This is a genomic window from Flavisolibacter ginsengisoli DSM 18119 (assembly GCF_900129295.1).
GTDB classification, from domain to species: Bacteria; Bacteroidota; Bacteroidia; order Chitinophagales; family Chitinophagaceae; genus Flavisolibacter; species Flavisolibacter ginsengisoli.
The window spans coordinates 57,672-224,862 of the sequence record NZ_FQUU01000006.1 but is presented as its reverse complement, the minus strand read 5'-3'; the positions used below and the strand labels follow the sequence as shown (position 1 = coordinate 224,862).

At 38.5% G+C, this 167,191-nt stretch carries 135 protein-coding genes and 2 tRNA genes (1 of these 137 running past the window's edge); 74 read left to right on the top strand and 63 right to left on the bottom strand.

What is annotated here, in order from left to right; all coding sequences use genetic code 11:
- Together BUA53_RS21215 and BUA53_RS09385 are read left to right on the top strand one after the other, a co-directional pair.
- Window positions 1–474 (top strand): FG-GAP repeat domain-containing protein (locus BUA53_RS21215; protein WP_175546046.1); only part of this gene is annotated, 474 nt, incomplete at its 5' end.
- Window positions 461–3,784 (top strand): VCBS repeat-containing protein, encoded by a 3,324-nt coding sequence (locus tag BUA53_RS09385; RefSeq protein WP_072835109.1) that lies wholly within the window; start codon window positions 461–463, stop codon window positions 3,782–3,784. The genes BUA53_RS21215 and BUA53_RS09385, both read left to right, overlap by 14 nt.
- Before the next feature lies 1 nt (window position 3,785).
- Here the strand turns inward: BUA53_RS09385 and BUA53_RS09380 are convergent, their stop codons facing one another.
- Together BUA53_RS09380 and BUA53_RS09375 are read right to left on the bottom strand one after the other, a co-directional pair.
- Window positions 3,786–5,882: a T9SS type B sorting domain-containing protein gene (locus BUA53_RS09380; RefSeq protein WP_072835108.1), complete on the bottom strand. Its 2,097-nt coding sequence runs from the start codon at window positions 5,880–5,882 to the stop codon at window positions 3,786–3,788.
- A 67-nt stretch (window positions 5,883–5,949) separates the two neighbouring features.
- Window positions 5,950–6,891 carry a hypothetical protein gene (locus tag BUA53_RS09375; protein ID WP_072835107.1) on the bottom strand — a complete coding sequence of 314 codons (942 nt, stop codon included), beginning with the start codon at window positions 6,889–6,891 and terminating at the stop codon, window positions 5,950–5,952.
- Window positions 6,892–6,965: 74 nt separating this feature from the next.
- On the opposite strand from BUA53_RS09375, the gene BUA53_RS09370 reads away from it, so the two are divergent.
- The 12 genes from BUA53_RS09370 to BUA53_RS09315 all read left to right on the top strand — a co-directional run bounded on the left by BUA53_RS09370 (window position 6,966) and on the right by BUA53_RS09315 (window position 23,777).
- Window positions 6,966–8,993: a kojibiose hydrolase gene (locus BUA53_RS09370; RefSeq protein WP_072835106.1), complete on the top strand. Its 2,028-nt coding sequence runs from the start codon at window positions 6,966–6,968 to the stop codon at window positions 8,991–8,993.
- 42 nt (window positions 8,994–9,035) lie between these two features.
- Window positions 9,036–9,587, top strand: a complete 552-nt coding sequence (locus BUA53_RS09365; protein WP_139256394.1) for a hypothetical protein — start codon at window positions 9,036–9,038, stop codon at window positions 9,585–9,587.
- A 108-nt stretch (window positions 9,588–9,695) separates the two neighbouring features.
- Entirely contained in the window at window positions 9,696–11,048 is a 1,353-nt protein-coding gene (locus BUA53_RS09360) for a vanadium-dependent haloperoxidase (RefSeq protein WP_072835104.1), read from the top strand.
- 2 nt (window positions 11,049–11,050) lie between these two features.
- The gene (locus BUA53_RS09355) at window positions 11,051–12,148 is read left to right on the top strand and encodes a transporter family protein (protein WP_072835103.1); all 1,098 of its coding nucleotides are present in this window, start codon (window positions 11,051–11,053) and stop codon (window positions 12,146–12,148) included.
- 136 nt (window positions 12,149–12,284) lie between these two features.
- Entirely contained in the window at window positions 12,285–13,232 is a 948-nt protein-coding gene (locus BUA53_RS09350; RefSeq protein ID WP_217652966.1) for a hypothetical protein, read from the top strand.
- Window position 13,233: 1 nt separating this feature from the next.
- Entirely contained in the window at window positions 13,234–14,781 is a 1,548-nt protein-coding gene (locus BUA53_RS09345; RefSeq protein ID WP_072835102.1) for a vanadium-dependent haloperoxidase, read from the top strand.
- Window positions 14,782–15,001: 220 nt separating this feature from the next.
- A complete protein-coding gene (gene treA / locus BUA53_RS09340; RefSeq protein WP_072835101.1) occupies window positions 15,002–16,582 on the top strand; it encodes an alpha,alpha-trehalase TreA in 1,581 nt (526 codons plus the stop codon).
- A gap of 163 nt (window positions 16,583–16,745) precedes the next feature.
- Entirely contained in the window at window positions 16,746–18,485 is a 1,740-nt protein-coding gene (locus BUA53_RS09335) for a GMC family oxidoreductase (RefSeq protein ID WP_072835100.1), read from the top strand.
- 34 nt (window positions 18,486–18,519) lie between these two features.
- The gene (locus tag BUA53_RS09330) at window positions 18,520–19,188 is read left to right on the top strand and encodes a gluconate 2-dehydrogenase subunit 3 family protein (RefSeq protein WP_072835099.1); all 669 of its coding nucleotides are present in this window, start codon (window positions 18,520–18,522) and stop codon (window positions 19,186–19,188) included.
- Between the two features lie 18 nt (window positions 19,189–19,206).
- On the top strand, window positions 19,207–19,971 hold the full coding sequence (locus tag BUA53_RS09325; RefSeq protein ID WP_072835098.1) for a 3-keto-disaccharide hydrolase: 765 nt from the start codon (window positions 19,207–19,209) through the stop codon (window positions 19,969–19,971).
- A gap of 119 nt (window positions 19,972–20,090) precedes the next feature.
- Window positions 20,091–23,123 (top strand): WD40/YVTN/BNR-like repeat-containing protein, encoded by a 3,033-nt coding sequence (locus BUA53_RS09320; protein ID WP_072835097.1) that lies wholly within the window; start codon window positions 20,091–20,093, stop codon window positions 23,121–23,123.
- Between the two features lie 90 nt (window positions 23,124–23,213).
- The gene (locus BUA53_RS09315) at window positions 23,214–23,777 is read left to right on the top strand and encodes a four helix bundle suffix domain-containing protein (RefSeq protein WP_072835096.1); all 564 of its coding nucleotides are present in this window, start codon (window positions 23,214–23,216) and stop codon (window positions 23,775–23,777) included.
- Between the two features lie 89 nt (window positions 23,778–23,866).
- Here BUA53_RS09315 and BUA53_RS09310 read toward each other — a convergent pair whose 3' ends face one another.
- Both BUA53_RS09310 and BUA53_RS09305 read right to left on the bottom strand, forming a co-directional pair.
- The gene (locus BUA53_RS09310; protein ID WP_072835095.1) at window positions 23,867–25,387 is read right to left on the bottom strand and encodes a glycoside hydrolase family 32 protein; all 1,521 of its coding nucleotides are present in this window, start codon (window positions 25,385–25,387) and stop codon (window positions 23,867–23,869) included.
- A gap of 59 nt (window positions 25,388–25,446) precedes the next feature.
- Entirely contained in the window at window positions 25,447–26,856 is a 1,410-nt protein-coding gene (locus tag BUA53_RS09305; RefSeq protein ID WP_072835094.1) for a sugar porter family MFS transporter, read from the bottom strand.
- 510 nt (window positions 26,857–27,366) lie between these two features.
- On the opposite strand from BUA53_RS09305, the gene BUA53_RS09300 reads away from it, so the two are divergent.
- From BUA53_RS09300 to BUA53_RS09290, 3 genes are all read left to right on the top strand, one after another.
- Window positions 27,367–29,196, top strand: a complete 1,830-nt coding sequence (locus BUA53_RS09300; protein WP_084079953.1) for an HYR domain-containing protein — start codon at window positions 27,367–27,369, stop codon at window positions 29,194–29,196.
- A gap of 426 nt (window positions 29,197–29,622) precedes the next feature.
- Window positions 29,623–30,075, top strand: a complete 453-nt coding sequence (locus tag BUA53_RS09295; RefSeq protein WP_084079951.1) for a helix-turn-helix domain-containing protein — start codon at window positions 29,623–29,625, stop codon at window positions 30,073–30,075.
- Entirely contained in the window at window positions 30,056–30,451 is a 396-nt protein-coding gene (locus BUA53_RS09290; RefSeq protein WP_072835092.1) for a VOC family protein, read from the top strand. Before BUA53_RS09295 ends, BUA53_RS09290 begins: the two co-directional genes overlap by 20 nt.
- A 166-nt stretch (window positions 30,452–30,617) precedes the next feature.
- Here the strand turns inward: BUA53_RS09290 and BUA53_RS09285 are convergent, their stop codons facing one another.
- A complete protein-coding gene (locus BUA53_RS09285; protein WP_084079949.1) occupies window positions 30,618–31,556 on the bottom strand; it encodes a TolB family protein in 939 nt (312 codons plus the stop codon).
- Between the two features lie 518 nt (window positions 31,557–32,074).
- Between BUA53_RS09285 and BUA53_RS09280 the strand changes: the two genes are divergently transcribed.
- From BUA53_RS09280 to BUA53_RS09225, 13 genes are all read left to right on the top strand, one after another.
- Window positions 32,075–32,989 (top strand): NHL repeat-containing protein, encoded by a 915-nt coding sequence (locus BUA53_RS09280; RefSeq protein ID WP_072835090.1) that lies wholly within the window; start codon window positions 32,075–32,077, stop codon window positions 32,987–32,989.
- Window positions 32,990–33,135: 146 nt separating this feature from the next.
- Window positions 33,136–33,348: a DUF5694 domain-containing protein gene (locus BUA53_RS21740; protein ID WP_394333145.1), complete on the top strand. Its 213-nt coding sequence runs from the start codon at window positions 33,136–33,138 to the stop codon at window positions 33,346–33,348.
- 92 nt (window positions 33,349–33,440) lie between these two features.
- On the top strand, window positions 33,441–36,794 hold the full coding sequence (locus BUA53_RS09275; protein ID WP_072835089.1) for a sensor histidine kinase: 3,354 nt from the start codon (window positions 33,441–33,443) through the stop codon (window positions 36,792–36,794).
- 48 nt (window positions 36,795–36,842) lie between these two features.
- Window positions 36,843–37,475, top strand: a complete 633-nt coding sequence (locus BUA53_RS09270; RefSeq protein WP_072835088.1) for a response regulator — start codon at window positions 36,843–36,845, stop codon at window positions 37,473–37,475.
- 112 nt (window positions 37,476–37,587) lie between these two features.
- Window positions 37,588–38,211: a hypothetical protein gene (locus BUA53_RS09265; RefSeq protein ID WP_072835087.1), complete on the top strand. Its 624-nt coding sequence runs from the start codon at window positions 37,588–37,590 to the stop codon at window positions 38,209–38,211.
- 279 nt (window positions 38,212–38,490) lie between these two features.
- Window positions 38,491–38,919, top strand: coding sequence for a nuclear transport factor 2 family protein (locus BUA53_RS09260; protein WP_072835086.1), 429 nt, complete (start codon window positions 38,491–38,493; stop codon window positions 38,917–38,919).
- A gap of 49 nt (window positions 38,920–38,968) precedes the next feature.
- Window positions 38,969–39,418 carry a DUF1569 domain-containing protein gene (locus tag BUA53_RS09255; RefSeq protein ID WP_072835085.1) on the top strand — a complete coding sequence of 150 codons (450 nt, stop codon included), beginning with the start codon at window positions 38,969–38,971 and terminating at the stop codon, window positions 39,416–39,418.
- Between the two features lie 90 nt (window positions 39,419–39,508).
- On the top strand, window positions 39,509–40,618 hold the full coding sequence (locus BUA53_RS09250) for a glycoside hydrolase family 18 protein (RefSeq protein ID WP_072835084.1): 1,110 nt from the start codon (window positions 39,509–39,511) through the stop codon (window positions 40,616–40,618).
- A gap of 156 nt (window positions 40,619–40,774) precedes the next feature.
- Window positions 40,775–43,396: an alpha-L-rhamnosidase gene (locus BUA53_RS09245; protein ID WP_072835121.1), complete on the top strand. Its 2,622-nt coding sequence runs from the start codon at window positions 40,775–40,777 to the stop codon at window positions 43,394–43,396.
- Between the two features lie 137 nt (window positions 43,397–43,533).
- Window positions 43,534–43,947: a hypothetical protein gene (locus BUA53_RS09240; RefSeq protein ID WP_217652965.1), complete on the top strand. Its 414-nt coding sequence runs from the start codon at window positions 43,534–43,536 to the stop codon at window positions 43,945–43,947.
- 155 nt (window positions 43,948–44,102) lie between these two features.
- On the top strand, window positions 44,103–45,185 hold the full coding sequence (locus BUA53_RS09235; RefSeq protein ID WP_072835082.1) for an efflux RND transporter periplasmic adaptor subunit: 1,083 nt from the start codon (window positions 44,103–44,105) through the stop codon (window positions 45,183–45,185).
- Between the two features lie 27 nt (window positions 45,186–45,212).
- On the top strand, window positions 45,213–48,407 hold the full coding sequence (locus BUA53_RS09230; protein WP_072835081.1) for an efflux RND transporter permease subunit: 3,195 nt from the start codon (window positions 45,213–45,215) through the stop codon (window positions 48,405–48,407).
- Window positions 48,400–49,830, top strand: coding sequence for a TolC family protein (locus BUA53_RS09225; protein WP_072835080.1), 1,431 nt, complete (start codon window positions 48,400–48,402; stop codon window positions 49,828–49,830). The genes BUA53_RS09230 and BUA53_RS09225 overlap by 8 nt, the downstream gene beginning before the upstream one ends.
- 447 nt (window positions 49,831–50,277) lie before the next feature.
- Here the strand turns inward: BUA53_RS09225 and BUA53_RS09215 are convergent, their stop codons facing one another.
- On the bottom strand, window positions 50,278–50,538 hold the full coding sequence (locus BUA53_RS09215) for an EthD family reductase (RefSeq protein WP_072835078.1): 261 nt from the start codon (window positions 50,536–50,538) through the stop codon (window positions 50,278–50,280).
- A gap of 142 nt (window positions 50,539–50,680) precedes the next feature.
- On the opposite strand from BUA53_RS09215, the gene BUA53_RS09210 reads away from it, so the two are divergent.
- A complete protein-coding gene (locus tag BUA53_RS09210; protein ID WP_072835077.1) occupies window positions 50,681–51,175 on the top strand; it encodes a YybH family protein in 495 nt (164 codons plus the stop codon).
- 152 nt (window positions 51,176–51,327) lie between these two features.
- Window positions 51,328–52,872: an IS1182 family transposase gene (locus tag BUA53_RS09205; RefSeq protein ID WP_072835076.1), complete on the top strand. Its 1,545-nt coding sequence runs from the start codon at window positions 51,328–51,330 to the stop codon at window positions 52,870–52,872.
- Between the two features lie 130 nt (window positions 52,873–53,002).
- On the opposite strand, the gene BUA53_RS09200 is transcribed toward BUA53_RS09205, so the two are convergent.
- Window positions 53,003–53,086, bottom strand: a tRNA-Leu gene (locus BUA53_RS09200).
- 402 nt (window positions 53,087–53,488) lie between these two features.
- On the opposite strand from BUA53_RS09200, the gene BUA53_RS09195 reads away from it, so the two are divergent.
- Window positions 53,489–54,721, top strand: coding sequence for an NAD(P)-dependent oxidoreductase (locus BUA53_RS09195; RefSeq protein WP_072835075.1), 1,233 nt, complete (start codon window positions 53,489–53,491; stop codon window positions 54,719–54,721).
- Here the strand turns inward: BUA53_RS09195 and BUA53_RS09190 are convergent.
- From BUA53_RS09190 to BUA53_RS09180, 3 genes are all read right to left on the bottom strand, one after another.
- Entirely contained in the window at window positions 54,696–55,406 is a 711-nt protein-coding gene (locus BUA53_RS09190) for a tRNA1(Val) (adenine(37)-N6)-methyltransferase (protein WP_072835074.1), read from the bottom strand. The genes BUA53_RS09195 and BUA53_RS09190 overlap by 26 nt on opposite strands.
- 10 nt (window positions 55,407–55,416) lie before the next feature.
- Window positions 55,417–56,439, bottom strand: coding sequence for a tRNA (adenosine(37)-N6)-threonylcarbamoyltransferase complex transferase subunit TsaD (gene tsaD, locus BUA53_RS09185; protein WP_072835073.1), 1,023 nt, complete (start codon window positions 56,437–56,439; stop codon window positions 55,417–55,419).
- Window positions 56,440–56,529: 90 nt separating this feature from the next.
- The gene (locus BUA53_RS09180) at window positions 56,530–57,774 is read right to left on the bottom strand and encodes an ABC transporter permease (protein ID WP_072835072.1); all 1,245 of its coding nucleotides are present in this window, start codon (window positions 57,772–57,774) and stop codon (window positions 56,530–56,532) included.
- Window positions 57,775–57,924: 150 nt separating this feature from the next.
- Here BUA53_RS09180 and BUA53_RS09175 point away from each other — a divergent pair, with 150 nt between their 5' ends.
- Both BUA53_RS09175 and BUA53_RS09170 read left to right on the top strand, forming a co-directional pair.
- On the top strand, window positions 57,925–58,290 hold the full coding sequence (locus BUA53_RS09175) for a response regulator (protein ID WP_072835071.1): 366 nt from the start codon (window positions 57,925–57,927) through the stop codon (window positions 58,288–58,290).
- Between the two features lie 248 nt (window positions 58,291–58,538).
- On the top strand, window positions 58,539–60,125 hold the full coding sequence (locus BUA53_RS09170; RefSeq protein ID WP_072835070.1) for a peptide chain release factor 3: 1,587 nt from the start codon (window positions 58,539–58,541) through the stop codon (window positions 60,123–60,125).
- An 11-nt stretch (window positions 60,126–60,136) separates the two neighbouring features.
- On the opposite strand, the gene purB is transcribed toward BUA53_RS09170, so the two are convergent.
- Window positions 60,137–61,483, bottom strand: a complete 1,347-nt coding sequence (gene purB / locus BUA53_RS09165) for an adenylosuccinate lyase (protein ID WP_072835069.1) — start codon at window positions 61,481–61,483, stop codon at window positions 60,137–60,139.
- 112 nt (window positions 61,484–61,595) lie between these two features.
- On the opposite strand from purB, the gene BUA53_RS09160 reads away from it, so the two are divergent.
- Window positions 61,596–62,330, top strand: a complete 735-nt coding sequence (locus tag BUA53_RS09160; RefSeq protein WP_072835068.1) for a menaquinone biosynthetic enzyme MqnA/MqnD family protein — start codon at window positions 61,596–61,598, stop codon at window positions 62,328–62,330.
- Window positions 62,331–62,488: 158 nt separating this feature from the next.
- On the opposite strand, the gene BUA53_RS09155 is transcribed toward BUA53_RS09160, so the two are convergent.
- Window positions 62,489–63,322, bottom strand: a complete 834-nt coding sequence (locus BUA53_RS09155) for an FkbM family methyltransferase (RefSeq protein WP_072835067.1) — start codon at window positions 63,320–63,322, stop codon at window positions 62,489–62,491.
- Window positions 63,323–63,374: 52 nt separating this feature from the next.
- Here BUA53_RS09155 and BUA53_RS09150 point away from each other — a divergent pair, with 52 nt between their 5' ends.
- Genes BUA53_RS09150 through BUA53_RS09140 form a run of 3 tightly spaced genes read left to right on the top strand, consistent with a single transcriptional unit; the run spans window position 63,375 to window position 66,229 of the window.
- A complete protein-coding gene (locus tag BUA53_RS09150) occupies window positions 63,375–64,289 on the top strand; it encodes a glycosyltransferase (protein WP_072835066.1) in 915 nt (304 codons plus the stop codon).
- A gap of 7 nt (window positions 64,290–64,296) precedes the next feature.
- Window positions 64,297–65,238: a glycosyltransferase family 2 protein gene (locus tag BUA53_RS09145; RefSeq protein WP_072835065.1), complete on the top strand. Its 942-nt coding sequence runs from the start codon at window positions 64,297–64,299 to the stop codon at window positions 65,236–65,238.
- On the top strand, window positions 65,231–66,229 hold the full coding sequence (locus BUA53_RS09140) for a glycosyltransferase family 2 protein (RefSeq protein WP_072835064.1): 999 nt from the start codon (window positions 65,231–65,233) through the stop codon (window positions 66,227–66,229). The genes BUA53_RS09145 and BUA53_RS09140 overlap by 8 nt, the downstream gene beginning before the upstream one ends.
- On the opposite strand, the gene BUA53_RS09135 is transcribed toward BUA53_RS09140, so the two are convergent.
- From BUA53_RS09135 to BUA53_RS09125, 3 genes are read right to left on the bottom strand one after another with little or no spacing between them, the layout of a single operon-like run.
- Complete coding sequence (locus tag BUA53_RS09135; RefSeq protein WP_072835063.1) at window positions 66,230–67,150, bottom strand: glycosyltransferase family 2 protein; 921 nt, start codon at window positions 67,148–67,150, stop codon at window positions 66,230–66,232.
- Window positions 67,147–68,217 (bottom strand): glycosyltransferase family 4 protein, encoded by a 1,071-nt coding sequence (locus BUA53_RS09130; RefSeq protein ID WP_262494394.1) that lies wholly within the window; start codon window positions 68,215–68,217, stop codon window positions 67,147–67,149. Before BUA53_RS09130 ends, BUA53_RS09135 begins: the two co-directional genes overlap by 4 nt.
- A 49-nt stretch (window positions 68,218–68,266) precedes the next feature.
- Window positions 68,267–70,606 carry a YfhO family protein gene (locus BUA53_RS09125; RefSeq protein WP_217652964.1) on the bottom strand — a complete coding sequence of 780 codons (2,340 nt, stop codon included), beginning with the start codon at window positions 70,604–70,606 and terminating at the stop codon, window positions 68,267–68,269.
- A 562-nt stretch (window positions 70,607–71,168) separates the two neighbouring features.
- Here BUA53_RS09125 and BUA53_RS09115 point away from each other — a divergent pair.
- Window positions 71,169–71,972 carry a queuosine precursor transporter gene (locus tag BUA53_RS09115; protein ID WP_072835059.1) on the top strand — a complete coding sequence of 268 codons (804 nt, stop codon included), beginning with the start codon at window positions 71,169–71,171 and terminating at the stop codon, window positions 71,970–71,972.
- Between the two features lie 15 nt (window positions 71,973–71,987).
- Here BUA53_RS09115 and BUA53_RS09110 read toward each other — a convergent pair whose 3' ends face one another.
- The 4 genes from BUA53_RS09110 to BUA53_RS09095 all read right to left on the bottom strand — a co-directional run bounded on the left by BUA53_RS09110 (window position 71,988) and on the right by BUA53_RS09095 (window position 75,241).
- Window positions 71,988–72,452, bottom strand: coding sequence for an NUDIX hydrolase (locus tag BUA53_RS09110; protein ID WP_072835058.1), 465 nt, complete (start codon window positions 72,450–72,452; stop codon window positions 71,988–71,990).
- Entirely contained in the window at window positions 72,452–73,393 is a 942-nt protein-coding gene (locus tag BUA53_RS09105) for a magnesium transporter CorA family protein (protein ID WP_072835057.1), read from the bottom strand. The genes BUA53_RS09110 and BUA53_RS09105 overlap by 1 nt, the downstream gene beginning before the upstream one ends.
- Window positions 73,394–73,479: 86 nt before the next feature.
- Entirely contained in the window at window positions 73,480–74,262 is a 783-nt protein-coding gene (gene dapF / locus BUA53_RS09100; RefSeq protein WP_072835056.1) for a diaminopimelate epimerase, read from the bottom strand.
- A gap of 100 nt (window positions 74,263–74,362) precedes the next feature.
- A complete protein-coding gene (locus BUA53_RS09095) occupies window positions 74,363–75,241 on the bottom strand; it encodes a nucleoside phosphorylase (protein ID WP_072835055.1) in 879 nt (292 codons plus the stop codon).
- A gap of 133 nt (window positions 75,242–75,374) precedes the next feature.
- Here BUA53_RS09095 and BUA53_RS09090 point away from each other — a divergent pair.
- The 4 genes from BUA53_RS09090 to BUA53_RS09075 all read left to right on the top strand — a co-directional run bounded on the left by BUA53_RS09090 (window position 75,375) and on the right by BUA53_RS09075 (window position 77,802).
- A tRNA-Cys gene (locus BUA53_RS09090) sits at window positions 75,375–75,445 on the top strand.
- A 42-nt stretch (window positions 75,446–75,487) separates the two neighbouring features.
- The gene (locus tag BUA53_RS09085) at window positions 75,488–75,826 is read left to right on the top strand and encodes a hypothetical protein (protein ID WP_072835054.1); all 339 of its coding nucleotides are present in this window, start codon (window positions 75,488–75,490) and stop codon (window positions 75,824–75,826) included.
- 29 nt (window positions 75,827–75,855) lie between these two features.
- Window positions 75,856–76,332, top strand: coding sequence for an FKBP-type peptidyl-prolyl cis-trans isomerase (locus tag BUA53_RS09080; protein ID WP_072835053.1), 477 nt, complete (start codon window positions 75,856–75,858; stop codon window positions 76,330–76,332).
- Window positions 76,333–76,377: 45 nt separating this feature from the next.
- Window positions 76,378–77,802: an L-serine ammonia-lyase gene (locus BUA53_RS09075; protein WP_072835052.1), complete on the top strand. Its 1,425-nt coding sequence runs from the start codon at window positions 76,378–76,380 to the stop codon at window positions 77,800–77,802.
- Window positions 77,803–77,814: 12 nt separating this feature from the next.
- On the opposite strand, the gene BUA53_RS09070 is transcribed toward BUA53_RS09075, so the two are convergent.
- The 3 genes from BUA53_RS09070 to BUA53_RS09060 all read right to left on the bottom strand — a co-directional run bounded on the left by BUA53_RS09070 (window position 77,815) and on the right by BUA53_RS09060 (window position 82,045).
- The gene (locus BUA53_RS09070; protein ID WP_072835051.1) at window positions 77,815–78,396 is read right to left on the bottom strand and encodes a hypothetical protein; all 582 of its coding nucleotides are present in this window, start codon (window positions 78,394–78,396) and stop codon (window positions 77,815–77,817) included.
- A 117-nt stretch (window positions 78,397–78,513) separates the two neighbouring features.
- A complete protein-coding gene (mqnE, locus tag BUA53_RS09065) occupies window positions 78,514–79,650 on the bottom strand; it encodes an aminofutalosine synthase MqnE (protein ID WP_245793076.1) in 1,137 nt (378 codons plus the stop codon).
- 103 nt (window positions 79,651–79,753) lie between these two features.
- Window positions 79,754–82,045, bottom strand: coding sequence for a M43 family zinc metalloprotease (locus BUA53_RS09060; RefSeq protein ID WP_072835049.1), 2,292 nt, complete (start codon window positions 82,043–82,045; stop codon window positions 79,754–79,756).
- A gap of 229 nt (window positions 82,046–82,274) precedes the next feature.
- Between BUA53_RS09060 and BUA53_RS09055 the strand changes: the two genes are divergently transcribed.
- Window positions 82,275–83,558, top strand: a complete 1,284-nt coding sequence (locus BUA53_RS09055) for a nucleoside permease (RefSeq protein ID WP_072835120.1) — start codon at window positions 82,275–82,277, stop codon at window positions 83,556–83,558.
- A 69-nt stretch (window positions 83,559–83,627) separates the two neighbouring features.
- Here BUA53_RS09055 and trxA read toward each other — a convergent pair whose 3' ends face one another.
- Together trxA and dnaE are read right to left on the bottom strand one after the other, a co-directional pair.
- A complete protein-coding gene (gene trxA, locus BUA53_RS09050) occupies window positions 83,628–83,948 on the bottom strand; it encodes a thioredoxin (RefSeq protein WP_072835048.1) in 321 nt (106 codons plus the stop codon).
- 170 nt (window positions 83,949–84,118) lie between these two features.
- Window positions 84,119–87,748, bottom strand: a complete 3,630-nt coding sequence (gene dnaE / locus BUA53_RS09045; protein WP_072835119.1) for a DNA polymerase III subunit alpha — start codon at window positions 87,746–87,748, stop codon at window positions 84,119–84,121.
- 173 nt (window positions 87,749–87,921) lie between these two features.
- Between dnaE and BUA53_RS20935 the strand changes: the two genes are divergently transcribed.
- Window positions 87,922–88,632 carry a C40 family peptidase gene (locus BUA53_RS20935; RefSeq protein ID WP_084079945.1) on the top strand — a complete coding sequence of 237 codons (711 nt, stop codon included), beginning with the start codon at window positions 87,922–87,924 and terminating at the stop codon, window positions 88,630–88,632.
- On the opposite strand, the gene BUA53_RS09035 is transcribed toward BUA53_RS20935, so the two are convergent.
- Complete coding sequence (locus BUA53_RS09035; protein ID WP_072835047.1) at window positions 88,615–90,111, bottom strand: polysaccharide biosynthesis C-terminal domain-containing protein; 1,497 nt, start codon at window positions 90,109–90,111, stop codon at window positions 88,615–88,617. The genes BUA53_RS20935 and BUA53_RS09035 overlap by 18 nt on opposite strands.
- Before the next feature lie 477 nt (window positions 90,112–90,588).
- Window positions 90,589–92,250 (bottom strand): M1 family metallopeptidase, encoded by a 1,662-nt coding sequence (locus tag BUA53_RS09030; protein WP_072835046.1) that lies wholly within the window; start codon window positions 92,248–92,250, stop codon window positions 90,589–90,591.
- 59 nt (window positions 92,251–92,309) lie between these two features.
- On the opposite strand from BUA53_RS09030, the gene BUA53_RS09025 reads away from it, so the two are divergent.
- Window positions 92,310–93,941 carry an ABC transporter substrate-binding protein gene (locus BUA53_RS09025; protein WP_072835045.1) on the top strand — a complete coding sequence of 544 codons (1,632 nt, stop codon included), beginning with the start codon at window positions 92,310–92,312 and terminating at the stop codon, window positions 93,939–93,941.
- Here BUA53_RS09025 and BUA53_RS09020 read toward each other — a convergent pair.
- Both BUA53_RS09020 and BUA53_RS09015 read right to left on the bottom strand, forming a co-directional pair.
- Window positions 93,933–95,579, bottom strand: coding sequence for an aminopeptidase P family protein (locus BUA53_RS09020; protein ID WP_072835044.1), 1,647 nt, complete (start codon window positions 95,577–95,579; stop codon window positions 93,933–93,935). The genes BUA53_RS09025 and BUA53_RS09020 overlap by 9 nt on opposite strands.
- Before the next feature lie 88 nt (window positions 95,580–95,667).
- Window positions 95,668–95,940: a hypothetical protein gene (locus BUA53_RS09015; protein WP_072835043.1), complete on the bottom strand. Its 273-nt coding sequence runs from the start codon at window positions 95,938–95,940 to the stop codon at window positions 95,668–95,670.
- 477 nt (window positions 95,941–96,417) lie between these two features.
- Between BUA53_RS09015 and BUA53_RS09010 the strand changes: the two genes are divergently transcribed.
- Genes BUA53_RS09010 through BUA53_RS09000 form a run of 3 tightly spaced genes read left to right on the top strand, consistent with a single transcriptional unit; the run spans window position 96,418 to window position 101,788 of the window.
- Window positions 96,418–98,313 (top strand): DNA topoisomerase IV subunit B, encoded by a 1,896-nt coding sequence (locus tag BUA53_RS09010; protein ID WP_072835042.1) that lies wholly within the window; start codon window positions 96,418–96,420, stop codon window positions 98,311–98,313.
- 40 nt (window positions 98,314–98,353) lie between these two features.
- The gene (locus BUA53_RS09005; RefSeq protein WP_072835041.1) at window positions 98,354–99,199 is read left to right on the top strand and encodes a DUF1835 domain-containing protein; all 846 of its coding nucleotides are present in this window, start codon (window positions 98,354–98,356) and stop codon (window positions 99,197–99,199) included.
- A gap of 54 nt (window positions 99,200–99,253) precedes the next feature.
- Window positions 99,254–101,788, top strand: coding sequence for a DNA gyrase/topoisomerase IV subunit A (locus tag BUA53_RS09000; protein WP_072835040.1), 2,535 nt, complete (start codon window positions 99,254–99,256; stop codon window positions 101,786–101,788).
- A 123-nt stretch (window positions 101,789–101,911) separates the two neighbouring features.
- Here BUA53_RS09000 and BUA53_RS08995 read toward each other — a convergent pair whose 3' ends face one another.
- The 6 genes from BUA53_RS08995 to BUA53_RS21210 form a co-directional block, all read right to left on the bottom strand.
- Entirely contained in the window at window positions 101,912–102,832 is a 921-nt protein-coding gene (locus BUA53_RS08995) for a hypothetical protein (protein ID WP_072835039.1), read from the bottom strand.
- 21 nt (window positions 102,833–102,853) lie between these two features.
- Window positions 102,854–103,288 (bottom strand): SsrA-binding protein SmpB, encoded by a 435-nt coding sequence (gene smpB / locus BUA53_RS08990; RefSeq protein WP_072835038.1) that lies wholly within the window; start codon window positions 103,286–103,288, stop codon window positions 102,854–102,856.
- A gap of 2 nt (window positions 103,289–103,290) precedes the next feature.
- Window positions 103,291–104,205, bottom strand: a complete 915-nt coding sequence (accD, locus tag BUA53_RS08985; RefSeq protein WP_072835037.1) for an acetyl-CoA carboxylase, carboxyltransferase subunit beta — start codon at window positions 104,203–104,205, stop codon at window positions 103,291–103,293.
- Window positions 104,206–104,398: 193 nt separating this feature from the next.
- Window positions 104,399–104,596: a hypothetical protein gene (locus BUA53_RS08980; protein ID WP_072835036.1), complete on the bottom strand. Its 198-nt coding sequence runs from the start codon at window positions 104,594–104,596 to the stop codon at window positions 104,399–104,401.
- Between the two features lie 45 nt (window positions 104,597–104,641).
- Window positions 104,642–105,931: a flavin monoamine oxidase family protein gene (locus tag BUA53_RS08975; protein WP_072835035.1), complete on the bottom strand. Its 1,290-nt coding sequence runs from the start codon at window positions 105,929–105,931 to the stop codon at window positions 104,642–104,644.
- An 82-nt stretch (window positions 105,932–106,013) separates the two neighbouring features.
- Window positions 106,014–106,187, bottom strand: a complete 174-nt coding sequence (locus BUA53_RS21210) for a hypothetical protein (protein WP_175546045.1) — start codon at window positions 106,185–106,187, stop codon at window positions 106,014–106,016.
- Between the two features lie 220 nt (window positions 106,188–106,407).
- On the opposite strand from BUA53_RS21210, the gene BUA53_RS08965 reads away from it, so the two are divergent.
- The 3 genes from BUA53_RS08965 (at window position 106,408) to BUA53_RS08955 (ending at window position 108,532) form a co-directional block, all read left to right on the top strand.
- Complete coding sequence (locus tag BUA53_RS08965) at window positions 106,408–107,562, top strand: acyl-CoA dehydrogenase family protein (RefSeq protein ID WP_072835033.1); 1,155 nt, start codon at window positions 106,408–106,410, stop codon at window positions 107,560–107,562.
- Window positions 107,563–107,582: 20 nt separating this feature from the next.
- Window positions 107,583–108,239 carry a YggS family pyridoxal phosphate-dependent enzyme gene (locus tag BUA53_RS08960; RefSeq protein ID WP_072835117.1) on the top strand — a complete coding sequence of 219 codons (657 nt, stop codon included), beginning with the start codon at window positions 107,583–107,585 and terminating at the stop codon, window positions 108,237–108,239.
- 86 nt (window positions 108,240–108,325) lie between these two features.
- Window positions 108,326–108,532, top strand: coding sequence for a hypothetical protein (locus BUA53_RS08955; RefSeq protein ID WP_139256392.1), 207 nt, complete (start codon window positions 108,326–108,328; stop codon window positions 108,530–108,532).
- Window positions 108,533–108,947: 415 nt separating this feature from the next.
- Here BUA53_RS08955 and BUA53_RS08950 read toward each other — a convergent pair whose 3' ends face one another.
- The 3 genes from BUA53_RS08950 to BUA53_RS08940 all read right to left on the bottom strand — a co-directional run bounded on the left by BUA53_RS08950 (window position 108,948) and on the right by BUA53_RS08940 (window position 111,334).
- Window positions 108,948–109,835 (bottom strand): polysaccharide deacetylase family protein, encoded by an 888-nt coding sequence (locus BUA53_RS08950; protein ID WP_072835031.1) that lies wholly within the window; start codon window positions 109,833–109,835, stop codon window positions 108,948–108,950.
- 60 nt (window positions 109,836–109,895) lie between these two features.
- Window positions 109,896–110,672 carry a sulfite exporter TauE/SafE family protein gene (locus BUA53_RS08945; protein ID WP_217652963.1) on the bottom strand — a complete coding sequence of 259 codons (777 nt, stop codon included), beginning with the start codon at window positions 110,670–110,672 and terminating at the stop codon, window positions 109,896–109,898.
- A gap of 77 nt (window positions 110,673–110,749) precedes the next feature.
- The gene (locus tag BUA53_RS08940; protein ID WP_245793075.1) at window positions 110,750–111,334 is read right to left on the bottom strand and encodes an NUDIX hydrolase; all 585 of its coding nucleotides are present in this window, start codon (window positions 111,332–111,334) and stop codon (window positions 110,750–110,752) included.
- A gap of 422 nt (window positions 111,335–111,756) precedes the next feature.
- On the opposite strand from BUA53_RS08940, the gene BUA53_RS08930 reads away from it, so the two are divergent.
- Window positions 111,757–112,245 carry a DUF421 domain-containing protein gene (locus BUA53_RS08930; protein WP_072835028.1) on the top strand — a complete coding sequence of 163 codons (489 nt, stop codon included), beginning with the start codon at window positions 111,757–111,759 and terminating at the stop codon, window positions 112,243–112,245.
- Between the two features lie 2 nt (window positions 112,246–112,247).
- Here BUA53_RS08930 and BUA53_RS08925 read toward each other — a convergent pair whose 3' ends face one another.
- Window positions 112,248–112,511 (bottom strand): hypothetical protein, encoded by a 264-nt coding sequence (locus BUA53_RS08925; protein ID WP_072835027.1) that lies wholly within the window; start codon window positions 112,509–112,511, stop codon window positions 112,248–112,250.
- Window positions 112,512–112,725: 214 nt separating this feature from the next.
- Between BUA53_RS08925 and BUA53_RS08920 the strand changes: the two genes are divergently transcribed.
- The 4 genes from BUA53_RS08920 (at window position 112,726) to BUA53_RS08905 (ending at window position 117,056) form a co-directional block, all read left to right on the top strand.
- A complete protein-coding gene (locus BUA53_RS08920; RefSeq protein WP_072835026.1) occupies window positions 112,726–113,793 on the top strand; it encodes a fatty acid desaturase family protein in 1,068 nt (355 codons plus the stop codon).
- Window positions 113,794–113,993: 200 nt separating this feature from the next.
- On the top strand, window positions 113,994–114,332 hold the full coding sequence (locus tag BUA53_RS08915) for an RNA recognition motif domain-containing protein (protein WP_072835025.1): 339 nt from the start codon (window positions 113,994–113,996) through the stop codon (window positions 114,330–114,332).
- Between the two features lie 212 nt (window positions 114,333–114,544).
- Window positions 114,545–115,945 carry a S41 family peptidase gene (locus tag BUA53_RS08910; RefSeq protein ID WP_072835024.1) on the top strand — a complete coding sequence of 467 codons (1,401 nt, stop codon included), beginning with the start codon at window positions 114,545–114,547 and terminating at the stop codon, window positions 115,943–115,945.
- Window positions 115,946–116,099: 154 nt separating this feature from the next.
- Window positions 116,100–117,056 (top strand): CvpA family protein, encoded by a 957-nt coding sequence (locus BUA53_RS08905; protein ID WP_072835023.1) that lies wholly within the window; start codon window positions 116,100–116,102, stop codon window positions 117,054–117,056.
- 79 nt (window positions 117,057–117,135) lie between these two features.
- Here BUA53_RS08905 and BUA53_RS08900 read toward each other — a convergent pair whose 3' ends face one another.
- From BUA53_RS08900 to kdsA, 4 genes are all read right to left on the bottom strand, one after another.
- Complete coding sequence (locus tag BUA53_RS08900) at window positions 117,136–118,563, bottom strand: MBL fold metallo-hydrolase RNA specificity domain-containing protein (RefSeq protein ID WP_072835022.1); 1,428 nt, start codon at window positions 118,561–118,563, stop codon at window positions 117,136–117,138.
- Window positions 118,564–118,868: 305 nt separating this feature from the next.
- Window positions 118,869–120,359, bottom strand: coding sequence for a pyruvate kinase (gene pyk, locus BUA53_RS08895; RefSeq protein WP_072835021.1), 1,491 nt, complete (start codon window positions 120,357–120,359; stop codon window positions 118,869–118,871).
- Window positions 120,360–120,466: 107 nt separating this feature from the next.
- On the bottom strand, window positions 120,467–121,450 hold the full coding sequence (gene pfkA, locus BUA53_RS08890) for a 6-phosphofructokinase (protein ID WP_072835020.1): 984 nt from the start codon (window positions 121,448–121,450) through the stop codon (window positions 120,467–120,469).
- Window positions 121,451–121,627: 177 nt separating this feature from the next.
- On the bottom strand, window positions 121,628–122,452 hold the full coding sequence (gene kdsA, locus BUA53_RS08885; RefSeq protein ID WP_072835019.1) for a 3-deoxy-8-phosphooctulonate synthase: 825 nt from the start codon (window positions 122,450–122,452) through the stop codon (window positions 121,628–121,630).
- A 121-nt stretch (window positions 122,453–122,573) separates the two neighbouring features.
- Between kdsA and BUA53_RS08880 the strand changes: the two genes are divergently transcribed.
- Entirely contained in the window at window positions 122,574–123,518 is a 945-nt protein-coding gene (locus BUA53_RS08880) for an NAD-dependent epimerase/dehydratase family protein (protein WP_175546044.1), read from the top strand.
- An 11-nt stretch (window positions 123,519–123,529) separates the two neighbouring features.
- On the opposite strand, the gene dapB is transcribed toward BUA53_RS08880, so the two are convergent.
- The 5 genes from dapB to BUA53_RS08855 all read right to left on the bottom strand — a co-directional run bounded on the left by dapB (window position 123,530) and on the right by BUA53_RS08855 (window position 127,544).
- Complete coding sequence (gene dapB / locus BUA53_RS08875; RefSeq protein WP_072835018.1) at window positions 123,530–124,252, bottom strand: 4-hydroxy-tetrahydrodipicolinate reductase; 723 nt, start codon at window positions 124,250–124,252, stop codon at window positions 123,530–123,532.
- A 35-nt stretch (window positions 124,253–124,287) separates the two neighbouring features.
- Window positions 124,288–124,977: a DUF5683 domain-containing protein gene (locus BUA53_RS08870; protein ID WP_072835017.1), complete on the bottom strand. Its 690-nt coding sequence runs from the start codon at window positions 124,975–124,977 to the stop codon at window positions 124,288–124,290.
- Window positions 124,970–125,884 carry a ParB/RepB/Spo0J family partition protein gene (locus BUA53_RS08865; RefSeq protein WP_072835016.1) on the bottom strand — a complete coding sequence of 305 codons (915 nt, stop codon included), beginning with the start codon at window positions 125,882–125,884 and terminating at the stop codon, window positions 124,970–124,972. Before BUA53_RS08865 ends, BUA53_RS08870 begins: the two co-directional genes overlap by 8 nt.
- Window positions 125,885–126,045: 161 nt before the next feature.
- Window positions 126,046–126,849, bottom strand: coding sequence for a ParA family protein (locus BUA53_RS08860; RefSeq protein ID WP_072835015.1), 804 nt, complete (start codon window positions 126,847–126,849; stop codon window positions 126,046–126,048).
- Window positions 126,850–126,863: 14 nt separating this feature from the next.
- A complete protein-coding gene (locus BUA53_RS08855; protein ID WP_072835014.1) occupies window positions 126,864–127,544 on the bottom strand; it encodes a metal-dependent hydrolase in 681 nt (226 codons plus the stop codon).
- A 119-nt stretch (window positions 127,545–127,663) separates the two neighbouring features.
- Between BUA53_RS08855 and BUA53_RS08850 the strand changes: the two genes are divergently transcribed.
- The 5 genes from BUA53_RS08850 (at window position 127,664) to porQ (ending at window position 134,312) form a co-directional block, all read left to right on the top strand.
- On the top strand, window positions 127,664–128,908 hold the full coding sequence (locus BUA53_RS08850; protein ID WP_072835013.1) for a metallophosphoesterase: 1,245 nt from the start codon (window positions 127,664–127,666) through the stop codon (window positions 128,906–128,908).
- Between the two features lie 99 nt (window positions 128,909–129,007).
- Window positions 129,008–130,015 (top strand): hypothetical protein, encoded by a 1,008-nt coding sequence (locus BUA53_RS08845; protein ID WP_072835012.1) that lies wholly within the window; start codon window positions 129,008–129,010, stop codon window positions 130,013–130,015.
- Between the two features lie 78 nt (window positions 130,016–130,093).
- The gene (locus BUA53_RS08840; protein ID WP_072835011.1) at window positions 130,094–130,681 is read left to right on the top strand and encodes a porin family protein; all 588 of its coding nucleotides are present in this window, start codon (window positions 130,094–130,096) and stop codon (window positions 130,679–130,681) included.
- A gap of 170 nt (window positions 130,682–130,851) precedes the next feature.
- Window positions 130,852–133,248: an endopeptidase La gene (gene lon / locus BUA53_RS08835; RefSeq protein WP_245793072.1), complete on the top strand. Its 2,397-nt coding sequence runs from the start codon at window positions 130,852–130,854 to the stop codon at window positions 133,246–133,248.
- A gap of 32 nt (window positions 133,249–133,280) precedes the next feature.
- The gene (gene porQ / locus BUA53_RS08830; protein ID WP_072835009.1) at window positions 133,281–134,312 is read left to right on the top strand and encodes a type IX secretion system protein PorQ; all 1,032 of its coding nucleotides are present in this window, start codon (window positions 133,281–133,283) and stop codon (window positions 134,310–134,312) included.
- 40 nt (window positions 134,313–134,352) lie between these two features.
- Here porQ and BUA53_RS08825 read toward each other — a convergent pair whose 3' ends face one another.
- From BUA53_RS08825 to BUA53_RS08810, 4 genes are all read right to left on the bottom strand, one after another.
- Window positions 134,353–135,732, bottom strand: a complete 1,380-nt coding sequence (locus BUA53_RS08825) for a class I SAM-dependent methyltransferase (RefSeq protein WP_072835008.1) — start codon at window positions 135,730–135,732, stop codon at window positions 134,353–134,355.
- A 160-nt stretch (window positions 135,733–135,892) separates the two neighbouring features.
- Window positions 135,893–136,999 (bottom strand): M42 family metallopeptidase, encoded by a 1,107-nt coding sequence (locus BUA53_RS08820; RefSeq protein WP_072835007.1) that lies wholly within the window; start codon window positions 136,997–136,999, stop codon window positions 135,893–135,895.
- 9 nt (window positions 137,000–137,008) lie between these two features.
- Entirely contained in the window at window positions 137,009–137,860 is an 852-nt protein-coding gene (locus tag BUA53_RS08815; protein ID WP_072835006.1) for a UbiA prenyltransferase family protein, read from the bottom strand.
- A complete protein-coding gene (locus BUA53_RS08810; protein ID WP_072835005.1) occupies window positions 137,861–138,331 on the bottom strand; it encodes a hypothetical protein in 471 nt (156 codons plus the stop codon).
- A 26-nt stretch (window positions 138,332–138,357) separates the two neighbouring features.
- Between BUA53_RS08810 and BUA53_RS08805 the strand changes: the two genes are divergently transcribed.
- The 4 genes from BUA53_RS08805 (at window position 138,358) to BUA53_RS08790 (ending at window position 142,853) form a co-directional block, all read left to right on the top strand.
- A complete protein-coding gene (locus BUA53_RS08805; protein WP_317041264.1) occupies window positions 138,358–139,365 on the top strand; it encodes a LuxE/PaaK family acyltransferase in 1,008 nt (335 codons plus the stop codon).
- A 127-nt stretch (window positions 139,366–139,492) separates the two neighbouring features.
- Window positions 139,493–140,068, top strand: coding sequence for an RNA polymerase sigma factor (locus tag BUA53_RS08800; RefSeq protein ID WP_084079941.1), 576 nt, complete (start codon window positions 139,493–139,495; stop codon window positions 140,066–140,068).
- Entirely contained in the window at window positions 140,056–141,330 is a 1,275-nt protein-coding gene (locus BUA53_RS08795) for a porin family protein (RefSeq protein ID WP_072835003.1), read from the top strand. Before BUA53_RS08800 ends, BUA53_RS08795 begins: the two co-directional genes overlap by 13 nt.
- A gap of 572 nt (window positions 141,331–141,902) precedes the next feature.
- Entirely contained in the window at window positions 141,903–142,853 is a 951-nt protein-coding gene (locus BUA53_RS08790; RefSeq protein ID WP_072835002.1) for a hypothetical protein, read from the top strand.
- A 75-nt stretch (window positions 142,854–142,928) separates the two neighbouring features.
- Here the strand turns inward: BUA53_RS08790 and ilvA are convergent, their stop codons facing one another.
- From ilvA to BUA53_RS08745, 9 genes are all read right to left on the bottom strand, one after another.
- Window positions 142,929–144,185, bottom strand: a complete 1,257-nt coding sequence (gene ilvA / locus BUA53_RS08785) for a threonine ammonia-lyase (protein ID WP_262494393.1) — start codon at window positions 144,183–144,185, stop codon at window positions 142,929–142,931.
- Window positions 144,178–145,308 (bottom strand): ketol-acid reductoisomerase, encoded by a 1,131-nt coding sequence (gene ilvC / locus BUA53_RS08780; protein ID WP_072835001.1) that lies wholly within the window; start codon window positions 145,306–145,308, stop codon window positions 144,178–144,180. The genes ilvA and ilvC overlap by 8 nt, the downstream gene beginning before the upstream one ends.
- Window positions 145,309–145,365: 57 nt before the next feature.
- Window positions 145,366–145,956 (bottom strand): acetolactate synthase small subunit, encoded by a 591-nt coding sequence (gene ilvN / locus BUA53_RS08775; RefSeq protein WP_072835000.1) that lies wholly within the window; start codon window positions 145,954–145,956, stop codon window positions 145,366–145,368.
- 6 nt (window positions 145,957–145,962) lie between these two features.
- A complete protein-coding gene (gene ilvB, locus BUA53_RS08770) occupies window positions 145,963–147,702 on the bottom strand; it encodes a biosynthetic-type acetolactate synthase large subunit (protein WP_072834999.1) in 1,740 nt (579 codons plus the stop codon).
- Entirely contained in the window at window positions 147,650–149,332 is a 1,683-nt protein-coding gene (gene ilvD / locus BUA53_RS08765; protein WP_072834998.1) for a dihydroxy-acid dehydratase, read from the bottom strand. Before ilvD ends, ilvB begins: the two co-directional genes overlap by 53 nt.
- Entirely contained in the window at window positions 149,329–150,222 is an 894-nt protein-coding gene (locus BUA53_RS08760) for a branched-chain amino acid transaminase (RefSeq protein WP_072834997.1), read from the bottom strand. The genes ilvD and BUA53_RS08760 overlap by 4 nt, the downstream gene beginning before the upstream one ends.
- 465 nt (window positions 150,223–150,687) lie before the next feature.
- On the bottom strand, window positions 150,688–151,983 hold the full coding sequence (locus BUA53_RS08755) for a GntT/GntP/DsdX family permease (protein WP_072834996.1): 1,296 nt from the start codon (window positions 151,981–151,983) through the stop codon (window positions 150,688–150,690).
- A gap of 3 nt (window positions 151,984–151,986) precedes the next feature.
- Window positions 151,987–153,477 carry a gluconokinase gene (locus tag BUA53_RS08750; protein ID WP_072834995.1) on the bottom strand — a complete coding sequence of 497 codons (1,491 nt, stop codon included), beginning with the start codon at window positions 153,475–153,477 and terminating at the stop codon, window positions 151,987–151,989.
- A 74-nt stretch (window positions 153,478–153,551) separates the two neighbouring features.
- Window positions 153,552–154,019 (bottom strand): hypothetical protein, encoded by a 468-nt coding sequence (locus tag BUA53_RS08745; protein ID WP_072834994.1) that lies wholly within the window; start codon window positions 154,017–154,019, stop codon window positions 153,552–153,554.
- A 152-nt stretch (window positions 154,020–154,171) separates the two neighbouring features.
- Here BUA53_RS08745 and BUA53_RS08740 point away from each other — a divergent pair, with 152 nt between their 5' ends.
- The 6 genes from BUA53_RS08740 to BUA53_RS08710 all read left to right on the top strand — a co-directional run bounded on the left by BUA53_RS08740 (window position 154,172) and on the right by BUA53_RS08710 (window position 163,516).
- The gene (locus BUA53_RS08740) at window positions 154,172–154,639 is read left to right on the top strand and encodes a hypothetical protein (protein ID WP_072834993.1); all 468 of its coding nucleotides are present in this window, start codon (window positions 154,172–154,174) and stop codon (window positions 154,637–154,639) included.
- Window positions 154,640–154,693: 54 nt separating this feature from the next.
- Window positions 154,694–155,002 carry a hypothetical protein gene (locus tag BUA53_RS08735; RefSeq protein WP_072834992.1) on the top strand — a complete coding sequence of 103 codons (309 nt, stop codon included), beginning with the start codon at window positions 154,694–154,696 and terminating at the stop codon, window positions 155,000–155,002.
- Window positions 155,003–155,355: 353 nt separating this feature from the next.
- On the top strand, window positions 155,356–156,384 hold the full coding sequence (locus BUA53_RS08730) for a ScyD/ScyE family protein (protein ID WP_175546043.1): 1,029 nt from the start codon (window positions 155,356–155,358) through the stop codon (window positions 156,382–156,384).
- A 171-nt stretch (window positions 156,385–156,555) separates the two neighbouring features.
- Window positions 156,556–157,365 (top strand): MBL fold metallo-hydrolase, encoded by an 810-nt coding sequence (locus tag BUA53_RS08725; protein ID WP_084079939.1) that lies wholly within the window; start codon window positions 156,556–156,558, stop codon window positions 157,363–157,365.
- Between the two features lie 818 nt (window positions 157,366–158,183).
- Window positions 158,184–163,154: a PAS domain S-box protein gene (locus BUA53_RS08715; RefSeq protein WP_072834989.1), complete on the top strand. Its 4,971-nt coding sequence runs from the start codon at window positions 158,184–158,186 to the stop codon at window positions 163,152–163,154.
- Window positions 163,155–163,240: 86 nt separating this feature from the next.
- Window positions 163,241–163,516 carry a hypothetical protein gene (locus tag BUA53_RS08710; RefSeq protein WP_072834988.1) on the top strand — a complete coding sequence of 92 codons (276 nt, stop codon included), beginning with the start codon at window positions 163,241–163,243 and terminating at the stop codon, window positions 163,514–163,516.
- A gap of 207 nt (window positions 163,517–163,723) precedes the next feature.
- Here BUA53_RS08710 and BUA53_RS08705 read toward each other — a convergent pair whose 3' ends face one another.
- The 3 genes from BUA53_RS08705 to glf all read right to left on the bottom strand — a co-directional run.
- Window positions 163,724–164,326 (bottom strand): hypothetical protein, encoded by a 603-nt coding sequence (locus BUA53_RS08705; RefSeq protein ID WP_072834987.1) that lies wholly within the window; start codon window positions 164,324–164,326, stop codon window positions 163,724–163,726.
- Window positions 164,327–164,824: 498 nt separating this feature from the next.
- Window positions 164,825–167,008, bottom strand: coding sequence for a sugar nucleotide-binding protein (locus BUA53_RS08700; protein WP_072834986.1), 2,184 nt, complete (start codon window positions 167,006–167,008; stop codon window positions 164,825–164,827).
- Window positions 166,983–167,191: the final stretch of a UDP-galactopyranose mutase gene (gene glf, locus BUA53_RS08695; RefSeq protein ID WP_072834985.1), read on the bottom strand. Its footprint extends 925 nt past the window's final position; the window shows 209 of its 1,134 coding nt (coding positions 926–1,134); the start codon falls outside the window, past its right edge — the gene reads right to left on this strand; it ends in the stop codon at window positions 166,983–166,985. The genes BUA53_RS08700 and glf overlap by 26 nt, the downstream gene beginning before the upstream one ends.

The window sequence follows — 167,191 nt, the reverse complement described above, 5'->3', positions numbered from 1 at the left end:
TACGCTAAAAAGTCTATACAGGATCTTTTTGCAAAGCCGGTGCTGGAGCAGGCCACAGAGCGTTTGTTTAATTATGCATCCTCTGTGGTGGCTATTAATGAAGGTGGTGGCGTATTCAAAGTCAAGCGCCTGCCTGTGATGGTGCAGCTCTCCAGTGTCAATGCGGTGCTTCCAACAGATGTGAATGGTGATGGAAAGGTGGACCTGGTGGCAGGTGGTAACCTCTTTACCTTCCCACCCCAGTTTGGAAGGCTGGACGCCAGCTATGGACATGTGCTGCTGGGCAATGGCAAGGGTGATTTTCAATGGGTGGAACAAAGAAGCTCAGGACTCAATATCAAAGGACAGATCAAAGACATCAAAGAGTTCCAAACCCCACAAAACCACCTGCTGCTCATTACCCAAAATGATGGCAAACCCCAAATGATGAAAGTCAATACAAACAAACCCGGTGAGAAGTATGTTTTTAAATAAAGCAATTGTAAGCGTCCTGGCAATAACTGCCTTTTTCTTATTGGGCTGTTCCTCTAAGAAGAAGGCCGATCATGCTTTATTTAAAGTGTTGGATAGCAAAACAACAGGTTTGAATTTTAGCAACAACCTTTCCTATAACCAGCAATTCAATTTATTCAAGTATATCTATTTCTACAATGGTAGCGGTGCAGGTGCGGGTGATTTCAATAATGATGGAAAAATAGACCTGTTCTTTGGGTCCAATCAACACGAGAACAAACTATTTCTGAATAAAGGAGGTTTAAAGTTTACCGATGTAACAGTGAAGGCCGGGGTGCCGCAGGATGGCGGCTGGACAACAGGAATAAGTGTCATAGATATTAACAATGATGGACTGCTTGATATTTATATCTGCAGGGTGGGTAATTATGAAATACTCCATAGCAAGAATGAATTACTGATCAACCAGGGAATAGACGCAGCGGGAATCCCTCATTTTGCAGACAAAGCTGCAGAATATGGTTTAGACTTTTCTGGTTTTAGCACCCAGGCTGCTTTTTTTGATTATGATAATGATGGCGACCTTGATATGTATCTTTTGAATCATTCGGTACATGAGAATGGCACTTTTCGGCCTCGTAAGGATTTTATGAATACCTACCATGCACTTTCTGGTGACCGTATTTACCGGAATGATGGAAACCATTTTGTTGATGTAACCAAAGAAACAGGAATCAACAGCACGGCTATTGGGTATGGCCTTGGAATATCAGTTGCTGACATCAACCTTGATGGTTATCCTGATATCTACATTGGTAATGATTTCCACGAAAATGATTATCTCTATATCAACCAGCGCAATGGAACATTTAAAGAGGTTGGTGAGCAGGAGTTAATGCATACCAGCCAATTCTCAATGGGTGTGGATGTTGCTGATGCCAATAATGACGGGTATCCGGAGATCGTTTCCATGGACATGCTTCCTTCAGATCCCTATATATTAAAGCGTTCATTGGGTGAGGATGCTTTTGATATATTCAATTATAAGATCAGTGTTGGGTACTCTCACCAATATACCCGCAACAACCTGCAGTTTAACAGGAAAAACGATTGCTTCAGTGAAGTTGGGCTGTACAGTGGCATAGCTGCCACGGACTGGTCATGGGCGCCACTGTGGATGGATTTTGATAATGATGGCTTAAAGGATCTCTTTATTTCCAATGGCATCCCCAAAAGAATGAATGATATAGACTATATCAACTTTATTTCCAATGGTGAGATTCAGCAAAAGATCAGGGAGAATGATATGAGCCAGAAGGATATGTCCCTGATCGATAAATTTCCCGAAATCAAACTGCCTAATAAGTTTTATAAGAACCAGGGAAACCTTTCCTTTCTGGATGAAGCAGAGAATATTGATGGCAATGTTCCTACCTTTTCAAATGGTGCTGTATATGCAGATTTTGATAACGATGGTGATCTTGATATTGTAGTCAATAACACAGACGAGGAAGTGTTATTGTACAGAAATACAAACAATGATTCGGCTGCCAGTAATTACGTATCCCTTCAATTGAAAGGACCTGGAAATAATATAAATGCCATTGGCAGTCGTGTAGTGATTTTTGCCAATAAAGAAGTCAGGACATATGAAAAGTTCCCCGTTAAAGGGTTTATGTCAAGCATGGAAGGTCCCTTGCTTATTGGGTTGAAAAATACAATAGTCGATTCTGCTTTCCTGGTATGGCCTGATCAAACCTGCCAGAAACTGGATTTACATACTTCCGTGCAAAAGATTGTATACACTACAGGGTTACCCCGGTTTGATTTTAGTACTTTATCAAAAGAAGAAAAGCCAGTTGTGGAGGTTAAGAATATCACAAGCACTTTAAACCTTGATTTTTTACACCAGGAAAACCATTTTGTGGAATTCGACCGCGAGCCATTGATACCTCATATGGTATCAACAGAAGGACCTGCCTTAGCTGTGGCTGATATCAATAAAGATGGACTGGAGGATGTATTTATCGGAGCTTCGCGAAATAAGGAAAGTGCTGTCTTTCTGCAGCAGGCAAATGGCAGGTTTATAAAAACAGTGCAGCCTCAGTTGCACGAGGATAGTATTTATGAGGATGTAGATGCCTGTTGGGCAGATATCAATAATGATGGAAACCCGGACCTGGTTGTGGCCAGTGGAGGTAATGAATTTTATGGCAATGATATCCATAATACACCCCGGGTATACCTGAATGATGGGAAAGCGCATTTGACTAAACTGGAAAATGCATTTACCAATTTATTCCTTACGGCTTCCTGTGTAGTTCCTTATGATTTTAATGGTGATGGTTATATAGACCTTTTCATAGGGGGGCGTGCCGTTCCATGGGAATATGGCAAGGTTCCTCAATCTTATTTATTGATGAATAATAAAAAAGGACATTTTGTGGATGTGACCCGTCAATATTCAAAGGATTTGGCAGAAGCAGGATTTGTAACCAGGGCTGTGTGGGTTGATTTAGACAAGGATGGGGATAAAGATCTTTTATTATCGTTGGAGTGGGGACCAATTACAGCGTATATCAATAATAATGGTTCTTTTATAAAGAAAGAACTTACAAAGGAAAGAGGATGGTGGAATTTCGTGATGCCATGTGATATAAATAATGATGGGGACATTGACCTGGTAGCAGGCAACCTGGGATTGAACAGTCGTTTACATGCCAGCGCTGATAAACCTGTAAGATTGTATTACAATGATTTTGATGGTAATGGTAAGAAAGAACAGGTGCTGACATATTATATTGGTGATAAGGAAATTCCCTTTGCCAACAAGGCCGAACTGGAAAAGCAAATACCCTTATTGAAAAAGAAATTTCTTTATGCCGGTGATTTTGCCAAGGCAACACTTGAAGAATTGTTTAGTAAGGAAAAGTTAGAAAGCGCATCAGTTTTAAAGGCTGATTATTTTAGGAATGCCATCCTCATTAATGATGGCCACCAGAATTTTAAAGTACAGGCATTACCCTGGCAAGCCCAATTGTCTCCACTGAAAGATGGGGCCATACTGGATATAAATAAAGATGGCTTGCCGGATATTTTACTCGCGGGCAATTATTATGATAACAATATTGAAATGGGAAGGTATGATGCTGATTTTGGTACTTTACTGGTGAATAAGGGTAAGAATAAATTTGAGCCACAACTATTGAAAGGAAGTGAAATTAAAGGACAGGTACGGCACATCAGTCCATTACAGGTTCGCGGGGGACAGGCATTTATTCTTGCAAAGAACAGCGATAGTACCGAAGTGATACAATTAAGAAACCACTAATTTATCTAACAAGTAAAATTGTGCCCTTTTGATTCATTACATCACCAGACAAGCCCCGTAATTGCAGGTAATAAATATAAACACCTGGCGGTTGGGGTTGATCATGGAATTTTCCATCCCAGCCTCTATTGCTATCAGTAGAGCCAAATACCAATTGTCCCCAACGGTTAAATATTTGCATTGAAACAAACCGGTTTTTATTGGAGGACGGTAAGCGGAAAATATCATTGCGTCCATCATTGCCCGGGCTAAAAGCATTAGGCATAAGTATGGGTAAATTACAATCTTCAAACACTGTTATGGTATCTGTTTTTTCACCACAACTATTTTGTACACTGACCCAATAGCTACCCGGCCTGGTAACCTTAAAAGTACTGTCAGTTGACTGCGCCTGGTTCATCCACCTGTAATTCGAATATCCACCTGTAGCATTAAGAAATAAGCTTTCCTTGCCTTTCAGGCACTGATCTTCTCCAAGTGATAAATGGGAAGGGTTTTTAATTACTTCCAGGTTGTAATAAACAATGCTATCACAACCGGCTGGTAATTGATGATTTTCATAGAACATACCCGGTGTTGATACTACTGTTCCATCATATAAGGTATAGTGCTCTCCCTCACATATCCTGATAGTGCGCAGGCTTGTGTCAATACTGTTATAACAGCAGGAAACATTTTCCTTGCAATCTATAGTACCAACCAGGTCAAAGGATCCGTCTTTAATTGGAAAATCTGATATGGCAAAGCGGTTTGGATCCGGTTCCCCTGGATTGGTCTTTATAGTATAAGCGTCGAACGTAATAGCATCCGTATTTAATGAGACTGGAGTATTACCGCACTTTATGAATCCATATTCTGAAGTGAGCATTAAACGGGTAAAAAGCGATTGATAACTGCTCATGAAAACTGCGAAACCTGTTCCAACGCGAGTAAAACAGGTGGCAGGAAATCCATTAACTGGATCTAAGATCCCTTCTTTCCATGTAATGTCGCCATTGGAATTTAAACCTGCCAGTGCAGAATTGTTATCATTTTTCAGTAAGTATACTTGTTCACTACCCGCTAAATTATTTACGTCACGTACAATAGTGTTTTCCCCGGGAAAATTATAACTCACAGTGCTGAGCAGGGCTCCCTGTGAATTAAATACTATCCGTACAGCCCTGTTTAGAGATTGTGCATCAACTATTCCTTTACATACAATATTGGCAGTAAGTACAAGGTTGCCGTTTTCCAGTTGGTTGATTTTTACCAGGGAAGCAGGTTCAGAAGCTGTAGGTAAAACAAATGCTTTCTCCCAATTCAAATTTCCCTGAGCATTGATAGAAATAGTATGAAGATAGGCGGCGGTCACCTGCGGACCTTGTGGTTGCCGTTCTTTTTTATATACTATTTCAGCAAGGATAATGTCGTGTGCTTTTGTTTCTGTAATTGCCCTGTTATCACTTAAATCACCTTCCAAACCATTAGCCAGTAAAAAGCTCCATTTTATTTGTCCATTATTGGTAAGGCAAACAAGCTTTCCATATGCATTATAATTCTTTCCATAGTCAGAAGATAGATAGACCAGCAAGTCCCCATTACTTTTCTCTATAACATTGGTGATGCCTAGTTCAAATCCATTATTATTGGTGCCATTCAGGCTTTCGAATTTCTTTGACCAAATTACATTACCAAATTTGTCAATTTTAAATAATACGCCCAGTCTATTTATGTATTCTGCCTGGTAGATGTACTTATCCTGGATAACCGTTCCTGCAACTACCTGTAATCCATCACCCAGGGTTATCACATCATTTAGTTCTAAGTTTTTGAAATAGGTAGTATTGTTCTGGTAAATGGGGTTATACTGTTTAGAGAATAAAATGGAACCCTGTGATGAAAGCCTGGTAATATAACCATGGTCATTTCGCGTGTTTCCAACTGCAACTATCTCTTTTCCCGGAGTTGATACAGCCTTTATAGGAATGTACCAATTTGTTGCTTTATATAGAGCTGAAAAATAACGGCTGATGCACTGTTGCGATATAGATAAATGCGGTAAAATCAAAAGAAGAATGAACTGGCAGTAGTATATATATTTTTGTTTAATACTCATGGAGAGGAGCATACTGTAACTCTTCAGGCTTATATTGTAATATACCACAATCTGTTCAAATGGAAGCCTACATCACAGGGTAATACAGTTTAGTTATCCATTTGGTAGAGTCAGGTTCTTTTACCCTGTCTGTTACCAGGGATTGAAAAGAAATGGCAGGGGGAGTCCTGTTATAATCAGTGATATAATTTTCTACCTGGTGGATAGCTTCATTGATTTTGCCAGGTCCTCCTTTTACCTCCGTCACCAAAATATTTCCACCGCCTAACATCCATTTGTATTCAATTTTCCCTGATGAGGGTAATTTTTTATCTAGCGGCAGTGCAACCCTCGTTAAAAAATTTATGCTATCCTGTGTATAAACATTCAGCATTGGATAATCGGTTTGTTTGGCCTGGTGAAGAAGTGCATAGGCTTTTAAGTCATTGATCATTTTATAGATAAATGGTGGGTTGGGATATCCTTTTGAAATACCACTGGTAGAAATGAGTGAAGAATCTCTTACTAAGGCTTTTTCAATATGAATTCCATATATATGATCGTTATTGGAATAGAATTGTCTAATTCGTTCCAATATGTCACCAAGGTCATTACTAAGTGTTTTCGAATTGAGATAAGCTCTGATCCTGCTGACGGGCAAGGCGGGCAGATCTTCGTTTATATGCCCGCTTATAATAACATGTATTTCGTCCCGGGGAATAAAATTTATGGCAGCTGTGGTTGAAAAGTTGTCCTTTTTTACAGAAAGGGTAATGGTAGATAATTGTTTATCTGAAATAGAATAAATTGAGCCATTGTATTCAAAAAGCGTACTGCCGTTGGCATCAACTGTTTTGCCAGGCCACCATTGTTTCCATGTATTTTCATCCAAAAGACCCCTTTGGAGTGTTTTAAGATTGATTGTGGCATCCAGCTTTCTATCAATTGAGATATTACCTGGCAAGAATAAATACAGACAGATGATAATTACTAATAAGCACGCGATGATCCAGGCCAGCCATTTTATCATAAAAGAAATCTCTTAGGAAATTCAATTTTACGCAAATAAACCTAAATTCATCCATTACAAAAACTACCACGTACATGAACCGTTGGCTTTTCACCATTATCTTTTGTTTGTTTGCTGCATTTTCATTCGGCCAGGATCCCTGGAAAATTACTGCTGACACTATTGATCCTTCACATTATTATGGAGTTACAGTAGCCAATGGCATGATCGGGATAGTGTCTTCCCCTGAACCCTTCAAGGTCAAGGATGTAGTGCTTGCCGGCGCTTATGATCTGTATGGAAGGGGAAGGGTAAGCAATTTCCTTCGCAGCTTCAACCTGTTGAATATGAACCTGGATATTGATGGCCGAAGAATTGGTTCGGGATCTATCGCCCACATGAAGCAGGAACTGGATATGAAGGCAGCCAGCTTTACCACTTCATTTGATTATGGCGACCAGGCCACAGTTAGTTATACTTATTATTCTTTAAGACACCTTCCTTTCACAGTGTTAATGGATGTATCAATTACTGCCAAAAAAGATATCAGCATTACTGGAAGTAGTGTCATGGAGGCACCGGATGCATTAAGGGATGTTCAGAATTATTATAACGAGATCGACAGGCCGCATGTGGTCATCAGCTTATTGACATCTTCCGCAAAATCCCCTACTGGTAAATTATTGATGTGCGCCAGTAATACCTTCCTTTTTTCTGAGCCTCATGGAAAGGAGCCAAGAGTGATTCACGAGATGTGGGATAATAATATGCACCTGATGAAATTTACAAGGTCTATTAAGGCAGGGGAGACGTATAGGTTTTCGGTAGCTGGCACCTCGATGACCTCCGCACACCATGATGATCCATTAAATGAAGCAGAAAGAATTACCATCTATGCCAAGTTGGAAGGCCGGGACAGACTGTTGCAATTTCATCAAAAAGCCTGGGACCAGCTTTGGCAGAGTGATATAGTAGTAGATGGAGACCCGCAATCACAACAGGATATTCACAGCATGTTATATCATCTTTACAGTTTTGTGCGTGAAGGCACGGCTAATTCCCCATCACCTATGGGACTAAGTGGTTTGGGGTATAATGGCCATGTTTTCTGGGATGCAGAACTATGGATGTACCCTGCTATACTGGTTATGCATCCTGAACTGGCCAAAAGTATGGTCGAATACAGGTTCCAAAGATTGGAGGCCGCCAGGAAGAATGCATTTGCCAATGGTTTCAAAGGGGCCATGTTCCCCTGGGAAAGTGCTGAGTCAGGCGTGGAAGAAACACCTGTATGGGCGCTTAGCGGCCCCTTTGAGCACCACATTACTGCGGATGTTGCTATAGCTGCCTGGAATTATTATGCAGTAACCCAGGACAAGCAATGGCTTAAGGAAAAGGGCTATCCCATTTTGTCAGCTACCGCAGATTTCTGGAGTTCAAGGGTTGAAAGAAACGGACCAGGCCATTTTGATATAAAAAATGTAGTAGCAGCAGATGAATGGGCGGAAAATGTTGATAATAATGCCTTTACCAATGCTGCTGCTAAGGCCAATTTGCAGTACGCCACACAAGCAGCTAAGTTATTGGGAATTGCCCCAGACCCTGATTGGATGAATGTTGCAGATAATATTCCCATTCTAAAAATGGACAATGGAGTGACAAAGGAACATGCATCCTACAATGGAGAAGGTATCAAGCAGGCTGACGTTAACCTGCTGGCTTATCCACTTAAAGAAATTACTGATAAAGCCCAAGTGAAACGCGACCTGGAATATTATTCATCCCGCGTTCCCAATGAAGGAACACCAGCTATGACCCAGGGCGTATTTGCCTTATTGTATGCCCGGTTAGGTGATGCTGAAAAAGCCTATCATTGGTTTAAGGATGCCTATGTACCCAACCTGAATCCTCCTTTCCGCGTAATAGCTGAAACCAAGGGTGGCACCAATCCTTATTTCGCTACTGGAGCAGGTGGAATCCTCCAAGCCGTGCTGATGGGTTTTGGTGGTCTGGAGATCACACCGCAGGGAATTAAACAGATTCCTTCTGTTTTACCCTCCAATTGGAGTAAGCTTACTATAAAAGGAGCGGGGCCTCAAAAGAAAACATTTGTGGTAAAATAAAATTTCTTATCTTTTTGGCTGATTTCTAACACTGCTTTATTCTTGAGACGACTTTCTGCTATACTGTTTCTTGCGGTCCTGTTATTCAATTTGTATGGATACAGGGTGATGTTGAATTACCTGCAGGCCAGGGAATCTGTCGTTTTTCAATCGCAACTTGATAATGAGCAATACAGCGAAGATGACCTTATCACAATTAAGACTCCACTAAATTTACCTTACTACAGTACATCTACAGACTTTGAAAGAGCTTACGGGTCTGTTGAGGTCAACGGGATGGTTTATGAATACGTAAAAAGACGGGTAAACCAGGATACGCTTGAACTTTTATGTATACCCAATAAAACCAAAGCTCACCTTCAATCCACTCAAAACGCATTTGTCAAACTATCTGTTGATGGTTCATCTTTTCCCAATGAAAAGAAGTCTGCCAATACTTTTAAAATAACATTGCCTGACTACTTTCAGCAATCCTCAGAATATTCCTTTGTATCATCAATGCTGATTGATCAGCATTACTACAGCTTCAATACAATAATGATCCAGGAAGATCATACTTCTGTTAAAGGACAGCCCCCACGGGACAATGCCTGATATCACCTCCTACTTAATTGAGATCCTCACTTAATTTATTTACCTGACTTTATACCTGTACTTAGGTATAAGTGATATTAAATGGCGTTAGCCAATTATTATTGAACTATGAAAAAGTTTGCCTGCCTGATTTTATTAGCTTCATTTTTGTTTTCCTGCAAGGAAAAGGATTATACAAAATTCACAAACGACCCCCTGCTTTACTGTAAGACCGTAAAGAAATTGAATGATGTTGTATTGTATAATAACTTTTCCCCTGTAGTTGCTTCCCGCAATTATGCATACGCCAACATTGCTGCATATGAATGTATGGTAGCTGGTGACAGCACATATCAAACACTTAGTGGCCAGATCAGACACCTACCTGCTATGCCAAAACCTTTGGCTGGTGAAAAGATAGATTACCACCTGGCCTCCCTGCTCGCATTCGTAAAAGTCGGGAATGCAGTAACCTTTCCTGAAGGTGTTTTAATAGAATATTATGACGATCTCAAGCAAAAGGCCCGTAATGCCGGAATGCCGAAAGAGGTTTTGAATAATACGGTTGCTTTTAGTGATACAATTGCAGCTACAGTAATGAAATGGAGCAAAAAAGACAATTATGCGCAGACAAGAAGCTCTGAGAAATTTACAGTTACCCAGGAAGATGGCCGTTGGATACCTACACCACCAGCTTATTCCCAGGCAATGGAGCCTCATTGGTGCGATATCAGGACATTGATACTTGATTCAGCCGCCCAGTTCATGCCTCCTGCACCTCCTGTGTATAATATGAAGGATACCAATTCTGCCTATTGCAGGGAAGTAATGGAAGTAAAAAGAACAGTGGATAACCTGACAGATGAACAAAAGCACATCGCAGATTTCTTTGACGACAATCCTTTCAACCTTCACGTTACAGGACATGTAATGTATGCTACCAAAAAGTTTTCTCCTCCGGGACATTGGATGAATATCGTTGGTATTGCTGCAGAGAAGTCAAAAGCAGATTTTGATAAAACTGTGGCAGCTTATACAGAAACATCTATCGCTTTATTTGATGGATTCATTGCCTGCTGGAAATCAAAGTTCAAGACGAATACCATCCGTCCGGAAACCGTGATCAATAAGTACATTGACCCAGCCTGGCAGCCCTATATCCAGACCCCGCCGTTTCCATCCTATATCAGCGGGCATTCTGTTATATCCGCAGCATCTGCCGAAGTGATGTCACACCATTTCGGGGATAATTTCGCGTATACTGATTCTTCTGAACTGGAATTCGGCATCCCGAACAGGTCATTTAAATCTTTCCGCGAAGCATCCATTGAAGCCGGCTGGTCAAGGATGTATGGTGGCATTCACTTCCGTTCCGACCTTGAACAGGGAACAATAGTAGGAAAGAACATTGGAGAATACATCGTTCGCAAACTGCACCTCACTCGTAACGAAGACCAATTGTCTTACAACTCAACAAAATAACAATGAAACATACACTGCTTATAGCTTTAGCTTTTATCATCACATATTCTGCTCAGTCACAAGGCTGTGTTGCCATTCGAAACAATGGCAGTACCTGCACTATGATGGAATCCCACGAGACACAGGGGCATTCCGGTTGGGTTTTTGCCTTAAATAACCGCTATTTCAAATCATATAAACACTTCGTTGGTACTGTAGAACAAAAAGAAAGAGTTGAAAAAGGAACAGAAGTGATCAATCATGTGTTTTCTACAGAAATGGCATTGACCAAACAATTCAATTCCCGCTGGTCTTTTGGAATGTTTGTTCCGGTTATCAGCAATGCACGTTCATCCATGTACGAGCATTACGGTAATACAAGTACCAGTCCCAATGCCCGCCGCTCCACTCATTCTTTCGGTATTGGAGATATGCGGTTTGCAGCCTACTACTGGCTACTTGATCCTGCCACTGCCACCAGGAGGAATCTGCAGCTTGGACTCGGTATCAAATTGCCTACAGGCGACTATCGTTACCAGGATTATTTCTACAAGAACGATTCTACTAAGGTCCTTGGTCCGGTGGATCAGTCTATCCAATTAGGCGATGGTGGCACTGGTATCACTTTAGAACTGAATAGTTTTTCTTCTTTATCGAAAGAACTCAGCTTGTACCTGAATGGTTTTTACTTGTCCAATCCCAGGGAGCAGAATGGTGTATCCACTTCAAGAGGCGGTGCTGTATCTGCCACTAATATTGCTTATGGCACAGATGTAATGAGTGTACCTGACCAATATATGGCAAGGGCCGGAGCTAACTATAACCTGGAACATTTTTCTTTTTCTGCCGGTATGCGCATTGAAGGTGTGCCAGCGGAAGACATCATTGGTGGTAGTAATGGTTTCAGAAGGCCTGGCTATGTGCTTTCTGCAGAACCTGTCGTTGCTTACAGGATCAATAAAACACAGTTGTATGTATCTGTTCCAGTAGCTGTGGAAAGAAACCGTACACAAAGTGTTGCAGATAAATTAAGGACTACCAAAACAGGCACCTACACACAGGGTGACGCGGCCTTTGCTGATTATACAATCAACTTTGGAGTGTCGTTCGCTTTAAAATAGATTAATCATCAATCAGGCATATTGTCCCTGGGTAAATGTGCCTGATTGAATTAGCTGCCAGTGCAGATACTGCTTTGCATGAAGCAATGATACTGCTACTACACCTGTGACTTTATTATCACCTTAAATCTTATTTATGTGCAGTAAGAAATATAAATATGCTTGCTTACTTGCCGTTGGTTTAATTGGTATGACGAGGGTCAATGCCCAAACGGATGTTGATGCGATCATGATGAACAAATACCAATTCTGCAACGGATTAATGTATAGCCATTCTTCCTGGAATAATTACTGGGAAGGAACCTTGAAGAGAAGTAATGAAAACCTGGGCACTGTTTCCACCCAGGCCGTTATGTATATGGGCGCATATGGCATTACCGATCAGTTAAATGTCATAATAGGTGCTCCCTATATCTGGACTAAGGCATCCGCCGGAACCTTTCATGGATTGAAAGGCATCCAGGATGCGTCAGCATTCATCAAATGGAAACCTGTTTCCAAAGCATTTGGAAACAATAAGATCTCATTATTTATCCTTGGAGGTGTGTCTACGCCATTATCCAACTATGTAATTGATTATTTACCCTTTTCAATTGGCCTGGGATCCACCAATGTAACAGCCAGGGGCATGGTAGATTACTGGCATAAAAGATGGACAGTGACAGGTTCTGCTTCCTATATACGACGTAGCAATGTCAAGCTGGACAGGGATGCTTATTACGATACAGAATTACATGCCACCAATGAGGTGAAAATGCCTGATGCTGCATTCTATCAATTGCGTGCGGGTTATAGAGGAACTTATTTAATTGCTGAAGGCGTTCTTTCTAATATGACCACACTGGGAGGCTTTGATATTACCCGTAATAATATGCCTTTCCCCAGTAACAGGATGAATGCCACTACTGTAGGCGTGAATATCAAATACACGTTGAAGAACTGGACTAACCTTTCCATACTGGCTGGTGCTAACACTACATTGAGTGGAAGAAACATGGGACAGTCCAAAGACTACAGTGCTGGTGTTTTTTATGCTTTTTATTTCAAAAACAGGAAGCCTGTTCAAACCAACAATAAAGACTAGTATGAAAAAGATTATAAACCTCACTTCCGCAGTAATAGGATGTGTATTAATATTTTCATCCTGCTCAAAAGATATTGCAGGGAGGACAGATGATCTGTCTTCATTAACTCCTGCAAATATTGACCTGGATGCTGGTGCCTGGAAACCAATTTTACTAACGTCACCGACAGAGTTTCCTGTAGCAGCACCCATTGCTACTACTTCCCCTGATTACATTGCACAGGTCAATGAGATCAAAAGCTGGCAGTCAAACATAACGCCAGACCAAAAGCAAATAGTAAAGTATTGGAGTGCCGGTGCGGTGCTTCGCTGGAACGAGATTTTGCGGCAATTGGTAGCCAAACACAATTTGCCTCCCTATCAAAATGCCGATGGTACTTACCCTTTGCCAAATGCCAATAATCCTTTGGCATACCCGCAGTTTCCATTCTCTAACCCACCTTATGCAGCAAGAGCCTATGCCTATATTTCAGCGGCACAATATGATGCACTGGTAGCAGCATGGTATTACAAAAAACAATACAATCGTCCTGCACCTTATACAATAGACCAGGGAATCAATGTCATGTTTTCGAAAACAGCACTCCCTTCGTATCCATCAGAAGATGCTGTAGTTGCCGGTGTTATGGTTGAAATGATGAAACTAATGTTCCCGGGTGACCAGGATTTTATTCAACAAAAAGCAGAAGAACATACAAAAGCACGGATAATAGGTGGTGGTAATGTACGCAGCGAAATAGAAGCTGGTGAAGCATTAGGTAGGGCAGTGGCCCAAAAATTTGTTGCACGTGCCCGTGGTGACAGGGCCGGAGCCGCTGCAGGCAACGCCACCATTTGGGCCAAATTTGAATCGGATTGTGTAGCGAAGGGTGAAACTCCATGGAAAAGCCTGGAAACACCAAGTCGTCCGCCAATGCTGATGATGTTTGGAAAGGTAAAAGCATTTTTATTTGATTCGCTTACTGCAGTATCATTGTGTCCTGGCCCTCCACCTTCTACTTCGGGTAGCCAAATGAAAAAAGAACTGGAGGAGGTTTATTCCTATACCAGTTCACCTACCCGGGATAATATTGCAAAGGTCCATTTCTGGGCTGATGGTGTGGCCACCAGTACGCCACCGGGTCATTGGAATGATATCGCTGCCAATGATTTTATAAAAAAGAATTTCAGTGAAGTTCGTTGGGCCAGGAACCTTGCTTTATTGAATATGGCGGAATTCGATGCTGCCATCATTACCTGGAATACAAAGATGATGTATTTCAATCCAAGACCCTCACAGCTTGATCCACGTATTAAGACCTTAACTGGCCTGCCTAATTTTCCTTCCTATATTTCTGGTCATTCCACTTTTAGCGCAGCTGCAGCTGCCGTTTTGGGACATATAATCCCGGAGAGAAAATCAGCGTATGAAGCCATGGCCATGGAAGCAGCTATGTCCAGGCTTTATGGAGGTATCCATTTCCGTAGTGATTGTGAGGTTGGACTTGTAGTGGGCAAGAATGTTGGAAATTATGCGGTGCAAAGAGCATTGACAGATGGAGCGGAATAATTAAAAATATTAATCACAAAAATATACACAAAAATATGAGCGCATAAGCAGCACGTTTAATAACGCAAAAATTTAGAAGATTGATTGAATAGGAAGATGCCGGTTGTCTAGCCGGCATTCCTTTTTTATTCCGCTAGCTGTTATTACTACTGCATCACTGACTACAGATCTATTTTATTATGTATCTTTTGATCCTCTTTTATCTATAAGATATAGCTGTATGAAGAATTCTATTTGCGTGTTTATTGCCTTTTTAACAATGATTGCTGTAGTTGCACAACCAGTTCAAACTCCGGATCTGCTTTGGGGCGATCTTTTCAAAGAGGTTCAATTGAAAAGGGTCTTCAAGGATAATAAAACATTTGTGGATGCTGTTCCCAAATATTCCAGGGAACAGATATTAAAGGATTACCAGCAACAAAAACTAACAGATACATTCAACCTGCTTTCCTTTGTAAACAATCATTTTAATGTACCTGTAGCTACTTCAGCGAAGGTGGAAGAAGGATTGCCTATAACTGCGCATATAGAACAATTGTGGGATGTGCTGCAACGAAAGGCGGATGTTAATAAGCCTAATAGTTCATTGCTACCTCTGCCTGAATCCTATATAGTTCCAGGCGGACGTTTCAGGGAGGTCTATTATTGGGATAGTTATTTTACCATGCTGGGTTTAATGGAAAGTAAAAGATATGGGCTGGTAGAAAATATACTGGATAATTTTAAATACCTCATTGATCAATACGGGCATATTCCCAATGGCAACCGTAATTATTATTTAAGCCGCTCTCAACCTCCCTTTTTTGCCTTGATGGTTGACCTGCTTGCGCAGAAAAAAGGACCGGCCATTTACAAAAAATATTATTCTGCATTGGAAAAAGAGTATGCCTTTTGGATGCAGGGCGAAAAGGACCTGAAGCCAGGCAATGCATTCCGAAGGGTGGTGAAGCTGGATAATGGTACTGTATTAAACCGTTACTGGGATGATAAAAGAGCGCCAAGGGAAGAATCCTATGCAGAAGATGTAGCTACTTTTGAAAAGACCAAAGATTCTATGACATTTACAAACCTGCGGGCAGGAGCTGAAAGCGGCTGGGACTTCAGTAGCCGCTGGTTTGGTGATACTGCACATTTGGTAACCGTGCAAACTACAGACATTGTACCTGTTGACCTGAATAGCCTTTTGTATGCTTATGAGAACATTCTTTCCAAAGCAGCAGGAGTGAAAAAGCAATCGGCAAAGGTCAATTATTATAAAGCAAGAGGAGAAAAGCGTAAAGCAGCTATTCAAAAATATTGCTGGAACAATAAGGAGCAGTATTATTTTGATTACAACTTCAAAGAGAAAAAAACTACAAATAAATACACAGCAGCCGGAGCCATGCCTTTATTTGCCAATGTTGCCACAAAAACACAGGCGGAAGGTGTTCAGAAAAATATAAGGGAAAAACTATTGAAGGATGGTGGTATAGCAACCACTGTTTATCATACAGGACAACAATGGGATGCTCCCAACGGTTGGGCGCCTTTGCAATACATAGCTGTTAGAGGACTCCTGAACTATAAATATGATCAACTGGCTAACACAATTGCAGAAAGATGGATGAACGTTAACGAAAAGGTTTTTGCTACCACAGGAAAACTTCTTGAAAAGTATAATGTGGAGAACACGAACCTGGAAAGCGGGGGAGGCGAATATCCAACGCAGGATGGGTTTGGATGGACTAATGGGGTTTACCTGAAGTTCTCTGCCTTATTTAAAGACCATAAGAATACGGCCAAACCGATGAAGCCATTTTAATAACTGGTGCAGAAGCTGGTATGTTTTCTTGTTTCAGCAGGAAATGATCATTGCATTTTCCTGAGCTGTTAATAATTGGTAACTATTCATTTGTTAATGGGTTAAAATCTTTTCTATAACTTCCCCATCCAATTTATTAATCAACAGTTCATCTGTATTCTACATGGGAGACTTTCAAATTAAGGTACAGCCAAAAAATTATGATGTAATTATTGTTGGATCGGGAGCAGGAGGAGGCATGGCAGCCTATATGCTTGCCAATGCCGGGTTAAGTGTGGCACTGCTGGAAGCAGGACCTAATTATGATCCTGCCAAAAATGTTACCCAGTTAAAATGGTCTTATGAATCGCCCAGGAGAGGCGCCAGTACAAAGTTTCGTCCTTTTGGTGATTTTGATGCTTCCTATTGGGGATGGGAGATAGATGGAGAACCTTATACAAAAGCAGAGGGTACTGAGTGGGACTGGTGGCGATCGCGCATGCTGGGTGGAAGAACCAATCACTGGGGTCGTATTTCCCTTCGGTTTGGACCCAAAGATTTTAAGCGCAAAAGCATTGATGGTTTGGGTGATGACTGGCCAATTAGTTATAATGATGTGAAGCCCTACTATGACAGGGTTGATAAACTGATCGGGGTATTTGGTACCAATGAAGGATTGGAGAATGATCCTGATGGAATATTTCTGCCACCCCCAAAGCCGCGCCTGCATGAATTATTTATAAAGAATGCAGCTACCCAGGCGGGTGTGCGGGTCATCCCCTCCCGGCTATCCATCCTGACAAAGAAATTAAATGACCAACGTGGTTCCTGCTTCTTTTGCGGACAATGTAATAGGGGCTGCCAGATATATGCCGACTTCTCTTCATCTTCCGTACTGGTAAAACCTGCACTGGCTACAGGCAAAGTTGACTTGTATGATAATGCTATGGCCCGTGAGGTATTGACCAATAATGAAGGATTGGCAACAGGTGTATCGTATATAAGCAAAGAAGATGGCAATGAATACCAGGTCAAGGGTAAAACAGTAATACTGGCTGCCAGTGCATGTGAATCAGCCAGGCTTTTACTGAACTCCAAATCACCAAGACATCCTAATGGACTGGCTAATTCCAGTACTGTGGTTGGAAAATACCTGCATGATTCCACAGGAGCGGCAATGGGTGGCGTGCTTCCTAAATTGTTTGACCGCAAGCGGTATAATGAAGATGGAGTGGGTGGCATGCATGTATATTCTCCATGGTGGCTGGATAATAAGAAACTTGATTTCCCACGTGGATACCATATTGAATATTGGGGAGGCATGGGTATGCCTGCATATGGATTTAGCTGGGGCATGGAAAACCTTAATGGTAAGTACCTGGTCAAAGGCCAACAAAAAGAAGCGGGAGGTTATGGCAAATCCCTTAAAGAAGATTATAGATTTTTTTATGGAGCAGGAGTGGGCATGGCAGGAAGAGGGGAAGCTATTGCAAGGGAGGATAATTATTGCGAGATAGACCCTGAGGTTGTTGATAAATACGGTATTCCAGTGTTGCGTTTTAATGTAAAATGGAGTGACTATGAAATTAAGCAGGCAAAGCATATGAAGGAAACCTTCAAAGAGGTCATGCACAATATGGGGGCAGTGGTAACCTGGGGTGGTGATGATGATGAGAAAAATAATTATGGCCTGGAAGTGCCCGGCAAGATCATTCACGAGGCAGGAACGGTGCGCATGGGCAGTGATCCTAGACGTTCTGCTTTGAACAGCTATAACCAGGCGCACGATTGCAAAAACCTTTTTGTCGTGGATGGTGGTGCCTTTGTTTCACAAGCAGATAAAAATATCACCTGGACCATCCTGGCACTCTCCATGAGGGCTTCGGAATACCTGGTGAGTGAAATGAAAAAACAAAATATTTAATTGATCAATCCTCTTTATTTAAATAGATATTGCAATGGATAGAAGAGAATCATTAAAGCTCATTGCCTGGAGCACCGTTTCCACCAGCCTGATCGTAGATGCCTGTAAAACCAAGGACAAAGTAGTAGAAAAAGCACCAGCCAAGGAGGCTGCTGCATCTTCAATAGACCGTATGGCTGAAGAAAAGGCGGAGTATGAAAAGTTAACGTCTTATCAATTCTTCAATGCACATGAAATGGCCACCATTGGGGTGTTGGCAGACATTATAATTCCTGCTGATGAAGTTTCAGGAAGTGCTACAGATGCAAAGGTGCCCGACTTTATAGAATTCATGGTTAAAGACAAACCAGAATTCCAGACTCCCATGCGAGGTGGTTTAAGATGGCTGGATGTCCAGATGGTCAAACAATATAACAAACCCTTTAAGGATTGCAGCCAGCAGCAACAGATTGCAATGGTTGATGCCATTGCCTATCCTGCAAAGGCAAAACCGGATATGAAGCAAGGCGTTAGTTTTTTTAGCCTGATGCGCAATTTAACAGCCTCTGGTTTTTATTCTTCCGAAATGGGTATTAAGGATGTAGGATATGCAGGCAACAAGCCCAATCAATGGAATGGTGTTCCGGACGAAGTTTTGAAACAGTACCAGCTTGCTTATACCGATAAGGAGCTCAAAGAATGTGTAAGCTTTAATTCTAAGTAATATTAAATATCAAACTGTATGAAACAATTCCTTCTTTCCTTCATATGCATAGCAGCTATTTGTAGTTGCGTCAATGCACAACAAAAGGCCCGTCCTGAAGACACCGAGGTATGGAAGCCAGTGCCGGCAATGGTTACTCCTGGCAAAACCAGTGCAGATGCCCCTTCCGATGCGGTCATCCTTTTCAATGGAAAAGATCTGTCTCAATGGGTCTCCACTTCCGATACAACCAAACCTGCTGGATGGCTGGTGCAAAAAGGTGTTATCACAGTTAATAAAAAGGCAGGTGATATTCAAACAAAAGCCTCATTTACCGATTACCAGTTACACCTGGAATGGAAGGTCCCTAAAAATATTACAGGTAAAGGACAGGCACGGGGCAACAGCGGTATATTCCTGGCTGCTTTACCTGATGGTGGTTACGAATTGCAAATCATTGATTCCTACCATAATGAAACCTATGTAAATGGACAGGCAGGAAGCCTATACAAACAGCATCCACCATTGGTGAACCCAATTCGTCCACCCGGCGAATGGCAGGTATATGATGTCATTTGGACTGCACCACGCTTCAATGCCGATGGCTCTGTAAAAAGCGCAGGAAAAGTGACAGCATTTTTTAATGGTGTCGTAGTTCAGAACAATGCTGAACTTAAAGGAACAACGGAGTATATTGGGCAGCCAAGAACTGTTTCCCATGGACCTTTACCTATTCGCCTGCAGGCACATGGTGATCCCAGCGAACCTATAAGCTTTCGAAATATCTGGCTTCGCAATTTGTAATTAATGGTTTGTATCATCAACTTATAAGCAATCCTTTAGGGTTGCTTTTTTATTCCTTAAGTAAATTCCAATATCCTAAATCATTTAATCCTTTACATTTATCGTTATAATACATTGATATGCTCAACAGGTTATTCCTTTCCTTTTTCCTCTTCACAGTAATTATTGTAAACAGTAAAGCACAAACGCAGCAAAGTTTCTTTAATGATATGAAATACCGGATGATCGGTCCACACAGGGGTGGAAGAACTGTTGGCGCGGTGGGCATACCTTCACAACCCAATGTTTTTTATATAGGCGTTAATAATGGCGGTGTCTGGAAAACTACTGATTATGGCAGAACATGGAACCCCATATTCGATGACCAGCCTACTGGGTCAGTTGGAGACATTGCAGTGTCACCTTCCAATCCTGATGTGATATATGTTGGATCCGGAGAAGGCTTGCAACGTCCCGACCTATCAGTAGGTAATGGTATCTATAAATCAACTGATGGTGGCCACAGTTGGATCAATACAGGCCTTAAGGAAGGACAGCAGGTGGGCGGCCTCGCTATTGACCCAACGAATGAGAACCGTGTTTTTGCTGCAGTACTTGGGCATCCGTATGGGCCAAATAAAGAGCGTGGTGTTTACAGGACACTGGATGGAGGTAAAACCTGGGAACAGGTGCTTTATAAAGATGAAAATACTGGCGCGATACAGGTAACTATCGACCCTGTCAATCCCAATATCGTTTATGCTGACCTGTGGGCAGGCAGACAGGGACCCTGGGAGAATGGAGCATGGGATGGACCCGAAAGCGGTTTGTTCAAATCAACTGATGGGGGAACCACATGGAAAAAATTAACAAAGGGATTGCCCGGAACTTCGGTAGGATTGGGCCGTATTGGATTTACCATTGCGCCCAGTGATCCTAATCGTTTATACGCCACCGTTGATGCAGCACAGGCCAGCGGCATATACAGGAGCAATGATGCCGGTGAAAGCTGGGAAAAGATACAACTTGACCCCAGGCTTTGGGGAAGAGGAAGTGATTTTGCAGAGATCAAGGTCGATCCTAAAAACAGGGACATAGTTTATTGCGCTAATGTAATGACCTGGAAATCTGTAGACGGAGGTAATAATTGGACGGCATATAGAGGAGCACCTGGAGGTGACGACTACCACCGCATCTGGATCAACCCAAATAATACTGATATACTGCTTATTGCCAGCGACCAGGGCGCAATTATAACTGTCAACGGTGGACAGACCTTTTCATCCTGGTACAACCAGCCAACAGCCCAGTTCTACCATGTTAGCACTGATAATGATTTCCCTTATAATGTATATGGTGCGCAGCAGGAAAGTGGTTCTGTGGGTATAGCCTCCCGGGGCAATGATGGGCAGATCACATTCAGGGAATGGCACCCTGTTGGTGTTGAAGAATATGGTTATGTAGCACCAGATCCCCTCAACCCAAATATTATCTATGGCGGAAAGATCAGCCGTTATGATAAAAGGACTGGGCAGGTGCAAAATGTTGCACCCGAAGTACTGCGTTCTGGTAAATACCGTTTCCTGAGAACTGCCCCCGTTTTGTTTTCACTGGTAGACAACAAGACCCTGTTCTTCGCAGGCAATGTATTGTTCAAAACCAGGGATGGCGGACATTCATGGAAGGAGATCAGTCCTGACCTCACCCGCGAAAGCTGGGATATACCGGCAAGCGTAGGTATTTACGCTACTGAATCTTTACAAAAAATGCCACGCCGCGGCGTTATTTATACTGTTGCTCCCTCACCAAAGGATAGTAATACCATATGGTGCGGCACGGATGATGGATTGATACAGGTAACCAGGAACGGTGGTAAAACATGGAAAAATGTTACTTCCCCGGCTATTACATCCTGGAGCAAAGTATCCCTGATGGAAGCCAGTCATTTTGATGTGAATACGGCTTATGCTGCAGTGAACAGGATACGACTCGATGATATGAAACCGCACATATACAGGACAAAGGATGGTGGAGGTAACTGGACAGAAATAGTGAATGGACTTCCTGATGATCCTATCAACGTAGTCAGGGAAGATCCAACTACAAAAGGTTTATTATTTGCCGGTTCTGAAACAGCCGTATATGTTTCCTTTGATGATGGTGCGCATTGGCAATCTTTACGGTTGAACATGCCTGCCACATCTATAAGGGACCTTGTCCTCAAGGACAATGATCTTGTCATTGGCACACATGGCAGAAGTTTCTGGATACTTGATGATATTGAGCCCTTACGCCAGCAATCAATTAAAAGAACAGCAGGAACATTTTTATACAGGCCTGCACCGGCTTACCGTGTACGCTGGAATATGAATACCGATACACCGCTACCACAGGAAGAACCCGCCGGACAGAATCCACCTGATGGCGCTATGATAGATTATTTCCTTGACCAGGATGCAAAAGGTGAAGTGGTGCTGCAGGTATTGGATAAAAACAATAAGCTTGTGCGTACTTACAGCAGCAAGGATACTATGTACAGCATACCTCCTAATAATGTTCCGCCTTACTGGATAAGGCCACAGGAAATATTATCAGGGAAGGCAGGTTATCACAGGTTTGTTTGGGATCTTCATTACCAGCCCTTGCAGCAGGCTCCATCATTCCCCATAGCAGCCATTTATCAGAATACAGCACCTGAGCCTAATGCTCCGTTTGTTATGCCTGGAACCTATACCATTAAATTGATGGCTGGTGGCAAAACATATACACAACCTCTTGTGATAAAAATGGATCCAAGGGTTAAAATAGCTGCACCAGACCTGGAGCAGCAGTATAAACTTTCATTGCAGTTGTATCAATTAAGACAACAGGTAATGCAGGCCATATCAGATAAAACTGAACTGGAGAGCCGTTTGAAGAAAGGGACAACAGCAGGTCAAATACCTGGCTTATTGGAAAAGCTGGCCCAATTTGATAAACCAGCCAATGCGCGGGAAAGGAACCTGTCGCAATTGGACAATGCACTGGGCAGTCTTGTCAATCTTTTGCAGGATGCAGATAGTGCACCAACCATTCAGGTTGTTATTTCCAGTAATACATTGCAAGTGGAAACAAAAAAGAAATTAGCTAATTGGGATAAATTAAGATCGGCAATTCAAATGGCCCGGAAATGATCCCTTTTATTTTTATAATTTAGTGATATGGGCCTCACTTATGTCCCAGGTGTCGCCCAAGTCCCCAAAAAATAAAAAGAAAGAAGCACAATGCAACCCAGCAACGAAGGATTTATTCCAAAGCACGGTGGTTATCGCAATTTGATAACCTACCAAAAGTCGGAGATTGTATTTGATGGTACTATTTACTTTACCAACCGCTTTTTTAGAAAATACGACCGTACAATTGACCAGATGGTGCAGGCAGCCAGGTCAGGCAAGCAAAACATTGCAGAAGCCAGCATGGCATCAGCTACCAGTAAAGAAACAGAAATGAAGCTTACCAATGTAGCCCGTGCCAGCCTGGAAGAATTACTAATAGATTACGAGGACTTTCTAAGAATCAATAAGCTGCAACAATGGACAAAAAATAGCAGGTTATACCTAAGGTTCTCTGAACTTAACAAAACACCAAACGCAAGCTATGAAACTTTCAAAAAAGCCATTGAAAACCCTGCACCTGAAATATGTGCCAATACCATGATTTGTTTGATCAGGGTTACTACCTGGTTGTTGGCGCAACAATTAAAATCACTGGAACAGGCTTTTATCAAGGAAGGTGGATTAAGAGAAAGAATGACGAAAGCAAGACTAGATCATAGAAATAAAAAATAGCATCTTATTATTAGGGGACTTAAAGGACACTGGTGACTCGTCGTCATAATGCTTTTTTCCCAAAAACCAGATAAGTTTTGCAAACCATGCTAATAAATACTCCTTAATCTTTTAAACTCTAAAGATTCTAATCTTAGATTCCCTGGTGATTGAAGTTTTATCCGCGAGTAAATATTACCCGGGAAATAGATCGCTGTCATTACACTGGTGCCACCATCCGCAAACAGTTCTATGGAAGCATTGTCAATGACAAGCGTCATGTCCATATCCTGTTTGGTGGAAAGCCTTGGTGCTGTATGCCTGGCGGCAAATCCTTTTTCAAATTCCACCTTGCCTGATTCCCTTCTGTCAATGAAATACATATTCGATTGCTGGTCAAAACCAACGATTAGCTTTTGTCCTATCTCGTTGGATAATTCAATGGAGAGATCTCCTATTTGAGCTGCTTTCAATTGTATCATGGATGGTCCATTGACAAGACCTGTTTTCTCTGTAAGGTCAAAATTGCCAGCCTGAATGTTATTCAATACAACAGGTTTTTCTGCCAGCACATTCAATTCCGGAACAGGGTTGGAGGTTATGTAATAGCTTTCGCCAATTTTTTGAATACCCAGGTCACGCGGCACGGTCATGGCGCTGCGCCATCTTAGGGTAGGCACCACCGTTGCATACTGCCAGTTGCTCATCCAGCCCAGGAATATTTTTCGCTTGCCGGTATTTGACCATGTAACACCTGCATATTCATCAGGTCCATAATCCAGCCATTTGGTTTCAGTGGAAAATGGTTTGAATGCCTTCCCATCAAAATCACCTAAGAAATATTGAGTGGCAGAGCCTCCATTAGGCCCACCGGGGTTCAGGTTGACTATAAGTACCCAAATGTTTTTGCCATTATAATTAAGTTGAAAAAGATCAGGGCATTCCCATACACCTCCATGAGCCCCCACCTCTTTTCCAAATTCACTTTCCTTTTTCCATTGCTTAAGATCAGGGGAGGAATAAAATGTGATCCTGTCCAGTGTGGCCAGTGTCATGATCCATTTATTGCCTGGTTCGTACCACATGACCTTGGGATCACGAAAGTCCTTAATGCCCGGATTCTTTAAAACAGGATTGCCGGCATACTTTGTCCAAGTTTTGCCTTCATCAAGGCTATAGGCAAGGCTTTGGTTTTGATAATCATTCCTGCCAGCGCTTTCTCCTTTAGGATCGTGGTGAGTAAATATGGCTACCATGGCTGGTGTGCCATTCCTGCCAAATCCAGTTGTATTCTTTTCATCTATCACTGCACTTCCTGAGAATATATAACCGAGGCTATCAGGATATAAAGCTATAGGCTGATGTTGCCAATGCACAAGATCTTTGCTGGTAGCATGCCCCCAATGCATAGGCCCCCATACAGTACTATCAGGATAGTACTGGTAAAAAAGGTGGTAGGTGCCATTATGAAAGACCATGCCATTGGGATCGTTCATCCACTTTTCCCTGGGCGTAAAATGAACCAGTGGCCTGTGCAGATCATCCGTTGGATCAAATTGAGATGATGGATGGCGTACCGTTGAACAGGAAATGATCAGCGCTAAAAAGATCAGGTATTTACATTGATTCATATAGCTATATGTCAAATGATTAAAGTAAAAATTACACCGTGCAATAAATGATACAGAGCTTAGACTTTTACCAGTTTCTTTTCCAGGTCCTCCAGTGATACGCCCTTGGTCTCGGGAACTTTTGTAAATACCCATACCAATTGCAACACCATCATAAAGGCAAAGAATGCAAAAATGGGCCAGGGATTATCCTTGAAAATGCCATTGTCCTTATCAAGGAATACTGGAGTGATCAATGTGATCAATGCCGCAAACACCCAGTGTATGCTCGCCCCAAAGGATTGACCTACCGCACGGACTTTGTTGGGAAATATCTCGGAAATAAATACCCAGATAACAGCCCCCTGTCCAATGGCATGCGCTGCAATAAAAAGCAGCAGGAAGCTCATTAATAAAGTAGCGCCAGCATGTGAATAAAAACACCAGGCTACCATTCCAAGGCTAAGGATATAACCAAAAGAACCAATAGCCAGCAAGGTTTTCCTTCCTAGTTTGTCTATTAAATACAATCCAACAAAAGTGAATATAAGGTTGGTCCCCCCAATCGCTATGGAATTAAAAAGTGATTCCTTGGCTGCAAGGCCAGCTCTTTCCAGTATCTCCGGGGCATAGTATAGAATAAAATTGATCCCTGAAACCTGGTTGAAAAAAGCTACCATAAAAGCCAGCCATAGAATGTTTTTGTATTTGGCGCTGAAAAGTTTGGAGCTATGTCCAGCAGACGTTTCATGTTGATAGCTTTTTACTATAGCTGCTGTTTCAGCTTCAGGATCTGCAATCCCCAAATTGGATAGAATCTTTTTTGCCTTGCCTGTATCGTTTTTATTGGTGATCAACCACCTTGGGCTTTCCGGTACACCTATTACCAGGGAAGAATAAATTAAGGATGGTACTGCCAATGCACCGAGCATATACCTCCAGTCATTGGCGCCTCCAACACCCTGTAAAAAGTAATTGGACAGGAAGGCTACCAGGATGCCAAAGACTATATTGAACTGATACAATGCTACCAGTTTGCCCCTGTTAGCTGGTGTAGAGATCTCGGAGATATAGGTAGGAGCAGCCACGGATGAAACGCCAATACCCAATCCCCCTATAAAACGAAAGAAAGAAAATGTATAAGGATCAGGCGCCAGTGCCGTGCCAAGTGCCGAAGCGCTGAAAAGTATGCCTATCCAAACCAATACTTTTTTTCTTCCCCATTTTTGTGTAGGTATACCACCGAAGATGGCACCAACGACGGTACCCCATAATGCCATGGACATGATGAAGAATCCATGGAAGAGGGGCGAAGTGTGCCACAATTGCTTGATAGGCAGGTTAGCACCCGAAATAACCACGGTATCAAACCCAAATATAAAACCTGCCAGGGCTGCAGTAAGCGATATACGCAACACATAGGCAGAGATGTTCATTGGCTTTTGTCCATGTAAAGCAGTTTCTACGGATTTATTTGCTTCTATATACATACAAGAAATATTAAATGGCGATGAATGGAAGAAGGTTTGTTTTTGTTTTGGTCATTGCAGGCAAGAATCGTAAAAGAAGATTCAATATTTTGGCATTGCTACCTATTCGGTCATTAAGTTATTAAAATCATCCCACTCTTTATTAAAAAAAGCACTAAGGGTTTGAAAAATAGTTCTTTAACACCTGTTGTGTAAAAAGATAAATGATGATTCGCAGAATGGTTGAACGAAACGCAAAGTAAGATGAATAGGCAGGATGCTTGCAAATATCAAAAATCCTTTCTATGTTAGCAGCTGCTTATCGTTAAGCCTGCCGACCGTATCCATTTCCTATAGCTTTTATTGACCAATAATTTTCGAGGCCGGTAACCCTTTATCTCCCTGCCAGGGATGAATAGATTCATTATCCGGGAATTACCTTTTAACTGATCCATTTTCTTCTGGAAGCCCTTATCAAGGTATCCTTTGCAAGGCCGGTAACCCTATTTTCTAAATTAAACCGTCACCGGAATGAAAACTTTTCTACTCAAGCCACTATGCGTGGTTGCCTCACTGCTATTTGCTTCCTTTACTTATTCCCAAACCGTTACTGTCAGCAAGTGTAATATGAATGGCTGGCATGCGTTGAAAAACAATGGAAGTAATGATGCCTTCCTTGACCTGGATCCCAATTCCGCACCGGGTGCTCCTGGAAGTGGAAGATTGAAAGTTGGAAAGAATGGCGATACTTATGCTAGCTTTACCACGGGTAACAATTACAAACAATCACTATTAAGTTCCATCACTGAATTGAAGTATTCCACCTTTGTGCAGCAAAATGGTGGAAAGAACCTGGCACCTTTTATCAGCCTGGATGTGGATTATGATGGAGATGCAGCCTCAGAAGATACATGGATTTTTGAACCTGCATCACAATCAACTCCGGTAGTATTGAATACCTGGCAAACCTGGAATGCACTGTCAGGTAAATGGTATTCTGCCAAAGGCTTATTAAGATCAGGTCCAGGTGCTAAGGCCACTACTTTAGCAGCCCTTATACAGGCAAAGCCTTCTTCACGTTTACTGAATGCGCACACCATTAAATTCATGGCAGGTACTAAAAAGAATACCTGGGAAGACTTTGATGGTAACATTGACAATGTCATTATCGGCGTCAGTAACCAGAGCACAACCTTCGACCTGGTTTGCAACAACAGTGGCGCCCCTACAATTGTTTGTCCTGCTGCTGTTATGGCAAATACACAGGGTTTTTGCGGGGCTGATATAACTATAGCAGCGCCAACCGCTTCAGATGCTTGTGGTAACCCTATTACGGCTATTACAAGTGTACGCAGTGATGGTGCCCCGTTGACTGCTTCTTATCCCAAAGGTGAAACCACCATTACATGGACAGCTACAGACGGATCTGGTGCCACTATTAGCTGTACCCAAACCATAACTGTGGTAGATAATGAAGTTCCGGTAATAACATGTCCGGCATTAGCTTCTAACGAAAGAAATACAGACCCAGGTGTTTGTTCTTATACCATCATAGGTACAGAAATGGATGCGCAGGCATCAGATAATTGCGGTGCTACGCTCACTTATGAATTAACAGGTGCCACAACAGGCAGTGGAAGATCCACGCTTGCAGGTGTAGTGCTGAATAAAGGAACCACTACGATCACCTGGTCAGCAACGGATGGCACAAATACACCCGTAACCTGTCATTTTGATATAACGGTTATAGACAACCAGCCTCCTGTATTTTCTGAAATATCTGCCACACCGAATATTTTATGGTCACCTAACCATAAGATGGTGGATGTGTACCTGGATTATACTGTAACAGATAATTGCGGAGGTTTAATTGTCCCTGAGATATTTATGATCAGCAGTGATGAAGATGAAAATGGTTTAGGCGATGGCAACACGGAGGCTGACTGGGAGATAGTAGATGCACACCATGTACGCTTGCGCGCTGAGCGTTCAGGCCTTGGAGATGGAAGGGTATATACCATCAAGATCAGGGCGCAGGATGATGGTGGGCTGGCTGCCTATGGTACGGTGACCGTATCTGTACCACATGACCAGTCTTCACCTGCACAGGAAACCAGTTTGGAGGTGGTATATGCGCCCAACCCAAGCAGCAATTCATTTATCCTTTCTGTAAACAGTGCCAATACCACTGACAAGGTTTCGATCACTGTTTCCAATTCAGCAGGCAATGTTGTGTACAGGAACACCAATTTTGCTGCCGGAGAAACGATCAATTTTGGTTCATCGTTTCCCAAGGGCACTTATTATGCTGAAATAAAGCAGGCGGGAAAAACCAAACATGTGACTTTATTGAAAATCTGATTCGTTTAGGTTAACTATAGGTCTCCTTTAAAGATGGCAGCAATGCCATCTTTTTTATTTGTGTAAGTAAGCCGACGAGTTTATTATAGGTCGTGATTTTTATTCTCCCCCAATAATCCTAGTCAATCCAGCCCATCTTAGTTCTATGTATTCCTAACCTTGTCCCATACATCAGCCATGGATAAGCCAAGGATATCCCGACTCTATAAGAGTCGGCTTATCGTCGGGATATCGTCGGGATATCCTCGGGATATCTTCTGGACATCCCATCCTTTGGTGCCTATTAGGATGGACTTAAATAGTTATTTTTCCTGGCTGTGGACAAATAAAGAGCAGATATTATTTCCAATTACTAAACATTTTAGTATTTTGTGGTTTGATGGTTGAAACTTTATGAATAGGTAATTAAAGTAACTGAAGTACTTTATGAGTCATTATCAAAGCGAAATAATCAGGATCAGGAATATTTGTTATTCCAACAAAGCACAGATTGAAACTGTTATTGGGACAAGACAGTATATCAATAATAATTTTGACAGGGAATTGAATTTAAACCTGCTTTCCCGTACCCGCTTTACATCTAAATTTCATTTGCTACGGCTATTCAAAAAATATTATGGACAGACTCCCAAACAATACCTGACTGATAAACGAATTGAAAAGTCTAAAGAGCTACTGAAGAATGGGAGATCTGTTTCCGAAACCTGTTTTGCTGTAGGATTTGAAAGCCAGAGTTCATTCTGCACCTTATTTAAAAAAAGGGTAGGACTTACACCTACTGAGTTTCAAAAAGAGCAACTTTCACAAAGTCCAATTCATTTCTTTTTTGATACTTGCAGCCTTAATCAAACATTGAAAAATGAAAGTAAAAGTTATTAGCGTTCCTGTTCTGGACCAGGAAAAAGCATTAAAATTCTACACTGACAAGCTGGGCTTTGTGAAAAAAGTTGACGTGCCTTTAACTGCGGATAGCAGGTGGCTGACTGTTGTAAGTAAAGAAGATCAGGATGGTCCGGAAATATTGCTGGAGCCGTCCCCAAAACATTTTGAACCAGCTAAAACGTATCAGCAAGCCCTGTATGAAGCAGGTATACCATACACGCAATTTAATGTTGACAATGTCCGGCAAGAATATGAACGATTGGTTAGTCTCGGAATTAACTTCAGCGTAAAACCAACCGAAATGGGAACAGTGATAATTGCGGTTTTCGACGATACTTGTGGTAATAATATACAGATTGTAGAAATGTTATGATGGAATATACTGCCTGCCAATAGATGTGCTATTGCCTTGCCCTGATGGTAACCGCTCTGCCCGTCATGTTCAGTGGTAAACATTCCTAACTGGTATGCCTTTTTGAAATTTTGAGCAGGCAGCTGTTTTTAAGAATTGTTTTTTTAATACCGCACCATGAGTGAGGTTACTTCCAGTCAATATGCGTCAGTTCAGTTCCATCTGCTTTTATGGTATATATATCCTGACCCTGCGCCCAGTCATTGGCAGGCTTGTCTTTGTTAGACATAAAAGCAACATAGTTGCCATCAGGTGACCAGACAGGATCACCTGAAAAAAAAGTTGTGAGTTGTTTTCTATTTGTTCCATCAGTATTGACAGTAAAAATATAAGGTATACTATTTATAGCAGAATAGAATACGATCTTCATTCCATCCATGGAAATATTTGGACCCCAATCACTGGCTACGGTGTTTGTAGTTATTCTTTTAAGGTTCGATCCATCTGATTTGATCGAATAAATATTAAAGGCTGTAGTATCCTTGTTGGAATTGAAATAAATAGTTGTTCCATCTGATGACCAAATGGGTCTCAAACAAAATAGTTTCCTGTATGTAACTGAGAATTTGGTTACCTGGTGAACATTGCCGCCATTAATATCGCAAGTATATAATTGACTGTTCCCAAGCTGATCTTGGGCAACGTAAACAATTAATTGTCCATTAGGTGATAAGCCTGGGTATGCTTCTAAAGTTGATGGCGTATTTGTGACCTGCCTTAGCCCGGTGCCATCCTTGTTGATAATAAATATTTCAGTTAAACTATCTCCGTGTTTTCTGCCGGAAAATATGATTTTATTTTTGTCAAAACTCCATTTGGCCCATTCATAGAAGACGTCAGTATTAGTGGAACTGTCTTTTAAAATTATCCTGCTATCAGAGCCGTCATATTTCATCGTTGTAAGTTCAAATACACGCATCGATTTACTATTAAAATAACAGATCTCACAACTAAGACCTTGTAATGGCGGTTGGGTAGGTGGTGTAATTTCTTGATCAGGTTTGGAACAACTAAATAACAGGCTAAGAGACATAATAAGAGAAAGCGTTACCAATACAGTTTTCATAGTTCTATCAATTGTTCTATGCAGTGGGTAATAAGAATCCCGGGCAAGATATATAATTATATTCTAAATTAACTAATTGATGTATTTGTTATTTAATGTGTTGGAATGTCCTGATCAGACAATACATAAATTCCTGCTCTCAGGAGGAAGTAGTAAATAGCTGGCATGAACAGTTATTTTATCCGGCACTTTTGAGGTACTTTCCTTTTGTCGTAAAAGCCTTTGTCTTACTAATAAATAAGAACAGGCCTCATTAAATTGGTCACATTAATATTAGAAAAGTAAATGTAGCAATACTCTCTTTTTCTTGCTGATCGCTCGTAGTTAATCCAGTTTCTTAACCATAAGTTTATTCTTCATCTTTCCACAAAAAATAATGATGGAAGCTGTGTCCTAAGCTCACCTTTTAAATAACAGGTTTTATGAAACCAGCTATGCGAATAAGGCTGGTTTCTGCGTTCTATAGCTGGTACATTATGTATCATCAATAATGCTTTTATAATGTAATACTTCTGATCATGAAAAAGAGCCTGATTGTCTTTATCCCGGTATTACTCCAGTTTGCTTTGTTCATTTGCCCTGCTTCGGCTCACCCGGGTACAGGCATCGTCGTCGATAAAAATGGAAATGTATATTTTATACATACTGGCGTAGGTGTAGCCAAAATTTCCATAGATGGCAGCATTTCCTACATTCATAAGGAAGAAGGAGGACATTGGTTGTGCCTGGATGAACAGGGAATATTTGCGAAAGCTCAACCCAAATATTTTAAAAGGATCACACCGGGTGGAGTAATACCTGCCATTATTTATGCCGGAGGAGGTTCACCCATTGCTATTAATGATGGCAACCTATATTATTGTGGCGGGCAACATAGAGACCTGAATCCTGGCGCCAAAACCCTTGTCAGAGAAACACCACGAAAACAGCAAACTATTTTATGGCCAGATCTGGAGGATACCCTGGATAAACTGGGTGACGGCATTACCGGTATAGCTGCAGGAGCCAATGGCACCCTGTATCTGGCCTGCTGGAACGCTTTAATAAAAGTTACTTTGGAAGGGGAAGTAAAGACAATAGTTCACCCGGTATCTGTGATTGACTGCGATGAAGATCCTGCTGACCACAGGGAAGCCAACCGGGGAATGCCTTTGTTGAGAGGAATAGCTGTTGATTCCGGAGGAATGGTCTATGCGGCTGCTACAAGTTGTCATTGTTTATTAAGAATCAGTCCTGGAGGCAAAGTAAAAACAATTTTAAAATCTGAACGCCCCTGGACGCCAACCGGTGTGGCCATATACAAAGATGATATATATGTGCTGGAATATACGAATGCTAATGGTCCGGCGACAGAGGGTTGGTTTCCCCGGGTTCGTAAAATAGACAAGACCGGCAAGGTGATGATGGTGGCAGACCTTTCCAGGAAACATTGATAAAGGTTTTGACTGCTTGTAATGATCAGAATGATAACCTGCGGCCACTACTGCAATAAGTGTACAGAAGCAGCATATATAGGGCTAATACTCAAATAATGTTATCTGGTTTTTAATGCCTAGTAGCAAAACCCTGCAATGCCCGCATCACGATAAAAAACTTTACAGGTGTTAATTCTGAAACAGGGCGGACGTTTAGCAGAAAACTTAAAAATATTCAGGATATCCAGAGAATTGATGCCACATCGCCTGATCGTATCCTGGTAATATATGGTGTTGGACACCTGAACCTATTGAATTACTTTTTTGATTGTTCACCTCAGTTTAGGCTTATTAAGACAAATGATTTTCTGAAATAACCAGTATATCTCAAGGCTAGCAGCAAAACTGATATTTATACATCCAATACAAATAAACAAATTGTAATTTCAGGTGCATAAGATCAGCCTCTTTGAAAAAAGGATTACAAAAACGAAAACCTTTAAAAAGCGTAAAGCTTTTATGCCGTTGTATTCTATTGTTATGCTTTTTCAATTTAACCTCCTGCAAACACAATGAATTCTCACCCACTCAAAAGGATACTGCTGAAAATCTTCATGTATTCAGCGCTGCCAGGCAGAAAAATTTATCGCAGCCAAAGATAACCTACATCACTACCGCCAACCAACCAGAAGTAATCAAAGCAGGAAAGCCTGTTGTCAAAATAGATTCCTCCAATGGAGGTGCCCCGTTCTTTACCGATTACGGTATCGACCAGGGATTGCCTCTGAATAATATTATTTGCAGCGCAACAGACAAATGGGGAAACCTTTGGTTTGGTACTGGTGGGGGCGGAGCAAGCAGGTACGATGGTAAAAGTTTTACAAATTATACCATGGCCCAGGGGCTGGCAGGTAATATCGTGTTTTGCATTATGGAGGATAAAGGGGGAAACATCTGGATGGGTACTACTTCCGGTTTAAGCAAATACGATGGGAAACGGTTTACCAATTATAGTACATCCGATGGCCTCGCGGGCAATTTTGTAACCTCCATTCTACAGGATAATGAAGGTAATATTTGGATTGGCACACACGATGGTGGCTTCAATAAATATGATGGCAAAAGCTTCACGACCTATAATATTGCGCAGGGTCTTGCAGACAATTATGTGCGTTGCATGATACAGGATAGAAAAGGAAATATCTGGCTGGGTACGGAAGCGGGTGGTGTAAGCAGGTATGATGGCCATCGCTTCACCAATTATACCATAGCACAGGGGCTGGCGAATAATTCGGTTAATTGTATAACCCAGGATAACGGTGGCAATCTATGGTTTGGCACCATTGCCGGCGTAAGTAAATTTAACGGAAGCTCCTTTACAAATTATACGAAGAAGCAAGGATTGGCTGATAATAATGTAAGCAGTATTCTACAGGATAAAGATGGCATCCTTTGGTTTGGCCTGCAATCAAAAAATATTAGCAGGTATGATGGCAGCAGGTTTACAAATTATAGCAGGACAGAAAAACCGGAAGATTATAAAGTAAACAGTATCCTCCAGGACCAGGGTGGCAATCTTTGGTTTAGTTCGCAGGGAGGCGGTGTTAGTAAATATGAGGGTAATAGCTTTACCAGTTATACTGTGGCACAAGGGCTACCAGCCAATTTAGTATTCTGGATCATTCAAGATAGAGCAGGCAGCCTTTGGTTTGGAACCTATGATGGAGGCGTAAGTAAATATGATGGAAAACGGTTTACCAACTATTCAAAAGCCCAGGGACTGGCGGATAATAAAATATGGAGCATCTTGGAGGATGAGGCCGGGAACATCTGGTTTGGTACGGACAGGGGGTTGAGTAAATTTAATGGCAGCAACTTTACCAACTATACTACTAAACAGGGTTTGCCCAGTGATGCGGTTATCAGCATGATGCAGGATAAGGCAGGAAATCTCTGGTTTGGAACAAGGGCAAATGGCGTGAGCAAATATGACGGCAGATCCTTTACCAATTATACCAGCACCCAGGGCCTGGCAGGGAATGGTATTTGGGGCATGGTACAGGACCAGGCTGGCAACATCTGGTTTGCTACACATGATGGTGGGATCAGCAAATATGACGGCAATAGCTTCACGAATTATACAACAGCACAAGGACTGCCTGGGAATGCCGTATCTATTATACATCTTGATAAAATGGGAATTCTTTGGATTGGCACAGATGGAAAGGGTGTAAGCAAGTATGATGGAAAAACTTTTACTAATTATAGCACCGAAGATGGGCTGGCAGATAATGTAATTTTGAATATTAGTGAGGATACTTCCAGAAACAAAATATGGTTCGGCACAACCCAGGGTTTGTCTGGAATTAAGGAACATCAAATTCGCAATAGCAAGAATCAGCAAAATGATTTTGAAAATTTTAATAAGCTTACGGGGTACCCTCTCAAAGATGTAAGCACGGGCGCACTCTTTGTGGATGATAAAGGAATTGTTTGGGTGGGCAGCGGAGAAGGAAAGCTGATACGGTTTGATTATTCAACTGTTCATAAAACTGAGCCCAGGCCTTTGAATTTACATATACAGGCAGTAAAAGTAAATAATGAAACTGTCTGCTGGAATGCTCTGGAAGAGACCGGGCAATCTAAAAAATCAATCGATAGTCTTACTCTGTTGAATGAGATGATGACTTCCTTTGGTAAAGTATTACCCCCCGAGACATTGTCCAGCATGAGAAAAAAATACAGGAAAATACACCTGGATGGAGTAACACCCTATTACCCTGTGCCCATCAACCTTGTATTGCCCTATGACGACAATTCGATAACCATAGATTTTAGAGCTATAGAACCGGCATTGCCAAAACTGGTTAAATTCCAATATAAACTTGAAGGGTATAACACTGAGTGGAGCCCGCCAGGCAATAATTCAACAGCTGTTTTTGGTAATATGAAGGCTGGCAATTATACATTCAGGGTCAAGGCACTCAGTCCATTTGGTGTCTGGAGTGAAACCAAATACACCTTTCGTGTACTGCCGCCCTGGTGGTTCACCTGGTGGGCTTATATGCTGCATGCTATACTGGTTGGAGGGATAGGCTATACACTCTATCGATTGCATATACAAAGCCTGAAAAGAAAACAGGCTGAAAAGCTTAAAGCAATGATCGTTACCCAGGAAGAAGAACGTAAACGTATCTCCCGTGATTTGCATGATGATATCGGGGCAAGACTTACCAATATCAATTTGCTTTCAGCACTAGGCCAGAATAATGGAAACGCACCCGAAGAGATGGCAGCTTATTTAAAACGCATTTCAGGTGAAATTCAAACTTCTGCAGAATCTCTTGATGATATCGTTTGGAACATTGATAGTAATAACGATGCTATAGAGGAAGTGACGGCACGTATGAGAAGATATGCGGCCCATGTTTTTGATGGTACAGCTATGCGATATACCATTGAAGCAGATGAAAGCACTTTACCTGCAAAACTATTAACAGGCATGCGAAGGGATTTGTTCTTTGTGTATAAAGAAGCCATTAATAATATTCAAAAGCATGCTATGGCCACTGAAGTGCATATACAGATTGGGGGAAGGAATAGTGACCTGTTCATGCAGATAAACGATAATGGCAAAGGTTTCGAAACAGGGAAACCGACCAACCGTAACGGGTTAAAGAACATGGTACAACGCATTCAAAAATGGGGAGGAACATGCCTGGTGGAATCAGCCCCCAACAAAGGTTCAATATTGAGAATCACATTGCCCGTAGAAACCCCATCACTCAAAAGGGGGATGTGGCGCTGGTTGAAAAGAAGTTAATTTTAAGGTTGCCGGTTTGATTGATGCCTCAGGAATAAAATAAAGTCCATGACAACGATAATCATATTTGAAGATGACGACCAGTTAAGGGATTCCCTGGTGGCATTGATTGGTAACAGTAACAGCAATGATTATACTGTCATTGGCAATTATTCCAATGCCATGGATGCGGCCACCATTGTTCGCCGTTACAAGCCTGATGTGGTCATTATGGATATTCATATGCCCGGCAAAACCGGCATAGAGGCTGTAAGTGAAATAAAAGAGGCCCGCCCTCAAACTTTCATTATCATGTACACCATGTTTGAAAATGATGAAAGCTTGTTCAGCAGCCTTTGCGCGGGCGCCAATGGTTACATCCTAAAAAAGACCTCGCCGTTTAAGTTATTTGAAGCCATCAACGAGGTTATGGAAGGCGGTGCTCCCATGTCGCCATCTATTGCAAAACGTGTATTGCAAAGCTTTGAGGTAAAATCATCCCGGCATGAGTATCATTTAACACCAAGGGAAAAGGAAATATTGCAGTTGCTGGTTAAAGGGTATAGTATAAAGATCATTGCAGACGAATTGAACATTTCTTTTGACACAGCTCGCACCCATCTCAAAAATATTTACCCAAAACTGCATGTGAACTGTGGAAAAGAAGCGATCGCCAAAGTACTACGCGAAAGAATTATCTGAAGATAAACACCCAATTTTATTACCGGGCATCACTCAAAAAGCGTATTGTTAATGCCTGTTGCCTGGGTGATATTTGATTCGTAAAATATTTAGCAACATTAAAATATTTATTATGAAACAAATGTCCAACAGGCAGAATTCCTTACTTCATGTTTCTGCCACGCACTCCAATTTTTTAAAGCAGTCATTTTCCTGGTATCTCACTGTTTTATTCCCATCATTACTTCTCCTGCTCCTGGCGGGTTGCCAAAAGAATGCATTACAGGACAGTTCCCAAAAGAACGATTTGACAAGCAGTGCATTAAGGCAGGAAGGAAAAACAAGGTGTGTCCCATTCAAAGCCAGTTTTGTAACTATGGACGAAATGACCCAGGCAGCTACAGATGCTAATCCTGTTCAAAAAGATCACCTTACAGGTACAGGTGAGGGTACTGGTATGGGGAGAGCTTCAATTGATGTACTTGCAGAAGGAGACGTTACCTTGCCTTTTCCAGCACTGGTAACTTCTACAGTAACTTTTGTGGCAGCCAATGGAGATAAAATATTTGCGTCTAATGACGGGTATTTGCAGGAGCCTTCTGCTAATGGGGATCTGCATCTAACTGGACGGGGTACAATTATAGGCGGAACAGGCAGATTTGAAGGTGCAACAGGTAGTTACGCATTAGACGTAACCGGAAACATTTTTAAGCCTGAAGGAACTGCTGCATTTACAGGTACCATTTGCTACAAATAGAGCAGAATAGTAAACTAAAGACGGAATTTAATACATACCGGCCTTATGCCGGGTATCGAACGAAGAAGTATGAAAGCCTGGTACTAAAGCCAGGTTTTCTTTTTGTATCATATAAAGAAGATTCTACGTCGGCAATACATAGAGATTCATTGTTCATTCTTTAAGAATCGTTTTCAAAAGAACAACAAATGCTTTACCACCCCAGTATTATTGATTATTTTGGAAGCTATGATTAGCATTAGTTCAATCAATTTTAGCCAGAATCTTATAAAGCATTTTATGAAAGGAATCTTCTTTATTTCGTTATTTGTTATGTGTTCAACCCATTTGTTTGCACAAAAAGAAAAGAATAAAATAGAAGCTACAGTTGTGGGATTCTTTAACGGTTTATCACTGGTAAATGCTGATACGCTAAAGTTTTATGTAACCCCTGACTTTCATCTTTTGGAAGATGGGCAGGTATGGAATATGGATACGTTGCTTAGCAAGATCATGCCCATGAAGAATTCTAAAATTGAAAGAATTAATACTTTTAAGTTTATCAGGACAGAGCAAAGTGGTAACATGGCATGGGTGAGCTATAATAATTCCGCAGAATTCAGGTTAGGGGAAAAACAGCAAATTATGAAATGGTTAGAAAGTGCAGTTTTAATAAAGAGGAAGGGAGGCTGGAAAATTCAATTGTTGCATTCTACAAAATTGAAATAAAGATTTTTGCCAGACTTGTTATCCGCTTAGAATTGAAATATTTAATAGAATGAACAATTTTTATAACGAAGAAGACGTATCTCAAATCATAAGGCGGATAGATAACCTAACATCAACATCACAACGACAATGGGGCAAAATGAACGTAGCCCAAATGTTAGCCCATTGCAATGTATCCATGGAAATGGCAATGGGAAAGTTCAGTATACCAAGAGTCTTTATTGGAAGGTTTATTGCTCCTTTTATGAAAAAAAGGGCTTTGAGCACAACGCCATTTGGGAAGAATTCACCTACTGATAAAAGCCATATATTTCCTGAAGATCTTGACTTTGAGGAGCAAAAAGCAAAGGCAAAGACATCTGTCCTGCAATTTTTTGAGGGAGGTGTTTCTGGTTGTACATCATACCCTCATCCGTTCTTTGGAAAATTTTCACCTGAGGAATGGGCTATTTTTGAGTGGAAACACATTGACCATCATTTAAGGCAATTTGGAGTTTAACTAACATCAAAGGCAATTTGGAGAATTTTTGCAAATACCAGTATGCTTTGTATAATAAACAAAGGAAATGAATATAAAGGTCCATTCATTATGAGAAATACGTTGACAATCGTAGTACTTGTTTTAGCCCTTATATCTTCAAATGTTGTCCTTGGTCAGGTTAAACCAGGCTTTTCTGTAATTGCTTATTATTCGGGTAAACGACTGACTGAAGTTGACAGTATACCAGCAGAAAAGCTAACGCATATAATTTTTAGTTTTTGTCATTTGATAGGCCCCCGACTACATGTTTCAAATGCACTGGACACAGCAGTCATTCAAAGGCTTGTCAGCTTGAAGTCCAAAAATCCAAATCTCAAAGTGTTGTTATCCCTGGGAGGTTGGGGTGGTTGTGCAACCTGTTCGGATGTTTTCTCAACCAGGAAGAACAGGAAATTATTTTCACGATCTGTAAATGAACTAACTACATTTTTACAAACTGATGGAATTGACCTTGACTGGGAGTATCCAGGCATAGCCGGGTTCCCTGGCCATAAGTTCCAGCTTGCTGACAAGCATAATTTCACTCAACTCGTCAGGCAGTTACGGAAAACATTGGGCAAAGAACATGTGATCAGTTTTGCCGCCGGTGGATTCAATCAATATATCAATGAAGCTGTGGAATGGAAAAAGGTGATGAAAAAAGTTGACATGGTCAACCTGATGACTTATGACCTGGTAGGAGGTTATTCAGTAACTACCGGGCATCACACTGCTTTATATTCATCTCCACAACAACCTGAGTCCATTGATAATGCAGTTTCAAGGTTGTTTCAATTAAAAATACCCAGGCAAAAGATCATTATTGGTGCTGCCTTCTATGGAAGGGTGTGGGAAGCGGTGCCGGACACCAATTCCGGATTGTACCAGCCCGGCAGGTTTAAAACGGGTGTGGATTTTAAAAACGTTGCGACGCAGTATTCGGCAGACAGCGGTTTTATATACCATTGGGATGAGACGGTAATGGCCCCATATTTATATAATCCCAGTCAATCACTTTTTGTTACCTACGATGATAAACATTCTATAGCATTAAAGCTAAAGTATGCGATGGAGAAAGGCCTGGGAGGAATCATGTTCTGGGAGCTGTCTAATGACCAGTATGAAGATGGCTTGCTGGATGTTATCAACAATGCAAAGCTTAAGCATCTAAAGCAATGAAATTTGCATGCGCAGACTTGAGTCCGAAAGCAGATTGGCGCATTGTAATATTTTTCTGCATCAGGCTATTTCATTTTCATTAGGAATTAATGAGAGTTAGTAATGAATTTAATATTATAGCTTTTCCATAAAATAAATGATTTGAAAGGAGATAGTTTGAAAAAAATACTTATTCTTTTTGTCCTGTTCACCGGAAATATGCTCTATGCCCAAACAAAGGTTAACAGTCTTTTATGCGAGCATTTGGTTTCTCCCCTTGGCATTGATGTACCTCAGCCCCGTTTTTCCTGGCAACTTAGTTCGAGTACGCCAGGTATTAAACAACAGTCTTACCAGCTAAGCGTTGGTACGGATTCCCTTGGTGTAATACAGTTGGCTGGAAATTCCTGGATGTTGAAAGGAAAATCTGGTGAGCAACTGGTTACCTATAAAGGCAGTGGCCTTAAACCTTTTACAAAATACTTCTGGTCTGTTACCATAGTTGATAATAAAGGCAATAAAGCAACTGCATCCAGCAGTTTTGAGACTGGAATGATGAACCAGCAAAACTGGAGGGGTTCCTGGATCAGTGATTCAAGGGATAGTAAGATGAAACCTGCAGGGCTTTTCAGAAGATCCTTTTTAATTGAAAAGAAGATTGCTTCTGCAAGGGCCTATATTACAGTTGCAGGCCTGTATGAACTTTATTTGAATGGTCAGCGCATTGGCAACCATAGGCTGGACCCCATGTACACCCGTTTTGACCGCCGCAATTTATATGTTACCTATGATGTGACCTCCAGCTTACAGCCAGGCAATAATGTGGTAGGAGTGATGTTGGGAAATGGCTGGTACAATCACCAGTCCACTGCAGTCTGGGATTTTGATAAAGCCCCCTGGCGCAACAGGCCTTCGTTCTGTATGGATCTACGCATAACCTTCACTGATGGAACACAACAAATTGTCAGTACTGACAAGCAGTGGAAAACAACCCTTGGCCCCCTGCTTTTCAACAGCATCTATACGGGAGAACAGTATGATGCCACCAGGTATATACCAGATTGGAATAATGCTATGGGTGTTGATTCTGCCTGGAAACAATGTACTTATGTTGCAGCACCTTCTACAAAAATAGTAGCGCAAAGTATGGTACCCATTGTTGATGCTGAACTGGTGCCATCAAAGGAAATGAAAAAATTCTCTGATACTTCCTATTTATTTGACCTGGGTAGAAATATAGCTGGGGTAAGTGAAATTAGATTGAAAGGGGTGAGAGGAACTATCATTCGCCTGAAGCATGGTGAACGCTTGTATGCAAATGGACATGTGGACCAATCCAATATAGATGTGCATTATCGTCCTGTGGATGACACTGATCCTTTTGAAACAGATATTTATGTACTCAAAGGAGAAGGGGAAGAAAGCTTCCGGCCCCGGTTTAACTATAAGGGATTTCAATATGTAGAAATAAGCTCCAGCAAACCGGTGACTTTGACGCGTGAAAGTTTGCATGGTTATTTTATGCATTCAGATGTGAAACCAGTTGGAAGCATCCAATCCTCTGATTCGATTATCAATAAAATCTGGTCAGCTACTAATAATTCATACTTATCAAATTTATTTGGATACCCGACAGATTGCCCCCAGCGGGAAAAAAATGGGTGGACAGGTGATGCGGCTATTGCTGTGGAAACAGGACTTTACAATTTTGATGGTATAACAGTTTATGAGAAATGGATGGCAGACCACAGGGATGAACAACAGCCTAATGGTGTGCTGCCTTCCATTGTTCCTACCGGTGGATGGGGTTATGAATGGGGTAATGGGCCAGACTGGACCAGCACCATCGCCATTATTCCATGGAATCTTTATATGTTCTATGGCGACAGTAAGGCACTGGCAGATGACTATGATCACATAAAGAGGTATATAGATCATATCAATGAGCTCTATCCATCGGGGCTTGTAAGTTGGGGACTTGGAGATTGGGTGCCGGTAAAATCGGTATCGCCGGTAGAACTTACATCAACCTGCTATTATTATGCAGATGTGATGATATTGGCTAAGACTGCCCGCCTGTTTGGCAAAGAAAAGGATTGGGTATATTATACTGCACTTGCTTCAAAGATCAAAACTGCTTTTAATCGTAAGTACCTGGATACATTAAATAAAGTATATGGTAAGGGCACACAAACAGAAATGGCAGTGCCTTTGTATTGGGGAATAGTTCCTGATGAATGGAAAGCTTTGATAGCCGGTAACCTGGCCAAAAGGGTGCAAGCAGACAGCGCACGACTGGATGTTGGTCTGCTGGGAACTAAAGCAATTCTTAATGCGCTAAGTGAAAATGGTTATGCAGACCTTGCATTCAGGCTAGCTTCCTCCAGAACTTATCCTTCATGGGGGTGGTGGATGGTAAATGGTGCTACTACGCTTTATGAGAACTGGAAGATCGATGCGGTCAATGACATCTCTTTGAACCATATTATGTTTGGCGAGATAGGCGCCTGGTTCTATAAAGCACTGGGAGGTATGAGGCCTGATCCTGAGCACCCCGGCTTTAAAAATATTTTATTGGAACCCTGTTTTGTTAAAGGACTGGATAGCTTTTCCTGTTATCATGATGGACCATTTGGCCGTATTGTTTCCTCATGGAAGCGAATCAATAATACAATTGAATATCAGGTAACCATTCCCCCGAATTCAAGGGCCTCGTTGATACTACAGGGAAAAAAATATATGATTTCCTCCGGTGTCTATCATTATACCTTAAGTAATCAAAATGAAATCATTCCATGATGGTTTAAAAATTAACAAGACGGGTAAATGCACTAAGAATTACCATCGTCCCATAGGCGAACTAACCCTTCATCCATAATACAGGCAAGGCAATTTTGCTTATTTTTTAGAATTGATTTTAGGCGGTTTGGGCTGTAATGTTAATTTTGCCTCTTCATATGAGGTCCGGCGCTTTAATATTGTTTCTCTTTATATGCTTCCAGGCGGTAAGCGGAAAGAATTATGTTCCTGGAGGAGCGCAGGATCGGCTGTTGCCTTCAGTAGGCATAACAATAGCGCAACAACTTAAAAATGTTCGGTCAACAAGTGATGATCCCATATGTAAAAATGATGATTTACCAGACGAAACACACCTGATCGGCGTAGAAGACGATGATGAAGATTTCATTAACAGGAAGCATTTGCTTTTTTGCAGATATGTTGTAGCCTTCTCAGATGTATTCATTTTGTTGCACCAGGATCATATTTTACCAGGGCATCCTGAATCCTTCGATCCCTGCCTTTACCTGGGCTCTCCAAGGTATATAATACATAGAGCCATAAAAATTTAAATAAACCAGTAATCAAATTGGCAGGTATGTCATCACATGCCTGGCTTTATGTATTACACTTCATCGTTGTACAGGTCATGCTGTCTTAGGAATGACCTTATCAAAGGAATTGCTGGTTTTTACTGATTCCATCTTTTAATTATCCACTTAATAACATGAAAAGAATTGTAAGCTTTATGAGTTTGTGTGCCTTATTATGCCATACAAGCTGTACTTCTGAAAAGAAAGTAAAGGAGGAAATAAGTAAGTACAAGGTGACTTCTCCTTTAAGAGTAGATACTTCATTTGTCAAAGAATATGTCTCCCAGATAAAGTCTGTCAGGAATATTGAGATCAGGGCACAGGAAAGGGGTTACCTGCAAAAAATATATGTTGATGAAGGACAATTTGTGAAAGCCGGCCAGGTATTGTTTCGCATCATGCCTACAATATTCGAGGCTGAGCTTCAGAAAGCACAGGCCGAAGCCAGGGCATCGGAGATAGAATTAAATAATACAAAGGTCCTGGCTGACAAAAATGTGATCTCAAAAAATGAGTTTGCAATGGCGAAGGCGAAACTGGACCAGGCCAAGGCTGAAGTGGCACTAGCCAGGATCCATCTTTCCTTTACCGAGATAAGGGCTCCGTTTTCTGGTACAATCGATCGTATCCCTTTGAAACTGGGAAGCCTTGTGGATGAAGGCCAATTATTGACCAGCCTTTCCGACAATAGCCAGGTATTTGCCTATTTCAATGTTTCGGAGCCTGAATACCTGGATTATAAAACCAATATAAAAAACCGGGGAAGCAACAAAGTAAGCTTGCTGTTGGCTAATAACCAGCCCTTAAAATACCAGGGAGAAGTAGAAACAGTAGAAAGTGAATTTGACCATGAAACGGGAAATATCGCTTTCAGGGCAAAATTCCCTAACCCGGATAATCTTTTAAAAAACGGTGAAACAGGAAAAGTGGAGATGACTGTTCCTGTAAGGAATGCGCTGGTGATTCCTCAGAAATCAACCTACGAGATACAGGAGAAGACCTATGTTTTTGTCGTAGATAAAAATGGTGTTGTCAGATCAAGGAACATTACCATAAGCAATCAAATGCCTGACCTGTTTGTGGTAGGAAGTGGTCTTGGTGAAACTGATAAGGTATTGCTGGAAGGGGTGCAAAAAGTAAAGGATGACGATAAGATCGATACAGAATTTGTGGCACCCAGGGAGGTGATCACGCACCTGAAATTATATGCAGAATAGTGGTTCACCCTCTAAAAGAATTTATCAATGTTTAATAAGTTTATACACAGGCCTGTCCTGTCCATCGTCATATCGCTCATTATTGTTTTTTTGGGTGTGCTGGCCATCACCAATCTGCCTGTCACTCAATTCCCTTCTATCTCACCACCTAAGGTAACTGTAACAGCAGAATACCCGGGAGCCAATGGTGAACTCATGACAAAGGCTGTTCTTATTCCATTGGAAAGAGCCATTAATGGAATTCCCGGAATGAAATATATGGCGTCTGACGCTGGTAATGATGGCGAGGCTACCATACAAATTGTATTTAATCTTGGCACTGATCCTAACCTGGCATCAGTAAATGTTCAGAACCGTGTAGCCTCAGTGGTGAATAAGCTACCACCGTTAGTAGTTCGGGAAGGTGTGAAGATCACGCGGGAAGAATCAAATATGTTGATGTATATCAACCTGTATAGCAAGGACACCAGCATGGATCAGAAATTCCTTTTCAATTTCGCAGATATTAACATCTTGTCGGAATTAAAAAGGGTGAATGGGGTAGGGTTTGCTGATATTCTTGGTAACCGGGAATATGCCATGCGCATCTGGCTGAAACCTGATAGAATGCTGGCCTATAAAATTTCGGCTGATGAAGTATTAAAGGCGCTTGATGAACAAAGCCTTGAAGCTTCGCCAGGAAAAACAGGAGAAAGTTCCGGGAAGCGATCGCAGACCTTTGAATATGTATTGAAATACCCTGGAAGGTTCAGTACAAAAGAGGAATATGAAAATATCGTTTTAAAGTCCAGCCAGGCAGGTGAGCTATTACGGTTGAAAGATGTAGCCGAGGTGGAATTTGGCAGTTCCATGTACGATATTTATTCTACCCTGAATGGCCATTCTTCTGCTGCCATAGTATTGAAACAATCATATGGTAGTAATGCCAGCCAGGTCATAGCTGATGTAAAGGCTAAACTAAAGGAAATCAAAGAAAGCTCCTTTCCTAAAGGTGTGGATTATGAGATCAGTTACGATGTTTCCAAATTCCTTGACGCCTCTATTGAGAAAGTTATTCACACACTTGTAGAGGCCTTTATCCTGGTAGGACTTGTAGTGTTCCTTTTCCTGGGTGATTGGCGCTCAACACTGATCCCGGCCATTGCAGTTCCTGTGTCCCTGGTTGGAACATTTTTGTTCATGCAATTTTTTGGGATCACCCTGAATCTTATCACCCTGTTTGCACTTGTCCTGGCCATTGGTATTGTTGTGGATAATGCCATTGTAGTTATTGAAGCGGTGCATGCCAAAATGGAAACTAAGCATCTTTCGCCATTAAAAGCTACAGAGGAGGCGATGCATGAGATCAGCGGTGCCATTATCGCCATTACATTGGTGATGGCGGCCGTATTTATCCCCGTTGCTTTTATGTCAGGACCAGTAGGAATATTCTACCGGCAATTCTCTATAACCATGGCAACAGCCATTATTCTTTCAGGCCTTGTTGCTTTAACGTTAACTCCGGCGCTATGCGCTATGATGTTGAAGAATACGCACGGAAAAGAGAGGAAAAAAACCTTGCTGCAAAAAATGCTGGATGGTTTTAATAACCGGTTCAATCGTTTGAGTGGCAGGTATCAAAAACTGCTTGGAAAAATCGTTAGCAGGAGAGTGGTCACTTTTGGATTGCTGATAGCCTTTTGTGCAGCCACATGGTTTTTAAATAACAGACTTCCTTCCGGCTTTATACCAAATGAAGACCAGGGAATGTTCTATGCAGTCATTCAAACTCCACCCGGATCATCGCTGGAAAGGACCAACCAGGTTGCTGAAAAGCTACAAAAAATTGCGCAAGGACTGGAAGATGTGCAATCAGTTTCTTCTCTTGCAGGTTATGAGATCCTTACCGAAGGAACAGGCTCTAACTCCGGTACCTGCCTGATCAACCTCAAAAGCTGGGAAGACAGGAAACATTCTGTGCAGCAGGTGATAGATGAACTGGAAGAAAAATCGAAAGAGATATCGGGAGCTACAATTGAATTCTTTCAGCCACCTGCAGTCCCTGGGTATGGAGCAGCCGGCGGCTTTGAATTGCGCTTGCTGGATAAGTCGGGAACCGGGGATTATAAAAAGATGGAAACAGTGAGTAATGATTTTGTAAAGCAACTAAGTAAGCGCCCGGAATTATCATCTGTTTTTACTTTTTATAGTGCCAGCTTTCCTCAATACATGCTGAAGATCGATAATGATATTGCCCAGCAAAAAGGCGTAACGATTGATAACGCAATGAATACACTTTCCACGCTGATAGGAAGTAACTATGAGACCAGTTTTATCAAATATGGCCGTCAGTACAAAGTAATGGTGCAGGCTTTGCCTCAATACAGAGCTTTGCCGGAAGATATCCTGAAACTGTATGTAAAGAACGACCACGACGAAATGGTTCCGTTTTCGGCCTTTATGAAAATGGAAAAAGTATATGGCCTGTCAGAGATCACAAGACATAATATGTACAATTCTTCAGAGATCAGTGGGGCTTCTGCTCCAGGGTACAGCAGTGGATCTGCCATTGAAGCTGTTACAGAGGTGGCCAAAAAAACACTGCCCAGGGGATTTGGAATAGATTGGGCTGGTATATCAGCAGACGAGGTGGCTCGTGGGAATGAAGCTATTTACATATTCCTGATTTGCCTGGTCTTTGTGTACCTGTTACTGGCTGCCCAATACGAAAGCTTTATTCTTCCATTAGCGGTTATTCTTTCCCTTCCTGCAGGTGTTTTTGGTTCATTTCTATTATTGAAGATAATGGGATTAGAAAATAACATCTATGCACAGGTGGCATTGGTGATGCTGGTGGGACTGCTGGGTAAAAATGCTGTATTGATCGTGGAGTTTGCAGTACAAAGACACCGTTCAGGAGAAACAGTTTTAAAAGCGGCTATGCAAGGTGCAGCATTAAGATTTCGACCAATCCTTATGACCTCCCTGGCTTTTATTGCAGGATTGGTACCACTTGTATTTGCCTCTGGGCCCGGAGCTATTGGCAACCGTACCATAGGTGCTGCTTCTGCAGGTGGAATGATACTGGGAACTATTTTCGGTGTTTTGCTTATCCCAGGATTGTATTATGTTTTTGGTAAAATATCGGAAAGACGATTATTGGTAAAAGATGAAAATGAAAATCCTTTAACAGAAGAAATCGATCATCATACAGAGAGAGAAAAAATAGAACACTATGTTTAACCACAAACGACACGGATATTTTATAATAGGAGCCATGATAGCCATGGCAAGCTGTAAGGTTCCATCGGTAGTTCAGAAAACTGAAAACACGATGGTTCCTGAAGCATTTAATGATAGCAGGGATTCCTTAAATATAGCAGCCACGCCATGGCGAAAAATATTTACAGATCAGAATTTGGTTAACCTGATAGATACCGCACTTCAACGAAACCAGGAGCTAAATATCACCTTGCAGGAAATAGAAATTGCAAAGAATGATATACTCTCCCGGCAGGGAGCATTGAGTCCTTTGGTGAGTGCAAAACTTGGTCTTGGAGTTGAAAAAGTAGGCAGGTATACCAGCCAGGGAGCTGGTGATGCTTCTACTGAAATTGCGCCGGGAAAAGAGGTGCCTGACCCGTTGACTGATATTACAGGCGCGGTATATGCAAACTGGGAAGTGGATATATGGAAAAAGCTTCGTAATGCAAAGAAGGCAGCTATTTCACGTTACCTATCAACCATTGAGGGTAAAAATTTCGTTGTTACCAACCTGGTTGCTGAGATAGCAAATTCCTATTTCGAATTGCTGGCACTGGATAATCAGTTAGAGATAGTTCAGCAAACTATCGGATTGCAAAAAAATGCCCTTGATATTGTAAAGATCCAGAAAGAGGCTGCACGTACAACAGAATTGGCTGTGCAAAAGTTTGAGGCCGAAGTGATGAAATCCCAAAGCATGGAGTTTGACATCCGGCAACAGATTAAAGAAACCGAAAACCGCATCAACTTTTTGTTGGCGCGCTATCCTCAAGAAATACCAAGGAATAAGGGTAATTTTTTAAACCTGGTTCCTTCTGTTATTAACTCTGGTATTCCTTCACAATTGCTGGTAAATCGACCGGATATAAGACAGGCAGAATTGGACCTATCAGCTGCAAAACTGGATGTGAAAGTAGCGAGGGCAGAATTTTACCCTTCCCTTGATATATCAGCTGCATTAGGTTTACAGGCATTTAAGCCTGCTTACCTGGTGAAATTTCCTGAGTCGATGCTTTACTCGCTGGCAGGAGACCTGGCAGGACCGCTTCTGAACCGGAATGCTATTAAAGCGGAATTTTATAATGCCAATTCCCGCCAATTGCAGGCTATGTATAATTATGAACGTAGCATATTAAATGCCTACCTGGAAGTTTCCACACAGCTTTCGAAGATCGATAACCTTAAAAAGAGCTATGACCTGAAGTCAAGGCAGGTAGAAGCTTTGACCAAGTCAATTGATCTTTCCAATGACCTATTCAAATCCGCAAGGGCAGATTATTTTGAAGTTTTAATGACCCAGAGAGATGCTTTAGAATCGAAACTGGAATTGATAGAAACTAAAAAAGAGCAGTTGAATGCAGTGGTAAATATCTATCGTGAACTGGGAGGTGGATGGCGATAAAAAATGATGGAAATAAAAAAGAGCTGGCAGTTAATGCCGGCTCTTTTTAGTTTACTGAACAATGAAGCCTTTTATTGTAAATGGTTCTTCGTTTTTGAAGCCTGTTCAAATTGAGTCAATACAGCTAGAAACCTAATAGTTATGAGATTTTAATTGAGATGTAGAAGGTGTGATTCAGTATTTCGGACCATTTACAAAAGACCAGTTATCGAGTCCTGGAAAGGCGATCCAAGGGAAATTATAAGTAAGGAAACTACAAGATTTTTCGAAATTCCAGGGTTGTACAAACGCATATTCTCCGGATATGTCGGAGGGTTGGCATTCAGTAGTTGGGAGATGGAATTTGATGAATTGGAGGAACTCACCTTTAAGGTATGTAAACAACAGGCTTTTATTAAACGCTAATTGTATTGTATAAATAAATTTGAACATCCTCGTTATTTGGTGCTAAATTTTTCTATCAGCAGCACATTTTTGTCCTATATCAGACCGAAAAGCGGTCATCATTGCGTCCAATGACTCAAAATATAGATTGGCCATACGATAGGTTTCTGAATGTCCCGTAGTTGAGATAATTGAACCATCATTTATTTCATACTTTATTAATCCAGGTAATTGTTTTGCCAATGGAACGTGCACATCAAAATAATGTCTTTCAAAAAACTCTTTGTCCTTGGGAGTTTTGTAAATCACAGTCATTTTTGCCATTGCTGAAATATTTGAATTAATATAAAATTACTATTCCTGTTTTGCATGTTTTTTTGAATTAAGTTGTAATATTTTATTTAGTAATTTCTTGTATATCCAAATAATGGGCATATTTTAAAAGATTATAAACCAATAAATTATTATGAAGCAAATTTTTATTTTCATGGCGGCTTCTGCTATGATCGTATCCTGTACTAACTCTAAAGGAGAGGAAAAAGACAAATCAGCTGAGCCTACCAAAACCACTGCAACTGTTACCTCTAAAGAACTAAATCAACAATTTGACAATGCCTGGAACAGTAAAGACTCATCAAAGCTAATATCTATGCTGGCAGATGATGTGCAGCTTTTATCTGCTGCCACACATATGAATGGACGTACTGAAGTTACTGAAAGATTTATCAGGCACAACCTTCCTGTAACAAGTAACCTGCGAACTAATGTAGTAAGCACTGGCGAAAGTGATGCGCTGGCATATGAATCGGGTACTTTCTCACTTGATGTAGCACCGCCAGGAGCTAAGCCTTTTGTAAATAATGGCAATTATACTTTTGTGTGGAAAAAGCAGGCTGATCAATCCTGGAAGGTAAGCTCTATAGTGATGGAAGATCTTCCACCCGTAATAAAAAATAAGTAAATTTTACTTTACACTATGAAGAGGCTGTCTCAAAAGTATGAGGCAGCCTTTTATTTTTTCAGTTTTTTGGTTGGATTTATACACAGATTTACTGTATAAAAAAGGTAAGGTGGTGTCAGCTGTATTGCAGGGTTTTTGCGGTAATTTACTGCATGCCAAGAGGTAAAAAACTCAAAGTCGTATTCAAACAGGATTTTCAGTCTCAGGGGTCGCTTCTCCCGCTCGATCTTAATGATCTGGTAGCTATTGATCATCCCGTTCGCACCATCAACGCAGTTTTAGACAAGGTTGATATCACTTCCATTGTGAAGACCTACAAAGCCGGTGGCGCCAGCAGTTATCATCCGCGCATGCTTCTCAAGGTGATGGTCTATGCGTATGTCAGTAATATTTACAGCAGCCGCAGGATCGAAGAAGCCCTGGGGCAGAATATTCATTTTATGTGGCTGGCAGGCATGCAGCGGCCCGATCACAACACCATCAACCGCTTTCGCGGCCAGCGTTTGCAAAAGACCCTGAAGCCTGTCTTCAACCAGGTGGTGCTGATGCTGTGTGAGGAAGGGCTTGTGAACATCCGCGATCTGTATACAGACGGAACGAAGATCGAAGCCAATGCCAATCGTTACACCTTTGTATGGGGTAAGGCCATCAAGACCAGTCGGGAACGGATTGTAAAGCAGTTGGATGAGTTGTGGCAGTATGCCCTGATGGTGGCAGCTTCGGAGATGGATGATACCGATCCCTCCGGTTTTAAAAAAATCAGCAGTGAGACGGTCAACCAGACCATCGACCGGATCAATGAAGTTTTAAAGGATAAGAAGATCGATCCAAAGGTTCGCGGCAAACTGAATTATGCCAAAAAGCACTGGCCTTCTTCCGTGGACAAGTATGAGCGGCAGGAAAAAATCATGGGAACAAATCGAAGCAGTTTTAGCAAGACCGATACGGATGCATCCTTCATGCGAATGAAGGAAGACCACATGAGAAACGGGCAGCTGAAGCCTGCTTATAATGTTCAGATCTCCACCAATCGTCAGTTTATTGCGCATTACAGTTTACATCAAAACACTTTCGATACAGGTACCCTTACCACGCATTTGAGCGAACATATAAATGCATCGCACATCAAACCCTCAAGTGTAACTACTGATGCAGGTTACGGCAGTGAAGAGAACTATCAATGGCTGGAAAAAAAGAGGATCACCGCTTATATGAAACACAATGAGTTCGACCGCAATCAACACAAAACGACCAGGGATAAAAAACCTTTTTCAGCAGATAAGCTATGCTATGATGAAGGAAAAGATCAGTACCGGTGTCCATCCGGGAAGGTGATGAAGAACGTCGGTACAAAAATACGGACAACAACAACCGGCTATCAGCAGCAGATCACAAAATACCAGACGAAGAAATGTGAAGACTGCCCGCTGCAATCGCAGTGCAATCCGAAGAGGTCTATGCGAACCATAGAGATCAATCACAATCTCAGGCGACTGAAACTAAAGGCAGACAAACGGCTTAAAACCAAAAAAGGAATAAAAAAACGAAAGCAGCGGTGTCATGATGTTGAACCTGTGTTCGCAGCCATCAAACACAATCATCACTTCAAAAGATTTATGCTGCGAGGCCTTGAAAAAGTAAAGGTTGAAACAGGATTACTTGCCCTGGCGCACAATCTTAGAAAAAAAGTAGCCTGAAAAGGGCTTTTTTTGAGAGCTTCCCGCCAAAACCCTTCCCCAATCGTCACAACCAGCAAGAATCACGTAAACCAGATCCCAAAATAAAAAAGGGTATCTCATTTTATTGAGAACCCTCTTTTTAATTCTGTGCCCGGGACTGGAATCGAACCAGCACATTCTTGCGAACGGCAGATTTTGAGTCTGCTGCGTCTACCAATTCCGCCACCCGGGCGATCCTTTACCCTATAAATAGGGTATTTAAGGGCTGCAATGTTACAACATTCTATTCAATTGAAAGAAATCTGTCTTTATTTTTTGATCTGATTATTTGCAACAGCTTTTTTTGTGAACAAATAAATTGCCCAGCACCAACAATATTTTCTTTACGAAATTCATATTGCCCAATTTTAATATTACCAAATGGCAATAACTTAATGTAAAGCTCTTACTTTAATCAATTAGAAAATGCCAATGAAACATAATTAACATTTGCAGTATTTATGAGACTTATAATTCATTTATAAAGGGGATAGTTTAATAATTTTATAGAGTTTGATTAATTTTCTTCCATCCAGGAGAAAAGGATACCACTAATTGAGAGGTTTTGACTTTTGTATAATTAGAATGCTAGTATATGATTAAAATCGGATTGTTAAAAGAAGGCAAGATCCCTCCCGATAACAGGGTAGCATTAATTCCTTCTCAATGTAAATGGCTTGTCAAAAATAATTCAGATATTCAGATTAAAGTTCAAAGTTCAGAAAATAGGTGCTTTAGTGATGAAGAATATAGGCGAGCCGGAATTGAAGTGATTGATGATCTTTCAGATTGTAGTATTCTTTTAGGAATTAAGGAAGTTCCAGTGTCCCAATTACTTAAGCATAAAACCTATTTATTTTTTTCTCATACACGTAAGAAACAGGTATATAATCAGCGTCTTTTACAAACTATCATTGAGAATAAATGCACCCTGATTGATTATGAATGCATGGAACATGAAGATGGCCAGCGAATAATAGGATTTGGATTTTTTGCAGGCATAGTAGGTGCGCATAATGGAATGATGGCATATGGTCAGCGAACGGGAAGTTTTAAGCTGGAGCGGGTATATAAGCAAAAAGATTTTAAGGAGTTGATTCATTGTTATTTTGGATTGAAAGTGCCCAATATCAAAATAGCTGTTACAGGATCGGGTAGGGTGGCACATGGTATATTGGAAGTGATGAACCTGATGGGAATAATAGAAGTAGAAAAAGAGGAATACCTCTCAAGAGATTTTGCCTATCCCGTATATGTTCAATTAAAAGGTTCTGATCTGTATGCTCATAAAGAAAACGGTTCATATAGCAGGGAAGATTTCCATGAACATCCTGAAAACTATGTATGTCTTTTTCAGAATTATGTATCTCAAACGGATATCCTGATGAATGGTGTGTACTGGGATGTGAATGTCCCGCGCTTATTCAGTCTGCAAGCTGTTTCTGCCAGCGATTTCAGGATACAAGTTATTGCTGATATTACTGATGACAGTAACGGTTCTGTACCCATTAACCTTGGTGACCAAACCATTGAAAATCCTGTATATGGAGTGGACAGGCACTCCTTCATTAAAACGCCACCTTTTCAACCAGGTTCTGTTGATGTTATTGCCGTTGGCAATTTGCCTAATGAACTGCCAAGGGATGCATCAAAATACTTTGGAGAACAGTTGATCAAATTTGTTCTGGACGATCTTTTTACAGGCCAATCCGATATTTTGGAAAGAGCCACCATTGTTAAACAAGGCCATTTGACACCCAGGTTTGAATATCTGCGGGACTATGCGGAGGGTAAAACTGGGGTTACAGGTATAAATAATAATCTTTAAGAAGATCTTTAAAGTTTTCAGAATAAACTTCTCCGTTTTTAATTGGTATCACCTCAATGCCGGGCAAGCCTTTTCTCTCTTTGCCTGCCATGATCATTACACGGAAAGGGGAGTGGGTAGTTGTTTGTTTTATGATCAGGGTTTTATGAAGAAAAAGATTTTGTCCTAATAACATTTTCTCCGCTTCTAAAAGCCTCTTATACGGGAGGATCAAGAAAAAATAGCCCCTACCTGTTAGAGCTTGTGAGGCATATCGGATTATGTCCTTTAGGGTAAGACTAATACTATGGTGGGCTAAATTGTTCTTAAGTTCAGGTGATTGTAATTCATTTTCATAATAAGGGGGATTGCTGATAATGCAATCATATTTTCCTACATGTTCTAATATATCTGACTTAAAAATGGAGATTCTGTCTTTCCATGGTGAAACTGATATATTTTCTAAAGCCTGGCGGGCTGCATGATCATCCAATTCTACAGCATCTATGTTCCCGGTATTTTTTTGAGCTATCATCAAGGCTAACAAACCTGTTCCTGTACCAATATCAAGAATCTTAGAGCAATGCAATTTTTGGATCTCAGCTGCACACCAGGCACCAAACAAACAAGAGTCTGTGGTAACTTTCATGGCACAATGGTCCTGGTAGACAATAAACTCTTTAAATTGGAAATAGGGATTAGGCACAATCAAGTTTTTATGACCAGGCAGCCCTTGCGCTGGCGCTTACAGACAAATCTGAAAACTCATTACTTATATACCTGTAATAACCAGTTATAGCAATCATGGCAGCATTATCTGTACAGTATTCAAATGCGGGAATATAGCCTTTCCAGTTATTATTAGTACATAGTTCCTGAAAACTTTTTCTAAGGCCACTATTGGCAGATACTCCCCCCGCAAGGCATAGTTCTCTTATGCCTGTTTGAAGGGCTGCTTTTTTTAGCTTCTTCAAAAGTATAGATATGATCTTCGCCTGAATAGAAGCACAAATGTCTGAAAGGTTATTTTTTATAAAATCTGGGTCTTTTTTCGTTTCTTTTTGTAAAAAATATAGAATAGAGGTTTTTATACCGCTAAAGCTAAAATCAAGAGCTTCTATTTGCGGTTCGGCAAACTGGAACCTTTTAGAATTACCTTCAGCAGCATATTTATCAATCAGCGGTCCTCCGGGGTATGGAAGTCCAAGAAGTTTGGCTGATTTATCAAATGCTTCTCCAGCTGCATCATCCCTTGTTTCTCCAATCACCTGCATTTCGGATGTGCTGATGACTTTTACGATTTGTGTATGCCCCCCACTTACGGTGAGGCAAAGAAACGGGAAAGAAGGTTTGTTCACACCTATGAGGTTGGCCATTACATGTGCCTGCATATGATGAACGGATATCAATGGTTTGTTTAATGATAGAGCTAATGACTTTGCAAACTGTGAACCCACTAATAATGACCCTATTAATCCAGGAGATTGCGTAAAAGCTATAGCATCCACAGAGCTTAAACTGACTCCCGCCTGCTGTAAAGCGATATCTATTACTGGTACTATGTTTTGCAAATGTGCCCTGCTGGCTAACTCGGGGACAACTCCTCCATATTGTTCATGCACCTTCTGATTTGCAATAAAATTTGATAGAATTTCGCCATTCCTGCATATTGATGCTGATGTTTCATCGCACGATGATTCTATACCCAGAATAGTGACCTTGGACTGATTAATTTCCATTGTTAAACAGCTGTAAATAATAAAAATGCTTTTACAAAGAAATGAAAATACTTAGGGATGTAAACAAGTAAAGAAATGACTTTAGATATATTAACTTCTTATGGCTACTACCGGATCCATCTTCGCGGCCTGGGAGGCTGGTATAATGCCTGCAAGAATACCGGCAACGATACAAATAATAATAGCTATTAAAATGATAAAAGGTGAAAGAAAGAAAGGAAAGTCTATTAAAGAACTAGCCACCTTGGTAAGAATAAACACCAGGAGCAAACCCATAATACCCCCGATAATGCAAAGAAAGGCTGATTCCAATAAGAACTCCATCAAAATGACCCTGCTCTTGGCTCCAATAGCTTTTTTAAGGCCAATCTGGGATGTTCTTTCCTTAACAGTAACGAACATAATATTGGCAACACCAAATATGCCTACAATAAATGCCAGGGCTCCGATAGCCCAGCCGCCGATATTGACACTAACGAAAGCTTTTTCAAGCGACTCGCTTAAGTCATTAATATCATTTAATGCAAAGTTATCTTCCTGTGTAGGGTTTAAGTGCCGGATAGATCTCATGGTTCCGGTGAGTTCATCTTTCAGGACTTTACTGCTAACAGCCGGTGCACCTTTCACCATAATAATGGGATCTGACCGTCTTTCGTCAATGACTGATTGCGCAAATTGATAGGGTATGATCATGCTTTTATCAAATTGCCAGCCACCAACTATCTGGCTTCCCTGCTTTTTTATTACACCAACAACATTAACCTTACTTCCTTTTATATCGATAACTTTTCCAGGAGCTCTTTCAGCTTCACCAAATAATTGTTCCGCGATCTCATTTCCAATGACCACAGAATTATTTCCTCGCTGGAATTCTCCTTCAGTTAAAAACCTTCCATATTGTATATCAAGGGGCTGAATATTGGTATAATCCTGTGAAACCCCGTATAGACGTACATTGCTAAGTGTATTGCCATCAACTTCAGCATTGACACTTGAACTAATAAAAAATGCCGCATAACTGGCAGTAGATGTTCTTTTCTTGATCTCCGCAACTTCCTCATACTGAGCTAAAGGACGTTTGGAATATTTCCAAAAAGGGTAATCTGCTCCGCCTCCCCATTCCCATTTATCGATATAAATTGTATTGTTACCCAGCGATTTTAACTGGTTTTGAATATTTGTTTGAAGGCTATTTACTGTTGCCAGCACGCCAATAATGCAAAATATGCCTATTGTGACACCGAATAAGGATAGAAAGGTCCTAAGCTTATTTTTCCAAAGCTCCTGCAGGGCCATTTTAAAACTACTGCCTATTATTTCCAATATGCGGCGCATAGTTCAAAAGTAAATCTTTGTTTTCTTTACACATTTAGAATTTAGCACATTCTTTGATAACAATATTCTATTTTCCCTAATTTCATATAGTTCATTTTTTCGGGTAAATAACCCTAACCATTTGAAAATTTCCAATATTGTTTAAGAGCTATGGCTAAGATTTTAGTAATTGATGATGATCCGGATATAAGGACAGTATTGAATATACTGCTGAAAAAACAAGGTCACCTGGTGGATACAGCTTCCAGGGAGGAAGAAGTGTTTGAAAAGATAACTGAATTCCAGCCAGCTATTATCTTGTTAGATGTTTTACTTTCTGGTGCGGATGGGCGTATGATTTGTCAACAGGTAAAAGCAAATAAAGAAACAAGTCATATTTCCGTAATTATGTTTTCGGCGCATCCTGGAGCTGCAGGTAAAATTGATTCTTATGGAGCTGATGATTTTATAAGTAAACCTGTAAATACAGATAGCCTGATTTCCAAGATACAAAACCAGTTGAAGCTTTCTAACTAAGAAGGGTACATCTTAGCTATTTCCCTATATATCTTTATTAAATCTTAAGGGATTTTTAAGTTTTGAGTAATTCTTTAGCTTAATCATCTCTCCATAGGCATATTCTTTTATTTCAAAGCTTTTAACGTATGATGCTGTACTTTTGCGCGTCCAAAAACTCAATTTATATCTTCTGATAAAGCCCCAGATGCCTCGGGGTGAGCACACGTATGACGGAAGATTATAAAGGATGAATTAGGATTAACAACATGAAGTATCAGCAAGAAATAGAAAAGCGTCGCACTTTTGCCATTATATCGCACCCCGATGCCGGGAAAACTACGTTGACTGAGAAGTTTTTATTATTTGGTGGGGCCATACAAGTGGCAGGGGCGGTAAAGAGTAATAAGATCAAAAAGGCAGCCACTTCTGACTTTATGGAGATAGAACGTCAAAGAGGTATTTCAGTAGCTACATCTGTAATGAGCTTTGAATATGAAGGCACTCTCATCAATTTACTAGATACACCTGGCCACAAAGACTTTGCTGAAGATACATTCAGAACATTGACGGCTGTTGACAGCGTGATCCTTGTCGTAGATAGCGTGAATGGTGTGGAAGAACAAACAAGAAGATTAATGCAGGTGTGCAGAATGCGTAAAACACCTGTAATCGTTTTCATCAACAAACTGGATAGAGACGGAAAGAATCGTTTTGACCTTTTGGAAGAAATAGAAAAAGAGCTGAGTATATCACTGCATCCTATGACCTGGCCCATAAACCAGGGAAAGGATTTCAAAGGTGTATATGACCTCCACAATAAGAGTATCCGCCTTTTTACTGCTAATACAAAGGCAATAGATGAGGATACCATATCCATATCAGATCTTTCCTCTACGGTCTTAAATGAAAAATTAGGTGAACGTGACGCTGCAACCTTAAGAGAAGATGTTGAATTAATTGACGGCGTTTACGGCGAATTGGATGTCAATGATTATTTAAGCGGTGACGTAGCTCCTGTATTTTTTGGTAGTGCCATTAACAATTTTGGTGTAAAGGAAATGCTGGACACCTTTATCCGAATTTCTCCTAAACCACGCGACAGGGAAACAAATAAAGGTCTGGTAAAAGTGGATGCAGATAAGTTCAGTGGTTTCATTTTTAAGATACATGCTAACCTTGATCCTAAGCACAGGGACAGGATAGCTTTTTTAAGAGTATGTTCCGGCAGATTTGAACGTAATAAATACTTTCATCATGTGCGCCTGGATAAAGATGTTCGATTTAGTAATCCATATTCTTTTTTAGCCAGGGAGAAAAACGTTGTGGATGATGCTTACCCGGGAGATGTAGTTGGTTTATTTGATACAGGGAACTTTAAGATAGGGGATACACTTACCGAAGGTGATGAATTCTTCTTTACCGGAATTCCTTCTTTTTCACCGGAAATATTTAAAGAGGTAGTGAACAAAGATCCAATGAAGACAAAGCAACTGGAAAAGGGATTGATACAACTTACAGATGAAGGGGTTGCCCAGTTGTTCACACAGTTTGGTGGAAATAAAAAAATCATAGGTTGCGTAGGTGAACTTCAGTTTGAAGTGATCCAATACCGGCTACTTCATGAATATGGAGCTTCTGTAATTTTTAACAGCGTGCCATTTTATAAGGCTTGCTGGATTACGAGTGAAGACCCTAAAAAGCTGGAAGATTTTATCCGGTTTAAGTCTGGGAACATTGCCATTGATAAGGACGGACATTTAGTATACCTGGCGCAAAGTGAATGGTTCCTGAATACAGAAAGAACCAATAACCCTGATGTCGAATTTCACTTTACCAGTGAAATTCATAAGTAAACAGGCATTAATTAGTACTCGGGACACTTACCGATATAATTTTGTGGAGTTATGACTTTCAGTTCCTTTTTTAAAGTAACAGGGATTTTAAGGCCATCAATGAATTTTTGAATGGCTGCTTTGTCAATCTTTTTATTTCCTCTTGTAAGGTCTTTCAGTGCTTCATAGGGGTTGGGATATTGCTCCCGGCGCAGAACAGTTTGAATAGCTTCTGCTACAACGGCCCAGTTATTTTCAAGATCTGAATTTATTTTATCGGTATTTAGTACCAGTTTATTAAGACCTTTATCAATGGATTTGAAAGCCAGGATAGTATGTGCAAAAGGAACTCCTATATTTCTTAAAACAGTGGAGTCAGTAAGGTCTCTTTGTAATCTTGATACAGGTAGCTTGGCGGACAGGTGTTCTAATAGCGCATTTGCCAGACCTAAATTACCTTCTGCATTTTCAAAATCTATAGGATTTACTTTATGAGGCATGGCGGATGAACCTACTTCACCTTTCTTTACTTTTTGTTTAAAATAATCCTGGGATATATAGCTCCAAATGTCCCGGCAAAGATCAATAAGGATTGTGTTAATTCTTTTTATACAATCAAAACCTGCAGCTAAATTATCATAATGTTCAATTTGGGTAGTAAATTGAAGACGCTGCAGACCTAAAGTATCCTGTATAAACTCATTAGCGAATCCAATCCAGTCTTTTTTAGGGAAAGCAATATAATGTGCATTAAAATTACCTGTAGCACCTCCGAATTTAGCACTGATAGGGATGTTTATCAATTGTTCTATTTGATTTTCGGTCCTTTCTATAAATACCATTAATTCTTTTCCAAGTGTAGTGGGGCTGGCTGGTTGTCCATGAGTGCGGGCAAGCATGGGGATTCCTTTCCATTGCCTTGCCAATACCTTCAATTCAGCTACTAGATTGAACACGGCAGGGAGGTACTCAAATTCAAGTGCGTGCTTCCAGGATAATGGAATTGATGTATTATTTATATCCTGGGAAGTTAATCCAAAATGCACCCACTCTTTAACACCTGTTTCTCCAATTTTATCTAATTGCTTTTTAATAAAGTATTCAACAGCCTTTACATCATGATTTGTGACCTTTTCAATATCCTTGATCTCTTGTGCCTGTTCAATAGAAAAGTTGTCCTTCACCAAGGTCAATTGTTCTGCAGCTTTGGCAGATAATTTAAATACTTTTTTATGCGAGAGAAAGAGCAGGTATTCCACTTCCACTAAAACTCTGTATTTCATCAATGCATATTCTGAAAAATATTCATCCAGGTGTTGCACTTGATTCCTGTATCTTCCATCAATTGCAGAAATAGCGGTAAGTGAAGAAAGTTCCATGTGTTTTAATGAAAAAGTTGATACTGATTGTGATTTTCAACCTGAAGAATTATGATTTCAGTCGGGCATTCAACCTTAAACAGCGTTTATATTTGCGGCAAAATTAAATGATTTGGGTAAGATAAGAGTTGCGGCAGTAAGTTATCTCAATACTAAACCATTATTATATGGAATAGAACGACATCCTGTTAGAGATGAAATTGAGCTGATAGTGGATTATCCGGCTAAAATAGCTCAAATGCTAATTGACGATAAAGTAGATATTGGTCTTATCCCTGTAGCTGCGACACTGAAGCTTAAGGAATGGCATACAGTTTCTGATTATTGTATCGGTGCAAATGGTCCTGTGGCATCTGTTTGTATTTTCTGTGAAATGCCTATTGATGAAATCGAGACTGTTTACCTGGATTATCAATCCCGAACTTCAGTAAACCTTGCTAAGGTTTTATTAAAGGAATATTGGAAGAAAGATGTTGTATTTCTAGATGCAAAAGGAGAGGACTTTCGTCAAAAGATTGTTGGATCCACTGCAGGTGTAGTAATAGGCGACAGAGCCCTTGAACAAAGACAACATTCAACTTATATATATGACCTGGCAGAAGCCTGGAAATTGCATACCGGACTTCCATTTGTTTTTGCGGCATGGATAGCTAATAAAAAGCTTCCGGCAAAATTTGAACGATTATTTAATGAAGCCAACAGCATGGGATTTGATCATATTGATGAAATTGTCAAGCAAAACCCTTTTGAAGCTTTTGATTTAAAGAATTATTATACTAAGTGTATTGACTATAATCTTGATGAGACAAAAAGGAAAGCAATGCAATTGTTTTTAGAGAAGTTGTGATCCTAGCCCACAAGCCCAGCTATATTCCAACAAAAGCAATCAATTGTAAACAGCATAGACTTGTAAACTACCAGAACAGTTACTAGTAAACATGCATTAGTGAGCCCTTGTATGCTCAAAGAAATTTATTGTTTAAAAGTAATTTTAATAGCTAACCTTCAATTCTTAAAGCAAAAAATATTTAACTGAACATCATAATCCCTTTTAGGCTTTATATCATTATACACAAAAGGATAGTCATAAACACTTGTTGCTTCTTTGATATAAAAATTGAAACCAGATTGATTGATTATTTCTAAAATTTCAATAAGCTCATTATTTTCCTTAAAGCTACCGTGATATTCCAGGAACATATTTTGTACAAAGTGTAAATTTTCTTTTATATCTTTTAATACTTCATATTCTGCTCCTTCTATATCTATTTTTAAGAAATCTACTTTTCTATGAATAAAATCCTTCAGCCTAATTGCCTGAACGGTGGATGAGTTGGCTCCAGAACTATTTGCAATTTTACTGCCCATATTTCCTTCATTTTTGAAATGCAGCTCGGTATCAGTAATCCAAACTGCTTTCTCTTCTAGCGTTACATCTTTTAATTTAAAAGAAGTTATATTTTTACTTAGAAGCTCAAAATTTTTTTTATCAGGTTCAAAAGCAATGATTTGAGCATCATTATATTTTTCTTTCAAGTAAATCACACTCAATCCAATGTTGGATCCACAATCAATAATATAGGGAGACAGGCCAAGATTGATTTTATATATTTCCTGTACAAAGATTTCTTTTAAGCCATGAAGAAAATCTGAAGGACTTATGTAAAAGATGGTATTTCCTTTGTAATTATATTGACGGACCTTACCTGCTGGTATATGTTTTAGCTGTTTGATCTTGAACCAACTCAATCCTGCTTTTTTATAAGGATTCAAAAGGGCGTTTTTAGTCCGCGCCGTTATACCTCTCCATAAATTGAGAACAAAAGATTTACTTTGCATTTTTCTAAATATTTGCAAAGTAAAGTATTGTTGGATAAGAAAGTGTCAATTGATGTTATCTGTAATAATTTGTTCGGTAAATGAAGAACTTCTTTCTAATATAAAAAGAAATATTGCTTCTACTATTGGCTTAGAATATGAATTACTGGTCTGGGATAATAAAGGCAAAAATTATGGCCTGTGTAAGGTTTATAATTTAATGGCTGGAAAAGCCCGTTTTCCATATGTGTGCTTTATACATGAGGATATTATTTTTGAAACTCCAAACTGGGGTAAGATAGTATTAGAAATTTTCGACACGAAAAAAGAAATAGGTTTATTAGGTGTTGCAGGAGGGAAGTATAAAGGAAAATATTTATCAGGATGGTTTTCAGGCATTAAAGGAATGGATTACTTCCATATAATTCATAAGAACAAAAACAACGAACAAAACTTATCGAATTCCAATCAATGGGAAACACCGGAGGTAAAAGTTGTAACTATTGACGGAGTTTTTATGTGTGCCAGAAAGTATGTTTGGGAAATGACAAAGTTTAATGAAGATTTGCTCAAAGGGTTTCATTTTTATGATATTGATTTTTCATTGCAAGTCGCGCGATCATATGAAGTAATAGTAACCAATAGAATTGATATAATTCATCTTACCCAAGGTGGAGATTTTGGCAATAATTGGGTTAAAGAGGCTTTATCTTTCCACACAGCTAATTCCAATGTATTGCCATTTTATTGTGAAAAAGTAAATGCCTATTCAGCGGAGCAAATAGTTGCTAAAACCTGGCTGGATAGGTTGAAAACAGAAAGGATCAATTTGGGTTATAAACTAAAATGGATAAACGTACAACACTTATATAAGGTAAAGGCTTTATGGCCGTTTGTGGTAAAGTTTTTATTATACAAACCTTCAGGAATTGCATTTATACATGATCTACTTAAAAAGTACAAGGGACAAATTTTAAATAAAAAATAAGTAGCTTATGGACCAGGTTTTTTTTTCTATTTGCATTCCCGCTTTCAAACACGAAAAAAATATAAGGCGGTTGCTTAATTCTATAGAAGTTCAATCGTTCAGAGATTATGAAATAATAATCAGTGATGATTCTCCAGATAATTCCGTCCAATCTGTAGTAAGTGCATTTACTTCATTGCCTATTAAATATTATAGAAACATTCCTTCACAGGGCATGCCTCGTAATTGGAACTTTGCAATTTCAAAAGCTTGTGGCCAATGGATAAAAATCATGCATGATGATGACTGGTTTTCAGATAAGGACAGCTTAAAATATTTTGCAGAAGAAACTACAAAGGGTGGAATGTTTATCTTTTCCAGGTATATGGATGTTTTTGAGAATGGGAAGGTAACAAAACCATCATTTTCATCCTATTTGGAGAAAAGAATACTGAGGAATCCTGTTTCGTTGATGGCAAAGAATGTAATTGGCCCTCCTAGTGTTACCTTGATTCATAATAGTATAAAAGAACAATATGATGAGCGATTCAAGTGGCGGGTAGATATTGATTATTACATAAGTTTATTATTAAATCGAAATAGTTTTTCAATTATAGACAGGCCACTTATTAATGTGGGAATTAGTGCTGCCCAGGTAACGAATTCTTGTTACAATGTGCCGGAGGTTGAATTGCCCGAATCATTATTAATTATTGAAAAATATGGTTTATTGCCATTTCGAGATATTCTTGTTTATGATGCATGGTGGCGCATGCTTAGAAACATGAATATTAGAAGTAAGGAAAAAATATCCATGTATGCTTCTGGTCAAGTTCCCTCAATAATCCTTACAATGATAAAACATGAGTCGTTTATTCCTATTAAGATTCTTAATATAGGTGTAGTTTCAAAGATATTGATGTTTATATCTTATTTGCTTAATAAAAAATTAATAAAGATTGATGTCTGAATCATTGTCGATTATCATTGTCAATTATAACTCAATAGAATTAATTAAAGATTGTATTGCGTCTGTCTACCAATTTACCAATAGCCTTGATTTTGAAATATTGGTGGTTGATAATTCAGATTCAAAAAAGGATGAGATATTACATGATTTTCCCCATGTCAGCTGGATTCCGATGAAATACAATGCCGGTTTTGCCCGGGCTAATAATGAAGGTATACGGCAGGCGAAAGGGGAGGTAATTTTGCTGATGAACCCAGATACACTGGTGCAGGATAATGCGATAGAATTATGCTTCAAAAGGTTTGTCTCTTCATCTTATCCTGGCTGTGGGGTGCAGCTTTTAAATCCTGATGGGACACCACAGATCTCGGGAAATTTCTTCATTACCGGCGGGGTTAATAATCTTTTGCCGTTGCCGTTTTTTGGTAAGCTGCTCAAGTGGCTGGGTACTACGTTAAAAGTTAAAAAAACTAATGTGCCTGAGGCTGAAGGTGAGCATGAAGTAGATTGGGTGAATGGCGCATTCCTGATGGTGAAAAAGGCTGCAATAGAAAAGGCAGGTTTACTTGATGAGGATTTTTTTCTTTATGCAGAAGAAATTGAATGGTGTTCACGATTGCGTAAGCAGGGACCATTATGTATTTACGGAGATCTGCATATTATTCATTTACAAGGAGAAACAGCAAATGAAACCTTTGGGTCGTCAGGCAAAGGATATTATAATTTATTCGATAAAAAAGGCAGGCAAATTCTTCTTTCAAATTTTGTAAGAATAAGGAAGCAATATGGTGTACTATGGTTTTTGTTTCATTTGCTTATTTATGTAATAGAAATTCCTTTCTTCCTTTGTATAGTGCTCATTCAAAAAATAATTGGAACTAAAGTAAGATATAATGGAACCCATTTTTTTGGGTATGTACGTAATTTATTTTTTTTATTAAGCCAGGCTTTAACGATTATTAGGAATAAACCACATTTTTATAAGGCCTAATTAATACCACAGCCTTGCTTTAACCTTTGCAAGGTAACAGAGATCATTTTTTCCAATAGGTTTCCGTATTTCACTAGCTGGGATCTTGAATACTTGCACCCATCCTTTAACCCATCCCTTAAAATGAAAGGAAGTCTTTATCAGGTATTGAAAACTCCATAGGAGGGCGGTGGTATAAAAATATTTAACAGGTAGATATTTCCATGCTACCGTAGCTTTATTAACCCACATTCCACGCAGTTTCTCCTTATTAGTCAACCGGCCTTCTGGAGATTCCTTATGTAAAGCAACAACCCTGTCATCATAAATAATCTTATACCCTGCTCTTATACAGCGGTAACTCAAATCATATTCTTCCATGCCGTAAAAAAAGCTATCGGGATACATTCCCACATTATCAAAAACTTCTCTTTTTATTGCATGAGCACATCCAGCGTAATAATAGGTTTCAAAATGATGCAGCTTTTTTCTTTTTCCAAATTGTTTGTGTGGAAAGGCTGTTTGTTGTAAACTTAATGTTGACTCATAATATACTTTAAAAGCTGCAATCCCTGCTTTGCGATTGACGTCTACAGAGTCATTGAAAATATTTATTGTCTGCAGTAGGGCATCTTTGTTATTGAAAACAGCATCATCATCTAAGAACAAAAGAATAGGCGCGGTGCTTTTTTGTATAGCATAATTTCTTCCTTTAGATACACCTAAATTATTCTCAGTTTTAAAATAGCAAAAAGGAACAGTGGGCGAGTTGGCAATAAAGTTCTCCACATCTGCATAGCTTTCCGATGAACGGTTATTTACAATAATCACTTCTGCTAATAATTCCAGGTTATCAAGCCCGGCAATATTTTTGGCTAACTCCAGCATATCACCAGGCCGGTTATATGTAATGATAACTATAGATAGCTTAGCTGTGTTCATTTTTTAATCCCGATTACCTGCTCCAATTTAGTTGCAGTTTCAGCTGCAATTGTTTGCCATGCATAATAACTATAAAACTTCTGATGGGTTGACGCTTTAGGCTCATTTAGAGAATCTACTATTTTGTCCACAAAACATTGCCAATCTTCATTCCTTACAATCTTCAATTTACTTCCACACACCTCTGTTTTTATACCTTTTGATCCTGACTCTGTGGAGATGGCAGTGCAATTGTTTGCAATCGCTTCAACAAGTTTTGTTTTTATTCCCGAATCATTTGTTACTGTATTTAAAAAAAGATCTGACCCCTGGTAAACAAGTTCAACATCAGAAGCATAATCTATATAGATCATTCTTTTTTGGCTTTTAATCTTATTTTGTAGGTTGCCTGAAAGCCTTTTTCCACTAATGATTATTGTATAATCAAGCTGCTTTTTTTCTAATTCTGGGTTTACTTTGTCAATGAGGTGTTGAACTGCTTCTATATTAGGTTCATAATCTAAGGTTCCATTAAAATAGAATATATACTTACTGTTTAATCCTAATTGTTGTTTCAATACATTATGGGCATCAACTATTTGATTTGGAGGCTCTATACCATATGGAGCAACCCAACATTTTCTTTCCTCTAATTTGAATTCCTTTACGGCAATAGCTTTATCAATTTCACTAATAAAAAAACTACAATCAGCTTTCTGGTGGATCCATTTTTCATATGACCTGTACAACGGCCACCAACTTCTTTTCATTTGCTTAAAACGGTATGTTTCGAGGTTGTGTGAATGAATGGCAAATGGTCTTCCAGTCATTTTTTTTAGAAGCCAGGCAATCCAGCCTGTATAGGAATGTTCTGCTATGATACAGTCAATATCAAGCTTTCGTACCAGGTCGGCAAGTCTTCTAATAATAAAAAGATTTCTTATCATCTCCTTATTAGGATAAATCAGCGGGTATACCGGAAATGTGGTTTCTATTGCTTCTGTGTTGTCGCGTGAAACTACCATGTGTATATCATGATAGTTACTTAAATACTTATAGAAGTAAAAAACTCCTTTTTGCCCTCCCATATGAGGTGGAAATATTTTAAACGAAGTCAATGAAAGCAACCTTGCCATGTCAGGTCAATTTTACCTGCTTTGGCCTGATATTTAATATAACTGCAATCAATAGCCATACTAATATAATTATGCCTGCAATCAATGATATAGTGTCTCCCGTATAATATGAAGACGGATGAAAAACAAATTGTATTTGGTGTTGCCCTGCAGGAATAGAAAGGCCACGCAAAACATAGTTAGTTCTAAGAATAGGGGCTTCTTTCCCATCAATATAAGCCTTCCACCCCTTGTTATAATAAACCTCGCTGAATACGGCAAAGTTGCTGTTTGCGGAATTTGACTGGTATGTTGCTACATCGTTATCGTTTTTTACCAGATGTATAGAGGATGCGCTATCTTTTTGCTGTGTAATGGCAACCAGCTTTTCATCTTTTGAAAATAGTATTGCTGTATCTTTTGGATTAAAGTTATTCATTGCATTCATCACTGCTGAAGGTGTTGGTTCATACCTTACAGCATTTACAAACCATGCATCTCCCAAAGCTTCCGGATTAGTATATACCTGGTCGTTGCCTTTCTGATCTTTTTGAATTATGTATTTGGTATTCAGCATATTGGCCACAGGCATTGATTGTGGGAATTTCGATAACTGGTGTTCTATTAAATCCTGGTAGATACTAAGTTTAGCAGGATGATAGCCACCTATAGTTTTATGGAAATAAGACGGTAAAGCGTAACCTGATCCAAGTGCTGCAGCCATTCCCTGGCGTAGGTCAAAAACACGGTAATACGATGTATCCTGTAATATTTGTGCATCTGCAGCTGAAGGCGTAAAATTGGCCTGGTATTCAGCCTCATCCTGGTAGTGCTCTCCATTCAGGTATTTCGAATCAATACCCATTACATCAATAAAGGATAACAAACCTATAATTCCGAGTACTATTAATTCTTTTGAATTTTTGCGTATGCTTAACCATAACAAAAATGCTGCTGATGCAATGAATAAAAATGAACGTATTAAACTACCAAAAAACAAACCTTTACGATCTTCTTTTAATGCATCTAAAAAAGATCTGACATACCCTTTTGCCTGGTCGGGTGCTGAAGCTATTTGTGTTAAAAGAGCTTTATCACCATCGCTTTTATAATCGGCACTCATATAGATCAGTAAGAGAACTACGAAAATTCCTGCTGTTAAAAGAAGTCCTTTTTTATAACGCTGCCATAATTCTTCTTTGTTGTCATAGGTAACTATCTTCTGCAAGGTTAATATAGACATCATGCAGAATAAAAATGTAGGGATAACAATTGTCATGCTGGGTGCACGAAACTTGTTATAAAAAGGTAAAGTATTTAATAGAAAAGTATTAAAGCCATCAAAGAAACTGCCCCAACTCATCATAAAAGCTAATATTGAGGCTCCTAAAATCCACCATTTGTGTTTGTTATCTAACACAAAAAATCCAATCAATGCCAGGAAACATATTATAGCGCCACTGTAGGGAGGCCCTTGCGTGCCGCCGATTCCGCCCCAATAAGCTCCAAGATTGTATTGCAATTGTTGTGAAACTTCTGGTGGCATCTGGCGTAAGGCTTCTAAAGCTTTTGAATCGTCTTCAGCTACCTCCAGCGAACTACTGCCTCCATACATGCGAGGAACCATCATTACAAATGGTTCACTTTTATACATACTGTAGCTAAGCGCATAATCTTTACTTAATCCTGTTTTCGTTGTGTTGGAACTACTGTCTGCCAATTCACTCCCTCCACGGATAGATTCTTTAGCGTATTCATAAGTAGTAAAAAGAACAAGAGCATTACTTAATATCCCGAGTAAAACTGCAACTGCTGTAACAGAGCCTGCAACAACCAGGTGCTTTATTTGCTTTTGCCGCACCCATGATATTACATATCCAATTGTCATGAATAGCAAGATCAAAAATGTATAATATGCAATCTGGGGATGATTCATACCAATCAATAAGGCGGATGATAAACACGTCAGGGCACCCCCCAATAAGTATCGTTTTTCATAAACCAGTATAATAGATCCAACTAAGAAAGGCATCAATGCAATAGATTGCATTTTGGTATCATGTCCCGCTCCTATAATAATAACATTATAAGTGGCATATGCATATGCCAAACTTCCAATAATCCCTATATAGGGATTAACGCGCAACACCTGGGACAAAAAATAAAAACATACACATGCCAGGAAGAAAAAACTTATTGGTTTAGGTAGGTTTAAGGTTAATATATAATAAAATAATCCCGGCGAAATAGAATGCTGTGATTCCATTGCTATTTGATAAGCTGGCATACCGCTAAACATGCCATTTGTCCATAACGGAAAATGACCATGTGTTTCTTTGTATTTAAAAGAGTTTTCTGCCATGGCTTTCCACTGGGTAACGTCATGTTGCTGAAGTACTTTACCCTCTAAAACGGGCCTGCAATAAATTAAAGCCACAACCAAAAAAATAATTACAGCTATCAAGTGAGGAAGGACTCGTTTAAAGATTCCTTTATTCATATACCGGTTTTTAGATGGCGACAAAATAATGTTATTTTAAATGAATTATACCGGAGTTATATGGAAAAATCTGGTAAAGTTTAATTCCTTATTTTTAAAATACGAATAGTCAGAATAGTTTGATCAATAATTAGGTTTTCAATGCGTTGGCTTTTTTTTCTTTCCCGGCTGGCATTTATCTGTAATATCTTCTTTGTTTTTACCTTTTTCATACAGGTATCCAATTGGATGTCTGGGCTGGCAATTACCAGTACAATTGCCATTATCGGGTATTTATTGGCAGCTCTATTCAACCCTCTCGTTAATTTCTCTTACCTGGTGCTTGTATTGATTGGTAAAAAATTTTGGGCAATGATACCTTCCTGGTTAATCATTGCAAATATTGTTTTCTTAATTATGCAATTTATTTACATCCTATATTTAAATGATACACTACATACTTAAAGACAAACCTGCTAAGCTTTTTCTTGGAATTACCGCCTTTTTTTGCTGCAATGCTTTGATTGCAGAATCTATAGGAACCAAAATATTTTCATTAGAGAAATTATTTGGCTTTCATCCAGTAAACTTTAGTTTATTTGGTCAAAGTGGGCTTTCTTTTAACCTTACCTGTGGGGTATTATTATGGCCCCTGGAATTTGTAATCACCGATATAGTTAATGAGTATTACGGTCCTAAAGCTGTAAGGAGGATTTCTTTTACTGCTATAATTCTGATTTCCTATGCTTTTCTAATGTATTTCATTGCAATTGGGGTACCTCCAGCAGATTTCTGGATAGGGTCGGGAACATCCAATGGAATAAGTAATATGCAAACCTCTTTCAATGCCATTTTCGGACAAGGCATGCGTATCATCATCGGTAGCCTGGTTGCTTTTTTGGTAAGTCAACTGGTTGATGTCTATATATTCCACAGGATAAAAAGAATAACCGGCGACAGGAAGATTTGGTTAAGGGCTACCGGGTCAACTCTTGTTTCGCAGCTAATAGATAGCTACATAGTACTTTTTATTGCTTTTTCCGGCGTATTTACCTGGCAAATGATACTTGCTATAGGCATAATGAACTATATATACAAGGCTATAATGGCTTTGATCTTGACTCCTGTAATAGTTTTTGTAGAAAAAAAGATCGCAGATTATGTGGGTCACGATATAGCACACAAAATGAAGAAGGCAGCTATGGGGGAGGAAGATGATGGGTTTTTGAATATTCCTACTGCTGGCTAAAATCAAAGGGAGCGCTTACTTTCTGTTTTTAAGCATCCTGGCAACTATTTTATCAATTGGAAGTGTCACAGCCTCTTCGGAAAAGATCTCCCAATCTATAAAACGAAAACATTCTGTTTCCTGCTGTTCAGAATAAACCTTTAATTGGAATTCATCAAAATCAAATGGGATAGTGCTGATCCGGGTCGTAATGGCTTCAGTTGCCGTTACCAGGTAGTAGATGGAAATGATCTGCTGTCCGGGGTGAAATGCCGACAATTGAAAATAATCTGTTGTATAAAAATGCTCGCCGACTTCTACATTTAAATTCATTTCTTCCAGAAATTCCCGTCGAAGGCAATCCCTTGTGCCTTCCCCAAATTCGAGGCCTCCGCCTGGAAATTTTGTAAAATAATTACCCCTAATGTATTCATCACTTACCAACACCTGGTCTTTCTCATTTACAAGTACTCCATACACCCGTATATTAAAGGGAAACATTATTGGAATAATTTTTTTCTAAGGAAAAACCAACCGACCAGGATAGATATAGTTAGAGACAGCACTGCTACTATATAAAAGGCATATGGTGAATGTTCAAAACCACTCGGTACGTTCATGCCGAATAAACTGGCGATCAATACTGGAAAAGTGAGTACAATTGTAATTACAGCTAATCTTTTCAATACAAGGTTCTGATTGTTTGCAATTATACTGGCATAGGCATCAAGTGTGCTGCTCAGGATATTGGTGTAAATATTCGCCATTTCCAGGGCTTGCGAAGTATCAATAATAAGATCTTCCAGTATTTCCTTTTCTTCTTCACTTAACTTTAAAAAATTAGTACGCTCAAGTTTTATGAATAAAAGCTCATTCGATCGCAGGGCTGTCACAAAATAGACAAGACTTTTTTGAATACGCAGCAATTGCAATAATTGTTCATTCCGGTTAGCAACATAAAGTTGTTGTTCAAGAAGATTTCTTTTTTGGTTGATCTCCTTCAAATGATCCATAAAATCCTGGACTATCTTCTCAAATATTTTAAGCACCATCATGTTCTTCTTATCTGGATGACGATTTTGAAGAGTATTGAGGAACCTTTTAATGGCTGGATTTTCAAATGAGTTTACTGTTACTATCTGGTTATGCGTCAAAATAATACAGATAGGGATAGTGATATAATAGGCATCACTTTCATTGAAAGAATTATTTTCTGTGGGTGTTTTTAAAACTATTAGACGAACATTGTCTTCTTCTTCATACCTGCTTCTTTCGTCAATATCCAGTGAATCAGTCAAAAAATCTAATGGTATATCCAATTTGTCAGCTAATTCAGAAAACTCTTCTTGTCTTAATGGCGGGGATATATTGATCCAGGAACCCTTCTCTGGTTTGTCGATTTCTATTGTTTTTTGATTGGTATTGACAAAATATTTGATCACAGTACTTCTTTATTTAATAATTATAGGGTCCCCCGGTTCAGTTGAAATGTTTTAGTTGTCATTACCTTTTCCATAAATAGGCTTAATTAATCTATTTCAATAGTTCCCGAAAAAACTTTAACGGCTGGCCCACTCAGCCAGATATTTTTAAATGTATCTCCTTTTTTCTCGTATTCTACGCTTAATAGACCACCTTTCGTTTTTACTTCAACACGATTAAAACCACTATCATTATGCGCACTTACAAGAGCTGCTGCTGTAACGCCTGTGCCGCAAGAAAAAGTTTCATCTTCTACTCCTCTTTCATAGGTACGAACAATAATTCGGTCTGTTAATTCAGTTTGTTCAACAAAGTTGACATTAATGCCTTCTTTTTCAAATTCTTTATTGTGCCTTATCTCTTTTCCTTTTTTGTAAACATCCAGGTGCATTACGTCATTTGTGAACTGTACATAATGAGGTGAGCCTGTATTTAATATATAATCACCATGGTCATGCCTGACCTGGTTGACATCATTCATCTTCAGCGCAACAACCTTTTCATTAATATTCGCTTCATGCGGGCCATCAACAGCCAAAAAAGAAAAAGAGGTTTTGTCAATTCCTATATCATATGCAAATTGGGTGAGACACCGTCCCCCATTACCACACATCGTACTTTCCCGACCATCAGAATTATAATATTTCATTTCAAAATCATAACCTGGATGTGTATTTAACAGCATTAACCCATCGGCTCCAATCCCAAACCGTCTATCGCATAAGAATGCCACCTGCTGCCTGGTTAGAGAATCATATCTTTTATCCCGGTTATCCATTATTATGAAATCATTACCTGTCCCCTGGTATTTATAAAATTCAATTTGCATAGATCAATATTTTGTATCCATTTTGTTGCTATTTACCAAGCCTTATGAAATGATTCAAATTTAGAGCATTGTAACAGCATTAATTTCTTAGTAATAAGATTCAAAAGGAGTTGGAGATCACCTCTAATGTTTGTTGAATTAATTTATGTATAAGCTTATCGGCATCTTTCGTAAATTCTTTCTGAATCCTGTTTGCCACAATAGCATTTAAAGAAAGGCAATGATGACCTAATAATTTACCAAGGCCGTAGATGGCTGATGTTTCCATCTCAAAATTAGTGATCCTGTGTTGCCCAAAGGTAAATTCTGTTAACCTGTCAATCAGTTGCGGATTCTGGATACCAAGACGAAGGACTCTACCCTGGGGTCCATAAAACCCGGGACAGGTTACTGTTATGCCCTGGTGATACCCATTAACAAAATGTTTTAAAACAGAAGCACTGGCAGAAGAAATATAAGGATAGCAAACGTTAGAGTTTAACTGCGTATGGGTAACAAAAGATTGCAACAGTTGGTTTTCCTGTTCATTTTGCTCAAGCCTGTAATAGTTCAGCAAATTATCCAAACCCAATCCATGGGTAGAGGCTACTAAACTGTCCACAGGCACATCTTCCTGCAATGAACCGGAAGTGCCTACTCTGATGATATTCAATGATGTAAGTTCCGGCTTGATCTGCCTCGTTTCAAAATCAATATTAACCAGGGCATCCAATTCGTTCAGGACAATGTCAATGTTATCAGGCCCAATGCCCGTAGAAATAGCGGTGACCTTTTTCTTGCCCACAAAACCCGTATGAGAAATGAATTCCCTGTGTTGAAATTTGCTTTCTATAGAATCAAAATACTGACTAACCAGGTTGACCCGGTCAGGGTCTCCAACTGTTATAATGTTATGCGCCAATTCTTCGGGCCTTAAGTTTAAATGATAGACAGCTCCTCTTGAATTGATGATCAATTCCGATTCTGCAATTCTTTGCATGGTGGATTATTTCTGAATTGTTAAGCTACAAATGTACTTGGATTACTTAGTAAAAAAACCCTATTTTCGCTGCGCCTTAGACCCAGGTTTTGGCTGTTTGTAATTTACTATTACCTTCATCCCTGGAACCAATGGTACCTTGGCCGAGTGGCTAGGCTGAGCTCTGCAAAAGCTCCTACAGCAGTTCGAATCTGCTAGGTACCTCTTCTCCCGTTTCAGCTAAACCTGGACGGGATTTTTTTTAACATGATGACACCAGAAGAAGAACAGTTTTATTTGTACTGGCAGGATCAGAGAAAAAGAAAAAAGCAATTCCTGAGAAAGCTTTCTATCGGCATGCCATTAGGCGTATTGATAGCAGGTACATTATTGGTAAACTTATTTTCCGGTTGGTATAAAAAGGCTACAATGGTTTTAAACAGTGATCCTTCCCTGATCATTGTTATTCTTGTAGCTCTTATTGGTATTGTAATTTTTATCACTATTTTTTCGGCCTACCACCGTTGGGACAGGAATGAATCTCTCTACCAGGACCTCGTTAAAAAAAACACCGAAGAAAATGATTCTATGCAGCACCTTTCCTAAATATAAAGTCAACACTATAAAACGTAACTATGTTAAACAAGATATTCCTGGGATTTTTGATACTTGCCTCTTTTAGCGGTTGTTTAAAAGGAAAAAGCAACTACGAGTGTAATTATGATCCTTGTTCTTTTAAGGCTCCCGCCTCAGAGATACAAGCGGTTAAAGATTACCTTGATCTGCATAATATAACTGCTACGCAACATTGTAGTGGTCTTTTCTATAGTATAGATAATCCAGGGACAGGAGCTTCGCCTTTAGCTTGTGGTGGCGTAAGGGCCACTTATGTTGGTAAACTTACAGATGGTACTCAATTCGATGCCAATACTGCAGATTTTATGTTGAACAGCGTTATTAGAGGGTGGACCAATGGTATTCCTTTAATCAAACAAGGGGGCAAGATGCATTTGTATATCCCTCCATCCCTGGGATATGGCAGCAGTTCCATACCCAAAATACCGGCTAATTCTATTTTGATTTTTGATGTAACCCTTGATACCATATATTAAGAATTTATACCAAGACTTAAAATTACCTTTGCTCAAACTGTTCCCGTGGCACATGAAGCTATTTCCGTATTCGACATCTTTAAAATAGGGGTTGGGCCCTCAAGCTCTCACACATTAGGGCCCTGGCGGGCAGCACAACGATTCATTGAAACACTGGAAAATAATAAGCAGATAGAACAGGTTACTAACCTTACTATTTTGCTATATGGTTCACTGGCCAAGACAGGAAAAGGACATGGGACCAATATTGCAGTTCAATTGGGATTAGCAGGAGATGACCCTGTTACATTTGATGTAAACCAAATTACCCCCAAAATTCAGCAAATCGCTTCGGTTAAGAAGATAAGTCTTAATGGAAAGCATGAGATCAATTTTGATCCTATGGCAGACATTCATTTCCTTTTTTCCGAAACACTTCCCTTTCATCCAAACGCTTTAAGTTTTCTTGCATCTTTTGAAGACGGAAACTCCATTTCAGAAACCTATTATTCTATTGGTGGAGGATTTGTTATCAGGGAGGGCGAAGCTATTTCCAACGACCAGGCGCAAATTCCATTTCCTATAAATAATTCAGAGGAGCTATTGCATTGGTGTATGAAAACCGGCATGGCCATTCATGAAGTGGTTATGGAAAATGAATTGGCCTGGCGATCAGAGGCAGAAACAAACGCAGGCATTTTGAAGATCTGGGCTACGATGCGGGATTGTACATTCCGTGGTTGCCATACCTCAGGAACACTTCCAGGTGGGTTAAATGTAAGGCGCAGGGCAGCGGAACTTAGTAAAAAGTTATTAAAGGGCCAATCTTATGATAACCATGAAGACTGGTTTACAGCTATTCGCAAGGGAGGCAATTCTTTTCAATACATTCTTGATTGGGTAAGTTGCTTTGCATTGGCAGTTAACGAAGAAAATGCTTCTTTTGGAAGGGTAGTAACAGCCCCTACAAATGGTGCAGCTGGGGTGATACCGGCAGTGCTACAGTATTATATTGTTTTTCATGAGAATGTTACTGAAGAAAAGATCATCCAGTTTATGCTGACAGCTTCAGAAATTGGATGCATTTTTAAGAAGGGGGCCACCATTTCTGCAGCAATGGGTGGATGCCAGGCTGAAATAGGCGTTTCTTCAAGTATGGCTGCTGCAGCTCTTACGGAAGTTTTAGGCGGCACACAGCGACAGGCACTTATGGCTGCAGAAATAGCAATGGAACATCACCTGGGAATGACCTGCGACCCAATTGCTGGTTTGGTCCAGGTGCCATGTATAGAACGTAATACTATGGGTGCTATTAAAGCTATAACTGCTTCTCAACTGGCACTTCAAAGTTCTCCTGATTTTGCAAAAGTATCTTTGGATGCTGTAGTGGAAACCATGTGGGAAACCGCTCTTGATATGAACAGCAAGTACAAGGAAACTGCTGAAGGTGGCCTAGCTATCAATATTCCATTAAGTCTTAGTGAGTGCTAGGATGATCTTTGATCATCGTAACTTAACCTTAAATCTTCCATCACTGATAGTGGCTACATTTCCATTAGCCAAATATGCATAACCCGAAAATTTTCCTACGGTTAGACCGGTCTGGTTATCATAGTTTTCTATAGTTAAAGTGAAAGCAGTATTGGGTTGACTCATCAGGATATAACTACTACCTATATGGTCATAATAATAAAATGCCACCATACCGGCGTTAATATTTGATCTGTCGCTGTCCAATACCCATGGATTTAAATAAACGGTGATCACCAGGCCTGAATCAACAGAACATGTAGAAGGTCCGAAAAAAGTAAAGGAACTGCGTTCGATGTTGATAATAGCCGTATCAGCCTGTCCGCATAATGATGCGTTGTTAAGTTTAAATTTCCATGACCATAAAGCCAGGGAATCATTATTTATGCAATTGCTGCAGGAGGGAAAATCAATTTGCGTTATTGGTAAAGTATCAGCAACAGGAGCGGGGCTCCCTTCATAACTATATTCTTTCTGGCAACCTGTTATCAATATAAAGGCTAAAAAAGGCAGAATAAAATGTTCCCAATAGTTCTTCCACCATAGCTTTCGCATATAAACCAGCTTCGTACTTAAATATACGAAGGTTCCGGGCACGGCATTCAATGATAGTGAGATTCAAAAGAATAAAAAAAACCGCTGCAAAGTAGCGGTCCTATAAAATGTATCAGATCAATATACCTGTATAGTATTGTACAACGTATCTCTTTCTACAGGCACTCTATTTACTTGTTTGATCAATGTCACTATCTCTTCGGTAGTCATAGCCGGTGTTTGTTCTTCAGCACCCGCCATGGAGTAGATCTTGGTAGTGTCATCAATGGTTCCGTCAATATCATCAACCCCAAATGCCAGCGACAACTGGGCATTTTTGCGGCCCAACATCGGCCAGTAAGCTTTAATATGTGGGAAGTTGTCCATATACAACCTGGCAATGGCATATAATTTCAGATCTTCCACCAGGCTTACCTCAGGCACATGACTCATATCATTATCTCCATTGCGGAACTTTAGTGGAATGAATGTATTAAAACCGCCTGTTTTATCCTGTAACTGGCGCAGCCGCTCCATATGGTCAATACGATGTTCATATTTTTCAATATGACCGTATAACATGGTTGCGTTGCTATGCATGCCTGCATTATGAATAGCTTCATGTATCTCCAGCCATCCTTCGGCATCAACTTTATCAGCACAGATTTGCTGCCTGATCTCTTCATCAAAGATCTCAGCTCCACCGCCAGGTATAGAATTTAAACCGGCTTCCTTAAGAATCTTTACCCCTTCTTCAATACTAACCTTTGCTTTTCTGAACATATAGTCCAGTTCAACTGCGGTAAATGCTTTTATGTGCAAGTCAGGCCTGTGTGCACGGATGGACTTTAGCAGGTCAGCGAAGAAATATAGATTCATTTTCGGGTGAACTCCACCTACTATGTGAACTTCTGTTTCAGGCTTGTTGTCATACTTTTTCACGATGTTTAGCATGTCCTCCATACTTAACTCCCAACCTTCTTCTCTTTGTGCATATAACTTTGAATACGCACAAAAATTACAGGAGAAAACACAAACATTAGTGGGTTCAATATGAAAATTACGGTTGAAGTACGTGTTATTTCCATGAAGCTTTTCTCTTACATGGTTAGCCAGGGAACCTACAAAGCCTAATGAAGCTTCATTAAAAAGCAATAAGCCCTCCGATGCATCAATTCTCTCGCCATTATATATCTTTTGAGCAATACCCTGTAATCGTGGATTGTTATTAATAAAGGGTACTTTTTCCGTAGCTGCTTCTATCATAGAATTCATTTGCGAAGCAAAGTTAAGCTGTATGCTCAATTGCTACATGATCCAGGTCAATTTGAGAATTATTTAACCTGTTAATTATCATTAAAGTGCACCTTCCAGGCAGCTAATACTTCACAATTTGTTGAGTGATGTTTTTTCTTGTATCCAGGTATTGCAGCCGGACAAAATAGATCCCTGAAGGCTTGCCTAACAGATCAATAGGAATATAATTTTCAGCGTTTCCTTTATACTCCTGCGTCAGCATTAACTGCCCTAAAGAATTGTAAACCCTTATGAAGCGAAGGTCTGTAGGCTGATGGTAGTGCCAAACAACAAAATTTTGTCTGAATGGATTTGGTAACACCAGGTAGCCTTGCGATTTTAATAAGGCTGGTACTACACTGGTCATTACATTGATATTGTCAAGGAATATATTATTCTCAAAATTATTGGTAACTCTGAAGAACAACTGGATGGGGCTTTGTCCTGAGAAGCTTGTTAGGTCTACATTTTCCTTTCTCCACTGATCGGGAGTGGGAATGAATTCATCCGTTTGAGGAGTGTCTACTGTTCGGAGTTCCTTTCCCCATTTTTTGTAAACTGTGGTAAATGTAGTGCCACAATCTTTACTCACCAATATCTGCAGGGTATCCATTGTTACTGATGGATCTGATGGGTCGCTGTAAGTAGCCGCCGCCAGGTCAAAAGATAGCTTCACTGAGTCTATGCCCACAGGGTTAAAACTTATTCTTGGCGAAACCAGGTCATCCACTTCATTATTCTTATCGTAATTAAAAGTGTTCATGTATGCTGAACCCGGATTGCCTTTTCCTGCTTCATGCCTTTGCCAGGTGACGCCTCCATCCGGATTGATCAACGACCAGTTAACAGGTGGGAAAGTGGTGCTTAAAAAATTCTCTGTAAAAGGAACTGTAGTGGATCCATTTACAGTGAAACTGGTAGTTATAGAATCATTCGCTGGCACCTGGTCTGTATTGCCATTTGGATTGGAAGTAAAATACCTGATCTCATGGTTCCCTGCATTAATAGAAATTGGATCAAAAGACACAACTGCAGATGCACCTAACGCCAGGTTTACTGTAAATGTTTTAGTTATTGCCGTGCCGTCATCAATTTGATAGCCGACTGTGACAGTGGTTAAAGTTGTGGAAGCATTATTTACTATACGCACTTTTGGCACAAAAGAACCTGCGCAAAAAACCACTGAAGAATAATATTTCGAATTGCATCCTATCAACTCAACACCACCAGGGTTTACACTTTCCAGGGGACTGGCGTCTCTTGTTATGGTGCTGGCAGGAGGCTGGCATCCCAGGGATGTTTTTAATGATCCGCGGCAATGATCCAGTACCCATTCCATGCGTTCCACCTGTTTTTTAGTAAACATGGTAAGACAGGCATCTAAGGAATAATCCATAAAGTTCTGATACATCTTGCCTGGAGTAGTTGTTGCGCAGGCATCTGTAACTTCTCCCACAGAACAATTTGTTGTTTCTCCACCCTGGTTAGGAGTATCTCCTATATCAGCAGAAGTATTTCCACTTCCCGGTGGGTTAAACAATCCGGCGGGAAGCGAACAGGTAGACTGTACCTCGGTAAGATTTCTGAAATCATCACCCGAACAGCCATTGTCATCTCCCCAAATATGCATCAAACCCAGATAGTGCCCTATTTCATGCGTTGCAGAACGTCCTTTGCTATAATCCGGTAATGTATAACAAACATTGGAACCCCAACTTTGATAATTGATGAATACACCATCTTCAGCAACAGGTGTAGTGCCTGGAAAATGAGCATATCCAAGAATTTCTCCACTACCATCATCATTACCAATCCATAAGTTTAAGTAAGAATTTGGATCCCATTGATCAAGGCCTCCTTTTGACTGATATTTGATAGGGTCTTCAGTACTTAGCGGACTTGATGTTGTTGTGCTGGTCCTGCGTTCTATTCCTGAAGTGAGTTGTCCGCCAGGCGTTCTTTTAGCAAGGCAAAACTGTATCATGCTATGGCCCCTTAAAGCAAGGAAAGTGGCAGAAGCATTGCTGCTGTCACCATTAATTCCTGCAAAATCCAGGTTCAACCGGTCTATTTGCGATTGAACGTCTGCATCGGTAACAACATACGGATTTGGTAAAACAATGTGTACAACCATAGGAATGGTTACTACAGCATTTAACCTGTAAGATGAAATAAAGGGTCCTGTATTAGTATTCGCATTCCTTTGGTTATTGTTAGCACGCGAAAGCAGATCATTTGAAAAAAGTTTTTCCAATCGCTGCATGGTAACACACCTGGTAATTTGTTTATTGCTTTCAGTTTTTTGAGCAAAGGAATTAAAAGTTAATACCGAACAAATAACTGTAAGTAAAACAAAAAAATAAACCTTTTTCAAGCAGGTAAATATTTATTTAAAGTAAGGCTATTAAAAGAGGATACCCCTTACAACAATAATAACTCATTTCCTGAATATAATACGAAGAAACTGGCTGGGCGTCTATCAAATGACCGTCATTTTTTACATCCTGAAGTTTCTTATTATACATGTAAGACAACTAGCTTTATTTTTTGCTTTTAGTAAAAAAGCTATCTTTCATTTTTTAAATCAAAACAGCAATTGCAACATGAATATTAAGCTTCGTCTTACTGTAATGAATTTTTTGCAGTTTTTCGTTTGGGGTTCCTGGTTGATCACTATTGGAGCTTTTTGGTTTCAATACAAGCAATGGGCTCCTGATAAATTTGGGTATATATTCTCTACAATGGGAATAGCTTCTCTTTTCATGCCTTCCATTGCTGGTTACCTTGCCGATAAATATATTAACGCCGAAAAATTATATGGCATTTTCCATATTTGTGGCGGTATTGTGTTGTTTTGCCTCCCGTTAGTTACTACTCCCACCTGGTTCTTTTGGGTTCTATTGCTGAATATGTGTTTTTACATGCCCACTATTGCTTTGTCAAATGCGGTTGCCTATGCTGCACTGAAGAAAAGCGGCAATAATGTAGTGAAGGATTTTCCCCCGATACGTGTATGGGGAACCATTGGATTTATCGTTGCCCTATGGGTTGTTAGCTTGCTTCATTTTGAAACCTCGCCTAAGCAGTTTTATGTGGCTTCATTGGCTTCCATATTATTAGGTGTATATTCCTTTACATTGCCACCTTCACCACCCCAAATAAAAACATTAAAACTGGGCGAAGGCACACAAGCGGCTCTTGGGTTTAGCACGTTTGCTTTATTTAAGAATTACAAGATGGCAATGTTCTTTGTATTTGCCATGCTATTGGGTGCAGCATTGCAATTGACCAATGCTTATGGCGATACTTTCCTGCACGATTTTGCCAATAACCCGGATTACAAGGGAACAATGGCTGTAAGGTATCCGGCTATCATTATGTCAATATCACAGATATCAGAAACTCTTTTTATCCTCGCCATACCATTTTTTCTTCGCCGCTTTGGTATAAAGCAGGTCATGCTAATAAGCATGGTTGCATGGGTGCTGCGTTTTGGTCTGTTTGCATACGGCGATCCAGGAAATGGATTGTGGATGATCATACTTTCCTGTATTGTTTACGGCATGGCCTTCGACTTTTTTAACATTTCGGGATCACTATTTGTTGAAACTGAAACAAGTCCTGCCATCCGCGCCAGCGCACAAGGATTATTTATGATGATGACCAATGGAGTAGGTGCCATTCTGGGAAGTCTCATTAGTGGAATGGTAATACAGCATTATTTCACCAATGCAGATAACAGCAAGGACTGGCATGGCATCTGGATCACTTTCGCCCTATATGCATTAGTGGTGGCCGTGCTGTTCCTGTTCTTATTCAAACATAAACATGTAGCCAGCAAAAGAGAGATCAGTGAAGCAGAAACCCTTGAGATGACCCCACATTAAATTATTTTAATAAATAAAAAAACCCTGGAAGCATTTCCAGGGTTTTTTTATTACAAGTATCATTAATGTTTAGCTTAGATGAGCTTCTATCTTTTTTACAAAATTTCCTTTGGGTTGAGCGCCTACCAGCTTGTCAACAACCTGTCCATTTTTTATGAAAAGAATAGCGGGAATTGAAGTAATTCCATAATTCATACTTACCTGTGGATTCTCATCAACGTTCACCTTGCCAACATTGACCTTACCATCGTATTCTTTAGATAGCTCGTCGATAACTGGCCCGATAGCGCGACAAGGACCACACCATTCAGCCCAAAAGTCAACAACGGTTAATTTTTCAGAGCTAAGTACTTCATTTTGAAAATTAGAATCTGTGAATGCTTTTGCCATATTTCTTATTTTAAAATAGTCAAACTTTTAAATGAATCTGCAAATTTAACTCCAACACCTGTTCAAAGGAACAGTTGTCAGTTAATGTTTCATTTTTGGCAGCCTTATCAATTTAATACAAATCTTGTTCTCCGGTTTAAAACTTCTAAAAATTGCTTTGATTGACTTCCTTACAAGGCTGTAACCTGGACTTCTATTTCAGGCTTGTTTTGAAGGAAATCTATCAGATCTGTATTCATTTCCAGGCCACTATCTAATGTTACAAGGTTAGCTTTCATAGCAGTTTTGGGTTCAGACAAGATCAGTCTCAGGGATGATTTCCCCGGGTATTTCTTTATATTTTCTTCCAGGAAGTCAATCATATCCTTTTCCACATTCCTGACATCAATTTCCAATTGCACTTGCTTTGTTAACTGTCGCTTAACATTTTCTGCAAGAGCAATGCTGCTTACCTTAAACTCATACTCAGCTTTATTGAATCTTTGCTTAAATGAGCCTACTAACATTACAGCCTGGCCATTCTGCAGGTAAGCATTATAGCGTACATAATCATCTCCAAATAATACGATCTCAGTTTTGCCGGAATAATCTTCCAACACAAAAGAACCGAATTTATTTCCCTGCCTTGAAATCCTGTGATTGGCCGCAGAAACCAGGCATAACAATTTGTAAGTCTTGCCAGAACTGGCCAGCAATTGAGAATCCTTTATTTCATTAAAATCTTCAACATTGGTAATCCCATAATGTTGAATCTCAAACTTGTAATGATCTAATGGATGCCCACTCAGGTAAATACCCGTGACTTCCTTCTCCTTATCTAATTGCTCTGTTAATGACCATTGCGGGCAATTTGGTATAGTGGGGGTTTTTATATCTAAAACTGCGGGCAGATCACCGAAAAGAGTATTAGAGGTATTTACGGATTGGGCCTGCACAATACTTCCGAATTTTGTGATCTTCTCAAGACCTGTCTGTGATTCGCCCTCCGGTACACAGAAATATTGAGCCCTGTGCAATTGGGGAAAGGTATCAAATGCTCCGGCATAGATCAGGCTTTCCAGTGTTCTTTTGTTTACAGCCCTTTGATTGATCCTTTTGATAAAATCAAACGGGTCTTTGAATGGGCCGTCTTTTTTACGCTCCAGTATAATGTTTTCAATAGCGTTTTCACCTACTCCTTTCAATCCTCCCAGGCCAAAACGAATTTCACCTGCGTCATTTACGGCAAAACCTTTTTGAGATTCATTGATATCGGGTCCCAGTACTTTTATGCCCATACGCTTACATTCTTCCATAAAGAAGGTAAGCTTTTCAATAGCGTTGGCATGGTTCAATACGGCCGACATGTATTCGGCAGGGTAGTGGGCCTTTAAATACGCTGTCTGGTAAGCTACAAAAGCGTAGCAAGTTGAATGCGATTTATTAAATGCATATTGAGCAAAGGCTTCCCAATCGGTCCAGATTTTATCAAGCGATTCTTTTTTGTGGCCAAGTGCCGTAGCCCCTTCCACGAACTTGCTCTTCATCTTGTCCAGGGTCTTCCTGTCCTTTTTACCCATGGCCTTCCGCAAAACGTCTGCATCACCTTTTGAAAAGTTAGCCAGTTTTTGCGCAAGCAGCATCACCTGTTCCTGGTATACAGTAATACCATATGTTTCTTTCAGAAATTCTTCCATTTCCGGCAGATCATATTGCACTTCTTCACGTCCGTGTTTGCGGTCAACATATTGCGGTATATAAGCCATTGGTCCGGGACGGTACAATGCGTTCATCGCAATGAGATCTGCAAATTGGTCGGGCTTCAGTTCTTTCAGGTATTTCTGCATACCCGGACTTTCAAACTGGAAGGTGGCAATGGTATCCCCGCACTGGTATAGTTCGTAGGTTTGCTTGTCATCAAGCGGTATCTCATCTATTTCAATATCCACTCCGTGCTTTTCCTTAATCATGATCAGGGCATCACGAATAATAGAAAGCGTTTTTAACCCGAGGAAGTCCATTTTAATAACCCCGGAGTCTTCAATGATACTTCCTTCTATCTGTGTAATACAAAGGTCAGTTTCTTTGGAGGTAAATACGGGGATCAGGTCTGTGAGATCCTTTGGCGCAATAATAATTCCTGCGGCATGAATACCTGTGTTTCTTACCGATCCCTCCAGTCGTTCTGCCTCATGCAGTACTTCACTTTGCAGCGATTTACTATTGTATATTTCTCTTAACCGTTTTGCATTTTCAATATCCTCACTGCTGTATTCATCATCCAGTGGCTTATCACCGTCCTTGGCAGTAAGCGGGGCATGTAAAACCCTGTATAGTTTAGTACCTGGTTTGTCCGGCACCAGTTTGGCAAGGCCATTGGATTCTGCCAATGGCAGGTCCATTACCCTGGCTACATCTTTTATGCTTGATTTGGCTGCCATGGTACCATAGGTAACGATCTGGGCTACCTGGTTTTTGCCATATTTTTGAACAACATAATCAATCACTTTCTGGCGTCCTTCATCGTCAAAATCCGTATCAATATCGGGCATTGACTTCCTGTCCGGGTTCAGGAACCTTTCAAAAAGCAGGTTATACTTGATGGGGTCTATATTAGTAATGCCGATACAATACGCTACAGCGCTTCCCGCAGCTGATCCACGTCCGGGTCCCACAAATACTCCCAGGTCACGGCCCGCCTTGATAAAATCACTTACAATAAGAAAATATCCCGCAAACCCCATGGTGCGGATGGTAAACAATTCAAAATCAAGTCGCTCCCTGATATCTTCAGTTATCTCTGAATAGCGTTGCTTCGCTCCTTCATAGGTAAGGTGTTTTAAAAACTCCCATTGGTTCAGGTTGGAATCGTCATGAATCTGGAATTCTTTAGGTAAAGGAAAGGCAGGGAGTAAAATATCTCTCTTCAGGTTTAATAATTCCACCTTGTCTACTATCTCGCCTGTATTATCAATGGCCTCGGGAAGGTCCCTGAAGGTCTTGATCATTTCATCGGATTTCTTAAAATAGAACTGGTCGTTAGGAAAGGCAAACCTTCGTCCTTTGGCATTTACATCATCATCGGAGAAATCTCCCAGTTTTTCTGTAGCCTGTTTTTCACCTGTGTTGATACAAAGAAGAATGTCATGGGCATTATAATCTGATTGGTCTACGTAGTGGGAGTCATTTGAAGCTATGATCTTAACCCCGTATTTACGGGCAAATTTAATCAGGACCTCATTTACCTTGTCTTGCTCAGCCATCCCATGACGCTGAAACTCCACATAGTAATCCTCTCCAAAAAGGTCCAGCCACCATTTGAATTCTTTTTCGGCCTCAGCTTCCGAGCCTCTCATAATAGCCTGCGGCACCATCGCACCCAGGCAGCAGGTTGTAGCAATAAGTCCCTCTTTATATTTTACGATCAGTTCTTTATCAACCCTTGGATATTTGCTGTAAAGACCTTCCATGTATCCAAGAGAGGTCAGTTTTACCAGGTTTTTGTAGCCTGTTTCATTTTTGGCTAGAAGTATCTGGTGAAAGCGTTTGTCCTTCTCGTCTTTTGTAAAAGTTTTTCTATGCCTGTCTACAGCCACATAGAATTCGCATCCTACAATAGGCTTCACCTTTGGTTTGCCATTCTCATCGAGGTTTTTATAAGCCTGGGAAACAAATTCAAAGACACCGAACATGTTTCCATGATCAGATATGGCTAAGGCGGGCATGCCATCATCAATTGCCTTCTTATAAAGACCGGAAATAGAGGCAGCACCATCCAGAAGCGAGTATTGAGTATGTACGTGTAAATGTGAAAATTTCATAATCTGTAATCCTCTTGAAATGAACCATAGTAAATGATCCAGGGACAAATATTCTGCAAGAAACAACGAAGTTGGCAATAATTCCTTTAACAAATCGTTGATAGTAATCCACAATCTGTGGGAAAAAATCTATATTTTCGTTTGTATCCACCATCCACCTAATTAAAAGCCAAATGATTAAAGCCATCCTCTCCACAGTCACCATCCTCTTCTTTATAGGGATTTACCAACCTGTCTCAGCACAAGCAAAACAAGTTAGTTTAAATAGTTCTAAAGGAGATGTAAAGTTTCTTGATGATATATCTGTTGAAGTGGCTCCCATCAATACTTCTAATAGTGACCCTTCTACAGTTTTTACATCAAAAAAGAGCGAAACAGTTTTGAATTCGAAAAAGGTGGTAGAACCTTCTTCAAAGCCTGATATCGAAGCTGCTCAGAAATTACAATTCAAGTACGCCCTCATACTGGATACCGAAGTGGAAATGGTGAAAAATATTAACCTTGTCAGCCTTATAGATGAATGGATGGGCACCAGGTACAGATTAGGAGGCACTTCCAAATCAGGTATAGATTGCTCTGCCTTTATGCAAGTTTTATTTACGGGTATTTATGGCATTTCGCTTCCGCGCACTGCAAGGGAGCAATACAATATGTCTCAACGAATTTCCCGCACAGACCTTAAAGAAGGTGATCTTATCTTTTTCAACACCACTGGCGGTGTGTCTCATGTTGGCATGTATCTTCAAAATAACAAGTTTGTACACGCATCCTCCTCCGGCGTTACTATCAGTGACATTTTTGATGAATACTGGGTAAAAAGGTTTATTGGTGTTGGCAGGGTGCAGGATAGCCAGGAATCTTCTGTGCTAATTTCCAGGCTTTAATCTTTTCTTTATTGTTTGTACCACAGGATCAAGGTCGGGCGAAAGCTGCAGGTAAATGGCAGTTGAAGAATAAAGTGCAACGAAAAACAGGCTCCTGATAAAAATGCCTGTCCATCCTTCAAAGTTTTTAAACAGGAAATAGGTAACCAGGAAGCAAGCAATACTATGCAATAATACATAACCTGTTTGCCTTGTAAATGGCTGTAAGTTAAATTTCCTCTTTAAAAAGATGATCCTGATGGTATTATAAATAATATAGGATCCAAGGTTAGACCAGGCTGAGCCAATAATTCCAAATTTCTTCACCAGTATGATGTTTAAGGGAACAGCCAAAACCAATAGTATGACTCCGCTGAAAAAGTCAAACCTCCAGTAAGTTGAGGTCCCGATTATTTGTCCATTAACACCAGTGCCCATATCCACAATATTTTTCATGGCAAGGAAAAAGACCACCCATCTTCCTTGTTCATAAATCGGATCAAGGTGAAGTGAGGCGACGGCATATTCATAATTAAGCCATATCAATGCAAATAAAAAAGTTGAGATCATCAACAGGTTTAAACTGGATCGTTTGTATACCCTGTCAATGGTGGCAAAGTTCTTATCCTTCCAGGCCCGTGACAATACTGGAATCGAAATGGATACAAGGCTGCGCTGTGGAACCTGGATTACATTAGCCAGGTAAGAACTAAAGTCAAAAACAGCCCCGAAATTCAATCCCCTGAAAGATGCAATGGCAAGAAAGTCAACACTTTGGGCGGTAATATTAATGAGATTACCACTATAGGTGTAGGCCATCAAAATAAGGATCTTCTTTTTGAATTTCTTAGTGACTCTGCTTATCTCGAAAATAAACCTGAATTCGTGCAGCCTGATGAGGTATATCAATAAAACAAAGAAGCTTATAGCATAGAGTAGGCAAAATAGCCTGATAAAAAGGTCAAAATTTTTGCCCGTAAAGATGAATACAATAATAAGGAAGGTGGTAAATACCCTAAAACCAGCTTCCCGCAAAAAATTGGGAATGATGGTTTTCCCAATGGCCCATGCATAGGCCTCCAGAACTGAAAAGAAAAGAAGGAAAAAGGTAAAAGGGAAAACCCAATAATAATATTTTACTACCAGTGGGGATTTTGCAATAAACTTTTGAACCACAACGGATTGAAACATTATTCCACCCCCGGTGGTCAGTGCAAATCCAATGAAGGCAATAATTAAAGCAACACTGAGCAGGTCGTTTTTCTCGGAAGGGAGGTTGTCCTTATAATAAGGATAGAACTTATAGATAACTGAGGCAAAGCCAAATCCGGCAAAACCATAAAAGAACTGCCCTATAACAATAAAAGCTCTTGTTAATCCATATTGTTCAGGCGTAAAAATGCCCTGGCGGGTAAAAAGATAGGTATTTAAAGCACCAAAGGCAAAACCTACATAGATGAGTAAGGAAGAAATAATGGCCTGCCTTCGAATCACGCTCATAGGGTAAAAATAATTCAGAAGGTTGATTTGTATTTGATTATTAATCCTTTCTTGCTTTGGTTGTCATAAACCTAAAATTGATAGATCAATGCATTATTATTTTTGATAAAGTAATGCCAGTATAAAATGAAGTCGAATAACTGATCAGCTTAAAATCTTAGCTATTTATGTAACGCCTATGTAACGCCTATGTGCCGCCTATGTAACGGCTATGTAACGGCTCTTTAAAGAGGCGTTACATAGGCTTTGTGTACCTGTAATGATGACAAATAAATGGGAGGTCATTTCCCGGTTTGCCACTTATTTAATTGAATTGTTCATACAATTATGACTTCCTGGCTTATAAATTTCCGTCCGGCAAAGTATAATTGCCGCATTTGATTACCTGCAATTGTAAAGTTCAACATAGGCAGTTTCACCCTGTCTACATTTTCAAAAAAGGAAAAAGTAAAGACAGTCAAACAAGGGTATTGAATATTAATTCTTCTGAACCCTGATATAAAAGTTGCTATCTGCAGTAATGGAATTCACGTCTTTTCCAACAAGCTTAATTTTTTGTTCAAGCATTGTTGGATGAATCCACTGGCCATTAGTCAGTTTAACTGGCATATTAAAGCCTTTTATGCAGTTGGTCCATTTGAATTTGAGTAATGATCCAGATAATTTTAATTCCAGCACAGGGATCATTGTGGTGCGCAGGTATTGGTCATATATTTTTGACAGATCCTTGCCACTCTTTTGGGAAATATAATTTTCCACCTGTTTAGAAGTTACCGTCTGGTGATAAAAATCTTTGTTCAATCCCCTCAATATGGACCGGAAAATAGAGTCATTGTTGATGACCTGACGAATGGTATGAATCAAATTGGCCCCTTTGGCATACATATCCCCACTGCCTTCCTTATTGACGCCATAAGTACCTATAACCGGTACATCATTAGAAATGGTATTTCTTATTCCCTGTAGATATTCGTCTGCAGCCTGCTTGCCATAATAATATTCAATAAACAGCACCTCTGAATAATTTGTAAAACCTTCATGCACCCACATATCAGCTATATCTTTTGTAGTGATATTATTGGCAAACCATTCGTGACCGCTTTCATGAACTATAATGAAATCCCATTTAAGTCCCCAGCCGGTTCCTGACAAATCCCTGCCCAGGTAACCATTTTGAAATCCATTGCCATAAGCTACAGCACTCTGGTGTTCCATACCCAGGTGTGGGGCCTGCACCAATTTATATCCATCCTCATAAAAAGGATAGGGGCCAAACCAGTATTCAAATGCTCTGATCATGGGCTTTACCTGTTCAAACTGTTTTTTGGCTTTATCAAGGTCTTCCTGCAATACCCAATAACCAAGATCCAGTATTCCTTTCTCTCCATGAAAGGTGTCCGTCCAGTTCACATATTTTCCTATATAGGGAATGATATTGTAATTATTGATAGGCGCCGTTACTTCCCAAGTGTAGGAAGCTGTTTTTTCCGATACTGTTTTATTTTTCAATCGCCCGTTGCCAACAGCTACCAGGGTATCGGCAATATTTATGGTTAGGGTAGCTCCATTATCAGGCTCATCTCCCTGGTAGTCCTTACAAGGGTACCATACAGAAGCACCTAATCCCTGGCAGGCAACACTTATCCAGGGGTTACCAGCTTTATCTTTCTTCCAGATCCATCCACCATCCCATGGTGGTTTTATGGCTTCCCTGGGTTGTCCATGATAGGCTATGGTTATAGATTGAACGCTGCCTTTTGCTGCGCGGGGCAATGGTATATGCCAGACATTGCCCTCATTATAATAAGGTTTGGGAGGATAGTTGATGTATAATTTATTATTGTAAAAAATGGTATCAATAACAAGGGGCTTTTGAAGGTCTACCTGCAGGTAATCATTGTGTTTATCCTCAGTGATTTTATAGGTAATAGTGGTTTTTCCTTTTATGGTTTTTGAATTATAGTCAGGTGTTACCGAAATATCATAATGCAGTACATCCCACCATGATCTTTGTGGACCGACAGAACCTCTTAATGTATCCTGGTGGGTGAAAATTTCTTTTTTGTTTAGTGGCTGGCTAAATAGGGTAGGTGTACAGACAAGTAAAAAAGCTAAAAGGGACAGGTATTGTTTTTTCATTATAGAGGTTTGTTATTTCAACAAATACTTGTCTAATTTAGAACCCTTTTGATTACTACATGGTCAGTTGGTGTAAATATTTACTATTCATTACCGTTTTAGCAGTTAGTGGCTGCTATAACAGTGAGCAAAAAGATACAGGCATCTTTCATTACAATGAAAGCACAGGTATTGCTTCTATAGACCCCGCTTTTGCAAAGAACCAATCCATTATGTGGCCTGTGCACCAATTGTACAATACTATAGTGGAAGTAGATAATAATTTGAATATTGTTCCTTCCCTGGCAACAAGATGGACCATTTCGGAGGACAAAACGATTTATACTTTTTACTTACGAAATGATGTTTATTTCCATGACGATCCATGTTTTACAGGTGGAAAAGGAAGAAGGTTCACTGCCGGGGATGTGGAATACAGCCTGAAAAGAATAGTAGATAAGACCCTGGCCAGCCCAGGGTCCTGGATATTCAATGACAAGGTGGATAGCTCAGATGGGTTTAAAGCTGTTAATGATACTACATTCCAGGTTAAGCTTATTCGTCCCTATAATCCTATACTGGGGATTCTTTCCATGCAATACTGTTCCATTGTGGCGAAGGAGGCTGTTTTAAAGTATGGTACTGATTTCAGAAGACATGCTGTTGGAACCGGCCCTTTTCAATTCGTGGCCTGGGAAGAAGGGCAGGCCCTGGTGTTAAGAAAAAACCCTCATTATTTTGAAACAGATGCTTCGGGGAAGCGACTTCCTTATCTAAATGGCATCAAGGTTAGCTTTTTTGATTCAAGAGCCACTGAATTTCTCCTTTTCAGGCAGAAGAAACTTGACTTCATCAATGATATAGATGCATCTTTTAAAGACGAAGTATTAACCAAAACGGGCACACTAAGAAAAGACTGGCGGGGTAAGATAGCCCTGCAAACACATCCATATTTAAATATTGAATATTTCGGAATACTGGTAGACGAGTCAAACCCTTTATTGAAGAACTCTCCGTTGAAATTGAAAAAGGTGAGACAGGCTATGAACTACAGTATTGACAGGGAAAAGATGGTGCTTTATTTAAGGAATTCATTAGGAACGCCTGCGACAGCCGGATTTGTCCCTGTGGGTTTGCCATCGTTTGATTCAACAAAAGTAAAGGGCTATCATTATAACCCGGTATTAGCCAGGAAGCTTTTGGATGAAGCGGGTATCAAACGAGGAGAGCAAACGGTTATTAAGTTACAGACCATTCCCATTTATGCTGATATTGGTAGTTATATTGCCAGGCAGATGGAAGAGATAGGGTTGAAGGTGCAGGTGGATGTAGTGCAGAAATCCTTGCTACTGGAGCTCACGTCCAACTCAAGAACATTATTCTTTCGTGGAAGCTGGATAGCAGATTACCCGGATGCTGAAAATTACCTGTCAGTATTTTATTCGAAAAACCCGGCTCCCCCCAATTATACAAGATATTCAAACAAGGAATTTGATGTTTTGTTTGAAAAAGCAATCAGGGAAACAAATGACTCTATACGTTACCGGTTATATCAACAGGCTGACCAGGTAATGATGGAAGATGCACCAGTGGTTCCCTTATGGTATGACAAGGTAGTTCACCTGGTGCAAACAAATGTTTCAGGGTTTGAGCCTAATGCACTGAATCTTTTAGAATTGAGAAAAGTTCAAATTGCAAAGACTTCAAAATGATTTTTTCGCAGCACTCTTTAATGCGGGTGTTTTGTAATTATCTAAAACACTGTTTTCGGCAATCATTTTTTCTATTCCTTCAATAGAACGGGGTGCAAAAGAGGATAATAATTCATATCCGTTTTCCTTGATCAACGCGTCATCTTCAATCCGTACACTGATACCCCACCATTTTTTATCGCAAGGACTATCGGAGGGAATATATATGCCTGGCTCTATGGTTATAACCATTCCTTTCTTCAGGGTTTGAGATATTCCTTTATCATGTACATCAAGCCCGATATGGTGAGAGAGACCATGCGGATAGTATTTGGATACTTCTTCTTTATTTTTAATTATCCCCAATTTTACTAGGCCATTGGCTATGACATCTTTTGCAGCCACGGAAGCATCTGCCCATTTAGCACCATCTTTCAATAATTTGAATGCAGCTTCCTGGGCATCATAGACAAGGGTATAAATAGCTTTTTCTTCCGGCGAGAACTTACCGTCTACTGGAACTGTTCTTGTAACGTCTGCAGAATAACCATGATATTCTGCGCCTACATCCATCAACAAAAGATCGTTACCTACGCGCGTTTTGGTGTTTTCCATATAATGCAGGATGCATCCATTTTCACCAGCGCCTATGATAGAACCATACCCAACTTCTTCAGCGCCATATCTTTTGTGTATATATTCATGAAGACCCTGGATCTCTAATTCAGACATATCCGGGCGAACTGTCTTCATTACCTCATTTTGCCCAAGGCATGAAATCTCAACTGCTTTCCTGATAAGGGATAACTCCTCAGGAGTTTTGATCTCCCTTAAGGCACCTGTGATCTGGTCAAATAAAAAAGTATTGTTCCTGGCATCAGCTATCTGTTGTTTCACCCTGTCAAGGTCTTTTTCATCTTTGATATTTACTATCGCATTTACCAGCTCATTATCCTTGTATACAGGGGTTGAAGCCATTTTTGTTTTAAAGGCATTGATGGTCCTGTCCATATTGGGCATAGATGCTCTCCCGTAGAAAATTCCCAGGTCTTTATAAAGCGAGTTTGAATAATTGTCTGGCAATTGTATTTTTTGCCTGAACTGGGCAACCAGGTCATATAAATCTGCTTTCTCATTGGTTTCATCAGTCAGGCCTTCGGGCAGGCTTCCGAATATGACAGTTTTAAACTTTGACAGGTCTAATGGAAATTCCTTGAATGCATCGTTATTATAAACATGTGTAAAACCAAGTTTTTCTTTAACACCTTCCACGCCTAGTCTGCGGCCTGTCCATTGTTCTGCCAGGGCATTTCTTTTTTGAATGAAAAACAATTCATTGAATTGCGATCCATCCAATGCTGGCTGGTCCTCCTTAAAGATCAGTAATACCGAGTTTGGTTCTTTATAACCTGTAAAATAAAAGAGATCAGGATTCTGGTGGTAGAAGTAGTTAATATCATTGGAAAAGGTTCGGGTAGGGGCAGCAAAGACAAACATCACCGAGTTATCGGGCATGAGTTTACGAGCCGCTTCTCTACGGGATCTGTGGAATTCTTTTGATAAATAATCCCCTGGCAGGTCTTTTTGAGCCTTTGTGGTAATGACAGTTATAAGCGATATCGCTATTATAAACAGTCGCCTGTTAGTTATGGAGTGCATATGAATGGTTTGGGCTTTAAGATAAACCATTCATATTAAATAGAAACCTGCCAATTATATATAATATACCAGAAAGAAGATGACGATGTTAATCATCATCTTCTTCATAGTATGTTTCTTCATTATTATTATAATGCTTCTCCCATGCCTCGACCATGGCATCATTCAAACATTCCAATATATCGAAAAGCTTGTCATTCTTTTTTTTCCATTCTGTTTTCAGTTCATCCCTGTATTTAAATACATACATACAGTGGTCACTCTCCATTGTCACTTTTATCAATTCAATTGGCGAATCAACTTGTTCCTGTACAAGATAATAACATCCGGGTTCCAGCAATCCATACGAATACATATTCATTCCTCCGTTTTTGGGTGGTTTATTAACTCTTACTATGGGTTAGTAAGCTAATAAGGTTGTAAGTAGAATTTATGGGTAGTGAAGCAGCTTTGGTCTTTAAGACATTTAAACATGCCTTGTATAAGATCAAAATTAGGGGTTTTCAATCCATAAATACCAGAAAGTCTGCAAAAAATACTTAAGTTTTTAAAGCATTGAATATCAGCTAGATGTATAAAAAAATTTACCCAAAAATATTTTTAAAAAACTAAACAATTTAGTAAAATGAGCAGGTTTTTTTGTTATATTTGCCCACTGTTGAGCTGGTAGATTAAAAGATATTTATATAAATATTTGGCCCGTAAAAAGGTAAAAACCAGGCTAAAGAGCTGCTATGATATTCAGGACCTTCAAGTCAAAACATACTATCAGGTAGCTAAATAACTCTGGTAAGCTCAATCCATTTATTTTTACTCAAATTACTCTTGAAATAATCCTATGGCAGAAACTAAAAAAAATCTCTTTGAATATACAGAGGATAGTATCAAAAGTCTCGACTGGAAGGAGCATATTAGGCTTAGACCGGGTATGTATATTGGAAAGTTAGGAGATGGCTCCAGCCCGGATGATGGAATTTATGTTTTAGTAAAAGAAGTAATTGATAACTGCATTGATGAATATACGATGGGTTATGGTCGGTCTATCGAGGTATCTATTAAAGATATTTCTGTAACTATCCGGGATTATGGCAGAGGAATTCCTTTAGGGAAGGTGGTTGATGTGGTAAGCAAGATCAATACCGGTGCAAAGTATGATAGCAAGGTATTCCAGAAAAGTGTTGGTTTAAATGGAGTGGGTACCAAGGCTGTAAATGCTTTGAGCAGCTATTTTAAGGTGGCATCTTTCAGAGATGGTAAGGTAAAGGAGGCCGAGTTTGAAAGGGGGGTGCTGGTAAAAGAAAGCAAGGAAACCAAAAGCGATGGTGAAAATGGAACCCTGGTAACATTTATTCCTGACGAGACGATATTTAAGAATTATCATTTTATTTCTGAATACCTGGAAAAGCAGATCTGGAATTACTGCTTTTTGAATGCAGGGATGCGTATTGTTTTCAATGGTAAATCCTATATCAGTAAAAATGGGTTACTAGACCTGCTGGAACGCAATACAAATGCTGATGAATTGCGTTATCCCATCATTCATCTCAAAGGTGATGATATCGAGGTTGCCATTACTCATAATAATGATTATGGAGAAGACTACTACAGTTTCGTCAATGGACAACATACCACGCAAGGAGGAACACACCAACAGGCATTCAGGGAAGCTTATATAAAAGTGATCCGTGATTTCTTTAAGAAGGATTACGATGCCTCTGATATACGTCAAAGTATTGTAGCGGCTATTTCCGTAAGAGTAGTCGAGCCAGTATTTGAATCCCAGACCAAGACCAAATTAGGCTCCCTGAATGTGGAGGATGGGGGGCCAAGTATGCGGCAGTTTATTCTTGATTTTTTATCTAAGCAACTTGATAATTACTTACATAAAAACCCAACGGTTGCCGATGCATTAAAAAAACGAATAGAGCAAAGTGAAAGGGAGCGAAAAGACCTTGCAGGCATTAAAAAGCTGGCTAATGAAAGAGCTAAAAAAGCTAACCTGCATAATAAGAAATTGCGGGATTGCCGGGTTCATCTGAATGAAGAACCGCCAGCCAAAAACAAGCAGGAGTTTTTTGCCACCCAGAAAGAGACTACCATATTTATAACGGAGGGTGATTCTGCCAGTGGATCAATCACCAAAGCAAGGAAGGTGGAAACCCAGGCTGTTTTTAGTTTGCGTGGAAAGCCATTGAATTGTTTTGGCATGAGCAAAAAGGTTGTGTATGAAAATGAAGAATTGAACCTTTTACAGCATGCCCTTAATATAGAGGAAGGGCTGGAAGGTTTGCGATTCAACAGGATAGTAATAGCCACTGATGCTGATGTGGATGGCATGCATATCCGTTTGCTGATCATGACATTCTTCCTGCAATTTTTCCCGGATCTTGTTAAGAACAACCATGTTTATATACTGGAAACTCCATTATTCAGGGTAAGGAATAAACAGGAAACAATCTATTGCTATTCTGAACAGGAAAAACAGGCCGCTGTGAGGAAGTTAGGGTCTAAACCGGAGATCACACGTTTTAAAGGATTGGGAGAGATATCTCCGGATGAATTTGGTCGTTTTATAGGGGAAGAAATGAGATTGCAACCAGTGATTTTAGAACACGGAGACCATATTCAACAACTACTGGAATATTATATGGGGAAAAACACCCAGGAAAGACAGGAATTCATTATAAATAATCTTAAGGTAGAGTTAGATACTGTTGAAGAAGCAGTTGCCTGATGTATTTAAGGCCAGCTTCCTATTAAAATAACCAAAGCGAATGATACATATTGTTTTTCAACAACAGGATATAGAAGTATTAAAAAAGGCAATAGAACTTGATGAAAGTTTATCAGGAAGAGTTGAGATCATACGGGATGATTATGCTGTAGGACCTATTGCTGATATATATGAAGCTGAGGGTTACCAGCAGCGGAGAGATTGGTGGAAAGGGTTGCTTGAACTTTCGCCGTACAATACAGAACAGTTAACAGAAATGGTAGATGACCGCCTTGCTGTACACAACCTCAAAAGGGAACTGGAGGAGAATGTGAAAGAGGAAGTGTGGATCTGGATGGGCCAAAACCAGCATGATGTATGTGGTTATTATTGGCTGATATCTCAACTCCAGTCCTTCCAGGGAAGGGTAGTGATCCTTTACTTAAATAATCTTCCTTTTATAAATGAAAAGGGAAATATTTTCTATCCTACTTCATTGCATGAGATACAACCGAAAGAGTTTCTGAAAGCTAAAAAACTCAACAGGAAAGTTACGCCCAGTGAATTTGAAGTGGATCCGGATGAATGGAAAAAGCTTTGTTCTGAAAATGATATGGTACGTATGCTGGAGGGAGGCAAAAAGATAGCTGGAAAGAAAGAAGATTTTTATGATGCTGAGATACTGAAAGGGTTAACAAATGAATGGCAGAAAGGCAACAAAGCCATGAGTGGAATTCTTGGTAAAATGAAAATTAAGACCGGGGATGTATTTCTTTTATGGCGTATGAAAAAAATGGCTGAAGAAGATAAAATGGAGATTCATGGCGACACTAATAAAGGCTGGAAAGATTTTGAGGTGCGTCTGAAAAATAATACAGTAGAAGAAGTAAGCCTGGAAACCAAATAACAACCTATCCTGATTTTCCTGGTATAGGGTACCGTGGAAAGAAAATAAAATGCAATGAGTACTACGAAAAACAAAAACTACGAACATCTTCAAAATGACCATGGTATCAATGGTCAGTATAAAACATGGTTTCTTGATTATGCTTCCTACGTGATCCTGGAAAGGGCTGTACCTGCTGTTGAAGATGGGCTAAAACCTGTACAACGACGGATATTACATGCAATGAAGGAAATGGATGACGGCCGTTTTAATAAGGTGGCTAATGTTATAGGGCAAACCATGCAATACCATCCGCATGGAGATGCATCAATTGGAGATGCCTTGGTAAATATGGGCCAGAAGGACCTGTTGATTGATACCCAGGGGAATTGGGGAGATATACGCACAGGTGATGATGCAGCAGCATCGAGGTATATTGAAGGGCGCCTGAGCAAGTTTGCGCTTGAGGTGGTCTTTAATCCAAAAACAACCAACTGGCAATTGAGCTATGATGGTCGTAAAAATGAACCAATAACGCTACCAGTTAAATTTCCTTTATTGCTGGCACACGGGGCGGAAGGCATAGCTGTGGGTTTGGCCACCAAGGTATTACCACATAATTTCTGCGAGATCTGTGAAGCCGCTATTAAATATTTAAAGGGCAGAAAATTTGACCTATACCCAGACTTCCTTACTGGTGCCATGGCAGATGTAAGTGACTATAACCAGGGTATGAGAGGGGGCAAGGTAAAAGTGCGGGCTCATATTGAGGAATTGGATAAAAAGACTTTATTGATCAAGAGCGTGCCATACGGAGTGACCACTTCAAGCCTTATGGACAGCATAGTGAAGGCAAATGATAATGGAAAGATCAAGATCAAAAAAGTAACAGATAATACTGCAGCAGAAGTTGAGATCCAGGTGGACCTTGCACCAGGGATATCCCCGGATATTACTATTGATGCCTTATATAAATTCACTGATTGCGAGGTTTCTATTTCGCCCAATACCTGTGTCATTATAGATCAAAAGCCACATTTTGTTTCTGTCAATGAATTATTAAAGATATCTGCGGAAAATACAAAGGAGCTTTTGCAAAAAGAGCTTGAGATCAGGCTTGGTGAACTGCAGGATAAATGGCACTATACCTCATTGGAAAAAATATTCTTTGAAGAAAAGATCTACAAAGAGCTGGAGAAAAAACATGAGACCTGGGAAAAAGTAATACAATCCATTGATAAGGCATTTGGTCCGTTTACAAAGCAATTAAGAAGGCCTGTTACGCGGGAGGATATTTTAAAACTTACCGAAAAGCCTGTACGCCGCATTTATAAATTAGATATAGAGGAGTTGAATGCGCAGATCAAGGACCTGGAAGCACAGATAAAGCAAGTGAAGCATGACCTTGAATACTTAAATGACTATGCTATCACTTATTTTGAAGGCTTATTGAAGAAATACGGTAAAGGAAAGGAAAGGAAGACCGAGATAAAGATCTTTGAAGTTATTGAAGCCAAACACGTAGCTATTGCCAATACAAGGCTTTACTTAAACCGGGAGGAAGGATTTATAGGTACCTCACTTAAAAAGGATGAATTCCTGGTAGAATGTTCTGACCTGGATGATATCATAGCCTTTACCAAAAGGGGTATTATGAAAGTGGTGAAGGTGCAGGATAAAGTATTTATTGGTAAGGATATATTATATGCCGCTGTTTTTCGCAAAGGAGATGAAAGAACCACCTACAACATGCTGTATACAGATGGGGGTTCCGGAATTTCATATGCGAAAAGATTCAATGTTACAGGTATTACCAGGGATAAGGAATACGACCTTACCAAAGGTCATGATAAAAGTAAAGTGCACTACCTGACTGTTAACCCTAATGGTGAAGCTGAAGTTGTTAGAGTAATTCTTAGTCCTAATTGCACTGCAAGGAATAAAGAATTTGAATTCTATTTTGAAGAGCTTGAGATAAAGAGCAGGGGGAGTATGGGAAACCAGGTTACTAAATATCCTGTGCGTGCTGTGAAATTCAAAGAAGCAGGAGTAGCAACACTGGGAAGTATCAAATTGTGGTTTGACGATAAATTCGGCCGTTTAAATCATGAAGGTAAAGGATTAGAACTGGGAGACTTTGATGCAGAAGACAGGGTGCTTGTTCTGTACAGCGATGGTACATATGAAATTACTGACCAGGAATTAACACAGCGTTTTAATCCAGAGGAAGTGATGCTTGTAGAAAAGTTTGACCCCGAAAGGATAATTACAGCTGTTTACCTTGATAATGATAAGGTTCAATACAATGTAAAAAGATTCAGGATAGAAACAACAACCTTGAGAAGCAAGTTCCTTTTTATAAAAGAAGGAAAAGGGAATTTGCTAGAGGCAGTATCTACTGAAGAAGAACCAGTTTTAATTGTTCAAACAGGAAAAGGTGCACAGGTTCGTAAAGCAAAATTTAAAATAGCCAAAATGGTGGATGTCATGGGATGGAAGGCAGTTGGAGCTAAACTGGTTGACTTTAATAAAAATATCATGATGGAGTGGGAAACTTCAAATCGCCCTGCTATATCACCCGATCAACCTCAAAAGACTACTTTGTTTTAAATAATAGTCTTAAGTAAGTTGTATAAATAAGTTTTGGGGTAACTGTTTTAGAAGTCAGACAGGCGGATTACCCTCAATATTAAGTAACTTTCTAATAGAGTATTCTTAAGGAAAAGGAAGAAGTCAGGGCTTCTTCCTTTTTATTTTAACTGCAGCATTTTTTTCAAAATTGCTGGAAAGTCGTACTTCATACCTTTTTTTGCCATCATAGATTAGCATCAAGGCAGTATTGGGAGGAATGGAACCAAGATTATTGGCAAACATAGATAGCGTATTGGCTTCCATTGCCGGGTCAAGACCAATAGTCATATGAACAGAACGTGTACTTAATCTAAGATTAGCGCCCAATAATTTGTCATTAAAGAAAACTGAAATGGAGTCTCCATCAACTTCACCATTATCATAAAAGTCTATTTGTAATGAGTCTGATTCCACTTCGATCTCCCTTTGAACATCCAGTGCTCTTTCTTTATATTCATTGTTTACTACAATGTTCTGTATAGGCCTTTGCTGAACTGTAGCTGCAACTAATGTATCCGTTGCAGAGGGTGTCCAAACCTGGTATGTTTCCTTAAAATTTTTAAGTGCCGTTAATATGGAATCCTGGTTACCTGCTTCTTTATTCAATTGAAGATCAAAGGTTATATTTTGGCAGGTATACTTATAAGCATCACGTGCATAAAATTTTCCATTAAGATTTGAGCCAGCTTTAGCTATACGGTGTGTGGCGTGAAAATCCATTATACAATCCACAGACATATTTGTATTGGAACCGAAATATGGCACCGGAACATTGAACAGGGATAATTCCCTTGTTTTAGCGTTATAGGCACCATTTAGTTTCATACTTCTGAATGTATTCCTAAAATAATAATTCATTATGGCCTGAACCGAGGTATTATTCTGCTTTAGTATCAATTCTACAAGGTAGTTATTGCCGCCGCCATTTTCAGCTGTGGCAGTACCATACCAATATCCTACAACATTCTGTGCCTGTGAGGATATAGTAATGCCTAATAAAAAAACAAGAAGGATTTTTTTCATGAAGTGGTGGCTTATTATATTTTATTTGATGTAACGCTTGATCTCTCTTTCAGTATCTCTTTGCTTAATGGTATCTCTTTTATCATGTAACTTCTTTCCTTTGCCAAGGCCAATTTCAACTTTTGCCAAATTCTTTTCATTAAAGAACATGCGGAGAGGAACAATAGTATAACCTTTATCTTTCAGTTTGGATTCCATTTTTTTTAACTCACGGCGGTTCAATAGCAATTTCCGTTCCCGAATTGGGTCATGGTTATTTACTGTACCATGAGAGTATTCCGAAATATGCAGGGATCTTATATAAAGTTCGCCATTTATAAAAAGGCAATAGCTGTCATTAAAATTAGCCTTTCCTTCTCTAAGTGATTTCACCTCGGTACCCGTGAGCATGATACCTGCCGTGTATTTATCATCAATAAAATACTCGTAATAAGCGGAGCGATTTTTAATTTCCATCTCTAGTTCTTGAAAAGCGTAAGAACAGTAGCAAGCTTTTGCTTAAGTTCTTTCCGGTTTACTATAAAGTCTAAAAAACCGTGTTCCAGAATAAATTCACTTCGCTGAAAGCCTGGAGGCAGATCTTTCTTTATTGTTTCCTTAATGACCCTGGGACCAGCAAAACCTATCAGTGCCCCCGGTTCTGCTATATTAAGATCACCCAACATTCCAAAGGATGCAGAAATACCTCCAAAAGTAGGGTCGGTCAATAGTGAAATGTAAGGAAGTTTAGCATCGGAAAGTTGTGAAAGCTTGCCACTGGTTTTAGCCAATTGCATCAATGAAAAAGCACTTTCCATCATCCTTGCCCCGCCACTTTTACTAATTACCATGTATGGAAGTTTGTGTTCAAGACAGTAATCAATTGCCCTACTGAATTTTTCGCCCATTACACTTCCAAGGGAACCACCGATAAATTCAAAATCCATACATGCAATAACTATTGGATTGCCATTTACCTGGCCGGTTACCACTCTCATCGAGTCCCGGAGGTCTGATTTGGACCAGGTTTCTTCCAATCTTTGCTGATAGGGCTTTAGATCAGTGAAATTGAGAAAGTCCCTGGAGATAATATTATCAAAAAGCTCTTCATACTGGTTGTCATCAAAAAGGATCTCATAATATTCATTGCTTCCGATCCTGTGATGGTAATTGCATTTGGGACAAACAAATAAAGCTTCTCTCAAATCATTTACAGTGCATATGTAATTACATTCGGGGCATTTAGTCCATAAGCCCTCAGGGGTTTCCTTTCTTTCTGAGCTGGGAGTAGTGATCCCTTTTTTTAATCTTTTGAACCAGGAAGTTTTTGTTTCCTGTGTTTTTCCTTCTTCCCCTGCAAGATTGGCATCAAAATCTTCAAACTGTTGGAGCATTTATTCCAATTTGGTTTAGCGCAAATATATGCCGTTTAGCTTTTACCTCAGGTTTGGATGGGTCGTCGATGTTTAAGTTGAGAACGGGCATGCTAATGTCAATAGCATATAAGGCACCGGTGTATTTGATAATGTATTAATGGGGAGTTAAAGGCTATGGATGTAAGTGCGGTTTGAAAAACACAAAAAAGCCCTATTTAAAGGGCTTCTGATTATTTGTGCTTACAGGTTTGTTATTGCGGGTATCTTTTTCGTTATGGGTTATATCCGAACCTTTAGTATCCTGTTCTTCATTACTTCTGCTATCCAGGTCATCCCGCACGTCTGGCTTTGGTCTATGACCCGCCATCTGTTTATTTTGTAAGTTGTTTTGTGCTCTGCTTCCTTTCATAATAATCGGTTTTTTAAAGTATTAGAAAAATCATACCAAAACTCTTTAAAATGAAGCGATTATAGTATGAGCTGTATCTCTGCCTGAAACAAGGGCAGCCTCCACAGTACCAATCTCGGGACCATCAAATAAGGCTTCCCCTGCAAAATAAATACTGTTGTAAACTGGTTCTTTTACTATTTTCCTGAAATATGGACCATTGACCACTTCATAGGCATAACCACCTAAATTAAATTCATCGATTGCCCAGTTAAAGACATCCCACTCCTTCAGATTTTGTTCAAGGAACCTGATTTCGAGGTCAAATATTAATTGGAGAGATTTTAAAGATTTCAGTAAAATTTCATTTTTCGTACTATTTTTCATTTCTGCAGCCCGTGGTCCTGCTATCCACCCGGTTAAAATTGTAGAATCCTGAGGAAAGCTTGTCCACCAGGTTGGTATTTCTTGCCTAGAGAATAAAAATGACAACTTGCTAAGATCCTGGTTTCTTGTGTATTCCTTGCTTTTCCAAAAAGCCTCCCTGAATTCCAGAATTACTTTTATGACAGGCCCAAAACCTAATTCCTTAATAGCATTAATTTTTTCAGGAATACCCGGATTGAACTGGATTTTATCTTGCTGAAGAACACCTAAAGGGACAGTTATAAGCAGTTTGGCAGCATAGAAAGTACCTGATTGAGTGACCACCTCCGTTTTATTTTCGCCCCAGTTTATTTGTTCTGCTACATGTGAATAGTAAAAAATGCAACCATGTTCTTCGGACTGTTGAGCCAGGTAGCACATTAATTGGCTGTAACCTCCATCAATTCTATATTGTTCTTCATCAGAAGTATTTAATTCTTCGCATAAGGCATAAGTACTGGCTTTTGAGAGTTCTGCGGCATAATAGCCTTCCACATAATTTTTTAACGTAAACCGTAGCTCTTCATATTTATCATCCGTTAAGTATTTTTCAACAAAGGCCGAAACAGGCAGGTCATTTTTCAGCTGTTTGAATTTTTTTTCAAGGTCATTATAGTCTTCAATAAAATCTTCCTGGCGTGACAACTTACCGGATTTTTTTTGCCACAATTCCCCTTTAACCTCTGAGAAAGAAATTCCCGCCTGCTTTAAAAGGGTTTTTGTTAGGTTAAGATTACCATGAATAAATTCTGCTCCTGATTCAACTGGAACGGAAAACTTTTTATTTGCTATGGTGTGAATACGACCACCGAGACGGGCCCTTGCCTCAAGTACTGCTACCTTTCTGCCAGTTAAAGAAAGTTCATAGGCTGCGATTAAGCCTGAAGCACCTGCTCCAATAATAATAACGTCATATGGAGATTGATCCATTCTTTTTCTTATTCAAATAACATGCAAGATGTCTTTATTTAAGAAAGATGAATATCCTTAATTCTGTAATTATGAGAAGTGGTTACTTATTTTCTTTAACCCTGTGACAAAGAATTTCGATGGAAAAACTAAATGCTAATGCGAAGGCAACAGATTCCCAAATTGACTGTTTGCTTAAAGCAATGATCATCATGACCAGGCAAAATAAGCTGGTCATTACTGTAAGGGCATTTTTTTCAGAAAAATACTTTTTCATTCTGATAGGAAGTTTACGCGATTCGAGGTCAACAAATATAATACAGGCCTGGGTTTCAACAATAGTCGCCCTCGACCAACAAGGCTATTTCTTCGACAAAAAGATGTTAAGGATTTATTTATGTAGAACAGAACTGGAAATAGATGAGGGATATCATAACTGCAAGCCCCCAAAATAAAGGAAACCATCAATTATATTTGCGCACAAATAAACGATTGCTATGAATTTTGAGCTAAGTGAAGAACACTTGATGATTCAACAGGCTGCCAGGGATTTTGCCAGGACTGAATGTTTGCCAGGGGTTATCGAACGGGATGAAAAAATGCAGTTTCCCAGGGAACAAATCATGAAACTTGCTGACCTCGGTTTTTTAGGGATGATGGTAAGCCAGGAATATGGAGGGGCAGGTCTGGATACTATAAGTTATGTGCTGGCAATGGAAGAGATCAGTAAGATTGACGCTAGCGTATCAGTGTGTATGAGTGTTAATAACAGCCTGGTATGTTATGGTCTTGAAGCATATGGCACAGAGGAGCAAAAGCAAAAATACCTGACGCCGCTTGCACAAGGAAAAAAGAATGACGAGTTATATATTGGTGCTTTTTTGCTTAGTGAACCGGAGGCTGGAAGTGATGCAACGTCTCAAAGAACCACCGCTGAAGATAAAGGAGATCATTATGTATTAAATGGTACTAAAAACTGGATAACTAATGGTGGTACAGCGTCAGTATACCTTGTAATAGCCCAGACTGATGTAGCAAAAGGGCCAAAAGGAATTAATGTATTTATTGTTGAGAAAAGTTGGCCGGGGGTAGTGGTAGCAGCAAAAGAAAATAAGTTAGGTATTCGTGCAAGTGATACCCATACCATTTTGTTTAATGATGTAAAAGTGCCAAAAGAAAATCGAATAGGGGAGGATGGATTTGGGTTTAAATTTGCCATGAAAACGCTTGCCGGAGGCAGAATTGGCATCGCTTCACAGGCTTTAGGTATAGCTTCCGGGGCTTACGAACTTTCACTAAAATACTCTAAAGAAAGAAAGGCATTTGGTACAGAAATTTCTAATCACCAGGCTATAGCTTTTAAATTGGCAGACATGGCAACCCGGATTGAGGCAGCAAGGTTATTATGCATGCAGGCAGCATTTGATAAGGATCAAAAAAAGGATTATACCCTAAGTTCTTCTATGGCTAAGGTTTATGCTTCAGAAACGGCTATGTGGACAACCGTTGAAGCCGTTCAAATACATGGAGGCTATGGTTTTGTTAAAGAGTATCATGTAGAACGTTTGATGAGGGATGCCAAAATCACGCAGATATATGAAGGTACCAGCGAGGTGCAGAGGATAGTAATCAGCAGGTCGATATTGAAATGAAATGGGAAGAATGCAGGAACATGAGTGTAGATAAAGAAAAGTATTTCGAACTTCAAAATGAGCTTTCTTTAAAAGGAGTTGTTCTTATTGCTGTTTCTAAAACAAAGCCGGCGGAAGATATTCTTGAGCTATATGAATTGGGCCAAAGGGACTTTGGTGAAAACTATGTTCAGGAATTACTGGAAAAACACTCTGCGTTACCAAATGATATCCGTTGGCACTTCATAGGTCATTTACAATCTAATAAAGTAAAATATATTGCTCCATTTGTTCAATTAATTCATGGTATTGATAGTTTAAAGGTCTTACGTGAAGTAGAAAAGCAGGGGCAAAAGGTTCAACGTAAGATCGATGTTTTGTTACAAGTTCATATTGCCAGGGAAGAAACAAAATTTGGTCTTGATACAAAAGAATTAGATGAAGTTGTTCAATATCTTCCTGGGTGCAATTACTTGAATATAAAAGGTATGATGGGAATGGCTTCTTTAACCGAAGACCTTGACCAGGTACAAAATGAGTTCAAACAGCTAAAGCTGCTTTATGAAAAATATAGGCTCCTGATTCCTTCTTTTTCAATTTTATCAATGGGGATGAGTAGTGATTACAAAATTGCGGTTGAACAAGGCAGTAATATGGTTCGTATAGGCAGTTTGCTATTTGGCGAAAGGCATTATTAAAGCTGGTTTGTATGATTTCAAGGCAGAAATCCATTTCCGGCAGAGGCTGGCATGCTTTTTTTAAATTAATTGGTAAACCCTTAATCATGAAAAAAGTATATTTTTCTTTAGTAGCAGCTTTCTTAAGCCTTTTATCTTTTGCGCAGGACACGAAAAAAGTAGATGTTGATATTAATACAAAAGGCGATGGAGGTAACTGGTACGCATCACCTTGGGTATGGGTGGTTGGAGCCGCTGTGTTTATTTTGTTATTAGTTGCATTAACACGTGGAAGTGGCCGCAGGGCAGATTAAAATAGATTTATTTATTATATATATAGAAAAAGAAAAGATGTTCTAATGGACATCTTTTCTTTTTCTATAAGATTCTTAAATGTTTTAAAAATCTGTATAAGGTTATTTCTCTGAAATACTTTTCATCCAAAAATGGATCTTTCTAAAATTATTTTTACTGATGTTCAAAAAAGATTCTTCTGTAGTACGGGTAACGTATAAAAGGTAACAGATTATTGCCATCAGCACTATAAAAAACCACATTGGAAACATAAACTCTGATTTGAGTTTATAAAACCAAAGACCGTTCCAAATGTTGGTTGTAATTATTTGCCTTTTTTTGACTGTGAAAGTAAAAGCAAAAAGTTATTAATTTCACCTGTATACAGAAACCGCTTTTTTATAGAATCAAAAAAGTGGAACAGTTTTCTACAGTTTATTTAAAAGAAGATCTCATAACTTTTAAAAGTCCATCAGCCGACCATTGGGGTGCTACTATAACCCGGCGCACAGTATATAAAGGTTGTAAGGAATCTCTTTTTGTGGCAAGCTGGAAAGCCATTTTATAACCTCTTTTCTCTATTTCAGGGATACCAGATTTACTCCAAATACCAAAAGGATAGGCGAAATAGTCAACTGGTTTACCTATTATTCCTTCCAGCTTTGTTTTTGTTTTTACTAATTGCTGATCCCAATCATTTACTACTTTTTTCTTTCCACCTTCTTCTATAGCATGTTCATAAGTATACCGGTCAACTCTGCTATGATCCCATGTATGAGATGCTATTACATGACCTTCATCTGACAATTGTTTGATTTGCTCTTTTGTCATGTAATTAGGTCTTCCTATTGATATGGTCATAATAAAATAAACACCTTTAAAGCCATATTTGTCCATTTCTGGTTTAGCAACTGAAAACTGCTCCTGATCGGTATCATCATAAGTGATCAAAAAAGGCTTCTCTGGTAAACTTCCACCAAATACCAGGTAATTATAAAGCTGATCTGGTGTAATAGATTTATATCCGCTATCTGCGAGGGCTTTTAATTGGGACTTAAATTCAGTTACACTTACTTCATACTCATTTTTTAGTTCCCTTGTAGAAGCTACATTTCGTATATGATGATAACAAAGAACCGGAACCTCTTTTTTTGCCATAATTTCTGCAGCTGTAGCAGGGGTTTTAGCGGGTTCAGAAACTTTGCTGCTGTCTATTTTGGATTTGACGACAGTAGACTCTTTTTCTGTTACAGTAGATTGGTTGCTGCAACTGAAAATAAATAATGATAATGTAGCAGTCAGGAAGAAAGTAAGGCTTTTCATACAATTTAATGGTAATGAAATACAAAAATGAAGGTTTGATTATTTAAATGGAAATACTATTTAAGCTTTAACAAAAATATCGTACATAAAACGAAGTAAGGTTGCTATTACGATGAAAAGGAAAAGAGTACGGATAAAACGATTGCCTTTTGCTATTGCCAGGTTAGCCCCAATTGCGCCTCCTGCTGCATTACAAACTGCCATTGGAATTGCAATGGCCCATATGATTTTACCCTTTAAGAGAAATAATGTTATAGAACCAAGATTCGTTGCAAGGTTCACTAATTTGGCATGAGCTGAAGAATGAAGAAAATCAAAACCTAGCAGGCTGACAAAAGCCAGAATCAAAAAACTGCCCGCCCCTGGTCCAATAAAACCATCATAAAATCCTATGATTACACTTATGAAAATTGCGTACAACAATTCCTTTTTATCTGAAAGTTCCTTAGCCTGGTGCTCACCAAATTTTTTTTTGCTGAATGTATAAATAGCTACCAGGGCCAACACCACCAATAAAACCGGTTTCATAAACTGATTGCTTATTATTGTTAGGAGTTGGGATCCCGCGAAAGATGAAAAAAAAGCTATTGTACAAATAATCGTGATCAGCCGCCAATTTAAATTTACCTTTTTGAGATATTGGACCATGGCCAGGCTGGTGCCACTAAAAGAAGGGATCTTTAAGGAAGCTATTACAGAAGCAACAGGAAACGAAGGTAGAATAACCAGGGCTGCTGGCGTTTGGATCAAGCCACCGCCTCCAACTATTGCATCAACAAATCCTGCACAAAAAGCAATTAGACAAAGTAAAGCCAAGTGGTAAACTTCCAAATTCATAATGGGGTGCGAAGATAGAGTCAGGGGAGTGAAAAAAGTTGATATACAGATCCCAATTGGTAGGTTTCAAGATCTTCTCATACTTCTACTTTAGAGATTAGATCTTCTATAAGGACTGCCTGTGCGGGATTAATTTTAATTTTTGCTTCTTGTATATCAAACCAGGCAGCTTTGTCTACTTCTGGAAAAGTTAGCCATTTGCCAGACTTGTAAGGCCATTCCATTTTAAAGCTATTGGAAATTATTGCATCCGCATCAATATCTCCCTCTATTCCCCATGCATATACCCATTTTCCACCTTTTTGTTTTATTGGATTTAATGAAAATGGAATGCCTTTTAGATCATGACCTGTTTCTTCTTTAAATTCCCTTATAGCTGCTGAGAGCGGTTCTTCATCTTCTGAGAATTCGCCCTTTGGAATAGACCAGGCACCAGCATCTTTCTTTTTCCATATTGGGCCACCGGGATGCACTAAAAAGACTTCTATTTGAGATTTCTTTTTTCTAAACAATATGATTCCAGCGCTTTTTCTCATTGTTGTTTTTTCCCCTTGAAGTAAGGTAATAAATGGGAATAGATATCCAACCCAACCAGAATAAATATGTACCAAAATGAAATCTCCATCCCAGGAGTTTATGGGAAAGGTTATTTGTAAAGTCATAAAAGGTAAAGAGGGTACCTATCACTCCTAAAAATAGGATGGTTAAAGAAATCTTGTTAGCATTATTGCTTTTCAATCTTTTATATAAGAAATGTAATATGAAGAAAAGGATTAAAAACACTAAAAACATCACAAGGAATCCTATATAGGGATGTTTTAAAAACTTGTATTGTGTATAAATAAGATTGATCCCAACTCTACCTGTCAGAGAAAGTTGTGATAAAAAGTATGCAGCAACCAGGGAAAAAAAAGACAGAATCAAAAGGTAAACGCTGCGTCTTTTCATAAAGCTCTTTCATTTATAAATATATTATTGCTCATTAGTAATTTAATTAAGCTTTTTATCTCTTCGCTATTATAGTCAAAGAATCTCACTTTGAAGTATGGCATTTTTTTTATTATAGTTCTTTAAAAAAGATATAATGGAATTTTTAAATCAATGGTGGGGTATTAATGAAAATATAACCCCGTTAGAAATATCTGAACGATCTGCAGTCATGTTTTTGATTGCCTTGATATTAATTCGGATCTCGGGTATGAGACCATTTGGGAAAGGTGATGGTGTGGACACAATTATTACCTTTCTAATAGGTGCGATATTAAGCCGTGGTATTGTTGGAGCTACACCATTCTTTTCAACAGTTCTTTCTGTTGTTGTAATTCTTCTTATCCATAAAATAATGACCAAATTTTCACTATTCAATCCAGGGATTGAAAAAGTGGTAAAGGGGGAAAGCTATTTACTATATAGCAACCATGAGTTTAATCAGGGTAATATGAAAAAAGCAAATGTTTCCTTAAGAGACATATATGAAGAGCTCAGAATTCAAACAAATTCTTCAAGCCTTGATAAAATCTCTGAAATATATATGGAAAGGACAGGAGGGCTGAGCTTTATTGAAATGGATTGACCTCAGCTAACTTCTTCACAAATGGCATCATTGAGAAGGTTCTCATTCCCGGAAACCCATACCGGAAGTCCTTCATCTACAATTTTCCATTGATTATCGGCTTTCTGCATTTTAAACATTATTCTGTTTCCCCTATCATCTGGTACATCAACATGGAATAACGAGTTGGAGGTTCCTGGAAGCATCCGGAAATTGAATTCTCTTAATCTATTAGCCGCTTTGATAAGCTTGGTGAAATGAATATTCCTGGTGAAATTGAAGTTCATGGCAGTATTTGGCTGCTATTTAAGCAATTCCCGTGCAACAATTCATTAAAAATTTCATAAGACTACTAAATATTGCCAGTTAAACATATAATACAAGATCTATTTGTTATCAATACTTACACTGTAGGGAACTTTAACTTGAGTGATCGTTTACATTTTGTAAATTTGCCATTCAATCAGATAAGAATTTTAAAAGTTTTGGTTAGAAATTAGTATGGCAATTCCCAAATTCCCCTCAGTTAAACAATCTTTTCACGTAGAATTAAAAAAGAGAATCAACGACTACTTTGAAACTTCTGGAAAATCAGTTACAGGGAATAAACAACTCTTTATAAAAGCAGGTGTTCTTTTTACTGCTTTTTTAGGTCTTTACATTCACCTGGTATTTTTTACCCCTTCAACGTTATGGGCTGTTTTAGAATGTGTGATTTTAGGGCTTGTAGTGGCAGGAATTGGATTTAATATAATGCATGATGGTGCCCATGGTAGTTTTAGTAAATATAAATGGGTAAATAATGTTGCCGCTTTTTCATTAAATCTTTTAGGAGGCAGTTCCTTTATGTGGAATGTAAAGCATAATGTAATACATCATGCTTATACTAATATAGATGGGGTAGATGATGACATTGACATCCAGCCATGGATGAGAATGAGTTCAACACAGCCTAAATTGAAAATGCATAAATATCAGCATTTCTATTTTTGGTTTTTATATTCCATGTTGTATATCCTTTGGGTGTTTGTTTTAGACTATCAAAAATATTTTAAAAGGAAAATAGGGGATATGCCATTGAAAAAAATGACCGCTTGGGATCATATAGTTTTCTGGGGATTTAAAGCTATCTATCTTTTTTTATTCTTTCTGGTACCGTTTTATACTGTTGGATTCGTTCCAACAATCATTGGGTTTTTAATTTTTTCAGTTATAGCTGGTTTTATATTAAGTATTGTATTCCAATTGGCTCATACCGTTGAGCATACACATTTTCCTGTTCCTCATGATGAAAGCGGTAAACTGGACGACGAGTGGGCAATTCATCAATTAAAGACGACTGCCAATTTCGCCCCTAAGAACAAATTGATCAGCTGGCTGGTAGGAGGATTAAATTATCAAATAGAACATCATCTTTTTCCAAAGATTTCACATGTTCATTACCCGGCCATTCGTAAGATTATTAAACAGGCTTGTAGTGAGTTTAATGTTCCTTACACTGAATATAAGAAAATGAGCCATGCAGTTATATCCCACGTCTTATTTTTAAAGCAAATGGGGCGTGCCTAGCTAATTGTTTTTGATGGGAACTTAACAAATGATTCTTGTCATATGGAAATGATTTTAATCACATTCTCTTATATTTGCACCGTTATTTGAGCTTCGCATTTGGTAAGTGTACAATTAATCTGCTACTTTTTCCGCTGTTAGTTTGACCCTTTACTTTCTTGCCTCGTCTCAATTTAATTTAAAATTTATTAAAAGAAAGTATGAACATTTATGTTTCCAATTTAAGCTTCAATGTGCAGGATGAAGACTTAAAAGAATTTTTCACTGAGTATGGTGAAGTTACTTCTGCTAAGGTGATCACAGACAAATTTACTGGCAAGAGCCGTGGATTTGGATTTGTTGAAATGTCAGATGATGAAGCAGCTAAAAAAGCGATTGCCGAATTAGACCAGGCAACTGTTGAAGGAAGATCCATTCGTGTAATGGAAGCAAAGCCTAAAGAAGATAAACCTGCACGTTCCGGTGGTGGTTTTCGTGGTAACAACGGCGGTGGCGGCGGTTATAACGGCGGTGGCGGTTATAACAAGAGCAGGTACTAATATATTTGCCTTTGTGAGAAATTAAGCTCTGACATAGTCAGGGCTTTTTTTATATCCAATATTTTATATTACGGGCTAAGACTATCATTTTCTAAATGAATTATATTAACAATTTTTTCCTTATAAACACTTGTTAAATAGATATTGAGCTACAATTTGAGCCCATTGTTTGCAGTTATTATCCATCACCTCTAAAACAATCCAATAATATTATGCAATCTATTAAGAGCTACCTGTTCATAGCAGCATTGGTGGGTTTAGTATTTTTTACATCCTGCAAAAAAACAGATGTTACTGCGGGCGCTGTAAATCCACCTACGCCAACTAATACTTCAACACCTTCAGTTGCAACAGCAGATGCATTAAAGGATTCTGCTCTTTTGTATTCAAAAGATATTTATTTATGGTATAACCAAATTCCTTCCAGTTTTAATGCCAGGAGTTACAGCGATATGGATAAGCTAATGATTGGCTTACGCCAATATAGTACCGAACCAGGCTTTTCCGGAGCAGTTGATAAATGGAGTTTTGCAGTTAAAAAAGCTGAATGGGATAATGTTAGTTCAGGAGTTTCAACAGGAGATTTTGGGTTAAATGTATTTTTTATGTCAGAAGGGGATCTCCGTGTAAAGCTTGTAGAGAAGCAATCACCTGCTGGATTAGCGGGAGTACATAGGGGATGGCGTATAACTTCAATCAACGGAAATACAAATATTACGACAGGAAATGCAACATTTATTGTTCAGAATATTTATCAAAGCAATAATGCTAAAATTACATTTCTGAAACCAGATAATAGTACTGTTACTATGGATCTGTCCGCTTCCAATTACAATGATCAGCCAGTTATTATTGATACTGTTTATTCAATTAATTCAAAGAAAATTGGGTATTTGGCTTTTAATTCTTTTCTGGGCGATACTACTGAGATTTTTAATCAGTATTCCCGCATATTTGGAAAATTTGCTGCTGCAAATGTAAATGATGTTATCATTGATCTTCGCTACAACGGTGGGGGTTATGTTTCTGTTCAGGAAAAAATGGCTGACTGGCTTGCACCTCAATCCGCAAATGGGCAGGTGATGATGGAGCAACAATTTAATAATAAGTATACGCAATATAATAGCGAGGATAGGTTTAGTAAACTTGGAAATTTAAATCTAAATAGAGTGTTCTTTATTGTAAGCAGTAGTACAGCTTCGGCAAGTGAATTGCTCATTAATAACTTAAAGCCATATATGGATGTTTTCCTTGTAGGTCCCAGTAAAACATATGGAAAACCTGTTGGATTCTTTCCTATCCCAGTGGGTGACTGGTATATTTTCCCAGTTTCATTTAGAACAACTAATAAAAATGGCGAAGGAAATTATTTTAACGGTATTCCGGTAAATAGCCAGGTTGCAGATGGTTTAGATAAAGACTGGGGAGATATCCAGGAAAGCAGTTTGCATAGTGCAATAAGCTATATCACTTCTGGAACTTTTAGAAGCCAGGCTGCTGGTTCCGGAAATCATGGACTGATCTACAATGAGCAGCCAGAAGTTAAATCAGGCAATATTGTATTAGACCAAACATCTTTTAAAGGCGCCATTGATACTAAAAGATTTAAGTAGACCATCTTTAATAGTAAAACAGGCTGTCTTAAAAGTTTAAGCAGCCTGTTTTGTTTTCGTAGATATGTGAGTGCATTATAGTGGGATCACATTTGGCAAAAAGATACTTTTATCGTAGCATGTTTTTTGAGTTTTATATAAGAAAGGCTTAGATATGAATTGGATAGATGCTGCCTTATTGCTAATTGTAGTTTTTGCAATGTGGGCTGGATGGCAAAAAGGCTTTATTCTTGGGGTCGTTGATCTATTGGTATGGATAGGAAGTTTGGTTGCTGGGTTCTTTTGTTATAAATTTTTTGGTTCCTTCCTCCGTGATAGTTTTCCGCGTTTAGGTGTTTGGACACTACCGCTGGCGTTCTTAATTACAATAATACTAGCACGAATCATTCTGACTTTTATTTTTAACCAGTTTCTGAAGGTTACATCGAATGAAACACATCATCATGAAGTCAATCATGCTATGGGTTTATTGCCTGGTTTGGTTAATGGATTATTATATAGCACAATAGCGGCGGCTATTTTATTCGCTATACCAGTTTCCAATAACCTTAGCACTCTTACGAAAAAGAGTGAATTTGCGGGTAGGCTGACCTCAGGTGTTGAATGGCTGGATAATAAGTTAACTCCTATATTTAAAGATGCTACCCGGCAAACCTTAAACAATTTAACAGTTGAGCCTAAATCCGATGAAACTGTTGATTTACATTTTACCGTATCTAATGCTCGTCAAAGACCTGATCTTGAAAAAGAAATGCTTGCTATGGTAAATGAGGAAAGGACCAAACGTGGATTGCAACCTTTAACGGCTGATCCTGAATTAACTATTGTAGCACGTAAACATTCAAAGGATATGTTTGAAAGAGGATATTTTTCACATTATACACCAGAGGGCAAAGATCCTTTTGATCGTATGAAAGCTGCAAATGTTCAATTTGTGGCAGCAGGGGAAAACTTAGCTTTGGGACAAACACTTCCTATTTGTCACCAAGGTTTAATGAACTCACCAGGACATCGGGCAAACATTCTGCGGCCTAATTATAACCGCGTTGGTATAGGCATTTTAGATGGGGGCATGCATGGCTTAATGATATCCCAGGAATTTAGAAATTAAATTATAGTAATAATTATTTAATGAAGCAATTTTTGTAATCGGATTCATTAATTATCATTGAAGATTGCGTAACCCTGACTTAGGCCCTTTTAGCTATCAGATTTGATACTATAATATATGACTGGTGTTGACCGGGTATTTCTACATTTTTATAGCCCTTTAATTGTAAGCGTTTAGCAAATGCTTGTTGTACACTGTATTCTCCATGAACCAGGTATATAGACTTTACTTGTTCTGGATCCTGACAACTGATAAATTTTAGGAGGTCGTCTGTATCTGCATGAGCGCTCATTCCTTTGATCTGTCCTACCTCACAGAGAACAGCACATGGGTCATTAAATATTTCAACTTCTTTAGTTCCAATTAATAGTTGTCCTCCTAAAGAATTAGGGCTGCAATAACCAACAAGCAAAACACCGCAATTTTCTTTACTAATACAACTATTGATATGATGGCGTACTCTACCTGCATCCGCGGTGCCACTTGCTGATATAATAACACATGGCAAAGTGGATTCCGTTAATCTTTTACTATCCTCGACATTGTCAATATATTTTAACCCCGGAAAATCAAAAGGGTCATCATCAATGGATAATACTTGTTGCAAACGATCATTGAATTGATCTGTATATTTTTTAATTACACCAGTTGCTTTAGAACTTAATGGACTGTCTACAAAGTACGGAATTTCAGGAAGTCTTTTTTCGAGACTTAATTGGTTTAATGCATACAGCACTTCCTGTGTTCTACCTACACTAAAGGCTGGAATTATTAATTGCCCCCCATTTTCAATACATATATTTTTTATCCATTTGTGTAACTTTTCGATTGTATTAAATTTGATATCATGGTGCTTATCCCCATATGTACTTTCCATTATTATATGGTTAGCTTGTGGGAATTCTGCTGGAGGTTTTAGCAGTACGGACCGGTATCTTCCTATATCTCCTGAATAAAATAGGGTGTTTTCTTTACCCTGTTCAGTTATTTTTAAATAAATGCCGGCACTACCTATTAAATGCCCGGTATTAATGAACAATAATTGCAAACCTTCACTTAATTCTGTCAATTGATCATAGTCTATTGTTTCAAAAAGATTTAAAGAAAGTTGAACATGCTCAGAAGTAAAAAGAGGTTCATACGGAGGCAAATTCCTTAATGATCTCTTTTTGTTTTTGTATTCTATCTCATATGTTTGAATTTCTGCGCTATCATATAATAGAATTTCGGTAAGATCTTTGGTCGCAGGAGTGCAAACGATCTTACCTTTAAATCCTTCTTTTACCAATTTAGGTATAAGACCAGTATGGTCAATATGTGCATGCGATAACAGTAAAAAATCAATTGATGACGGATCAAATCCAAATTTTTCATTCAGATCATCTGTTTCTACACCCATACCTTGAAACATTCCACAATCGAGCAGAACATTCAGTCCATTATCTAATGTTAGTAAATGACAGGAACCTGTCACAGTACGGGCTGCGCCATGAAATTTTATATTCATTCAAATACCTGAGCTAATATTATACCTACTTACTATTTAAGTTATTTGTTACTATCTAAATACTATTTGTAACGATATTTCCACAGTTCTAATTATTTGCTGTATGAGGAATGATAGATGAAATGAGGAATACATCATCTCCAATGATTTTTAAAAAAAAACTGGAAGAATAATTTGCCTTTTCCTTTATGGAGAAAATTAAATGTATGGGCCTGCTAGATAAGTTACTGTAAATTATCTTTCTATTTATAAAAAAAAGGCTTTATCATAAGTTGACAAAGCCTTTTTTTATAGTTAAGTTTTTTTTATTCAACCTTAGTTATCTTGACAATATTAGTAGGTAAATGTAAATGAACAGGTGTGCTGCCAGTATTTACAACAATGTCACCGCTTTTCAGAAACGCTCTTTCTTTTAAAATATCTATTTGATCAAAAATAATGTCATCAAGGCTTTCTTCTTCACCGTAATGGAAGGCTCTAACGCCCCAGCTAAGGCTTAATTGATTAACAAGTGAGCGCTCCTTAGTAAATATAAATAAAGGTGCTTTAGGTCTATAACTGCTCAGCATAAAAGCAGTATAGCCACTCTGAGTCATTCCAATAAGCGCATCTGATTGTACATCTTGTGAAAGTTTGCACGCATTGTAACAAATAGCATCACTTAAGAAAGAAGGAGAGTGGGGTTGAGGAGTTAACACTTCTTCAAGGTTATACCTATATTCAGTTCTTTCAACTTCCATTATAATCTTGCGCATTGTTTCAACAACCAATTTAGGATGTTGCCCAGTGGCAGTTTCGCCACTAAGCATAACCGCATCTGCGCCTTCCAAAACTGCATTTGCAACGTCAGTTATCTCACTTCTGTTGGGTTTGCTTCTGTCAATCATGCTTTCCATCATTTGGGTAGCTACAATTACAGGTTTTGCCCTGTGGAGTGATTTCCTAATGATGTTTCTTTGAATTAATGGAATTTGTTCAATTGGTAATTCTACCCCAAGATCACCCCGTGCGATCATAATAGCATCACTTTCTACTATTATATCTCTTAAATTATTAAGCGCTTCCGGTTTTTCAATTTTTGCAATGATCTTGGTTTTGCTTTTCTTTTCATCAAGTTTATAACGAAGTAAGGTAATGTCCCTCACACTTCTGACGAACGAAAGCGCCACCCAGTCCAATTGTTGTTCTATGATAAATTCAAGGTCTACCAGGTCTTTGTCTGTAAGTGCGGGAAGAGAAATCTTGGTATCCGGAAGATTTACACCCTTTTTGGAAGAAAGTAATCCGCCCATTGTTACTTCAACCTGGACATCATTGTTCTTTAGAATTTTTTTAACCTGGACTTCTAGTTTTCCATCATCGATCAATATTTTATTACCAACCCTTACATCAGCATGCAGATTAGGATAGGAAACATAGATCCTTTCTTTATTACCTACCAATTTTTCATTGGTGAATGTCAGAATATCTCCCGGCTGAACATCTATACCACCATTTTCCATTTCCCCTACGCGCAACTTAGGTCCTTGTAGGTCACCCAGGATTGCAATATTGTAAGGCTCTCTATCATTGATCTGCCTTATATATTCAATAATCTGTTTTTTATCTTCATGTGAACCATGAGAAAAGTTTAAACGGAATACATTGACACCACATTTTACCAGGTCTAAGAGTTTATCATAGGTGTCACAGGCTGGTCCAACAGTGGCTACAATCTTAGTCCGATGGTAGGAGTGTTCCAGCCCAGCGGTCTTATCCATTTGCTTATGAAAATACTTGTCGACGTTTTTGCTCATATTTTACTAACCCAAACAGGCAGTTTACTTGTTATTGAATAGAATTACATCAATTATGGTTCAAATACTTTACTTTTTTGAACAAAAGAACTATATACTTAATTAGATCAACTAGCAAGTATCTTAACAATCTTCATCCATTCATCGCTAATGGTGCTCTTTTTTTTGTGGACCTTGTCCAAAGGCACATAGTTCATCTTATTGTTCTGAATACCAACAAATACATTATGTCGACCTTCAATTAAAGATTCAACTGCATGATAACCCATTCTGCTCGCAATCAACCGGTCCAGGCAAGTAGGTGCTCCACCTCTTTGAATATGACCAAGTATACAAACCCTTGTTTCTGTTTGTGGTAACCTTTCTTTAACTGCTTTCGCAACTTCATTTGCCCCGCCAAACTCGTCACCTTCAGCTACTACTATAAGATTCACTAATTTTTTTCTTCTTTCTTTTTCCTGAAGGGAAGCGATGACATCTTCAATATCAGTTTTCTGCTCTGGGATCAGTATGTTTTCAGCTCCTGTGGCAATTCCGCTGTGTAAGGCAATATAACCAGCATCTCTACCCATTACTTCTATAATAAACAGGCGGTCATGGGCATCTGCAGTATCCCTGATTTTATCAATTGCCTCTACTGCAGTATTGACTGCAGTATCGAAACCAATTGTAAAGTCTGTCCCGGCAATATCCTTATCAATTGTACCAGCAATACCTATGCATGGTATATCGAATTCTTTACTAAACTCTACGGCACCCCGAAAGGATCCATCTCCTCCTATAATAACTAATCCATCAATACCTCTACGTTGCAAAATTTCATAAGCTTTTCTCCTTCCTTCCGCAGTGTGAAATATTTTGCATCGAGCAGTTTTCAGAATGGTGCCTCCTCTTTGAATGATATTAGCAACTGACCTTCCTTCCATTTTGTAGATATCATCTTCTATAAGACCCTGGTAGCCTCTCATGATACCATATACTTCCAGTCCATTGTAGATTCCCGTACGAACTACCGCCCTGATGGCTGCATTCATCCCCGGAGAATCACCGCCTGAGGTTAAAACACCTATTCGGCTAACTTTTTTTGCCATTTTCTTTATCCTTATTTCTATTGAGATTATTAATATGTAATCTCATTCAATAAACCTCAAAAATAAGGTTTTGTATTTAGTGTGTATATGCTACACATTTTTTTAAGTTTCTCAATTGAAACGCATAGGGTATCTTCCTTACTTTAACGTCTAAAAAAGGAATTTTACCTGTGATTTTTATTCTTTGACCGCTTTCCTGATTTTTATCAACTTTATTAATAATTCCTCTAAAAGATCCAGTCTTAGCATATTTGCCCCATCACTTTTCGCACATGAAGGATCAGGATGTGTTTCAATAAACAGCCCATCTGCACCTGCTGCAATAGCAGCACTTGCGATTGTGCCAATTAATTTAGGGTTACCACCTGTTACGCCAGTAACCTGATTTGGTTGTTGCAAACTATGGGTACAATCCATAATTACCGGAGCATCAAATTGTTGCATTATTGGAATATTACGATAATCAACAACGAGATCCTGGTAACCAAATGTAGTTCCTCGCTCAGTTAGCATTATTTTTTGGTTCCCGGTTGCCTTTATTTTTTCGACAGCAAATTTCATTGATTCCCCACTAACAAACTGACCTTTTTTTACATTTACGATTTTTCCTGTATTTCCTGCAGCGACTAATAAGTCTGTTTGACGGCACAAAAATGCAGGGATTTGAAGTATATCCACATATTTTGCCGCTAATAAAGCTTCATGTTCGGTATGAATATCAGTAGTGGTTGGCAAACTATATTTTTCCCCAGCCTTACGGATTATGTCCAATCCAACTTCATCACCAAGACCTGTAAAAGAGGATAAACTTGTTCTATTGGCTTTGCGGTAAGACGCCTTAAATATTAATGGAATTTGAAGCTTCTTGCATATCTCAGCTACTTTCTCTGCAACCTCAAAAACCAGGTTTTCACTTTCAACAACACAGGGGCCTGCAATAAGAAAAAATGCGTCCTTGTTATAAACTTGGGAAGAAAAGGTGTCCGCCAAAAATTTAACCATGGTTGCAAAAATAATCCATAGTTTATTGTTAGTTAGCTAATTCTTTTGAGCCATAGATTCTCATTAGGATGTTTATTGATGACATCTGTCTAACTTATATTTGCTCCCAATTTTAATTGCCATGAAACAGGAAAAGATACTTGTTATAGGTGCATCAGGTCAGATAGGGGTAGAGCTTACATTGGCATTAAGGAAAATATATGGTGCTGGAAATGTAGTAGCCTCAGACTTAAGAGAACAAAATGAATTGTTACAAGGCACCGGGCCATATGTAAGCCTTGATGTAATGAATAAAGAAATGCTTCATGTGCAGGTAATTCGTCAGGGTATTACCCAAATTTATTTACTCGCAGCTATTCTTTCTGCAACGGGCGAAAAGAATCCAAACCTTGCCTGGCATTTGAATATGCAAGGCCTTTTAAATGTGTTGGATATAGCCCGTGAAGAAAAGTTATCAAAAGTATACTGGCCAAGTTCAATTGCTGTATTTGGCCCTACATCTCCCAAGAATGACTGTCCCCAACGTACCATCATAGAACCCACTACTGTTTATGGCATATCCAAATATGCTGGGGAATTTTGGTGTAATTACTTTTTTAATAAATATGGTGTTGATGTCAGGAGCCTTCGGTATCCAGGGTTGATATCATACAAGTCAGCTCCTGGAGGAGGGACCACAGATTACGCAATCGAGATCTTTCATGAAGCAATAGAGAATAAACATTATGATTGTTTCCTGCAGAAAGATACTTTTCTTCCTATGATGTATATGCCAGATGCTATAAGAGCCACGATTGAGTTAATGGAAGCCCCAAGTGAAAAAATAAAAACAAGAACGTCCTATAATATTTCCGCAATGAGCTTTTCCCCCGAAAATATTGCTGCGGAGATAAAAAAACATATTCCTGAATTTACAATAAATTATGAACCAGATTACAGGCAGACAATTGCTAATAGCTGGCCTGGCAGTATAGATGACAATGTAGCAAGAAATGATTGGGGATGGAATCCAAAATTTGACCTTTCAGCTATGACAATTGATATGCTAACTAACTTAAAATCTTAAAAAGGGTGTAGTTATTTTATTTGCAAAACATCTTGCATAGTAAATATTCCTTTTTTGTCATGGATATATTCAGCTGCCTGGATAGCTCCTAAGGCAAATCCTCCTCTATTATGGGCTGTATGAATTATCTCAATATCATCAATTCCAGAGCTATATTTTACCTGGTGAGTTCCTGGGGCTGGATCAATTCGTTCACTTATAATTGATAAATCTTCCCGATTGGATGAATATCCCTTTACCCAATTTTTCTTTGTTTTAAAAATTTCAAGGACTTGTTCAGCTAAAGTAACAGCAGTGCCGCTTGGTGAATCCTTCTTTTGCGTATGATGTATCTCCTTTAACGAAACATCATATTCTTGATTATGTGAAGCCATTAATTTTGCAAGGTATTTGTTAACTTCAAAGAAGATATTAACACCAATACTAAAGTTGCTGGCGTGAAGAAATGATCCATTTTTTTCTTTACAATAGGCCCTGATAGATTCTAGGTTTTCATTCCACCCTGTAGATCCGCTTACAACCGGTAAGTTATAATCAATGCATCTTTTAATATTTTCAAAAGCGCTATCGGGACCTGTAAATTCTATAGCTACATTGGCTTTTTGTAGATTAGGTCTTGTAAATTCTTCTGTATTGTCGATATGGATTTTTACCACAATTTCATGCCCTCTTCCCATTGCCAGTTTTTCAATCAATTGACCCATTTTGCCATATCCTATCAGTGCAATTTTCATAAGTTATTTTCTATAATTAAATCAACAAATTCTTGTCAATGAAATGCAAGTATAAAGCTTAAACCTGTGGTGCCTGCAAATTGGCTATGCCCAAATTTCATATGAAAACTGAGGTCAGGGCTCACATCAAATGCTTTTAAATGAGCATCAACTGTTGCATCAACTACATTCAAGCCCCACAAAAGAATAAATACCAGGGCTGAGTAATCAATGTTTCTCCTATATTCATCCCGGTAAGTTCTCAATGCATTAATATCAAGGGGTACTAATTCAGGTTTTATTTTAAAATAGTTGGTTGAGTCCCCAGGAATTGTTTGACCAGTTGAGCTGCTCTTAGGCTGAGCCTCAAATTTTGCCTTATAGGCAAAACGCAGTTCTCTATAGTTTTGTAAATTAAAAACAAAAACGCTACCCGATAATCCTAAGGCAGCATAAACAATGGGAATCTTCCAATATTTCTTATTATAAAATTGCCCCCATCCAGGTATGATAGCTGAACGAATAGCTGCTTTTTTGGGTGAATGAAGTTTAAGTATTGAATCTACAGTAGGCTTATTAGCAACAGTAGGACTGTCTAGTTTAGGTAATGAGTCAATAAGAATGCGAGGCTTGGTTGAATCAAATGTAACAGACTTTACAGTGTCAACCTGGGCATAGCTAAATAAACATTGCAATAAAAGTATTGCAATAAAGATAGTTTTTACTTTATAGGCTTGGTTAATCAATGCTTACATTCATTTGATCTAATAACTTGTTTAATTCTTCTAATGAGTAATAATCAAAAGTTATTTGCCCACTACCATTTTTACTATGCTTCATTTTAACACGTGTGCTAAAATGAGAAGCAAGTTTATCTTCAACTTTTTTATAGCCATCTGGTAGTGAATTAACTGTTGGTTTCTTACCCTCTTTTTCTTTATATAAAGCCCTGACTAGATTTTCTGTTTGTCTTACGGATAAATCTTTTGATTTGATCTCATCAAAAATGTATAATTGTTTATCTATTGTATCAACATTAATCAAAGCACGGGCATGCCCCATACTGATTTCTCCATTGCGAACAGCAACCTGTATGTCAGGAGGAAGCTTTAAAAGACGTAAGTAATTAGTGACAGTACTCCTGTCTTTTCCCATTCTTTCAGCAACTTCTTCTTGGGTGTGTGATAATTCTTCCATCATTCTCTTATAACTAAGAGCTACTTCCATAGCATTTAAATCTTCTCTTTGAAGATTTTCTAATAGTGCTAATTCAAGTAATTCCTGGTCATTAGCAAGACGTATATAAGCGGGAATATCTTTTAAACCAGCAAGTTTTGCTGCTCTAAGTCTTCTTTCCCCAGAGATAAGACGGTATTTATTACCATGTAATTTGGAAACAGTTACTGGTTGAATAATATCATGAAGCCTTATTGACTGAGCCAATTCCTGTAATGCTACCTCATCAAAATCTTTTCTGGGTTGTTTAGGATTTGTTTCAATATTTTCCAGAGGAAGGCGCATAATCCCCGTGGCTGCTTCTACGGCCTGAGGTTTTAGCTGACCAGAAGTGTTTTTTAGATCTGAATCAATACTTTGTAAAAGAGATCTTATCCCTTTTCCTAAAGCATCTTTATTTTGTTTTGGTGCGCTCATGTAATTGTTTAAAAATTCAAAGGTAAATGTTCAATTTTTATGACATTGATTCAAAGATATTATCCAGTTTCCAAATCATTTTGAAACCATAATCAAATAGGCTAAAACTGTAAACTTTTGCCCTAAGTTCACTATTGACTATAATAATTAACTAATAATCATTATAACTCGAGCGTTCTTTCTTCCTGAGGAATTTTGGTAAGATTGTTTTTTTGAAGGATTTCCTTTGCAAGGTTCAGGTAATTCATTGATCCTTTACTGTTTGCATCATAAAGTATAACAGGTTTTCCGACACTTGGAGCTTCACTGAGACGAGCGTTCCTATGAATAATCGTGCTGAATACCAACTCTTCAAAATGCCTCCTAACCTCAGCAACTACCTGGTTGCATAATCTAAGCCTCCCATCATACATGGTCATTAATATTCCTTCTATTAAGAGAGAAGTGTTTAAGCGACTTTGAACAATTTTTATTGTATTTAATAACTTACCTAGTCCTTCAAGGGCAAAAAATTCACATTGTACAGGTACAATAACTGAATCAGCTGCTGTTAAAGCATTAACAGTGATCAATCCCAGGGAAGGGGAACAATCAATAATTATAAAATCATAATTGCTTTTAATTTCATCGATCATGAATTTTAAAACCATTTCCCTGTTAGGATAATTGATCATTTCAATTTCAGCACCTACCAGGTCTATGTGAGAGGGGATAAGATCCAGATTCGGAATATCAGTTTTTAAAATTACGTCTCTGGCCTCAGCATTATTTACCATGCAGTCATATAGACTTTGAGTTACATTTTGCAAATCAAAGCCTACACCGGTTGTGCTGTTTGCCTGGGGGTCAGCATCTACCAATAATGTTTTGTATTCAAGAACAGCAAAAGAGGCCGCTAAATTAATAGCAGTAGTAGTTTTCCCTACTCCTCCTTTTTGATTGGCAACTCCTATAATTCTGGCCATTTATCCCACTTATTTTATAGTTCAATACTTTCACCAATTGCAGGAAGGAATAAATTCAAGCCTGCAGCTTTAAAAGCATTTTTAACCTTTTCGTGATCAATTTTAATATATCCAAAGGTGTCGAAATGTACACCTACAATATTTTTACAGCCTATCATTTCCGCTGCAATAATAGCATCTTCATAGCCCATGGTGAAATTATCTCCTAATGGGAGAATAGCAAAGTCTGGCTTAGCCCAACGTGGAATTAATTGTAGGTCCAAAGTTAATGCAGTATCTCCGCTGTAATAAAACGATTTGTCATTTGTAATGATGAGAAATCCCATTGGGTTACCTCCATAACTTCCGTCTGGCATGGCTGAGGAGTGTATGGCATTAGTACAGCGTACCTTGCCAAAATCAAAAAGCCATTGTCCACCTATATTCATGGGATGGACTTTATCTATTCCTTTTCCCGCAAACCAATTTATAACTTCGAATGCTCCAATTACAGTTGCTCCGGTTTGTTTTGCCAGGGAAACCCCATCAGCTATGTGATCCGTATGTCCATGAGAAACCAGGAGGTAATCTGCTTTGATTGAATCCAAACTTATGTTTTTAGCAAGTTCATTTGGAGTAATGAATGGGTCGAATAAAAGATTTTTACCTTCTACCTCAACAGCAAAACAAGATTGGCCATAATATGTCAATTTCATGAGAATGCTTTATCACACAGTTAGCAAAAATAAGGGTTATGTAGCCAAAAAGAAGCCGTGCGAAAGATAATGTATCTGATTTATAAAACTTTAGTTATTTGCATGTTATAAATGTGGATATGAGAAATTCTCCTTTTTTTATCATATTGGCCGGATTGATGCTTTTACTTGATTTATATGTATTTCAGATTATAAAACTTGTATCGAATTCTTCTGGAAGTAGGGTACGAGCAATAATATTTTTTTCTTATTGGACTGTATCTGTTATAGCTCTACTTATTCTTTTTTTATTGCCTTTGTTTGAAAATATTCCTAAGGCATCAAGAAGCATTCTATTTTCAGTAGTTATTGGAATATTTCTAGGTAAATTGATTGCCTCCATTTTTTTCCTTATTGATGATATAAGGAGGGCTACTCAATGGCTGGCAGCCAAACTTTTATTTAGAAACACGGAGGGTGAAGAAATTCAGGATTCTGGCAAAATCACCCGATCAGTATTTTTAAGTTGGCTAGGCCTGGCATTTGGCGGTACACTATTTTCAACACTTTTATACGGCTTTTCAAATAAATATAATTATGAAATAAAAAAAATAAAGCTCTCTTTTTCTAATTTGCCAGATTCGTTTAAGGGATTGAAAATTGTTCAATTATCTGATATACATAGCGGCAGTTTCACAGATATAAAGGCGGTAGAAAAAGGTGTAAAAGAAGTACAATCTCTTAAACCAGATATAATTTTATTCACTGGGGACCTGGTTAATAATACAGCAGATGAAATGGATTTTTATCAAAAAGTTTTTAATCAATTAAGCGCTCCTATGGGTGTTTATTCGATTCTTGGAAATCACGATTATGGGGATTATTACAAGTGGCCCAGTTTGGAAGCTAAAAAGAAAAATCTGGATGCACTAAAGGGAGTTCATAAGTCCATGGGGTGGTCCCTTTTACTTGATGAACATGTATTGTTAGAGAAAAACGAAGAAAAAATAGCCCTCATAGGTATTCAGAACTGGAGTGCTTTAAAACGCTTTCCAAAGTATGGTAATCTAAAAAAGGCTTATCAAGGAGCCGAACATATACCTTTCAAAATATTAATGAGTCACGATCCAACCCATTGGGATGCAGAAGTTAGGCCCGATTATAGTGATATAGATCTAATGTTGTCTGGACACACACATGGTATGCAATTTGGAATAGAAATTCCAGGGTTCAAATGGAGTCCTGTACAATATGTATATAAACAATGGATGGGGCTATATGAAGAAGGGAATCAAAAACTATATGTTAATTCAGGTTATGGATTTATAGGATATCCTGGTAGAGTTGGTATTTTGCCAGAGATTACACTCATTGAATTGTCTTGATTCAATATATTGAATATTTTTATCGCAACAAAGATTTTGCAATTTAAGACTTATATCTATAGCTTGTATTTTATCAATTAAGTATCAAAATGTTTTTGAATGCCTAAAAAAATTATACTGTTTCTTGTTTGTAATTTTTGTTTGGTTATTTTGAGCTTTAGTCAAAAAACTTCCAGGCAAGCAGAAATAGATACTACGTTTACCGATTATGATGCTTTGTTCAATGATTTAAGTTCCTTCCTGGATTCATTAACTGTTCCAAGGAGTTTTTTGTTAGCAAATGTTGGTTTGAGTACTGGTTATTATAATTTTAGTACGAAAGAAAGCTATGTGGCTGAGCCAGTAAAAAAAGTATTAATATCTCCCTCTATTTCTTATTTTTCCAAAACAGGTTTAGGTATTAGCGGGTCAGTAAGTGTTGTACATGATGGACAGAAATTTAATCCTTATCAATTTTCTATTTCAGGTTCTTATGACTATTTAAAAAACAGAAAGTTTTTAACCGGTATTTCATTAACACGTTTTTTTACAAAAAGTAATGTTCCCTTTTACACGTCACCTCTTCAAAATGGAGCATTTGCTTATTTTACATACAGAGACCTATTAATTAAACCTACTATTTCTGTTAACTATGGCTGGGGTACCAGGTCAGCCTATACAGAGAGGAAAGAGTTAATAAACGCTATCAGGTTAAAGAAAAGAGGTTATACCAGGGTAAATACTTTAGAGAGTTTAAATGACCTGACTTTTACAGCATCAATTAGACATGATTTTTACTGGTTAAATGTTTTTTCTAATAAAGAATATATCCGACTTACGCCTCAGGTAAGTTTCATAAGCGGAACTCAAAAATTTGGTATCAATCAAAGTAGTGATACTTATGGTATTGTTAAGGGTACAGGGGCAAATGTTTTATTTAATTCAGAAAATTCTTATCTCGACGATAGCCAATATTTTCAACCATTGTCCTTAGCAGGTTTTATAAAGACAGAATATTCAAAAGGTAAATTTTTTGTCCAGCCCCAGTTCATGGTTGATTATTACTTCCCTGCAAAGGATGGAAATTTTGGAACAGCTTTTTTACTAAATACAGGTATTATTTTTTAGTTGTTTGATTTTATTTAACATTCACAGATTTTACATGGCATCAATCTTGGCTTCTAACAATCTTATCAAACAATTGTTATGAAAACTAGATTTTATGTTCTGGCTGCTTGCATATTATTTGCACAGGCTGCTTTTGCTCAATTTACGGTTGGTATTAAAGGCGGAACTAACATTACAAAAGTGGAAGGGAAAGCCTTTAGAGATGAATTTAGGTATGGATATCATTTGGGTGGATTTGCTGAGATTGGGTTAGGAGGAAGGTTAGGTATTCAACCTGAGGTATTATTCAATCAATACCAGACCCGCGCTGATAGCAGCTTTAAAAATGTTTATCAGAATGCAACAAATTTTAGTAATTATAAAGATGTAAAGCTGAACTATTTGACAATTCCCATTTTATTAAACTATAAGTTGGGAAACATCCTGTCTCTTCAGGCTGGCCCACAATTTGGAATTTTAATCTCACAGGACAAAAACTTATTAGAAAATGGCAAGGAAGCATTTAAATCCGGGGACTTTTCATTGACAGGAGGTGCTCAGATAAATATAAGTAAGCTTCGCCTGACAGGAAGGTATTTTGTTGGATTAAATAATATTAGTGATGTTGGCGATCAAAATAAATGGAATAATCAGGGATACCAGTTATCTCTTGGGATAGCCTTATAACTCATTTTCTTCATTATTGAAAATCCCTCCAAAAGAGGGATTTTTCTTTTTTAGAAAATAGCCTAAAGAAAGAATCAAGGGGTATAATACTTGAACACCATTAATTCCTTATGTAAATTTGCAGTCTTGCCTTATAAAAGGAGTTAGTTATAATTAATAAATTATCACGAGTGAATTTTAATTTGAAATCAGAAGAAGAGATGGATTTTATTCCCATTATTCCTCTTAATGAGACAGATGCGGAAGCAAATGAAAAGATAGATATACCCTCAGAATTAAGTTTATTGCCATTACGCAACACAGTTTTATTTCCAGGTGTTGTTTTGCCTATCACTGTTGGCAGGGATAAAAGCATAAAAGCTGTTACTGATGCTTATAAAGCTCATAAATTAATAGGAGTTGTAGCTCAAAAAGATAGCAGTGTTGAAGATCCAACCGCCAAAGATCTTGAGAATGTTGGTACGGTTGCTAAGATTGTTAAGCAAATAAAAATGCCTGATGGAGGTACAACAATAATCATTCAGGGGAAAAGTCGATTTGCTATTGATTCCGTTATAATGGAGGAACCTTACTTTAAGGCAAACATCAACTTGATTTTTGAAGAGGAACCTCCCAAAGATCCCGACTTTGAAGCCTATGTGTCAAACATAAAGGATCTGGCAACTGAAATAATTCAATTATCTCCGAATATTCCGACAGAAGCTTCTGTAATACTAAAAAATATAGAAAATCCTTCTTTTCTAATTCACTTTGTTTCAAGTAATCTAACAATTGACATTCGGGAAAAACAAAAAATATTAGAGCTTAATAATATCCGCGAAAGAGCTGATCTTTTAATGCAATTCTTACAAAAGGAGCTACAGTTTGCTGAATTAAAAAACAAGGTTACTAATAAGACAAGAGCAGAAATTGATAAACAACAAAGAGAATATTTCCTTCAACAACAATTAAAAAGTATAAAAGAGGAGTTAGGGGGTGATCCGAATGAAAGAGAAATAAAAGAATTACAAAAGAGGGCTGAGGGAAAAAAATGGCCGGATACTGCAAAGGAAACTTTCAGGAAAGGTATTGAGAAACTTGAAAGAATGCATCCAAGTACGCCTGATTATTCGGTAGTGTATAATCATTTAGATCTATTGCTGGATCTGCCCTGGTTGGATTACACACATGATGTTTATGATCTGGATAAAGCAAAAGAAATTCTTGATCATGACCACTATGGTATGCAGAAAATCAAGGAACGTATTTTGGAATATCTCGCCGTATTAAAATTAAAAGGCGATATGAAAAGCCCGATTTTATGTTTTTATGGACCTCCTGGAATCGGAAAGACTTCTCTTGGAAGAAGTATTGCTAACGCCATTGGAAGAAAATATGTAAGATTAAGCCTTGGTGGAATTCATGATGAAAGCGAGATCAGGGGCCATAGAAAGACTTATATAGGTGCTATGCCGGGTAGGATTGTTCAAAATATTCGGAAAATTCAGTCATCAAACCCTGTAATGATTCTTGATGAAATCGATAAGGTGGGAAGTGATTTTCGTGGAGATCCCAGCAGTGCTCTTTTAGAAGTTTTAGATCCCGAACAAAATCATTCTTTTTATGATAATTATTTAGAGCTGGAATATGATCTAAGCAAGGTATTATTTATTGCCACTGCAAATAATCTGCAAACGATTCAACCTGCTTTACGTGACCGTTTGGAAATAATTGAATTAAGTGGTTATGCGGTTGAAGAAAAAATTGAAATCGCTAAAAGACACCTTATACCAAAACAAAAGGAAGCGCATGGACTGAAATCAACTAAATTTAAAATATCTGACAAGGTTCTTGAAAAAATTATTCAGGACTATACAAGGGAAAGTGGAGTTAGAGAATTGGACCGGTTGCTAGCAGCCATTATGAGAAACCTCGCCAGGCAATTAGCCATGAAAGGAAAGGTAAAAGCAACCCTTGCTATCGAGGATATTGAAAAAATATTAGGACGCTCTAAATATAACAATGAGATATATAAATCTGCAAATATACCGGGAGTTGCGGTAGGGCTGGCTTATACGTATGTTGGTGGAGATATTCTATTTATAGAAGCATCTTTGAGTGATGGTAAACCTGAATTAAGATTGACTGGAAATTTGGGAAATGTGATGAAAGAAAGTGCAGCTACTGCGTTATCCTATTTGAGTGCTAATGCAAGAAAGTTTGGTGTTGATCCTGCAATGATAGAAAAGAAAACGGTGCATATTCATGTTCCTGAGGGAGCTGTACCTAAAGATGGGCCGAGTGCAGGGGTCACCATGTTAACAGCTTTGACATCAGCATTTACAGGGAAAAAAATTAAACCATTTCTCGGCATGACAGGTGAAATAACATTACGTGGGCAAGTATTGCCTGTAGGAGGAATAAAGGAAAAAGTTCTGGCTGCAAAGAGAGCAGGTTTAAAAGATATTATCTTATGTTCACAAAATGAAAAGGATGTTCAAGAGATCAATCCTGATTACATTAAAGGCGTTAGATTTCATTATGTTAAGACAATGAGTCAGGTAATTGACCTGGCATTACAGGAATAATCAAATTGTTACTTGAATTATAATTATGTCTTTTGCGATTCATAGGATTAATAATACTTATTTTATTCTGGATACCATGCAATTCTCAAAGCATTAGGGGCAGGGTTGCTTTTAATTTTTTAAAGCTGTCAGCAGATCCCATGCTTACCGGTGCTGGAGGTATAAATACATCTTATGTAACAAACGAAGTAGGTCTTACAGCAAATAATCCGTCATTACTACATCCTGCAGTAAACGCTCAGTTGTTAGTAAGTTTCAGTAGTTTTTTAAAGGGTGTAAAATCTTATAATGCAACGGGGGCATACTATAATCGCAAAACAAATACAACATTTGGTGGGCATATAAACTTTATAGATTATGGCTCCATTACTCAAACAGATGCTTCAGGGGTGTCTTATGGTTATTTTCGCCCAATAGATTTTGTAATTCAATTCGAAGCTGCAAGGACCTACCTGGAAAACTGGAGTTATGGAGTAAGCCTTAAAATGATAAATTCCATATACAATCAATACAAGGCAAGTGGAATTGCTTTCGATGTAGGAGTGTTATATAAAGATTCTCTTCATAATTTTTCAGCTTCTCTGCTTGCAAAGAATATGGGTTTCCAGATTGAAAATTTTGGCGGAGAAAATGAAGACCTGCCCTTCGATATTCAAGTTGGGATTTCCAAACGACTGCAAAATGCACCATTGGGAATTTCGCTTACAGCCTATCACATAAATAAATTTAATTTAACCTACAAGGATACTTTATTTAATATGGAAAATGGGAATTTGGAAAAACACCCCGCCTTAAATAATATCTTAAATCATTTCGTTATAGCCGGACATATTTATTTAAGTAAGAACCTCGAAGCAGTTGTTGGGTATAACCATTTGCGCCGGATGGAATTAAATACGGGATTATCAGGAAATGGTTTAAATGGATTTTCTACAGGATTGAAGATTACATTTCAAAATTTGCAAGTGTTATATGCCAGGTCCGTCTATCAAAGAAATGTAACACTAAACCAAATTGGAATAAATCTTGGAATGAATTCTTTTTTTTCGTCCGGAAACTTGTAACAACTGCATAAATAATCCCTTTTAATAGATTGATTTTAGACTATAATTCATGTTTATGCATTAAATATATTGTCCTTTTTGTATCAGATATATACTCCTTTTTTAAAATAGAGAAATATTCCCCAAAAGCTCTAAGGAATTTTTCTTCACTGTATTCATGATAAATGCGGGCACCACTATTGAGCATCAACTCAACTTTTTCATCTTCTTTTGGAACAAATTCAATAATCAGGTACTTGCCCATAGCTGATAAAATCTTGCCGATTTTTTCTAATGGAATATTTTTTCCTATAGCAAGATGGTGAACCACAGCCAAAGCCATTACTAAATCAACCTTGATTCTTTCTAAAAATGAACTATGTTCCTCGTTATTTAGACCAATAGCTGGAGAAGGATTGCTGAAATCTATAATTAACGGGGTGCAGTTTAAAACATTACTTTCCTTGATCTTCCTGTATAGTTGATTAATTGAATAATGATCGAAATCTACGCTTATTGTGGAAATATTATTCCCAGCAAGTAGTAATGAAAACTCTCCTTCGTTCGCTCCAATATCGATAGCAGACTTTATAGATAAGGAGGAAAGCCAGCTTTGAATTATCTTTTTCTTTTCTATCAGGTAATCTTCTCTTTCCCTTGCTTCGTTATAATATCCTGACCATACTCCTGAAATTGCATTTAGCGAAAAAGATTGGATAGATTGTTCCAGGCTTAGTATTAAATTTTCCTGTTTGGTTTTAGAAAAAGCAATTGTTTTTTCAGATTTTGTAGATGGTTTTGAAGAATAAGCTGCATGTAAATGCAAATGGAGGTAAGTATTTAAATTGAACCTGCTTCTGAAAGGAAGTAATTTTTTTACAAGTGATAGAGGAATGCCATCCGGATACGATAACAACAGATTTTGGAAGGGTATTTGGAGATAATGCATTAACGCCAGCGGCGCTAAAAAGTGTTCACAAAATTGCCTGTAAGCCACCCAAGGTTTTGTAGTATCCCATTTTTCAAAGGATAAAGTATCTATAAAGATCATTTTACCATCAAACCATTGAACATTATAACTTGATGCATCTTTAAGCATCATGTTAAATTTCATTGCTTCTTTTGCTGCCTGTAAAGTTAACAATGCAGCTTCCTTAAGCATGTCAAAACTCCATTCATAGGTATAGCTTATAAAAGGAATTAAAATAGGTTTAAGCGTTGTATAGTAATCTTCTGAACCTGTAAGGTTTTCATCGATTTGTTGGTGGGGAATAAGAATTTTATTCGAAACAAGAACATCATAAAGTCCACAAGATTTGAACTCATCAAAATCTTTCTGAAAATTCTTATTTACTTGCCTATATAATATTCCATCATTTGCTTTGAAAATAAAACCTGACGGATCCCTAAAAGAAGCAGGGTGGATTTTTGATACCGGCATTAAGGTGTATTCGTTTTCTTTCTAATTATTTTATACCACCAGTGTTTAATAAATATTAGTATGTTTTTGAAAAAAAATGCAACTCCCAACACTGCGGCTATTATCGCCTGTACAAGGTAACTTCCACTTCCAGGATCTATATAAAGTAAATAATTATGCATTAAAAATAACTAAGGTTTGTATTAGGATTTAAAGATAGGGCTGTTTCATACATGAGACGAATAGTTTGCTCAATATCATTTTTATGAAGCATTTCAACGGTAGTATGCATATATCGTAAAGGAATTGATACTAAAACCGAAGGACAACCATCATTTGCATATGCAAATGAATCAGTGTCAGTTCCAGTGCTTCTGGACACCGCTCTAAGCTGAACTGGAATATCTGCTTTTTGAGCCACAGCTTCTACCAGTTGTAATAATTTATTATGCACAGCGGGTCCATAAGACAGCGATGGTCCTTTTCCGCAACTTGTATCACCTTCTACCATTTTATTAATCATTGGCGTTCCGGTATCATGAGTTACATCTGTAATAATGGCAATATTAGGTTTTATTCTACGGGCCATCATTTCTGCACCTCTTAATCCAATTTCTTCCTGGACAGAATTTACTATATATAATCCAAAAGGAAGTTTCTGCCTGTTCTCTTTTAAAAGTCGGGCGACTTCAGCGATCATGAACCCTCCTATACGATTATCAAATGCACGTCCTATAAAATAATCATAAGCCAATTCATCAAAACCATCCTGATAGGTAACCACAGCACCCACATGAATACCCAGGTCTTCAATTTCCTTCTTATTCCTGGCGCCACAATCAAGAAATAGATTTTCAACTTTTGGCACGGGCTCTTTATCAGAATTGCCAATTCTTGTATGTATGGCCGGCCATCCAAAAACAGCCTTTACAGGTCCATCTTTTCCATGTATCCAAACTCTTTGCCCAGGGGCTATCTGGTGGTCAACACCACCATTTCGTTTGAGATACATAAGGCCTTCATTGGTTATGTAATTTACAAACCAGCTTATTTCATCAACATGGGCTTCTAATACTACCTTAAATGAGTTAGTTGGATTTATAACACCAACCGCCGATCCATAGGGATCAGTAATTATATCATCAACATATGGTTTTACGTAGTCAATCCAAAGTTTTTGGCCTGTATATTCAAACCCAACTGGAGAAGGTGTATTAATATAGTTTCTGAAGAAGTTCAGAGATTTTTCTGTAAGAATAGACTTGCTTTTTTTTACAGTTTTTGCCATGCTTTCAATTTATCGGACAAATTTAAATAAAACAACCAAAGGTGCTGATAACATCATAAACCCATCTAAAACAAAATAATATAGGTAATCTGAAGAATTATTTTTAGACGGATAGTAAAGAAAACAAAGTAATAGACCAGGTAAAGCTAATGCACCAATGAGACCAATATCCATTAACGGTATTAATAGTAACAATGTTATAAAAAACACAGCTATCGTTCCCCAAAATAGAATATCAATGCCTTTTTCATTCAACATAGTGATCAATGATCTAATCTGGTCATTCTTATCTGATTCCCGGTCCCTATAATCAAATAATATGCAAATGGCATAGATAAAAAAGAATCTGTTTACTACAAACCAAATCTGAGAATCCGATAAGACAGGATCTTCAATGACCATGGGCAAAAGTGCAGTAACATGTGTCCATGAAAATGCCAGGAAAATAGTCTTTCCCACTGCGATTTTTCTTAGATGTGTAAATAAAGGATAAGGGATTTTAGGTGCAGAATATAAAAATGTTACAAATGCAGTTACACCAAGCCAAAACCATTGATGGATTAATAAAATAGAAAAGATAAAAGACCCTGATAACCCAATAAAGAATAAGATAAGGTGAAGTTGCTTGTTTTTTATGTTCCAAATAACTTTTTCAGTAGGTCCCCCCACGTTTGGTGGGGTAAGATACCAGTGAAAATTATAGCTACAGACGGTTCCTGAAAATACAAAACCAAGAATTTTGAAAGAAGGTTGAAGATCAAACAACAGATCAGTTTGATAAACCATGAATATGGCACAAAAAGCAATAAATAAACTGCTGAAAACAAAGAAGTCAAACGCCTTTTTTAGTAGTCTTGTCAATTATTGCCTGATTACTATAACACTTGTTACTGCGGTATCACTTTTATTGCCAGCTTTATCTCTTACAACAAATTTCAAACTTAAAGTGTCTGGCTCTTTTTCAGGTGGATTTCCTGTGCCTGGTATTGGTATGGACGGTATACCTGCTATAAGAGCAGTTTGACTTGTCTGGTAAGGCATATATACCTGGATTTCCCCTTCAGTGGTGTTAGGAAATGAAGGAATAGGGGTTTTAATTATTGCAGGAGTAATAGGAGATTTTTGATTGGTTCGCTCACGGACCACAATAATTGAATCACTGACATCTCCTTCCTTGTCTGTAAACTGTAGAATCACACTTAATGTTCCATTAACGGGAACTATATTAGGTGTAACAGATTTTATTTTTATCTGGGGTTTAGTTTGAAATTTATCTTTGTTGCAGGCTACTATGACTGCTGCCAATAAAGTAATAGCAATTATTCTTTTCATATTTATCTACAAACCAAATTTACAATATGGATAGTGAAATACCTAAAATGCATGATTTTGAAAATAAGGTATTTACTATAAATAACGAAAGTACATTTGAAACTATTGCTTTGGAGATATTTCGTTATCAGTTTGATAATAACCCAGTTTATGGCAAATTTTGTAAGATTCTGGGCAAAAATCCTGATGTTGTTAGAAATTTGACTGAAATACCCTTTCTCCCTATATCTTTTTTTAAAACTCATAGAATAGTTACAACAGTTTTTCAACCTGAATTAATTTTCCAAAGCAGTGGAACAACAGGCCCTAACACTAGTTCTCATTATGTAAAAAGGAGTGAGCTTTATGAAAAGAGTTTTAATAGGTGCTTTGAGCTATTTTATGGAAAGGTTGAACAATATTGCATCCTGGGTTTGTTGCCTTCATACTTGGAAAAGGGCAATTCTTCATTAGTATACATGGTTAATAGCTTAATTCAACAAAGCAACCATTCACGAAGCGGGTTTTATTTATATGAACTTAATGATCTATACCAGACACTAGAAGAGCTAAAAAAAGAGAATCAGAAAGTAATATTATTTGGTGTAACCTATGCACTTTTAGATTTTGCAAAACGTTATCCTGTTTTCTTTGATAGTATGATCATTATTGAAACAGGTGGTATGAAAGGTAGGGGAAGAGAGTTGACAAGACAGGAGTTAAACAAAGATCTATGCAGATCCTTCGGAGTGGCGGAAATCCATTCAGAATATGGAATGACAGAATTACTTTCCCAGGCTTATTCAATCGACGGCCTTTTCCAGTGTCCTCCCTGGATGAAGATCCTGGTCAGAGATGAAACCGATCCCTTAAGTTTGAAAGCACCAGGTCAAGCCTTTTCCGGGGCGCTTAATATAATTGATCTGGCCAATATTTATTCCTGCAGCTTTATTGCAACAGAGGATGTAGGCAAACTTTATACAAATGGAAGTTTTGAGGTCCTGGGAAGGATGGATAATACTGATATCCGGGGTTGTAGTTTGCTTACCCTTTGAAAAGGTGAAATCTTTCATTCCATTTGAATAGCTAAATGGGCGGGAAATATTACTTTTATATAAGATTTTTTATAGTAAAGCAACCAATACCCCAGAAGTACCGTATTTACTGGTTAATCTAAAGAGTTTGGAACCGCTGCTCACAATTATACAAGGCTGTGCTCAAAATAATTCCCGCGACCAGAAATGGCTTTATGAGAAATATTTTGGGTATTGTCTAAAGATTGTATTCCGCTATATCTACCGGTATGATAAAGCTGTAGATATAGTAAATGATGGTTTTGTAAAGATTTTCAGGAGCTTTTCGCGTTTCCAGTACAAATCAAATGAACATGCAGAAATGATGTTAATGGGTTGGATGCGGACCATAATGATCAATACTGCAATTGATGACCTTCGCAAAAACAATTTCTTACCCGAAATTGGAGATATTTCAGAAAGCATTTGGATGCATGAGGATAAATCCCAGGGAGCTGACCAGGCGTTATTGTATAAAGAATTGATTAAGCAAATAAAAAAGTTGCCCCCTTCATACAGGACTGTTTTTAATATGTATGTTATTGACGGACTTACTCACCAGGAAATTGCCAATAGCTTGGGCATTTCTGTGGGCACTTCAAAATCCAACCTTTCCAAAGCGAGAGTTATTTTACAAAAAATAATTAAAAACAACGATGAGCAGATTGAAGCATGCAATATGTAAATGACGATATGGATGATCTGTTTCGAAGGGCTGCTGAGAATTATCCTCTTGACACGAAGAGTGCAGATTGGGATAAAATAGCCGCAGAACTTGATATAAAACCTGAAAAAACTAAAGATAGTGTTTTCAGAGACCGCAGGTTTTTATGGCTATTGTTATTACTTCCTTTAAGCTTCCTGTGTAACCATATTTTTAATGCAGGTTCACCAGTCTTGTCGAATACAGATCAAAATGAATCAGTTAATATTTTAAAAAATGAAAAAGGAACAGTTGCTACTGGGAAAGATTTACATATGGATCAAAAAAATGTAAGTACTATAAATAAAAGGAGCATAAATAATCCAATAGATAATTCAATAGACCATGTCAGATCAATATCAAATTCCAATTCCAGAAGTACACAACTAGGTAGGTTAAAAATGAATACTGCTCTTATTGCCAAGCAGATTGGGCCAACCCTGAGAAATGGGAGGCAATCAAATATGGACAGGATTGAATTACAAGTTGAAAATCATGAAGAATTTGAGAAAGTATTGGTAAAGGATAATATGGCTTTTGTATCAGCAAACATTTATCCTTCGCCTGTTGTGAATTTGCCTTCAATATTTCGGGATCTCGTTGTTAAGGAAGAAGTCAATAAGTTATTAGAAAAGCCAAATGACAGACAAAAAAAGATCTATGCAGGAATTATAGGAGGTATTGATGCTACAACAATTAAGTTTCAAAAGGTGAGCAATGCAGGCTATTCATTTGGAGTACTTCTTGGGTATAAACTAAATGACAAATGGAGCATTGAGTCTGGTTTATTTCATGATAAAAAATATTACTACAGTGAGGGGCAATATTTAAATACAGCCAAAATGTATATACTTCCGGGAACAAAAATCAATTCCCTGGATGGAAATTGCAGTATGTGGGAAATACCTTTGCAGGCACGTTATAATTTTAAATATTCTAAGAAAAAGGAGTGGTTTTCCACGTTGGGTTTGTCTTCTTATTTTATGAAAAAGGAGAATTATGATTATACATACTCTTACATTTCCACAGGCCAGACTTACGATAAATACAGATCTTATAATAATGCATCAAAGCATTTCTTTTCTGTTATAACCTTGTCTGCAGGCTTCACAAATCCCATCAATAAAACAATAGACCTAAGGGTGGAACCTTATCTCAAAATTCCGGTTAAAGGGGTTGGGGTGGGCTCTATTTCATTACAAAGTGCAGGCATTCAGATAGGGGTTACTAAATCATTATTTTGATATCCAGCCCGGGGAAGCGTAGATCTACTAGAATTTTTTCGTAGTATTCCTTTTCAATATTTGAATGATTTATGGCTGCTTAAGTAAATACCATAGACAAAAATTAGGGTGAATTTGCAATTGTACAGGTTGCTTTTGCTGGTTACTTTTGTATCAGATAGCGAAAGTTATCTATCCTAAGAAAACCAATTAAATATCCAAATCCTGAAAAATTAACCCACTTGTTGGTGAACCCTTAAAAAACCAATATCCAAGTCGAAAAGCCCGTTTTAAATCCGATCCTATTGAATCCTTCCAATCCTTTGAAAACCGTAAAGGCGTCCGTCCAATGAAAAAACGTATTATTTAAACCTAAACGCCTTACATATTTATCCCCTCCTTTGAGGGGATTTTTATTTTAAATTATCATTTATGAATTTATATATTCCTGCTTCATCATATAAATCAATGGCGAACTCTGCTGCTTTCTAAAAATTTCTTTTAGATACAGATGAGTATTTACCATTAGTGGGCATCAAAGTTGTATTTGGAGAATCGTTCTTATTAGTGCTAACCTAAAAAAAAAGTAATTTATGAAAAAGACGATTTTTTCCTTGATTTTGATTGGCGGTAGTTGTATGGTATTTGCACAAAACGAAACCAAAGATACTACAACCCGCCCCACTACAAATACATATGATTCCTCCAGGACTATGAATAATACCAATATAAATAATGGTATTCAAACACCTGTATCAAATTCAGGTGATACAGCAAATACTAAAAGTGCAATGTCAAGTAATAATGCTTACAATGCATATGGGACCACATCCGTAAATATTCCATATCGTGCACAAATGAACTTGCAAAAGGATTACCCTACTGCAAATAATATAACATGGACTCAATCTGGTGACTGGTACCATGGAACTTATATGAATAATGGCAGGTATTCACATATTTATTACGATGACAGGGGTAATACTTATAGTGTTTCGATGCCAGTTACAGAAACATATGTTCCTGATGATATAATGAATAAGGTTACAACCATGTTTGGTCCAATGGTTTATGATGTTACTACATTGAAAGGCGATAGCACTCACCAAAACATTTATCAGATCAGAACTCTCGAAAATGGTCAGGTTAAGTCTCAGTGGATTGGAGATGATGGTAGTTCTATAATGGATCCATTTCGTGCAGAAATGAGTACAGAAGCAAATAACCCACAAGGAAGCAATTCAAATTTGAATAACCATACAGACTCTACTTCGTCAATTAATAATAGTAGTATGAACACTACTAATACCCAAAACAATTTAAATGTAAATAACAGCTCTTCAGATTCTACTTCTACTATGAATAGCAACAGAAGTATGAATTCTAATGATTCTTCGGCTTCAGGTAATGTAAATACATCAGATAGTACTGTTTCAGGTATGAATAATAATAATTCAACCATTAAAATAAAAACAAAGACACCTGATGGAAAAGAAACAAAAACGAAAATAAAGAACGGAGAAGTACAAAAGAAAGAGCAATAATTTAGCAGAACATTTAATTAGTATTAATAAGACAATGCCCGGGTAATACCGGGCATTCTTATTATGATACTTCCATTAGACTATATATCCGAAAAGGTTGTCATCTTTATTCAGTTCTGTAAAGTTGATATGATATTTATTTAAATTTTTGAGCAGGCTTTCATAATCTTCTCTCGATTGTAATTCAATTCCAACTAAGGCTGGGCCAGTTTCTTTATTATGTTTTTGCATGTATTCAAACCTGGTAATATCATCATTTGGCCCTAATACAAAATTCACAAACTCTTTTAATGCACCTGGCCTTTGAGCAAACCTAATTAGAAAATAATGTTTAAGCCCTTCATATTGTAGCGATCGTTCCTTGATCTCCTGCATCCTGTCAATGTCATTATTACTGCCACTAATGATACAAACAACATTTTTCCCTTTTATCTCATTTGAAAAATCGTCCAGGGCAGCAATAGATAATGCACCTGCGGGTTCAACAACTATTGCATCTTCATTATACAATTTTAAAATTGTCGAACATACCTTTCCTTCAGCCACTGTGTGCATTTTATGCAAAACTTCTTTGCAAATTGAAAAGGTAATGTTACCCACTCTTTTGACAGCTGCACCATCTACAAAACGGTCAATATTATCCAGGGTAACTGGAAAACCATTGAGTAATGCTTGTTTCATTGAAGGAGCACCTTCAGGTTCTACCCCTATCAGTTTAGTTTGGGGAGAATACATTTTAAAATAGCTTCCAACGCCTGAACACAATCCGCCTCCTCCAACTGGTACAAACAAATAATCTATCTCTGACAACTCATCCAGGATCTCTACACCAACAGTTCCCTGGCCTTCAATGATCTTATAATCATCAAATGGAGGGATAAAAGTAGACCCTTCAGATACAGTGAATGCTTTAGCTGCAGTTGCACAATCGTCAAAGGTGTCACCCGTTAATTTGATATCTATAAAGTTTTCACCAAAAAACCTTGTCTGCTGCACTTTTTGCAATGGTGTAATGATAGGCATGAAAACTACACCTTTAACGCCCAGCTTTTTACAACTGTATGCGAACCCCTGGGCGTGGTTTCCAGCACTTGCACAAACAACACCTTTATTTAATTGCTCTTGGGGTAAACTACTCAACATATTGTAAGCTCCCCTGAGTTTATAAGACCTTACAATTTGAAGGTCTTCTCTTTTAAGATATATGTTTGCACCATACTTTTTTGAAAGACTTCTGCTGTAAGCCAATGGAGTCTTAACAACTACAGTACTTAATCTTTTGGAAGCTTCCCTGAAGTCAAGATTTACTTTTATTGTTGTTGTTTCAATCACGATATAAAGGGGAGGAGAATTTTACTTTTTGTAATTTCTTTTCAAAATTGTCACCAGCGCTTCCTGGAGCAACGGGCTCCTGGTTTTCAGGCCTTAAGCTTCTTACTGTTTTGCCTGCCTGCCAAATTTCGCTTTCACGCAACTCCTTCAATTCTTCTTCAAGCTTATCCCGATAATCAGGTTTACTATTACTTTCTATCGATTTGGCAGCTTCTTTTCCTGTGGCCACACTTTCATATAGCTCATTAAATACTGGCAACGTTGCGTCACGAAACCTTTTCCACCAATCCAGTGCACCCCTTTGTGCAGTAGTAGAACAATTAGCGTACATCCAATCCATGCCGTTCTCAGCCACTAAAGGCATTAAGGATTGCGTTAGTTCCTCTACCGTTTCATTAAATGCTTCAGAAGGCGTATGTCCTTTTGAACGTAAAACTTCATATTGAGCAGCAAAGATCCCTTGTATAGCTCCCATCAATGTTCCGCGTTCTCCAGTCAGGTCACTGTAAACTTCTTTTCGGAAATCGGTTTCAAACAAATAACCACTTCCAACAGCAATTCCTAATGCGATAACTCTTTCAAATGCACGCCCGGTCGCATCCTGGAATATTGCATAGCTGCTATTTAATCCTCTTCCTTGTAAAAACATCCTTCTTAAAGAGGTTCCTGATCCTTTTGGCGCTACTAAAAATACATCTACATCTGGGGGAGGAATAATACCTGTTTGGTCACTGTAAGTAATACCAAAGCCATGAGAGAAATACAATGCCTTACCGGGAGTTAAATGCTTTTTTACGGTGGGCCATAATTGAATTTGGGCAGCATCACTTAATAAATAGCAAATAATAGTTCCCTTTTGTAATGCTTCTTCTATATCAAACAAGGTTTCGCCAGGAACAAAGCCATCTTTTACTGCTTTATCCCAGGATTTTGAATTGCGCCGCTGTCCAACAATCACATTGATTCCATTATCTTTTTGATTTAATGCCTGGCCAGGACCCTGAACGCCATAGCCTATTACAGCAACAGTTTCATTGCTTAGTACCTGCCTTGCTTTTGATAAAGGAAATTCTTCCCTTGTTACAACATTTTCTTCGACACCCCCAAAATTTAATTTTGCCATTGTTATAGTTTTAAAGTGTTTATTAGTATATAAATTATAATTGATTCCAGGTTGATCCTAAATATCAAAAACTTCTTCCTGGTGTGCCAGGAATTCATTTTCAACCAGTTCAGGGCCTTCTGCCATTGATTCAAATTCTTTGAGTTTTTCATGAAAGCCTCTGCTTCCTTTTATTATGGCAACCCTGGCACTACGTACAAATTCAATTAATCCATAGGGTTCAAGCACCTTTACCAACCCATCTGTTTCCTCCCTGTGACCTGTTGTTTCAAAAACTGTATAATCTTTTCTGATTACTACTGCTTTAGCTCCATATTGCCTTAATAACCGCTCTACCTTTACTTTTTCTGTAATTTCACTTGTTGGCACCTTATATAATGCCAGTTCCTGCCATACAATTTCATCACTTGTATTATAATAGGCTTTTAAAACCTCAACTTGTTTTTCTATTTGTCGTACCAGTTTCCGTACAATATCTTCCATTTCATGGATAACGATGGTAAACCTGTGTATGCCTGGGACTTCAGAAGGAGATGTATTAAGGCTTTCTACATTGATCTTACGTCGCGAAAAAATTATGGCGATGCGATTCAATAAACCAATCTGGTTTTCAGTGTATACAGTTATAGTGTATTCTTCTTTTGCCATTGCAAGTTATTTTAAGCGTATATCAGAAACGCTGCTGCCAGCTTCTACCATTGGAAATACATTATTTTCTTTCCCCACCATTACTTCCAAAAGATAGCTTCCTTTATATTCAAGCATTTCCCTAAGCGAATTTTTTAATTCTTCTCTTTTAGATATGGATTTTCCCTGAATTCGGTAACCTTTAGCAACCTGGACAAAATCCGGACTTTCAATGTTTACAAAAGAGTATCTCTTGCTATGGAATAGTTCCTGCCATTGTCTTACCATACCTAGAAATTGATTATTTAAAATCAGAAGTTTCACATCTATGTTGCATTGCATGATAGTACCTAATTCCTGTATGGTCATTTGGAAACCACCATCTCCAATAATTGCAACTACAGTTCTTCCAGGGGCGCCTAATTTAGCTCCTATGGCAGCAGGTAAAGCAAAGCCCATTGTTCCCAATCCTCCTGAAGTGATATTGCTTTTACTCTCTTTAAATTTTGCGTAACGACAAGCCACCATTTGGTGTTGACCAACATCCGTTACTATCACAGCCTGGGCATTAGTCAATTCATTTAGAACATCAATAACTTCACCCATGGTCATTTGCTCTGTTTTAGGATGTAGTTCATCATAAATGCAGGCATCTATTTCATCTTGTTCCAATTCCTTAAACCGTTGCAGCCATTGCGGGTATACTTTATTTTCAGTTAATTCAGTAAGTAGTGGCAAGGTTTCCTTGCAATCTCCCCATACTGCAACTGTTGTTTTTACATTTTTATCAATCTCGGCGGGGTCAATATCTAAATGTATTATTTTGGCTTGCCTGGCATATTTATCTAATCTTCCTGTTACCCGGTCGTCAAATCTCATACCTACAGCAATCAAAACATCACACTCATTCGTCAGAACATTTGGTGCATAATTGCCATGCATACCTAACATACCAACACCTAAAGGGTGATCTGATGGCAAAGCACTCAAGCCCATTATGGTCCATGCTGCAGGTATACCTGTTTTTTCAATAAAAGCTTTGAATTCTTTTTCCGCTTTTCCCAATATTACTCCCTGTCCAAATATGACAAAAGGCTTTTTAGCAGAATTGATCAGGGAAGCAGCTTTTTCAATATACTCTTTTCTAACAACTGGTTTCGGTCTATAACTTCTTATAAAATTGCATTTTTGATATCCACCAAATTGAAACTTCTGCAATTGTGCATTCTTAGTAATGTCAATTAATACTGGACCTGGGCGGCCGCTGCCAGCTATAAAAAAAGCTTTGGCTAAAACTGCGGGAATTTCTGAGGCATCAGTTATCTGGTAATTCCATTTAGTTACCGGGGTAGTAATATTTATGATATCAGTTTCCTGGAATGCATCAGTACCAAGTAGGTGCGCAAAAACTTGTCCAGTTATACAAACAATTGGTGTGCTATCTATCTGGGCATCTGCCAGTCCGGTAACAAGGTTGGTAGCCCCCGGGCCGCTAGTGGCGAAAACAACACCTGTTTTTCCAGAAGTTCTGGCGTATCCCTGTGCAGCATGAATTGAACCTTGCTCATGCCTGACCAAAATATGTTTCAATTTATTATCAAAGTCAAACAAAGCATCGTAAATGGGCATAATTGCTCCACCGGGGTAACCAAAAATTGTGTCTACACCTTCCTCTATAAAGGCTTTAAGAACTGCTTCTGATCCACTGATTTCTTCAGTTTGCGTCAGTAACACATCCTTCTGCTGCTGTTGTAACGTGTTTTGCATATTTATAAAGAATTCCTTTTTGTGCTTTCAATGGAGGTTGTTTCCAATCCTCCTTTCTTTTAGCAATTTCATTTTCAGAAATGGCTAGTGTAATAGTATTGGAGGTAATATCTATGATTATCTTATCATCATCTTTTACCAGCGCAATTGTGCCACCATCATAGGCCTCCGGGGTAATGTGACCTACAACAAAACCATGGGTACCTCCGCTGAATCGGCCATCAGTAATTAATGCTACAGATTTACCTAATCCTGCTCCTATAATAGCTGACGTAGGTTTAAGCATTTCAGGCATTCCAGGGCCACCCTTTGGACCTACATAACGGATTACCACTACATCGCCCGCTTTTATCTTACCAGAATTGATCCCCTTTATCAACTCAAATTCTCCATCAAATACTCTTGCAGGACCTTCGAATCTTACACCTTCTTTTCCGCTTATTTTGGCCACACTTCCTCCTTCTGCTAGATTGCCGTATAATATTTGTAAATGGCCGGTAGCTTTAAGTGGATTACTTGTTGGGTAGATAATCTTCTGTTGATTAAAATCGAGGTTAGGAACCTCGGCTAGATTTTCTGAAACGGTCTTACCAGTTACTGTAAGACAATGGCCATGTAAGAAATTCTTTTCCAGGAGGTATTTCATTACAGATGGAATACCTCCATGCTGGTGAAGATCCTGCATCAGGTATTTACCACTTGGTTTAAAATCTGCTAATACTGGCACCTTGTTGCTTATTCTCTGAAAATCATCTTGGCTAATGTCAACATCTACGCTCTTAGCCATAGCAATCAGGTGCAATACAGCATTAGTAGATCCGCCCAATGCTATCACGATAGTTATAGCATTTTCAAATGCTTCGTAAGTCATGATATCCTTAGGCTTGATATCTTTTTCAAGGAGATGCCTTATAGCAATTCCAGCATTCATGCACTCTTTCTTTTTTTCCTCACTAATTGCCGGATTGGAGGAAGAGAAAGGAAGACTCATGCCTAATGCCTCAATAGCTGCCGCCATAGTATTGGCAGTATACATTCCCCCACATGCACCTGCACCTGGACAAGCAGCTTTAATAACGCATTTAAAATCATCTTCTGATATGGTACCGGCTATTTTCTGACCCAGCGCTTCAAAGGCAGAAACAATATTTAGATCTTGCCCATTATAATGTCCGGGTGCTATTGTTCCGCCATATACCATTATAGATGGCCTGTTAAGACGTCCCATAGCAATTATGCTTCCGGGCATATTCTTATCACATCCAGGAACAGCAATAACTGCATCATAATATTGAGCACCGCAAACAGTTTCAATAGAATCCGCAATAATATCCCTGCTTACTAATGAATAACGCATACCATCTGTACCATTACTCATCCCATCGCTGACACCAATCGTGTTAAATATCAAACCTACAAGATCATTATCCCACACGCTTTGCTTAATGGTCTTTGCCAGATCATTAAGGTGCATATTACAGGTGTTCCCATCATATCCCATGCTAACGATTCCAACCTGGGCTTTCTTAAGATCATCATCCGTCAACCCAATTCCATACAACATTGCCTGGGCTGCAGGTTGCGTTTCGTCTTGTGTCAATACCTTGCTATACTTGTTTATTTCTGTCATACTGAAACTACTTCCTGTTTAAATTTTTTAACTAATACCCGGTCTTTATATGCTTTTTGGATAAGAAACCCTAGACTGTCCTTCCAGTTTTTCTTAAAAGGAATGGAATCCAATGATTCAATACCAATAACTTCTGCAGCAGTCCCACAGAAAAAAGCACTATCTGCTCCTTTAAATTCTTCAGGGGAAATTTGTTTTTCTATAGCCTCAATGCCTAAATCATTACATATCTCTAATACAGTTGCGCGGGTAATTCCCGGAAGAATACTGCCTAATTGAGGAGTATATAAAATGTTATCCTGTTCTAAAAATATATTTGCGCCAGGCCCTTCAGCAACAAATCCTTCCATATCTAATAATAGAGCTTCATCAAAGCCATTGTCTTTTGCTTCCTGGGTAGCTAAAATAGAGTTTACATAATGCCCGCAAACCTTTGCTGCTACCATAAAACTGGCAGGGGTAATTCTCCTGAAAGGTGAAGTCTTTAACCGTAATAATGTTTCTCCCAGGTAGGCGCCCCATTCCCATGCAGCAATAAGTAAATGTGAACCCTTAGCTTTGGTTAGCGACATATTTGGAGTACAGCTAACCAAGGGCCGCAGGTAGGCATTTTCTAAGTTGTTTCGTTTTAAAACTTCGTAAGAAATAGCTACCAGTTCATCATTATTATATGGATATGGAATATTCATGACTTCGCATGAATATTTCATTCTTTCAAAATGCTCTTTAGCCTTGAATATTTGAACTCCACTTTCAGTGGCATATGACCTGATGCCTTCAAACACACCATAACCATAATGTAATGTTTGGTCATAAACATTTCCCCTGGCTTCAGAGGCTTTTATAAAGGACCCATTGTAATAAACTATAGTGTTCTCGTTGTAATACATAATTAGATTACGATTTTCTTCATAAAAAAACCCGCCTTTGAGGCGGGTTTTGTATTTTAATTTATTCAATTACAAATAAAATCCACCTCCAGTTAGGCCGCTAATAATAATTACCACTATAATTTTAATTACAGAGTAGAATATATTATTTGTGCCTTTTGTTATCATAATAGAAGTGTATTACGAATTTACACCTCCTTTTTTAAAGAACTATACCAAAAAGTCTGTTTTCTTATAAAACGCTTTGGCTTCTGTGTTATAGCGGTGCAAATCGTAGAATTGGAAAGTTAGAGCATGCATTTAAGGTTTTTAAGCCAAATTTTACCTGTTTTACACAATACAAATGATGGGAATATCTGTTGTAATCCTTTACTGTAGCGGATTTTAATTATAATTGATTACGGCAACCAAGGGATATGGTTACAATGGTTTTGGACTTAAGATGTATTCAGTATTCGGTTTGTTTTAAGCTATAAAAGCTTGAATACTTAAAATAAAAAGCAAGCCGAGCAACGAAATAATACTCTCCATGAGCGTCCATGTTCGAAAAGTGTCCTTTAGATTTAAACCGAAATATTCTTTGAACATCCAGAATCCTGTATCATTAACATGTGAACACATTAAACTCCCTGCACCTACAGATAATACCATAAGTTCTGCAGATATACCTCCTGTTATAAATGGTAGCACTATGCCCGATGCACTCAGGGCAGCTACGGTGGCCGAACCAAGCGTTATACGGAATAAGGCAGCTATTAACCACCCTAGAAACAATGGAGATAAATGCATAGAAGCAGTGCTATCTTTTAAGATCATCCCAATATTACTGTCGAGTAATATTTGTTTAAAGGCACCACCGGCAGCTATAATGAGAAGTATCATAGTAATAGCTTTTATACCTTCAATGCCTGTACTCATAAAGTGGTTAATGTTCCAATTTAATAAAGTAAAAGCTAAAGCCAGGGACAGTAGTAATGCTATAGTAGGTTCCTGTAGAAAATTAAGAATACTTAATGCAACAGCATTGCTGGTAAGGTAAACTCCCAAAGTACCACAGCTGATAAAAATAACTGGAGCCAATAGAATCAAAATACTTTTGGTCAAAGATGGCAGCTCGGTCGTTTCCTTTAAGGAAAAATTGATATTGGGTTGCACCCTGATTCTGTTAGCTTTAATAAGCCTTGGGAACAATATACCTGCAATTATCGCTGTTGGAACAGAAATAAGCATTCCGTATAATAAAGTTTTACCAATGTTAGCATGGAAGATAGTACCAAGTGTTACAGGTCCAGGATGGGGAGGTAAGAATCCATGCGTTATCGATAATGCTGCAGCCATGGGGATCCCCAACATAAGTAATGGGTAGTTCAGTGTGGAAGCTATGGCAAAAACCAGCGGTATTAGTATTACAAATCCTGCATTATAGAATAATGGTATTCCTGCAATAATCCCGGTAAGTAAAACTGCCCATGCAATATATTTCGTACCAAATATCTTAACCAGAGCTAGAACGAGTTTTTGCCCTGCACCACTTTCCTCGGCTAATTTTCCAAGCATGGCCCCAAGGGCCAGTATCATTACAGTACCTCCAAGGGTATTGCCAATTCCATTATTAATGGAAATTATAACCTTACTTAATGGCATTTTTAATAATAATCCAGTAATTATAGAAACCAGTAATAACGCTAACATTGGATTTACCTTCAGTATTATTAATGCTACTAAAATTATGATCCCTGCCAAGACTGTTATGATAACCATCTGTTAGTTTACTTTTTTATAAAGCAGGTGCATAGATTCCTGGACTCCTGGATATATTGTCTTATAAACCTGGAAGAATTTAAAGTACTCCTTAGTATTAGATTTATGAGGATTTATTAACCTGTTTTCGTGTGTTGTAAAATTCTCATTATTTATACTTAATAATCTATATGCTAAATAGGCAGCCCCAATTGCAGATGCATCTTCTCTTTCAACTATTACAATAGGCTTCCCGGTAACATCAGCAAGTAGTTGCACCCAGTCATTTGACTTTATAAAGCCTCCACTGGCATGAATTTCCTTTACCTCAGATGATGAAAGTTCAATTAATTCCAGAACATTTTTTAATGCATAACAAACACCTTCAATAATGGCCCTAATAAAGTGAGCTCTTGTGTGCTTACTTCGAATGCCTATAAATACACCGGATGCTTCTTCATCCCAAATCGGGGCACGCTCTGCAAAAATGTAGGGAAGAAAAATAAGTCCTTCACTACCTGCAGGAATTTTGTGTATCATGTCAAAAAGACTTGCATACTGGTCGGGTCCACTTACCTGATTATCAAGGAAATCCCGCATAAGCCACTCCATTATATTTCCACCATTATTGATTGGATAGCCACAAATAAAATATTCATTATCAAGTATATAATTAAAACTCATGGTGGCGGGATTGCGTATTGGCAAGCGCGAGGCAATGCGCACGGCCCCACTTGTACCTATAGTAATAGCTGCAACACCTTCCTTTAATGAGTTAGTACCAAGATTAGCAAGGCATCCATCACTGGCTCCAATGCAAACAGGGATTAAAGAAGTAAGTCCTGATAATTTACAGGCTTCAGTTGAAATACCTTTTCTGTAATGATCAGTGGGTACAGGAAAGGATAATTTATTGGAATTAATTTGAGCTATCGCCAGGGATTCGGAATTCCAGGATAGGGTTTCAATATTAAATAAACCTGTAGCGGAAGCAATGGAGTGATCAATAATAAACTCATTAAATAATTTATACCATATATATTCCTTAATAGAAATAAACTTATGAGCTTTTGTAAAAATATCTTTTTGATTTTCTCTCCACCAGATGATCTTGCAAAGTGGTGACATGGCATGTAGGGGAGTACCCGTAGCCATGTAAATAGATTGACCAGCCTTGTCCTTTCGCAATAGTTTTGCTATCTCCGTACTACGGCTATCTGACCAAATTACAAGGTTCGATATTGGTTCTCCTTTTTCATTTACAGCCATAATATTATGCATAGCACTGCTTAAAGAAACAGCCAATGGCATATCTTTCATTTGCACTATCATCTGCCTGATACATGAATAAAAAGCATTCAGTAAAACTTGTGGGTCTTGTTCTGCTTTTTGGCTATCCTCCTGTAAAATCGTATAAGATGCTTGAATGCTGCCAATGATTTCTCCCTGGAAATTAACAGCCACAGCTTTGGTGCTTCCTGTCCCTATATCCAATCCTATAATATAGCCTTGCATAGTAATCTTTAGTAAAGAAGTAGGAAAGTAAGTATTATAAACTATTAATTAGATTGGAATGCTCTCTATTCTGTTTATTGAAGCTTCCAGACTTTAATAATGGTATAGGTTTGGCCGTCTGGATTCATTACCTCGCTCTGTGTTTTCATGGTATCTGTAGTCATATAAAATATCTTTTCATATTCAAGCGAGGCCCCAACAGGTCCCCACACTAACATTGTTGTACCTCCCAGATACCATGTTCCTTCTTTAGAGGATGTGCAATCTAATTTGTAGGAGCCTGAATAATTAACTCTAAATTGATAAAGGTTATCTTTCTTACAATCATTCCAGGTATTGTAAATATCCTTTTCTGTAGATCCATTGCCATCCCAGTCATAAGATTTATCAGATGTTACTCCTATTATTTTCCAGGTTCCAATAATTTGAGAAACGGAATATCCCTGTGGCAAGGAATTTTTTTCTGTTTCAATTTTATAACATGAAATAAATGTGAAAATGGAAAAAAATAGTGCAGGCAGTATGGATGACCAAGGTTTCATAACACTGTTAAATTATAAATTAATTGTTGCATATTAAAATCCACCATTGAAACTGTTTGCAGTTTAATTTAATTTGCAAAAGAACACCCCTTTCAAACATAATGGGACAGTGTAAATTATTTTATAAAATTGAACTAAGTAAGGGAAGCTGAATGGCTGAGGAATTACAACATAATTTTCAATTTTACATTAAGGATGTTCGCTTTCATTATGGTGGCGTAAGTTTTAGGCACTTTGTTAGTTCATTGAATAAGCGATTGGACTTTACTATCATAAATTATTATATCAGGGAAGAGTTTGATGCTATTAAAGAATATTTTATACAGATCTTTAGTTCAAATAAGATAGATGTATTGGCTGTTATAACAGAACTTGATAATGGCAATTATATTATCCGTGCTCATTCCACTCAAATTGACAGTATTGATGAAAGAATGATGAAAGCAATAAAACTGGAATGGGCGCGAAAAATTTCTTCTAAAAAGATATTAATCCCATCAGGTTTTACTCCTTTAACAATGGATAACCTGTTTAATTCTTTAGAGAATCAGGACCTGGGGTTTTCTAATTTATATAATAATGAACAGGAATTATTTGATGATATAATAACAGTTTCCTAAAGCAGGCACTATAACCATCTCCGGTATCTTTCTGGCCAACACTTGCACCAATTAATGAGGTTACGCTTTATTTTAAAACCATTTTCATTTCTATTTTTATTAGAAGGCTCTACAGATTATTTACTGGTCTGGGAAACTCTGGATACTGAAGAAGCTACTTATATTTGGACAATAGAAAAAAACAGGCAATCCTTAAAATTGGCATTGGCTAATTTGCCGGATATACTTTCTTTAATAAAAGCTCAGGGTAAACAAGCTTATTTGAAATCTTCCGGTGATAATTTTATCAGGATAATACATCAATACACAAAGCCAATGAATGGTTTTGTTTTATGGAAAGATGAGCTTGAAAATCATCTATAGAAATTCGACCAATATGTTTTTCCTACTCGCATAAATTTATAGTAGCTTTAATAAGCATTCCAAATTATCCTCGATAACCACTAATATATTCATCCTCCCTTTTTCTATTCCCTTTGGAGATTATTTACAGCATCCGTTCACTTTCCAGTGCTCAGGATAACCTTGAATGCTGTGTAATCTATTCACTGTAGTGTATTTCATCAAAACTATAAGGAGGAATTATGTCAAAAAAATCAAAATGCTTAGGAGCTTTAGTTTTTGCTCTATTTGTCATTTCCTGTCAGAAGCAGGAATCGTCAAACTCCAGTACTACATCTAAAGAAAATGCAGTCTCTCTTAGGAAAAGTTCTTTAATGAAAAAACCCGCAACTGCAATGACTGCTACAATGCACATTTTTGCTACAGGGCTAAATAACCCCAGGGGTTTGGAATTTGGACCTGATGGTAATCTCTATGTGGCGGAAGGTGGCATAGGCGGTGTCAACTCAACTGTAGGCCAGTGCTTACAGGTTCCATTTCCTGTTGGCCCTTACCTGGGAAGCCCAACAGGTGCTGGTGTCTCTATGATCAGCCCTGCTGGAGTTCGTACTGTAGTAACCAATAGTTTGCCTACAAGTTCGGCTAATGAGATCATTGGTGGTGATGTTGAAGGGGTTGCAGACGTAGCATTTATTGGCAACACGTTATATGCTTTGATAGCAGGTGCCGGTTGTTCGCATGGAGTAACTTCTATGCCTAATGGCATTGTAAGAAGAAACAGCGATGGAACCTGGACAATGATAGCTGATATTAGTTCCTGGCTGATGGCTCACCCCGTTGCACACCCTGAGGAAGAAGATTTTGAACCGGATGGAACACCTTATAGCATGGAAGTTGTGAGGGGAGACTTTTATGTGGTAGAGCCAAATCATGGCGACTTTATAAAGGTTACCACAGATGGAACTATTACCAGGGTAGCTGATATTTCAGCTACTCAAGGCCATGTGGTTCCAACAGCATTAGCATACAAGGGGAATTTTTTCATTGGAAATCTTCATCCATTTCCCATTGTGGACGGTAGTTCCAACATTTACAAAGTTAACCCGGGTGGAGAAGTCAAGATTTGGGCTACCGGTCTTACTACTGTGCTGGGATTAGTAATTGATAAGAGAGACCGCATGTATGTTTTAGAAAATACAGTGGGTTCTCCATCAGGTTTTCCAACACCTGGATTAGGGCAGGTTATCAGAATTGATCCTTCGGGAAATAAAACAACTATTGCCACTGGTTTAAGTTTGCCAACTGGTATGACTATGGGGCCAGATGGAAATCTTTATGTCTCCAACTGGGGATTTAGCCCTGCTGCTATTGGAGGTGGACAAGTGGTTAAGATTGACCTATAATCTTAATAAAGATTCATTTTAAAGAGCTGGATAATGTAAAGTTTTCCAGCTCTTTACATATAGAGTCAATAAAAGTATAAATATGTACAAGTACTAAGTAAATTTCTTCAATTCATTACTTCCGTAATAATTATTAAAGTATAACAAGGGTATTTTCGTCTAAATTATTTTATGTCCTTGTCTAATTTTATCTGTTCTACCTGTGGCGTTCAATATGAAGCTTCGGAGGTTCCTCCGTTATTATGCCCCATATGTAATGATGACAGGCAATATATTGGATTCGGTGGTCAATCCTGGACCACCTTGCAAAACATTAACCGGCAGCATAAAAATATTATTGAAAAAATAGCTCCGGATGTGTATGCCATATATTCTACACCTGCATTTGGCATTAATCAAAGAGCACACCTTATCAGAACCCCGGGAGGCAATATCTTATGGGATTGTATTACTAACCTTGATCCCTCAACAATTGAAATCATTCATAGCTTAGGAGGTATAAAAGCAATTGCTATTTCCCACCCGCATTATTATTCATCAATTGTGGAATGGAGTCATGCATTTAAAGCCCGGGTTTTTATTCATGCCAATGATGAGAAATGGTTGGGCAGAAGAGATGAAACCATAGAATTATGGCAAGGAAACGAGAAATTGCTTTGGGATGAAATCAGACTAGTATGCTGCGGAGGGCATTTTCCCGGGGCTTCAATATTATACTTGCCCCGTGATAAAGGTTCTATCTTTTCAGGGGATACAATCCAGGTAGCTCCTAACCTGAAGACAGTATCTTTTATGTATAGTTACCCCAATATGATACCGCTTCCTGCAAAATCAATACTTCAAATCCAGGATAGTATTATTGATCTTGAATATGATGCTATTTATGGAGCCTTCGGTTTGTATATACGGCAGAATGCAAAACAAGCAGTAATTTATTCATTAGAGAGATATCTTCAAATATTAAAAGGAAGTAATTATTAATTACCTAATCATTGACTGATGTTTTAATAGCTTTGCTGAACATCCTAAGTTTATATAGTTGAAATATTATGTGTGCTATTAAAAAAGAAGTAAAGCCCAATTTCATACTGTCGATTTTACAAAATAAGTGCCCCAGGTGTAGAAGAGGTAAAATGTACCAAAGTAATAATCCATATCATCTGCGTTCCTTTATGAGAATGTTTGACAGGTGCCAGGTATGTGGCCAGCCTCTTGATATGGAGCCCGGATTTTATTATGGTACAAACATGGTTAGTTATTCCCTGGCTTTATTAATATCAGTGCTCAGCTTTATTCTTTGGTGGATTATTATAGGATTTTCTTTGCACGATAATCGTTTTTTCTGGTGGATAGGATTTAATGCCTTCTTACTACTAGCTATGCAGCCCCCCTTGATGAGGCTTTCCAGGACAATTTGGTTAGCATTTTTCGTTCCTTATAGTCCTAATTGGAATTTGGGGGATATAATTGAATCCGAAAGAATTAATAAAGAGCACATGAATAATTGGTAAGGCTCTTTGGAAATATTTAAAGTAAACTCTTTTCCTGTTTTTATACGCATCATTAAGGCAGATAGCAACATTGCATCTTCTGAACAGTTAGTTCTTAGGATATCCACAATCTATTTGTTAATAAAAATTATATTAGTGAAAATCTAATGTTGAAAACATTTTGTAACTTGTTGTTAACCATACTCCTTTACTTGTCAATCCGTATTATATACAAAACATAGATCCTGCCCTGTTGTTATTGAATTCTAAATAAGGCTTTTTATTTATCACCTTCAAAAAGAGACTGTCTTGCAGGTAAAACTTGATCAGGTAGAAGATAAACTTAAAACTGATGAGCCTTTCCAGCGCAGTGTAACTATTCTTTTACTCAATCAATTCTATATAGTTTCCGGCCAATGGTCCTGGAACCTGGTTACCGATAAGGTATTTACCAGTGATGTTATAATTAATGCACCAATACAATTTGAAGGAACAAAAAGTATCATTTTCCCGGATGATGTAACTGAACTACATAAAAAATTAAGCAATGGGCGCGTTATTGACCAGCTGTGTTTTCGGATCATAACTACTTTTGGTGAAGTAAAACAACTGGAAGGAAATCAGCTGAACGTTGATAATAATACTTTGACATTAGAAGATTTAAAAAACGAAACTGTTGAACAGTTTATATTACAAGCTCAGTTTTTAAAAGAAAAAGATAATCTCCAGCTGATTAGTGAGCTATATTCCAAATCTGAACGGTATACTGGAAGTGCTATATGGTATTTCAACCAATCAACAAATGCGACATGGTATTCCAACCAGGTCTTCCGCATTTTTGAATTACCACCTCAAAGTTTAAATGCTCATTTAAATACTTTTAACCATTTCATTGATTCTGAAGAAAGGGATATAGTAGTTGAATACATAAACAAAGCCTTTAAATTACAATGTCCATTGCATATAGAATTTTGCATTCAAACAACACAAGGGAAAAAACAAGTACTATACATATCCCATTGGACCCAATCACAAAAAGGACACAATATCCTATATGGTACTTTCCAGGATATAACTGATCTAAAGACAAGTGAAAAGGAGATAAAAGCTGTTGCTGATCTTGCTGGCATTTACAGGCAACAAATTGTTTTTGATGAGCTGAATGCTTCACTTGGCCATTGGCAGATCAATTTATTAACCAGGAAAGTGGTCATTTCAGATAATTTATATAGGTTGTTTGGAATAAAAGCGCCCTCTATTGGTGCAGGGTTAAACAGCTTTATAAATTTCATCCATCATGATGACCAGGAATTGGTTATCCAGGCCAATAAAAGACTTCTTACAGAACAGGTTCTGCCAAATATTGACTTCCGAATTACAAGACCAGATGGAAAAATTCGATATCTAACCCAAAAGGCAAAATTGTTGATCGATGGAGATGAGCAGATTATTGCTGCTACAGTTCAGGATGTGACTGTTCCCAGGATGCTGGAAAAAAAGGTGGCTGACATTACTTTCAGGATGGAGCTCCTTTCCAATTCACAAAAACTTGTAGAAGACGTAGCAGGTTTAGCGATGTGTGTTTTTGATCCGGAATCTGGAAATTATAATTGGAGTGAACAGTTTTATAACCTCCTGGGTATAAAACCTCATTCTATTGATTTGAAAAAAGAAATACTGATAAATCATATTCATCCCCAGGATCAGAAAATTTTCTTGTATGAATGGGACTCTGTTTTGCAGTTAAAGAATCACCGGTTTGTTGATTTCAGGTTGATCAAAAAGGGTGTCATTCATTATATGAAGGCTGATCTCCGCATTCAATACATCCAGGATAAGGTATTATTGTTTGCAATTGTTCAAGATGTATCTCATTATGAGCATTTAAGTTCCAGGCTTCAAAAGCAGGTTCAGATGGTTAATATTTTATCTGAAAATATTGTAGACCGGATAATAGTTACGGATCTGAACAATAATATTCTTATTTGGAACAAGCAATGTGAAGTGACATATAGGATTCTGAAAGATGAAGCCTTGGGTAAAAACTTCTTTGATGTTTTTCCCATGTTAAGAACAGAGAAGGAAGTGGCATTATTTGAGAAGGTATTGAATGGAGAAAAGCTGTCATTCTCAGCCAGCAAGTCTATAATGGGAAATGAATATTACGATCTTAATATGCTACCAATATGGGATGATGAAAGAAAAGAGGTTATTGGCATTATGCATATAGTGCATGATGTAACAAAGGAGGTGCTATTAAGACAAAGCTTAAATGAACGGTTAAATATTATCAGTAGTTTACTTGAGGCTTCAGTTGACAGGGTTATTAGCCTGGATAACAACATGAATTATGTTTATTGGAATAAAAAAGCAGAGCAATATTATGGTTTGAAAAGTGAAGATGTTATAGGGAAAAATATCCTGGAAACATTTCCATCCTTTGTTAATGATCCATCATATGAGCAATTTAGAGAAGCATTGAAAGGTAGAACAGTCCACATACCTGCAACATACGGACCCAAAAATGAATATTTTGAAACCTACCTTATACCTACGTATGATGATAGGGGAGAAGTATCAGGGATATTGTGGATCGTCCATGATTTAATAAAGGAATATGAACTTCAAAAGCGGTTAGTTAAAGAGAACGAAGTTCTTGATGCGCTCAATGAAAACTATGTCGAACTGGATGATGAGTACCGGGTAATATATGTCAACCACAATGCTGTTCACTTTTTTAATATAGAAAAGGAAGAAATATTAGGTAGATCTATACTTGAACTTTATCCAGATCTGGAATTTTCGCCTATTTACCTGGCAATGAAAAAGGCAATGGAAGAAGGTATTTCAACAATAGACGAATTTATTTCTCCCACAAAAAAAATTTGGCTGAATGTATCAATTGCTCCTACAATAGATGGAATAGTGGTTGTCTTTTATGAAATAGAAAATATTAAAAAGGCACAAAAGGCCATACAGGAAACAAACGATCTGCTTGCTTCTGTATTCAATACCTCTTCAAATGGTTTGATGTTAATGAAAGCATTGCGAAATGCAGAACATGATATTTATGATTTTGAGTTTGTGCTGGCAAACAATATGGCCTGTGCTCTATTAAAGACAGAATTGCAGGGGAAAAGATTCTGTGAAGCTGGTAATGGACAAGTAATGCCAGGTATGTTTGAAAAGCTTACAACTGTTATTATAACAGGCATTGATTTTACAGATGAATTTACTTTCCAATTCAATGGTGCAAAGTATTGGTATTGTATCAAAGCAATGAAACTGGGAGAAAGTGTTGTCGTAAGTCTGGAGGATGTTACAAACAGGAAAAACAACGAACAGGCCATACTCAAGCATATACAAATTCTTCAACAATCCGAACAGTTAGCCCATATGGGAAGTTGGGAATTTGAATGTGAGAGCAATTCATTCCATTGGTCTGAGGGAATGTATCAATTGTTTGAGATAGAACCTGGCATTGAAGTTAAGCCAGAGATATATCTTGATTATACCAGGTATAAGAATAGATCAAAGGCCGAACAATTAATCGAGCAAATACGCAATGGAAAAGAATCATTTGAAGAATTGATACAGATTATTGTAAATGACAAAATAAAAACATTAAAAATTAAAGGCTCGGGAATTAAGGACCACTCAGGTAATGTGTATAAAGTTCTTGGAGTGGGAATTGATATTTCAGCCCTTCAATTAGCAGAAGAAAAAATACTGGAAAGCCAGGAGATGTTATTTCAAACTACACTGGCTGTACCGGATGCTATTAATATTTATGAAGTGGCCACCAGGCAAACGGTTCATTTGAATAACTGCCTGGCTGAATGGACAGGTTTATCACCTGATGTCATGACTGAAATGGGTTATTCCGGGAGGTTACAGTTGGTGCATGTCGATGACCGTGAAAAACTTATCACTTTCAATAATGATATGCATCATGCTGAAAGCAATGAGATAAGGACCATTGAATACCGTCTGATTGCTTACACTGGTAAGATCATTTGGATAAGAGACCGTTCCAAAGTATTTAAAAGAGATCAGCATAAAGTTCCAACCCATATTTTAAGTATTCTACAGGATATTACCCATGAAGTTGAATTGCGCAATCAATTAATAGAAAGAACTCAATATGCTGAAGCCATAATAGACTCCAGTGTTGACCGTATCATGCTGTATGATCAGCAACTAAATATCATTGCCTGGAATAGCAGGTCAGCCGAATTAACCGGGGTTTCAAAAAAGCACGCAATAGGTAAGAACCTTTTTGAGCTTTTTCCAAAAATTGAAAAAGATGAACTACTCTATAAAGCCTTTAAGAAAGCCTTGCTCGGGCATTACATTCATTTGCCAAATACTAAAAGCACTTATACAGATAAATATTACGAACGTTTCTTTATACCCTTAAAGAATGAAAAAGGTGAAACCTATGCTGTTTTGAACCTGATGCATGACGTGTCTGATACTTTTCTGCAAAAAGAAAAGTTAAGCGAATTAAATATGATCCTGGAAAGGAAGAACAAAGAGCTGGAAGAGAAAAATGAAGAGATCACCTCATTTGCTTTTATTGCAAGCCATGATTTGAAGGAACCGTTAAGAAAACTATACACTTTCAGTGACTGGCTTTTGAACAGGGAATTGGAAAATCTTTCAGATACTGGTAAGTCTTATATAAAGAAAATGGCGAATTCAGTGCGCAGGATGGATATGTTGATTGAGGATATACTTGTTTTAACAAAGATCGAGGCTGATAAAAAGGTTCTTAAGCCAATTGATCTTAATGCAATTCTTGATAGAGTCACAAGTGACATGAAGGAATATATTTCAGAGCATAGTGTTGAAATTATTGCTGATTCATTGCCAATTATAAATGGAAACGATAATCAATTATTTTACCTGTTTAAAAACCTCTTGAGCAATGCTGTAAAGTTTAATAAAGCTGGAAGAAATATAATTGTTCAGATAGGGGCAAGGCCTGTTGAAGCAAAAAGGTTGGATCATGAGAAAAATATACCTGGAGTTGATTACCAATGTGTTTATTTTAAAGACAACGGTTTAGGTTTTGATCCCAAATATTCTAAAAAGGTATTCCAGGTATTTCAACGTTTGCACGACCCTCAACAGTATGAAGGAACCGGAATGGGATTGGCAATATGCAAAAAGATCATGGATAATCATAATGGGTTTATTACAGCCAATGGTCAACTCGGCGAAGGCGCAGAATTCTATTGTTATTTTCCATCGCTTAATACGTCTTTGCTGACCTAATACAAGATTACCGGCATTACATAACAAATGCATATTCTAATGCCTTGCAACATTTTGCTGGCAAGTGATTTGAGGGGTATATTACTATGACACTTAGTTTTCAAACTCCAGGACTGAAATGGGTATTATATGCGTCTGCTCTTCTGTTTGCGCTTCTAAGTTGTAAAGATCAAAGCTCAGGCAAAACACAAGGCAATGATACTATTAGCAATACTGCTAATTCTTCCCCAGTACACTCTCAAACTGATTCGTTGAATACTGGTATTGATAATTCCGGTACAAGTATGGGAGAGGGGACCACTACCAGTGGTACAAGCACTGGCAGCAGCAGCACACATAAGGATTCGGTTAAAAAGAATTAAATCTGGATATCTGTTTACCAGGAGCACTTTACGAATTCTTTGCGTGGCTCTCTCTCTTTGCGCACCTGGCGATACTCAGTAACGCAAATAGTGCAAAGATGTTCGCAAAGGATCGCAAAGATGAATACCAATAAAACTTGTCTGCACCCAGTTGTACCTCTCAGTCCTAAGAAACTACAAACTACACACTACAAACTACAAACTTCCTTAAACAGCATGTTTAAGGAGAAAAAATGGGATCCTGTAATCTTCCGTAAACTCCCCTTCAAACTTTATGGTCCACTCTATATCATCCATATAAAGCTTAAAGTATTCTATATCCTCTTCACTAAGTGGTGCAGAAACCTGGATATCCAGCTTGTTCTTCATCTTCTTTTCCTTTTCGGGCTTTTGTTCTTGTATCCTTCCTTTTAATTCCTCTTCAAAGGAAGACAGGAGTAATTCAAACTGCTCCCGGGTAAGGGAAATACGCTTTTGCTCCGTAAGAAAGGTGAACAAGGCTGAAAACACTTCCCTTTTTTCACTTCCCTGCTTTAAAAAAGCAATGGCAATTCTTCTTACTTGAGTAAACAGCTTTGGGTATCTTCTTTTTACTGGCACAAACCGGTAGATGATGGAAGACATGATATTACCGATTGCAAACCTTTCAGCGCTTCTCCTGCTGCCTTCAAAGACAGGGTCCTTCCAGAAGCGCTTAGAATCCACACCAGGAAGCATTCTTACCAAAAATCCCCAGTCCACATCCTTATAAAAGTTGATGTCTCCACACACTGTACCTGTCGCCTTTACATGACTTATTTGCTTTGCCATAATGATATTGGATTTTATTGATTGTAAAGATTGCTAAAATACTTAGTAACACCAAGGCACTATGGCCGATTTGGCCGCTTTTGGCCGATTTGACCGGTTTTGTCCGCTTTTGTCCGGAAGGGAATTGAGTGGGGAGTCTTGAGTCTGGAGTCGGGAGGAAGAGAATATAGCAAGCTAATGGTAGCCTTAGGGCAGGCAACTTGCTATCAAAGCCCTATCTACGGTATACTTAGTGCGTGATCATCACGCAGTATCTATACCGGAGCTATACCGTAGATGGGGAGTTGAGAGGAAGTACCTATAGAGAAACCCGGTAGAAAATTGGTTAATCCCATGGCAGATCCTGGTAACAAATAAAAAACCAGGTAATCCTTCACTTTCATACAATTTCGATATGAACAGTAAAGGAATTACCTGGTTTTATAATAAGTATTATATAAATAACACGATGATCATATTGGGCAGTAATGCTATAATCATAACCTGGTTATAATTTACTTAAGCCACCTTTCTTTTTTCAGTCTTTTCTGTTTTGATATATTGTTCCAGGGCAATATCAAGTGAAGGAAGCAATTGCCCTTTTTCACTGCCCAGCACACTGTAATTAGGACGTTGAGCAATATATCCCAAATCTTCTCCAGGTTTAGAATCTATAAGGGATTTGTCAAGTTCAAATTCTTCTGCCACCAGTATCGCAAATTCGGACCAGGAAAGGGAACCTTTATTGGATAGATGCCAAATTCCTTTTTCATGGTCAACCAACAGGTCCAGTGTACTATTTACCAGGTGCGGGACATATGTTGGAGATATGAAAATGTTATTTGCTACATGAACATGGTCACCATTTTGAAGTGCTTTTCGAACATAGTGAACAAAATTAAATTCATCCCATGGACTAAAGAAAGCGCTGGTACGAATAATGAGAGCAGATTCCGTGGATTCTGCAACCAGTTTTTCTGCCTGGAACTTACTCTGACCATAAACATTCAAAGGGTTTGGTTCGTCTGACTCCAGGTAAGGTGTATTCTTTTGACCATCAAAGACAAGGTCTGAAGAAAAAGTAATAAACTTAATATTATATTCCTGGCAAGCTAATGCCAGGTTATGAGCACCCTGTGTGTTTTCTAAAAAACACCTGTCGCCATCCATTTGGGCATCGTCTACTCTAACATAGCCTGCAGCATTAATAATAGCCCATGGTTTTAATTGCTCAACTGTATTTTTTACCTGCTGAAGATTGCTGATGTCGCATTCCTGCCTGCCAATAAGCTGGTAAGGGATGCATCTTTCTTCGCATACTTTTGCAAACGCCTTACCCAGGGTTCCATTCTTACCTATGATCAGTACTGGTGCACTATTTCGTCCTGTTCTCATTCTTAATTCTTTAATGACTGGGCCGAATAATATTCGGGAGGAACGATGCCACCAACCCTTTTCCTGGGATAGTGGGTAAGAGAAATTACTGGGTTCTTTTAAACTTTTAATATATTTTACCAATGCTGTGGGCCTTGCAGATCCATTTCGTACATCAAAAGCACCTGGTTCATATTCTCCACCTGGTTCTGTAAGCAATTTGTTCCAACCATAAGATCCTAATAAAGCCCAGGAAGTGACTGCCTTAATATCTATGTTTTCCTTCTTAAGCTCTCCAACTGAATCCCAAACATGTTTAAACCATCGTAATTGTTCCTCGCGGTGGCAGTGCAAATGCACTTCTGTAATAGCCATTGGGCTTCTGTACCTGCTCCATGCTTCTTTTAATAAAATCTTTATTCCTGTTTCGTGTCCTACTTCCACACGCACTGCTTCCACATCTACATATCGATGGCGGCCATTGCCACCAACCAGGTTCTGGGGATATAGTCTCAAACGATCATCAAGGAATCGCTCTGAAGTAACATAGTGGTTGAACCCAAAAATATCCGGTATACAAGGGTTCTCTATAAAAAATAGAAGTTCCTCTTGTGTCAAACCGTTTTTTAATAAATACTTCCAAAGAGGATGGGTTTTATTAACACGGCCACAAAGAAAATCATAGGTTAGCCAACGACGTTTGTTCTCAAAATTGGCCTGGTACTTTAACTTAGGCGTACTATAGGTCTTTCCAAGATCTTCTGTTTGAACCAAACGAGCTCCAGGATTTATTTTCCTGATCTCCTGCATGGAAAGCACTATACCTTTAAGCTGGTTGATCAGCATTTTTAAAAATAGCGGTGTAGACCTTTCATGAGGATACCATAAACCGTATAGCCCACTGAAGCGGGCAGTAGTTAAAGGCTCATTTACTGGTGTATAATGATTGATCCAGGGAAATTTTTCTGCAACTTTTCTTGCGTACGAAGCAAGTAAATATGGAAATTCCGGATCTGATAAGCTGGTAAATTGGGGACCACTACCATGATGCACCAGGCCAGCTATTACACCAATCCCTTTATTCTTCAAATTATTTAGCTGTTCTTCTGTCCAGGCCCAGTCTATATCTGTATTTTTTTGGGGTTCATGTTTTTCCCAAAGCACAGGATAGCGGATCATATTGATGCCAAGTGTTGCTATGGCATCAATATCACCCTTACGGTCGTAATGACCAGAATATATTAATTGATCGAAGAAGTTATTTTTTACCCTATTGATTGTGCATTCAATTCCGCCCCAAATTTCAGGATTGTAAGATGTTTTGTCCATTGATATAAGTTTCAGGTTGTCCTTGCATAATCTTTTTGAATGTAGTTAATGCCTGGGCCACTACCTGATCCATATTGTAATATTTGTAAGTAGCTAAACGACCAACGAAATAGGTGTTTGTCATTGAAGAAGCCAATTGTTGATATTTCTTGTACAACTCCGCATTCTCTGGTCTTGGAACCG

Excerpts from the sequence above, each read along its gene's own strand:
- BUA53_RS09145 (WP_072835065.1), top strand. The coding sequence starts at position 64,297 with ATGGACCAGGTTTTTTTTTCTATTTGCATTCCCGCTTTCAAACACGAA.
- BUA53_RS09290 (WP_072835092.1), top strand. The coding sequence starts at position 30,056 with ATGAAAGTAAAAGTTATTAGCGTTCCTGTTCTGGACCAGGAAAAAGCA.
- BUA53_RS08840 (WP_072835011.1), top strand. The coding sequence starts at position 130,094 with ATGAAAACTAGATTTTATGTTCTGGCTGCTTGCATATTATTTGCACAG.
- BUA53_RS08900 (WP_072835022.1), bottom strand. The coding sequence starts at position 118,563 with ATGAATATAAAATTTCATGGCGCAGCCCGTACTGTGACAGGTTCCTGT.
- BUA53_RS09025 (WP_072835045.1), top strand. The coding sequence starts at position 92,310 with ATGGTCAGTTGGTGTAAATATTTACTATTCATTACCGTTTTAGCAGTT.
- BUA53_RS09055 (WP_072835120.1), top strand. The coding sequence starts at position 82,275 with ATGAATATTAAGCTTCGTCTTACTGTAATGAATTTTTTGCAGTTTTTC.
- BUA53_RS08790 (WP_072835002.1), top strand. The coding sequence starts at position 141,903 with ATGAAAAAGACGATTTTTTCCTTGATTTTGATTGGCGGTAGTTGTATG.
- BUA53_RS09230 (WP_072835081.1), top strand. The coding sequence starts at position 45,213 with ATGTTTAATAAGTTTATACACAGGCCTGTCCTGTCCATCGTCATATCG.
- BUA53_RS09130 (WP_262494394.1), bottom strand. The coding sequence starts at position 68,217 with ATGGGAGGGCAAAAAGGAGTTTTTTACTTCTATAAGTATTTAAGTAAC.
- trxA (WP_072835048.1), bottom strand. The coding sequence starts at position 83,948 with ATGGCAAAAGCATTCACAGATTCTAATTTTCAAAATGAAGTACTTAGC.
- BUA53_RS09095 (WP_072835055.1), bottom strand. The coding sequence starts at position 75,241 with ATGCAAAGAATTGCAGAATCGGAATTGATCATCAATTCAAGAGGAGCT.
- BUA53_RS08880 (WP_175546044.1), top strand. The coding sequence starts at position 122,574 with ATGAAACAGGAAAAGATACTTGTTATAGGTGCATCAGGTCAGATAGGG.
- BUA53_RS09300 (WP_084079953.1), top strand. The coding sequence starts at position 27,367 with ATGAAAACTTTTCTACTCAAGCCACTATGCGTGGTTGCCTCACTGCTA.
- BUA53_RS08705 (WP_072834987.1), bottom strand. The coding sequence starts at position 164,326 with ATGGCAAAGCAAATAAGTCATGTAAAGGCGACAGGTACAGTGTGTGGA.
- BUA53_RS09320 (WP_072835097.1), top strand. The coding sequence starts at position 20,091 with ATGCTCAACAGGTTATTCCTTTCCTTTTTCCTCTTCACAGTAATTATT.
- BUA53_RS08755 (WP_072834996.1), bottom strand. The coding sequence starts at position 151,983 with ATGGTTATCATAACAGTCTTGGCAGGGATCATAATTTTAGTAGCATTA.
- BUA53_RS09345 (WP_072835102.1), top strand. The coding sequence starts at position 13,234 with ATGAAAAAGATTATAAACCTCACTTCCGCAGTAATAGGATGTGTATTA.
- BUA53_RS09135 (WP_072835063.1), bottom strand. The coding sequence starts at position 67,150 with ATGAACACAGCTAAGCTATCTATAGTTATCATTACATATAACCGGCCT.
- BUA53_RS09280 (WP_072835090.1), top strand. The coding sequence starts at position 32,075 with ATGAAAAAGAGCCTGATTGTCTTTATCCCGGTATTACTCCAGTTTGCT.
- mqnE (WP_245793076.1), bottom strand. The coding sequence starts at position 79,650 with ATGAATTCTATGATAGAAGCAGCTACGGAAAAAGTACCCTTTATTAAT.
- BUA53_RS09005 (WP_072835041.1), top strand. The coding sequence starts at position 98,354 with ATGATACATATTGTTTTTCAACAACAGGATATAGAAGTATTAAAAAAG.
- ilvB (WP_072834999.1), bottom strand. The coding sequence starts at position 147,702 with ATGCAAAACACGTTACAACAGCAGCAGAAGGATGTGTTACTGACGCAA.
- BUA53_RS09250 (WP_072835084.1), top strand. The coding sequence starts at position 39,509 with ATGAGAAATACGTTGACAATCGTAGTACTTGTTTTAGCCCTTATATCT.
- BUA53_RS08725 (WP_084079939.1), top strand. The coding sequence starts at position 156,556 with ATGTCCTTGTCTAATTTTATCTGTTCTACCTGTGGCGTTCAATATGAA.
- BUA53_RS09310 (WP_072835095.1), bottom strand. The coding sequence starts at position 25,387 with ATGAATCAATGTAAATACCTGATCTTTTTAGCGCTGATCATTTCCTGT.
- BUA53_RS08955 (WP_139256392.1), top strand. The coding sequence starts at position 108,326 with ATGAAAAAAGTATATTTTTCTTTAGTAGCAGCTTTCTTAAGCCTTTTA.
- BUA53_RS09285 (WP_084079949.1), bottom strand. The coding sequence starts at position 31,556 with ATGAAAACTGTATTGGTAACGCTTTCTCTTATTATGTCTCTTAGCCTG.
- BUA53_RS09110 (WP_072835058.1), bottom strand. The coding sequence starts at position 72,452 with ATGTTTCCCTTTAATATACGGGTGTATGGAGTACTTGTAAATGAGAAA.
- BUA53_RS09315 (WP_072835096.1), top strand. The coding sequence starts at position 23,214 with ATGCAACCCAGCAACGAAGGATTTATTCCAAAGCACGGTGGTTATCGC.
- BUA53_RS08960 (WP_072835117.1), top strand. The coding sequence starts at position 107,583 with ATGAGTGTAGATAAAGAAAAGTATTTCGAACTTCAAAATGAGCTTTCT.
- BUA53_RS09115 (WP_072835059.1), top strand. The coding sequence starts at position 71,169 with ATGATACACTACATACTTAAAGACAAACCTGCTAAGCTTTTTCTTGGA.
- BUA53_RS09010 (WP_072835042.1), top strand. The coding sequence starts at position 96,418 with ATGGCAGAAACTAAAAAAAATCTCTTTGAATATACAGAGGATAGTATC.
- BUA53_RS09035 (WP_072835047.1), bottom strand. The coding sequence starts at position 90,111 with ATGAGCGTGATTCGAAGGCAGGCCATTATTTCTTCCTTACTCATCTAT.
- kdsA (WP_072835019.1), bottom strand. The coding sequence starts at position 122,452 with ATGGTTAAATTTTTGGCGGACACCTTTTCTTCCCAAGTTTATAACAAG.
- BUA53_RS08805 (WP_317041264.1), top strand. The coding sequence starts at position 138,358 with ATGGATAGTGAAATACCTAAAATGCATGATTTTGAAAATAAGGTATTT.
- BUA53_RS08920 (WP_072835026.1), top strand. The coding sequence starts at position 112,726 with ATGGCAATTCCCAAATTCCCCTCAGTTAAACAATCTTTTCACGTAGAA.
- BUA53_RS08915 (WP_072835025.1), top strand. The coding sequence starts at position 113,994 with ATGAACATTTATGTTTCCAATTTAAGCTTCAATGTGCAGGATGAAGAC.
- BUA53_RS09080 (WP_072835053.1), top strand. The coding sequence starts at position 75,856 with ATGTTAAACAAGATATTCCTGGGATTTTTGATACTTGCCTCTTTTAGC.
- BUA53_RS08710 (WP_072834988.1), top strand. The coding sequence starts at position 163,241 with ATGACACTTAGTTTTCAAACTCCAGGACTGAAATGGGTATTATATGCG.
- BUA53_RS09030 (WP_072835046.1), bottom strand. The coding sequence starts at position 92,250 with ATGAAAAAACAATACCTGTCCCTTTTAGCTTTTTTACTTGTCTGTACA.
- BUA53_RS09215 (WP_072835078.1), bottom strand. The coding sequence starts at position 50,538 with ATGGCAAAAATGACTGTGATTTACAAAACTCCCAAGGACAAAGAGTTT.
- BUA53_RS09350 (WP_217652966.1), top strand. The coding sequence starts at position 12,285 with ATGTGCAGTAAGAAATATAAATATGCTTGCTTACTTGCCGTTGGTTTA.
- BUA53_RS09380 (WP_072835108.1), bottom strand. The coding sequence starts at position 5,882 with ATGAGTATTAAACAAAAATATATATACTACTGCCAGTTCATTCTTCTT.
- BUA53_RS08855 (WP_072835014.1), bottom strand. The coding sequence starts at position 127,544 with ATGAAATTGACATATTATGGCCAATCTTGTTTTGCTGTTGAGGTAGAA.
- BUA53_RS09180 (WP_072835072.1), bottom strand. The coding sequence starts at position 57,774 with ATGCGCCGCATATTGGAAATAATAGGCAGTAGTTTTAAAATGGCCCTG.
- BUA53_RS08980 (WP_072835036.1), bottom strand. The coding sequence starts at position 104,596 with ATGAAAGGAAGCAGAGCACAAAACAACTTACAAAATAAACAGATGGCG.
- dnaE (WP_072835119.1), bottom strand. The coding sequence starts at position 87,748 with ATGAAATTTTCACATTTACACGTACATACTCAATACTCGCTTCTGGAT.
- BUA53_RS08925 (WP_072835027.1), bottom strand. The coding sequence starts at position 112,511 with ATGAACTTCAATTTCACCAGGAATATTCATTTCACCAAGCTTATCAAA.
- BUA53_RS09335 (WP_072835100.1), top strand. The coding sequence starts at position 16,746 with ATGGGAGACTTTCAAATTAAGGTACAGCCAAAAAATTATGATGTAATT.
- BUA53_RS08995 (WP_072835039.1), bottom strand. The coding sequence starts at position 102,832 with ATGAAAAAAATCCTTCTTGTTTTTTTATTAGGCATTACTATATCCTCA.
- BUA53_RS09140 (WP_072835064.1), top strand. The coding sequence starts at position 65,231 with ATGTCTGAATCATTGTCGATTATCATTGTCAATTATAACTCAATAGAA.
- pfkA (WP_072835020.1), bottom strand. The coding sequence starts at position 121,450 with ATGGCAAAAAAAGTTAGCCGAATAGGTGTTTTAACCTCAGGCGGTGAT.
- BUA53_RS08760 (WP_072834997.1), bottom strand. The coding sequence starts at position 150,222 with ATGTATTACAACGAGAACACTATAGTTTATTACAATGGGTCCTTTATA.
- BUA53_RS09210 (WP_072835077.1), top strand. The coding sequence starts at position 50,681 with ATGAAGCAAATTTTTATTTTCATGGCGGCTTCTGCTATGATCGTATCC.
- BUA53_RS09170 (WP_072835070.1), top strand. The coding sequence starts at position 58,539 with ATGAAGTATCAGCAAGAAATAGAAAAGCGTCGCACTTTTGCCATTATA.
- BUA53_RS09375 (WP_072835107.1), bottom strand. The coding sequence starts at position 6,891 with ATGATAAAATGGCTGGCCTGGATCATCGCGTGCTTATTAGTAATTATC.
- BUA53_RS08845 (WP_072835012.1), top strand. The coding sequence starts at position 129,008 with ATGCCTAAAAAAATTATACTGTTTCTTGTTTGTAATTTTTGTTTGGTT.
- smpB (WP_072835038.1), bottom strand. The coding sequence starts at position 103,288 with ATGGAAATTAAAAATCGCTCCGCTTATTACGAGTATTTTATTGATGAT.
- BUA53_RS09330 (WP_072835099.1), top strand. The coding sequence starts at position 18,520 with ATGGATAGAAGAGAATCATTAAAGCTCATTGCCTGGAGCACCGTTTCC.
- pyk (WP_072835021.1), bottom strand. The coding sequence starts at position 120,359 with ATGAGCAAAAACGTCGACAAGTATTTTCATAAGCAAATGGATAAGACC.
- BUA53_RS09070 (WP_072835051.1), bottom strand. The coding sequence starts at position 78,396 with ATGCGAAAGCTATGGTGGAAGAACTATTGGGAACATTTTATTCTGCCT.
- BUA53_RS09255 (WP_072835085.1), top strand. The coding sequence starts at position 38,969 with ATGAACAATTTTTATAACGAAGAAGACGTATCTCAAATCATAAGGCGG.
- BUA53_RS09260 (WP_072835086.1), top strand. The coding sequence starts at position 38,491 with ATGAAAGGAATCTTCTTTATTTCGTTATTTGTTATGTGTTCAACCCAT.
- BUA53_RS08975 (WP_072835035.1), bottom strand. The coding sequence starts at position 105,931 with ATGGATCAATCTCCATATGACGTTATTATTATTGGAGCAGGTGCTTCA.
- BUA53_RS08825 (WP_072835008.1), bottom strand. The coding sequence starts at position 135,732 with ATGCCGGTATCAAAAATCCACCCTGCTTCTTTTAGGGATCCGTCAGGT.
- BUA53_RS08740 (WP_072834993.1), top strand. The coding sequence starts at position 154,172 with ATGGCTGAGGAATTACAACATAATTTTCAATTTTACATTAAGGATGTT.
- BUA53_RS09225 (WP_072835080.1), top strand. The coding sequence starts at position 48,400 with ATGTTTAACCACAAACGACACGGATATTTTATAATAGGAGCCATGATA.
- BUA53_RS09235 (WP_072835082.1), top strand. The coding sequence starts at position 44,103 with ATGAAAAGAATTGTAAGCTTTATGAGTTTGTGTGCCTTATTATGCCAT.
- ilvD (WP_072834998.1), bottom strand. The coding sequence starts at position 149,332 with ATGACAGAAATAAACAAGTATAGCAAGGTATTGACACAAGACGAAACG.
- accD (WP_072835037.1), bottom strand. The coding sequence starts at position 104,205 with ATGCTCCAACAGTTTGAAGATTTTGATGCCAATCTTGCAGGGGAAGAA.
- BUA53_RS09355 (WP_072835103.1), top strand. The coding sequence starts at position 11,051 with ATGAAACATACACTGCTTATAGCTTTAGCTTTTATCATCACATATTCT.
- BUA53_RS09125 (WP_217652964.1), bottom strand. The coding sequence starts at position 70,606 with ATGGCAGAAAACTCTTTTAAATACAAAGAAACACATGGTCATTTTCCG.
- BUA53_RS09000 (WP_072835040.1), top strand. The coding sequence starts at position 99,254 with ATGAGTACTACGAAAAACAAAAACTACGAACATCTTCAAAATGACCAT.
- BUA53_RS08945 (WP_217652963.1), bottom strand. The coding sequence starts at position 110,672 with ATGAATTTGGAAGTTTACCACTTGGCTTTACTTTGTCTAATTGCTTTT.
- dapF (WP_072835056.1), bottom strand. The coding sequence starts at position 74,262 with ATGCAAATTGAATTTTATAAATACCAGGGGACAGGTAATGATTTCATA.
- BUA53_RS09175 (WP_072835071.1), top strand. The coding sequence starts at position 57,925 with ATGGCTAAGATTTTAGTAATTGATGATGATCCGGATATAAGGACAGTA.
- BUA53_RS08795 (WP_072835003.1), top strand. The coding sequence starts at position 140,056 with ATGCAATATGTAAATGACGATATGGATGATCTGTTTCGAAGGGCTGCT.
- purB (WP_072835069.1), bottom strand. The coding sequence starts at position 61,483 with ATGGAACTTTCTTCACTTACCGCTATTTCTGCAATTGATGGAAGATAC.
- BUA53_RS08750 (WP_072834995.1), bottom strand. The coding sequence starts at position 153,477 with ATGCAAGGCTATATTATAGGATTGGATATAGGGACAGGAAGCACCAAA.
- BUA53_RS09385 (WP_072835109.1), top strand. The coding sequence starts at position 461 with ATGTTTTTAAATAAAGCAATTGTAAGCGTCCTGGCAATAACTGCCTTT.
- BUA53_RS08965 (WP_072835033.1), top strand. The coding sequence starts at position 106,408 with ATGAATTTTGAGCTAAGTGAAGAACACTTGATGATTCAACAGGCTGCC.
- BUA53_RS08810 (WP_072835005.1), bottom strand. The coding sequence starts at position 138,331 with ATGAAAAGAATAATTGCTATTACTTTATTGGCAGCAGTCATAGTAGCC.
- BUA53_RS08700 (WP_072834986.1), bottom strand. The coding sequence starts at position 167,008 with ATGGACAAAACATCTTACAATCCTGAAATTTGGGGCGGAATTGAATGC.
- BUA53_RS08940 (WP_245793075.1), bottom strand. The coding sequence starts at position 111,334 with ATGACTTTACAAATAACCTTTCCCATAAACTCCTGGGATGGAGATTTC.
- BUA53_RS08730 (WP_175546043.1), top strand. The coding sequence starts at position 155,356 with ATGAAAAAACCCGCAACTGCAATGACTGCTACAATGCACATTTTTGCT.
- treA (WP_072835101.1), top strand. The coding sequence starts at position 15,002 with ATGAAGAATTCTATTTGCGTGTTTATTGCCTTTTTAACAATGATTGCT.
- BUA53_RS09020 (WP_072835044.1), bottom strand. The coding sequence starts at position 95,579 with ATGCACTCCATAACTAACAGGCGACTGTTTATAATAGCGATATCGCTT.
- BUA53_RS09155 (WP_072835067.1), bottom strand. The coding sequence starts at position 63,322 with ATGCAAAGTAAATCTTTTGTTCTCAATTTATGGAGAGGTATAACGGCG.
- BUA53_RS09085 (WP_072835054.1), top strand. The coding sequence starts at position 75,488 with ATGATGACACCAGAAGAAGAACAGTTTTATTTGTACTGGCAGGATCAG.
- BUA53_RS09265 (WP_072835087.1), top strand. The coding sequence starts at position 37,588 with ATGAAACAAATGTCCAACAGGCAGAATTCCTTACTTCATGTTTCTGCC.
- BUA53_RS09195 (WP_072835075.1), top strand. The coding sequence starts at position 53,489 with ATGATTAAAATCGGATTGTTAAAAGAAGGCAAGATCCCTCCCGATAAC.
- BUA53_RS09240 (WP_217652965.1), top strand. The coding sequence starts at position 43,534 with ATGTTAATTTTGCCTCTTCATATGAGGTCCGGCGCTTTAATATTGTTT.
- BUA53_RS09015 (WP_072835043.1), bottom strand. The coding sequence starts at position 95,940 with ATGAATATGTATTCGTATGGATTGCTGGAACCCGGATGTTATTATCTT.
- tsaD (WP_072835073.1), bottom strand. The coding sequence starts at position 56,439 with ATGGAAATTAATCAGTCCAAGGTCACTATTCTGGGTATAGAATCATCG.
- BUA53_RS08865 (WP_072835016.1), bottom strand. The coding sequence starts at position 125,884 with ATGAGCGCACCAAAACAAAATAAAGATGCTTTAGGAAAAGGGATAAGA.
- BUA53_RS08950 (WP_072835031.1), bottom strand. The coding sequence starts at position 109,835 with ATGAAAAGCCTTACTTTCTTCCTGACTGCTACATTATCATTATTTATT.
- BUA53_RS21210 (WP_175546045.1), bottom strand. The coding sequence starts at position 106,187 with ATGAAAAAGTATTTTTCTGAAAAAAATGCCCTTACAGTAATGACCAGC.
- BUA53_RS09325 (WP_072835098.1), top strand. The coding sequence starts at position 19,207 with ATGAAACAATTCCTTCTTTCCTTCATATGCATAGCAGCTATTTGTAGT.
- BUA53_RS08910 (WP_072835024.1), top strand. The coding sequence starts at position 114,545 with ATGCAATCTATTAAGAGCTACCTGTTCATAGCAGCATTGGTGGGTTTA.
- BUA53_RS09150 (WP_072835066.1), top strand. The coding sequence starts at position 63,375 with ATGTTATCTGTAATAATTTGTTCGGTAAATGAAGAACTTCTTTCTAAT.
- BUA53_RS08745 (WP_072834994.1), bottom strand. The coding sequence starts at position 154,019 with ATGAAACCTTGGTCATCCATACTGCCTGCACTATTTTTTTCCATTTTC.
- ilvN (WP_072835000.1), bottom strand. The coding sequence starts at position 145,956 with ATGGCAAAAGAAGAATACACTATAACTGTATACACTGAAAACCAGATT.
- BUA53_RS09370 (WP_072835106.1), top strand. The coding sequence starts at position 6,966 with ATGAACCGTTGGCTTTTCACCATTATCTTTTGTTTGTTTGCTGCATTT.
- BUA53_RS08820 (WP_072835007.1), bottom strand. The coding sequence starts at position 136,999 with ATGGCAAAAACTGTAAAAAAAAGCAAGTCTATTCTTACAGAAAAATCT.
- BUA53_RS09360 (WP_072835104.1), top strand. The coding sequence starts at position 9,696 with ATGAAAAAGTTTGCCTGCCTGATTTTATTAGCTTCATTTTTGTTTTCC.
- BUA53_RS09205 (WP_072835076.1), top strand. The coding sequence starts at position 51,328 with ATGCCAAGAGGTAAAAAACTCAAAGTCGTATTCAAACAGGATTTTCAG.
- BUA53_RS20935 (WP_084079945.1), top strand. The coding sequence starts at position 87,922 with ATGATTAAAGCCATCCTCTCCACAGTCACCATCCTCTTCTTTATAGGG.
- BUA53_RS08905 (WP_072835023.1), top strand. The coding sequence starts at position 116,100 with ATGAATTGGATAGATGCTGCCTTATTGCTAATTGTAGTTTTTGCAATG.
- BUA53_RS08860 (WP_072835015.1), bottom strand. The coding sequence starts at position 126,849 with ATGGCCAGAATTATAGGAGTTGCCAATCAAAAAGGAGGAGTAGGGAAA.
- ilvC (WP_072835001.1), bottom strand. The coding sequence starts at position 145,308 with ATGGCAAAATTAAATTTTGGGGGTGTCGAAGAAAATGTTGTAACAAGG.
- BUA53_RS08735 (WP_072834992.1), top strand. The coding sequence starts at position 154,694 with ATGAGGTTACGCTTTATTTTAAAACCATTTTCATTTCTATTTTTATTA.
- BUA53_RS09270 (WP_072835088.1), top strand. The coding sequence starts at position 36,843 with ATGACAACGATAATCATATTTGAAGATGACGACCAGTTAAGGGATTCC.
- BUA53_RS08850 (WP_072835013.1), top strand. The coding sequence starts at position 127,664 with ATGAGAAATTCTCCTTTTTTTATCATATTGGCCGGATTGATGCTTTTA.
- dapB (WP_072835018.1), bottom strand. The coding sequence starts at position 124,252 with ATGAAAATTGCACTGATAGGATATGGCAAAATGGGTCAATTGATTGAA.
- BUA53_RS09305 (WP_072835094.1), bottom strand. The coding sequence starts at position 26,856 with ATGTATATAGAAGCAAATAAATCCGTAGAAACTGCTTTACATGGACAA.
- BUA53_RS08930 (WP_072835028.1), top strand. The coding sequence starts at position 111,757 with ATGGAATTTTTAAATCAATGGTGGGGTATTAATGAAAATATAACCCCG.
- BUA53_RS09295 (WP_084079951.1), top strand. The coding sequence starts at position 29,623 with ATGAGTCATTATCAAAGCGAAATAATCAGGATCAGGAATATTTGTTAT.